The following is a 230,686-nucleotide window of genomic DNA, read 5'->3' as shown; positions in this document are numbered from 1 at the left end:
CGATCCCATACATTGATGAAACGATCTATAAACTGGACGATCTGGAAAGCACCAAAATTCCGAATGACAAAGATGTTTGGCCAATGATCGAGGCAGATTTTAAAGCTGCTTCCGAAGGCTTGCCTGAAACACAGTCGCAAGTAGGACGTCCGACGAAGTGGGCTGCGCTCGCATTTCTAGGAAAAGCCTACATGTATCAGGGCTGGAATGTGACAACCGGCGCTCCAAACACAGCTGCTCTGACGAAGGCGAAACCAATTTTTGAGCAAATTATCGCATCAGGCAAGTTTTCGCTGGCACCAAAGTTTGAAGACAATTTCCTGATTGCGACCCGTAATAATAAAGAGTCGATTTTTGAAATACAATATTCAGTATCAAGCGCTTCCGGTGACGCGGCGGATGCGGGCGTAGGGCTGGCGCATCCATACATTGATCCCTGGGGCTGTTGCGGATTTTACCAGCCATCCCAAAACCTTGTGAATGCATTTAAAACAACGGCGACTGGGCTTCCATTGCTGGACACATTCAATGATAGTGACGTGAAAAATGACCAGGGGCTGAAATACACAGATCCATTTGAGCCCTACACCGGTCCGCTTGATCCGCGGCTCGATCAGACGGTTGGCCGTAGGGGGATTTTGTTTAAAGATTTCAAAATCCATGGCAGCGACTTCATCCGTGATCCAACTTATGCCGGCCCGTATTCTCCTAAAAAGCATATCTCCGAAAAGGCCGGGTTTGGGGTTAATGGTTGGGGTAATTTGTCCAGCAATAATTACCGAATTATGCGTTACGGGATGATATTGCTTTGGCTTGCAGAAGTGGAAGTGGAACTGGGTAACCTCGAAAATGCCAGGAAACTGGTGAATCAAATACGCACGCGGGCAGCAAATCCTGCGGGATTTGTGAAAAAGGCCGTTCAGGGAAGTAAATCACGGGACGACTACACCGTTCTGAACGAGCCCGCTGCCAATTATGTGATCAAAACTTACGACCAGCCCTGGGCGGATGCGGCCACAGCGCGTAAAGCTGTTCGTTTTGAATCGCGTCTTGAATTTGCCATGGAGGGTCACCGGTTTTTCGACCTGCAAAGGTGGGGCATAGCGGCGGAAACATTGAATAAATATGTGACCGTGGAGTCAACGAAGCGAGTTTATAAGAAAGGGGCCGTTTTTACAAAAGGCAAAAACGAATATTTCCCGATTCCGCAGGAAGCGATCGACCGTTCATACAAGGAAGGAACTGCAACACTGGTTCAAGACCCGGCCTATAAATAGACTTTTGGTTAGTGTAACCAATATTTGTTAAGCGTTGGTAATCAGAAAAGCCTCTGCATGCACATGCGGAGGCTTTCTTCGTTTAATCACTACTCCAATTTCAGATGATCCTGATTTCCTGAGCAGGTTTGTCAGAGCCAGGAATGACCGGCAGGTTCAGATGAAGGATTCCATTGTAATACTCTGCCACAATGTTGTCCGAATCCACCGTCTCATCGATCACAAACGACCGCTCGAACGAAGCCTTACTGAATTCATGCCCGGATCCAGTTCCTGTTGTCTTCCTTTTCGCTATTGGATACATAAGAAATGGTCAGTTCATGACCCTTAATGCTAATCTTGAAATCCTCCTTCGCCCGGTCAGGCGCGAAGACCATTAGTTCATAATTGGTGTCATTCTTCACAATGTTGACCGGAACGCGATAATTGTGGCTCCCGCCAAATTGTTTCCCTGAATATTCATGGCGCATGGCATAACCACGCTGTCCAAATCTATTATTGCACATTTTGTTTTTGATTTGAGTTTGAAAATTAGAAATGTTTTGGGTGCTTGTGCCCCTAAATCCCCTGAAGGGGACTTGCTTTTTTGCTGGTTTTGCCCCTAAATCCCCTGAAGGGGACTTTTGTCATACCGCAGGGAAAGTCCCCTTTAGGGGATTTAGGGGCTCTCTGCGCCCGTCGGCTCCCGGGATGCATTTGTCTTCGAAGCGATCTTTGTCGCCCCACCGCGAATGGCTCCCGCAGTCGCTATGTCCGTAATGTCCCCATTGGCGGTGATGGAAGCGGTGTCCTACTGTAAAATGTAAACTGGCTGCGGTAATGAGCGCTACGCTGATGCCCAGCAGCATTCTTGTTCTTCTTTTCATGGCTTATATATTTTTTGGATTTTGATAAAATGGGTCCCTTAACCCTTCTTTTCCTTCATAAAAACGCCGATCATCGAACCTGTGGAAATACGGATCATAATGTCTCCATCTGTGGTAACCGTAGCGTCTTCCTGCAAAAAGCCGGAAGATGAGGCCGATAAAGAGGAAAAAGAAAAGTGCTTTGAAAAGCAGGAACGGGATCAGGAAAAGAACGACGCCACCGAGGATACCGCCGGCGATTGTTTTCAGAATTTGCGTGAACATGGCTTTTGAATTTATGTTAATGAAATGCACACAAATGGTGTACATTATCGCAGACGGCTGATTGAGAAAATTACTTTAAAGATTTTTGGGAAAATGAAAAACCCAGCTTTATGGGCTGGGTTCGAAGTATTTATTCACTTTCAGGTCGCTTTCCGCAGCGATTTCGCATCTCCTGCTTAAATTTTTTCCGGTCTTCATCCGTCATGTCCATCCACTTATTTCTCCACGATGCGCCAAAGCCGGGCCCGCCTTCGCCGGGAAAATTTCCACCGAAACCAGGTTTGCGCCAGCGGCCAGGTCCGCCTCCAAAATTGCCAAACAAGATCCTGCATAAAACGATCAATCCGACCGCCTGCCAGTAAGATATGGGATTGGTATTCAAGAGTTCCGGCAAAATGGCATTCCATAACCAACGCACAATCGCGCCCAGGAGGAGCGCAGCAGCAAAACCGAAAATCGGAAACATCCAAAAACGCTTCCTGTATGTATGTCGCTGATTCATGATAGACAAATTTAATAATTTACAAATTCCTGATACAATGTTTCCAGCCTCTGCCTCAAATGCTGCACCGCATAGCGTTTTCTGGAAATGAGGGTTTTGATATTTTCTCCGGTCCGGTCCGCAATCTCCTGGAAAGTCTGGTCTTCGAGCTCATTCCAGATAAAAACCTGCCGCTGGTTTTCCGGAAGTTCCTGCAATGCAATGGTCAGTTCCTCCCAGAATACTTCTTTCATATACACCGTCTCCGGCGTGTTGCCATCTGCTAGCAGGATGTCTTTGAAATAGAACTCGCCTTCTTCGTCTTCATACCCGTAATCTTCCAGCGAATCCGGTTTTTGTTTCCGGTATTTATCAATGATGCGGTTACGCGCTACGCGATATAACCAGCTGCCGATCTGTTCAATAGCCTCAATTTCCGGCACGCTGCTCAGCTGGAACCATACATCCTGCAAAATATCCTCAGCATCCTCGTCCGAATTTACCCGTTGCCGGATAAAGCCCATGAGCTGCTTGCTGTAAGATGAGACAGTCTGAATGATATTTGGTCTCTTTTGCGACAAAGTGAAGGTTGAAAATTGGTATTAAAAGGGTAGACGGACATCAAACGAAAATACTTTAAATCGGTCAGTATATTATGCGTGTGTTAATGGCAATCCTTTATGAATGGTTATTATTAAAATAGTGCAAATTTGTGGTTAGGACAGAGTGTTTTTATCCGTGTCAAATTTTAAACTACTTGTTGCACTTTTGCTATAAACGTATGATTATTCTAATAAGATTAGATAACAACAAAAAGAACTTTAACAAACTGAATATTTGCTTGTTGCATTCTATTCAATATGTTAGGTACATTTACATCATCAAACAGCACAGAATATGAGTGCAGAAGAAGTTTGAGAATGAATTGAAATATAGATTTAGTTAAATATCTGAAAAGTACAAAAAGTAAACTCAAACAATACATTAACACTAGAGAAATGAAAAAGACTATTTTGACAATCGCAGTTTTGGTGGGAGTATCAGCTGCTAATCTTACAATCGCCGCAGACAAAAACAAAGAAAATAACGCTTCTATTGAACTGGTTTCAAACAGCGAATTGAAGTTCAAACTTACGCTTGACAACGTAAAAGAAAGATCTTCATTGGTTATCAAAGATTTCAACGGAGACATCGTTTACAGCACAGCGCTTCCAAAATCGGAGAATTACGCTAAGATTTTTGACTTGTCAAATCTTGCTGACGGAAATTACAGCTTCATCGTGAACAACGGTGGCGAGACTTCTGCAAAACCATTTGTGATCGCAACTGAAACAAAACGTTTGGTTACAGCAGTTGTTAAATAATATCAACGGACCTTCCTGCAGAAAAGGCTGTCACAATTGTGACAGCCTTTCGTTTTTTAGCTGAAATCAGCTTTTAATAAGTCATCACCTGCCTTTCGCGGCTGCTTTGGAAAGCCAGATCGATCACGCGCGTTGTGCGCAGAATTTCTTCCGGCTTCACAGCCAGCTCGGCTCCATCCACGATCGCGTCGTAAACATTCTGGTAAAATGGCGCATAATCACCAGCCTCACTTTCAATAACGCCTGTAAAATCTTCGCTAAATAATTTACCCCAGCGATTTTCCGGCTCGACGCCCCAGGGTTTTTGGGTTGGTAAAACATTCTTTCGCAATGTTTCCTCTTGCGGATCCAGGCCACCTTTGATGAATGATCCTTTGGTTCCGTGCAGGTTATAGCGCAGGAAATTCTCATAAACCATCAGGCTCGACTTCACAATCACAAGCTTATCTGCATAGCCCAGGCGAACGTCAAAATAATCATCAATCTCGCTATTTGGCCTCACCGAACGAATTTCTGCAGTGACCGTCAGCGGCTCTCCGAAAAGGACCAAGGCCTGGTCGATCAGATGTGGCCCCAGATTGTAAAGGTTACCGCCCACCGGAACGCTTTTCTCTTTCCAGGATTCGGTTGGCACCACGGGACGGAAACGGTCGTAACGGCATTCATACTCAACAATGTCTCCTAATCTATCTTCGGCAATGAGTTTTTTAATAGTCAAAAAGTCGGAATCCCAGCGGCGATTTTGGTAAGCCGTCAGGATCAGTCCTTTCTCCTTGGCCACTGCAACGAGCTGGCGCGCTTCTTCTTCCGTTGCGGCAAATGGCTTTTCGATCACCACATGTTTGCCATTTTCCAGAGCGTCCATCGCGTATGGGAAATGCGTGTCGTTGGGCGTGCATATGAAAACGAGATCAATGGATTCGTCGCTCAGAAGCTCCTCAACGGAACGCGCATTGCCAATGTTCGGATCAAATTCCTGCGCTTCGTTTTTACTTCTTTCAACAACCGTCTTGATCTTGAAACCCGGATTGGTGCTAAGAAAAGGGGAATGAAAGTAGCGCCCGGACAACCCAAAGCCAATCAACCCAACATTAAGAATTCGTGAAGCCATAATTTTATTTTTAGACAATAATAACAAAGGTAACTTTTGAGGGGAAACGGGCAAAAATCCGCCGCGCCGAACACTTTCCGGGATATTTGAATTTAGGAATTAATGACATTATATTTGACTACGACTAAATAAAGCTGCCATGACAACGGAAGAAAAGAAAATGGATATTATCGGAAAAATCATCAGCACCGAAGATGAAACGTTAATAGATATGGTCAATAATCTCCTTAATGCAAGCGATCAGGATTCCAATTTAAGGAAACCAGGTTGGGGCAAAGGTATGGTCGGTCGCATTTCAGACGATTTTAATGACTTTATTCCACCCGGATTCCCACAATAGCAATGAATTACTTAATAGACACACACATTTTACTTTGGCATTCAGACGACAATCAAAAGCTTTCCCATCAAGTAACTCTCGAATTAAACTCCTCTTCTGCAAGCTTATATGTGAGCCACGCAACCTATTGGGAAATGGCTATCAAAAAAGGTTTGGGCAAATTGGATTTGAATGTGCCTATATCAGAGTTTCGCAAGATGGCGATGAGAAATTCCTTTCATTCCCTGTCATTTGATAATGAACATTACGATGTGCTGGAACAGCTTCCCTTGCTACATGCTGATCCATTTGACAGAATGATCATTGCGCAGGCTATTGCCGAACGGCTTACCATTATTACACAAGACAAAAAATTCGCATTGTATCAAAATCTTGTCCCCATTCTCTGGAATTAAGATGTGGTGCTAAGGCAAAGCAAACGCCACATATTTATCCCCGGACTTCGTATTCAGCTTCCCGCCTCCGCAGGCTATGACGATGAATTGTTTCCCGTTCACTGAATAAGTGCTGGCTGAGGCGTAGCCGGCGGCTGGTAGAGTTGCGGTCCAAAGAATTTTTCCTGTGTTTTTATCGAATGCCCGGATCTTTTCGTCGCGGCTGGCTGCGATGAAGATTAAACCGCTTGACGTGACGACCGGACCGCCGTAATTATCGGTTCCGGTGGGAGGGATTCCTTTGTCTGTCAATGCTTTGTATTCGCCTAGTGGGACTTGCCAACGGCGTTGGCCTGTACTCAAATCCACGGCGGTAAGCGTTCCCCAAGGCGGCTGACTCACGGGATAGCCATTTTTATCATACCAACGATTGTAACCGGTGTTGTGGTAAGGAACTTGTCCGTTGTTGGTGCTGACAATCTTTTGATCTGCGTTTTTATTAAGCAAAAAATCAATGATCAGATTTTTCTCGGCATCCGTAATGTGCGAAAACGAAGGCATCATTCCTTTTCCCTTTTGCAGGATGCCCGTGATCTGTTCTTTCGTCAACCGTTTTTCAACATTCACAAGCGAAGGGTAGGAGCCGTCGTGGTTTCCGGTTTTGTCCGTTCCGTGACAAGCCGAGCAGTTCAGTTGATAGAGTTTGCTGCCATTAACCGCCTGGTCGCTGAGCACTTCCTTTTTTCTTAATGTCGTGTAAACCGGGATTTCTTTCGCGGGAATGTACATCACGCCATTTGGATCCGTCGCAGCGCCGCCCCATTGTGCGCCGCCGTCCGTGCCAGGATAAAAAATGGTCATATCGCCTGTAATCGGAATATAAGCCGTTCCAAATCGTGCTTTTTTTAGCAATCCTTCGAGCGAATCCCGGTCAGCGACGAATGTGTTAAAGTCTTTTGCGCCGAAAGTCTGGCGGGTGAATGGGAGTGGCAATGTTGGAATGGGTTGCGTTTTGCTGGGTTTCTCACCTTGCATGGCATCCATTCGAAAGGCGGTTTCTTTAATAGGAAACAGTGGTTTGCCCGTAACCCGGTCGAAAACGAAGATGTAACCTTGTTTCGTGATTTGAACAACAGCATCCAATTGCTTTCCACCTATATTAAGCATTACCAGATTAGGCGGGCATGGCGGATCGCGGTCCCAGATGTCGTGGTGGACGAGCTGGTAATGCCAAAGTCGTTTGCCCGTTGCAGCGTCCAGCGCAATGAGGCAGTTTGCGAAAAGATTGTCTCCGGGCCTGTTGCCACCCCAAAAATCGAAAGCCGCAGATCCGGTTGGAATGTAAACAATGCCGCGTTTCCGGTCAATGGCCATGCCGGCCCAGGCATTTGCGCCACCGAATTTCTTTCTTGCCGGTTGCGTTAACCACGTGTTATAGCCAAATTCCCCTTTGTCAGGAATGGTATGAAATGTCCAGACAAGCTTTCCCGTAACGGTGTCATAAGCCCGTACATCGCCCAACAGCGCAGTTTCATTTTCGGCAACCCTTCCGCCGACAATGATCAGGTTTTTGTAAATCGTGTTGGGTGTGTTGGAAGAGATAAAATCATCTGATCCAGGTCTTTCAATGCCGGTTTTAAGATTTATTTTTCCATTTATACCAAATGAATCGACTAGCCTACCATTGGCTGCATCCAAAGCATATAACCAGTTCGCGGCACCAAAAAAGATTCGTTTGTTTTGGTTGTCAGACCAGTAAGTAACGCCCCGGCTCAATGTTCCGGCCACATCGGGCAAATCGCTTTTCCATATTTCCTTACCCGTCGCCGCATCAACAGCGAACGCCTGAATGGATGCGGAAACGCCGTAAAGGATTCCGTTGATAATGATCGGGTTACATTGCATCTGGCTGCGGTTACGGGCCGTATCCGCTCCGCCGGAAGCATACGTCCACGCAACTTTCAGCTGAGCCACATTGTCTTTACGGATCTGATTAAGGACCGAAAAATGGCTTCTTTCGCCGTTTCCGTTGTATTCCGGCCAGTCCGTATCGTTCAATAACGGCGCGAGCACAAAGCCGGTAACGGCCAGGAAAATCAGCAACAGCAGGATCAGAGGTTTCATAGTGACAGGGTGCATTTCATGTTCACGCTTCCTGCCATAATTCTTTTGCTCTTTTCAAATCGCGTCGCATCGCATCAAAAACCACTTTTTTGTCCACTGTAATCTTGTCAGCTCCCTGATCCGCACCGCCCAGCGGGTATTCCAGATGCAGGCAAATCGGAACGTCTACTTTATTGTCTTTCAGTAACTTGAAATAAGTTTTGAAATCCACCATGCCTTCCCCGAGCGGGACGCTTTTTGGTGCCCATTTACCATTCATTTTCTCCCACACAAAATCTTTCAGCACAATGGTCTTAATGCTCGGTCTGATCAGGTTGAAGCCCGTTTGCCATGAAAGTCCGCCTTCCAATGTGGCATGCCGGATATCATATTGTGCGCCCATGCTTTTAGGATCGGCTTTTTGCAAAATTTGCCAGATCTCAAACATGCTCGCGCCCACGAGCCGTCCAGCGTGATTCTGGTAACAACCGGTTAAACCCAATTGGTTGTTAAGCTGTCCCAAACCAGCCATTTTGTCCTTGTATTGATCTAAAAGTTGCGGAATGGTCTGTTGCTCATTGTATTTATACCAATTCATGCGATAATACTTGAAACCGAGCCTGGAAGCCGTTTCCAGGAGTTTTTTATCGACCGGGTTGGCTGCATCTTCCACCGCCGTGCAGAACATTAATGGCGTGAAACCAGCTTTTTTCATCGCTTCCGCAGCCTTCGGCAAATCAGTTTCAACATTTTCAGGCAGCACGTGGCCTTTCGGACGTACTGTCAGGTCAATGCCATCGAAACCGAGCTCTTTGGCTGCGTCTGCCATATCGGTGTAATTCAGGAAATGCAGGTGTTTGGAAAAAATATTAATCTTGGGAACGTCTGCTACCGAATTAGCACCAGCTGCAAAAGCATTTTCAGCAATTACCGGGGCAATTGCACCAGCCAATGTGCTATTGATGAGAAAAGCGCGTCTGGATATGTTTTGGGACATGGGGTTAGGATTTAATTTCAAATGAAAACTTAATGATCATAAGTTTTAGGAAGTGGTTTTTTACTAGATAACAAGCAAGTTTCTGTGTTGAGTATTTTCCGTCGATTGAAATCGATGGGAATTGAAATACAGTCGTTGATTTCGATCAACGGAATTAATAGTCGATCATTTAATGTCATGAGTTTTTCCAAAATGTGTATTTTTGTAACATGTTTGGAGAGTCTGCTGTCATGCGTTTTAATGAGTTAGAGGAACTGGAAACAGTCTCTGCGGATCTGCTGCATATGGGCAAAGACATTCCAGTATGGCTATTTGAAGGCCATATGGGTGCCGGCAAAACAACTCTCATCAAAGCGCTCTGCAAGCAGCTGGGCGTTCGCTCACACGTTCAAAGCCCCACATTTTCACTGGTCAATGAGTATGATGCCGGTGATAAATTGGTCTATCATTTTGATTTTTACAGGATCAAAGACGAAACCGAAGCACTCGATATGGGCGTGGAGGAATATTTTGATTCCGGGCATTTTTGCTTTGTCGAGTGGCCGGGGAAAATTGAATTCTTGTGGCCATTGAACTATCTGCTGATCCATTTGGAAGCGGATGAAAATGGCATGAGAATGTTGGCAGTAAAGAGGGTATAGAGGTCATAATCAATTTGTTCACTTTCATTTTTTGCTATTAATGGCACAACCTCAGATTACCGGTTTCGAAGAGCTAGCCAAGCAGTCGGCGTTGTATCCGCAGGAATCCCTGATGGCAGTCCGGAAGGATCATAATTCGTTGCATATTGGCCTGCCCCGTGAGGTTTCGTTACAGGAAAACCGGATCGCGCTCACGCCCGACGCAGTCAAAATCCTCGTTCGGAACGGACATGAAGTTTGGGTTGAAAAAGATGCAGGGAAGGGCGGGAACCTCTCAGACCATGAGTATAGCGAGGCCGGTGCGGTGATTGTGCAAAGCGCAAAAGAAGTGTATCAGGCCAATGTGATCCTGAAAGTAGAGCCTTTGGTAGAGGAAGAATTCCGCTATATCAAGGCCGGGACGACGTTGATCTCTGCCATGAATTTGCCAACACTTGAGAAGAAATATTTTGAAAGATTGAATGAGCTGAAAATCACCGGCATAGGATATGAGCTCATTGAGGATAAAGTGGGAGGAAAACCCATTATTCGCGCAATGGGCGAAATTGCGGGAAGCACGGTGTTGCTGATCGCTGCGGAATATTTGTCAACGCCCAATGGTGGGAGAGGCATCATTCTGGGCGGCATAACAGGCGTTCCGCCAACCAAAATTGTAATTTTGGGAGCCGGGACAGTTGCAGAATACGCCACGCGTGCAGCCATCAGCGTTGGGGCGGACATTAAGGTTTTTGACAAGCATATATACAGGTTGCAACGATTAAAATACGCGATAGGCCAGAATCTTTACACTTCCATCATTGATTCGGACACATTGGCGGAGGCGATTGCCAGGGCCGACGTCGTCATAGGCACCATGCGTGCCGAAAACGGCATCAGTCCGCTGGTCGTAACCAAAGAAATGGTTTCCCAAATGAAGCCCGGCTCCGTCATTATCGACGTCAGCATTGACCAGGGCGGTTCGTTCGAAACTTCCCGCATGACCACGCATAAGCATCCAACATTCAAGTATAATGATGTCATCCATTATTGCGTGCCCAACATTCCCTCGCGCGTGGCGCATACGGCCAGCACAGCGCTTAGCAATGTATTTTTACCGTTTTTATTGCAAACAGGCACAATTGGCGGCATCGAAGAAATGATTTATGCCAATCGTTGGTTTATGAAAGGAGTGTATTGTCATAAAGGAACATTGACGAACTCGCATATCGCACGTAGTTTTAACATGCGGTACAAGGATTTGACATTGTTGCTGGCTGCGAGGATGTAAAGGTGCTGTCGGCTTTCGGCATTCAGCTGTCGGCTTTGGTTTTACTTAAATATTTTTAATCACATCCGCCCTTTATGGGCATAATTAACGCTGAACGCAGACGGCCGATCGCCGAATGCCGACAGCCTAAATATCATGATCAATAATAGTAACGAAAATACCCTGATGGATGACGCCAACTCGCCCGAGTTGAACCAGAAACTGATGGGTTATATATCTCAAGATTTTATCAAAGTGGCAGATCAGCTTAAAGAAGCGTCTTACCAGATCCGCAAACGTGGTTTTTCCGACAATCCGATTTTTATAGTAACCAATAGCGAGCTGGAATTAGGCGCATTACTGATCGATAGAACAGAGCTGACAAACAACTATGCATATCGCGCGAGTTTTATGCAGGAGTTTGTGGACAGGAAACTGATTGGTGAGGAGTCCGTTTTAATGTTTACCGAGAACTATAAAAATGCCGATGAATTTTGCTGTCTTTTTGCGCTGATCGGTGATTTTTCCGGCTTCGTTTTTGTACCATATCCGGAAGACTAACATGCCACCAAAATGCCAGGAACCGATTAATAAACTGTCGAAACGGTTGCGAAATAGGTTAGAAGGTTTGTAAAGTTTTCTTTCTAGTTTTAGTGATTAATTAATTGATATTCAGCTAAACGTCCCTCATTATGCAAGCAAACTTACCTTTGGAAAAGGAATTAGAACCCATTTTTTTACAAAAATTTCCACCGTTTTCAGAATCAGTTAAAGAATTTTTGGTTCAATACGGGCCTTATTTTATGCTTGTGTTGTCCATTATCGGGATCTTAGGTCTGCTTACAGCATTGGGAATTGGTGGTGCAGCATTGGGGTTAGGCGCAGTTTCCGTTGGGATTGGGTTTAACTTTTATCTGGGCGTTGCCCTTACCGTGATCACCCTTATTATGTATGTGCTCGCATTCTCACCATTGCGCGCGCGCAAACGCCAGGGCTGGAACCTGCTTTACTACGCACTGCTAGTCGGTTTGGTTACTAATCTGATCCAGCTTAGCATTCTGGGTGCGCTGATTAGCGGTGTGATCGGGTTTTGGGTTTTATTTCAGATCCGGGAAAAATATATCTGACTATCCTTCCAAAAACAGTAACAATTGAAGCGAGCGGTGATCCGCCCGCTTTTTTTATTTTACCACTAATCAGGCGATTTTAGTCGCTCATACCGTAACTTTAATCCGGTCGCCATTTACTTTGCATTTTTGGCTGAGAAGCATGCCGCTTTTGTCACAGACGATTCTATCAATCAATATGAATATCATAGAAGTAAGGAATGTTACCAAGGAGTATTCCAATCATGTTGCGTTAGACGATGTCAGTATCGACATTCCAAAAGGCTGCATTTTCGGCTTGCTAGGGCCAAATGGTGCCGGGAAAACGTCATTGATCCGTATCATTAATCAGATCACCGGGCCGGACAAGGGTGAGATTCTGTTTGACGGACAGCATTTGAATCAAAGTCACATTTCACGCATCGGGTATTTACCGGAAGAGCGCGGGCTTTACAAAAAGATGAAAGTAGGCGAGCAGTTGCTTTATCTGGCTCAGCTGAAAGGCTTATCGCAAAAACAAGCGATGGACAAGCTGAAAACATGGTTTATCAAATTTGACATTAAAACGTGGTGGGATAAAAGTGTTTCCGACCTGTCCAAAGGAATGCAGCAAAAAGTGCAGTTCGTTTCCACGGTGCTTCACGAACCCGATCTGATCATTCTCGACGAGCCGTTTTCCGGTTTTGACCCGATTAATGCAAACCTGATCCGGGACGAAATTTTGGAATTAAAACAAAAAGGAAGCACGATCATTTTTTCGACCCACAGAATGGAAACGGTGGAAGAACTTTGCGACAACATTGCGTTGATCCATAAGGCCAAAAAAGTGCTCGACGGCCCTAAAAATCTTATCAAAGAGCAGTTCAAAACGCACACTTATTTCGTTGAATATAAAGGGGATCTGAGCGGACTCGAACATTCCTATACACTAACCCCCGAAAAAGAGCTAGAGAATGGTTACAAGCGCGCCAATATTCATTTGGGAGAGTTTGCCAGTCCAAATGATTTGCTCAGGGACTTACTTCCAAAAGTAGAGATACGGTCGTTTGGAGAAAACATTCCGAGCATGAGCGACATTTTCATGCGCTCCGTCAACGAGGTTCCAGAAGCATAATTTTAGCCATCCCACATCTAAATCTTTCCACAATGCGCAATATATTTTTGGTAATCAGAAGAGAATATCTGGTAAGGGTCAAAAAGAAGTCTTTTCTGATCATGACCCTGCTCGGACCATTGCTATTCGTTGCTTTTTACGCGGTAGTGATTTGGGTTGCGATCGGATCAGTTGACACCAAAACGGTTCAGGTGCTCGATGAAAGCGGTTTGTTCAAAAATGAATTTAAGGATAGTGAAACAATAAAGTTTGATTACCTGACTTCCTCGCTGGATTCGGCCAAAGCTAATTTTAAAGGCAGTGACGCAAACGCATTGGTATACATTCCAGAAAACGTCATTAAGGAGCCGAAAAGCGTCCGCATTTACGCAGCTAAGAATGTAAGTATGGACCTGAAATCGGAAATTGAAAAGGTTATTGAAAAAGAAATTGAGGACATTAAGCTTGGACAAGCCGGCATAACCCACAAAATCCTGGAAGATTCGAGGGTGAACGTAAGCTCTAAAACGATCAGTCTGAGCGAAGAAGGCGAAAAAACCAGTAGTTCCGGGGCGGCAACCGTGATCGGAGGCATTTGCGCTTTTCTGATTTATATGTCGGTTTTCATTTATGGCACACAAGTGATGCGCGGCATAACCGAGGAAAAAACGAGTCGGATCGTTGAAGTGATCATTTCTTCTGTGAAACCATTTCAATTAATGTTAGGCAAAATTATTGGCGTAGCATTGGTTGGGCTGACACAATTTGTACTCTGGATTTTGCTGACCACTGCATTAACAAGCGCAGCCTCGGCTATTTTAAGCGATAAAATGTCCCAGCAGTCTCCTGAGGTTGCGCAGGAAATGCAAAAAATGCAGAACGGAATGCCGTCTTCGGGGATGCCGGGGGGAAATGTTGAAAACCCTGTCGCCGAGGTTTTGGGTGCCGTCAGCAGTCTTAATCTCCCGCTGATCCTGGGCTGTTTTTTATTCTATTATTTAGGAGGTTACCTCCTTTACAGCGCTCTTTTCGGAGCGGTTGGCGCGGCGGTAGACAATGATGCCGACACCCAGCAATTTATGCTGCCCATCACATTACCAATCATTTTCTCTTTTGTTTTTGCCCAGTTCGTCCTCCGCGACCCCGACGGAACACTGGCCTTCTGGACTTCCATTATTCCTTTCACATCCCCGATCATTATGATGGTGCGGATTCCGTTTGGTGTGCCGGCGTGGGAGATAGCACTTTCCATGGTGCTGCTCGTGCTCGGCTTTATGGGCACAACATGGCTTGCTGCCAGGATTTACCGCGTTGGGATTCTGATGTACGGCAAAAAAGTAAGTTACAAAGAGCTGGCTAAATGGATCTTTTACAAGTGAAAGTGTTTTCGGGTCTTTAACACTTTTTAAGAGACGGAAAATCTTGCTGTTGAGGTAATTTTGCTAATTTTGGCCGATCGTTGATAAAACTGCTCATAGCGGGTCACCGTCTCTGCGCATTTTGCCTATAACATTTTTAAATTTACCGTCTGTCAAATGACCCGTTTCAACCGTTCCAACAACCTTACGGGTTGGATTGTTTTCGCAATTGCATTAATCACATATACGCTCACAGTTGAACGAACTGCCAGTTTTTGGGATTGCGGAGAATTCATTGCTTGTGCTTTCAAATTACAGGTGCCACACCCTCCGGGAGCACCTTTTTTCCTGTTAATAGGCCGCATTTTTTCCCTTCTTGCATTCGGTGACCTCAGCAATGTTGCTTATTGGATCAACATGGTTTCTGTGCTGAGCAGTGCTTTCACAATCCTTTTTCTGTTCTGGACCATTACATTGCTTGCGCGTAAACTGATCGCTAAATCCGACGCAGATCTTACTTCAGGCGACATCATTTTGTTAATGGGCGCTGGGATCGTGGGCTCGCTTGCTTATACCTGGTCCGATTCATTCTGGTTTTCAGCCGTTGAAGCAGAGGTTTACGGGATGTCGTCATTCTTCACAGCGATTGTAATCTGGGCGGTTTTCAAGTGGGAACGCGTCGACGATCCGGCTGCTGAGAACCGTTGGCTGATCTTTATCGCTTACCTGGTTGGACTTTCAATTGGTGTCCATTTGCTGAATTTGGTAACTATTCCGGCGCTGGCCCTTGTTTATTATTTCAAAAAATTTCCAAAGGTTAGCGTTTTCGGAGGCATCCTTGCGTTCGCAGGCGGGCTTGTGGTCCTTGCCATTATCAACTCAGGAATCATTCCAGGCTTGCCGAGCGTGGCCGGAAAATTCGAGATATTCTTCGTTAACTCACTCGGGCTTCCTTACAAATCGGGTGTTATATTCTTCATTATTATTTTCATTGGTGCCATCATCTGGGGGATTCGTTACTCTCACAAAAAAGGCAATGTCCTGCTTAACACAAGTCTTCTTTCGCTGGCTTTTGTTTTAATAGGTTATGCAAGTTATCTGATGGTGCTTGTACGCGCTGAATACAATCCGCCGATCAATGAGAACAACCCTAATGACGTTCTGAGCTTCGTTTCTTATCTGAAAAGAGAGCAATATGGCAGCCGTCCATTGCTATACGGCCCTTCATTTGTTTCGCGTCCGGTTAGCCAGAAACGCGGTGCGCCCATGTATCGCAAGCAGGATGGGAAATACGCGATTTACGACTATCGTCCTGAGTATGAGTACGAGCCCGGAAGCAGTATGCTGTTGCCCCGTATGTATAGCACGCAGTCGGGTCACCCGCAATTGTACCAGCAAATGACCGGCCTTGCAGAAGGCCAGAAACCGACGATGGGTGCTAACCTTTCTTTTATGTTCTCTTACCAGATCGGGCACATGTACTGGCGTTATTTCCTCTGGAACTTTGTAGGGCGTGAAAGCGACGAAGAAGGGGCCGGAAACATGCTTCCGTGGGATGCAGGTAAGACATACCCTGCACCAATAGCCAATAACAAAGCGCACGACAACTATTTCATGCTGCCATTTATTCTTGGGTTACTTGGCGTTGTGATCGTTTATTTCAGACAAAAACGGGATCTGCTTGTCTTGGGATTATTGTTTGTCTTAACAGGCGTAGCACTCGTTGTCTACCTGAACTCGCCCCCGACAGAGCCCCGTGAGCGTGATTACATTTACGTGGGGTCTTTTTACATTTTCTGTATCTGGATTGGTTTTGGTGTGATTTCCGTAGCTGATGCACTAGGGAAATTTGTGAAGAGCGCCACCACAAGGGCAGGAGCAGCCACGGCAGTTTGCCTGGTGGTGCCATTGATAATGGGAGTAAAAGGCTGGGATAATCACAACCGTGACAACAGGTTTCACTCCGTTGATTTTGCCAAAAATCTTCTGAATTCTTGTGCGCCCAATGCAATCCTGTTTACAGGCGGGGATAACGATACATTCCCCTTATGGTATGTCCAGGAAGTGGAGGGTTTCCGTACGGACGTTCGCGTGTGTAACCTCAGTTTGCTGGGAACCGACTGGTATATCGATCAGATGAAGCGCAAGACTTACTTATCAGAAGCGCTTCCGATATCTTTGGATAAAAATAATTATGCTTTCGGTAAAAATGATATTGTGCCTTTTTACGAAATTCCTAGTGTAAAAGGCGGTATCAATTTGAAAGAATATCTGGGATTGGTAAAACAAGAAAACAAAGCCATTCAAGTGCCGCTGACCAGTGGTGATATGACTTCAATTTTGCCGTCTTCCGTTCTTTTCCTTCCTGTTAATGCGGAAGCGATTAAGAAAATGAACATTATCAAAAGCGATCTGGTCCCGTTTGTAAGTGATTCGATCAGCTGGACGATCGGCAAAGGCGATTTGTACAAATCCGACCTGATCATGCTCGATATCATTGCCACAAATGACTGGGTCAGACCGATTTACTTCTCTTCAACATTGGGTGGATCCAGTTATCTGAACTTGAAAGAGTACATGCAGCTGGAAGGATATGCCTACCGCCTGCTTCCTGTGAAAGTGCCGGGTGCGAGCGACGGTTATGTAAATACAGATGTAATGTATAATAACCTGATGAACAAGATGTTCTGGCGCGAGCTTGATAATCCGAAGACTTACTACGATAACACTTATTTGGGCTCACCGGTTGCCACGGCACGGATCGCATTCCTTCGTCTTACAGGCCAGCTGATTGCAGACGGCAGAAAAGATGAAGCCAAGAAAGCAATTGAAAGATCATTGGCTACGATGCCGGACAAGAGCATCCCATACGACCAGTTCTCGGCAAACTTCATCGGACCATTGTTCGACTTAGGAGAAACTAAGAAGGCGTTGGAAATAGCAGAAACAATGGCAACCCGTGCCGACGAGGTGTTAACGTGGGCCAAAGACAACGGCACCACCAAACGTCGCGACACCAACGTTTATCTCTATATTATGCAGATCATCGTCCAGGAATGCCGTGAAGCCAAACAAGAAGCCATAGCCAAAAAGTACGAAGCCATCTTCCAGAAGCACTTGGCGGCGTTCAATATGTATGGCGGGCAGTAGAAGTAAGTATTTAAAATAGAAATCCAATATCATCATTACAGGCATTTGCTGAGAATGTTGATATTGGATTTTTTATTATCTTTATATGCTGAATCCTTAGGAATATAAGTTTAGACTGGTATATACACACGCTACCAGAGACCGATTTGAAAACTCTGAATATGAAATCTTCACTAAAAAAAATGCCCTTACCCAAGGGTGATCGCCGCAACTGGCAGTCCTTATCCACTGCTACCCCAGTCACAAGTGACATGCTTGCTGGGAGGCAACTGTCCGAATCTGATTTAAAAAGGAATGCTAATTTTAGCACCAATTACAAGATTCCTTGACATTCGACTTCCCGGGCTATAAGTTGAATTTTATTCAGAAGGATGTTTGCAAAGATGCTAGTAGGCACCTGTTCACACTTATATACAAGTTCTTTTCGCCTGTTACCAAATATCATTATGTCTTGCACGCTGAATCGCATGAGGGCAATGTCTTTGCTATAAAGTTTTATTGCAAAAAGGACAAACGAAGCGATTTCAAATACTCTAAAATAACGGGTCGAGGTGATTTAGGGAATATTATGATAACATGTTTGTCAGCTATACCAGTTATTTTGAGTTCGTGCCCCGATGCTTCTTTTGCATTTGCAGGAGCAGCGTCTGTTGATTTAAAGTCAAAAAAGCAAGAAAGAGGAGTGCGCACACAACGATACATCATCTATAAATACATTGCTTCCACTGTGATAGGGATGGAAACTTTTGAACATTTTGCTTACGACGGCGTCAGTTCATATATGCTTATTAATAGGAAAAACAAAAACTGTGTAGTGACAGCCGAAAAGTTTATGACTATGTTCAGCGAAACTTACTTAACTCTCAATGAAATTCGGTAACGCCTGGCGGACGAAGAGCAAGCAGGTAGGGTAACTTACCTTTGTCACCCCTGACCGGGCGGCCGCACTGCTACTCCAACCTCACCTTCACCCAAACCAACCGGTGGTCCGAGCTGGACTCTCGTTTCTCAACTAGTTCAGCGAGCCGCTCACCTTTGGCTGGCCAGAAGACCCCGCTATCCACAACCTTCAATCCGGATCTTGATGGCAGCACGTAGTCCGCGCGCATACGCCATACAGCTGTGTGGTTTTTAGCGAAGGGGTTGCTGCTGGAATGTTCCGGGCCTCCTTTGCTGGCTGGTGCTGCCTCGTTATTTATTTTTGCGTGCGCTAGCAATGATTTTATTCCTTCACCAATGGCGTTTCCTTCGTCCGGCGATGCGTTTTGATCCCCTAAGATCACGAAACTTGCGTCCGACGACAATGCACCCCTGTTTCCTTTGTCATCATATATATAGGCGCCTTGTTCGCTGCTGATGTAATCTTTCCAGAAACGGATTTCGTCATGGTTACGCTTGCCATTCCGGTCCTCAGCACCGTCGAAGCTAGGCGGAGTGGGATGGCTTGCCAGAAAGTGGATTGTTTTAGCACCAAATTTGATGGGAATGTCCCAGTGCGATTTGGATGAAAGTGGGAATTGCTGCCAGGCTTCGGGCGTATACCAGTCGGTGTTATCAGGCTTTTTCGTTTGTAAAGCTTCCGGCATGTCCTTCCATTTGAAATGCTGGAATGTGCGCACCTGATCGCTTTCAATCGGATATTTTGACAAAAGTGCCATTCCATATTGACCGGGATAAAGACCAAATCCCCACGCATCAGCACCGAAGCGCTCAGCTTTGCCATTATTGTCAAGATCATAAGGGCTCGGCTGACCCGTATTTACCGTAGAATAATAGTAATAGGGATAATCAATGGCCTTTTGGCCGTCCGAATCAACATTTAAATAGGCTTTGACAAATTGCAAAATCCCTTGCTCCGGATCGGCTATATAGTCAAATTCATTGAGCAAAATCACATCCGGGCGAACTGTTTTTATGATCCTTGCAATGTTGTGGATCTGTGCATTTTTTCCGGTAGCCAACTCATTGATCAGCACTTGTTCGGAAATGCCTTTGGTGCCTTTCGGAACATAATTTTCGGCTTCCATACTTACATTATAGGTCGCGAAAGTTAGTTCAGATGGGTTGGTATTTTGAGCAAAAAGCATTCCGGGAAGTAATAGGGCAATTGAAATTACTAATTCTTTCATATTTGATTTAAATAAATGGCGAAGCGGATCGGGCCTTGTCATCTTCCCAGCGCCTGTTCAGACTAAGTACAATGTTTACCCGATTCCCGTTCAAAGTAAACAAGCCGCTTCATTGCTGAAACGGCTTGCCTTATATTTAATGATTTGTTAAAGGTTTTCAGTGAAAGAAATCCTTCATCTTGTCAAAGAAACCTTTTTCATTCTTACCCGGCTTCGGCTGGAAGTTGGGCGAATGGCGAAGCGATTCCAGTGTTTCGCGCTCATCCGAGGATAGCTGCTGCGGCGTCCAGACATTGATATGAACCAATTGATCGCCTTTTCCATATCCGTTGAGATCCTTGATCCCTTTACCTTTCAAGCGCAGGATTTTTCCTGCCTGGGTTCCCGATTCAATGTTGATCCGGGCTTTGCCGTCAATGGTTGGGATTTCAACAGATGTTCCTAATGTCGCGTCGATAAAGCTCAAATGCATGTCGAAAACGATGTTATTACCGTCTCTTTTCAGATTCGCATCTTCCTCTTCTTCGATTACTATTAAAAGATCGCCGGCAACGCCGCCGCGCGTGGGCACATTGCCTTTTCCAGACATGGAAAGCTGCATTCCCTCTGCCACGCCGCCCGGAATGTTCAATGTGATCAGGTCGTCCTGTAACAAACGTCCCTCTCCGGCGCAGGAATCGCAACGTTCGCTGATGATCTTGCCGTCACCATTACAAGTCGGGCAAGTGCTCGTTGAAACCATCTGGCCAAGCATTGTGCTCACCACTTTCCTAACCTGACCTGTTCCGTTACAAGAATTGCAGTTGGTAAGCGAAGTTCCGTTTTTCGCTCCGTTGCCGCCGCAAGTATTGCAAGTAACGTGCCTTTTTACTTTTATTTTTTTCTCAACACCATTCGCAACTTCTTCGAGGTTCAGTTTAAGCTTGATCCTTAAATCCGAACCTTTACGAACCCGGCGACCGCCTCCGCCGCCACTGCGCCCGAAAATGTCACCAAAAGGGCTGCTATCGCCAAAAATATCGCCGAATTGAGAGAAAATATCGTCCATTGAAAATCCTCCGCCGCTGAAACCGCCCGCACCTGCACCCGCGCCGCCTACACCTGCGTGGCCAAACTGGTCATAACGCGCACGTTTGTTTTCATCGCTGAGAACGCTGTATGCTTCCGCCGCTTCCTTGAACTTGTCTTCCGCAGTAGGGTCGTCTGGGTTTTTATCCGGGTGGAACTTAATTGCCAGCTTGCGATAAGCCTTCTTAATGTCATCTGCGGCAGCACCGCGGTCTACGCCAAGGACTTCGTAGTAATCTCTTTTCTTTGCCATTTTAGTTTGCTGAAATTAAGCTCCTACGATCACTTTCGCGTAACGTATCACTTTGTCGTTAAGAAAATACCCTTTTTCGATCTCATCGATCACTTTTCCTTTAAGATCTTCCGAGGGAGCAGGGAACTGCGCAATGGATTCGTGAAGCTCTGCATCAAATGTTTCGCCTTTTGAGACCATTGGTTTTAATCCTTTGGTTTCAAGCGTTTTAAATAGTTTTGTATATATCAAATCCACGCCCTCTTTTAAAGCGTCGATTTCGGTTGTTGATTCAAATGAAACTTTTGCGCGCTCGAAATCATCCACGATTGGCAAGATTACTTTTACCATGTCTGCGCTGGCCCCGGAAATCATTTCCAGTTTTTCCTTGGCAGTCCGTCTCCTGAAATTCTCGAAATCAGCGTAAAGGCGAATGTATTTGTCCTTCATTTCCGCAAGTTCTATTCTGGCTTCCTCGATCGGATCTTTTTCAGCAGGCGCTTCATTATGGATTTCTTGTCCTGCATTGTCCAAAGGCACTGTATTTGTTCCGACCGATTCGTCGTTGTCTAACTTGTCAGCTTCCACTGGCGCTTGTTCCTCATTCATTTCGTAATTTTTGTCTTGATCTATGTTGGTTTCGTTGTTTTCAGGCATAACTCTTGGTGATATTGTGACGTTTTGATCGACCTTAACTTGACTAAATTATTTTGCCACGCCTAAAATACTGACAAGATGGCATTTTACAATCAATTCGTAACTTTGCATTATGACGGCAGAAGATCTTGTAAGGCAGCAGAGAAGTCAGTTCATCAAAGCCAAGGCATCGGAAAATGGCTTTGACTTCTGCGGCATTTCCAAAGCAGATTTTCTGGAAGCAGAAGCGCCGCGCCTCGAAAACTGGTTAAATAAGAACCATCACGGCGCAATGGGCTATATGGCCAATCATTTTGATAAAAGGCTCGATCCCCGAAAACTTGTGGACGGGGCGAAAAGTGTCATTTCTGTTCTCCTTAATTATTACCCTGAGAACAAGCTCCCAGAAGGTCCCGAAGATCTCAAATTATCAAAATATGCTTATGGAACTGATTATCATTATGTTCTGAAAGAAAAGCTGGGTGCGCTTTTGCAAGCCATTCAGGAGGAGATCGGGGAGGTGAGTGGCCGGATATTTGTGGATTCTGCACCGGTTATGGATAAAGCCTGGGCTGCAAAAAGTGGGTTAGGCTGGGTAGGAAAGCATTCTAACCTGCTCAACCGCGATATGGGCAGTTTTTTCTTTATTGGAGAAATCATTTGCGACCTGGACCTCGCTTATGACGGTGCCGTACAGGATTATTGCGGGACCTGCACAAGATGTCTTGATGCTTGTCCGACGGATGCGATTACAGAGCCATTCGTCGTCGACGGCAGCAAATGCATTAGTTATTACACCATCGAATTAAAGGAAGCTATTCCGCAAGAAGCTCAGGGTAAGTTTAATAACTGGATTTTCGGCTGCGATATCTGCCAGGATGTGTGTCCCTGGAACCGTTTTTCTAAGCCGCATACTACTAAGGAGTTCATCCTGCCCGAAAGCCTGGCAGGATTCACGAATAATGAATGGCAGGAAATCACAGAGGAAGTTTTTCGCGAACTTTTCCGCCGGTCACCTATCAAAAGGGCTAAATTTGACGGTTTGAAGCGCAATATCGAATTTGTTCGATCCTCCAAATAAAAAAAACACAACTAATTCCGAAACATCCTATATTTGAAATCAGGGGCTCCGCCTCAGGGGGCCCGCCTCGGGAGTTCCTGCCGATGACTGAATAAAACACTCAAAAAATGAGAAAACAATCTGTCAATCTTTGGGCCGTGCTTGTATGTGTGGTGTTAGGTCAAATCATACCAGCCTTGTGGTATACCGCTTTTTCGGAACGCTGGATGGCTTTGAACGGCTTTACAATGGAACAAATCAAAAGCGCGACGAGCCCGGTTCCGTATCTTGCCAGCATTGTTTCTTCTTCTCTTATGGCATATACGCTGGCGTGGGTCTTCACCAAGATTCCTGTTAGATCGTTACTATCAGGTTTGCTTACCGGCTTGCTTTTCGGAGTGGTTTTTGTCCTTTTTGAAACCATTGTAAAGGATATGTTTTCCATGCGTCCGTTGCTGCTTTCGTTCATTGACGGCGGTGTGAGTGTGCTCGTGTACGCAATAACAGGCGCTATTCTGGGTGCGTGGCGGAAGTATCAATAGCAGCCTCATGCTAAATACATAATCATCTTGCAATAGTACTAGTTCTGTGTGGATTGTTACGACCGGTGATCCTCGCACCGACTTCCTGCTCTCTTCGTTTTACTGCATTTTCGAACGATCCATTTCTAAGTTTGATAAATTTTCAGAAACCGCCTTTGTGACGCTGTGTTTCGAGCACGCATAAAATGCGTGATGATTTTATTAAATGTATCTTCGACAAATAATATTTCTTCCTTCACTGATATCGTCACTTTTACGACTTGATATATACAAATTGACGGAATATTAGTTTAGTACAATTAAATTTTGCCAAATAAATTGCTTGTGTTCTTTATTAATCATAAATTTCATGAAAATTCAATAAACCCAAGCTCAACCTATGTAAAGAGGTCTACAATGCCTGCTGCTCACGCTACTGGTGACGGCATTTTTTAATTCCGTATCGATGGCCCAGGACCGGCAGCTTACCGGTAAGGTCAACGATGAGAACGGAACAGGAATACCCGGCGCAAACATCCTCATTAAGGGCTCGACCCGGGGAACCAACACAGATGCCGAGGGGAGTTTCACCATTACAATGGGCTCAACAGGTACGCTCATCATTTCCTCTGTGGGATATACATCTAAAGAAGTGGATGTTACCGCTTCAACTTCCAACGTAAGCGTGGCTTTGGAGCCGGACGTGCGGAACCTGGGTGAAGTGGTTGTAACGGCCCTGGGGATCTCGAAAGAGCAAAAAACGCTGAGCTATGCCACTCAGATGATCAATACGGACAATTTTTCCAAAGCACGAGAACTGAACGTCGCCAACTCGCTTTCGGGGCGTGTTGCGGGTTTGGACATTGTGCGTTCATCTTCCGGGGTGGGCGGTTCCAGCCGTGTGGTTTTGCGCGGTGACCGTTCGATCACAGGGAATAACCAGGCTTTGATCGTTGTAGATGGTGTGCCTATTGACAACTCCAATTTCAGTCCCGCCAATGCAAACGGTGGTCGTGATGCCAGCGATGGTCTTTCCAGCATTAACCCTGACGACATTGAATCGATTAACGTATTGAGAGGAGCGTCTGCAACGGCATTGTACGGAAGCCGTGCTGCGAATGGCGCCCTTTTGATCACTACTAAAAAAGGTGCGGTTAGAAAGGGGGTTGGTGTGAATATCAGCAGCACATTCCAAATGGAGCAGGCGATGGAATTGCAGAAATTCCAGAATGTCTATGGCCAGGGCGTCGAAGGTAAATTTCAGCCCAACAGCGAATTTAGCTGGGGGCCAAAGATGGATGGACAGCAAGTAGCTGCATGGGGGCCGGATCCGGACAATAAGGGCAAAACCTACGCTTATTCGCCACAGCCCGATTCATACAAGGATTTTTACTCAACCGGAACATCCCTTGCGAACTCAGTGTCGCTGACTGCGGGCAATGAAAAAGTGCAGACGTACTTTTCATACACCAATACGTCAGCCAAAGGAGTTGTTTCCAATAACAAACTGAGCAGAAATAACTTTAATTTACGCTTGTCCAGCCAGATCACAAGCAAGCTGAGCTTCGATGGTAAAGTGACTTATCTGAGCGAGAAAATTGAAAACAGGCAGCAGACGGGAGAAGCGTTCGCCAACTTGCAACGCCACATTCTGCGTCTTCCGAGAAGTATTGCCTTAGATCAGGCAAAGGATTTCGAATATGTAGATCCGGCGACAGGAAAAACGCTGCAGAATTATTGGAACCCGGGTTCTAATGGTGGTCAAAACCCTTACTGGATCAAAAATCGCGTTTTGGCACTGGATAACCGCGACCGCATTTACGGATTCACATCTCTTAACTACAAAGCTACGCCCTGGTTAACTGTAATGGGACGTGCCGGTTATGACAAGTATATTGATAAGTTTGAAGGAAAATGGTATACCAACACATATACAATCGCAGATTTCGGGGATTACCAGACCAACTGGAGAGACAATTCAGAACTAAACCTTGATTTGTTTGCCCTGGTAAGCAAGCAGTTTGGCGAAAACTTCAAGCTGGACGCAACAGTTGGTGGTAACATTTTGCAACGCGACTATGTCAATCACCAAACCCTGAACAACGGTTTGAACCGTGATAATTTGTTTGTAACAACCAATGCAAGAAACTCGGTGACCAACAGGACGGTTACACAAACCCGCAAGCAAGGCGTATTTGCATCCGCGGATTTGATCTGGAGAGATGCATTGACCGTTTCTGCATCAGCCAGAAACGACTGGTCGTCTACATTGCCAACAGCAAACCAATCTTACTTTTTCCCCTCTGTCGGAGCCGCCGCAGTATTATCTAGCTTGTTCCAGCTGCCTCAGGCGATTTCTTTTGCCAAAATAAGAGGAAGCTACGCATTGACTGGTAATGATGCAAGCCCATATCTTTTGGCGCAAACCTATTCCTATGTAGCGGGTGGAAACACTGGTTTTATTGTTCGTGATAACATTAAGCCTTTCCCTGACTTGAAACCGGAGCTAACCACTGCACGTGAGATTGGTCTGGAAGCAAAATTCCTGCAAAACAGAATCGGGTTTGACCTTACATTATACAGCAGTAATTCCAAAAATCAATTATTCCAGGTTCCCCTTTCACGGGCCTCGGGATGGAGCTTTGAATATATCAATGCAGGTAATGTAAAAAACAGCGGTATCGAATTAACATTCAACATAGCGCCGGTCAAAACGGAGAATTTCTCTTGGAACCTTGACCTGAACTACGCAAGGAATGTGAATAAAGTGGTGAAATTATCAGACAGGGTTGCTACGTTGCCGCTCGCTTCAGACTTTATGAACTTCGTGCGTGCTGAGGAAGGGAAAGCATTGGGCCAGATTTATAGCCGGGGCTATCAGAGAGATGACCAAGGACGTATTAAGGTGGGTAAGAACGGTATTCCGCTCGTAACCGCGAGTACGACGGTTCCGTTAGGCACCTCGCGCCCAAGCTGGACAGGTGGTGTAACAAACCGTTTTAGCTACAAAGGCTTTAACCTGAGCTTCCTGATCAGCGGAAGAATCGGAGGAGTTGTAACCTCTTTCACCAATGCAGTAATCTATGCGGACGGTGTGACAGAAGAAACACTTGCCGGACGTGACGGAATGGTTGTGGAAGGCGTTCAGACCGACGGAAGCGCCAGCACGGTGTCAACAACCGCGGAAGCTTACTGGAAATTTGTTGGCGGACGTAACACACCAATTGGAGAAGCCTTCACATACAGTGCTTCCAACATCAGGCTTAGAGAAGCCACCCTTGGTTATAGCATTCCTGCGGGCGTTCTGGCAAAATCGCCGTTCCAGGGCGCTTCACTTTCTCTTGTGGGTCGTAACCTGTTCTTCCTGATGAATAAAGCAAAAGGCTTTGATCCTGAGTTGGTTGCTGGCTCGGCCAATACAACGGTTGGTTTGGAGTCGTTCTCGATGCCGTCCACGCGCTCATTGGGTGTAAGTCTTAATTTGACATTCTAATTGTAAATCTGAAAAATGAAAAGGAGCTATAAAATATTATCGTTCGCTCTCCTTACAACTGTTGCAGCGGCAACTTACTCCTGCACGGGAAATTTTGAGGAGATCAATACAAATCCGACCAAGCTGACTGAACTGGATGAGTCCGGAACAGAAAACGCTTATGCAGCAGCGCAATACCGGTCTATTTTTGCAGCCTGGCAAACTTACCAAAGCCTTTTTGCGGATTTGCAGGGCCAGTACTTTGCCAATGTGGCGCAGGGTTTTTCTTCAGACCGCAATGTAATGGTTGGTAACTGGCTCAATGGAGCCTGGAATGACTTCTACGGCACAGCAATTCCTGCATTATTAGGTGTTTTGGAAAATACAGGCCCTGGCGGGAAATATGAAAATCCAGGCAAGTTTGCAATGGCGAACATCTGGAAAGTGTATATGTATTTGCCAAGAACCGACTATTGGGGCCCTATTCCCTATTCCAAAGTAGGCAGTGGTGAGGCGTCTGTTCCTTATGACAGCCAGGAATTTATTTACAAAGATTTCATTGCCACATTGAAGGCTTCTACTGCAACGCTGGAAACGCTGAAAGGCACGAAAGTTTTTAGCTCGGTAGACCAGATTTACGCAGGAGATGTGAATAAATGGATCCTGTTTGCCAACACGCTGAGATTGCGGATCGCGATGCGGATGTCCGAGGCAGAGCCCGCATTGGCTAAAACCGAAGCCGAATCGGCCGCTGCCGCCGGAACATTGGCAACCAATGCAGACGATGCGTTCCTGAAAGTAACCCCCAACTCGTTCAATCCGATGAACCAGGCCACTGCATGGAACGAGTTCCGTATGAGCGCGGCGATGGAAAGCGTTTTGAAAGGTTATGCGGATCCCCGCATCAGCAAATATTATGCACCTGTGCCAGGAACAACCAATACATTCAAAGGGTTGCGTAACGGTTACACGCAGGGCGAGTTAGGTCAGCCTGTTAATGCTGCCAGCGCCACTTCCAATGTAGCCGATGCGTTTTTGCCGGCAGTTCAAGGATCCAATCCGTTTGCGATTATGTACGCATCTGAGGCCTATTTCCTCAAAGCAGAAGGTGCATTGAAAGGATGGAAAATGGGGACAGGCACTGCAAAAGAATTTTATGAAAAAGGAATTGAAACTGCCATGAAGCAATGGGGTATTTCGGATGCTGCGGCCATTACGGCTTATATCAACGGCACAACGCCTCCGGTTGCCCTGGCAGACTTTGTTAAATCGCCTGCTTTGACAGATGTTCCAGTCAAATTCTCAACAGTTCCCGCAAAACAACTTGAACAAATTATTACACAGAAATGGCTGGCAAACTATCCAAACGGGCATGAAGCCTGGGCAGAATATCGTAGAACAGGTTATCCGAAACTGTATGCAAGGATCAACTCCGATAATCCGGATTCACCCAAAGACGCGGTGGTGAGACGGACACCGTATGTCGACAGTGAGAAGCAGACGAACCAAGCCGCTGTGACGGAGGCCGTTAAGCTGCTGGGCGGCCCTGATAATTCCGCAACCAGACTTTGGTGGGACAAACCATAATGTCATATGGAAATCTGCATGTAACAAAAAGGCGGGCGCATTGCCTGCCTTTTTGCTATCCATTATTTTTATACAAACATTCGATGCTGGTTACGATGAACATTGGCCGTATACTCCTTCCCATTTGCCTGTTTTTCACGTCTTGCCAAAACAAAGACACGCTTTTTACGCTGCTCAAATCCGGCGAAACAGGCATTGATTTCAATAATTACATCAAGGAAGAGGCTGAAAATAATGTGCTCGCTTACGGCTACTTTTACAATGGAGGAGGCGTGGCAGCGGCAGATTTCAACAACGACGGCCTGGTAGATCTTTACTTCACCGGTAACATGGTGGCTAATAAACTGTATCTCAATAAAGGCGGTTTTGAATTTGAAGATGTTTCCGAAAAATCAGGGACAGGCTTAAATGAGGGCTGGAAAACGGGCGTTTCGCTCGTGGACATTAATGACGATGGCTGGATCGATATTTACGTTTGCCGTGCCGGTGCGCAAAATCCGCGCCTGCGAAGCAAATTGCTTTATGTGAACAATGGCAAAACGGCAGACGGCATTCCCACATTTACCGAAAAAGCTGCGCAGTACGGCCTTGACGACCTATCCTACACCACACAAGCCGTTTTCTTCGACTATGACCGGGACGGCGATACCGATTGTTTCTTACTCAACCATTCCGTTCAGAAATACGCTGGTTTTAGTAACCTGATAGGCAGTTACCGCGAGCCGCGCAATGACGCTTATGGCAATAAGCTGCTCAGGAATGAGGGTGGCAGTTTCACGAATGTGACAGATTCCTCCGGCATCATTTCCAATGTGCTGAGCTTTGGTTTGGGGGTCAATGTCAATGATTTCAACAATGATGGCTGGCAGGACATTTATATTGCCAATGATTACAATGAGAATGATTATCTGTATCTCAATCAGAAGGACGGCAAATTTAAAGAAGTGATCCGCGAGGCCACCGGCCACGTTTCGCTCTACTCCATGGGAACAGATGCGGCGGACATTAATAATGATGGCTTGATGGACATTATGACGCTGGACATGCTTCCTGCATCCAATGAGCGCATTAAATTAACTTCGGGAGACGATAATTACGATAAGTATCAGCAGCTCATCCGCGCCGGTTTTCATGACCAATCTTCGCGGAATATGCTGCAATTGAATAACGGAGTGAATGCCAATGGCGTGCCGGTTTTTAGCGAGATCGGTCAATTGGCAGGGGTTTCTAACACCGATTGGAGCTGGGCTGCGCTGATGGGCGATTTTGATAATGATGGCTGGAAGGACATTTTCGTTTCCAATGGTTACGCCAGGGATTATACCAATATGGAGTTTCTGAAATATTCAACGGATATGCAGGTGAAGGCCGGGCAGAGTGGAAAGATGCCCACGCAAATGGAGATCATCGCGCAAATGCCGCCCATTGATGAGCCGGATTATATTTTCCAAAATCAAAAGGGGCTGACATTCGCAAGGAAAATGGAGGAATGGGGATTTGAAAAAACAAATCAATCCAACGGAGCTGTTTACGCCGATCTCGATAATGATGGTGACCTGGACATTGTGACGAACAATGTGAACCAGAAGGCTTTTGTTTATAAAAACAATGCAGAGACAAAAATCAGAAGTAACTACCTGAAAGTGAAGCTGGAATCTCCCAAATATGCATTCCTGGCGGGCACGAAACTCACGCTTTACGCTGATTCCCTCACGCAAACCCAGCATTTTATGCCGGTGCGCGGGTTTCAGTCTGCGCAATGGGGCCCGGTGCATTTTGGGTTGGGTAGTGATAGTCAGATAGATTCACTCGTTGTAACGTGGGCCGACGGAAGCCGACAGGTTTTAAAAAATCCGGTGGCTAATAAACCCTTAACCGTAAAATATGCGGACGCTGAAAAGCAGTCCGACAAGCCTTACAGCAAGCCCGTCACTTATTGGGAGCCTGAGATTGCCTTTGATTTCAAACATTTGGAAGATCCGCGAAATGATTTCAGGGTACAAACATTGCTGCCCAATATGCTCAGTTACCAGGGCCCCAAAATGGCGCAAAAGGATATGAACGGCGACGGGACAGATGACTTTTACATCGGTGGTGCGCGAGGGCAGGCGGGCAGTTTGTTTGTTAGCCAAAAAGGGAAATGGATTAAATCCAGCCAACCGGAATTCGAGGGAGATGCCGCATATGAAGATGCGGAGGCCGCATTTCTGGATGCAGACGGTGATGGAGATCAGGACTTGTTGATCGTTAGTGCCGGTTATGAGCTTAATCCGGAAGATCCGCTGCTGATTCCACGATTGTATATCAATGCGAACGGTCAGTACAGGAGAACATCTTTCCCAAAACTTGCTGGTAATGCCGGTACGATAGCCGTTTCCGATTTCGATCGGGATGGTGACCTGGACGTTTTCCTCGGCGTCCGCGTTACGCCTGGGCGATTTCCTGAAAGCGCGGGAGGCTTTTTGTATACCAATGACGGCAAAGGAAATTTCACGGATCAGACCCAGCGCCTGGCGCCCCAGCTTGCAAAAGCCGGCATGATTACAGACGCTGTTTTCCAGGACCTGAACAAAGACGGCTACCCGGAGCTGATCCTGACCGCCGACTGGGAGCCTATTCAGGTTTTCAGCAATAAGGCTGGCAAGTTATCCCATGCAAGTGCAGCCTACGGAACCGCGGGGCTGAACGGATGTTGGAACACCATTAAGTCGGCCGACCTGGACAATGATGGCGATATGGATTTTGTAATTGGAAATATGGGGACAAACTGGCAATGGAACCTCACATCCCCCGACAGCCTGGCCCTGTATGCAGGCGATTTCGACAATTTGCAGCGGATTGTCCCCGTGATAGGCGTAACCGAAAATGGCGTAGAAATGCCATACGCAAGTCGGGATGAGTTATTGGATCAGATTCCTTCACTCAAAAAGAAATACACGGATTACATTTCCTACTCCAAAGCAAAACTATCGGAAATTCTGCCCGGAGATAAATTAAAGAATGCCCGGAAACTGAGCGCTAAAATCTATAAAAGCGGCATTTTAGAAAACCGGTACGGGAAGCTCATCTTTCATGCCTTGCCTGTGGAAGCACAGTTCGCTCCGGTTTATGCAATCTCTATTTTTGATGTAAATGCCGATGGTAAATCGGACATTATTCTCGGTGGTAACCTCAAACAGACGCGCGTCCGCATGGGCAAAAACGATGCGAGCCTTGTCCAGCTTTTCCTCAACAAAGGCAGCCTCAAATTTGAATACATTCCTCAGGCCAAAAGCGGTTTTTTTACAACCGGTGAGGTTCGTGACTTGGCCATGCTAGCCTCCGGCCAGGGAACGCAATTATTTTGCGCGATGAATAATGCACCACTGGTTACATATCTGCTTCGTCAGCGCTAGTTTCCCCTTTCAGGTTCGGTCCGTTTCAATGCAACAATTTTCGGGTACCTGCACTATAACTTAACAGTTATTAAAATGTAGTATTCCTGTATTAGAAAATGGTTAAAAAAATAAATATGTGTTAATACATTCTTAAAATTATTTAATTAGCACAGAACTTAGGATATTTGTTGACCAAATTATGCACCCGTGTAATCTTTGGCAGATACCAGTTTTAACATAATTTTTTAGTACTAATTTATCCTAACTATGAAAGAAAAGCTATTAAAAAGCTGCTCCAGGGGATTCGTCTCGCTTGCAGTCTTTCTGCTACTTACTTCATTATCGGCTTTTGCGCAAGACAGGACGATAACAGGTAAAGTGTCAGATGAGAAAGACCAGGGACTTCCTGGTGTGGCGGTGACCGTGAAAGGTTCTACGAGAGGAACCAATGCAGATGCCGAAGGAAACTACTCTGTTTCAGGTGTTAAGGACAGCGATGTGCTTGTTTTTAGCTCTATCGGTTTCTTGAAACAAGAATTGAGCGTAGGAAACCGCACGACATTAGATGTAAAAATGGCTCCTGACGTTGCAAATCTTGAAGAAGTTGTTGTTACCGCATTGGGTATCTCCAAAGAATCCAGAAAGCTGGGTTACTCAGTGACAACGATCGGTGGCGAAGTGATGACAAGAGCACGCGAAACCAACGTAGCGAACTCATTGGCAGGACGTGTGGCCGGTTTGAATGTAAAAGGAACCAGCGGCGGTCCTGGTGGAACAGCCAAAATCCTGATGCGGGGTATGCCAAGTATGAATTCGGGAGGCTCACCATTGATCGTGATCAACGGCGTTCCGATGGATAACACACAGCGCGGAAGTGCAGGAGAATGGGGTGGAGCTGACGGTGGAGACGGAATTGGTAACCTTAACCCGGACGATATCGAGTCAATGACTGTTTTGAAAGGTCAGGCTGCCTCTGCCTTGTTTGGTGCACGTGCATCCAATGGTGTTATTTTGGTTAAAACAAAAGCTGGTAAAAAAGGTGACTTTTCCGTGGATTACAATATGAACTACTCCATGGACGAGCCCCGCAATATGACCGATTTTCAGTATGAATTTGGTCAGGGAGATGGTGGCTTGAAACCAACAACTGCTGTGGCTGCACAACAAACTGCCCGCCAGGCGTGGGGTGCAAGACTGGACGGTTCACAAGTGATCCAGTTTGACGGCAAAAACTATGCTTACTCTGCTCAGAAAGACAATATCAAGAATTTCTATCGCATGGGCTCCAACTTCACAAACAGTGTTGCTGTGACCAAAGGTGGCGATAACGGATCGTTCAGGTTATCCGTTGCTAATCTTGATACAAAATCAATCATCGAAAACAGTGGATTGGGCAGAAAAACCATCAACCTTACAGCGGATCAGAACATTACCAAAAAGTTGAGCATTAATGTAATGGCGAATTACATCGATGAGAAAATCAAGGGCAAGCCTATTTTGAGCGATGGCCCTATGAATGCCAACAACGGTATTTTCCTGGCTCCGAACATCGATCAGCGTATTCTTGCGCCGGGTTTCAATCCTGAAACCGGCAAGGAGATCGTTTTCAGCGACGATGAATATGTTACAAATCCATATTTTGTTGTTAATCAATTTGTTAACGACGTAAAAAGGAAACGTTTGATCTCTGCTGTTGCAGTGAAATACCAGTTTGCAGACTGGATCTACGCACAGGGAAGGGTTGGTTATGACAATGCAAATGACCGTATTTTCAAGGTAACCCCTTGGGGAACAGGCTTTTCTCAGAACGGCAAAGGCGCGCTGGATGAACTTTCCAATGCGCAGCGTACAGAAATCAATGTGGATGGTTTGTTGGGTGTTACCAAAAGCTTCGGCGACGATTTCACTTTGGACGCGATCCTTGGTGCAAACCTTCGTAAAAACCAATATGAGAAAGTGCAGATCGGCGGTGGTCCTTTTGTGCTTCCTTATTTGTACAGCTGGAACAACGTCGTGAATTTCAACAGGAACTATGAAGTTCAGAACAGTGAAGTTCAGTCAGCCTATTACAGTGTTGATCTGGGATACAAAGGCATCCTGAATTTGAGCACAACCGGCCGTTATGACTCATACTCCACGCTGCCAAGCAGTGCAAGAAGCATTTTTACACCTTCTGTAACAGGTTCTTTCATCTTCACAGATCTTTTGAACTCATCAACGCTTAGCTTTGGTAAAGTGCGTGCTTCTTACGCCCGTACGAGTGGAGAGCCTTCAACGCCTTACGGAACAGCGATTTATTATGGTGTAGGAAACTCCTTCAATGGCGTTCCGACAGGTAATTTCAGCGACGAGCTTCCAAACTTGTTCCTGAAACCATTTACAAAAAGCGAAGTTGAAGTTGGTTTTGAGTTGAAATTCTTCGGAAGCCGTCTTGGATTAGATGTTTCTTACTACGATCAGAAAACCAAAAACGAAATCATGCCCGCAACATATAGTAGTGCAACGGGTTACGTAAGAGGTGTGGTAGGAACAGGTTCAGTTCAAAACAGAGGTCTGGAAGTAATGCTTACAGGCTCACCGGTGAGAACTTCGAAATTCGACTGGAATGTGTCTTTCAACCTGACATCGGTTAAAAACAAGATCCTGAGCACAGATCAGGACAACCTGGACATTAACCTTGGTTCCAACCGTGCAACATTGGGTAATGCAGTAACAGCGTTCGTGGTAGGAGAGGCCGGTCCTCAGATCCGTGCATATGATTACAAATATCACGCAAACGGACAGATCATTGTAGATGCATCAGGTTTGCCTGTACGTGCCGACAAGATGACCAGCTACGGATCGGTGTTGCCAACATTATATGGTGGGCTTAACAACGACATCAGATTGGGCGATTTCAATTTTGGTGTTTTGGTTGATTACAACTACGGCAACAAAATCCTTTCTGCAACGGAAAACTACACTTACAGAAACGGTCTGAACAAAGCGACATTGGTAGGCCGCGATGGTGGTGTAATAACAGGCGTAACCGAATCAGGCGCTCCTAACACCGTGAGTGCATCTGCAAAAGCGTATTACACGGCTCTGGCGAACAATGTTACGGGCATTAGTGTGGTGGACGGTGATTTTATCAAACTTCGTCAGCTTACATTAGGTTACAACTTGCCATCGAAAATGGTAGAAAAATGGCCTTTGATCCGTGCTGTGAACATTTCTCTGGTTGGACGTAATTTGTTGTACTTCGCAAGAGAAACCAAAAACATCGATCCGGAAGCTACGTTCGGCGCGAACCTGAGATACGCGGGTATTGAAGGAACCAGTTTACCTGCAACGCGCAATTATGGTGTGAATGTAAACTTCAAGTTTAAATGAAAAACAACATGAAAAAGAGTCTTATAAATATGATCATTCTGGCAGGGCTGCTTCCTTTGTCCTGTACAGATAGCTTTGATGAACTGAACACCGACCCGACAAAAGCAACAGACGAAACTTTTGATGCCAACTTGCTGCTGCCATCGGTTCAGTACAATTATGTAGATGCAACGGCAGGTTACAATGGTGGGATCCTGTTCCAGAGCATGTGGGTGCAGGTTCTGGCATCCACTACTTCCGGCGCAGCCAACTATTATTCCAATGGTGACAAATACGGAATTTCGAGCAACACGAATTCGTACCTGGCGAGCACCTGGAACAAAGGTTTCCGCGCAGCCAGCCTTGCTTACGAGATGGAGCAGCTTTCGAAAGACAAGCCAGCACTTGTGAACCTGATGAACATTGCCATCATTATGCAGGTGCAGAGCATTGCAACAATCTCGGATACTTACGGAGATGTGCCTTATACAGAGGCGCTGCAAGCGAAAACCGGCATTACATTGCCAGCATATGATACGCAGGAAGCTGTTTACAAATCATTGCTGACAAGACTGGAAACGGCCATAGGCGCTTTAAATGCAGATGCTGTTATTCCAACCAATGATTCGTTTGAAGGTTATGACGGAAGCATCGTGAAATGGAAGAAATATGGTTATTCACTGATGTTGAAACTAGCAATGCGCTTGACAAAAGCGGATCCTGCGACTGCCAAAACTTATGCAGAAAAAGCAGCAGCGGGCGGCACGTTCGCAAGCGTTGCTGATGATGCATACATCATCATGGACGAAGCAAATGCTTACAACAATGGCAACGGAGCAGCCTTGTCTACACCAGCTGATATTTATCAGGTAAGATGGAGCAAGACAATGATCGATTATCTGAAAGCAACAAATGATCCGCGTTTAGGTAGAATCGCAGAGGTTCCTGCGGCTGGGCTAACGGCTAATCAGTCACTTACTTCTGCTGGTAACAGCGCACCGGAAGTTCAGTTAGGCCTTCCAAACGGTTACGACCTGAACGGCGGCGCAACGGACATTTCCAGGAGTGCAGGTTATCCGGGCGGCACAGGAACAGGTGCGAATGTGACACCTATCGGCCGTTATTCACGCCCGACCGCAATTTATCGGTCAAGAAGCGCACCGCTTTTCGTGCTTACTTATGCTGAAACAGAATTGCTGCTTGCGGAAGCGGTAACAAGAGGTTATGCAGTAGGCGGAACGGCAGCGGCGCATTATAAAAATGGCGTTTCTGCTGGTATTCAGTCACTGGGCAAGTATGGCGCAGCTGCTGCGATCACGCCTGCGGTGGCGGACGCTTACGCAACGGCACACCCGCTCGTTGCTGCTAATGCTTTGAAGCAGATCAATGAACAAATCTGGGCTACAACAGGGATATTGTTCAACTTTACAGAATCCTGGAACAACTGGAAACGTTCTGGTTTCCCTGAGTTGAAAGCTGTAAACTACGTAGGTAACTTCTCGGGAGGGGCAATTCCAAGAAGACAGCCTTACCCAACAACCGAAGCTGCTCAGAACGGAGCCAATTATGGCGAAGCGGTAGGCCGACTTTCCGGCGGAGACAACTGGGTTTCGCGCATATGGTGGGATAAATAAATAAAATTAAAGCGGTAAGAAATGTAAATTTTCTTACCGCTTTAAAACAAATTGAATGCACTAAGTTTTAACTTCAACCTTTCGTTGAAGTTTTTTATTTTACAAGAAATCTTCCTCTTTATCAGGCACAACAGCTTAATGCTCACAAAAAAGCGCCATCGTTACCTTGTTTTTGTATTGCTCCTGACGCTGCATCTGGCCGCAGTCAGGGCACAGCAGCCATTGTTCCAACTTCTTCCAGCAAAGCAAACGGGCATCGCTTTTTCCAACATAATCATCGAGGATGAAAAGCAGAATGTGATGTCGTACGAATACTTTTACAATGGCGGCGGCGTGGCGGTGGGCGACATTAACAATGATGGTTTCGAAGATCTTTTCTTCACTTCCAACATGGGCTCTAACAAGCTCTATCTCAATCTGGGAGCCACAAAAGGGCAGGCTTTAAAATTCAAAGACATTACCAATGCAGCCGGAAAAGGCCTGGAAGGGCGCAAGGGCGGCTGGAAAACGGGCGTGACCATGGCCGATGTGAACGGCGACGGCCTGCTGGACATTTACATTTGCTACTCAGGTAAAGTAGCCGATGAAATGCGTAAAAACCAGCTTTTTATCAATCAGGGAAACCTCAAATTTGTAGAACAGGCAGCTCAATATGGCCTAGATAATGTCAGTTACAGCACACAAGCAGCATTTTTTGACTACGACAACGACGGCGACCTGGATATGATGCTTTTGAACCATAGCGTCAAGAAAATTGACAATATGGAGCTCGCGAAGTTCAAGCAGGAAACGGATATGCTCGCAGGCAATAAATTATTTGAAAACAAAAAGAATCATTTCGAAGAAGTAACCCAAAAAGCGGGCATTCACCAGTATCCGCTCACATTCGGATTGGGCATGGCCATTGCGGACGTGAACCAGGACGGCTGGCAGGACATTTACGTGACCAACGATTATAACGAGTCGGATTATTTATATATCAATAATAAAAATGGAACATTTACGGATGTTACCCAGCAGTATTTCAGGCATTTAGCCCAGTTTTCGATGGGCGTTGACATTGCGGATTTCAATAATGACGGCCTGCCGGACGTCATGTCGCTGGATATGCTTCCCGAAGATAACCAGCGTCAGAAATTATTGCAGTTACAGGAAAATTATGAAGCATTTGAGCTCATGATGAACCAGAAACTGCACAAGCAATACATGCGTAACATGTTGCAGCTCAACAACGGCGACGGCACATTCAGCGAAATTGCCCAGTTTTCCGGCGTCTCCAACACGGACTGGAGCTGGACCCCGCTGCTCGCTGATTTCGACAATGATGGTTTTAAAGATCTTTTCGTTTCCAATGGTTATTTAAGGGATTATACCAATAAGGATTTCCTCAAATATTGGGGCGATTACAAGATCAGAAGGGCCGTGGATAAAGAGCCTTTTCAGCTGATGGACCTCATTAAGGCGATGCCTTCCACCAAGCTGGCCAGCTACATTTTCCGAAATAACAAAGATCTTACATTTACCAAAATGCAGGAACCGTGGGGAATGGCGCACCCTGCTGTTTCTAGCGGAGCCATTTACGCCGATCTGGACAATGACGGCGACCTGGACCTGGTGGTAAACAACATTAATGATCCCGCTTTCGTGTATCAGAACATGAGCAAGGAACAGGCCGGGAATGCGTGGTTTCAGATGAAGCTCAAAGATAATGCGGCTAATAAAAATGCAGTCGGGGCGAAGGTTTATGTTTTTGCAAAAGGCACGCAACAATATCAGGAAGTAAATCCCAACCGCGGTTACTTGTCGTGCACACCTACGCGGCTGCATTTCGGATTGGAAAAAGCGATTTCCATTGATTCCGTAAAAGTGATTTGGCCGGATGGCGCCATCGAGGTTTTGGAAAATGTTAAGGCCAATCAATTATTGGTGCTGGAAAAATCAGGAAAAGCGAGTGCTAAGCCGCTAATGACAAAACACGCCGCGCCTATTTTTCAGAAACAGAACAGCAGCATTGCCTACCAGCACGAAGGTTTTAATGAAAATGATTTCAAACGTCAGCCCTTAATGTTGTCCATGTATTCACAAACCGGCCCGATCGTGGCGAAAGGTGATGTGAATAAGGATGGTTTGGAAGATGTTTTTGTAAGCGGCGACCAGAATAAGCAGGCAAAAATCTGGTTACAGCAAAAGGATGGAACATTCAAGGAAATGCCCGATTTCGCAGTGGGTGACGAGAATATTTCCGCAGCCACTTCTGCCATCTTTTTCGATGCCAATGGCGATGGTTTTGATGATCTGTATGTGGCCAAGGGCGGTTATTCCATGTTTGAGCCAAATACAATTTCACTGCAAGATGAAATGTATCTCAATGACGGAAAAGGGAAGCTTAACCTTTCTGTTTTGTCTCTCCCCAACCTGAAATCCAGCAGCAAATCCTGTGTTCGCGCATTTGATTTTGATAAAGATGGCGATCAGGACTTGTTCGTCGGTGGCCGCATAATCCCCGGCCGTTATCCCGAAACGCCCGTTTCCTATTTATTGATCAATGATGGAAAAGGAAATTATAAGGTGAAAGACTCGCCATTCTTCAAAATTGGCATGGTAACCGACGCACAATGGGCGGATCTGGACGCGGACGGCAATGTTGAGCTGATCATGTGCGGTGAAATGATGCCCGTGAAAGTGTTTTCCTTTAGTAACAATGATTTCACAGACAACACATTAAAGTTTTTCAAAAAAGAAGAATCTGGTTTCTGGTCATCTTTACACATCAGCGATCTGGATCAGGATGGCAAGCTGGACATCGTGGCGGGGAATATAGGCCTGAACACGCAGATTAAAGCATCCGAGAAAGAGCCAGCAGAACTATATTATGCAGATTTCGACAAAAACGGCTCCATTGATCCGTTTTTCAGCTTTTACGTGCAGGGGAAATCCTACCCATTTGTAAGCCGCGACGAGCTGAATGATCAGATCTATCCCATGCGCAAGAAATTCCCGTACTATAAGGATTACGCAAATGCGTCGATCACTAACATGTTTTCACCGGAAGACCTGACCAATGCGACAAAGCTGGAAGTGACTGAAATGCGCTCCGTATGCTTTTTAAATAAAAACGGAACATTTGAAAAACAGCCCTTGCCTGTACAGGCACAGTTTGCACCCGTAACCATGATTGCATCCGGCGACTATAATAAGGATGGGAAAGCAGATTTGCTTTTATTGGGAAACAAAACAGATAACAGGCTGAAAATCGGCAGTATGGACGCCAATTACGGCTGTGTGCTGGCAGGTGACGGCAAAGGTGGTTTTACTTACATTAGCCAGCCGCTTTCGGGATTATCGGTCGTTGGCGACGTAAAATCCTGCATTCAGATTGACATTCACAATGAACCTTGTCTGGTTATAGGCGCATTTAACCAGTCATTACAATTTTATAAAAGAACAAAGTGATCCGTATATTTTTAATTCTGATGTTGCTGGTGAGCGAGGTCGCGGTGGGACAAAAAACGAAGACAGAGCTGCGGACCCATTTGCAGCCAGCCGTTTTCTCAATCACCATGGTCATGATCCACGACGTGGTGAACCCGCCGGCGGCAAGCCGTTTTTACACACATTGCCTCATGGGCGCCTACGAAATCGTGGCACAGCATAACAAGCAAATCGTTTCTCCAACCAAGTTCATACCAAGCATTCCGCCCCTTGCGATTACCGGCGCGCCGGGCTATAATTACCAAATTGCGGCGCTGTATTGCATTTTGGAAACGGGGCGCCTCATCCTTCCATCGGGTTATATGCTGGAAGAGGACCAGAAAAAGCTGATCATTGCATTGTTACGGGAAGGGCATTCGCAAAAAAGCATTGACGACGCAATGGCTGTCGCCCAGGAAGTTGCGAAGAAAATTGTGACCAATGCCAACACCGATGGTTACCTGAAATTGAGCACCAGACTGCGTTACCGCCCCAAAAAAGGCGACGGTTACTGGTATCCGACGCCCCCCGGGTATATGGAGGGCATCGAGCCGCACTGGAAAACGATCCGGCCGATTATGATCGATTCCTGCAATCAGTTTTTGCCCAAACCACCAGTGGAATTCAGCAAAGACAGCACCAGCGAATTTTATAGGCTTTCAAAAGAAGTCTACCATGTTGGCAGGAATTTGACAGAAAAAGAGCGGTTTATCGCTTCTTACTGGGATTGTAACCCGTTCGCAATCAATACATCCGGGCATATGTCCATCGGCTTTAAAAAAATAAGTCCGGGTGGACATTGGATGAACATTACGAGCATTGCCACCACAAAAGCAGGGCTGGACTTGGATAAGGGCATTATGATACACGCCCTGGCCGCCGCAACGCTGATGGACTCTTTCATCAGTTGCTGGGACGAAAAATACCGCAGCAGCCGCGTCAGGCCCGAGACAGTCATCACGCGTTACATCGATCAAAAATGGCAACCGCTGTTGCAAACACCACCTTTTCCCGAATACACCAGCGGACATAGCGTCATTTCCACAGCGGTTTCCGAAACATTAACCTATCTTTTGGGTGATAATTTTGCTTTCCGCGATGATACGGAAGTGATTTTTGATTTGCCGACGCGCGATTTCAAATCGTTCAGGCAGGCGGCGGAGGAAGCTGCGATTTCCAGGTTGTACGGCGGCATACATTATCGAGATGCTATCGAAAACGGCCAGAGTCAGGGAAAGGCGATCGGTAATTTTATTGTTGAGAAATTGAAAACAAACGGCATAAAACCAGCCATTTAACAAATACGGAAGCATTGACCGCCAATTTTTGCTGCTAAATCAGTAGTTTTGGGGAACCCGGCACTCAGGTTTACTCGCGTAATGAAGAACATAACGATCATTTTGCTGCTGCTCACTTGCCTCACAAGCATGCGCTTGCACGCACAGGAAACCGCTAAAACGGAGTTGTCTGCCGCCGATTCCAGGTGGAAGTTTGGCGTCAATGGAGGTTATGGAAAGCGGGTTTTCAGGTCGGGGCGAAAAATCAGCGCGGAGAGGGATCGTTATATTAAAGATCTCAAATCGGGCATTTCCTATGGAGGCGATGTCGCTTACTTTCCCTGGAAAAAGGTTGGTTTTGGGATGAAGTATGATCGCTATCAGAGCAAAGCCAGTCAGGGAAATGAGCTGACGGAAGATGTCACAATTCAGTTTTTGGGAGGACAAATCATTCACAGGGCGATCTCAAAAAATCCCAGGAACGCCATTTTAACTTCACTTTTACTGGGATATCAGCCTTACCGCAACCATACGCGGGCAGACGATAATCAATTCACATTCAATGGCAAAACAATGGGCTGGGGCGTCAGCGTGGGTTTTGAACATCGTTTTAGCCAGAAATTCGCGCTTAACCTCACCGGTGCCGCCATGATGGGCGCCGTTTACCGCATGCAACGGAAAACGGAATTCAACACCGAAACGCTTCATCTATCCAAGGACGACAGCGTGGACCTCTCGCGATTCTCCTTTTCTGTTGGGTTTAGCTTTATTAAATAGCCCTTTTTGAGCGTATGCTCTACTTTTTACTGCCCATGTTGCAAAGTTCTATAAAAAAGTAAGGGAAAAATGGGACGAAACAGTCTTCAATAGGAAGGCAGTAGTTTCCCGGAATATTTGCGTTATATTACTACAGTCCAGATTCAGTCCTAAATCTCTTCACCATGCATGTAAGTAAGCGTTGTTTTTCCATCGCATTGTTATTTGGCGTTTTCCTGCTTGTGAACGCAAGTTTTGCCCAATCCAGTAAAAAAGACAAGAAACCGCTCGTCGTGTTTGTAACGGGTGACCACGAGTATAGCGGAGAGGAAACACTGCCGCTCATCGCCGCCGAGCTGGAAAAAAATTATGGCATGAGAACCATTGTCCTGAAAGCCTATCCCGGCCCTAACAGCGAAAACGACATTCCCGGTCTCGAAGCGTTGAAGGACGCGGACCTTGCCGTTTTCTATCTTCGCTGGCGACAACTTCCTAAGGAACAGCTCGCGCATATTGATGCTTATCTCAAAACCAAAAAGCCGTTAATGGGCTTCCGCACAACCACTCACGCATTCAATTATCCCAAAGGAAGTGAAAATGAAAAATGGAATGCATTCGGTGAATTTGCGCTGAATTCGCCTCCGGGCTGGGGCGGCGCAGCGAAGCATACGCATTACGGGCATACAAGCAGCACAGACGTTACTGCGATTCCGAACCAAGCCAAAAACCCGATCCTGACAGGTGTTACCACGCCATTTCATGCCAGATCGTGGCTTTACAGAGTCCTTCCGGATTATCCAACCAAAGGTTCTACATTATTATTAATGGGCAAAGCGGTCGATCCGGAGCATGAAGCGATCGAAAATCCGGTTGCCTGGACAGGGACGAATTCGTTTGGTGCTAAAATCTTCATGACCACTTTAGGCCATCCGGACGATTTTAAAATCGAATCATTTCAGAGGTTGGTTGTCAACGCTATACATTGGGAGTTGGGTTTAAAAATCCCAAAATGGAAGGGCAAAATGGACATTAATGTTCAGTATCGAGAAGCGAAATAATTGAAAAAATATATCCTGAATCCCCACTTAAAGTTTAACAACCGAAATGTCTAAACCCAGAAAAACCAGTATACACATATCGCTTGTAGTATTCGGACTGATCATTATCGCCTTCAGTGCTTTTAAATTCAATCAATCTGCATCCATCCCCATCAAGAAAGGCTCCCGCATTGTTTTGCTGGGAAACAATCTGGGTTCCAGAATGATGAACTACGACAATTTTGAGACGGAATTGCAGGTTCGCTATCCCGAGGACATGCTCTATATCCGTAATATGTGCGACGGGGGCGACACGCCGGGTTTCCGGCCGCACGCAAGCCGCAATTCACCCTGGGCGTTTCCGGGAGCAGAAAAATTCCAGACTGAGCTGGCCAACCCATCGCAAAGTGAAGGGCATTTCGACACGCCGGACCAGTGGCTAACGCGTTTGAAAACAGACGTTATCATTGCTTTTTTTGGTTACAATGAGTCATTTCAAGGAAAAGAGGGTCTTGAAAACTACAAAGCGGAACTCGATGCATTTATCAAACATACATTGAGCCAGAAATATAATGGTGCCACTGCGCCGCAACTGGCCATTGTTTCGCCGATTGCGTTCGAGGACCTTTCGGCCAAATTCGACCTTCCTAATGGCAAAAAGGAAAACGAAAACCTTGCGCTTTACACAAAGGGAATGAGAGAGATTGCGGAGAAAAACAATGTGCTTTTTGTTGACGCATTCACGCCTTCAAAACAATGGTATGCCGAAAGCAAAGACGATCTGACCATTGATGGGTCACAGTTCAATGAGGCTGGCTACAAAAAACTGGGTTTGTTGCTTGCTGATCAGGTTTTTGGCAAAGCATCGCCAAAAGCGGAAGCGAACCGGAAGTTGGTTAAGGATGCGGTGGATGAGAAAAACTGGATGTGGCACAACGATTATAAAATTCCAAACGGTGTGCACGTTTATGGCCGTCGTTATAATCCTTTCGGACCGGATAATTATCCTGCCGAGATCGAAAAAATCAGGGAGATGACCGACATTCGGGACAAGGCGATCTGGCTGGCTGCATCGAAAGGCCAGAAAACGGACCTTGCCGCTGCCGACAAAAACACCAAACCACTGCCTCCCGTTAAAACCAACTTCAATCCTGAAAAGAACGGAAGTCTCGAATATTTGTATGGGAAAGACGCGCTAGCCAAGCTGAAAGTGCCGGAAGGCTATAAAATTGAGCTTTTTGCATCCGAAGAGGAATTTCTTGATCTGGCAAAACCAATGCAAATGTCCTTCGACAACAAAGGCCGCCTTTGGATCGCGACGATGCCAAGTTATCCGCACTACAAGCCCGGGGACAGCAAGCCAAATGATAAGATTATTATCCTGGAAGATACCAATGGTGACGGAAAAGCAGATAAGCAAACTGTTTTTGCAGACGGACTGCATTTGCCGCTTGGCTTTGAAATTGCCCCAGAAGGCGTTTATGTTTCGCAAGGAACAAACCTGAAATTTTTCGCAGACACCAACGGCGATGATAAAGCAGATAAAAGTGAGATCCTGCTGAGCGGTTTCGACGATCATGACACGCACCACAACAGCCACGCATTTACGGTGGACCCATCGGGTGCGATTTATTCGGGTGAAGGGGTGTTTTTGCATACCAATGTGGAGACTTCTTATGGCCCGGTTCGCGCTACGAATGGTGGTTTTTACAGATACGCACCGCAACTTAAAAAGTTGGAGCGCACTGCACAGCTTTCTATCCCTAATCCTTGGGGAATTGCATTTGACGACTGGGGACAGCCATTTTTTGCCGAAACTTCCAGTCCCGATGTGCGCTGGATGATGCCGGGCTCCATCTTGCCACGCTATGGAGAAGCCAGCCATAAATCGGTCCAGCTCATCGAAGAAAAGCATCGGGTAAGGCCGACTTCGGGACTCGAATTCGTTTCGAGCCGCCATTTTCCGGATGAATTGCAGGGTGATTTTTTAATCAATAATACCATTGGTTTCCTCGGAACCAAGGAACACACATTGAAAGATGACGGCACCGGCTACAAAAGCACGCACCGTACGGACCTCATCGTGAGCGAAGACCGTAACTTCCGTCCGGTAGACATGGAGTTTGCGCCGGATGGCTCGCTTTACCTGATCGACTGGCATAACATCCTTATCGGGCACATGCAGCACAACGCCCGTGATCCCTTGCGAGATCATTCGCACGGCCGCGTTTACCGCGTAACATATCCTTCGAGACCCTTGGTTAAACCGGCCAAGGTTGCGGATGCCAGCATTGATGAACTGCTTGAAAACCTGAAATTACCGGAATATCGCACGCGTTATCGTACGAGGCGTGAATTACGCGGACGTGATGCATCACAGGTTTTGCCTAAAATAACTGCTTGGACTGCTGCATTGGATAAGAAAGATCCGCGGTACGAACATCATTTGCTGGAAGCTTTGTGGGTGAGCTGGGGGCTGGATAAGGTAGATCAAAAGCTGTTGAAGCAGGTTTTGAAAGCAAAAGATTATCATGCACGCGCCGCAGCGGTACAAGTCGTGCGTTATACAGGCCACCAGGTGCCGGACCAGGCTGAGTTGCTGATGCAGGCTGCGCGCGATGAAAATAGCCGTGTAAGGCTTGTTGCTATCGTCGCAGCTTCGTGGATTGAAAAGGAAAAAGGCCTTGCGGTACTCGCCGAGGCGAAAAAATTGCCTTTGGACGATTGGACGATTCACGCTTACGAAGGAGCCCTGGCGCATCTTAACGGGCAAAATATGAAGAAGGAAAAGCAGGAAGTGACGCAATCGGAGCTGAAAGGTAAAGCACTTGAACTTTATACTTTGGGGAAAACCATTTATGCCAAAGAAGGTTATTGTGCAACGTGCCATCAGCCCGATGGAAAGGGACTTACAGCCTCCGGCTTTCCTCCGCTTACCGGCACAAAATGGGTGCTGGGCAATGATGAAAGGCTAATTAAGCTGGCTTTGAAAGGTTTATTAGGGCCCATCGAGGTTAATGGCCAGAAATATCCGGGGCAAGTGCCGATGACGCCGTTTGCCGGATTGCTTAACGATGAGGAAATGGCGGCAGTTTTAACGTATGTCCGTAATTCGTTTGGGAATAAGGGTGCGGCGATTATGCCGGACAAAGTCAAACAGGTCCGGGCGGCTACTGAGAGCAAGAAGGACTTCTATTCGCCGGAACAATTGCTGAAAGAACACCCGCTGGAAAAGATGTAAAACCAGTCTGGATACAATGCCAAAAGGATATTTTCTGACCCAGAAAATATCCTTTTTTTTATGTCCGAATCCTTAGCCGGACCCGCTGCGTAAAAAAATACATTATTGCGCTCACAGTCTTTTATTCGCCGATTAGTCAATCAAACCGCCCTATTATTCATTTAAATGTTGATATAGTATTATTTTTTCCGAAAAATGCGAAAAAATAAAAAAGATATAGCCGTATAGTAGAATTATTTATATTTACGGATCGAATAATTTGTAACTGGTAGGTGATTGTAAAATATGAAAAAACGTATATTCGTAAATTGGCAGATTAGCTCACTATTCTTTTCTTTTTCCCTATTCCTTATCCCACTCGTTTCGTCGGCACAGCAACCTCGCTATTTCGCAGTTTCCTTGGTTAATGAAAACGACAGCCCATCCTTGACAACAATACAGGCAGCCAAGGACGTTGGCTGCAATGCGGTGGCCCTTACGATACAATGGGGAACCATTGAAGGCAAGATTTCCCGGATCCTGAAATCGGAGAACGGACAAAACTATAACGTCTGGAAACAGTATGATGACCAGATCAACCTGGCGACCTCGCTTGGGGATGAAAGTCGCAATCAATATTGCTGTCAGCACAGGGGATGACGTCACCAACGGGATTTCTGACCGTTACGGGGTTGACACCGGTGATGGCTGGAAAAAGGAAGACCGCGTAATGGTGGCCAACTACGATGGTCAGGAAGCTGTTTTTCAAAAACAAGGCGGCCCTATCCGGCCCAACATCAACCTCCAGTTTGTAATGACCTCGCTGGCTGCGCAATCTACGCGTGACCGGATCACGGCATTTACACAAAAGGTGATTCAGCGCTATAAGTATGTGCAGGATCAAAATAACCTGCTGTACGTGAGCTTGATATATTCTCGCCAGGGCGAGGGTGAATTCGAAATGGGCTCTACAAAATACCATTATGAGCAGCCGTTGGACATGGGCGCCGCATTAACTGACTACTCGCAGCCCATGACCAATGCTTACAGAAACTGGCTCAAAGGCAAGTATGGACATATTGAATATCTGAACTCAGCATGGGGCACCAATCACGCATCGTTTAACAGTGTAGGCCCTAAAAGACCTTCAAACACTACATTTACCGGCCCGGACGGAACGGATTGGTTTGCATTCCGGACGCTGGTCTTGAAGGAAGCCAATAACCTTTTCAAAAACACGGTTAAAGGCATTGATCCCAATATCAAAGTGCTGGCACACCACGGGTCCGTTTACGATAAGCTTTCCCGGTCACGCGGTACGCTCGCATTCAATGAAATCGGTGCGGACCTGGATGGGGTAAAAATCAATGATGACATATTTTATGATCACCGTTTTGCCATTGACCTGTTGCGGTCCAATCTGCCCGGCAAAATCTATGTAAATGAAGCTGCTTACGTTACAGGCACACAGTCGATCGTCAACCTGACAACAGAAAGCTATACGCACGGAGCCCAGATCGTGACCCTGTTTTATTTCGAAAATTTGCTGAAAAACCCGGAAGCGGTGAATACGCTGAAATCGCTGACCTCGCAGTGGGTGAAAGACAAAACCGTTACCACGCCGACCGCGACCAGTTCCGATAACTTTACACTTTCCAGCATGATCGATAACGACGGTTGCTACACCCAGCGCGACAGCTACGCGAACGACTGCGAAGCTTACAAGAAATGGAGAAGCACATTTGATAACGGAGGAGGCAAGCCTGTCAGCTTTGTAATGCAGAACAATGTGGTTCAGCCGGGCTGTTCGTACAAAGATTTGTCACTGGCTTCAAATGGCCAGCAATCAGCCTCCATCATTCCAGACGGTAAATACTTTCATTTAACCGGTTCCGGTTGTAAGCTGATCGGAACGGTGAAGGGTAATGGGTTAACCAATGGAAATGATAAATTTACGGCCACCGTGACCGTGGACCCGCAGGTGACCGTTCACGGCGACCAGCCGCTTGTACAGCGTCACTTCAAGCTGGTTCCGGGTGGTACGAATCCGGGCAACGCTAATGTTACCTTATATGTGAGCCAGGACGAGCTTAACGCATTCAATGCAGTAAGTTCGGAGTCATTGCCCAAAAACAGCTCAGATAATGCCAGCAAGGCTAATCTTCGCATTCTGCAGTGGCGCGGCGATATGACCGCCGGGAACCCGGACGTGACCATTGACCCGAACGACAATGACATTCAATGGGATGCAACCTTGAATTTATGGAGGATCCGGTTTGATGTGAATGGATTTTCAACATTCTATATTTCTGCGCACAATGCGGGGCAGCTGCCGGTAACATTGGTAAATTTCAGCGGCAAGAAACAGGAAAATGCGGTGTCGCTCGACTGGCAGACCTCCGAAGAAACGAACAGCGACCATTTTGAAATACAACATGGCGTTGACGGAAAACAGTGGACAAAAATAGGAGAGGTGGCCGCTTTCTCGGAAGGTAAGGTTTTAAAAACCTACAACTTTATCCACCCACATCCATTATCCGGTGAAAACCTCTACCGCCTGAAAATGGTGGATCAGGATAACACATTTGCTTATTCAAAAATCATTTCCGCCGGATTTGAAACATTGGATAGGGTTACATTGTATCCAAATCCGGTAACCGCAGGCATTATCTCATTGCAATACACCGGCACAGCACCAAAAATCACGCTTAACGACATTACAGGAAGGAATGTACCCGTAATGACTGAACAGGACGGGCCGGACAAGCTGACAGTAAGAGCAAAAGCAAAACTTACGCCCGGTTTATACGTTCTTAATGTCGGCTACGGCGCTACGCAGGTCAGGCACAAAGTTGTTGTGAATTAAAGAAAGAGACAGATTATTTATCAAAAGGAGCGGAGATCAACTTCGCTCCTTTTTTGTGTAGCAGCTTATAGCAAACCAGATTTGCCGATGCGTAAAAAAGCAGGCTAAATTTATAAATCCGGTTTTAAAGGTTTAGTTTTGAATCAGTAAATGCTGGGTTAAAGGATAAGCCCGGGCAATCAATTCAAACTACTTTTGCTTAATATGAAGTTACGATTTCTCTCGGGTATCGTTATATGCTTGGTCATTCTTGTATACTTATTTTACAACTACTATTACTCCGTCAATTTTCCGTATCAGGACGATTTTCTATTAATCCAGTTCATTGAGGTTGTTTCGCAGGGCGGGCTTGGGGTTTCCGGGCTCATTACCGAACTTTTCCGCACATTCAACGACCATAAAGCGGTTGTTCCCCGTCTGATTTCCCTGATTGAGTACACCTTGACCGGTCATCTCAATTTCCGGTTTTATATCACGCTGGTTTCCATCAACATTACTTACATTTTCTATTTCATTTATCTTCAATACAAAAAGACCCGGCTGCCGCTCTATTATTTCATTCCTGCCGCATTTCTGTATTTTCAGCCGCTTTACTACGACGTCTCGGGCTGGGCATTGAACGGGATGCAGCATTCGTTTCTGACGGCGTTTACCGTAACCGCTATCATTCTGGCTTCGCGACGGACCAATCTGGCGCTTTATGGAGCTATGCTTTGCTGTTTTCTGGCCACTTTCACGCATGGTAACGGTATTTTGTCCTTCCCGGCGATCATATTTTACTTTCTCTGTTTCAGGGACTTTAAAAGGGCTATTATTTCCGGGGTATTCATGATCCTGTGTCTGGTCATTTATCTGGCCGGTTACGAGTCGGGTCAGGCTGTTAACTTGCCGAAGGACCTGGTTGTGTTTTTCTCTTCCCTTTTCGGCTTTATTGGTTCGGCAATGTCACTCTGGGCTTTTCCGGTGTTTTTCTCGGCGGTTTGGGGAGCGATAATCATTGCATTTATGGTTTACATCGTCTGGCGTGTGGCGGCGATATATTTCAACAAACCGGTAAACATTAAGCCCGGAACGGTCGAGTTGCTTACCTTGTTCGCATTCATCTTTATAACGAGCACGGTGATCGCACTTTTCCGCTCCTGGGCGGGCAGCACAATTGCAAGCCGGTTTCAGATATATGCGTCGCTGTCCACTGTTATCTTCTACATTCTGCTGCTGGACTATACTTCCATTTTTCGCAGAAAAGCCGTTTTTTACAGCATTACCGCACTAAGCATTTTCTACTGCGTTTATTCTTACTACAAATTTACCGGAACCGTCGCGATCAAAAGAACGACCTATCTGGCCGATGTTTACAATTGGAAAACGAACCGCAATATGTTTTCGGTTGAAAAGACAATCATCAGAAACGGAAGCTTTTACCTGATCCCAGGCTATGAAAAAGGATTTTTTCATTTACCAAAACCCATTGTAGAGCGGAACCAGCTGGATTCGATGTTAAATGCGAACGGCAAAGCAGCCAGGGATTACCAGCTTTATGTGGAAGACTGGAAGCTGGAACGGATGATCCGGGACGGCGTTGAGCATCTTACCTATTACTTTGTCGCCAGCAATGCGCTCCCCGAAAGAAAGGGACTGGCAGGCGACCGGTTTATGGTTTTGAGGGATCAGAAAACAGGCGTTATCCATCTCATGAATGCCAATCCGAAGGTAGATGCGCGCAAGGAAATTCTCACAAAAGGACATTATTACAAAACCGGCTTCAATACACTTTTCAGGCAGGATGACCTCGTTCCGGGAACCTATGACATGGGTATTTTGGACGTAAGTAACCGCGGGGAAAAGGTGTTTTACAAATTAGATAAATCCCTTTTTGTATCTGGCTCCCAATATAGCCTGAAATAGTCTTTCTGATGTTATCCCAATGTTTTTTCCGCTAGGTTAGACGGTAAAAAAATCGTATCTTTACGGGCTTAAAAGGCCTTGAAATGGTTCTTTTTATCCAAGTGTAAAACAAACTATATGTCAAACGAAGCAGTGATTGAAGTAAATAGTTATTCAGCCGAAAACATCCAGGTTCTTGAGGGTTTAGAGGCCGTTCGTAAGCGTCCGGCCATGTATATTGGTGACACTGGTTTTAAGGGGGTTCACCATTTGATTTGGGAGGTTGTCGACAACTCCATTGACGAAGCGATGGCTGGCTATTGCGACACCATCAATGTTACAATTGAGAAAAATAACTCCATTACTGTTCAGGATAATGGTCGTGGTATTCCCACAGGAATGCATACAAAAGAAGGCAGGTCTGCATTAGAGGTCGTTTTGACCGTTCTGCATGCCGGTGGTAAGTTTGATAAAGATACATACAAGGTTTCCGGTGGTTTGCACGGTGTAGGGGTTTCCTGCGTAAATGCACTTTCAATTCATTTGAGAGCGGAGATCCACCGCGAAGGAAAAATATTCGAGCAAGAGTACAGCGAAGGCAAGCCGCTTTATCCTGTAAGGACGATCGGGGAGTCAGAAAAAACAGGGACGTTTATTCACTTCCTGCCCGACGCAACCATCTTCACGGTTACCGAGTTCAAATACGAGACCGTAGCAACCCGTCTCCGGGAATTATCCTATTTGAACAAAAGAATCAGGATCACCCTTGAAGACAAGCGCGAGGAAGACGAAGACGGCAAATTCAGAGGCGAAGAATTCTATTCCGAAATCGGTTTGAACGAGTTCGTAACCTATCTTGATGCGACGCGCCAGCCATTGATCCCTGAGCCTATCCACATGGAAACATTGAAAGGATCTGTTCCGGTGGAAGTAGCGATGATGTACAACACTTCTTACAGCGAGAATGTATTTTCTTATGTGAACAACATTAACACCGTCGAAGGCGGAACGCACGTTTCCGGTTTCCGGGCGGCGTTGACAAGAACATTGAAAAACTACGCTGAGAAATCAGGGGTTCTTGCCAAAGAAAAAATCGAAATCAGTGGTGACGACTTCCGGGAAGGCTTAACAGCCGTTATCTCTATCAAAGTGCAGGAGCCGCAGTTCGAAGGACAGACTAAAACCAAACTTGGAAACTCGGAAGTGACCGGTGTTGTGAGTCAGGTTGTATCTGAAATGCTTGATAATTACCTGAACGAGCATCCAAAAGAAGCCCGCGTCATTATTGATAAGGTAATCCTGGCTGCCAAGGCACGTATCGCTGCCAAAAAAGCACGCGAAATGGTGCAGCGGAAAAATATCCTTACTGGAACAGGTTTGCCAGGTAAACTGTCCGACTGCTCCGAAACAGACCCGAATGTTTGCGAACTGTATCTGGTCGAAGGGGACTCTGCGGGTGGAACGGCGAAACAAGGCCGTAACCGTGCATATCAGGCGATTTTGCCGCTTCGTGGTAAGATCCTGAATGTGGAAAAAGCGCAGGAGTATCGCATTTACGAAAACGAAGAGATCAAGAATATGTTCACCGCGATGGGTGTACAGATCGGAAAGGACGGCGACGAAAGGGCTTTGAACATTGACAAGCTTCGTTACCACAAGATCGTGATCATGACGGATGCCGATATTGACGGTAGTCACATTCGTACATTGATCCTGACGTTCTTCTTCCGTTATATGAAGATACTGATCGACCACGGCTACATTTACATTGCACAGCCACCGCTTTACCTTGTAAAAAAAGGTCGTGAAGAAAGATACTGCTGGACTGAGGCACAAAGAGAAGCTGCTATCCGTGAAATTGGTGCGGGACGTGAAGAATCTGTTAATGTGCAGCGTTACAAAGGTTTGGGAGAAATGAATGCGGAACAATTGTGGGAAACGACCATGAATCCTGACAAGAGAAGCCTTAAACGGGTTTCGATTGAATCCGCGGCAGAAGCAGACCATTTGTTTTCAATGCTGATGGGCGACGAAGTGGCCCCGAGGCGCGATTTTATTGAGAAAAATGCCAAGTACGCGCGTGTAGACGTATAACACTTGACTCCCGATAAGTTTTGGAAACGGATGGCTGTCAACTGCAGTCATCCGTTTTTGTTTTTTTGACTGAAATTTAACAGAAAGTTCATGTTGGCAGAAACATTAGATACTTAGATTCGTTAAATTTTTATTGCTATTCGCAAACACAACCCTTAAAGAATAAAATATGTCCGGCTCCACCGATCCCATATATAGCAACGGCAAAAAAGGCAGATTGAATAACCTGTTTGCTTTTTTTAAAAGTACCAAAGGCCACGTCTCTCCAGAAGACAATAAAGTTATTGGCCCGACGAGTGAGAAGGCCAACACACTTGTGCAGCAGAGCGATCTGATCAGCCGGGATCTTAGTTGGCTGAAATTCAATGACCGCGTGCTGGACCAGGCAACCAATGAAGAGCGAAATCTGTTCGACCGCCTGAAATTTCTAGCCATTACTTCATCCAACCTGGACGAATTTTTTACAATTCGTGTGGGCAGCCTCTATAATTATCTGGATTTCGGAAAAGAGCGGCTTGATTACTCAGGTCTGAGGGAAATTCCTTTCAGAAAAGTGCTTATGCGTGAATTGCACGAGTTTGTAAGGAAGCAGAATGACTGCTATAAAAATCAGCTTTTGCCTCTGTTTGAACAGCACGGTTTTAAGATCATTAAGCTGGACGATGTCCATGACGACGAAAAGGCGGCCGTTGAAGAATACTTTGAGCGGACGGTTTATCCGATGCTGACGCCCATGCTGTTTGACTACACCCACGCATTTCCGGTCTTGCTGGCCAAAGTGTTGATCCTGGGTGTGATCACACAAGTGAAAGGGACGACTGCAGAAGAAGATCGAAAGCTGTCATTTGTGCAGCTGCCTTTAAACCTGCCTCGTTTTTATGTGATAGATCGGGAAGAGGAATTGTTGTTTTTACCCATTGAGGACATTGTGAGGGCTTACATTCACAAGCTTTACCGAAATGTAGACATTGTTTCCACAAATCTTTTCAGGATCATCAGGAATGGCGATTTCTCTCTGGAAGAAAGCGACGATGTGGAGGCGGATTTCATTGATGAGATTAAGCAAAAGATAAAAAGCAGGCGTTTGGGACGCGTTGTGCAGGTTTCCATCGAGCATGACACCAATCCTGACTTGCTGAGCCTGATAAAAAAACGTTGGGAAATTGACGATTATAATGTCTTTCCGATTGATGGTTTTATTGATTACACGTCATTCTGGGGCATTATCAAGCATCCTGAATTCAAGGATCAGATTCCCGCAATCCATCCGCCTGTGCCCCCGCTGGGACTCGACAGGGAGCGGATTCCCGACATTTTTGAAGTGATGCGCGAGCGAGATATCCTCCTGCACCATCCTTACAACAATTTCGAGCCTGTATTGCAGTTGCTGGAACAAGCTGCCGAAGATCCAAAGGTTTTGTCTATCAAACTGACGATTTACAGGCTGGCGAAAAATTCAAGGGTAACCGAAGCGCTTTTGCATGCTGCTGAAAATGGCAAGCACGTCGCGGTTTTATTCGAGGTGAAAGCTAGGTTTGACGAGGAAAATAACATCCGCGAAGCACAACGACTGCAAAAAGCAGGCTGCTTTGTGATATATGGAATTGGCTTGCTAAAAACGCATACGAAGTTGCTGCTAATTGTTCGTAATGAGGGAAATCGGGTGTTGCGTTACGCCCATTTGTCAAGCGGGAATTATAATGAGGAGACTTCGAGGCTTTACACAGACACAGGTTTGCTGACTTCCAACGAAGAATACACGCACGACATTTCGGAGTTTTTTAATGTTATCACCGGACATTCAATTCCATCTGAATACCAAAACCTGATCACTGCGCCGCGTTATATGCGCGATAAGTTGGTTGAGTTAATTCAGCAGGAAGCGGAAAATGCCCGTGCAGGATTGAAGAGCGGGATTTGTATCAAAATCAACTCCCTGGAAGACAGAACGACCATTCTCGAACTTTATAAAGCCTCTCAGGCAGGCGTTCCGATCAAATTAATCGTGCGCGGCATGTGCTGTCTCCGGCCCCAGCGTGCTGGGTTAAGTGAGAATATCACTGTCAGATCGCTTGTAGGCGACTTTTTGGAACATTCAAGAATATTTTATTTCCATCAGAATGGCAATCCGCTTGTTTATGGCGGAAGTGCTGATGCAATGGTGCGGAGTTTCGACAAACGCATCGAATCACTCTTCAAACTCGTGGACCCGCGTGTGCGCCAGGAGGCCATTCACATTTTATATTACAGCCTGCAAGACAATGTAAATGCTTACGAAATGCAGGAGGACGGTAATTACATCAAATGCGAGATCGTAGAAGGAACCGAGCCGCTGAATGTGCACGAAGCATTTTACTATGTAACACTCGACCAGGTGATGGCTACGTCCCTTTTCGAAGACGAACCGATTCGTGGCGCCACGTCAGAAATCGCTGAGGTCATTGAATCAGAAGAACTTACCGAAACCCGCGACGAGACGCAAGTTTAGTTATTCTTTGTAGAAGACCCGTTTAACACGGTCCCCGATGCCAGTCAGGATTTCATAGGGGATCGTGTTAATTTGTTTTGAAAGTTCAATAATCGACATTTCCTTCCCGAAAATAATCACCTCGTCACCTTCTTCCACATTGGCCCCTGTTACATCGATCATGGTCATATCCATGCAAATGTTGCCGATTGTCGGGCATAGCATGCCATTTACCCACACTTTACCAATGCCGTTGCCCAGCCCGCGATCATAACCATCCGCATACCCGATGGCGAGCGTCGCGATTGCAGCATCATGATCCAGATGGCCCCGTCGGCTGTAACCGACCGTTTCACCTGCGGAAAGATATTTGATCTGTGATACAACAGTCTTCAATGTTCCTACCGATTGCAATGCTTGCTGCTCCTGCCCGGTTGCCTCCACGCCGTAAAGCCCGATTCCCAGACGCACCATATCCAGCTTATAATCAGGGAACCGAACAATGCCAGCCGAATTCAGTATATGTTTAATGGTAGCATAGCCTAATGCTTTTTCAATTCTTGTGGCACCTTCCAGAAAAAGATCAAACTGCTGTTTTGAAAAAGCGTTATGAACACCCTCGTCAGCGCCAACGAGATGTGAGAAGATCGACGCGACCTTTATGTGTGGATTTGCTGTAAGTGTTTCAATGAGCCAGTCCAGATCATCTTTCACAAATCCCAGACGATGCATGCCCGTGTCAAGCTTCAAATGAACGGCCGGGATTGCTGCGGTGACTTTGTTTTTATTTACGAATGTGATCCATTCGGTGAAAATCCGGTGACTGTAAATTTCAGGTTCTAATTTGTATTGCAAAAGCAGGTCAAATGCTTGCGAAGTAGCATTCATGACCATAATCGGCAGCGTAATGCCGCTTTGCCTCAAAACGACACCCTCATCGGCATAGGCAACGCCCAGATAATCCACGCGATGAAATTGCAGCAAAGAAGCAACTTCCGAACTTCCGGTCCCATAAGCGAAGGCCTTAACCATCGCCATAATCTTGGTTTGGGCACCTACCTTTGACCGGTAAAAATTCAAATTATGTGATAATGCGTCCAGGTTAATTTCAAACACAGTTCCATGCGCTTTTTGCTGCAACCGCTGGACGATCTTTTCAAATGAGAACGGCCTGGCACCTTTGATGAGTACAAGGCTATCGTACAGTGAGTTGAATGGAAATTCTTGCAGGAACGTTTCAGTATCGCCGAAAAAATGCGTCCGGGTAATGTCGAACGCTGCCGCCTGGCCGCGCATTTCTGGTCCTATGCCGATCAATTGATCGATAGCCTTCTCTTTTAGGAGCTTGGCAACAGTTCTGTACAATTCTGCCGGCGTTTGCCCAGTTTGCAAAACATCCGAAAGGATTACGGTTCTTTTCTGGCGCTGTTCTTGTTGCGAAAGAAAGTTAAGCGCCATGGAAAGTCCCTGTAAATCATTGTTATAAGCATCATCGATGATGTAATTGTGATTAATGCCTTCTTTGAGTTCCAGACGCATGGAAACCGGTTTCAGCAACCCGATGCCTTCCTGAATAACGGCACTTGGAAAACCAAAGTCCAGCAGGAAAACGATGCAATGTGTCAGGTTTTCGAGGGAAGCTTCGTCTGTGAAGTTGGTCTCGAATTTTTCATTACCAAACTTTCCTTTTAGTGAAATGGTGGTTTTAGACTTCTCTTTTTGATAAGACGCAACGATATCAGCGCCAGATGCCGGTTTGCCCCAGCTAATGGTTTTCAAAAATGTATTTACGGGCTTTAATATCAGATTGATCTCTTCGTCGAGCTCTGCGTAATCTTTGCGGTAAATGAGTTTTTTAACCTTCGTAAATAAGCGAAGTTTCTCAGTGATCTTCTGCTTTCGGCTTTTAAAACCATCGTCATGGGCAGGGCCAATATTGGTAAATATGCCAATCGTTGGCTGCATAATGGGTTGCAAGTATTCCATTTCGTGCGCACGCGAAATGCCCGCTTCGAAAATCCCCAGCGTGTGCTGCTTTCCAATATTCCAAACCGATAACGGGACGCCGATTTGTGAGTTATAACTTTTCGGGCTTGCCACAATGGTCTCCCGGGGGGATGCCAGCTGGACGAGCCATTCTTTAACAATAGTCTTGCCGTTACTGCCTGCTATGCCCACAACCGGGAGGTTGAATTGTCGCCGTTTCTCAGCAACCAATGCCTGTAAAGCGCGGATACTGGATGGCACAACCCAAATCCTGGCATCATTCCAAACCGCCGTTTCCCAACGTAGCATTTCCGTATAAGCAGCATCTTCCACCACAAATTCCCTCACGCCGCTTGCATACAAAGCCGGCAAAAACTGATGTCCGTCGTGGCGGTCGCCTTTAATTGCAAAAAATATGCTTTGACCAGGAAAGGAGATCTGGCGGCTGTCTGTGAGCAGGTAAGCGGCGTCAGTGGTGATTGTTTGAAAGCTGTTTACAGTAAGGTTCATTCCAATGCGATTTTCAGGCCACAAAGGTATCAAACCTTACATCCATTTCTTGGATTTGAAGTAAAATATCAGCCCGATCGTCACCGCGATCATTAATCCCCAGACATAATAATATCCGTAATGCATTCTCAATTCGGGCATATTATCGAAATTCATGCCATAAACACCCACGATAAAAGTGAGCGGCATAAAAACTGCCGAAAAAATCGTCAACGTTTTCATGACCGAATTCATGCGGTTACTGATCGTGGACAAGTGCACGTCCGCAAGGCTTGCTACGAGTTCGCGATACGAGTCAATGGTGTCCAAAACTTGCATCGCATGATCGTAGAGATCGCGCAGATAGGGGATTGTATCCTTATTTATCAATGGATTATCCTCACGGATCAACTGGTTGATCATATCACGCAGCGGCCATATAACCCTTCTGGCCATGGTCAACTCGCGTTTGAGCGAGTAAAGTTCTTTCAGCGATAGTTCTTCAGTACCCCGGATCACCTGGTCTTCCACCGTATCCAGGCTGTCTCCCAGTTTTTCCAGCACGATGAAATAATTGTCAATCACGATGTCCATTAATGCAAAAAGCAAATAATCAGCCCCATTCCTGCGTGTTTTACCCACAGAAGCCTGCAACCTTTCCAGTACTGGCGTGAAAATATCATTGCTAAGCTCTTCCTGAAATGACAGTAAGTAATCTGTTCCCAATACAAAACTGACGTGTTCCGCAGAAATACAAATCGGCGATTCCGAATCGACATGCAGCATTTTCAGAGTCAGGAACAAATGTCCGCTGTCGTATATTTCCAGTTTCGGCTTGTGCTCCGTGTTCACCACATCTTCCAGCAAAAGCGGGTGCAGCTGATACAGCTTCCCAATTTTCGCTATTAATGTGGTTTCATGGATCCCATCCACATCAAGCCAGGTAACCGCTTTTTTACCGGAAGTTTCAGGGCTGCAATCCAGCAGCGATTTCACCGGCTGGTCCCGGAAGATCTGATCATTGTAAACGATTTTCCGGATTTTGGTCTTTAACTCAACATCCGGACCAATATAAGTTAGTGTCCCGGGAGAGGTCAGCAGATTTTTCTTATATTTTTTCGGCTTGCGGTTCCCCGGAATCAGATCTTCCGGCTGAAAAGTCCGTTTGTTCACTGCATTATTCAAGGCGTTTTACTTTAAGTGAAAAACCAGCAACGGCACGTGTGTGTCAATAATCAGTTTCCGTGTAATGCTTGGATTGATCAGGAATTCTTCAATAAATGAGCGCTCGCGCGACGACATGATCAGCAAATCAGCTCCTACTTCGTCACAATATTCCTCTATGCCATCCAGCACATGCCGTGCTTTGCGAAACACAATGTTATCGTCCGCGATAGAGAAATTGGATTTGATTTCACTAATATATTGATGATCCGCCTGAATGTCCGGCTGTGAATCCGATTGTATTTTCAGCAGCGTCAGATTAGCCCCAAGGTGATTCATAAGCACGTAAACTTCCCGCAAAATGTCTGTTTCGTCGTATTCAAACTGAGAGGCATATACGACCTTCTGAAATTTCTTTGGGGTGCTTTGCGGTGGAATTACCAACACAGGACAAGTCGAATGGAGCGCAATGCCCGTAGCAGAACTGCCAACCAGTTTATCCAGAAAACCACCTGTTCCGGTTCTGCCGATGACGATTAAGCCAGGATTATGGGCTTCGATGGCTTCCTCAACAGCAGATTGCACGCTGCCAATGCCCCAAATTGCCTCTGCCTGATAACCTTCCGCCTCAATTTCTTCTATATAACGTTCCAGTCTTTTCTGGAATTCTTCTTCCAGTTCTCCGGTCATGGAGAGGAAATCGCTGCCGTCAATCCCGGGCAGCACATTGCCGGGCGTAAGGTTAACGTCCGCTATATAAGGCTGATAAGCATGCAATATCAGAAGCTGGGTAGTCTCTTTTTCAGCGATAATCTTTGCCGCAGCCAATGCACGCTCCGCGTTTTCGGAAAAGTCAATAGGGATAAGGATCTTGTTCATTGTCAGGGCCTGTTTTTGTAATTCGAATGATGTATTTCCGAACATATCAAATTTACAGACTCAAACCAAAGAATCGTGCCCCTTTTAAAACAAAGATAATTTATAGGTTGTGGACCGTTGACGATTCGCAGGCAAACCCAATCTTTTCAAATTTCTAAGACGCACTTTAAAATTGAGTCAAACCAATATTTATTTTTCAGAACGTGTATAGTTTAATACAATCATTAAATAATATTGTCCAAAACATATGATAAATTTTGTGTTTCGCCTTAAATGCGTCTTTGTTGATAGTTGGGCTTAAATTGATTTTTTATAAGTTTACTGTTGAAACCGATTCTCCATTCCAATATCCTGTATGAAGAGCAAGATTACCATCATCAACATTGTCCTAGTTACCATTGCTGCAATAGCCACTGTGCTCAATGCCTACGATATCATCTCTTTATCCGACACGGTCTTACTTAGTCTTCGCTGGGCTGCACTAGCCGGATTGATCATATTTGCCATCCTTAAAAGGAATTTAACCACTTCCATCCTGATTTCCATGCTCGTTGGAACGGAGATTGGTTATGATTTTCCAAAGATGGGCACGGAGCTGCATTTTCTGCGGCAGATCTTTTTGCAGATGATCAAAACCGTGATTGCCCCATTGCTTTTCGCAACGCTTGTAACGGGGATCGCCGGACATTCGGATTTGAAACAAGTGGGTAGAATGGGCTGGAAATCATTGCTTTATTTTGAAGTCGTGACCACATTTGCCCTGCTGATCGGCTTGTTTTTTGCTAACTGGTTCAAACCGGGCGTAGGCATCATTCCTCCCGAATCATTGAATGCCACTTTGCCGAAAGTGGCGGAGCAAACCTGGCAGGACATTGTGCTGCATTCATTCCCTGAAAATATTGCCAAGTCAATTTACCATGGAGAAGTGCTTCAAATCGTTGTATTCAGCGTTTTGTTTGGCATAAGCCTTGCATTGCTGCCAGCTGCGAAGAAAGAGAAATTTGTTCACGGGGTGGAATTACTAGCGGAGGTGATGTTTAAATTCACAAAAATCATCATGCTTTTTGCACCGATTGGTGTAGGCGCTGCCATTGCCGAAACGGTAGGTCACATGGGAATTGACGTGCTGAGAAATCTTGCGCTTTTACTGGCAACATTGTACTGCGCATTGATCGTCTTTATCCTCATTGTTTTTGTTCCCATTGCGTTGATCGCAAGAATTCCGGTGATCAAATTTGCTAAGGCCATTTTCGAGCCGGTTTCCATAGCATTCGCAACAACAAGCTCTGAATCTGCGCTGCCAAAGGCGATGGAGAAAATGGAGAAATTCGGGGTTCCCCGCCAGATCGTTTCATTCGTTATGCCGACCGGTTATAGCTTCAATCTGGATGGTTCTACATTGTATTTAGCCTTGGCAACCGTATTTGTGGCCCAGGCCACTGGCACAGAAATGTCCATAGGACAGCAACTAACAATGGTTTTGCTACTGATGCTGACCAGTAAAGGTGTTGCAGGAATTCCAAGGGCAACATTGGTGATCCTGCTCGGTGCCATTGCCAATTTTGGAATGCCAGAGTGGCCTGTGTTGCTGATTATGGGCATCGACGAGCTGATGGATATGGCGCGGACTTCTGTAAATGTAACAGGAAACTGCCTGGCAACGGCGGTCATAGCACGCTGGGAGGGTGAATTGGACGATCAGAAAATGCATAATTCAGACCTGGTTCAGGAAGAGCCAGTTATTAGAGAAGTTTAGTTTTTATTGAATAAATTATTTTTATGTTGACGGTTTACGGAATACCTAATTGTGATACAGTTAAGAAAACACGCACGTGGCTTGAAAAAAATAACATTGAATATGCATTTCACAATTACAAAACGGAAGGCATCAGCAAGGACAGGATCAAAGTATGGTTCGAGAGTTTGCCCTGGGACAAGGTTGTAAACAAGGCCAGCACAACATGGAAAGGCCTTTCCGACGAAGAAAAGGCCTTAATAACGGACGAAAAATCGGCGGCGAAACTCATGATGGCACATACGTCGGTCATCAAGCGCCCGCTCGTTGAAGACGAATCCGGGAAAGCTGTGGCAATCGGGTTTTCCGAAAAGGAATATGCAGAGAAATTCCTTTAACGCGACGGTTTCACTGTAACGATCATTACTCTAGCACTATGAGGAAGCGAGGTGGCAAAGAGATAAAATTTGCCGCCATCTTTTAGCTTTAATTTTTTTCTCAGATCCTCAACACTGGCAGGGAAGTTACGGACGGTCAAGTTCGCCTTATCGCCTTCAATAACCTTCTTAACCTCACGCATGGCCGGTTTGCAAACTGCAACCACTTCAAAAACACGTCCGGGAAACTCATTGATCAAGTCGTCCGACGTATATAACTGAGTGTTAATGGCGAGTTTGGAAAGTGAGTAAGTGCTGCAAATGGTCCTGAATGCACCCGCCTTCAGAACAGCGGCGTGCGGTTCGTATAGATATTTCAATGGCTTTGTATACTGAACCTGGGCCAGTTGCTCCGTTTCACGGGTTAAATCCAGCTTATTCAGAACTTCGCCTGCGCTATTGATAATCCGCACCTTAATGTCAAATATATCCGCAATCCAGTCTTTTTTCAATACAAACAGCAACTCCTTACATTCACCTTCATAGCCGATCACATGCACTTCTTTGAGATTTCTGAGCGATTTAGCAGCCAGATCAATGTCAAGCAGCGGAGAGGTTTTGAGCAGCACATTGGGCGCGCGCTCGAATAATATGGGCAAATGCTCGACTATATCTGGCGTGCAATCGCCTAGCAGCACCACTTTTTCATGATTTGCATTACGCCTTGCAGGATCAGCATAAATCCAGTCAGCGCTGAATGACTCAGCTTTCAAAGTTTCGATCGAATCGACAGCATGCACCGTAATATTATTGACGCCTAATTGTGCAAAATTGTATTTCGCTGCTTCTGCAACCGCAGGCTGTTGTTCAAAATAATGTACATCCTGAAAATTCTCCTGCATATAATAGCAGTCAACGCCCATGCCGCCAGTGATATCAATGAGTTGATCGCCAGAGAGTAATGTGGCCTTATAACGTGCTGTAGCTTCCGATGAACTTTGTTCAACCGAAAGTGCGGCAGGGAAGACGAGCTTATGATTTGCGGACCATTCCGGCAGCTTCTTAAGCGCTTTTTGCCTGGACTGGATTTGTTCGGCCAGTTTCTTGATATCAAGACCCTTCGTTGGCTTGCCGCGCAACATAAGGTCGCTTACATTCTCTCGCAAATGTGCCTGAATGAACTCAATTTCTGGTAAGGAAAAGCCGGGTTCGGTTTCCATGCTGTGGGGAGTGTGCTCGTTCATGAGATTTGGTGTGTTTAGTTACTGGTGCCGAAAATACGTCATTTTACATGTCTGTCACAGTTTTGCGCTCTATAAGCGCGCACATTACAGAATATTAAAAATCCTCCGGCTAAATGACGTCCGGCTTGCCATTGATTATCAACGTAATGCAGTTTTTGTACTGTATTTTCTGTTTTGCATTAAGTAGGACTAACCAAATGAAAATTATAAATTGTCGCCTCATATCCCTTAATCCCTAAGTCTAACCTTTATTTATCATGAAAATTAAGACCTTTGAAGCGTATCAGGCTGCCTACAAACAAAGTGTAGAAGATCCCGAAGGTTTCTGGGCAGAAGTTGCCCAACAATTTCAGTGGCGCAAACCATGGAAAAAAGTCCTGAGCTGGGACTTCAGTGAAGCAAATGTGAAGTGGTTTGAAGGCGGAGAGCTCAACATTACCGAGAATGCACTGGACAGGCATCTTGCAGAAAGAGGCGATCAGCCTGCCATTATCTGGGAATCAAACGATCCTGAAGACAAATCGGTAACTATTACATATCGCGTTTTATACGACCGGGTTTGCCGTTTTGCCAATGTCCTGAAAAAACATGGCGTAAAAAAGGGGGACCGCGTCTGCATATATCTGCCCATGGTGCCCGAGCTCACAGTAGCAGTGCTTGCTTGTGCACGCATTGGCGCGATCCATTCTGTTGTTTTCGGTGGTTTTTCTGCCAAATCCATTGCCGACCGCATTAATGATGCCGAGTGTAATATGGTGATTACTTCCGACGGTGCTTTCCGCGGATCCAAAGTGATCCCGATGAAAGAAACCGTTGATGCGGCTCTGGATCAATGTCACAGCGTAAAACATGTGATCGTGATGACGCGCACGCGGACGCCGGTTTCCATGCTGAAAGGTCGCGATCTTTGGTGGGAAGAGGAAGTGAAACACGTGGATTCCGTATGTCCGGCCGAGCCCATGGATGCGGAGGATACATTATTTATTCTTTATACGTCGGGTTCAACGGGTAAGCCTAAAGGAGTTGTGCATACATGCGGCGGTTACATGGTTTATGCGACCTACACGTTTGCGAATGTCTTTCAGTATGAACCTGGTGAAATTCATTTCTGCACGGCCGACATTGGCTGGATCACGGGTCACAGCTACATCGTTTACGGACCGCTTTGCTATGGGGCTACTTCGGTGATTTTTGAAGGCGTTCCTACTTATCCGGATGCGGGTCGTTTCTGGGAAATTATTGCCAAACATAAGGTTAATATTCTTTATACAGCCCCGACAGCCATTCGTTCGCTGATGAGTTTTGGTTTGGATTTTGTCAAAAAACATGACCTTTCGTCGCTTACAAAACTGGGTTCAGTAGGGGAGCCGATCAACGAAGAAGCCTGGCATTGGTTCAAAACCAACATTGGCCATGACCATTGTCCGCTTGTCGATACGTGGTGGCAGACGGAAACAGGCGGCATCATGATCTCGCCGCTGGCTGGGATTACGCCTGAGAAGCCGACATTCGCGACATTGCCGCTGCCGGGCATTCAGCCGGTTTTGGTGGATGAAAACGGAAAAGAAATTGAAGGGAACGGGGTTAGCGGCAACCTTTGTGTGAAATTCCCGTGGCCAGGCATTATCCGCACCACATACGGCGACCATGAGCGTGCGAAACAAACCTATTTTTCGGCCTATCCGGGCATGTATTTTACAGGAGACGGATGTTTGCGCGATGAAGACGGTTATTACCGCATTACGGGACGCGTCGATGATGTTTTAAATGTTTCGGGACACCGAATTGGCACAGCGGAAGTTGAGAATGCCATTAATATGCACTTGGGTGTGGTTGAATCTGCTGTCGTTGGTTACGCGCACGACATCAAAGGACAAGGAATTTACGCCTATGTCATCGCCGAACACGAACCGGATGATCCTGAAATGTTCAGAAAAGACATTGCCGCCACAGTTTCGCGCATTATCGGACCGATCGCTAAACCGGATAAAGTTCAGTTTGTAACAGGCTTACCAAAAACGCGTTCAGGCAAAATCATGCGTCGGATTTTAAGAAAGATTTCGGAAGGTGATATGAACAATCTGGGTGACACATCCACATTGTTGGATCCAGCGGTTGTGGAGGATATCAAGAAGGGAGCGTTCTAAACAGGGAGCTCCTCCGGAGCTTTGGAATCGGGAATAATACGTTTTCTAGAAACAGGGAATGCCCCTGGCATGGCGTTAGCCGATGTCAGGGGCATTCCCTGTTTCCGAAACGCCAAAAAAGCCGCAGAGCGGCTACCTGTTTCTAGCAAATTATTTTGTTATTTAAGGTGCGGCTCCGGAGGAGCCTCCTGGAATGTGTTACGAATGCTTCGCAGTCATCGCTTTATCCGCCGCACACCCGCATCCCTTCGCGCATCCGCCGCCATTTCGCTTGTCGAATGCTTTCCAGACACGCCAGCCCATGAAACCGACTGCTGTAAGGAAAAGGACTAATATGATGATCTGCTGTACCATGCTTTACTAACAGCCTGTTTTTACCAATTGTTCCTGGCCGCGAGCTGAAATGCATGCTGATAATGATGTTCGCTGTGCCATGCGTAATTGGCAATCACTTCGTCGAGGCGGATAACGCGGCCGGTTACAGGATGCGTGTAGGTTCTTGCCAAGTCATTTTCATCCATCGAATTGAGCAACAAAACCCACCTCAAATGAATGTAACGCAACAGCTGGATTGAAAGCTCTACCTGTGCCATTTTTGCATCCGGAAGCTCCGCCCACAATTGTTCTTCATACGGCTTGACCACAGGGTTATCCTCGGTCATCGCCAATCTACAACGCACGTAAGCATTCATGTGGCTGTCCGCAACGTGGTGCACCAGCTGCCTTATTGTCCAGCCATCCGGGCGGTAAGGTGTGTTATATCTATCGTCGTCCCAACCTCCTAAAAGATTGATAAATTTAGATGGTAATGCACTGATGATCTGAATGTTTGACTTGACTTCTGCTGGTGTGTACAGCTCCTGGCGCTGGAAGTTGCCTATTGGGTATTTGAGTTGTTCGATGTCCATGGGGGGTAATTTTGAATGAGTGAATGAGTGGTCGCCGCTGCGATGAATGAGCGGTTGCTGCTGCGATGAATGAGCGGTCGCCGCTGCGATGAATGAGCGTGTGTCGGACGTTTTCCATTTAAAAATTTTCCCGGATTACTTCGACCAGCTCTTTGTGGCCTCCTGCGGCGGCTATAATGTCGCCTCCGAAGAGGTAATTGTCGCCTCCGTTGAAGTCGGTTACGGTTCCGCCGCCTTCTTTGATCATTAGTACACCTGCCGCCATGTCCCAGGAATTGAGGTTGTATTCATAAAAACCGTCAAAACGGCCGGCGGCAACGTAGGCAAGATCCACTGCTGCTGCTCCCATTCTCCGGATCCCGTGCGTTTTTTGCATCAGCAATTCCAGAATGTACATATAGCGCTTCTGCTTTTCGAATTTATAGTAGGGGAAACCTGTGGCGATCAGACTGTCGGCCAGCGATTCTACATTGGAAACCTTCATGGGCTTGCCATTACACCACGCGCCGCCGCCTTGCCATGCATAGAACATTTCGTTCAGGCTGGGTTCGTGGATTACGCCTACGAGCAATTCCTTTCCTCGCGCCAATCCTACGCTGACGCAATAGACAGGAATGCCGTGAATAAAATTGGTTGTTCCATCCAGCGGATCAATGATCCAGTTTAATGCGGTCGGGTCGGGTTCCTGGCCGGTGGTGCCTTCTTCGGTAATGAAACTTGCTTCGGGAAGCAATGCATTCAAGCCTGCCACAAGCAATTTTTCCGCTTCCTTATCGACGTAGGAAACCAGGTTGTTCAGGTCTTTGTATTCGATTTTATCCCGCGAAAACAAGGCTGCTTCCTGCTGGATAAAGGAAGACGCTTGTCTTACGATTTCTATGGTTTGTTGTGTAAGCTGTTCGAGATTCATTACTATACTATCCTTTCTGGGGAATTTTAGAGAGTGAATTATTCATGTAGTAAACCCGGATGACCAGTATTAATATAATCGGAATTACGACATAATTATGTTTTAACAAATTACCTGTTGCGCAAAGTAAGAGAAATCCGTAAAATATCAACAAGAACGAGAACCAGGATGGTTTCTTCTTTCTCGAAATCTGGAAAATCAGCGGCATCCACAGCGGAAACGCCCACAAAATATCATAATTCCATTTGGTATCATGATGCTCGGTGGCAAACCATAGTAAGGTTAGCAACCAGCCAGCAAGACCTACAATTGAGAAAAGTATTTTGTCTAAAAGAAAATTCAACTTCTCCTTTTTGATCTGCCAGTAAGTGATGCCTAATGTTAACACCGCAAGTGCCCAGAAGACATTCATTGGCGCAAAAATACCGCTGTAATTTCGGGGCTCGGCTTTGAAATATTCATTTGTAGACTTCACCAGCGGCGTCAGGCCCGAAGCAGTCTTCATTCTTGCGTCGGTGAATGCAATGGCCAGGTTATCAGGCAAAAAAGTGGCTTGTTCGGGCGTGGCAATCTCGTCTGCGGGCGTTCCTAGGGCAAGGTCCATGCCAAAGTCCGCCCAAGGATTTTGCTTGAATGCATAACGATCGATCCATTGTCTGAAACTCAGCTTTTCGTGCGTATAACCTTTGTAAATTAAACTGTCGCCGCAGGCTTCTTTTAATGCAACGGCCAGTCTGCTCGCACAGTTATCGTAGAAAAATTTGTAGGAATAAACCCTGTTTTGAGGCAGGTAATTGGTTTCCAGATAATTGAAGAGCTTTTGTTTTTGCGGAATGCTGAGGTTAAGCACTTGCTCAGAAATAGATCGGTTTTCGGCGCGGTAATAGTCCAGCTGGGGTCCGAGCGGATGAACCGAAATGCTGTATGGCAAGTAACCGCGCATGAAATTGATATAAAAATTGCCCTGGTCAAAACTGAATGTTCCGTAACTGTAAGCATTATCAATGCGGAGCACCGGGTCGTAAATCCAAAGCACGCTATGTCCAAAACCTGAGTATAATTCATCGCCCGGCCCGAATGTAACCAGACTAACCTTTGCTTCGGGGCTTAATGTGGCAAACTGGGCATTTGCGAATGTTTTGGTCAATAAAAAAACGGCAACAAACGCAATCAATCTAAAAATGCTAATCCTCATATTTATCTGATTTCTTTTTTTCTTCAACTTTCCCGGCCAGAACAATCACGATTTCGCCCTTAATGGTTTTTTCTGAAAAGTAAGCAATGACCTCTTCCAGCGTTCCACGGGCATTTTCTTCATAAATTTTGGTCAATTCCCTCGCGACTGAAACCTGCCGGTCCGCTCCGAAAAACTCAGCGAATTGCTGTAATGCTTTTACCAAACGATGCGGGGATTCGTAGAATATCATTGTCCGTTCTTCTGACGTCAGGTTTTGCAAGCGCGTCTGGCGCCCTTTCTTGTGGGGTAAAAAACCTTCGAATGTAAACCGGTCGCTCGGCAAACCTGAGTTAACCAAAGCAGGCACAAAAGCAGTCGGGCCTGGCAGACATTCTACCTGAATGCCCTGTTTGATACATTCCCTGACGAGCAAAAATCCGGGATCAGACACTGCAGGCGTTCCTGCGTCCGAAACCAGCGCCATACTTTCACCTTTCAGGATCCTTTCCACCACCCGCGTAACCGTTTGGTGCTCATTATGAACGTGGTAACTATGCATAGGCTTGGAAATGCCCAGGTGTTTCAGCAGATTACCCGAAGTCCGGGTGTCTTCTGCCAGAACTACGTCCACACTTTTTAGAACATTGATGGCGCGAAGTGTAATATCTTCCAGGTTGCCGATGGGCGTGGGGACTATGTAAAGTTTCATTGAATGCAATGGGCAGGCCAGGCAGCTATTTTTTAGTTTTTTCAAAAATTGTATCAATCGCGGCGGCGAGTTTTTGGTCTTTTTCAGTAACAATGTCGCCAGCGTCGTGCGTATTCAATTCAAATGTCACTTTATTATATGTGTTGGTCCAAAACGGATGGTGGTCCATTTCGTCAACCGTTTCCGCGACCTCGGTCATAAAGGCAAACGCTTCCTTGAAATCCTTGAAAGTGAAGCTCTTCGTCAATTTGTTATCGTCCTCTTTCCACATGTCATTTCGCGCTTATTTTATCAAAATCCTTTAAAACGGCATAATAAAACGAATATACGAGGTTTATGTATCTTTTTAAATTATTAGGTTAAATAGCCGAATCGCGTTTGATGAAGTATATTTGAACTTTGATCCGGTTGTAATCCTTATTAAAATATAATAACCATTTGAACCGTCTTGCCAAACGCGAGGACGTTATTTCAAATGGCTTTTGAAACATTTTATCATTAAAAATGCCCCGCTGAAACAATGGGGTAACTATTATGAAAGTAGAACTCGTTCGTGTTGATGACGCCTTTCATTTTGAAGGCAGTGGTTCCTCAGAAGTAAAAGTCCATACCGACGGCTCGCCCGAAATCGGCGGAAGTAACCTGGGCGTGCGGCCTATGGAATTGTTGTTAATGGGTTTGGCAAGCTGCAGCGCCATTGACGTAGTACTCATCCTCAAAAAGCAACGCCAGGATATCACCGATTTCCGCGTTAGTGTGGAGGGCGATCGCACGCAAGAAGCGGATACGCAGCGTAAGCCATTCACTAAAATCCACCTGACATTCAAATTCGCAGGTAATAATCTGGATGAGAGTAAGATACAGCGTGCGATCGGCTTGTCTATGGAAAAATATTGCTCGGCAACTGCCCAGCTGGAAGCGCTGGCAACGATCACTTATGACGTTGAAATTGCAACCGTTTAAATAACATTATCTTCTTTTTAATAGCATTAATTATATCGCAATGCAGCAATATCAGGATTTGTTACGCCATGTACTCAAACACGGAGTTCGCAAAACCGACCGCACCGGCACTGGCACGGTCAGTGTTTTTGGTTATCAGATGCGCTTCAACCTGAAAGACGGCTTCCCGTTGGTTACCACTAAAAAAGTGCATACGAAATCGATTATTCACGAGCTTTTATGGTTTTTGAAAGGCGATACCAATACGAAATATCTGAAAGACAACGGGGTCTCCATCTGGGACGAGTGGGCGGATGAAAATGGTGACCTCGGGCCGGTTTATGGAAAACAGTGGAGGAGCTGGGAAGGGCCTGATGGTAAGACTGTGGATCAGTTGCAGGAAGTTTTGAAGCAATTGAAAAATGCGCCGGACTCGCGCCGGATCATTGTTTCAGCGTGGAACCCGTCGCAGTTGTCAGAAATGAAATTGCAGCCTTGTCACGCTTTGTTCCAGTTTTACGTGGCTCCGCCGGATGAAGACGCTGGTGAAACGAAGGGCAAATTGTCTTGCCAGCTTTACCAGCGCAGTGCGGATGTTTTTCTGGGGGTTCCGTTCAACATTGCCAGCTATGCGCTTCTTACCATGATGATTGCACAAGAATGCGACCTGGATCTGGGTGATTTTATCTGGACTGGCGGCGACACGCATATTTATCTCAACCATCTGGAGCAAGTGGGCGTGCAACTGAGCCGTGAACCGCGTGCGCTTCCCAAAATGATTATTAATCCGGATGTTAAAAGTGTTTTTGATTTCAAATTCGAAGACTTTGAATTGCAAGATTATAATCCCTGGCCGGGCATCAAAGCGCCGGTGGCAGTTTAGCCATTTCGCGGGATGAGTATTCAATACATTTTAGAGATCATTGGCACATTTGCTTTTGCTATTTCCGGCGCGCTGGCTGTGAAGGATCAGAAGCATCAGGACTGGTTCGGGGCAAGTTTCACGGCATTCATTTCGTCTATCGGAGGCGGAACATTGCGCGATATTTTGCTGGATAGCTATCCGCTTGTCTGGATCAGCGATATTACCATCATTTATGCCATTATGGCGGGGATTCTGGTCACTTTTATTTTTTATAGATTCCTTTTAAAACTTCGCAAGACGCTTTTTCTGTTTGATACGTTTGGGATTGCATTATTTACCATTGTAGGGACGGAGAAAGCATTGCATTTAGGCGTCCGGCCTGAAATAGCCGTCATTATGGGCGTCTTCACAGCCACTATGGGCGGCGTAATCCGCGATATGATGACCAACGAAATCCCCATCATCTACCGGAAGGAAGTATATGCAACGGCTTGCCTGGCAGGCGCTTGCTGTTATTTGTTATTGGACGGCGTCGGAGCAGGGCGTAATGTGGCGTTTATTACCGCATCGCTGGTTATCATAGCCATTCGCATTTTAGCCGTTAAATACGGTTGGAGCGTCCCGCGTTTTTTTCGGTGATGCCGACTCGGGCGCGTCGTTAGGGATGTTGTTACATGCCTCCGGCATTTACATTTGAAATTCAATCCCCGTTTTTGCTACCAATATTACGTCGCTCTGCGACTTGCTTTGATACGGCTTTGACTTGCTACCATTAGTACGCCGCTCTGCGACTTTGCTTTTGAGATAAGTCATTTCCGCATTGCCAACACATATTGTTACTCCGCGACTTTGCGATACTGCTTGTAAATGCCGGAGGCATGCAATATCGGTAGCAACAAATATGCATGCGTAATCGTAAATCCCGGAGGGATGTAACAACCTCCACTATGCAAAAAAAAGGATGCGACGAAATCCGCCGCATCCAAATCATTTGAAATATTCTTGGTTAACTCTTCTTTTTCTTGCCTTTCACAGAAGAAGCAGCCTGCTTGGGAGCAGCGGAAACTTTCGCCTCGATTTGCTTGATTCCGTTTTCGATTTGTCCTTTAAAGAAACTCACGAACGCGGCGTCATTCGATGCGCCTCCTAATGTCAATGCTTTTTGCGCAACCGGCAATGCTTCTGCGTTCTTGCCTAGCTTGCTCAAAATCTGTGCTTTCAGCCACAAATTAGAATAAGATTCTTTCAAGCCAATTGCTTTGTCTGCCAGCGAAAGCGCTACTTGCAGGTCTTTGCCTTTGGATAATAGATAGGCAGCGGTGCTCTGCAATGCGGCAACGTCTTCTGGTTTTTCTGCAACAGCTTTGTTCAGTCCGGCCATTGTCAGTGACTCAGTGCTAACAGCAAGCGGCACAGGGACATTAACGGACGACCAAGCAATGTTCAGGTAACCCGTGCTGTCCGAAGCAGGCTCAATGCTGATCTTGAAGCTTTCGGTGAATTCAGCTGAGGTTGGAACGACCATTACTCTCGCAATATCTTCCGATTCCTTATAATCCTGCGTGCCGCCTTGGTTGAAATTTTTATTCAAAATTATCGTCCAGGCTGCGCCAGATGGGATAGAGAATAAAGCATATCTGCCGGCAGGCACTTTTTTCCCTCCAAATGAAAAGTCTGTTCCGGCTTCCAATGTGGTCGCCATGTTTGCGCCTGTTCGCCAGATTTGGTTGTATGGCGCCAGTTCGGAGCTGTCGGCAAATACTTTTCTTCCTTTGAGGGCTGGTCGCGAATATTTTACAGTGAAATCAGTAACGCCAATGCTTTGCATTACCGTGGCGGCAGGACTGGCTTGTGGCGTGCGCTGTCCGATGGCTGTGGTGGCCAATAATGCGGCAAGGGAAACCGATAATAAATACTTTTTCATTTCTTAATAAGGTGGTTTATTTCTTGAAGTATTAAACTTGTGGTGAAATTAGAATGAAAAAATCAGATAGCCTACATGAAGCGGAATAGTTTGCTTGCCCTCCTGAATGCCTATACGCCGGAAGATGGAATTGAAAAAGAGATGTATCAGGACACGATTGCATTTATAAAAGCGCATCCCGATTGCTTCGAACGTTCGCTGGAAATCGGGCACGTAACGGCTTCCGGGCTTGTGCTTTCTCCGGACGAGCAATCGGTGTTGCTCATGCATCATCAGAAACTGGGACGATGGTTGCAGCCGGGTGGACATTGCGATGGCGATCCTGATACAGAACAGGTTGCGCGCAAAGAAATTTGGGAAGAAACCGGGATTAAACATTTGGAATTACATAAGCCGGGCATCTTTGACGTTGACATTCACCTTATCCCGGAAAGAAAAGGGCTTCCCGCCCATAACCACTATGACATTCGGTATGCTTTTAAAGCCGCTCCCGGCCAGGAGATCGTTGTGAATGACGAATCGCTGGATGTGCAATGGAGTTCTTTAAATAATGTAGGGCAATTAAATGATTCAGAGTCGGTTGTCCGGATGATCCGGAAGGTTACTGCTTGATGAATTTCAAGGCTTTTTCATGGTTATCCACGCGGATTTTAACCAGGTAAAGTCCGGCTGAAAGCTGCGTCGCAGCAATCGGTTGCACATGGACTAATCTTGTTTCAAAAACGCTTAATCTTACTCCACTTAACCCGTAAACACTAAGCGTCGCTCTTTTACCGATCAGATGCGGAGGAACTGTAAGGCTTGCATTGTCCGGAACGGGATTAGGCGACAACACGATTTCTTTAAGCAAATCGCTTTCCGTTCCCAGCGGCGTGTATTGAGCCTGAATGATCTGCTCCGCTTTTGCAGCGCTTGGAACGCCATATCCTAGCAAATTGTCCGGCGCACTCGCCTGATGCCCCGATTTCTTGATGACATCAATCAGTTGCTGAGCCGAAAGATTAGGATAAGCCTGCCATAGAATTGTTGCAAAACCTGCTATTAATGGCGACGAAAACGACGTTCCGTTGCTGCTGGCAACATTGCCTGAGGTGTTGCCAATGATTGTTCCTAAACCTACGGCAGCAACGTCCGGCTTTTGCTGGCCCGCAGCATTTGGCCCCACAGAACTTAATGCGGTGTAGGTGCGCTCATAATTCGTCGCTCCGACTGTTAAGACAGAATCCACATCTGCGGGTGCGGTTACATAACGCCACACCTTATTTCCCTCATTGCCAGCCGAACAGACCACCAGTATGCCGGTACGCGTTGCATAACGTGCTGCGCGACTCACAATGGTGGTTTTTCCATCCATATCCTGATATGTGTAGTTGTATTCCGGCTTATCAAATTCCGCATCGAATTCGCTATAACCCAATGAGGAATTGATTACGTCCGCACCTACACTATCCGCGCGTTCGGCGGCCATAAGCCACGTGATTTCTTCATAAGGCGATTCAAGAAAGTCATTTTCTGTGCGGTAAAGCGCATAATTTGCCTCAAATGCTGCACCGATCATAGATCCCGGTTGATTGGCTGCCATAGTGGACATGACGTGCAAACCATGCGATCCATCGTTGAAAACATTGGTTTTCTCTGCCCATGAAATCATAAGTATCAACAATCTTTTTTGCATCACGAAGTGGCTTTAAAAACCCGACCTGATCTGCATTCAAAAAACCGTTATCCAGGATGGCGATCAGCATATTTTCTCCGTGAAAACCTTTGGTATGCAGTTGCGGAACGTCCATTAATGCGAGTTGCGCATTCATATTTCCGTAATTCAGGTCTTCCTCAGCTTCTAGTTTGGCTGCTAGGCGCTCAACGCCAGGAGATTTTCCATTAATGTTGGCAACAGGCAGATCGAATTCGATGCTTTTGTAAAATGGCAATTTTTTAATGTCGGCCAGTTGCGCAGCAGTGGCCTCCACCACAGCGCCATTGAACCAGCGGGATGTGAAAATGACGGAAGCACCAAGTTGCTTGATCGCGAAAACATAACCAGGATTGACAGGGAAATCGCGGGTTGTTATGGAAATGTTCTGCCGGGTTCTTCTTGCAATGGCGCGTGCAGAAAGGAATTCAGCGGGCTTATCCACTGAAAATGTTGAGTTGTTTTTGTCTTTGAACAGAACAAAATAACGTGGGTTACTTTGCGCAAAACAAAGGTTTAGACAAAAAAATGTGGCTGTGAGTGTGCTTAGTATAGTTCGGATCATGGTTGTCAAATTTAGACTGTCTTTTCACCAGGAATCTTTCTGCCCCCCAAATGCGGGCAGTCGAGCAGCGCACGAATGCCGGAGTAGGGAACAATGGTTTTTAAATAACCGTAATTGTCTGCCAATGTAATTGTTTTATTATGATCTCCCATGGAAATATCAATGTCATTCATTCCAAACTGACACGGATGTTCGTACCCGGTTGCGTGTGTAATTTCAATTATTTCCTTGGCTAGCGTGCTCATGTAACTGTTGAAGCGCTCGCTCTTTAATGTTGGATCAATGCCCGCTTCGAGCCATTTATTGTTGGTAGCGATGCCGGTAGGGCAGCGGTTGGTGTGACAAGTTTGCGCCTGAATGCAGCCAATCGACATCATGGCTTCGCGGGCAACATTAATGATGTCTGCGCCCATAGAGAAAGCCATCACGGCTTGCGCAGGAAGCCCCAGCTTGCCAGAAGCGATGAAAGTGATTTTATCCGTAAGATTTCTTTTTTGGAAAATTTTATAAACTGTGCTGAAAGCGAAAACCAAAGGTAACGAAACGTGATCCGCAAAAGAAGGCGGCGCTGCGCCTGTTCCTCCCTCACCGCCGTCGATGGTGATAAAATCGGGGCCTTTGCCCGTTTCAGCCATCAAATCAGCAAGTTCTTCCCACATATCTGTTTTGCCCACGGCAGACTTTATTCCAACGGGCAGGCCGGTTGCGGCAGCCATCGCTTCAATAAAATCGATCATTTCCTTCACATTGGAAAATGCGCTGTGATAGGGAGGGGATACCACATCTTTGCCTATCGGCACACCACGGATCTCTGCAATTTCCGCCGAGATCTTGCTGGCAGGCAATACGCCGCCTTTGCCCGGTTTTGCGCCTTGTGAAAGTTTGAGCTCGATCAATCGCACGAATGGATTAAGCTGTGTCATTTTCACAAGCTTCTCCATGACAAAATTGCCGTCATGATCACGGACACCAAAATAGGAAGTCCCCATATTGAAAACCACATCCGCTCCAAACTTGTGGTATGGTGATAATCCTCCTTCGCCGGTGTTGTGGTAATTACCAAATTGAAACGAACCTTTATTCAACGATTCAATGGCACGCGAAGACAGCGAACCAAAGCTCATTGCGCTCACATTCACGATGGAACGCGGACGATAAGGACGTTTCCGGTTATGAAACTCGCCGATTACCTTGGCAGATGGAATGGTATAATGATGCGGATCATTGCCATTTTTTACGTGATGGCTGTGCGTGGAATCCAGCTTAAAAGGTAGCATGGCCGGTTTTATGAGCACATATCCGGCTTCCTGCATGTTTTGGTCCGTGCCAAAACCCTGGTAATTGTTTTCCTTTTTAGAAGAGGCGTAAATCCATGACCGCTGCCGACGGTTAAATGGCAGTTCTTCGCGGTTGTTGGCAACGATATACTGGCGCAATTCAGGCCCGATCGTTTCCAGCATGTAACGGAAATGCCCTACTAGTGGAAAATTATGCTGGATCGTGTGTTTGCGCTGCAGAACGTCCCTGATCGCAATGATTACCGGAATCAGAATCAGGTAAACCCAGAAAGGGATAGCAGCAAATAACGACACAACATTTTCCATGAAAACAGGAATTAAATGATCGGAAAGGTCAGACCTCCTCCCAGGTTGTAACCACAGAAAGGTCTTTCCAATAACCAGGATAGGATTTTACAACAACACCGGGCTCTTCAATAATGATAGGAGCCACCATTCCCGCTGGCGCAAATGCCATAGCCATGCGGTGGTCATCATACGTGTGGATGGAAGGCGTTTCTTTTCGCTCAAAACCTGGAATCTGAGAAACTTCATAGAGATGGTCTTTTTCCACTTCTGTCAATTTTGCACCCAACTTTTGCAATTCCTGCTGCAAAGCAAAAACGCGGTCGGTTTCCTTTATTTTTAAGCTTTCAATGCCGGTTAGTGACAAACTGATGCCTTTTACTGCACAGCAAACGGCAACGGTTTGTGCAAGATCGGGGCAATCGGTGAAATCCCATCCTATGGATGCTGCCGGAGCAATTTTGGTCAAGAGAACGCCTCTGTCAGTAAAAACACTTTCCACGCCCAGATGACGCATAATGTCGACAATGGCGCTATCACCTTGTAATGAGTCTTTTTTCAATCCCAGCAATTCCACTTCCGCATCGTCCGCCAGTGCCACAATGCTATACCAGTAACTCGCGCCTGACCAATCTGACTCGATGGCATAAGGGTGCGGCTGATATTTGAAAGGAGGGATTATAATGGTGTTTGTATGCCAATCCGCCTTGTATTCGATACCAAAATGAGCCATTTGATTCAGTGTCATTTCGATATAAGGCTTGGAACCGACTTCACCTTCCAGGTTAATTTTCAGGCCGCTGGGCAAACTGGGTGCAATCAGCAGCAAAGCTGAAATATACTGGCTGCTTACATCACCGCGCATAACGATCTCGTTTTGGCCGGAATAGGCAAAACCATTCAGTTTCAATGGTGGGTAACCTGTTTCTTTTTCATATTCAATGTCTGCACCCAAAACCCTTAATGCGTCCACCAGAATTCCAATCGGCCTTTCACACATGCGTGGCGTGCCCGTCATAATTTTGGTTTGATCAGTCACCGCGAAATAGGCTGTCAGAAAACGCATGGTTGTTCCCGCATCAATCACATCAGCGACCGTTTCGTTGGAATTGAGCAGCCTGAGCATGGTTTGTGAATCGCGGGCTTCGGAGATATTGGAAAGCTCACATTCAAAACCGGTCAGGGCGTTGATGATCAAAGCACGGTTGCATTCACTTTTGGATGCCGCAAGTCGTATTTCTGCGCGTATGGATTTTTGGGGTGGGTGGACTAGAATGGATTTCACTGTAAAGAATCAGATTAGGGACAAATCAAAGGCGCTGCCTTCGAGGAATTCGGTATGTATTAATAGGTTTCCAGGACTTTCAGTTTATTCCTGCTGTTTATTTTTAGCGAAGAGAAGGTTAGTTTGTAACAAACAAAACCTGCTGCAATGAATGCGCCGCCTACGACAAGCGAAGAAGCGTCGGTTGTGAATCTCTTGTCATCAACTCCTTTGTTAAAAAAATCGGCACCCACATAAATCAGGCCGGCGAGCGGCAGTAACGGTGCTAATTGCGAAATGAAAGGAATTCGACGGGACACTTTCATCAGGCGGATATCTTTCAAAAGAATTTCCTGATAATCCATTCTCCCAACTGCTTCATTGATAATAGCAATGCTGAAAGATGAATCGCTGACGCTGGCAATGGTTTCGTTGAAACGGATGGTTTCGTTATGCATCCGGAATTTAATGTTGTCGCCGGGAAAAAAGCGGTATCTGTGAAAGCCGCCGATCATGGGAGAAGCGTCCAGCACCAGGTATTTCTGTCCCGGCGTCGCAATTATCCGGCTTGTATTGCCTTGTTTGAGAAAAAGTTCTTCGCTCGAAAGTGCCTTTTTGGCATCATAATGGTCCTGCGACCACGCCTGAAGACTCCCTGTAACTAGCAAAATGACGATAACGAAAAGCTGTCTCATAGCAATAAAAGAATGTTTCAAATATAGGGAATCATTCTTTTAAACGGGCAAAAGTGTTGCATTGTTGCTCATATTTTAAGTGTAAATTAATCTTCCTCAGCGGTTTCTTCCCGCGGAACTTTGACAGAAACACCGCCCGAAACAAGCATTTTCATCACGTCCGTTGAACTCGCATTCAGCACCACGACATGCTCGGATGGAACAATGAACAACTCTCCTGATAATGAGTAGGACAGGGGCATGTAAACGGCGACATGATCGGCAATGTTGAGGTGGCTGAGATCAGTTTGCGTAATAAAGCCAATCTTTTTGATCTGTGTTTCCTTGTACATCGTCACGAGCACGGGCTGATTGAATTTCTTTTTATCCCCTACAAAAGCCAGAATCAAGTCTTTAATGGAATAATAAATGAGGCTCACCAGCGGGATGCGCCGCATTATGCTTTCTGCGAATTTGACGAATGACTGCGGAACAATGGTCGAAAAGAAAAAGCCCAGCAAAATGATGAACAGAATGATCAGCACAATGCCCAGGCCGGGCAGATATACATATTGATTGTTGGAAATGGGAATGTCAATCGAAATAATGTTATCCAGATATTGTACGCCCGTCCAGATAATCAGCCCCGTCGCATACAAAGGCGCCACAAGGACAAGTCCGCGGATAAAATAGCGGATAATGCGTTTTAAAACAGAATTCTTACTTTCCATTGGGATTGTTTCCGTTAGTTGGCGGACGGAGCGGTCGAGGTGAACAGATTTCCATGAAATATTGGACGATGCGAATTGAATTAGGATATTTGCAGCGCCCTGCGTGCAAATCGGGGAATGCAGGTAAAATTAAAAAGAAGTTCACTCATTTGACGTATATGTATCAGGCCAGTTATTTAAAACATTTCACGGAGGAGGTTTTTCTTGCCATCGGATGCTCGCCGGAAGAGGCTAAACTCGCTTCAACGGTCCTGGTAAGTGCCGATCTGCGTGGTGTGGATTCTCATGGCATTGCCCGTTTGGCCGGTTATGTGCGTCTGTATGATCACGGAAGGCTGAACCCGAAACCGGAAGTGAAAGTGGTTTATGAAACACCAAGTACTGCCGTTGTGGATGGCGATAGGGGCTTGGGCCTCGTGGTAGCGCCGAAAGCGATGGAAATTGCGATGGAAAAGGCCGAAAAGGTTGGTTCCGGCTGGGTTTCTGTTCGTAATTCAAACCATTTTGGCATTGCCGGATATCATGCCATGCTGGCTTTGGAGAAGGATATGATTGGCTGGACTATGACCAATGCTGCACCATTGGTAACGCCTACATTTTCATTGGATAAATTATTGGGAACGAATCCGATAGCCGTTGCTGTGCCCGCGTTGACGGAACCTGCATTTGTAGCAGATTTTGCTTCAACCGCTGTTGCTTATGGTAAATTTGAAATATTGCAGCGCAAAGGTTTGCCTGCTCCGCTCGGTTGGGCGCAGGATGCTGAGGGAAATGCTACAACAGATTCCAACGCTGTAAAAAGTGGGGGAGGTTTGCTTCCGCTGGGCTCTGACCGGGAGCATGGAAGCCACAAAGGTTATGGGTTAGGGGCCATTGTAGACATATTTTCGGGTGTGCTTTCGGGCGCTAATTTTGGCCCGTGGGTTCCACCGTTCGCAACTGCCGGATTTATGACGGCGCAGCAAGGCGTAGGATTGGGAACCGGACATTTCCTGGGTGCCATGCGTGTGGACGGCTTCCGGCCAGCCGATGATTTTAAACAGGACATGGACAAATGGATCAAGGCCTTCCGCGGCGCGCGGGCTGTGGATGGTCAAAAAGTGCTTATTCCCGGTGATCCTGAACGCGAGAGTGAAGCAGATCGTAGCGTGAATGGCATTCATTTGCTCGAACCCGTCGTTTTGTCATTGGACGAGCTTGCAAAGCGATTTGGCATACCGTTTGAAATTAATTTATAAAACAAAAATCAAAAGCCGAAGGCCACCTGCCGAAAGCTGATAGCCGTATAACTTATGTCGCGTAATTTCAAAGTAGGGTTGTTTGTAACAATAGCAATTCTTACCACCACATTTACATTTTATTTTTGGCAGATATTCAAAACGCCGAATTTGCAAGTAGACAAGCAGTCGAGCTTTGCATTGCTGATTCCCGAAAAGGCTACATATAAGACTGTTTTGGACTCATTGAATAAGCATGATGTGATCAATGACCATATTTCGTTTCAGTTTTTGGCCAAACTTTTAAATTATCCGGACAAGGTTAAGCCGGGAAGATATGTGATCAAGCCTGGTTCCAATAACTACGAGGTTGTTAAGAAGCTTGCCGCCGGAAATCAGGACGCGGTGAAGCTGACATTCAACAACATCAGGCTGAAAGAAGACCTGATTACCAGGATTGGTAGTCGTTTTGAGTTTGGGGAAGAGAATTTTAGAAAGGCTCTGAATGATCCGGCGGTTTGTAATAAATACGGACTGGATACGCTGACAATCGTTTCCATGTTTTTGCCAAACACTTACGAAGTTTACTGGACAACCGGCACGGAAAAATTCCTCGACCGGATGCACAGCGAGTATAAGAAATACTGGACAGACGAGAGGGTCGCAAAAGCAAAAGCGATTGGCTTGACACCCGTGCAAGTTTCTATTCTGGCATCCATTGTGGAAGAGGAGCAGGCGCGCAAAGTGGATGAAAGAGCCAAAGTGGCAGGACTTTACATCAACCGCCTGAACGCGCAGATGCCCTTGCAAGCCGACCCGACTATTAAATTCGCTTTGCAGGATTTTGCTATCAAGCGCATTTTGAACGGTCAGCTTTTGATAAAATCCCCTTATAATACATATGCAAACGTAGGTTTACCTCCCGGCCCGATCCGCGTTGCAGACCTCAATTCACTGAATGCTGTGCTTAATTATGACAAGCACGATTACGTATATATGTGCGCCAAGGCGGACCTCTCGGGTTACCATGCATTTGCGACCAATTATGCGGATCACCTGAACAATGCGCGCATGTATCAGGCCGAATTGAACCGACTCAAAATCATGAAATAATGTTTGTTCACGAAGTTAAGGGCGTACGGGTCCGTTATGCGGACACGGATCAGATGGGATATGTGTATTATGGAAATTATGCGCGTTATTACGAGATTGGGAGGGTTGAGGCGCTGAGAAGCCTGGATTTTCATTACAAAGTGATGGAAGACGAGGGCGTAATGATGCCTGTTTATGAAAACCGCTCACGTTACATTAAGCCAGCCCGATATGATGATGAACTGAGCATCAGGGTGACTTTACAGGAAATGCCTGGCATAAGAGTTGTTTTTCACTATGAGATCCGTAATCAACTCGATGTGCTGCTTAATACAGGCGAAACGACTTTGGTTTTTCAGCGGCGTGACAATGGAAAGCTGTGCATGGCTCCCGAAAAGCTGTTGAACAAGCTGAAACCTTATTTTGAAGTTTAATCGTTGCCTATGCTTGAGAAACTGTTAAAAAACCGGCATGTCAAGCGGCTTATTGTCTGGTTGCAGGACACCGTATTTCTGGGCGGGACAGTTTCTTTGTATGACATTCTTGTAAATCTGGTCAGGAGCAACCGCAAGTATGACATTGACCAGCGTGCTTCTGCCGTTGCTTACAGTCTTACCCTTGCATCTTTCCCGGCGGTAATCTTCCTTTTTACATTAATTCCCTACATTCCGATTGAGCATCTGGACCAGCAGATTATGGAGTTGCTGCGGGAAAATGTTCCCAGTGGCATTTATGAGGATGCGGATCAGACTATTATGGACATTATCAGCAGGCCAAGAAAAGGTGTGCTTTCATTCGGTTTTATCTTTGCCATGATCGCGTCAACGAATGGAATGATGTCCTTAATGCGCTCTTTTGACATGGTTTATGATGACAATGATACACGCGGCTTCTTAAAATTAAGAGCTATTGCCACATTGTTGACATTGCTGCTGATCGTAGTGCTGTTCCTTTCAGTGATTCTTTTGATCGTCGGTGACGCGGTTATGAATATTTTTAGCGACTGGAATATTTTGCAGGATGACTGGATGATTGTCATGCTGAATGTCACGCGTTATATGATCAGTTTCGGCTCCCTGATGTTTACAATTTCGATGATTTACCGGTTTGCCCCTTCGCATGGCAGGCAATTTAGTTTTATAAACGCAGGGGCGGTCATTGCTTCTGTGCTCATCCTTTTCGCGACTTACGGATTTTCGTTTTATCTGTCGCGTTTCAGCTCTTATAACAAGCTTTACGGCTCCATTGGAACCATGATCGCCCTCATGATCTGGCTTTATCTGCTGGCATTTGTGATCATCCTGGGGTTCGAAATCAATGCCAGCATCAACACCGCGGCCAGGGCCAAAGCCATCGCTAAACATTGACCTACCGCAAACTAACTACTTTTCTGACATCGCCCTAATGTTGCTAATTTTGTTGCTTATAGCTTCATTAAGAACTAAAAATACGGCTGTGGAGCCGGAATTGCGATACTGCGCGTTGAAATGAAAGAAAAGGAAAAACCATTGGTGACTGTTATCCTGACAGCTTATAATCAGGAAAAATATGTTGGCGAAACACTTGAATCGGTATTTGACCAAACTTACAAAAACCTCGAACTGATTGTCATTGACAATGCCAGCCAAGACGATACATTACTGGTCATAGAGGCCTCCAAAAGTGCATCCCGGAATTTTTTATTTATCAAAAACAGAAGAAATTTCGGCTTATGCGCGGCCTTTAATCATGGCCTATCGAGGGCGAAAGGGAAATATGTGATTGATCTTGCCGGGGATGATCTGCTAATGCCCGACCGCATAGAAAAGCAGGTTGAAGCATTTGAAATGCTCGCGGATGATTTTGCAGTTGTTTTTTCCAATGCCAGATACATTGATCCGGCAGGAAAAGAGCTTGAAAATCATTACGCAGTGAATGCGAATGGCAGCGCGATCAGGCAAGTCCCATCGGGTGATGTTTACAAAAATGTGCTTGAAAGATACTTCATATGCACGCCTACCATGATGATGCGTACCAGTACGATGCTCGAACTGGGAGGCTATGACGAAACGCTCACCTTCGAGGATTTCGACTTCTGGGTTCGTTCCGCGGCACAGTACAAATATTTTTATCTGGACGAAATCCTTACCAAAAAGCGCATTGTTCCTTCGTCGCTTTCATCCATGGTTTACAAAAAAGGGAGCGGCATGCTGGCATCCTATTACGCAGTTTGCAACAAAGCATACGACCTGAACCGGGACCAGCAAGAATTTGATCTTTTGGCTGCACGAATCCGTACATTTATCAGAAAATGCTGGTATGCGCAAGAATTTGAGCTGGCAGTTCGTTTTCGGGTTTTACTGAACTACATTGAAAATCCGGGATGGCAAACCGAGCTCATTGTTTTCATGTGCAGACTTCATCTTCCTGTCAATTTTGCCTATCGTTTTTATATCAAAAACTTAAAAAAAGCGCTTAGTCAGGAAGGTTTTAGCTTTTAGGATTGTTATTTCAAAAAGTTGCTATTACCTATGCCTGCTGAATTTATTAAAATTTATCCCCAAAATCCTGACGAAAGAAGAATCCGTCAGGTCGTTGATGTGCTTCGGAATGGCGGTCTGGTTATTTATCCTACCGACACCGTTTATGGACTCGGATGCGACATTTACAATTCCAGAGCAGTTGAAAAAATCGCCCGCATTAAAGGGATTAAGCCTCAGAAAAATGACTTTTCCTTCATTTGTTACGATCTGAGTCACATAGCAGATTTCGCCCGGGTTGATAATTCCGCTTTTAAGATCATGAAAAGGGTTTTGCCCGGACCTTACACCTTTATCCTGGAAGCCACAACAGCGGTTCCCAAACTTTTGAATACCAACAAGAAAACCGTAGGAATCCGCGTCCCTGATAATAACATTGCCCGACTGATCGTAAAAGAGCTTGGAAATCCGATCGTAACAACTTCTATCAAAGACGATGACGAGATCATCGAGTATTCCACTGATCCTGAGCTGATTTACGAAAAATTCCAGCATCAGGTGGACATCGTAATTGACGGCGGTTATGGCGGGAACATTGCTTCGACGATCGTGAAAGCTGACAGCGATGGATTCGAAATAATCCGGGAAGGACTCGGCGATATTAGTGTCTTTTCATAAGGCGAAATTGTAATGTTTTAAGTTCGTTTGGTACAATGCTGCCTGTGTAAAATATTTATTATAAATTTTTTGATAATATCATAAGGCTTTACCATATTTGATAGTGTCAGAAATTTTGAGTAACCGTAACGAGATTACGGGAATACGGATCGAATTACAGTATTTGCCTTGTTTAGCGTATTTTACCTGTTTATTAAAGTACGATCGTATTTATATCGACATTGAGGAACGGTATGTGAAGCAGACTCATCGAAACAGATGCAGTGTGCTAACTGCGAATAAAATAGATCAGCTTACAGTTCCGGTTCAGAAGTACGAGATAGCCACCCCCACAAAAGATATTAAGATTGATTACGGCCAGGATTGGATCCGTCGTCATTTAGGCTGTTTGCAATCAGCTTACGGAAAATCCCCGTTTTATGAGTTTTATGCCCCGGAGCTTTTGCAGATATACGATAAAAAATTAGCATATCTCGTTGATTTGAATTATGAATTATTGACAATTTGTCTTAGATTGGTAGGAGTTAAAAAGGATGTTCAGTACAATTTGTCAGGTGCGGATATTGAGAAAAGTGAGGCATTTAATGCTATTTCCCTCATTAACAACAAGAAAAGCACATTTACACCCCAATGTTACAAGCCGGAGCCTTACTACCAGACATTTGGGAATGATTTTGTAAGCAACTTAAGTATTATTGATTTACTATTTAATATGGGGCCCGAAGCAAGGAGTGTTTTGTTAAGATCCTGTAAGTTCCAGTAAAGCTATTTTGAACAAACGAGGATCAAGTAGCGTTTAGAATATTAAACACTTTTTATTGCTGCATAATGGAAGCAAAATTTTCGAATAGAGTGAAAGAGGTAATCACGATGAGCCGGGAAGAAGCGCTTCGCCTCGGTCATGATTACATTGGAGCAGAGCATTTGTTGCTGGGAATGATTCGTGAAGGAGACGGAGTGGCGATTGGCTTGTTAAAGAAGCTTGGCGTTTCTCTGGATGATGTCCGACAGACCATTGAGCAGGCAACAAAGGGCGCAGCGACCAATAACGTTAAGAATTTACAAAATATACCCCTGACAAGACAGTCGGAGAAAGTTTTAAAAATTACTTATCTGGAAGCCAAAATTTTTAAGAGTAATTTGATCGGAACGGAACATTTGCTGCTTTCGATCTTGCGTGATGAGGACAATGTGGGCACCCAGATTCTTCATAAATTTAATGTTAACTACGAAGTCATCAAAGAAATGTTAGAATATCAATCATCAGGATCCAAGCCGCACATGGGGCCGGAGACCGAAGACGGAGATGATGAGGCAAGAGGTGGTATGTTTGGGGGAGGAAGCGGCTCCGCATCTGGTAAAGAATCAAAAGGAGCTGAAAAATCACGGACTCCGGTTTTGGATAACTTTGGACGCGACCTGACCAAAATGGCCGAGGTTGGAAAATTGGATCCGATCGTTGGACGTGAAAAAGAGATCGAACGTGTTGCCCAGATCCTTAGCCGTCGTAAAAAGAATAACCCAATCCTGATTGGTGAGCCCGGTGTAGGTAAAACTGCGATCGCGGAAGGTCTTGCGCTGAGAATTGTTCAGAAAAAAGTTTCTCGTGTGCTTTTTGGCAAACGCGTTGTAACACTTGATCTTGCTTCTCTTGTTGCCGGAACGAAATACCGTGGGCAGTTTGAAGAAAGAATGAAAGCAGTTATGAATGAATTGGAAAAATCCCCGGATGTGATCCTGTTCATTGATGAGCTTCATACGATCGTAGGCGCAGGCGGCGCTTCCGGTTCACTGGATGCTTCAAACATGTTCAAACCAGCACTGTCGCGCGGAGAAATTCAATGTATCGGTGCGACGACACTAGATGAATATCGCCAGTATATTGAAAAAGATGGAGCATTAGCACGTCGTTTCCAAATGGTGATGGTGGATGCAACTTCAATTGAAGAAACCATTCAGATCCTTGAAAACATTAAGGATAAATATGAAGATCACCACCATGTGAATTACACGCCTGAGTCTATCAGCACAGCTGTTAAGCTTTCTGAAAGATACATTACAGACCGTTTCTTGCCAGATAAGGCGATTGACGTCTTGGATGAAGTGGGAGCGAGAGTTCACATAAGCAATATTACCGTTCCCGAAGACATTCTCGTTCTTGAAGAGCAGATTGAAAATATCAAGCAGGAAAAGAACAGGGTTGTTAAGAGCCAGAAATACGAAGAAGCTGCGCAATTGAGAGATCGTGAGAAGAAATTGATCGATCAGTTGGAGCGTGCCAAAGTGGCTTGGGAAGAAGAAACCAAACAAAAACGTTACACTGTAACCGAACATAATGTAGCCGAGGTGGTTGCAATGATGACAGGTATCCCTGTAACGAATGTTTCCATGGACGAAGGCAAGAAATTGCTGAACATGGCTGACGAATTGAAAGCGAAAGTAATTGGTCAGAACCCGCCGATTGAAAAGCTTGTGAAAGCGATTCAGCGCACCAGGGTAGGTTTGAAAGATCCTAAGAAACCAATTGGATCATTCATTTTCCTGGGACCAACCGGTGTAGGTAAAACCGAGCTCGCGAAAGTGCTTTCAACATATCTGTTTGACAAAGATGATTCTTTGGTGCGAATCGATATGAGCGAATACATGGAGAAATTCAGCGTATCGCGTTTGGTAGGAGCGCCTCCGGGATATGTGGGTTATGAAGAAGGGGGACAGTTGACCGAAAAAATCAGACGTAAGCCTTACAGTGTGGTCCTTTTGGATGAAATCGAAAAAGCGCATCCGGATGTTTTCAACATTCTTTTGCAAGTGCTTGACGACGGAATCCTGACAGACGGTCTGGGACGCAGAGTGGATTTCAGAAATACGATCATTATCATGACTTCGAACATTGGAGCGCGTGATTTGAAGGATTTCGGATCTGGAATCGGCTTCTCTACCAAAGCGAAAACGGAAAACCAGGATGACATTATGAAGGGCACCATTCAAAGTGCACTTCGGAAAGCATTCTCTCCGGAATTCCTGAACCGTTTGGATGATGTGATCGTGTTCAACTCACTGCAACGTGAAGATTTGCACAGAATTATCGACATTTCACTGGGTAAATTGTTCAACCGTGTGAAAGGTTTAGGTTACGAAATAGAATTGACAATTCCTGCGAAGGACTTCTTATCCGAAAAAGGTTACGATCCGCAATACGGAGCCCGTCCTTTAAACCGTGCGATCCAGAAATATCTTGAAGATCCCGTAGCAGAGGAAATATTGAAAGGCGATTTGCGCGAAGGAGATGTGCTTGTGGCCAATCACGAAGAGAACAGTGAACAACTTGTTATCAGTGTTCGTAAAAAAGAAGAAGAGCTGGCCAATTAATCGGCAGATCTTATAGTAACAATGCTTGAAGAGGCGGGTCATTTGATCCGCCTCTTTTTTTGTTAACATATATTGGCAAGAATGAAATGCACATTTTAGTAAATAGTCGTTATGATTTAGTTTATATTTAGCCCAAGAAAATTATCATATGAAATGGGAATGAAATTCTGGAATACAAAGGTTTTGATAGTTCTGATCTTGGTGCTCAGCTTTACTAATTTGTCAGCCCAGAAGCTCTCACCCGGCCCGCAAGTCCTCACATTTCATTCCGATGCTGACGACACCGAGCAGCCTTACGGACTATATCTTCCCAAGAATTTTGACGAGAATAAGAAATATCCGCTGGTGATCATGCTGCACGGCGCCGGCTCGAACCATCGGCTCGCATTGAAACGTGTTTTTGGTAAAACGAATGCCGAAGGTGAAACGGACGTGGAAGCAAGCAGATATTTTCAGCCGTGGGAAGATGTTGATTTTATTGTCGCTTCGCCTTATGCAAGAGGGACAGCAGGTTACCAAGGCATTCCCGAAGAAGACGTTTATGATGTCCTCGATGACGTGAAAAAGCGCTTTAAAATTGATGAAAATAGAACTTACCTCACCGGCCTGTCCATGGGTGGGGGAGGGACACTTTGGATCGGACTTACAAGGCCTGACATTTGGGCAGCGATTGCGCCGGTTTGCCCCGCACCGCCGGAAGGAACATTCGATCTTGCTTCTAACGCATTAAATTTCCCCATTCACTTTTTTCATGGCGATGCTGATCCGGTCGTTCCCGTTGCGGGCACGCGCAAATGGGTGCAGCATTTGCAGGATATTGGTGTTGAAGTGAGTTATAAAGAGTTTGTGGATGTGAAACACGACAGTTGGGTAAGCGCCTATGACAATGAATTTATCTTCGAATGGTTTGGGCACGCCGAACGCAATCCCTTTCCTAATCGCGTCAAATTTGTCAGCAAGCAATACAAATACAATAAGGCTTTCTGGGTTCAGTTTGATAAAATGAATCTGGGAACTTTGGCAGAGATTGACGCCAATCTGAACAAGCCGAATGCGGCGACGATCACTACGAAGAACCTTTCTGCGTTCACTGTTAACCTGAAAGGTCATCCTAAATTCAATGCTGCAACGAATGTAAGTTTTACTATTGATGGAAAAGCGCTTACAGCAAAATTGGACAGCTCGATTTCTTTTGTGAAAAATAACAATGTATGGGCAGTGGCAACGAGCCCCATTGCAATAGGCATAGTGAAGAAGAAAGGAGCCGAAGGGCCAATTTATGAGGCATTTTCAAGCCGTCACATCTATGTCTACGGCACTGCTGACAATCCTTCTCCCGAAGAGTTGAAGAAAAGGACCGATTTGGCCACTCAGGCTGCCGACTGGTCGCATTACAGAGGAGAATTCTTGGGCCGGATTATGTTTTTTCCAAGGGTTTTATCAGATAAGGAAGTGCGGGAGAGTGATATTGAGAGTAGCAACCTTATTCTGTTTGGAACAAAGGAAACGAATGCAATGATTGCAAAATATGCAGACAAGCTTCCCGTGCATTTGAGTCCTGCTGATAAAGCGCACGGGTTATTGTATGTATTTCCGATGGACAAACATTACGTGGCGGTAAGCTCTGGTCTGCCTTGGTGGAGTGGAGCGGAGGATAAGGGCTTCCCTTTTGTTTCCGTCATGCATCGCCGACTTCCGGAATTCAAGGATCTGTTTTTCTTTAAGGATTCGTCTACAAATTTGATTGTTAACGGCAATTTTTCGGATGATTGGCAAGTGACGGAAGATATGAAGGCGAAGCTTTCCGGCTCAGGAGCAATTACGATTACCAAATAAATATAACCAACCCCAATTTTTCTACATAAGACAGATGAATTACAACGAAAAGATTTCACGGAAATCATTCATGAAAGCGAGTGCTTTTATGCTGGCGGCTCCTATGCTTTCAAAATTCGATTTGACGGCTAAGGTATCCTCAAACATTGGTTTGCAGCTTTACACATTACGCACGGATCTAGCTAAGGATCTGGAAGGAACATTGAAAAAAGTAGCAGCAATTGGTTACAAGGAGGTTGAGCTTTTTGGATATAATGACGGCAAATTCTTTGGCAAAACGCCTAAGGAATTCAAGGCTATATTAGATGGCTTAGGTCTTAATCCGGTGAGCGGACATTATGGCGCCGGCGTTCAAATGAAAGATCAGAAAGGCACACTTTCAAACGACTGGCAGCGTGCAGTAGACGACGCAGCGGCAATTGGACAGAAATATGTGAACTGTGCCTATTTGACAGATGGAGAAAGAAAGTCGATTGAAGATTACAAGAAATATGTTGATCTGTTCAATAAGTCAGGGGAAGTGGCAAAGAAGGCAGGTTTGCAATTTGGTTATCACAACCATGATTTTGAGTTCAAGAAAATGGACGGACAGCTTCCTTATGATATCATCGCAAGTACGGATCCAAACCTTGTGAAGTTGGAGCTGGATTTGTATTGGATTGTAAAAGCTGGTCTGGATCCTGTTGATTTGTTCAAGAAATATCCGGGCCGTTTCCCGTTATGGCATGTGAAGGATATGGATAAGGGTGATCAGTCATTTGCCGAAGTTGGGACGGGTTCGATTGACTTCAAGAAGATCTTTGATGCGCGTAAAATTGCAGGTCTGGAACATTTTTTCGTAGAGCAGGATGTTGCAAAACGCCCGGCTTTGGAAGCGATTGACATTAGCTTTAAGAATGTTTCAAAAATGAATGTTTAGCATTACTTGGACATAAAAAAAGACCTGGCCGCATAGCAGCCGGGTCTTCCAAATTATGCAGATAAAAATATCAGTTTACAAACTGTAATTTCAGCTCGTTAAGACGGCTTCTCAATGATGCGTCAATCTGACGGTCATCAATTGTCAGCACGTAGCCACCTATAAGATTCGGGTCGATTTTTTCCGCCAATTGCACTGTACGGCCTGTTGAGGCAGTAACAATATCTGTAAACTGCTTGCGAAGTTCGTCAGTCAATGGTGTTGTAGTCGCCACCGTTGCTCTTTGTATGCCTTGGAATAAATTATAGGCTTTTACAAATTCATTTGCTATTTCATCGAGAATTGCTTCTCTGTTTTTCTTCGTAATAATGGTAAAGATAGCGTACGAAACCGCATTGACACGCGTTTCAAAAAGCGCTTTCAAAATGTTCAATTTCTTTTCGTGACGCACTACAGGGCTTTTCAATGCAAGCATTAAGCCCCTGTTTTTATCAGCCGTATCCTTAAATAAAAGCATGTCCTGATAAACCGCTTCCAGAACGTTCTGTTCTTTGGCTAGCTCGATCAGCGATTTTGCGTATCTGGAAGCAACTATACTTACTGACATCGTAAATTAATTTTGTATACTTTTTAGTTAAGGCGTGCAGACGAAGCAAGTTCTGCAATCAGTTGTTCCTGCGCTTCTTTATCTTTCAATTCGCGGTGCAAAACTTTCTCAGCGATTTCCAGTGAAAGTACAGCAACCTCTTTTCTGATCTTGGTAACAGCAACTTGTTGCTCGTTACGAATCGCTTCACGTGCGCTTTCGATCATTTTTTGAGCTTCAACAGCTGCCTTGTCTTTTGATTCAAGGATGGTGCGGTCAGCTGCGTCTTTGGCATCGCGAAGGATTTGATCACGCACTGCATTTGCTTCTGCGATCAGCTTTTCGTTGTCCGATTTCAATTGAATCATTTCAGCTCTTGTTCTTTCAGCAAGATCAAGTGCGCCCTGGATTTCGTTTTCACGGTCTTTAAGTCCTTTAATGATTGGTTTCCAGGCAAATTTGGCAAGGATGAAAACAACCAGTAAGAATACCACCAGCATCCAGAAAATTAGGCCTGGGTTTGGAGTAAGCAATGACATAGTATAATGAGTTTTGAGTGTAAGAACCGCTCTCTTTTATTTCTTAAAAATCGTGGAAGCCTAATGCTTCCACGAAAGTTTCATTTTTACTTCTGACGCCTAATGCAAAAGAAGTAAGGACCGGGGTCCAATGTTTTTACTAAAGCTTGAACGAAATCAGCAGACAGATAACCGCTGCGAAAAGCGCAACCGCCTCGATAAGAGCCGCGATGATAAGCATGGCAGTCTGGATAGCACCAGCAGCTTCTGGCTGACGAGCGATACCTTCAACAGCGCTTCCACCGATTTTACCGATACCAAGACCAGCACCGATAGCAGCAAGACCAGCACCAATAGCAGCACCGAAAACAGCAAGACCAGCACCACTTTGTTCCGTAGCTTGAAGCAAGATTTGAAGCAACATAATTGTGTTTGTTAAAATATATAATTAATAAAAAAGAGATTCAATCAATGTCCGTGATCTGCGTGGCTGTGCTCTTCAATCGCACTTCCAATGTACATGGACGACAAAAGTGTAAAGATAAATGCCTGGATAAACGCCACCATGATCTCAATAAAGTTCAGGAACAAGGCGAAAAGCGAGATAACCGGAGCGATTACAATGCTTTGGAAAATGAATATCAAACCAAAAAGACTTAGCAAGATGATGTGACCTGCTGTCATGTTAGCGAACAACCGGACCATCAGAGAGAAAGGCTTCATAAATACACCGACAATCTCAACCGGAATCATAATCAGCAACAATGGAACCGGAACGCCGTCTGGTTTTACAAGATGTTTGTAGTAATTACCATTTGCATTCAGGTGAACTACGATGAATGTCAGAACAGCAAGCGTCATCGTCACTGCAATGTTACCCGTTACGTTAGCCGATCCCGGAAGCAGCCCAAGAATATTGTTAACCAGGATAAAGAAGAACAATGTAAGCAGGTAAGGAAGGTATTTTTCGTATTTGGGGCCGACATTTGGCTTCACAACGTCATCGCGGATGAAAAGGATAATAACCTCCATGGCCGAATGGAAACCTTTCGGTGCCTTGCCCTTACTGTTTTTATAATAACCTGCAATGCTGGTAAAGATCAGGATCAGGATAACCGCGCTTAGAAGCATTGACGCCACGTTTTTGGTTATTGAGAAATCATAAACAACGCGAGATTCGTCAACCGGAACGATTGTCTCGGCATCACCGTGAACCAAATGATAACCGTTGTATTCGTGGTGCTCGTTGTGAAAGTTCGAAGATGAGAAAACTTCAATTCCGCGGTCAGCTGAATAAAGGATTACAGGGAGCGGAAGAACCATACCATGCGTAATTTCCCACTCATGCGAGTCGGCAATGTGGTGCATGATCATCTGGCCTATATTGAACTTCTCTTCCGACTCTTCAAGATTATGTTCAATTTTATGCTCGGCCTGATTAATGCCTTCAACCACCTTTTCAGCTTCATGCTGGGTAGGTTCGTCCGCCATCACAGGAACATTCAAAAGGCAGGTTGCCGCAACCAGGGCAGTAGTAAAAAACAGTCTCAAATGGGTGTACATAAAGGCTTGAAATGCTATGCTTTGTCAATTGCGGCGCAAGTTACGATACAAACCATATATTTCAAAGCATGTATAAAATAAATAGAGTGCAAAAAAGTTGGTAATAAATAAGAATGAATCACTTAACCCTTTGAACAAAAACAGCGCAATGAAAATCAGACTGAGAATGATCCTTCCGACGATGACTGCAATGTAAAAAGTGACAAATTTTTCACGATTGTTTCGAAACCCGATCTCCATAAGCCGATGTGCAAAAACTGACAGCCCAAAAAAGAAGATCAGAATGTACCATATATAAGGATGCAGAAAGCGGTCGAAGTGAAAATGCTGAGCAAGGAAAAATGCAATTCCGATGATGATAGTGGCAGCAACTGTCCGTAACATTAGAGGTGCGTTAAGTGCGATCTATTTTTTTGTGAAACCTTTGATCAACATATACAATGAACCCGCAATGGAAAGCAGCGAGAGCACTAATGTCCAGACCGGCACCTTATTTTGCTGCCATTCGTCCAGCTTGTAGCCGCCGTAAGTGAAGATCAAAATGGTCCCCAGCATTTGGGTTGCCATGCCGGAATATTTCAGGAAACCGGACGATTCTTTTTGCAATGCCCTTTTTCGCTCTTCCTTAGCCGCGTCATCATTGTTTGGTTCCATGTAATCGCCGGATAATATTGAGGCAAAATTGCTTCAAATTTTACAATTGCGCTTATCTTCGATACGTAATTATTTAAATTACCGTTTTAGTTTTGCTCATAAGAAGACAAAAAGACATCCCTAACTTCATATTTGTGACCAACCGTTTTGCCCTCTTTTTCTGCCGGACAGCACTCACATTAACCTTAGTTGGTTTTTTGGTGGCCTGTTCACAGTTCAGCACAAAACCTGCCGCCATCGGTTTTCACAACCTCTCTGCGCATTATAATGCTTATTTCATGGCAGAGCAAAGTCTTGCCGAGGCGGAGTTTCAGATGGGAAGGGCTTATAAAGAGAATTATAATGAATTGCTGCCCATCCTGCTTCCCATGGATTCCGTGCTTTCGCTGCCCGTGAAGCCGCAATTGCAGGACGCCATCAAAAAGGCGTCTATTGTTGCCGAAAAGCACCAAAACAGCAAGTGGGTGGACAATAGTTACATTGCGCTCGGAAAGTCAAGATTATATCTGGGCGAGTGGGCCGACGGCCTGGAGGCGTTGCGCTATGTGTATGCAAACGGACGGGACGAAAATGATAAGAACAATGCGCTAATCCTGCTCATGCGTGCCTATACTATAAGAAAGGACTATTCAAATGCGCTGGGCATTGCGGAATATTTGAGCCAGCAGCCGCTTAGTAAGGGCTTAACCCGCGATTTTTATCTTACCAAAGCTTACTTGCACCAGCAAAATGGTGAATTTCTGACATCGGTCGCAATCCTGGAAGAGACATTTCCGCTGCTTAAAAAATCAACTGGAACGGCCCGCATTCATTTTGCAGCAGCGCAGATGTACGATCGGCTAGGCCAGTATGCATTAGCAAACAAACATTATAAAAGTGTAAGCAAAAATCGCCCTGGCTATGATCTGGGGTTTTATTCGTCCATGAATTCGCTTCAGAATGAAGTCGTGCTTGATCCCAAAAAAGATCTGGATGACGTAGGTTTCGACAGAATGCTTCGCGACCGAAAGAATGAGGATCTGAACGATAAAATCTATTTTACAATGGGCTTGCTGGCTGAACACCGGAAGCAAATTCCAGAAGCCATAAGCTATTTGCAAAAGGCTGTTGCTGCTTCCAAAGGCACTAACATGGAGCAGAAGGCATACAGTTACCTGCAACTGGCCCGGATCAACTACGAATCCCTGGAGAAATTTGAATTATCAAAAGCATACTACGACAGCGCCCTGGCCATCCTGCCGCAGCAAGCACCGGAATACAAGTTGGTCTCAGAACGAAAAAAGGCGCTCGATGAGTTTGTCAACCATTATAGCATCGTAAATACGGAGGACAGTCTGCAAAAGCTTGCTCAAATGAACCCTGCGGCGCTGGACAATAAGATTGACGCGATTATTGAAGCACAGGAAACCGCTCGTAAAGAAGCAGAGGCCAAAGAAAGAAAAGCAATGCTTACGGCACAGAATACGAATGTTCAGAGTGTGCAAAATCCTTTGATCAATGGGGGAGAGCGCCGTTGGGAGCTTTATGATCCGGCTTTAATCAACCAGGGACGAACGGAATTTAAGCGCGCCTGGGGAAACAGACCGCTGGAAGATGACTGGCGCCGGAGCAGTCGGCAGACGCAGTCATTGGCGGGTAATGAACGCACTACACCTGATTCGCTCGCATCACAGGCAGCCGTTACAGCCGATAATAGTTTGAAAAAAGGAACACCCGAATGGGATGCATTGCATACTTCCCTGAAACAAAATATTCCGTTGACAGAGGGGCAAATGGCGGATTCACAAAAACGAAAAGAAGACGCCCTTTATAATTTGGGCAAAATTTACCGGTTCGATCTGCAAGAGTCACAACGGTCAATCAGCACATTTGAACGCGTTTTGGCAGAATACCCTAAAACTCAGTATAGAGAAGAGATATACTATCTGCTTTATCTCACATATGAAGCTGAGAACGAGAAGAATACCTGGAAAAACAAATTGTACACTGAATATCCAACTTCGACATACGCACGGCTTGTCGGTAAATCGTCCGACAGCAATGTGGCTGGTTCCGGGAATCCGGTAAAAGAATATGAGGCTGCCTATGCACTTTATTCAAAAGGTGATTATGCCAAAGCCCTCGAAGACATTGAACAAAACCTTCCCGCATATAAAGGCCACGCTATGGAAGATAAGTTTGCACTTTTGCGCGTGTTTTTAATCGGTAAAGTGCGTGGTAAAGATGCTTATACACAAGCCATTGCCGAGTTTATGAGATTATATCCTTCCAGCATTTACCTTCCCAGACTTAAAGAGATGCAGGAGCTGAATTCCCTTTCCATGGGAAAGAGATAATTGGCCGAAATTGTATATTTGTCTGTTTACAATTAATTAACTACGTTTTTCTATGATTGAATTCCAACCCGGAAAGTATCGCCGCACCATAATCCGTCTCTGGCGGTTTATTGGAATCGGACTGGGTCTTTTTATACTTTACATTGTTGCCGTAAGCTTCAATTTCTTCTGGCTTTTCGGTGGAATGCCCGATTTAAAAACACTTGAAAATCCGAAAAGCGAACTCGCATCCGAGCTGATCAGTGAAGACGGTAAATCCTTGGGTAAATATTTCTTCGAAAACAGAACACAAATAGACATTTCGCAGATTTCACCCAACCTGATCGATGCTTTGGTTGCCACGGAAGATGCGCGTTTTGTGAACCATTCCGGAATTGATCCGAGAAGCTTGCTTCGCGTTTTTAAAGGCGTTGTTTCCGGCAATTCAAGCTCTGGCGGAGGAAGTACGCTGACGCAGCAAGTTGCCAAAAACCTTTTTAATACGCGTTCGGAAGAATTTGAAGGCTTATTAGGGAAAATTCCCCTGGTAAGAATCGTGATCGCTAAAACCAAAGAATGGGTGTTGGCCGTGATTTTGGAAAGGAAGTATACCAAACAGGAGATCATGCAAATGTATCTCAACACGGTTTCTTTTGGAAATAACACCTACGGGATCAAGGTTGCCGCTAAGACCTATTTTGACAAAGAAGCGTGGGATTTAAATGTTACCGAGGCCGCATTACTGGTTGGGATGCTTCAAAACCCGACGCTTTTCAACCCGCTGCGCTTTCCAACCAATGCGCTGAATCGTAGAAATACGGTTTTGGCACAAATGAACAAATACGATTACATCCCAAGGGAAGATTTTGAACGTTATAGGGAAAAACCGCTTGGCATTGATTTCACGGTTGAAGGGCATAATACAGGATTAGCCCCCTATTTCAGAGAATCCATGCGCGGCTATCTTAAAAGCTGGGTGAAGATGTACAATGAGGAGCATGACATGAATTATGATCTGTATACCAGCGGATTGCGCATTTATACAACCATTGATTCAAGAATGCAGCGTTACCAGGAAGAAGCACTTACGGAACACATGAAAGAGCAGCAGAGACTCTTTGACGAACACTGGAAAGGCCGTAACCCTTGGACGTTTGATAATGGAAAGGAAATTCCCGGTTTCCTGACAACCGCCGCAAAAAGATCGCCCCACTTTATCTCCTTGAAACGTGATCTGGGAGAGGCAGAGGCATGGAAAGTGATGCGTAAACCTTATAAAATGAAGGTTTTTACATGGAATGGCGAGAAGGAAGTGATGATGAGCCCGCTGGATTCTATTGCTTACTATAAGCGGTTTCTGAGAGCTGGAATGATGTCCATGGACCCCCGGAACGGCCATGTCAAGGCTTGGGTTGGCGGAATTAATTTCAAATATTTTAAATATGATCACGTGAAGCAGGGATCGCGTCAACCCGGTTCAACATTCAAGCCATTTGTTTATGTGTCGGCGCTGGATAAGAACTTTTTGACTCCCTGCGACCATGTTACCGATGCTCCCATTTACTTTGGTCCTTCGGACGGTGTGCCTGGCGGTTGGTCTCCTAAAAACTCTAATAACAAATATTCCTACCAGTCATTGTCATTGCGTCAGGCATTGGGTAAGTCGGTGAACACGGTGAGTGCCTATTTGATCAAAATGGTGAAGGCGAAAACTGTTGCCGAATACGCCCACAAACTGGGTATTACCAGCAAGTTGCAGGAGGTTCCTTCCCTTTGTCTCGGAATCAGTGATGTTTCTGTGTTCGAAATGGTGGGAGCTTACAGCGCATTCGCCAATGGCGGCCATCGCACTGAGCCAATGACAATCTTGCGTATTGAAGATCGGTACGGCAATGTTTTGCAGGAATTTTTCCAGCAGCAAAACCAGGAAATCAGTGAAAATATGGCTTATAACATGCTGTATCTGATGCGCGGAGCGGTGGAAGACCCGGGTGGAACAGCAGGCAGATTGAGGCAATATGGGGTGACCGAGGGCAATGAAATCGCTGCAAAGACTGGAACAACCTCTAATTATTCAGATGGTTGGTTTATGGGTATGACTCAACATCTGGTTTCCGGCATCTGGGTAGGAGGAGAGGATCGGAGTATCCACTTCCGGACTATTGCCCTGGGACAGGGTGGCCGCATTGCCATGCCAGCCTGGGGAATGTTCATGCAGAAAGTTTACAAAGATCCAACGCTGGTTCAATACAGGAAAGAGCCTTTCAAAAAGCCTGAAAATTACGTGCGGGAATGCGGTGGCGTATCCTCCGACAGCACCGACACATACGTCCCACCTTCTCGCTCGGACGACGAAGGCGTGTTGTTTTAATAGGTTAATGCGCTGATTGTGAACATTCTTGTTGCACCTGACAAATTTCGTGGCTCTCTTGAAGCAATTGACGTTTGCCAGGCGGTCAAAGAAGGCATTTTGCTGGCCTATCCGAATGCGAATGTTACAACTATCCCGCTAGCAGATGGCGGTGAAGGAACTGCCCAAATCCTGACGCAGCAAGCGCAGGGAGAGACCATTAAAGTTGCGGCAAGTGATCCGTTGGGTCGCCCTATTACATCTTCTTATGGCTTGTCGGGTGACTGGCAAACGGCTTTTATTGAAATGGCAGCTGCATCCGGATTAGCATTGCTGTCCAAAGAAGAACGTAATCCGTTACTAACCAGCACATATGGAACCGGTCAGCTCATCAAAGACGCCTTAGATAGAGGAGTTACACAAATCATACTGGGCATAGGCGGAAGTGCCACAACCGACGGCGGCATAGGCATGGCAGAGGCATTAGGCTTTCGTTTTTATGATAAAAATGATGTGCTGTTGTCTCCGAAAGGCGAATCAATGCATGACATAACACGCATTGATAGCAGTGAAAAAGACAGCCGTTTAAATGCTGTTTCCATCACGGTTGCCTGCGATGTTACCAACCCACTTTATGGGCCAAATGGTGCCTCCCACATTTACGGACCGCAAAAAGGAGCTGATCCGGAAATGGTAGAAATACTGGACAACGGTTTGAAAAATCTCAGTAAAATTGCTTCCAAAACCTTTGAAAAAGATATCAGCGAAAATCCCGGAGCAGGCGCGGCAGGCGGATTAGGCGCAGGTTGTTTATGGTTCTTAAATGCAGTTTTGAAAGATGGCGTCAGCATTGTCATCGAGCAAACACACATTGCAGAGCGCATTCAAAAAGCGGATCTGGTGATTACGGGTGAGGGGAAAGTGGATGAGCAAACATTATCCGGCAAAGTCGTAAAAGGCCTGGCCGATTTTTGCAACATGAATAAGGTCCCGCTGGCAGTGGTATGCGGCACATTGCAGATCACCCCTGAACAAGTTCGTAATGCCGGCATAACTTACGCCGTTTCCGTTTTGAACCGTCCTATGGACTTGAACCAAGCCGAGGCAGAGGCTTTTGGATTGGTTAGGGACGCAACTTTTCATCTTGTGCGGTTGTTTTTTTCAAATAGATAATGGCACAGCCTGTCAAGAAATTATTCAATGTCTGAATTCAATTATAAAGAAGAACTTACTAAAATTCCGCTTGACCCTGGTGTATATCGCTATTTTGACGAAACCGGGGAAGTAATATATGTGGGTAAGGCCAAAAGCCTTCGAAGCAGGGTTTCCAGTTATTTTCTAAAATCCAATCAGCACGACCGTAAAACCAGGCGGCTTGTAAGCCAGATCCGGCGCATTGAATACACCATTGTGCATAGCGAATGGGATGCCTTATTGCTTGAAAATCAGCTTATAAAGCAATTGCAGCCGAAGTTCAACATTCTCCTTAAAGATGACAAAACCTATCCTTTCATATGTGTGACGCAGGAGCGCTTCCCGCGGGTGTACGTGACACGCAACCTGGACAGGTCCAAAGGAACTTTTTACGGGCCGTTTGCGAGCCTGAGGACTATGCACACGTTGCTGGATATGTTCAAATCGCTTTATACAATCCGCTCGTGCCAGTTGCCGCTGTCGAAATCCAACATTGAGGCGGGGAAGTTTAAAGTTTGTCTTGAATATCACATAGGAAATTGCAAAGGACCTTGCGAAGGATTACAGGACGAGGCTGAATACAACGCGGAAATCGAGCAGATTCACAATATTCTGAAAGGCAATCTTTCACTCCCACAGCAGTATTTTAAGGAGAAAATGCTCCAAGCTGCGGAACAAATGGAATTCGAAAAAGCGCATTCATGGAAAACCAAAATCGAGCATCTTTCCAATTTCCAAAGTAAAGCCACGGTTATCAACCCTAAGATCGGGAATATCGACGTGCTGACCATTGTATCCGACGAGGAAGCCGCTTATCTCAATTTTATGAAAATAAAACAGGGATATATGGTTGCTACACAGACCGTTGAAGTGAAGAAAAAGCTCGACGAAAGTGATGCCGAAATCCTTGCATTGATGATTGTCGAAATGCGTTCTAAGTTTGGGGCAGAGGCAAGAGAGCTGATATCCAACATTAAGCCGGATCTTGAAATGCGTCTTGAACTGACCGTTCCGCAAATCGGTGATAAGAAAAAGCTGCTCGATATGTCCATGAAAAATGTGATGTATTTCCGCCGCGACAAAGCCGAACGTCGCGAAGTGGAAGCATCGGCAACTTCGTCCAAAAAAGACAGGATTTTGATCCGGTTAAAAAGCGATTTGCAATTAAAAACGCTTCCGCGCCACATTGAATGTTTCGATAACTCCAACATTCAGGGCACGAATCCGGTCGCAGCGATGGTGTGTTTCAAGGATGGGAAGCCTTCTAAAAAAGATTACAGGCATTTTAATATCAAGACGGTTATAGGCCCCAATGACTTTGCGTCCATGAATGAGGTGGTCGGGAGGCGTTACCTGCGTTTGATTGCAGAGGAACAGCCTCTGCCAGACTTGATCGTGGTGGATGGTGGAAAAGGACAGCTCGGCGCGGCTTGTGATGCGTTAAAAAGTCTGGGGATTTACGGCCAGGTGCCCATTATCGGCATTGCCAAAAGACTGGAAGAAATCTATTTTCCGGAGGATTCCCTGCCCCTTTACATCGACAAAAAATCCGAATCCTTGAAGCTTATTCAGCAGATTCGTGATGAGGCACACCGGTTTGGGATCACATTTCACAGGGATAAAAGAAGTAAAGCCAGCCTGATTAGTGAGTTGGACGGTGTGGATGGCGTAGGCAAGGTCACAGCGGCGAAACTGTTGAAATTCTTTGGCTCCGTTCGTAATATTCGCGATAGTTCGTTGGAACAACTCGCTGGACTTGTGGGCCTGGACCGTGCAAAAAAAGTAAGGGCTTATTTCGATGCAATGGCGGATAATGCCGGGTAACCAGCCATATTTTTTCCGGCAATATAACCGGTTGTCCAGGCATTTTGAAAGTTGAATCCGCCTGTAATTCCATCAACGTCAAGCACTTCTCCGGAAAAGTAAAGGCCGGGAACAGAGTTGCTTTCTAATGTTTCGTGATCAATGTCGTTCAGCGAAATGCCGCCGCATGTTACAAATTCTTCCTTAAAAGTAGTCTTGCCTTTCACTTCAAACTGACTGTTTGTCAGTAATTCGGTCAGCCGGTTTAATGCTTTGTTGGTCGCATCTGACCAGCGCAACTCGTCCGGGATTTCTGACTTTGAAACAAAAGCTTTCCATAGCCGAGCAGGAATGCCCAGGCGGGCGTGTGAGGAGATTTGCTGTTTCGGTGTTTTTGTTTTTTCGCCCAATAAAAACTCCCTAACCTGCTGCTCATTCATTTGCGGGAGCCAATTGATCTTGCAAATAAAATGATATTCCTTTTCAGCCAGATCCCGCGCTCCCCAGGCTGAGAGTTTCAAAACAGCGGGCCCGCTAAAACCCCAATGCGTTATCAATAGCGGCCCCTGCCATTCATGTTTTGTTCCCGAAATCTTTACCAGCGCATCCTGGACAGAAACCCCGGCCAACGGCAACAGGTAATTTTCAGGCGTGTTGAATGTAAAAAGTGAAGGAAGAGGATTAATGATCGAATGATTGTGCATTTGCAGCCAGTCAAATCCGCTGGCTTTTGGATATCCGCCCGAAGCAATCAGTAATTTGTCAGCATAAATTCTATCGTCATCATCCAGTAAGATGGAGAAGCCTTCCTGGGTATCATCAGAAATTTTGGTAAATGACCTGACGGATGTGCTGGTCCTCATCTCAATGCCCAGATTGCGCGCCGTTCTGACCATGCATTCAATGATTGTTTGGGAAGAGTCCGTGACCGGAAACATCCGGCCATCTGCCTCGGTCTTCAATTTAACCCCTCTTTCCTCAAACCACCTGACCGTCGCTTTGGCATCAAAATGGTGCAGCAATTTGCGCAGCAGCTTTTCACCTCTTGGATAATTTTTGATAAAAAAACGGAGATCCGACGGATTATGCGTCACATTGCACCGGCCTCCGCCGGAAACCCTGACTTTGTTCAAAACCGTTTTATTCTTCTCCAAAATCACGATTTTCGCCTCCGGATTCTGCTCTGCCGCCGTGATCGCAGCCATAAATCCCGAGGCGCCGCCGCCCACAATCGCAATCCGCATGTTACTTCTATCCATCATACAAAAATGACATGTAAGTTTTAAAAACTGCAATTTCTTTTCATATCTTTCTCGACAGCTAAAATATTTACAACCTAAATGTTTGCTAATACATGCAGAAAATCCTCGTTATCGGTCTTGGAAAAGTGGGGTCGCTGGTTGGAACCCTTTTGAGTAAAAAATTCAATGTTACCGGGGTTGATAAGACTCAACCGGCAGTTGCGCTGCCCTTTCCGGTGCTCGCGGGCGACATCACCAATCCTGATTTCCTGGATCAAATGCTTTCCGGATTTGACGCTGTCGTGTCCTGCATGCCTTATAACCTGAATCTGCCCATTGCACGGAAAGCCTGCCAGAATGGGATACATTATTTTGATCTCACCGAAGACGTTGCTACCACAGCAGCAATTCGGGAAATGGCGAAAGAAAGCAGAAGTGTGCTTGCGCCGCAATGTGGCCTGGCGCCAGGTTTTATTGGCATTGTAGGAATGGATCTTGCCAAACGGTTTACCAAATTACGTGACATTGAACTGCGGGTAGGTGCTTTGCCGCGCTATCCGAATGGCCTGATGGGCTATTCTTTTACGTGGTCACCAGCGGGAGTTGTGAATGAATATATCAATGATGCGGAGGTGATCCATAATGGCGTCCGGAAAATGGTGCCGTCCTTGGAGGGCGTAGAAATGATCAACATTGAAGGGCAGGAATTCGAGGCTTTTATCACTTCCGGTGGCTTGGGAACAATGTGTGAAACGCTCGAAGGAAAGCTGGATACGTTGAATTACAAGACGATCCGTTATCCGGGACATTGCAGCCTGATGCGTTTTATGCTCTATGAACTTTGCTTAAAGGACAAACGTGAGCTGATCGAGCAGATTTTGACAGAGGCAAAGCCACCCGTGCAACAGGATGTGGTGTATGTGTATGCTGTGGTGGAAGGCTGGAAGGAAAACCGATTGGAAAGAGAAGAATTCTATAAAGCATATCACCCTATTGACATTGACGGACAGCATTGGCGCGCCATTTCCTGGACAACAGCCGCTTCAATTGCGTCGGTTGTAGAAATGGTTGCGGATGGTGTTCTGCCTGATAAAGGATTTATTCGGCAGGAGGACATTTTGCTGGCGGATTTTTTAAAAACTCAGAATGGCGCGTTTTTTAATTAAAAAGGAAGCATTACACACAAAGGATTCGATAATGGAAAATATACAAACTGTTTTGGGTGCACTTGGTATTCAGCAGCTTAATAATGGTGTCAGCACAGGCAAGGTTCATCAGGCTGGAAATGGAGGGATTTTAGAATCTTTTTCTCCCGTAGATGGCAAAAGAATAGCACAGGCAAACCGAGCCGATCGCTCGGATTATGACTTTGTAATTCAGAAGGCCATGGAAGCTTACCAGATTTGGAAACAAATCCCGGCGCCGAAACGCGGCGAAATTGTGCGGCAAATGGGCGATCAGCTTCGGAAATTTAAGACCGAGCTGGGCACATTGGTAAGCTATGAAATGGGCAAAAGCTTGCAGGAAGGTCTCGGAGAAGTACAGGAGATGATCGATATCTGCGATTTCGCCGTCGGGCTTTCGCGGCAACTGTACGGATTGAGCATGCATAGCGAGCGTTCGCACCATCGCATGTATGAGCAATGGCATCCGATCGGCGTAGTTGGCATTATTTCTGCATTTAATTTTCCAGTGGCAGTCTGGTCCTGGAATGCGATGCTGGCTTGGGTTTGCGGGGATGTTTGTATCTGGAAACCGTCTGAAAAAACACCATTAACAGCATTGGCATCACAAAACATTATAAAAACAGTGCTCGAAGAAAATGATGTGCCGGAAGGCGTCTCGTGTATTTTGACCGGTGGCCGGGAAGTAGGAGAGTGGCTCGCCAATGATCCACGGATCGCACTGGTTTCGGCAACAGGCAGCACGCGAATGGGAAAATCTGTGGGCGAAGCGGTTGCCAGACGGCTGGGTAAGAGTTTGCTGGAACTGGGAGGTAACAATGCTATCATTATTACACCGTCAGCAGATCTTAATGTTGCCATTCCCGGCATTGTTTTTGGTGCGGTAGGGACGGCAGGGCAGCGATGCACTTCTACCAGAAGAATCATTGTCCAAGCTGAAATTTACGAAGAGGTGAAGCAGCGGCTGGTGAAGGCATATACGCAACTGCAAATCGGAAATCCACTTGATGCTAACATTCATGTTGGCCCATTGATCGATAAGGAAGCCGTTTCGCAATATCAGCTTACCGTAGAAAAAGTCAAAGAAGCCGGTGGCAGTTTTATCGTCGAGCCGAAGGTGTTGAATGGTGATGCTTTTGCGTCAGAATGCTATGTTGCGCCTTGTATTGCTGAAGTGTCGAACAAATATCCGATCGTGCAGCATGAAACATTTGCGCCGATTCTTTATTTGATCAAATACGATGATCTGGAAGAGGCCATAGCCATCCAGAATGATGTTCCGCAAGGGTTGTCATCGGCGATTTTTACGCTAAATATCAGAGAATCAGAATTGTTTCTTTCACACGCCGGATCAGATTGTGGTATTGCAAATGTGAATATCGGCACTTCAGGTGCGGAGATCGGCGGGGCTTTTGGGGGAGAAAAGGAAACAGGCGGCGGTCGCGAGTCTGGTTCGGACGCCTGGAAAGCTTACATGCGCCGGCAAACGAACACAATCAATTACGGAACAGCCCTTCCTTTAGCGCAGGGAATAAAGTTTGAGATTGAGTAATTAAAATTTTTAACTTTGTACAAATCAAAACACATTATATAACATTAAGAATGACCCCTCTCATGGCAAAATACCAACTCACATCAGACCAGATTTCTTCCAAAGTTGCGGGCGAAACAGTGATTCTCAATCACAATAAAGGAGCCTATTATGGACTGGACGAAGTCGGTGCTGTGGTTTGGGATAATTTGGAAAGAGGCCCGCAAACCCTTGATTCACTTTGCAATGCCGTGATCAGCGAATATGAAGTGGATCCTGAAACATGCAAAAGCGACATTGATCTGCTGCTTAAAGATCTTATTTTTGAGAAACTGGTTGAGGAAATTAAATAGCACAATTGGCAACATTCAAGCACCATATAACCAAATGGAATAGTTTATCCCGTGAAGGAAAGGCCATCTTTCTGAAAGCGGCAGTAAGTCTGGTGTTTATTAAAACTGCATTGGTGATTTTGCCTTTCGGGACATTTCGAAAACTGTTTCACTGGCTTTGTGAGACAAGATCTACGCGTGAAATTGCTCAGAAAAGGATCGATTTGACGGTTTGGGCGGTGGATACTGCAGCTAACTTGTTGCCACTGGAACTGCTTTGTCTGCCACGCGCACTCGCTACTAAATATCTTTTGCGGAAAGTCCCTGCGTTGACGCTGGAAATCGGCATTGAAGTGAACCCGGCCAAGCAGTTTGAGGCGCATGCCTGGGTGGAGAAAAATGGCGCGGTTATCATGGGTAACTGGCCGGAATCGGTTCTTTATCAGCGGATTTGGGTCTGGAAATGATTTTACTATAACACACATGCACCATTATAAAGCCTTCGGGCTCAATATTCTTTCCGAAATCAAACTTCCAGAATTTAGCGACGGAGATGTGGATACAAAGCATGATTTGTATATCCAATCCGCATCATTTGATCTTCCCACGCTGGAAAAAACACAATTATATAGAAGAGGGGTGCGGGCGGGTTTCGCTAAAGATGCGGATGAAAACCTTTATCTGCACTGGAACAATGTTGGTTCTTTCAAAGCAATGAATGGAAATCACCTCATTGTGAATGCTTTGGTTGAAGATGCTAATCTGATAAGTCTTTTCACGGTTAGCGAGGCTCTGGGCTTAATCTTGTTTCAAAGAGGGCTTTTTCTCCTGCACGCGAGCTCGGTGCAGGTGGGAAATGAAGGCTGGTGTTTCATGGGAACGCCCGGAGCTGGAAAGTCAACCACAGCTGCTGCATTTATTAAAGCAGGTTGCAAGTTGCTCAGTGATGACTTAACGGCAATCGGGTTCGGCAATGATGGATCAGCGTACATTGTCCCAGCCTATCCGCAACTTAAAATCTGGGATAAGACGGCTGATGGCCTGCATTACGAGAAGTCAGAGTTGCAACCGGTCAGCGAAGGTGTTAATAAATTTTCGTATCAGCCTAAGTCTGATTTCCTACATGAACCGGTTCCATTGAAAGAAGTGTTTTTCCTGCACAAGGCCCGGAACAGGAAACCATTGGTGCCATTATCTGCTGCCGAAATCCCCACTGAAATGCTTAAAAATTTCCCGTTGCCCAGTCAGTTACTTACGGATGTGGCTTTGAAAAGGCATTTTTCCCAAAGCTTTCAATGCACCAGATCTGCCAGGTTATGGAAGAAAAAACGTCCGGATGGATTTGAAAACCTGGGTAAGTGGGTCAACGAGTGCATTCCGGAACAACTAATAGCCGGATAATATGCCAGACCTGAAAATCTCCCCGGAGTTGGCATTGTTAATGGAGGCTGCACTTGAAGGGAAATCAAAACCTCCATTCGATTCATATCAAAGAGAAATTAACTGGGCAAAATTGTCAAGACTGGCCAACTGGCATCAGGTGAGGCCATTGTTGCTGGATCATCTGCAAAATCGCGGGGAGAAGCTTGAAGTTCCAGCCAAACATTTGGCTGGTTTGAAGGAGTTTGCGATGGGACAGGCGGTGACGAATATGGCCTTTTTAGGAATCTCCGTCAGGTTATACGAGCAACTTGACGCCGTTCGTGTCAAAGCCTTTCTAATGAAGGGCGCTTTGTGGGCTTGGCTGTTATATGAAAAGCCCAATCAACGCGAATTCGGCGATATTGATTTTTTCATTGAAGAGGGCGATATTAACAAAAGCCTTTCTACATTAAAGGTAAATGGCTTTGAACCAGACCCTTACCGTAAATATTTAATGGGACAGGATGCGCTGAGATCTGCTTATCTTGAAACGGATTACCAACTTCCCCTGCAACCGATTGAGAGCCATGCATTGCAGTCCCTCGAAATTCAATGGAAGCCCAGTTACCCCCGTTATTGCTACGACTTAAACTGGAAGGAGCTTTCCTTGAATATGATTTCCGTTAATATGGCTGGCTCGCTTATCCAAATCCCGAATATGGAAAACCAGCTCCTTATGATGGTCATTCACCATGGAGGTGTGGAGCAATGGGATAAACTGAAATACATGGCCGACTTCGTCCGAATTCTACGGAAACATTCGGATAAGCTGGATTGGAGTTATATTCAGGACATTTCCGGAAAACAAGGCTTCAAACGTTTGTTGAGCGAATCCGTGGGAATGGTTCGTTTGCTGACAGGTGAGGCATTTGGAGGAGAAGCGTTTGAAAGCGCTATGGCATCTCCTTCCGACAAGTTCCGTAGTGCTATTCTGAAACATTGGGAAAACGAGCGTCCGGTATTGAAATCCAAGTCGTGGCGCATATTCCTATACAACATGCGCCACAGGGATAATTTAGGTGTGAAATTTTCGATTATTCTAGCGCACCTAAGTTACCTGACCAACCTGCGATTACTCTGGCACAAGGCGCTTTGGTATAAAAAGCACCAGTCCTAAACTAAACTCAATGTGATCGCACCATGAATGCTCTTGCCCTGGGCCAGAACGTTAAGTCCTTCGCCAGAGTTAAATGCATTCACATTGGCTGTTAATGGTTCTATTGCAACGCAATCGCGTGCGGGTGGCGTGTACACAACCAGGTAATTGAATTTTCCTTCACCTGTTTCTTGCTTAATCCGCAATGTAATGTCTTGATTTTCAGAAATCAGCTCCGTAACCACATTTGTGGTTGCTGAATCTACGATAAAGCAGTTATCAAAAGCCTTCTGATAGAGCTTTGTGGGTCTTTCTACCAAAAAAGGCTTTTTACCAACCGGGATCTGATTATTATCGAAGTCGACAATTTCGCCGGAAGGAATGTTGATTTTCCACGCATCTACTTCTTCATTGCCCAGCACGAAGTAAGGATGCCAGCCGAACATAGCCGGAGCCGGTTCGGCGCCATTGTTTACGGCCTCATAGCTTAAAACAAATCGCCCGTCTGCATGCAGTGTATAAAGTACTGAGAACTTCACGGAAAATGGATAGCCTTCCAGACTATTAAGGTCATAAGAAAGCTTTATAGATGCATGGTCCGCCTCAATAATTTGGTCTTCCAAATTGAACTGCTGCTTTCGTACCAGGCCATGAATGGCATTCAGACCGCCGGTTTCGTTCTTTGCCAATTGATATTCCTTTCCAAGAAATTTGTATCTGCCATTAGGGATTCGACTTGCAAATGGAAACAGCAACTCACTTGCGCTTTTCATGTCTGCTACAAGGCTGTCTGGCGTGGGAGGAGTTTTTAATAACGAAAAAAGTGTAATCCCTTTGCGGAGCGACAGTTGACGCACTATTCCACCCAGTTGGGGGATGATCACGCAACGGTTTCCAGTGAATGCTTCCTGAATGACGTATTCGGTAAGGTCGCCAAACTGCTGTTTAAATATTTCAAAAGACATTTTGTGGGTGTTGGAATGTGGATGTAAGGTTTGTTACAAAAATAATAGCCGGACAACATCATTGCCCGGCTATCGCATATTTATTATGGAATCGACTATTTGTTAGAATCGTCTTTCTCGGCTTCTGCCATCTCTTCTTCTTTGTTATTGCCTTTTTCCAAAGTATGTTTTACAACTTCCTCATGGATGGCAGCTTCCTCATTAGAACGACGGTTAATGTAAGCCTGATAGCTCGTTTCCTTTTCATAAGGACGTTTTCCGATCAGTTTTTCGAGATCACTTTGGAATAAAATTTCTTTTTCCAAAAGCTCTTTTGCCAAAACTTCCAATTTATCGCGTTTCTCGCTCAACAGGTTTTTGACAAATTGGTAAGCCTGATCGATCAGCTTTCTTACTTCTTCATCAATCGCTTGCGACGTTGATTCAGAATAAGGTTTTGTGAATGCATAATCGCTCTGTTTCGAGTCATAGTAAGAAATATTACCGATACGCTCGTTCATACCGTACATCGTTACCATGCTGTAAGCCACTTTCGTACGCGTTCCAGGTCACTTAATGCACCGGTTGAGATCTTACCGAAAACCACATCTTCCGCCGCACGTCCGCCTAATGTCATGCACATTTCGTCAAATAGCTGCTCTGTGCGATACAAATACTGTTCTCTCGGCAGATATTGGGCATAACCTAATGCAGCAACACCACGGGGAACAATTGAAACCTTAACCAACGGATCAGCATGTTCCAGGAACCAGCCTGCTACTGCGTGGCCAGCTTCATGGTAAGCAACAATTTCTTTTTCCTCAGGAGAAATCAATTTATTTTTCTTTTCCAAACCACCAATTACACGGTCCATTGCGTCCTGAAAGTCCTGCATGGTAACCTCGTCGCGGTTACGACGCGCTGCGATCAAATGCAGCCTCATTACAAACGTTCGCAATTTCAGCTCCTGCAAAACCAGGAGTCTGAGAAGAAAGCTTTTGAATGTTAACGTCAGTCGACAATTTAAGAGGTTTCAAATGCACTTTGAAGATCGCTTCACGGCCAATAACATCTGGCTTATCCACTGAGATCTGACGGTCAAAACGGCCCGGACGAAGCAAAGCAGGGTCTAAAACGTCAGGACGGTTGGTTGCTGCTACGATAATGATACCTGAATCAGTTGCGAAACCGTCCATTTCTACCAAAAGCGAGTTCAATGTGTTCTCGCGTTCGTCGTTTGAGCCGGGCATTGCGCCACGCCCACGTGAACGACCCACTGCGTCAATCTCATCGATAAAAATGATACAAGGCGCTTTTTCTTTTGCTTGCTTAAAAAGGTCACGAACCCTTGCAGCTCCTACACCTACGAACATTTCCACAAAGTCAGAACCTGACAATGAGAAGAAAGGAACCCCAGCTTCACCTGCAACGGCCTTCGCCAACAATGTTTTACCTGTTCCCGGAGGTCCTACAAGCAATGCACCTTTTGGAATTTTTGCACCCAGCTTTTTGAATTTATCCGGGCTTTGCAAATATTCTACAATTTCTTTAATCTCTTCCTTCGCTTCATCCAATCCCGCTACGTCATTGAAAGTGATCTTAACCTTGTTTTCAGCGTCAAATAATGTGGCACGTGAGCGGCCGATATTAAAGATCTGACCACCAGGACCAACGCCACCGGACATTCTGCCGAGGATAAAATACATTACGAGGATCATGACAATGAAAAAGCCCCAGGTTCCAAGGAAGCTGGTCCAGTCGTTACGGGTATCCACTACAAAAGGCACTTTGTCATCATCAGGAATACTTTCCTGCATCTTGTCAAAATCCTTTTTGAAAGTTTCAGCAGACGTTACCTGGAATTGATAATGCGATGCAGTCTCACCTCCGAAATAGTTATTTTCTTTCGCAACAACCTTATATTTATCTTGTTTTAATGCCTCTGGTTTCAGCGTAACCTCAACCGACTTGTCATTAACAATGGTTACCCTTTCCACTTCTTTGTCAGCCATCATCTTTTCGAAACGCTTTTGCGTGGTTTCGCGAATGGTTGAAGTCCGGTTCAGGTATGTTATTCCAAGTATAGTGGCAATCAGAGCGGCGATAATCCAGCCCTGATATCCTTTCTGAGGACTTTTAGGACTGAGAGGCCCTCTTTTGTTATCGTTTTCAGACATTCTGTGTTTTTAATTAAGAGGAAATATACTAAACAACATTCCGGTTCAGGTGAATGTTCACCTGCCGGTCACTTATACCATGGAATCTTCCAGGTATGTTACCTCTGCATCTCCCCAAAGTTCTTCCAGATCATAATGCTTGCGGCGATCTTTATTGAATATGTGTGCTACAACATCTACATAGTCAATCAAAATCCATTCCCCATTCGCCTTTCCTTCCTTCTGCCAGGGTTCTGTTTTGGACATTTTGTAAACTTCGTCTTCAACCGAATTGGCCAAAGCATCTATCTGCGTGTCGGAATTACCCGAACAAATTACAAAAAAATCAGTTATTGAATTTTTTAATTTTCTGAGGTCAAGTATTGCGATGTCCAAGCCTTTCTTCTCTATCATTCCTTTTGCTACCAGCTCAGAGAGATCTTTTGAGGATAGTTCTTTATTTTTGCGTTCTTTCATGCGTAGTTAATTCCTTTTCTAAACCCTAAAGTAAAGCAAAAAAATTGTACAACTCTATACAGGATACCTTAATAATTGGTAAAAAAGTTATATATCTGCCAACTTGTCACTCTACAAACGACATAGCGGCTGAAATAGTGCACGCAGGGTTGTTTGACGAAGGGACCATTGTCATAACCGACAATCAGGTAAAGGGCAGGGGGCAACGAGGGACAGAATGGGTCGCAAATCCTGGGCAGAATCTTACTTTTTCAGTCATTTTAACACCCGTTTTTTTGCCGGTGGCAGACCAGTTTTTGCTTAGCCAAATCGTTGCCCTCGCAATCCGCGCTTATGTAAACAAATATGTACCGGATGTGAAAGTTAAGTGGCCAAATGACATTCATGCAAACGGCAAAAAGGTGTGCGGTGTTCTGATCGAGAATGCAATTCAAGGGAGCAAAATTTCGACTTCGATCATCGGCATCGGTATAAATGTAAATCAGCAGAGTTTTACCAATGCACAGGCAACTTCAATTGGTAAGGAAACGGGGGAGCAATACACTCTAGGTGAAGAGTTTCATAAAGTGCTTCGCTGCCTGGATATGTTTTATGCCGATTTGAAATTGAAAATCTCACATGATCGCATCCGCACGGATTATCTGAGTAATCTTTACGGATACAATCAATCAATAACTTTCAGGCACCAAAATCGCATTTTAACAGGCACTGTAGACAAAGTGACGCAGCAGGGAAAGCTTATCATGCAATTGCTGTCAGAAACAGGAACAATCGAAGTTGGACTCAAGGAAATTGAGTGGCTCAATTGAGTGGCTCAAAGATTAGCTCATCCCCACTTGCCAATCACGATCATCACGATTGTACAAATTCCAAGACCCAGCGATTCTCGCGCCAGCTCAATATTAAGGCTCCGCATAGCCGTTTCTCCAAAGAATATTCCTTCAAATTCCGGTGGCCACTGCAATATGGCGGCAACCAGATACCCAGCGCCAAGCGCATAAAACACCCAACTCGGCCAAAGTTCGCGGATGCTCATAAAGCAAGCCAGCGCCGCAAAACTGTATATGGCGATCCATAAGCCTGAATCGGGGTCATTCAATTGCAAATAGGCAAAAATGACAAAAATGATTCCGAATCCTATTTTGAAAAGTCTCATTATGAAGTGGGTTAAGCTAATTTCCGATCCTGGTTAAAATTATAAGCAACGGGCTTAGGATTATTAACTATCGGAAATGCGGTTTTTTTGAAAAATCACTGACAAAATTGAGCCAGCGCATTTGCAGCATCCGAATAACCAAGATTTGAAGCTTGTTTTAAATTGGTGCAGCCCAGATCCTTCTCGCCATCATTCCATTGCGCCAGGCCGAGACCATAAAAAGCCTTGCCATAAGCCGCATCCAGACGCACGGTCTGGCGAAATGCCAATGTCGCCTTCTTATAGTCTTTATTGCGATAATAAGTGTTGCCAAGGTTATACCAGGCTTGTTTGTTGTTATCGTCCAGTTTGGTCGCCTTTTCAAAATCGGCGATCGCTTCGGTCGGTTTTTCCATCAAAACCAGTAATTGGCCACGGTTGAGGAATACATCTGCCGTATCAGGAGCAAGTTCGGCCGACTTGTTGTAATCGGCAAATGCCGAATCAAGGCGGTTTTCATCCGTATAAAGCAATGCCCGGTTGAAATAGGGACGATATGATTGCGGTTGCAATTTGATGGCCTGCCCGAAATCCAGCAAGGCACTCGGATATTCTTTCAGTTCATAATAAGCAACTCCCCTGAGGTTGAAGGCATCCGCATTAGCGTCGTCTTTTTCGATGGCCTTGTTAATGAATTCGATGGCTTCCCGGGTTTTGCCTTCCTGCATTAATTCTTTCCCTTTTTTTAAAAAAGCATCAGAAGATTGGGCACATGACAGACATAAATAGAGGAAAAATAAAAAAAAATAACGCGGCATAACTGTTCATTTCTAATTGATTCGTACAAAAGTAACCCCAAACGTTAAATGAATGTTTTCTTTTTGTCAATAAAATGTCTTTATCTTTGCACCTGGCAAATCGGAACTACCAGCTCCTTCCGAATCCCCCAGGTCCTGACGGAAGCAAGGGTAGGTGGTCGATGCGGTGAGATTCTCGGTTTGCCTTTTTTTATGTCCTTTCGGTTCTATTCTCCTCTTTCGTTTTGCTTTTGACCAGGGTTTCCTACTTTTGTGGAATATTCTAACCAATAAATTCCCGTTATGAAATTTTTTATTGATACTGCTAATCTGGCAGAAATTCAGGAAGCTCAGGCTTTCGGTGTTTTAGATGGCGTTACTACCAACCCATCGTTAATGGCTAAGGAAGGAATTACGGGCAAGGATAATATCATGCGTCATTACAAGGCGATTTGTGACATTGTAGACGGCGATGTGAGCGCGGAAGTTGTTTCCATCGATTTGGCTGGAATGATTCGCGAAGGTGAGGAATTGATCGAGATCGATGATAAAATTGTAGTGAAGATCCCGATGATCAAGGAAGGCGTGAAAGCCTTGAAATATTTTTCGAGCAAAGGTGTTCGCACGAACTGTACATTGATTTTCTCGGCAGGTCAAGCACTTTTGGCTGCAAAAGCTGGCGCAACTTACGTTTCTCCATTCATCGGTCGTCTGGATGACATTTCAACAGACGGTATCGCTTTGATCGAGCAGATTCTTTTGATTTACAGAAACTACGGTTTTGATACACAGGTTTTAGCAGCATCTGTTCGTCACCCAATGCACATTATCCAGTGCGCAGAAGTTGGTGCAGATGTAATGACAGGTCCGTTGAGCGCGATGGAAGCATTGCTGAAACACCCGCTTACGGACATTGGTCTTGAGAAATTCCTTGCCGATTACAAAAAGGGAAATCCAAATACCTAATTTTTTATGACGGAGTCAACAGAGCCAATTATCATACTGGATAGGGCAGATATTTATCAGGGTGAGCGGCCTGTTTTAAACGATGTACATTTTGAAATAAAAAACGGTGAGTTCGTGTACATGATTGGACGGACCGGAAGCGGGAAAAGTTCTCTTTTGAAGACTTTATATGCAGATCTGTGGCTGCACACAGGTTCTGCAAAGGTTGCCGGTTATGAGTTGCATAACATTAAAAGATCGGACATTCCTTTCCTCCGCCGCAAAATAGGCATTGTTTTTCAGGACTTTCAGTTACTGTCTGACCGTTCTGTTGAGGATAACCTTTCATTTGTATTAAAAGCAACCGGCTGGGATAACCAGGGAAAGATTTCTAAACGCATTGCAGAGGTTTTAATGCAGGTGGGACTGGGGACTGCCCAGAAAAGAATGCCGCACCAACTTTCAGGCGGTGAGCAGCAACGGGTCGTAATCGCCCGGGCTATGCTGAACGAACCGCGGATTTTGATCGCTGACGAGCCGACAGGTAACCTTGATCCGGAAGTTGCGGAGCAGATTATGCAGGTCTTCAGGACGATTAACAACGCCGGCGTTGCAATCTTAATGGCCACGCACAACCACGAGTTCCTGAGAAAATTCCCCGCACGCGTTCTGAAATGTGAAAATGGAAATGTTATAGAAGGCTGATTCGTTACAGCATTAAAAGTAAAAGCATCCGGTCAAGTGATCGGATGCTTTTACTTTTCAATATGACCCAAAATTTTACTTTGCAGTTAAATCAATGATCGGGATGATCATTTCTTCGAGTGAGACTCCGCCGTGCTGGAATGTGTCCCTGTACAAATTCACATATTGATTGTAATTATTCGGGTAGGCAAAGAAATAATCCTCTTTCGTAAACACATATGATGTCGATACATGCGGTTTTGGAAGGAAAATCCTTTCTGGTTTGCGACAAACCATTAAGTTTTTGTCATCAAATCCCAGATTCTTTCCGTGTTTGTAACGCAGGTTCGTATTTGTCTCGCGATAGCCAATGATTTTCACCGGTTTCTGCACCCGGATCATACCGTGGTCAGTGGTTAATATCAGCCTGCATTTCTTCTCAGCCACTTTTTTGATAAAATCCAAAAGCGGTGAATGCTGGAACCAGGATTTTGTGATAGACCTGTATGCTGCTTCATCAGGAGCCAGCTCTTTGATCATCTGCACATCCGTGCGTGCGTGCGAAAGCATGTCCACGAAGTTATAAACGACCACATTCAGCTGATTATTCAGCATGTTATTGAAGTTGTCGATCAACGCTTTTCCCTGATTTGCATTCAGGATTTTGTGATAAGAGCTTTTAACATTGTTAAGGTGATTCATTTCCAGTTGTTTCTGGAGGAAATCATGCTCATGGTTGTTAAGTCCTTCTTCACCTTCCGGCGTGTTTTCATCACTTACCCACCACTGCGGATGCTTACGCTCCATTTCACTTGGCATAAGGCCGGAGAATATAGCATTACGCGCATATCCGGTTGTTGTGGGAAGGATTGAATAGTAAGACGACTCTTCTTCGATATTGAAATATTCCTGCAAAATCGGCTGGATCATTTTCCATTGATCATAACGGAAATTGTCGATTAACAAGAAAAAGAGCGGCTCGTCCGATCCTTTAAGATGCGGGAAAACCTTTTGCTTCATCAATTGATGCGATAATATCGGCTTGTCTGATCGCGGATCGTTCAGCCATTCTTCGTATTCATCTTCGATAAATTTGCAGAAGTTAGCGTTCGCCTCACTTTTTTGCATGCTGAAAACCTCTGCCATGCCCTGATCTTCTGAGTTTTCTAATTCCAACTCCCAGTAAATCAATTTTTTATAAATATCAGCCCATTCTTCGTGACCGATCCTGTCCTGATATTGCATGGCCAGGTTTCTGAATTCCTGCTGGTAACTCAATGTCGTTTTTTCAGTAACCAGCCTTTTATTATCCAGGATTTTCTTAACCGACAGTAATATTTGATTGGGATTCAGTGGTTTAATAAGATAATCATCTATTTTGGAGCCGATGGCATCTTCCATAATATGCTCTTCCTCACTCTTTGTAATCATCACAACAGGCAAATTAGGCTGTTGCTGTTTTATTTGTGCCAATGTTTCCAGGCCCGTCATACCCGGCATCATTTCGTCCAGAAAAACAATGTCAAACCGGTCATTTTCAATTCGGTCCAATGCATCTGCGCCGCTGTTAACGGGCGTTACGCTGTAACCTTTATTGGTCAGGAACATGATATGTGGTTTGAGAAGATCTATTTCATCATCGGCCCAAAGAATGTTATATTGCATAGGTATGGTTTTTCAAATTATGTTTAATAAAATCACTATAAGGGTAACGCCCCAGTTCAAAGAGGTCGTATAAAAATATCCAATTTAACGTTTTTTAAGAGAATCGAATCTGAAAGCGCGTTGCTGTGAAAATTTACAAATAGCGTTCCAGGCAGACTTTTCTATAACAAAAACTTCCTGCTTACGCGCACCAGATCCTCGGGCGTATCCACGCCGTGAGAGTCGTCTGAGGTGATCACTGCTTTGATGGTATAACCATTTTCCAGCCAGCGAAGTTGCTCGAGTGCCTCTGCTTTTTCCAGCGATGAAACCGGAAGCCTGGTAATCTCTGCAAGGACGGCCGCACGATATGCGTAGATGCCTATATGTTTGTAAAAAGTGTGAGCACCAAGCCATTGGCCCGATTCAGGATTACGCAGATAAGGGATCGTCTGTCGGCTGAAATACAACACTTCATTGCGCTTGTTCAGAACGGCCTTGGGCACATTATGGTTGAACAGGATTTCATCGCTGTCGATCACCTTGACGAGCGTTGCCAGCTCAACTTTCCCATCCAATGCTTCTGCCAGATTATCAATGGGTTCCGGACTGATAAACGGCTCATCACCCTGAATGTTGATCACATACTCGTATACGCCTTCCGTTTTGGTAAACGCTTCGAAACAACGGTCTGTTCCACTTTGGTGCGTATTTGCAGTCATGATGGCCTTCCCACCAAAATCGGTTACGTGATTAAAAATTCTTTCATCGTCCGTTGCAACAATTACCTGATCGAGTTGTTTAGCTTTGGATGATTGTTCATAAACGCGCCGGATCATGCTTTTACCGCCGATATCAACCAATGCTTTGGCTGGAAAACGGGTAGAAGCATAGCGGGCAGGGATAATTCCTAATATTCGCACGAGGTCAGTTGGTCTGTATTTTGTTGAATTTTGTTTCAAAATAAAGCTAAAAAATTGCAAAAAGTCTTTTCTCAGCGGTTTTCACAAAATATCTGGCGGATTTTGCCCAACCCGGATCCGCAAAGTAATCTGTGGATTATCGAATTGCGGGAAAGTGAATTGAAGCTTGTCTCATTTGCAATGGTCGATACGGGGCAAATGAAGCAGTTGTGGCACTATTCCCCGCCAGAAGCCGATTGGTGGAGTTCGCTGACCGCATTTTCCCACGACAACATTTTCCTACACAATTACCGTTATCCGGAAGTCCCCGAACCCACAGATCTGCTTGCGTTTTCTGGTCTTGATGGTCAGTTTTTGTGGGCTTTGCCGAATCATTTGATGGTTAAGCCACTGGATGCAAATTGTATAGAAGTTGCGAGCAAGTCAGGCGAGCAATTTATATATAAGGAGTGCGATGCTAAAACCGGTGCGCTCTTGCCATTGAAAGAAAGTTATAAGGAGGAATTTGAAAAAGTAATTTTACGGGAACCGGTTCGTTACAGGAAAGACAGCGTTTACTTTGAAAAACTGGCCACATTTATTCAAAATATAACGAATGGACATATTGCTGTGACCATTGATTATCTGGAGAAAAGACCCTATATAATGTTTTCTTATTATATTTACGAGCAAGATAAATCAGTTCAATATCTCCTCATTGTTACAGATCAGAAGCAGTTGGTTTTACACGAACAATTGTCCGAAGAACGCGAAGGAATGGGCCGCTCAACGATGATGCTAAAAGCGTCTACATTGGTTTATCTAAAAAATAATAACGAGTTTTCGAGTTTAACACTTTCATAATAAATGAAATACGTTTTTTGCCTGACCATTTTGGCAGGTTTGTTGACAGGTTTGATTGAGGCCCGGGCAAACGGGAATTATGAGGTTGACTCCGTTGGGTCCGAAAGAGTGGGAGGGAAGATATTCGTTCTGCACAGGGTAAACCAGGGGCAGACCATGTTTGCGGTGGTTCGTCAGTATGGAACTTCCATTCAGGCACTTCGGGATGCCAATCCGGGCATGAACGATCAGATCCAATCCGGGCAGACGATCCGCGTTCCGTACACGCCGAAAACCAGCAGGAAAGATTCAAAAAAGGAAGATAAAAAAGAGGCGGCCAAAGTTGAGGAAAAGGAAGTGAAGCCAGCTGCAACAACGCCGGCTGTGACAGTTCCTGCTCCTACTGCACCGGCTGCGACAACGCCAGCTGCTACCACGACGCCCGCTACCACGTCAACAGCTCCAGCACCTGTAACGACTTCGGCGCCCACTGCCAGTGCAACAACACCTACACCGGCCAATGGCCTTCATAAGGTCGAACCCGGCGAAACGCTTTACCGCGTTGCGGTGAAATATGGCGTGCTGATGGCTGACCTTAGGAAATGGAACAATTTAACGGACGACAACCTGAAAGATGGTCTGGAACTGATCGTCAGTGAAAAAGGAATAGAAAAGCCTGCACCAGCCGTAACCGCACCCGCGCCAAAAGTGACTACAACAACAACAGTCGTGAAGGATTCGGTGAAGGCTAAGGCCATCGTTCCGGAAAAAGTAGTGAAACCAGTGGAGGAAGTTGCGCCGCCCAAAGTTGTCAAGGGTAAAAAGAAATCGGAATCTGGTTTAGCGGAAGTGATCGAAACAGATGAAAGCACCAGCAAATTCCTGGGGCTACACCGCACAGCGCCTGTAGGGGCTTTGGTTGAGGTTTTGAATGAATATAATCAGGAGAAAATCATTGTGCGTATTATTGGAAGAATCCCCGATACAAGCATTAATGACGATATTGTAATTAAGTTATCTTCAAGGGCTTTTGAAAAAGTTTCGCCCAATAGCAAACGATTCAGGGCGGTTGTCAGTTACTTGGAGTAAGCACTTACATCAACATTATGAAGCATTCACCAGAATTTCGTTCCAAAAGAGAAGAGGAGCGGGCAGCACTTAAAAATACAGCTGGATATAAACTTTGGAGCGTCATGTTTACGCTGCTCTATCCTTTCATTGCCATTTTTACCTTCTTGTTTTCGGGCGTAATCATGTTTTTTTCAGGTATATCAAAAGTTTTGGCTTACCTGTTCGGAGGAAGCCATGCCAGGCGCTGAGACAATCATTCCCACATTTTCATCATTTGTTACGGATTTATTGGAAGAGAAGGCAGAGCAATACAATCAGCCTGCGTTCATTCCTTTCGATCCGATCAGCATTCCGCATTCTTTTTCTGTTAAACAGGACATCGAAATCATGGGTTTCTGGGCGGCAGTGCTAGCCTGGGGACAGCGCAAAACGATCATTAATAAATGTCACGAGCTGACAACATTGATGGACGGCGCTCCGTACGACTTCATTCTGAATCACACCGACAGCGACTTAAAGCCATTCCTGCATTTCAAGCACCGCACATTCAACGCCACGGATACGCTTTATTTCCTGCACTTCTTCAAACAATATTATAAGCAGCACGAGTCATTGGAATTCGCATTCAGCAGTCATATGCAAGAAGGTGAAGAAACTATCGAAAGTGCTTTAATTGGCTTCCACAACCTCTTCCGCGACTCTGAGGATTTCCCTGCCAGAACCGCCAAACACATTGCCACACCATTGCGAAAATCGTCCTGCAAGCGCCTGAATATGTTTCTGCGCTGGATGGTCAGAAAAGATGATAAAGGAGTTGACTTCGGCATTTGGAACACTATTAAGCCGTCACAGCTCGTCTGCCCCTGCGACGTCCACGTGGACCGCGTCGCTAGATTGCTCGGCCTCATCAAACGCCCCATCACCGACTGGCAAACCGCCAAAGAACTCACCGCTTCATTAAAACAACTGAGTCCCGAAGACCCTGTGAAGTATGACTTTGCGTTGTTTGGATTGGGGATTGAGGGGTTTGCGAAATAGTATTCGCTAAACGCTCGCAACTATTTAGATTTTCATAAACCCTTTTTCCGATCATTAAACGCAGGTTACCGTTTATTCATTGGTTTTGTTTAGAACATAGGATAAGTCACAAATTTGGACTTATTACTAACCGAGGCAAGCGCCTCTCAAACGAAACGGTTTAAATGAAACAAATTTACAGAATTGCAGCTCTGTTTTTTCTAGGCACATTATCCATTCAAAGTGTTATTGCCCAAACACATTATGGTGTAGGAGCGGGGACGCAAGGAGGCTCACATGCATTTTTTGGCACAAATGCAGGAAAAGTTAATGCTGGAAATAATAATACATTTATTGGTCATGAGGCGGGAAAAGAAAATACCACAGGTGGGGAGAATACCTTCATCGGATTCAACGCAGGTTTGCACAATATTAAATCAGGTGGAAATACCTTTGTAGGAAAGTCAGCGGGAGAAAACACCAAGAGTGGCTCGGCAAATACATTTATAGGAGAATTTGCCGGTGGGGGCAACGGATCAGGCGATTGGAATACATATATTGGTAGATATGCTGGATTGGCGAATAGTGCGGGTAGCCACAATGTTGCAGTTGGTAATGAGGCAGGTGAAGGAGCTCATGGGCACAAGAATATCATGATAGGGAATTTAGCTGGTGAGTATGTCGATGGGAATGAAAATATTATGATTGGGTCTAGAACCGGTCGAATGACTAAGACTTCCTATAACACATTCATTGGCTTCAACGCTGGTTTCACAAACACCGCCGGCGCAGCCAATGCACTTTATGGCACCGAGGCTGGATATTCAAACACAATAGGGAGCAATAATGCTTTTTTTGGATACGGCTCGGGCTATTCAAATACCAAGGGAGAGAAAAACACTTACCTCGGTTACGCTGCTGGAGGAAATCCTGAGTTGATCAATGCCACCGCAATCGGTGCACTTTCAAAAGTTACAGCAAGCAACAGCCTGGTGCTTGGTAACAATGCAAAAGTTGGAATTGGAATGTCGGCGCCAGCTTATCAACTTCATCTGAGCACGGACGAGGCGGCTAAGTTAGGCACACCTGTTTGGACGGTTGCATCGGACAAGAGATTGAAAAAAGACATTTCTGATTACACCGATGGCCTGGAAATGTTGAAGAAAATCCATCCGGTTTGGTTTAGATATAATGGCGAGGCGGGCACGAAGACTGATAAGAAATTCGTAGGCGTCATTGCACAAGAGATGAAGGAAGTTGCGCCTTACACGGTTGGGAGCTTCACTTACCAAGACACATTAGGCAACAAAACCGAATATTTGGATTACGACGCCGGTGCGGTGACTTATATGCTGGTCAATGCGGTGAAGGAGCAACAGGAAATTATTGATCAGAAGGAAGCTAAAATTCAAGACCTGGCTAAGCGTTTGGAAATATTGGAAAGAATCGTGGCGTCAGGCACGATCAAGCCGTTAACTGGTAATAGTGCAGCACGCCAGGAACCGAGCTCAGACGGTGTTACGCTGGAACAAAACGCACCGAACGGATTTTCTCAAGGCACTGTCATTCGTTTCTTCATTCCGCAATCCGTGAAAGAAGCGGTTATCAATATCTATACGGTGGCAGGCGTAAAGGTTGGTTCTTATCCCGTTGCAGAACGTGGCGATAGCTCATTGACATTATCAGCGGAAGAATTTGAAAACGGCGTTTTTGTTTATGATCTGGTTACGGATGGCAAAAGCAATGGTGCCAGGAAAATGATGGTTGCGAAGTAAAATAACTTGCAGCAAACACAAAAAATGCTGGCTCTTTTCCAAGGCCAGCATTTTTTATTCAATAACATTCAAATGCGTTACATTACCGAACTATCAAATCTTATCCATTCAATTCCGAAAAGTGGTTTGGGGCCAGCTGATGTGTTTTTGAATACAAAGAATAGTTTGTGCAGCTTGTTGTCTGCTGGTGCTTTGATAGCAATGTTGATTGTTTCTGCTTTGTCCACTTTTCCTTCACCAACTTTCGGGCCGGAAACGCCGTCGAGGTGAATTTCTAGAATTCCGCCGGCTGTTCTTTCTGCGACTGATGTTACTGCCACTGAAAGGTTGGAGATTCCGCTAAGGTCAATGTCGTCGAATGATATGAAACTGCCGTTTTTCGTTCCTATGACCATTTCGCCGCCTTTTTCATTCTTGAATTTGAAAATGCTGCTTGTGCTGTCAGCTGCATTGGCAAGGATTGTAGCAGGACGTAATGCGATGGTTTTTGAACCTGTTAATGGTCCCATAGCCACACCGCCTTTATCCGTGTAACTGGCTGTAAAAATATAAGAACCTTCTTTTTTCTTGGCCTCCGTTACGTAGGTGCTTTTCAGCGGTTTTTTGTCAACCACTTTTTCCTTAGCAAGTGAAAGAATGTATTTTACCATTTCCTCCGCTTCTTCCGGCTTATGCTGTGGGTGAGCCGCCATCGCCTGTTCGCCCCAAACACCACCACCACCATTAATTACTTTCTGAGCCAATGTTTTAACAGCATTGCGCTCTTTTTCGTAACGTTTTGCAACTTCCATGTAAGCTGGTCCTATCGATTTTTTGCTGATCGAATGGCAAGCCTTGCAATCGCTCAGTTCAATGAGACGCTTACCAGTTTCGAATCCGGTGTTCGCCACATGTCCCTGCGCCAGTTGTGTTTTATCAAAACCTTCTAAATAGTTGATTGTCAATGTTACTTCGTCTTCCGGGATTTTTTTGTCGGCCAATGTTCCGTCTTCCTTATCGGCCACGGAAACTTCATAGTTAACCGGTTTATCATTCCAATAGAATGTCTTATTCCCTTTGATCGCAACATCGACTTTTGGAACTGCATTACCCGCTCTGATCGTCACTTCGGAAGTGTTGGAATTGCCGGAAGCGTCCGTTACTTTCAAAACAGCAACGTATTCGCCAGGCTTGGTATAAGTAAAACTTGGGTTAGCAACTGTGCTTTTCGGCAAGCCTTTCCCGAAATTCCATTCATATTTTACCGCGTCTCCGTCATGATCGATGGAGCCCTTGGAGGAGAAATTAACCTTCAAAGGAACAGCGCCGACTGTGTTCGCAGCAGCTGCCATGGCAACCGGCGCGCGGTTTCCTGCATTGTAAGTAATGTGCGACAAGCTGGCTTCGTCATTTTGTGCAAACCAGTTTGGACCGTATTCCAATGTATAAAGCGAGCCGTCATTCGCAAATTGCATATCAATCGGATGGCTGAATTTTGCATTCGGCATAAAGCGCTCCATGTTTATCAAATCACCTTGCTCGTTCATGGTTACAATGTAATGTAATCGCGGATCCAGTCGTAAGCGAAGAATTTGCCATTGTAATAACTTGGGAATTTGCTTTTGCTATCCTGAAAATCAGCTGCATAATAAACCGGTCCCGCCATGGCATTACGGCCGCCTTTGCCCACGATCGCCCCGAATTCAGGCGAATCGGCATAAGGATAATAAATGAATGCAGGCTGTGCTGGCGGAAGCTCTTGCAAGCCCGTGTTATGCGGTGAATTGTTGATCGGCTTGGCAGGATCGAATGGTTTTCCAGAGGTGCTGTCCGCGAAATTGAATTCAATGTAAGGCTTGTTGTCAGCAATAAAGAGGGGATAACCGAAGTAACCCGCCTTTCTGGCTTGGTTCACCTCGTCATAACCGCGTGGGCCTCGTTTTGGATCATCATTCGAAGCATCCGGGCCTACGTCACCCCAGTACAAATAACCGGTATGCTGATCCACCGAAATACGATACGGGTTTCTGGTTCCCATCACGTAAATCTCTGGTCTTGCCTTAGGATTACCGGCAGGGAACAAGTTTCCCTCGGGAATGTCATACAAATTGGTTCCACCCGGCATATTCGCCCGGCGATCACCATATCTTGGCTTGATTCTCAACACTTTTCCGCGTAAAGAATTGGTGTTGGAAGAAGAATGGCGACCATCCCAGCCTTCACGTCCCGGACGGCCATCGATAGGTCCGTAACCATTTGATTGGAAAGGATTTACATCATCACCCGTTGACAAATACAAGTTGCCTTTTGCATCCCACGCAATCGAACCGCCCGTGTGGCAGCAATCTGTTCTTTTGACCGGAACAGTAAGCAAAACTTCCTCGGTTGAAAGCAGCAATGTGTCTTTTACATCGTCATATTTAAAACGAGACAAATGTTGCGCAGTGTCTTTTTCGGTTGAAGGCGGTGAGTAATATAGATAAACGAGCTTATTCGTTTTGAAATTAGGGTCAATGTTCAATCCCATTAAACCATATTCTTGTTTGATGTAAACTGGAACATCAGCTACGACCTTGATTTTTCCAGTTTTAGGATTGTAAAGCTTCAATTTCCCTTTGCGTTCAGATAATAGAACGCGCTGATCATCCAGCACAACAAGTTCAGTCGGCTCATCCAGTTTTGTCGCCAGCACTTTTTTCGTGAAGCGGTTTTCTTCCGGACGGGATTTTGAATAATCCAGCTTGGAAGCCATCACATAATTGAGGCCGCCTGTTAAATGTTTTACAAAAACCGGGTTAACAAATGTTGCGTCTTCGTGTCCGAAGTTGGTATAAAACGCCTTTCCTCCATCATATTCGTGATACCAGGACATGGGATGGTCATCGCCCATTTTGCCGTCCTTGTAAGATTTCTCATCAATCTTAACCAGCACATTCACCTTCGGATTGAAGTTTTTGAAATCATAAAACTCGTCCTTAATCTTCCATTTCTTAGGAAAATCTGTCATGGATTCGTGCTTGTCATTCATGACGTAAGCTTCGCCTTCCTGCACATTCGGATTTCCCGGATGGCTCATGAACTGCGCACCAGCCAGCTTGTTATACCACGGCCATTCATATTCAGTGTCCGTAGAAGCGTGAATGCCCAAATAACCACCGCCAGCCTGAATGTAACGCTCAAATGCGTCCTGTTGCTTGTCATTCAGTACATCTCCCGTCGTATTCAGGAACACAACTGCGCTGTATTTTCTTAAATTCTTTTCATTGAAAACGGATGAGTTTTCGGTTGTGTCCACCGCAAAGCCTTTTTCCTGGCCCAGTTTAATAAGAGCAGTTCTTCCCGCAGGAATAGACGAATGGCGAAAGCCTGCGGTTTTAGAAAAAACGAGCACCCGTTTTTCAGGGGTCACGGTTTGCGCAATTGCATTTACACAAAAACAGGCCATTGCCACAATGCCAAGCCTCCGCAGCTGTTTTGGTAAAACTTGATTTAAAAAATTACTCATTCTTAGAGTCATAAATAGGTTAACAGATATAGCAAAAAAGCCTATCTTCCATAAGGAAAATAGGCTTTCAATATACTTGTGAAGTCGACAATTAAAGTCCTAACACCTTGCGGTTGAATGCTTCATCAGCGCCCGTTCCCGCAAAATCATCAAATGCTTTTGTAGTTACTTCGATGATGTGGCTTTCTATGAACGGTGCACCTTCCGCAGCTCCCTGAACAGGCGATTTGATGCAGCATTCCCACTCCAAAACGGCCCAGCTGTCATAATCATACTGAGATAATTTTGAGAAAATGCTGTTAAAATCAACCTGACCGTCGCCTAATGAACGGAAACGTCCAGCTCGATCTGCCCAGCCTGCGAAACCGCTGTAAACGCCTTGCTTACCCGTTGGATTGAATTCAGCATCTTTTACGTGGAACGCTTTGATGCGGTCGTGGTAAAGATCGATGAATTGTAAATAATCCAACTGCTGCAAAACAAAATGGCTTGGGTCGTAATTAATGTTCGCACGCGTGTGGCCGTCCAGATAGTCAACAAACATTTCAAATGTTGAGCCATCGAACAAGTCCTCGCCTGGGTGCAGCTCATAGCACACGTCCACGCCGTTTTCGTCATACACATCCAGAATAGGTTTCCAGCGCGCAGCGAGTTCTTTAAAAGCAGTTTCAACCAAACCAGCAGGGCGTTGCGGCCATGGGTAAAGGAATGGCCACGCCAATGCGCCGGAGAATGTTGCGCTCGCTTTCAGTCCAAGATTTGCGCTGGCTTTGGCAACGTATTTCAAATGTTGCGTAGCCCATTCAGCTCTTGCTTTCGGGTTATTTCTAACTTCCGGAACCGCAAAGCCGTCATACATTTCATCATAAACCGGATGCGAAGCAACCAACTGTCCGATAATGTGAGAAGCCAACTCAGTAATTTCCAAACCTTTATCTGCCAGCTTCCCTTTCAGCTCATCCGCATAAGTCTGCGATTCAGCTGCCTGCTTCACATCAATCACACGCGGATCCCAGGTAGGAAGCTGCAAGCCTTTATAGCCCAACCCCGCCATGTAATCAGCGATAGAATCCAATGAATTAAACGGAGCCTCATCGCCCAGAAATTGGGCAAGAAAGATTCCAGGTCCTTTTATTGTTTTCATAATGTTATTGATTCAAAATTAAATAGTTACCCATGCCTGTGCTTTGTTGCTTTCCAGGATTTTTTCGCAGATCAGCAGTTCGCGGTAGCCGTCTGCGAAGGTTGGGAATGTTGGTTTTTCTGGTTGTTTGCCTTCTGCGATGGCGGCGTACACTTCTTTGAACATTTGTTTTGAAGTGTCCGGGAAGCCTTCGTTGTGTCCGCCCGGGAATGTGATGGTGGAGCGAACGTCTTCATTCACCAGAGACGGGTCGCGCATCAGGATTTCATTGGCTTTGTCACGGTTACCGATCCACATTTCGTTTGGCGACTCTGAGCACCAGCTGAAAGTTTTCTTGGAACCTGAGATTTCCAGGCTCATGCGGTTTTTGCGACCAGCAGAAACTTGCGAAACGGTGATAACACCTTTGTTTCCATTGTCAAAACGAAGCAAAACGTTCGCATGATCTTCCGTGGTAATGGGGGACGTCTGCGTAATCCTCCGGCTGCAACATTTTGCCCGAATACGTTTCAACGGCTTTAAGCGGCTTTTTACGTGTTTTATGAACGGTGTTGAAATCGGCCATAACGGCAACGGTTTTCAGTCCGGTGATGTATTCCAAAATATCCATCAAGTGTGAGCCAATGTCGGCAATAGCGCGGGAATCGCCTGATTTGTCCGGTTCAAGGCGCCAGTTATAATCGGTTTGGTAAAACAGCCAGTCTTGCAGATAAGAACCGATAAACGAATAAATTTCGCCTAGTTCCCCTTTTTCACGCATGGACTTCATTTGGCGGGCCAAAGGATAATAACGTAGATTGAAATGCACTGCATTTACAAGGCCGGTTTCCGCAGCCAGTTTTACCAGCTCTTCCGCTTCGTGCAGATCTTTGGCAAGTGGTTTTTCACAGATAACATGTTTCCCGGCCAGTAATGCAGCTTTTGACTGGGAATAATGAAGAAAGTTTGGTGTACAAATGTGAATAGCCTGAATGTCATCTTGTTTCAGTAATTCATCAAATGTGTAGGAACGGTCGATTCCAAGTCCATCTGCTTTTTCTTTGGCAAGCTCGGCGGTTACTTCGCAAAGTGCAGCAACTTCTACATTGGGAAGACGTCTCAAAGCTTCAATGTGTGCGGGCCCAATGAAGCCGGTTCCGACAACGCCAACTTTAATTTTGTTCATAAAACGGGTATTGAATGAAAAGGTGAAAAAAGATAAGATCAGAAATTAGTCCATTTGGTATCCGAAGCATTTGACGCAATGACGGCATCAATGAACTTCATCCCCCTGAGGCCATCCTGTGCCGACGGGAAATCATAAACGGGATCAGCATTACGGCCTTCCCAATATGCTCTCAGGTGGATAGCGAAGTTGCGGTAAAGGTTCGCAAAAGCTTCAAAATAACCTTCCGGGTGGCCTGCGGGAATGCGGGTATGCACTTGCGCGGCTTTGGACAAATTACCCACCCCAGTGCGGATGATTCTTGCACCCTGGTTGGTTTTATGAATTAATGTATTGGGATCGAGCTGCTTCCATTGCAGGCCGCCAGTTTCACCATATACACGAATGTTCAGGTCGTTTTCCTCGCCGTTGGCTATCTGGCTGTTTTGCAGGATTCCTTTTGCACCATTATTGAAGCGCAGGAGCACGTGGGCGTCATCATCCAGCAAGCGGCCTTCCACGAAAATCGTCAGATCAGCGCAAACCTGCGTGATTTTCAGTCCTGTTATGTATTCGGCCAGATTTTCAGCATGGGTTCCAATGTCGCCTAAGCCGCCTGCAGCGCCTGAGCGTTTGGGATCGGTTCTCCATGCAGCCTGCTTGTTACCGGTCACTTCCACCAATGTTGCCAGCCAGCCCTGCGGATATTCCACGATCACTTTCCTGATCTTGCCAATAGCACCCGAGGCGATCATATGCTTCGCTTCCTTAACCATCGGATAGCCTGTATAATTGTGGGTAAGGCAGAAAATCAGGCCTGTTTTCTCAACCAGGGCTGTAATTTCCTCTGCCTCCTCCGTATTTAATGTAATAGGCTTATCGCAAACCACATGAAATCCGTTCTCAAGGGCCAGCTTGGTAGGAGCTTTATGCATGTGATTTGGCGTCACGATCGCTACGAAATCCATGCGTTCTCCTTCGGGAAGTTGTTTTTCTTTGAGGATCATCTCCTCGAAATCGTTATAAAGTCTGTCCTCCGGCAAGTAAAGAGCTCTGCCGGTTTCTTTTGATTTGAAAGGATCTGAACTAAAAACACCACAAACCAGCTCAATTTCTCCATCCATAATAGCAGCACGGCGATGGACCCCGCCTATAAAGGCGTCAAGCGATCCGCCCACCATACCCATCCTAATCTTTCTTGACATTACAGTTGGTTTAAAGTTTTGAAAAGATTTTTACCTTATTAAAGAGTAGTATAGATGACTCTTACTTCTTACAAATATAATTTTAACACATAAAAAACACTGCCCAGGCCTTATTAAAACCAGTAGAAAAGCCGTTAATTTGTTTTTTCTGTGAAATTCTTACATAAAAACCTCAGTCGTCAGGCTCGTAATTATCTTATTTTAAATAACAAACCCTTTTAGTCTCATGACTCAAACAATCAACAGTGGCAGGCTTTTTAATGCAAGTTGTTTTGCCCTCATTACTACCGCTTTTTCTTTCAGTATCCGGGCTGGGATACTTCCGCAGCTGGGGGATGAGTTTGGCCTGACCGCGGAACAGCTTGGTTTTATCAACCTCATGTTTTTCCTTGGGTTTCCGTTGTCCATGATCATTGGCGGACTTGTTTACCACACCGTGGGCCCCAAAATCATCATGCAAATTGCATTTGTTTGTCATGTTATCGGTATTCTTCTCACCATATATGCAGGCGGTTATACCGGCCTTTTGATCTCGACATTTTTTATTGGAATTGGAAATGGTTGTACCGAGGCGGCTTGTAACCCCATGATAGCGGACACCTACGAAGGTTTGAAAATGAATAAAATGCTCAACCGCTTTCACATGTGGTTTCCGGGTGGAATTGTTGTCGGAAGCTTGATATCCAAGTTCATGACCGATGCTAACCTGGGATGGCAGGCGCAAATCTGGGTAATTATGATTCCAGCGGTAATTTATGCATTCCTATTCTGGGGACAGGCGTTTCCTAGGCCTCATGTTGCAGGCGTAACTTCTATCGGCGAGAATGTGAAAGCGATGGCTTCGCCTTTGTTTATATTTATTTTCCTTTGCATGGCCCTTACAGCGATTTCCGAGTTTGGACCACAGCAATGGACGGGTCTGATCATGAGCAAAAGCGGTGCAAGTCCTATGCTTATCCTTGCACTTGTAACAGGCTTAATGGCACTGATCCGTTTCTTTGCTTCTCCAATCGTAAAAGTCCTTGGTGCAACCGGAATTCTTTGGGGCTCGTCCGTATTGGCTGCAATCGGGATCTATTTATTCAGCACTGTAACAGGGCCGGCGGCGTATGCGGCAGCGGTTATTTTCGCTATGGGTGTTGGGCTTTTCTGGCCAACTATGATTGGATTTATCGCGCAGAATGTGCCGCTTAGCGGCGCTTTGGGAATGTCTCTCGTTGGAGGTGTCGGTATGTTTTCAACGGCGATCTGGCAGCCAGTGATTGGCAGATGGCTGGATGATGCCAAAGCCGAAAAGATCGCAGCAGGATTAACTGGCGATGAAATGGAGTTGGCTGCCGGCCAGGCAACGCTCAGCACCATGATCATTTTCCCTGCCATTCTGATCGTAGCATTTGGAATCTTGTTCTTCTGGATGAAAGGCCGCCCGGCTACGACTACCAGACCAGCTGGCGCACATTAATTTGCTAATGGCATAAAATGCAAGAGGGTGCAATTTGCACCCTCTTTTTTGTTGTTATGCTTTGCCTGACTCCTATTTCAGCTTAACTATGGTCACACCAGCACCGCCGCGGTCCGGATGCTCGTCTTGCATGCCGGAAACTTGCGAGTAACCCCTTAAATGGTTCCTGACCAATGTTCTGAGGATCCCATCGCCCTTTCCGTGCACAATGCGCAGCTCGTCATAACCGAGCATAATGGCATTATCCATAAACTGGTCCACGAGTGTAAGCGCTTCTTCGCCGCGTTTGCCGCGCATATCCAGGTTGAAACTGAAATTGAGCATCCGCTCGTTCAGGTCCACACCCTTGGCGCTGGTTTTTACCTTTTTTTCTCCTGTTGCAGCTTTATATGTTTTGTTAGAAACCTTTTCCAGCCGGTTCAGTTTAATGGTGGACTTTAAATCGCCGATCCGCACTTCGGCGTCTTTTCCCCTGAGCCCAATTACCTCACCTATGGCAGTTTGCCCGATAATCCGGACGTAGCTTCCAGGAATAATGTCGCCGCTTTCCGGTTCGAAAATGTCTTCGGCTGGTGCAGGTTCGGTAACTTGTTCCAGTTCCAGGTTTTTCTTGCCGAATTTTTCGAGCTCAACGCGGACAGTCCTTGTTTTTTCTTTCTCCGCCTTGTTTTCTTTAATTTCCCGGATCGTATTTTCGATCAGCTGATTCGCGTCTGAAATGAGTGTCTTGGCTTTCTGTTTCGCCTCATTAACGATTTTTTTCTCATTGTTTTCCAGGTTTTCTTTCAGCGAAGTGTAATCGGCGAGTTGTTTGGCGAGCTTTCGTTCTTTGATGCCGACTTCAATGTTTTTTTCCGCAAAAACCCTTCGTTCAATGTCCAGTTCTTTCAGCAGTTTTTCAAAATTCACCTGCTGCGTTCCCAACTTTTCTTTCGCCCGGTCAACCACAGCATTGGGCAGGCCGATTTTTGAAGCAATTTCAAATGCAAAAGAGCTTCCGGGGCGACCGATTTCAAGCTGATAAAGCGGTTCCAAATGTTCCCCGTCGAAACGCATGGCGCCATTCACAAGCCCTTCCGTTTTGTCAGCAAGCACCTTTAAATTGGTATAATGTGTATTAATGACTCCATAAGCACCTGATTTGGTGAGGTTTTCCAGAATGGCCTCGGCAATGGCACCGCCCAAGCCCGGCTCTGTTCCCGTTCCGAATTCATCAATGAGGAATAACGTGCGACGGTTAGCCATTGCCAGAAAATGGCGCATGTTGGTCAAATGCGAACTGTATGTACTCAGGTCATTTTCAAGGGATTGTTCATCGCCGATATCAATGAAAATGTTCTGGAAAAAGCCCATTGTCGAACCTTCTGCAACGGGAACCAGCAAGCCGCACTGGAACATATACTGAATCAGTCCAACGGTTTTAAGCGAAACCGACTTTCCTCCCGCATTAGGTCCTGAAACGATGAGTATGCGCTGTTTTTCCTGCAATTCGATGTTCAGGGGAACCACTTTCTTTCCTTGTTTCTGGAAAGGAAGATGTAATAGCGGATGGCGCGCATCGCGCCAGTCGATGAATTGTTTATTGAAAAATGGCGGGTTAATCGCACCCATTTCAGCGGCAAGCTTTGCTTTCGCTCTCAGGAAGTCCATCAATCCCAGGAAGCCATATGCTTTTTGCAGATCCGGCACAAACGGTCGAAGCTGAGCCGTTAGATCGAGCAGGATGCGGTTAATCTCGCGGCGTTCCTCATATTCAAGCTCGCGGATCTCGTTGTTGGACTCAAAAACATCCGTAGGTTCAATAAAAACGGTCTGACCCGTGGCCGATTCGTCATGAATAAAGCCCCGCAGTTTGCGCTTATGCTCGGCGGCAACGGGAATCACCATGCGACCATTCCGCACGGTTAGCGAAACATCGTCAGCGATCCAGCCGTTGCTTCGGGCGGATTTCAAGATTGTATCCATCTTTTTACGAATGCCTGCCTGCTCGGATATGAGCCGCTTTCTTATGCGCGATAATTCGGACGAAGCTGAATCCCTGATCTGTCCTCGGTCATCTATAATGCGATCAATGGCATCCGTAATGGCCTTATCGACCCGAATTGTTTTGGCGTACTCACCCAAAATGGGATACGCTTCCGGCTCTTCGTTCTCGAAAAAACGGAGACAAAGCCGAATGGTTAGTAACGAAGCTTTGATGTCCGAAAACTCAGCTTGTGTCAGCAGCATTCCTTCAATCGCCGCGCGTTTCAGGTACAAAGTGGCGTCAATGTAGTTTTGTGAAGGAAAATTTTCACCGATCTGCAGGATTTTCTGCATTTCAGCGGTCTGGCTTACCAGTTTTTCTACAAGCCCGAAATTTTCTGAAAACTTTATTTTTTCAACATAACTCTGACCCAGCGGACTAATGCAAGCGTCTTTAAGTCGCTCACGCAGTTTGTCAAAGCCTAATTTTTGTTCTAATGTATTGGGATAAAGCATTTTTATGGCTGTCGGCCTTCGGCAATCAGCTGTCGGCCCTTTTTAGATTTTACATTTACAAGAACATCTGACAGCCGATAGCCGACTGCCGAAAGCCCCTAAAATAATGTCCTGATTTCTTCTTTTAACACTTTCAAGGCATGCGAAGCAGGCTGAACTTCCTTTTCAATCACATGTGAGAATATTTTCTTGGCGAGATCTGCGGGAGGCGCCTCTGCGGGAATTTCCGTGGCAGCCTGGTTAATGACCGCGACGGTTTCGTTCATCGCATTGGTTACCTGCTCCCAGGCATTGGCACTGATATACAATTGCTGCGCAACATTATGGTTGTACTCTTCGCGAATTTCATGCAATAATATTTGTTGCAGCTCCAATGCGCTCATGGCAGAGGGCACCAATCTTAATAACAGACTATTGGGCGTGATCCGCTCGAGAAAGAGACACATGCGCTCGTAAGCTTGTAACCGCAAAGGAAGTGTAATGTCTGTATGCTTACCGCGGATCTCCCACCTTTGCTTATCGGATAATTTGGCTGCTACGGCCGTGATAGTTGCGTAAACTCCATAGATAATGGCTATTCCAAGAACAAGAATGACAAGCAGTGAATAATATTCCATCGTTTTTAGCATGCTGATTTATAACAATAAACCCCAAAAATAAAGGAATAAGTGCATTAAGCAGAGAATTATTTAAAATTGCGAATGCATTCCCGACGATTCTTGTTCATGGTTATACTTCATAAATCATTGCGCCAAATTACACATGGAAAGTCCCGTTCAGCTCACGGAAAAAGCCAAATCGGAAATAAAGACAACATTAGCCGCCAATAAAATACCAGATACTTACGGGTTAAGGGTGGGACTCAAAGGCGGGGCATGCAGTGGATCATTCATGCTGGGTTTCGACACCGCAACAGAGCATGACCAGACTTATATGGTGGACGATATCAAGATTTTTGTCGACAGGCGACACCTCATGTACGTAATCGGTTTATCAGTCGATTACGAGGAAGGCGCGAACGGCGCAGGCTATACGGTTTCCGGAGGAAAAAAGTAATTAAGTAGTTTCTTTAATCTTCAATGGTTACATGTTTCCAGTTTTCCCCTGAACGTATCCGGTTAAGTTGCGTATGTGTGATTCCAAATTGCTTCGCGATCATTTTTAGGCGGTTATTGTCGTTCTTCAACAGCTTTTTAATGATCCTCACTTTACTTTCCGTCAACTTGTAATTCTTCGTTCTTCTCGGGATAACGCGGTTAATGAAAGCCGGGTTTTCACGGTTGTGATCGATCATTTCAGCCTTCGTAACCCACTTCAGATTTTCATAATAGTTATTCTGTTTTTCAAAATCCGAATGGATCACAAATATGTGGTCGTCACTGGGTTTGTCAACAAAATGCTCCGCTACGAGCTTGTGCACGTATCTGTTGATGGTTTTTCCGCCTGAAACGCGAATATTTAAAGACCTGTAACCTTGTATTACGGAACCTTTAATCACTGCACCTTCCTTAGGATTATTTTGGAAGCTCTTTAACCGGCCATAGTTAGATACTTCATAATGAGGAGCATTCTCGATTTCGTCGAATATAATTTTAGCCCACTTTTCGTTCCAGAAACTCCGACTTACATTTGACTCATTCATTTTGATACAAGATATAGAATTTGTTTTAAAGCTGTTTTATGTACTTATCGAGACCGGTTTTTTGGAAAGGGAAACGATTTTATATTCTTTCAATGTTATTCATAGTGTTTAAGGGACTTTATCCCTTTTTGCTTCACTAAATCCGTCAGTATGAAACGCACGCTCATCTTAGGGGCAACTTCCAATCCTTCCAGATACGCTTATCTGGCTGCACAAAAACTCAGAACCTACGGACATCCGATATTGCTCATCGGCCGGAGAAAGGGAACCGCATTAGGAGAAGAAATTCATTTGGACAAACCGGACTGGAAGGATGTTGATACGGTAACGTTATACATTAATCCAAGCCATCAGCCCGAGTACTATGATTATATAATTTCTTTAAATCCTAAACGCGTTATCTTTAACCCTGGTACAGAAAATTCTGAATTTAAAAGCATGTTGGCGTTTAAAAATATCATACCAATAGAGGGGTGTACGCTCGTGATGCTTTCAATAGGACAGTATTAGTTTATTTACCAGCGTATCAGTGCGGAAGCCCATGTAAACCCGCTTCCAAATGCCGCCAGACAAATCAGGTTGCCTTTCTGCAATCTCCCCTGCTCCCAGGCTTCGGCCATAGCAATAGGAATGGAAGCCGCGGTGGTATTTCCGAAACGTTGAATGTTGTTAACGACTTGTGCCTCATTGAGTCCCAATTGCTGGCGCACGTAGTCGCTAATGCGGATATTAGCCTGATGCGGTATCAGTAAATCCAGATCACTTTGCTGGTATCCATTGGCTTCCAGTGCTTCCTGAATAACTTCTCCGAAACGGACGATGGCGTGTTTGAAAACCGCATTTCCATTCATATGAACATTGAAGCCGCCTTCATCCAGCATTTCTTTTGTTGCTGCGCGCCCGGGCCTGCTGCTGCCTGGTTCCTTCACAAAAAGGTCCTCTGCAAAGCGCCCATCTGCGTGAAGGTGTGTAGATAATATACAATGTTGTGGATCTTCTGTGGCGGTAAGAACCGCTGCTCCTGCGCCGTCCCCGAAGATTACAGCCGTGTTTCTGCCTGCCGTGGTCTTGTCGATCCAGGACGACTGGATCTCGCTGCCAACAACCAGTGCAGACTTGTACATGCCGGATTTAATGAACTGGTCAGCAATGGAAAGGGCATATACAAATCCTGAACATTGCTCCCGGATGTCGATTACGGGCTTGCCGTCCATGCCGAGCTCCCGCTGCATTAAGAAGGCAGATCCCGGAAAGAAGTAATCGGGTGTAATAGTGGCGTATACAATGACGTCGATGTCATTGGGTGCCAAACCTGCGCGTTCGAGGGCTTGCCGCGAGGCTGCGGCGGCCATACTGTAATTGGTGTCTTTTCCGTGCTCAAAGTAACGGCGCTCCCGGATGCCGGTCCTTTCCTGTATCCATTCGTCAGAAGTCTCCATCCATTTGGTCAGGTCATTATTGGTGACAATGTTATCAGGCACATAATAGCCAAGACCAGTGATTTTAGAGAAAGCCATACTTTTTTGTTACAGAGAATTTACGTGAAATACAGGGGACAAAGTTGCAACAAAAACTAAATGTTACCAATCGGCCGATCCTTTTTCCTGACGTTATCTACAACTGAAAGCAGGATATACAGCATGATGATTGCAGGAACGGCAAGGATTTTCAGTGTTAACACTAAAACGACGGTAAGCCCGATCAGCAAAAAGCGGAATTCGTTTCCCTTCCATCCGAAGTGCTTGAATTTCAACGCAATTAATGGCATTTCCATCACAAGCAAAAAAGACATCACCACCGAAAGTATCAGCAGATGGCCGGTGTCCACTATAAGGTCTTTCCAAAAAGGATCTTCAGTCAGAATGATAATGGGCAGGGACGCGATAAGCATGGCATTGGCCGGAGTCGGCAACCCGATGAACGAATCGGTTTGCCTGGGATCATTATTGAACTTTGCGAGCCGGATTGCGGAGAAAACAGCGATAATAAATGCGGGATAGGCTTTCCAAATGCCAAACAGATCCGGAATGCTCTGCATTAAGAGCTGGTAAACGATGATAGCAGGCAGCAAGCCGAATGTGACCATATCGGCCAGCGAATCGAGGTCTTTGCCAATGGCTGAACTTACTTTCAGCATCCTGGCCAAAAATCCGTCCAGGAAGTCAAAAACAAGTGCAACGCCAATCAGAATGCAGGAAATGACCAGATTGTTGTGAAACGCTTCTACTACTCCGATGCATCCGCAAAGAAGGTTTCCACAAGTCAGGGCGTTCGGGATGTTGCGGCGGATCATAGTTTATCTGAAAAAAGGATTGTTTTTCTTTTCAAAACCAATCGTAGTCGCCTGCATATGGCCTGCGTAGACTTTGTAATCGTCGGGCAGTGTAAACATTTTGGTACGAATGCTTTTCAATAATATTTCATGATTTCCCCCCGGCAGATCGGAGCGTCCTATGCTCATATAAAACAGCACGTCGCCTCCAATGACGAAATGATCGGCGCGGCTCACAAATGCAACATGGCCGGGCGCATGACCGGGGACAAAGATGACCTCCAGTTCCGATTTTCCAAACTTCACAATTTCTCCTTCTGTCAGGTACCGATCAATTTCAGGCTCGTCGAACTGATAAAAACCGTAGTTAGACGAATAAGTTTTAACTGCTCTCAAATAAGGCTCGTCGATCTGGTGCAGCGCGAATGGAATGTTGTATTTCCTTTTTATGGCTGCAACTCCTAAAACGTGGTCAATGTGTGCATGCGTGTTGATGATTTCGATCGGTTTGAGGCCATTTTTTTCAATGAAATCATACAATTCCTGGTATTCATCTTTTTCCACACATCCCGGATCAACGATGACCGCTTCGCCCGTTTCGTCGTAAAGCACGTAAGTATTTTCCTGAAACGGGTTGAAAGTAAATGTCTGAACTGATGTCATTATAAAGTTCGAAAAAGCGGTTAAGATGCGGCGAAGTTACAAAACCATCGTGAAAGAAGCCCTTATGGAGCCAAAAACAAAAGCGCCACCGCATTTGAAATGCGATGGCGCCCATGACTGCGTTATGTTCAAAAGCAAAAAGCCTTACTGAGCTGTAAGAAACACCCTGATGCGGTCGTAATACAATACTGTAAGTCCTTCATACCCGGAATCGGTGCCTACAAAAAGCCATATTTCGCCTGCTTCGTTCGGTTTCACAGCAATCGTTTTACTGCCAGAATTCTTTTGAACCATCTTGTAAACGGCCTTGTCTTCCCCGTTGGAAACGTTTCCTAAGATAATCGCATCTGCGCCCTCCTCAGATTGTGCACCTTTGTCCAGGTTAAACTCATACATTTTGTCTTTAAGCTGCCGGTTCGGCTGCACATTGGATGCGCCGGCTTTGAGATATACAGAGCCTCCCGGTGAGCCACCGATCCCCAAACTGTTTTCAGGATAATTCGTTCCCAAACTCACCTCGAATGTTACGTTATAAATCTTGTTAGGATCAAAGCCCGTCACCTTCTTTTTGAGATACATAAACATATCATCGGCGCGGTTATGGCTTTGCAGTCTGTATGCATACTTGCTCGTATCCAGTCCGAATGGCAAACGTGTCCGTGACGAACTCATTTCAAATGTAGTGGAATCGGTTTCGGTCGAGTATTCCGAAAATTGTGCGACCCAGCCATCCGCTGCAGTTTCAAAAGCCGAATCTGAAATAAATACCGGATTGAGTGAATCATCATCATTACAGGACGACATCAGGCCAGCCATTGACAACGCTGTGCATAAAACCCAATTTTTCATGGCGAAGTAAAGTTTTTAGTTGAGTTATTGTTCTAAATTATCCATAAGAGCAGTTCAACTATTGGATGGTTGGAAAGATTGTACAACTTTTTAATTATTACCCGATCAGAAATATCGTCGGTTTCTTGTGCAGGTCGGGTTTGTTAGCCTTCCAGTTTTTGACAGACATTGTTTTAATGAACTCATCCTCAGCCGTCACATTCGCAGCAATGCAGAGCATTGTATCCGTTGCACAGCTTTCGAGAATAGCATCAAAAAAGGCATTATTGCGAAAAGGTGTTTCCATGAAAATCTGCGTTTGACCGCTCTGCCGCGCGTCGCGCTCCAGTTGCTGCAAAGCTTTTTTTCGTTCCGCCTTGTCAATAGGCAAGTAACCGTGAAAAGCAAAAGACTGCCCGCTCAGCCCGGACGACATCAACGCCAGCAAAATGGACGAGGGCCCTACCAATGGCACAACCCGAATGCCCAGCCTGTGCGCAATGCCAACCGCTACGGCACCAGGGTCCGCGACGCCGGGACAGCCTGCTTCCGAAAGTACGCCTGCATCCTCGGTAAGCTTTCGCAAATGCTCCATTGTCATATGCTCCGGCGTATCCTTGTGTAGCTCAATGAAGGTAATTTCATCAATGACTTTCCCGAGTTTGAGGCTGCTGATGAAGCGCCTAGCAGTCCGGATATTTTCTACAAAAAATACATTCAGTTTTTGGATCGTGCTAAGGATCTGAGGGCTTAGCACTTGTTGCTGAGTATCATCTGCAAGAACCGTAGGAATAAGGTAAAGCTTCGTATGGGACTGATTCATAATGTAATGTGAAATTTAAATTTTCTTCCAACCTTCTTCCCACCATTTGTATCATATAGGTAAGAACAAAGTTAAAAACAATGAAACGGTTACTATACATACCCTTCTGTATCGTCCTGATGCTGTCATGCAAAAAAGACACGATGGATGCTTTAAACACCGCCAGTTTTGTAACCATTCAGGGCAAATGGTATTTGGCGGCAATTGAAAAAAATGCAATCGACGGCAAGAAAAGCGTTTGGGAACCCATCGACCCCACCAAAGCAGATACACTGATCTTCCGGTCCGACGGCGTGATCCTGGAAACGGACGGCAAGCCTGCCTGCTGTGCACCCGGAACACTTATTATCAATGGAACGGTCACGGCTGTGAAACCGGAGATAGCGCTTCCTGCAAACCCTTTATGCGCACTTGTTAATTGCGGGAACTGCCCGAGCTGGGAAATTCAGATGTCCGATAGGGAATTGATTATAATGCCCTGTAACAATCCCAGGCTTAAATATGTCAGATAGTTTCGTCCAGGAACTTTAAAAGCGCTGCAACGAAAGCTTTCGGCTGTTCGGCCTGCACCCAGTGTCCTGCATCCGAAATGGTTTCAAGCCGTGCATTTGGAAAAATTTGCAGTATTCCTTCCCAGTCTTCGTCAACAATGTATTTGGAGTTCTCGCCCTTGATAAATAGGGTGGGGGCTTCAATTTTTTGTTTAGCTACAATTTCCGATCCCACTTTGCTCATATCCGATGTCAGAACGGGCAGATTGAACCGCCAGCCAAAGCCGCCTTCGTCTTTTCTATACAGGTTTTTCAATAAGAACTGGCGCACGGCTAATAAGGGTTCATATTCGCTGAGGACTTCGTCTGCCTGGTGTCTGGTTTCAATCTCATCAATGGGAATGGCATTCAGCCCTTCCAGTATTTTTTTATGATGAATAGGGTACGCTTTTGGGCCGATATCCACAATGACGAGCTCTTTAATGCTTTCAGGATAGGTCACTGCATATTGCATCACCGTTTTTCCGCCCATAGAATGTCCGATAAGGATAGGATCGGTAATCTTATGTTCGTCTAAAAATTCTTTCAAATCCGCGGCTAATGTTGGGAAATCCAGCGATCCTTTCTGTGGGGAACGTCCGTGGTGACGCTGGTCTACCAGAAAAACTTTAAAGCCATGCTCGGAAATGGTCTTGCCGATGGTGAGCCAGTTGTCGAGGAAACCAAACACGCCGTGAAGGATGATCAGAGGTCTTCCGCTGTCACCGATTTGTTTATAATTGAGTTGCATGAGAACGCTTGTTAAATGTTTCTTTTCTTAGTAGAAATAATACTATATATGTGATTTCATATGCTGAAATCACGAATTGCAAAAGTCGTTAAAAAAACTTGTCAAGACATCAGAAATCGGTTTAAAAGCACTGAGACGCATCCGGCCCTTTCTTAACAATTTGTTAATGTCAAAAATATTGAAGTATTGTTACAGAATTCTGCATTATTCCAACAAATCAGGCAGTTACGCTTATTAGTATTGTATTTTAGTAGGATTTGCAATTTTGTTATTGATATAAAAAAGAATTTATTTTACGGTAAATATTACTCATCAGCCTTGATGAAGCTACTAATATTACAAACCAAATCAACCAAATTTATGAACAGGAAAAGTTTACTTTTCAGGGCAGCGAGCTTAGCGCTGGTTGTCTTCTTATTATCCCTGTTTAGTCCCGAAGTCCGGGCGCAGGTCACTTCATCAGCAATCACGGGTCGTGTGGCGGACAGCAAAGGAGAGGTGCTGCCGGGAGCAACTGTTGTAGCCATTCACGTTCCATCCGGAAGTAAATACGGTTCCGTAACCAATGATCAGGGACTTTACACTATCCCTGCTGTGCGTGTTGGCGGGCCATACACGGTGACAGTTTCTTTCGTTGGTTTCAGCGATAAATCACAGGAAAATATCTTTGCAAACCTGGGAACAGCCGCGAACGTAAATTTTGATTTACAAGACGGTTCTACCGAACTAAGCGAAGTGATTGTAACCGGCGCCGGAAGCGACATTTTCAGTTCCGATCGTACGGGAGCTGCTACAACATTCAATAAAGGCCTGCTAACCAGCCTGCCAACATTGGGAAGAACGCTGAACGACATTACTAAATATAATGCATACGGTAATGGCCGGTCATTCGGAGGCCAGGACAGCCGTTATAACAACTTTACCATTGACGGTTCGGTTTTTAACAACGGTTTTGGATTGGGTAACGAAGCAGCAGCCGGTGGCCGGACAGGTTCTTCGGCGATCTCGCTGGACGCGATTGAAGAGGTGCAGATCAACATTGCGCCTTATGACATTCGTCAATCCGGCTTTGCTGGTGCTGGCATTAACGCGGTAACGCGCTCAGGAACAAACGAATTCTCGGGTTCGGTTTTCCATTTTTTCAAAAACAAAAACCTTGCGGGTGACAAAGCTGATGGTAACACCATTAGAATCAATGAATTTAATGAGAAGACCACTGGGTTCCGTTTGGGCGGCCCGATCGTTAAGAACAAGCTTTTCTTCTTTGTCAACGGTGAATTCGTAAAACGTTCGAGCCCTGCACTGGATTTCGTTTTGAACCGTGGTCAGACAGGAAGCAACGTTTCCCGCACAACAGCGGCGGACCTGGAAGATCTTGGAGCTTTCATGAAAGAAAAATTCAAATATGATATCGGTGCCATCGATAATTTCAATAACGAAAACACGAGTAAAAAATTCCTTGCGCGCATTGACTACAACATCAGCGACGCACATAAACTGACATTGCGCTACTCACACCACGATTCTGATTCAGACGTGCTGATCAGCCAGAGCAATAGCAGTAACACAGCCGGTTTTGGTAACCGTACCAACTCATTATCGGCAATTTCTCCTCAAAATACAGGCTACATTATCCAGGATAACACGCGCTCTTTCGTAGCAGAACTCAACTCTAACTTTGGAGGCAAATTCGCTAACAACCTGATCGGTACATTCAACAAGCAGATCGAGGACAGAAAGTACAAAGCGCCGCTTTTCCCAACCGTGGAAATCCAGAAAGACGGATCGACTTACACGACCATTGGTTCCGATCCTTTCACACCTAATAACCGTTTGGATTACTCCACATTCAACATCACGGATAACCTGACGTATTTTGCCGGAAAACATACATTCACTTTGGGCGCTTCTTACGAGCACTTTAAGTCGAACAACTTGTTCTTCCCGACTTCCAATGGTGTTTATGTGTACAAATCAATCCAGGATTTCAAGAATGCAGCGAATGCATATCTGGCAAACCCTAATCTGACGGTTGCGCCTGATACATTGGTTCGTTTCAATTATCGTTATTCGTTGCTTCCAGGCGGAGCGGCACCTTGGCAGGTTTTCAAAACACAAACGGCCAGTCTTTACATTCAGGACGAAATCCAGGTTGCGCCGAACTTCAAGGTTACAGCCGGTCTTCGCGGAGATTATATCACCATCCCGAACACTTCGAAGCAATACTATAATGCTGATGTGGCTGCACTGACATTTAAGGATGATAAAGGTGAAAATTATAAGGTGAACACGGGTAATGTTCCGAAATCGCGTATTTACTTCTCGCCACGTATCGGTTTCAACTGGGATGTGAAAGGAAACAGGATGACGCAGGTGCGCGGAGGAACGGGTTTATTCTTGTCAAGAATTCCTTATGTGTTGATTTCCAATCAGTTGGGTAACAATGGTGTGAACTCGGCGACGATCGGAGTGAACAATACGGTGAATTATCCGTTTACTCTGGATCCATCGAGATATAACCCGACAAATTCAGCAAAATTGACAGGATATCAGGTGAATGCTTCTGACGAAGATTTGAAATTTCCACAAGTTTGGAAAAGTAACATTGGTATCGATCAGCAACTGGGTTGGGGTGTAATTGCAACTGTTGAAGGTATTTTTAACAAAAACTACAATGCATTGCGCTACATTGACGTGAACCTTCGCTCTGCAAACGCAGACTTCGCTGGCCCTGACAATCGTGACCGTTTCCCTGCATCGGGACTTTCGGGAGGCGCTGCAACAGAAGCACGTCTGATTAATGGAAAGGACGTTTCTAATGTTTATGTTTTGACAAACACGAACAAAGGATACTCTTACTCCATCACGGGTAAACTGGAAAAAGCGGCAACACGCGGCTTTGGCGGAATGGTAGGTTACACTTACGGACAGGCCAAAGATGTGGCTTCTGTATCGAGTACAGTTGAAGGTAATGTGCCGGGTATCAATGGTTTAAATAATCTGGACCTTGCATGGTCAGGTAACGACTTGCGTCACCGTTTTGTAGGCTATGTTTCCTATCGCAAAGAATACGGCGGTAAAATAGGTGGAGCAACGATGATCACATTGGGTGGTGTTTCTAACAGCGGCACAAAGATCTCTTACATCAGCTCAACGGATATGAATGGTGACGGACAGAACAACGACTTGCTTTATGTTCCCCGCAATGCTTCCGAAGTCACGTTCGCGCCCTTGACAACTACGGTGAACGGCAAAACTTTCACTTTCTCGCCAGAGCAGCAAACAGAAGCGTTCCAGAGATATATTGATAATCATCCTTATTTGTCAGAGAAAAAAGGACAGTATACAGAGCGCAATGGCGGTGCCTATCCCTGGTTGACGCGTTTCGATCTTACACTTGAACAGGATTTTTATGTAAAAGTGGGAGCAAAAGACAAGAAGAACATTATCCGTTTGCGTGCTGACGTTTTCAATATCGGAAACATGATCAACAACAAATGGGGCGTAGGAAACCAGGTAACTGTATCTTCCAACTCAACACAGTCCAACCCGCTTAACTTCGCAAGCGTTTCGGCGGACGGCGTTCCTTCATTCAGAATGGGAACGCAGGTTGTGAATGGTGAGCCTGTTTTGGTTCGTGATGCATTTGTGAAATCACAAACAATTAATGATGTTTGGCAGGCACAAATTGGTATCCGCTACATCTTTAACTAATGGTGGGTTAAGCTCATTATTAATATAGCAAAAAAGTCTGTTCCGGTCCGGGACAGACTTTTTTTTTATAAAACACTATTTTTATTTCTGCACTTTTTCTGCCATTGCCATAATCGACTGCATTCCCGCGCGGTAACCTTCTATAATAAGCCGGGAAATGTCTTCGGAGTTGAAATGTTGCAGATCCAGAAAAAGAGGTGCTGCAGGGCGGATAACCGTAAGCTTCATGGGCTTACCACGCAAATTGGAGCGGTCTACAAAAGACTCCGCCCAGGCAATGTTGCTGTTAACAATCTGATTCACAGTGATATCTCTTACGCGCTCAATCAGGGTAATCAGGTTTCGGGAATTCATGTCTTCGGGTTGGTATAAAAGCGGAGAGTGGCAGGCGATGAGCACAATTTCGGTTGCGCCGTCTTCAATGGCTTGCCGGATCGGTGCCACTTCACGTAAACCTCCATCGAGGTAAAGCTGCTGCTCGATCTCTACTGCGGGCATGAGCATGGGAATGGATGAGCTAGCATATACATAACTTAAAAAATGCTTGCTATCCGGTGAAGCATATTTGATTTCTCCGCTGCCAATGTTCACTGCGCCTACTTTGAGCTTAACCGGATTATCGCGGATGTAGGCATCATTCACATGCTTGCGTATGAGCGAATGCAGGGGCAAAGGGTCTACAATCCCGTCGAAACGGCTCATTAATGTGTTCATTCCCAGCATTACCCGGGATCGGAGCATGGAGATGTCCTGCGGCTGCGTGATGTTTTTGATCCAGAATTCCAGCAATTTCCTGCCTGCAACGGGCCATTGGATTTGCTTTTTTTCGTGAAGCTGCTTGCCTGCTTCGTTGACCAGAAACGTAGCGTTTAATGCGCCAACAGAAATGCCATAGATCATTTCGGGTTCAAATCCATTTTCCAGCACGGCTTGTATGACGCCGACCTGAAATGCCCCTTTCATTGATCCTCCTCCCAGCACGAGTGCTTTCATGTGATTATCCTTATTTTTTCAATTCTAAACATTTTCAAAATAAAATTGATATAAACAGAAGATTTTATTCCAAATTTGAAGATTAGAGTTCAGAAGCGGAAAAACCAGTAAAATATAATTTTGCTTCTATCCAGCGCCTTTTATATCAGGAGGGATTGTTGAGCCCTCGTCCATTAATATGACCCTTTCAATAAAGGAAATTCAGGTCCCGATTGCAGATGAAATGAAAGCTTTTGAGCAGAAGTTTCGTCAGTTTATGAAAAGTGATGTAATGCTGCTGGACCAGATCATGAATTACATCGTTCGCCGCAAAGGCAAGCAGCTCCGGCCCATGTTTGTGTTTCTCTCTGCCGGTGTGTGCGGCCAAATCTCCGAATCGACTCACCGGGGCGGCGCGCTCATCGAACTGCTTCATACGGCTACGCTCGTGCATGACGATGTAGTAGACGATTCTAATTACCGCCGCGGCTTTTTCTCTGTCAATGCATTGTGGAAGAACAAAATAGCCGTGCTTGTGGGTGATTATTTGCTTTCAAGAGGGCTTCTTCTTTCGGTGGATCACGGTGAGTTTGATATATTAAAAATCGTCTCAACTGCGGTTAGAGAGCTAAGTGAAGGGGAGTTACTGCAAATAGAAAAAGCGCGCAGGCTGGACATTAACGAGGAGGTTTATTATCAGATCATTAAACAGAAAACAGCCTCGCTCATTGCATCCTGCTGTGCTGTCGGCGCCAGCTCTGTGGGTGCAACCGCAGACATTGTGAAGCGTATGCACGCTTTTGGCGAAAAGGTAGGCATGGCGTTCCAGATCAAAGACGACCTTTTCGACTACGGCGAAGACGAGATCGGTAAGCCGCTTGGCATCGACATCAAGGAAAAGAAAATGACGCTCCCGCTCATTTACGCACTGAATAAGGCGAGCTGGCTGGAAAAGAGAAAGATCATCAACATTATCCGCAACGAAAGCCACAAACCCAAGAAGGTTAGCGAAGTGATTGCGTTCGTTAAGGATTCAGGCGGCCTCGGTTATGCGCAGCAAGTTATGCAGCGTTATGTGGAAGAAGCCCGCGCGCTATTGTATGAATTTGCCGAATCACCGTACAGGCATTCCCTCGAACAGCTTGTTCAATATACGATTGAAAGAAGTAAGTAGCTTGATTAGGGACTTTTAATGAGTTGAATGAGTGAATGAGTGAATGAGTGAATTTTGAATGAGTGAATGATTGAATGACTGAATACCTTCTTTTTGGTTTTAAGTATTAGTTTTAACTGGACAATCCAGAATTTTACTCACTCATTCACTCATTCGCTCATTCATTCAGTCATTCAATCATTCATTCATTCATTCCCTCACTCCTCCCCATGACAAATATGTAAGTAACTATAATAATATGACTAAACTTTTAGTTATGTTAGTACTTCCATAAAAACCTTTTCGTCATGAAAGCTATTTTATCTGCATTGATCTGCATGTGCGTACAAACCGCGTATGCACAAACCAAGGTTTTATCCTCCAAAAATGTTGAGAAAGAAGGCATTGACAATATCAAGCTAGCCAACGAATACGCGAACGCCGAGCCGTCCATGTTGACAGAGGTCATGAAAAAGGCCAGCCTGATCATTGCTTCGGCATTTCCTGAAAATCCCAACCCCGGGATCTCCGTATTTACCCAAATATATGTCAATGAGTCCGGAAGCCTGGATTATCTCATTTTCGACTTGCGTACGGGGGAAGGATACAACAAGGATTCACTTGATGAGCACGCGAGATATGCGTTTCTGACCGGATTCGACGGTTGGAAGGTTTCCAAACCAGGTAAGAAATTTTCGGTTGTAGCCATGAGAACCATTGGCAAACAACCCGTTGTGCGTGATGTCCGTCGAGGAGACAGCGTTGTGATTGATCTCAAAACGGCGCTTGTTTTTCAGGATACGTTGAAAATCAAGCGACTGCATTTAAACCAGTTGGAGTTAAAAACATTGCCGGATGTCATTTACCGGTTTCCAAATTTAACTGAACTTTATCTGGGTGATAATGAGTTAAAAGCCGTTAGCATTGATATGAAACGTCTGCCGAGACTGGCACAACTGCATTTGCAGAAAAACCAGCTTACGGAAAACGGATTGAAGCTGACTGCGAACAAGACATTAACATTGCTGAACCTGAAAGAAAACAAATGCAAAGACATTCCGAATGCCGTCCGGAAGTCTAAAAAGCTCGCAACGCTTTGGCTCGGTGGTAATGAATTGTCCGGGCTATCCAATCGCAGTTTCCGCAAATTAAAGCAGGTTCGCGACCTTAATTTTTATAAATCCGACATTGCGCTTCTGCCAAAAGGCATCAAAAAAATGAAGAACCTGGAAGTGCTGGACCTTTATTATAACAAACTGGAAACGTTGCCGGGCAGCATTACCAACCTGAAAAAACTGACGCACATGGCCATTTCCTACAACCAGATCAAAGCACTGCCTGAACGCATTGACAAGTTAAACAAGATTCACACGCTATATGCCCATCACAATCGGCTAAGCAAGCTTCCTTCTGGTATAACCAGGATGCAAAACCTCAAAATCCTGGATCTGGGTTTTAACTGGTTTACAGATTTCCCGCAAGAACTGACTGCATTTGTAAAATTGCAGGAACTGGACCTTTCTTCAAACAATTTCCCCGATTTTCCCGAGCAGCTTTTGGAGATAAAGCAATTGGAAAAGCTCTATCTCCGGGGTAACCCGTTTGTTAAAGACGATGCCGAGAAAAAATACAGCAGACAGCTCGGGCAGCTGAAAAGCAAGAATATTGAGGTCTTTTATTGACTTACAAATTCCACCAGTAAGTAAATTTCAACACAACGGCGCGGTTCTTGACCCGGAAATTTTCCGGGAGATAATTATCAGTATAAACGATAAAAAGGTCGGAAGCCGGCTTGTAACGCCATTGCAGGCGGGCATTCAGGTTGATGTTATCTGCCTGATTGTTATACTGCATGAACGTCGTAAAAAAGAGGTTGTTTGTGAATGTGAAGTCCAAACGCGGGCCTACAAGCCAGAGTTGGGTTCTCTTCCACGGCTCAGGGAGTCGTATGTCGTTGTAGTTCCCGGCCATTGTGATGGCAACGTAAGGCTGAACGCGGTAGCCAAGTTCGGCGCGCAGGTTATTGCGGTTTCCGTTTTGATAATACCCACCAAAAATACCCGATGCGGCGTAAGTAAGTCGATTCTGCGGACCGGAGACAATGTCGAAACCCGCGGCCTTCCAGTTATGCTCACTGCCCGTTGGCAATGTGCCCACGCCCAGGTTCGTAGGGTCAAAGGGCCTCAATAAGCGCACATAATTGCTTGAACCCCAAACTGCCACTGTTGCACGGTTAATAAAGTTCAGGTTATAGGAAAGGATAAATTCACGATCACTGAGATCGAATTTTTTATCCCAGAAAACATTGCTGATCAGTTTTGGGCCGTGGCTGATAATCCTGGGATCTTTCACGAAAAAAAGATAACCCACGTTCGGGCTGATTTTATAATAACCCATCCTGACCGCATTGGGCACGTAGCCCACCTCGGCGTTGTAATTTTTGCCCACATATTCATGCTGCCATTGCCAGAAGAAATTGGCTTTATTGAATTTCAAATCCGCCGCGTGTGTGAAATCATCCGTTGACTTTCCAGGCGTGAATGATTTGAGGACCATTACTTTTCCTGTCCACAGATTTTTGGCACTGGCTAGGTTAAATTCAGCTCCGATGTTACGGTTATAGCGGTTTGTGGCGCTATGCCGCTCTAAATTATAGTTTGTCGCGTCTTTGTTTACGAAAATAAAACGGACATTGGAACGCGCCAGCAACTGCCGTTGCAGTGCGAAAACAGCATAGTTATTCCTGGGGGTAAGGCTGTCGGAGGAACCCGTTTGCACATCAAGCATTCCGATTCGCCAGTTTTTATTAATCTTTCCGCTCATGCGGGCACCAAACTGGATCGGGACTCCCAATCCGATGCGCCGGGAGAAAAAAGGCCGAATGGTAGCGTACCCGAAATTAGCAAAAAGGTCAGCGTTTTCGAGAAAGAACTGACGCCGTTCGGGGAAGAACAATTCAAAACGGTCCAGGTTGGTCTGCTGGACATCCACATCTACCTGGGAAAAGTCGGGATTAACCGTCAAATCAAGATTAAGGGAAGGCGTGAGTCCAATCTTCACGTCACCACCGACGGCAGGCTTGTATTTGTTGGGTGTGTCTTTTTGAAAATCCTTTGTCAAGCGATTTGCAAAATAGGGAATAACGGAAATGTTGGGGCCTGGGTTGGGCGGCGGCACATCCCACGCGAGCACGCCCGTATACGCAAGTGAAGCGGAAGGAAACTGGCGGGGAACAGGTGCCCATGCCGATTTTTCAGAAATGGTCAGGTCCTGACGGCTGAAATTGATACCCCATTTTGTGATCCCGGGTTTGTAGCGAATGCTTTTGAATGGGATAGCGGGCTTCCCAAACCCATTTATCATCATCATTTTTAACAGCACTCACCCATTTATTATCCCAGCTCAAATCGACCGTTCCGCCGTCTCCCTGCTGGCCATCCCATGGGGCGCCTGCTGCATTGGCACCGAATGAAAAACCGTTGGTTTTGTCATCAAATGTGTCCATGAAAAGAAGGAAATTGTCATTTTTTCCGAAAGAAAAGTCCCTTTTCAGCGATTCGACAATGATTGAGCCTTTAACTGGTTTATAATTAACAACCAGAATGTAGAGGTTTTCCTTGTCATAACACATCTTTACATCCGTAAGCGCCCGGGAAAAACTGGTGTCCATGGGCGTGATCATAAAAAAGTTGTTCGCAATCTCGGGCGACTCCCAGGCGAGGTCGTCGGCAACGCCGTCAATATTTACGGATGACGTCGCGGAATGAATATTGTACTGATATTTTTCATTGGGTTTCTGAGCAATGCTTTTGGAAATGATTAAACAGAAAAAAATAAAGTTTAGGATAGAAATTTTTCGCACTTGATCGGGGTGTAGGAATGTATAAAAATGTAGGTTTAGAAGGTTTTTTACTCTCGGAACCACTTTGCATCCGCATAAAATGTACCAAACGGCACAAGGGACGAAATGAATGACAGTAATGATTTTTTGAAAGACCAACTTCTTTCCGTGGCAACCTGGATCAATAAAATGACAAAAAGGACGAAAAGAACACCATGGACCATGCCTACGACACGGACGGCTTGCGGAAGTCCTGCGATATATTTCAATGGCATCGCAATCCCAAGCAATACGAGGTAAGAAATCCCTTCAAGAAATGCAACAATGCGAAGGCGGCCAAGGGCAGATTTTATCAGCGTGGAAATCATAATTAACAGATGGTAAGCGTCAGAATTTAATTGTAAATATACGCTTCAAAAAATTCGGAAAGGCAGAACAAACTAAAAATCAAACACCAACATTTATGACAAAATCAATTTTTACGTGTCTGCTCCTGCTGGCGGGTTTTTGCTCGATAGCGCAGGGCTTTAAGATTTCCGGGAGGGTTCTTGATGCGCAGGGAGAGCCGCTGATTGGTGCTTCGGTTTTGGAAAAAGGAACGAACAACGGCACCATTACAAATGCGAGCGGAGCATACACGCTTTCCGTGAGCCGCTCCAATGCAGTTATTGTTGTGACCTTTGTGGGATATAGCATTGTCGAGCGAGAAGCTAAGGCGAACGCCACGCTGGATTTCACATTAGCGGAAGCATCCATTCTGAACCAGGTGACCGTTGTTGGTTCGCGCAACGGTAACCGGTCATCCACGGACACGCCGTCGCCGGTGGATGTGATCGATATTCGTGAAATTACGACGAAACAAGGCCAATTGGATGTGAATCAGCTGCTGCAATTTGCGGCTCCTTCTTTTAATTCAAACAGGCAAACCGGTTCCGATGGTGCAGATCACGTAGATCCTGCCTCACTTCGCGGCCTCGGCCCTGATCAGACATTGGTTTTGATCAATGGAAAAAGGCGCCATCAATCTGCATTAGTTAACCTTTTCGGATCAAGAGGTCGTGGAAATACGGGCACAGATCTGAATGCTATTCCCGCCGCAGCCATTGAGCGCATCGAAATTTTAAGGGACGGGGCCGCGGCGCAATACGGTTCGGATGCAATTGCGGGCGTGATCAACATTGTTTTGAAAGAAACGGTTGACCAGCTTACAGCAAATGCAAATGCCGGAATTTATAAGGCCAAATATCGATTTGATAACAAGAATTTCGACGGCCTGAATTATAATGTTAATCTCAATTATGGCTTCAAAATCGCGGAAAAAGGTTTTGTCAATGTGACTGCCGACTATAATTTCCGCGATCACACCAACCGCGCCAACACCGTCTCCGACGAAGCCGACCTGGCCAGAAGGCAGTATGGCGACCCGAAGATCAATAACGCGGCATTGTATTATAATGCGAAAGTTCCCCTCGGTCAGAATTTTCAGGTTTATAGTTTCGGCGGCATTAACAAGCGCAAGGGCGACGCTTATGCCTGGACGCGATTTGCTGACGACGACCGCAATGTGCCGTCGGTTTATCCCAACGGCTTTGACCCGATTATCGCCAGCACAATTGATGACAGGGCTGTTACAGGTGGTGTACGCGGCATTTGGAAGTTATGGGACATTGATTTGAGCAACACTTACGGTTATAATAAATTCCAGTTTGATGTCCGTAATTCGATTAACACGTCCTTAGGCGAGGGGTCGCAGACGGAGTTTGATGCGGGTGGCTTTCAACTAGCGCAGAATGTGACTAACCTGAACATTTCGCGCTACTATAAGGGTATTTTGCAAGGTTTGAACATTGCTTTCGGCGGAGAATTCCGGACTGAGCGTTACAAGATCTTCGCGGGAGAGCGGCCATCATACTATAATTATGATCCGACATTAGCGGGCGGGTCACAAGGGTTTCCAGGTTACAGTCCTGCTGACGTGACGGACCAAAGTCGTTCCAATGCAGGTGCATATCTCGACATCGAAGCCGATTTGACTAAAAAGCTGCTGATTGATGCAGCCGTTCGGTTTGAAAGTTACAGCGACTTTGGTACGACATTGAATGGAAAAGTGGGTCTGCGTTACAAAATCACCAATTCAATTGCTCTGCGCGGATCGGTAAGCACCGGTTTCCGTGCGCCGTCACTTGCCCAGAAATATTTCAATTCCACATTTACCAATTTTGTCAACGGGGAGGCTGTGGATGTGCTGCTGGCTAACAACAATAGCGATGTTACCAGGTCGCTTGGTATTCCAAAGTTAAAGGAAGAAACTTCACAAAATGCCAGCATAGGACTTACGCTGAACCCTGCACCAGGACTTTCGGTTACGGTGGATGGTTATTATGTGAAAGTGAAAGATCGCGTTGTGCTCACCGGCCAGTTCAGTGACGAGGACGAGGATATTGGCAATTTGCTGAAAGCATTACGGGTAGGAAAAGCACAGTTTTTTACCAACGCATTGTCTTACACAACTACAAAAGGAATTGATCTGATCGTGGCACATTCTGCTGCATTGGGCGTTGGGCGATTAAGCACGACATTGGCAGCTAATTTCAATCAAATGGACCTTGGGCCGGTTAACACGGTTCCGAGATTGCGGGGAAAAGAGGACACGTATTTTGATGAAAGGGAGCGGCGCTTCGTGCTTGCTTCTGCGCCACCTTCAAAAATCAACCTGACATTCGATTACGCAATTGATAAGCTCAGTTTTATGCTGCGTTTTGTCCGTTTCGGAGAGGTGAAGCTGGCAAACTGGGATTATGAGCTTGATATTTATAATGCAAAAGTTCAAACTGATTTGACGGCAAATTATAAACTCAACAAGAACTTTTCCATTTCCATTGGCGGAAGCAACATTCTGGATGTTTATCCGGATATGTCACTGCCGGCGTTAACGGAATCGGGTGGCGGTTGGGATCCGGTTCAGATGGGCAGCAATGGCGCCTTTTTCTTTACACGGCTTGGTTTCAGGTTTTGATAAATCTATTAAATTGTAAAACTAGGAGGCCATCATTTCCATCGCGGCCGTTTCGCCGGAAACGATGGCCGTACTTTACCATCAAAGAACTTAGCAATTCAGCTTGTTCAGGAAGCTGTACATCTTTACAACAATTACAGGCCACACCTAGCATTGCAAATGGAGACACCTGAATACTTTTACCAACAAAAATCCCAGCTGCATATACAACTGGGAGTATCATAAAATCTGTCGACCTATTTTAGGACGACTCAGAATGTTAAACAGCCTGAGCCTTGATCTTCGGTTTTTTATCGGTCGACTGGTTTTCCCTGTCTCTAATTTTGATGAAGTCCTTAAACCGGCGGATAGTCGCCATCAAGAATCCGATCATTAATACAAATGTGCCCAGCCAAAGAACATTGATCAATGGTTTTTCAATGGCTTTCATCACGATAAAGTCGCGCTGGGTGGTGTTCACTGCGAACGAGAACTGTCCCGTCTGAGGATTGATCTCCTGAAACTGGATGCGCATGCCCAGGTCGTTGTTCACCTCAGGCTTACGTGCCACCATGCGGTCGCGGATCACGAACGATGGGGTTACCACATATTCTTTATCTTTATCCAGCACACGGATCACTGCCTTAACCGCGGCATCTCCCTCGCCCAGCTTCACGCCCTCAACCTGCTCCGTACGCACAACGTTATCCAGGATCGCGACGTAATCGTTCACAAAGAATGTGTCGCGCATGCTGATCGTGAAGTTCTCCGTCTGGCTCCAAACCGGCTCTGCAGTAGGATTGGTAACCATGTTTACGTGCGTATAAAGATCCTTGTCGAGCTTCCGCTGAATGTCCGGAGAGGAAACAATGCCACCCATTCTCGGATTAATCTGCACCCTTGGAAAAAGGCTGAAAATCCGTCCTGACGGCTCCCTGTATTCGATTTCGTAATAGAAGTTTTCCGGGAAAAGCTCAATAGTGTCCCCTTTAACATTATACTTTTTGCCGTCGACAACAATGTCTCTTAAAGCAACGGCGTGAAAGTCACCTTCAATGATATCTACCCAACTTTTTGGAATATAACCGGGGATTTTGCGCGGCTCTACGCGCACATCGCGCCAGGTAAGCATATAGTCGCCCATTTTCTCAGGCTTGTTGAGCCAGAGCGTAATGTTCTCTTTGTTTTCTTTATTGTCATTATTCGTAAATTCCTCGCTCCGTGAAATCATCAAACCCGAATTGTTGATCGAAACAACTTTGGTATAAGCAGAAGAGAACAAAATTCCAATCAGCATCAATGCAACGCCAATGTGCGTAATCGCGCCGCCCGACAGGTTGTAATTACCACGGATAATGTTCAAAAGAATGGTTCCGTTCGCTACAATTGCAAAAACAGCAGACGTCAGCAGAACGATATATTGAATTTCTTTGACACCCTGGACAGTAATGATTGCCGCACTAATAAGCAGGGAGATAAGCAAAGGGTTATAAAGGGCCTGCAATTTATTTTGACCAACCCTTTTCCACCAGAAAAACTGCCCTACACCGGTCAGAATGACGATCAGCGAGAAAAACCAAAGCTGGAATTTGTTGTAATGGCCGATCTGATCCGCAGGAAGCGCCATATTCAGGACGGTTCCGAACGCTTCGGCGATTTTGTTGTAAACCGGAATTGAAGTCGTTGCAAGAATCTGGAAACCCGACAAGCACAGCAATGTTGCGCCGATAAAAATCCAGAATTCCTGGGAATATGTGGAAACTTCCTCTTCGTCACTTGGCAGATCCTTCCAGCGATAAATTAGAAGACCAATTGCAACGAGCGTGAATGTTAAGAGATAAATCAGCAGCTGACCAGAAAGTCCCAAATCTGTAAATGAATGCACAGAAGCATTACCCAAAACGCCGCTGCGCGTCATGAATGTGGAATAAAGAATCAGGATAAATGTCGCTATCGTGAGGATAAACGAGGTTTTTAGCGCTGTGGCATTTTTACGTCCGATGATCATGGTATGCACTGCGGCAACCAAAATCAGCCAGGGCACAATAGAAGAGTTTTCAACGGGATCCCAGTTCCAGTAACCACCGAAATTCAGCGTTTCATAGGCCCAGTAAGCGCCCATTAAAATCCCAATGCAAAGAATCATGGCCGAAAACAGCGCCCAGGGCAATGCCGGGCGAATCCATTCCTGGATCTTTTTAGTCCATAACCCGGCGATCGCGAACGAGAATGGAATTAATGTTGTGGCAAAACCAAGGAACAGGGTAGGAGGGTGAATGACCATCCAGTAGTTCTGCAAAAGCGGGTTAAGTCCGTTCCCGTCCTTTGGGATAAAGTTGGGATCCATCTGATATACAGGTAGATCTGGCATTACTTCTTTAAGCAGCAAAAATGGTGTTGAACCAATTTTTAGATCCAGGCCCGGAATGACAATACCCAGGATCATGGAGGTCAAAAATGCCTGGACCAATGCGAAAACGGTCATGACCGGAGCTTCCCAGGAACGATTTGTGAAAATCAGTACACATCCCAAAACTACATTCCAGAAGATCCACAAGAGGAAACTTCCTTCCTGATCTTGCCAGAAACTGGAAATGGTATAGCCAGTTGGCAATGAAAGCGACGAGTTTTTCCAGGCGTAATGATATTCAAAATAATGGTTTCCAATAATCCAGTACAGGGAGAAAACCACGCCGATCACAGCTGCAACGTGGAAATAGAAGACGGCACGGCCGAATTTTTTCCAAACCTTGGCATCTTCGACATTAATGCCCGACATCCCCGCTTTGAAATAAGCGAATGTGGCGACGAGCGCAGTTACAAAAGCAATAATTACCAGCAGGTGACCTGCACTTCCGATTGTGCTGTGAATCATGATTGTTCTGCTGTATGTTCAGTAGTTTCCATTTTGCCGTTCTCGTATTTCGATGGGCATTTCATGAGGATTTTTTCGGCTGAAAATTGACCGTTGATCATTTTGCCTACCACAACAACCTGCTCTGATTTATCAAAATCCTGCGGTTTTGAGTTTTTATAAACGACTCTCTGCTCAACCTGGTTGTTGTCAATTAATGTAAATGCAAAATAATTAGGATCGACCTGCGGCTGATATTCCATGCCTATAATGTGCCCGGATGCATCTTTTTTAAGCTTGCCCACCACGTGAATGCTTTCCGCATCACCATCCTGCGCCATTTCCTTCGCTTTGGTAAAATCGACGTAAGTGCTCGCGTCGCCGGCTGTTGACACGATGATGCCAATAGCCACAGCAATGATGATCAAACCGAATATTTGTATCTTTTTCATGAAATTTTACTTGATATTTAATTCCTTTTCGATTTTGCTTACTTTGGAATCTATCCGAAGCATATTGATTGCAATTCCCGCAAAAATAACGGCAATGACAGCCACAACAACCCATATTTTGCCATCTTCACGAAGCTTGTCGGCCATAGCAACGCCATTGTCAACGGCTTGCGCAAACAAGTTTCCCGAAATCAAAAATAGGGTTAACAGCAAGAGGGAGACTTTTTTCATTGTATGGGTAACGGTCTAAAATCTTAACGAAAATTTGATTTAAAATGTTTGTATTGGATAAAATTAGTGCGTGTTTGAGGCAGTTTTATCGGAGGCGATCAATGCTTCGTCCCTTACCCGGTTGATCACTTTAATCCGGACCCGAAGCTCAGCCAGCCATAATCCCAGCAGAATGTAGCCGATAATGGCTGGGTAGAAAACCTTCCTGATATTATTATCGAAATCGTAGGAACCGAATGTGCTGTTCCCGCCGCTGCCAGGGTGCAAAGAATCGGTCAGCCGCGGCAGGATGTAAATGATTGGAATAAAAACGGCGAATGCAAAAATGTTATAAACCGAAGAAATCCGGGCTCTGCGTTGCTCGTCCTCGAAGGAGCTTCTCAGCAAAAGGTAAGCGAGATAAATCAGGATGCCGACTGCTGCACCATTCAGTTTAGGGTCGTTAGGCCATGGATCGCCCCAGGTATAGTTGGCCCAAACGGAGCCGGTAAGACAGCCTAAAATTCCAAAGAATATGGCAGATTTGGCCAGTTCGCTTGCAATGTCGTCGTCACCTATGCGTCCTTTATTCAAATAACGGATTGAAAAAATCATGGACGCAAAAAGCAGCGTAGTCATGGCCAGCCATAGCGCTACGTGAAAATAGGTGTTACGAATGCTTTCATTGATGATGGCAAGGCGCGGAACCGGGCCCATCAGACCCATAACAATGACATAGAATATGATTACTATGCAGAGGATTTTCCACCAGGTCTTTCTCATTTTACTCGTCTACTTTAATGCTTACTCGCCAGTCTAAATTAACTTCTCCACAGATAGGGAAAAAGCAGATAACTGAGCGTAATTACTATGAGATCAATTGATAACAGTGTGCTGATTTCGTCCGTGCTGACCGACCAATCCAAACCATCCATTGCGTTTTTGGCGAGCTTGATTGTCATGAGCAGCATCGGTAATATAATCGGGAAGCTCAAAACAGCCATTAATGTTGCGCTGTTGTCTGCTTTGGATGCAATGCCTGCCACAAGGGTAAGCACGGATGCGAAACCGATGGCGGCAAGGAACAGGCAAAGAATAAAAAGTCCCATATCACCGATCGCATTGCCCATTACAAACGAATAAAATACAAACCCCATTCCTGATAATAGTAACATTATCAATGAGTTGTAGATTATTTTTGAAATAATAATCGCCTGTGGACTGCAAAGGCTGTAATAATAAAGCAATCGGCCGTAGCGCTCCTGCGAGAAACTTTTAGCAATTGCATTCACCGCAGTGAACAGAATGATGATCCAGAATAGTGTGTTCCAGACAATAGGAGTGAGTTGGTTTCTTCTAAGATTAAAGCTCAGGTAGCAAACGAAAACGGTGCTGATAACGTAAAGTAACATGCCGCTCAGCGCATACTTTTGACGCCATTCGAGTGTAACTTCTTTCCAGATAAGGGTTTTAATCTCGTTCAAAATTCCGCTGCTCATTTACTCTTTGCGCTGCAAAAGTACTACATAAAGCCTGAGGGAAATAATAATTTGATCATGATTTTCCATGATTTATCCGGGTGTGGGCACAATTGCAAAAGTTATGTTTGAATTGCGGTGTGATAGTGCTTTATTTGCAGTTTAAATAAAATCAATCTAAATAAGGAGTGTATGTCAGCTCGTACGGTCAGTCATCTTCGAAAGGGCGAAAAGGGGGTCATAAAATCTTTTACGGATCGGGCAATGTCGTTGAAATTACTGGAAATGGGCTGTTTGCCCGGGTGCGAAGTGCGCCTGGATGCGGTTGCGCCATTTGGTGATCCGATCTGTATCAATGTTGGCGGCTCCTATTGTCTTTCGCTCAGGTTGAACGAGGCGGCTGTGATTGAGCTTGAATAAGCAATACGTTCCGATTATAAGCCTCTCCATTGAAACAAGGGAATATAAAAGTTGCGCTGGTTGGTAACCCGAATGCCGGCAAGTCTACATTATTTAATGCATTAACTGGTTTACGACAAAAAACCGGGAATTTTCCGGGTGTAACCGTTGAAAAAAAGTCAGGAACTTTCAAGCTTCCAAGCCAGTCCGGGCAACCCGACGCTGCTGCCATCGTTGTAGACCTTCCGGGAACATACAGTATTTATCCCAAATCCAGGGACGAGAGCGTTGTAATGGACATTCTCGCCAACCCTGCACACCCTGATTTTCCGCATGTCGTCGTCGTTGTCGTTGACGCATCCAACTTGCAAAGAAATCTGCTTCTTTTTACTGAAATCAGCGACCTTGGCCTGCCTTGTGTTATGGCACTCAACATGCTGGACGTTGCGTCGAGTATGAACCTGACTGTGAATGCTGTGCAGCTTGCCATGAAATTGAATGTGCCCGTTGTGCGGATCAATGCGCGGACGGGAGAAGGGTTGAAGGGGTTAAAAGAAGCGATCAGGCAAATGGCCGACCGCGTTGAAAAGCCGGAACTGGCTTATTTTTACGAACCCAAAGATAACGAGATCGATCTTATTGCAGATGTCAAGAGAATGTATGCGCTTGATAATGATTATGTTGCATTGCAATATGTTTGTCAGCATGATAACTTCTCCTTTTTGGAAACGCCTGCGAGGGTTGCGCTGGACGAGCTGATCGAAAAGCATAATTTCGATGAGAACAGCTTTCTGGCAGCTGAAACGATTGCGCGATATGAGAAGATAAAGCCAATTATCAGTAAATCTGTAAAATCTGCCGGGCAAACCGAACAACCTTACTGGACGCGTAAGCTGGACGGCATTTTGTTGCATCCGTTCTGGGGCTATGTCACATTCGCGGCAGTGCTGATCCTTGTTTTCCAGGCCATTTTTTCCTGGGCGACTTACCCAAGCGACTTGTTGGATGAAGGTATAGCAGCAACAATCGAGTGGACAAAGGGAATCTTACCAGAGGGATTTTTGAATGACCTGATCACTGATGGCATTATGGCAGGGCTTGGCGGCATTCTGGTGTTTATTCCACCGATTGCGATTCTGTTCGCGCTCGTCTCTATATTAGAAGAATCGGGTTATATGGCGCGTGTAATGGTGATTATGGATAAATTAATGCGGAAGTTCGGGCTCAATGGCCGAAGTGTTGTTCCACTTATTTCCGGCGTTGCCTGTGCAGTGCCAGCGATCATGACAACGAGAAGCATTAGCAGCCGTTACGAACGTTTACTGACCATTCTGGTGACTCCATTAATGAGTTGTTCAGCTCGTTTGCCGATTTATACAATCTTAATTGCATTGGTTGTGCCGCCTACAAAAGTGCTCGGTTTTCTGAATATTCAGGGCCTGGTTTTGTTTGGATTATATTTTCTGGGGTTAGCAGGCGCGCTGACGACTGCCTGGATTTTGTCATTGTTCGTGCCGAGAAAGGAACCCGGTTATTTCATGCTTGAAATGCCCTCTTACAAGCTGCCACGCTGGGGACATGTGGCATTTACCATGTATGACAGCGTAAAATCCTTTGTGCTGGAAGCAGGTAAGGTCATCATGGCCATTTCGATCATTCTCTGGGTTTTGTCAACCTACGGACCGGGTGACAAAATGGAGAGGGCTGAGGCAGAAGTTGTTTCCAGAATGGCGCAGGCTCCCGAGGAGCAGGTGAATGCAGCCATTTCTTCCGCTCGTCTTGAAAATTCCTACGCAGGTCATTTCGGACATTTCATCGAGCCGGTTATCAGGCCATTGGGTTATGATTGGAAAATCGGTATCGCATTACTGGCTTCATTTGCGGCCAGGGAGGTTTTTGTAGGAACAATGGCCACGATTTACAGCATCAGTGGTGATTTTGAGGATGTCCCAACCGTAAAAGAGAGGTTAATTAAAGAGAAGAATCCGGACACCGGCGGAGCTATGTTCACCCCGGCCGTTTGCTACTCTTTGCTTATATTCTACGTCTTTGCCATGATGTGCATGAGCACCATCGCCGTAGTCCAACGCGAAACCCACGGCTGGAAATGGCCTTTGATCCAGCTGGCCTATTTAATGGCGCTGGCATATGTGTCGGCGTTTGTGGTTTATCAGGTTTTGAGTTAGTTAATGCTTACAAAGTATAGACAACCGCAGAGCCGCCCAATTCAAGAAAGAATCCCTTTGTATCATTCAGCTTGGCAATAAGTGGAAGATTTCGCTCTAAGAGCTCAATGAGGCTTTGATTCGAGATGTTACCAAGCGTAATTCTTACAAGCTTTTTAGGGGTTTGGCGGAGCAAAAACGAATTTCTGAAATCTTCATCTTTTGTTATCACAATCAACTCCTGACGATCTGCATGCAGGCAAATTTCTGAATCTTTGGACGAAGATTTGGACGGCAAGGTGTTAACGTGCATTGCCGAATGTCCCAAACTGGCCAAGTATTTAACAACCTTCATGGAGATATGAACGTCACACAAAAAATTCATCAGGCAGCTTCATTAATCAAGCGCCCGGAAACCAAAAGTTTCGCATAATTAAGGCAAGCAAAAATATCTTCTCGTTCAAGTTCCGGATGATCTTCGAGGATCTCATTGATTAGCATGCCAGACCCTAACATGTCTATAACGACCTCAACGGGCCAGCGCATGCCTCTCACGCACGGTTTTCCATGACAGATGTCCGGATCAATGGTTATTCTTTCAATGTCCTGCATAGTGTTTCTATTATGATTTCAAATTTAGCACTTTTTGGTCAGAGTTTTAAAATGGTGCGCCGAACCGTTTACCATCCCAGATGCTCAACCAAATCCGAAGCAATCAATGCACTTTGACCCCGTTGCTCAGCGGCGCGATCGCCGGCGAGGCCGTGTTCATAAACCGCTAAGATTGCTGCTTGGACGGGTTCGTATTTTTGGGCCAGAAGGCTTGTTACAATGCCGGTAAGCACGTCGCCGGTGCCGCCCGTAGCCATGCCGGGGTTGCCTGTTGAGTTGAAATGGACTTCGCCGTTGGGGAGGATGACGGCTGTGTTGGCGCCTTTGAGGCAGATGATCACTTTATGCTTTTTGGCAAAGTCAATGCCGATTTGTAGTCGCTCGAATTCATCTTTGCTTTCGCCTGCTAATCGCTGAAATTCTTTTGGGTGTGGGGTTAAGACGGTGTTTTCAGGTATTTTATTTAAAAGATGCCTGTTTTCTGATAGGATATTCAATGCATCCGCGTCGATGACGAGCCTCGCTTTTACATTTTCCAAATTTACATTATCCAGCAGTTTTTCTACAGCATTTACCGTCGAAAGGGCTTTCCCAACTCCCGGGCCAATTCCGATGGCGGAGTAAGAATCCAGATCAGTGATTTCACTTAAATGTTTCGGATCCTGATCTGTGACGGCCATTGCTTCGGGCAGCGAAATCTGGATAATGTCGTATCCGCAGGCAGGAATGTGCATGGTAAGCAAGCCAACACCTGATCTCAGACAAGCTTTTCCGGATAAGACCGCCGCACCCATTTTGCCATAGCTGCCAGCCATGAGCAAGGCGTGTCCAAAAGTGCCTTTATGAGAGAATTTGTCCCTTGGCTTAATCAACTTTTCTGCTGCACGCTTGTCAGTATAGTGGTAGGGAGTTTCAATTTCGTTGATAAAATACTCACTTAAACCAATATCCACCAAATGCCAGGAACCCACAAACTTCGCATTTTGGGGCATCATAAACGCGAGTTTTGGAAGCTGGAATGAAACGGTAAAATTGGGTTCTATAATCTGATCACCTTCTTGATTGGCTTTGGCAGCATATAATCCGCTGGCAATGTCAACGGAAACGAGCTTGTTTGGAAGTGCATTTAAAGAATGAATAATGTTAGCCAAAAGTCCTTCCACTGGCCTGGATAGACCTGATCCCAGCAATGCATCTATGCAGATTACATTACGCGCCAATATTGGGAAATCGTCATTGTTCGCAATGCTAACGGGTTGTAAATGATCCATTAATCGCGTCAAGTTCCCTTCAAAATCTGTTGTAGCATTGCCTGTATATTCAATAACAAAAACCTGAACATCATAGCTTTGGGTGCTCAAAATGCGTGCAATAGCAAGTCCGTCACCGCCATTATTTCCTTTTCCGCAAAAAATGGCAACCGGACGGGTGTTTACAAACTGGTTACAGAACCACCTGACGAACGCATTAGCAGCTCTTTCCATTAAATTCAGGGAAGAAACAGGCTCATTTTCAATAGTGTATGCATCCAGTGCGCGAATCTGATCTACATTCAGGATTTTCATATAAAATGCTTTTACAAACAAATAAATAATCTTAGCTTTGCACTCGTTTTCGCAAGAGCTGTTTTGAATGAAGGGGCGTCACCTCATCCGCTGGAAGCAAGCTATCATTTTAAATCCAAAAAAGCATTCGTCATGAGCGAACTTATCAAACTCGTAGAAGCTACGATTGAAAATCGTAAATCCGAGTATCCTGAATTTACTTCAGGCGACACGATCAACGTACACGTGAAAATCCGTGAAGGTAACAAAGAGCGTGTGCAGCAATTCCAGGGCACTGTAATGCAACGTCGCAACCTAAGCGGAAGCGGTGAAACTTTCACAGTGCGTAAAATCTCGAACGGCATCGCCGTTGAACGCGTTTTCCCAATTCTTTCGCCAAGTATCGCTAAAATCGAATTGATTCGTCGCGGTAAGGTGCGTCGTTCACGTCTGTTCTTCCTTCGTGGCCGTCAGGGCAAAGCCGCTCGTATTAAAGAGCTTAAAGTATCGAAGTAGTATAAATTTCCTTCGTACAAATTTTAAACCCTGCAAGCGATTATTTCTTGCAGGGTTTTGTTGTTTTGTAATAAATGGCCCCTCGACGCCGAACATTTTATTGACATTTGACATGCAGATTCCATTTTATAAATATCAGGGAACAGGAAACGATTTTGTAATGATCGATAACCGCGATCTGTCATTTCCTGTTTCAAAAGAATTGATTGCTTCCATTTGCCACCGCCGGTTTGGGATTGGTTCTGACGGTTTGATTCTGTTACAAAATGAGCCAGGCTACGATTTCAGAATGGTGTATTTCAATGCGGATGGGGGCGAAGGCAGCATGTGCGGCAATGGCGGACGTTGTGTAGTGCGATTTGCGCACGATCTCGGACTTTTTACTGATTCAACGACATTTATAGCCGTAGATGGTTTGCATGAAGCAACTGTTATGGGCGATTTGATCAGCCTGAAAATGTCGCCGGTTAAGGATGTTGAGCGTTATGAAGAATTTGATTTCATGAACACCGGTTCACCGCATTACGTCACTTATGTGGATAATGTGTCGGAAACGGATGTGGTTAACATTGGAAGTGAGATCCGCTATGGTTCTGTTTACGGGCCGAAAGGCGGCACGAATGTAAATTTTATTGAAGTGATCGAAGACAATCATCTGAGCGTGAGGACCTACGAGCGCGGGGTTGAGGACGAAACTTACTCTTGCGGGACAGGCGTAACCGCATGTGCATTATCTGCGCATTTACGCAAAGGTTTTGACGGCCCGATAACCATTGAAACTATCGGCGGCACTTTGAAAGTAGATTTCGAAGAAACGCCTGCTGGATTTGACAACATTCATTTGATAGGCCCGGCTGTACGGGTTTTTGAAGGGAGTTTAGACTTGCTATTAGACTTGCTAAGTCTTTAAGACTTAGCAAGTCTAATAGCAAGTCTAAACTCATTCAGATTCAATAATCCCTCCATGAACGTGAAATATCCGCTTGTCGAGCCACTCCGGCACGCGACAGTAATCCACGGCTGCAACTTTGCTTCTCACGCCATTGGTGCAAATCACAATGATGCTTTTATATGGAACGAGATCCGCTCTTCTCTCGCGGATCTCGGCCAAAGGAATGTTAATTCCACCCTCATTAAATTCTTCAAATTCCCAAGTTTCCCTTACATCAACCAATACGGCATCGGGTTGCTCCAATAATTGCCTGGCCTCATTGAGGTTAATGTCCGTGTAAGTATTCCTTGTCATTTCACCTGCCCGTTGCGTAGGGATGGTCATTTACAACAGGGATATTTTTGGCAATCAGTTTGTGAATATCTTTCAAGTAAGCTTTTTCGTCCAGATCACAGAAAGAAAACGCTATTCCCTTTGCGCCCGCACGACCTGTCCGGCCGATTCTGTGCACGTAAGTTTCGGGAATGTTTGGAATTTCGTAATTGATAACGTGCGTTAAATCATCCACGTCGATGCCACGCGCAGCAATGTCGGTTGCCACCAGAACACGGGTTGTCTGGCTTTTGAAATTTTTCAGAGCATTTTGGCGAGCATTCTGAGATTTATTACCATGAATGGCTTCCGAACTCACGCCTGCTTTTCTCAACACTTTCACAACCTTGTCCGCACCATGTTTTGTTCTTGTGAAAACCAATGCAGTTGCAATTGATTCGTCTTTCAGAATATGCAACAGCAGCGAATTCTTATCTGACTTATCTACGAAAAATACAGACTGACGGATGGTGTCGGCCGTTGATGAAACCGGTGTGACTTCAACTTTTAAGGGGTTTCTGAGGATGGTATTAGCCAATGTAACAATGGCTGGCGGCATGGTTGCCGAAAAGAACAGCGATTGGCGCTTAGCAGGTAACAGCTTGATTACTTTTTTAACATCATGAACGAAACCCATGTCCAGCATTCTGTCCGCTTCATCCAAGACAAAGAATTCAAGCTGGTTCAACTTGATAAAGCCCTGATTAATAAGGTCCAGCATCCTGCCTGGTGTTGCTATCAACACGTCGACGCCACGGTTAAGCGCATCGGTCTGTGGTTTTTGCCCAACCCCGCCAAAGACCACTGTGTGTTTAACACCGGTATGCCGTCCGTAAGCAGCAAAACTTTCTCCAATCTGGATCGCCAGCTCCCTTGTAGGCGTAAGTATTAATGCGCGAATGTGGCTTCTTTCAAACTTTCCAACTGGATTATTATGAAGCAGTTGCAACATTGGAATAGCAAATGCTGCCGTTTTTCCAGTGCCCGTCTGCGCGCAACCTAATAAATCTTTTTGATCCAGAATGATGGGGATCGCTTTTGCCTGAATGGGTGTGGGGGTGGTGTATCCTTCTTCTTGCAGAGCCTTAGCAATAGGCTCAATGAGCTTTAAATCCTGAAATGTCATTTGATTTTTTTAAATGGCTGTCCTTTATATTGAAATAAAAACAGCCTGAATAATATAAAGGCCATTATAAGCCAAGTGTATAACAGCAGTATATTTTTAAACGTTCAGTCTATATACTCCGCAAAAGTATCCACGATTGTTTAAATTTGGTTCACATTCATCAACTCATTTGCATTATGATCAGATCCTTCACGCTAACTGTATTATTATCAGCAGTATTTTTTTCTGTAAACGGTCAGGACATTTTGGTTAAGAAAAACGGGGCGACCATTGAAGGCAAAGTGACCGAGGTGGGAATCGACCGCGTTTCCTACAAAATCAGCCAGGAAAAGGAAAGCGCTAGTTTTGTTATCCGGAAAAATGAGTTAAACCGCATTGAGTTTGCAAACGGGCAAACCGTTTTTATTGATGAGCGAAACCTTCCCGGCAAACGCCGCGTGAACCCGGCAAGCACTTCCAACCTTTTCGGAAGGCATATGGTCAATTTTTCACCATTCAAAGCATTGGATAGCGGGCCGGGGTTAGGATTGAGCTATGAAATCCTGGCAGATAAAAAAGGCTATTTTGGTATCATTTTGCCTGTATCCCTCATTTTTCCTGATCGATTTGATTTGTTTGATGGTTATGGCGACCAGCGGGAGGCCTTCTACTTTTCTCCTGGCTTGAAAATATATCCTTTCGGGCAAAAGAGGGTTACCTACGCCGTTGGACCCAGCATTTTCACAGGCTTTGGCAAGCAGGTCCGTAACGACGGCTATTATGATCCCAATACCGGAACGTATCCGAACACCCGATCGGAAAGCAAGATCTTCCGGTTTGGAATTATCGTCAACAACTACGTGAATTTTCAGATATCAGACCATTTTCAGATTGGCCTGAACGGAGGATTCGGATCAAGGTATATTGATCGGGAAACCTATAATGACACCAGATCAACTAACGGAGGCATAAACATTACCGGCGAATTCAATTTTAATCTGGGTCTGCGTTTCTAAAACCAATCACTTCATTAACCTAAACACAGGGTAGCGCATATATTCCTTTTCCCGATATGGTGAATTATCGTAAATGAAGTCCAGTTGTGCGCTGCTGCTTTTTGCAAATTCAGGATCGCTTTTACGCTTATCAGCCAGCTTGATTCTCAGGCTGACATCTTTGGCGAGCAATTCAGCGGCAAGATCTTCGAAAACATAAGCTGAATAATGTTCTTTGGACTGTAAAATCGTATCAAAAAAATTCCATTTAAAAAATGAATCAACGCCTTTCGGTTCCAGTGTTTCCACAATGTATCGGTTAGTCCATTGATTTACAGGAATATACCAGTCGCCCTTCTTGAATGTAACACGCTGATTAACCGTTTTTGTCTTTACACTCGTATGCCAGTAATGTCCTTCAAAAGGCAGTTTCGGCGTTTCCAGATCTTCAATGTAATACGTTTCAACCTCCATTTCGGTGTCTTTTTCCAATTGGGTCACTTCCACGCCATTGAGTTTCATCAAGTCGATCACATTATGCCAGCCTTGCGGGATAATATAGGCCACGGGCTTGGTAACCTCGTCTACCGACATGTAAGTGTCGTAAAAAGGAATCTTCTTCGTAAAAGGCTTTGAACGGTTATAAGAAAGCCTTTGCACGCCGCTCACTTTGCTGGTAATGTATTCAGATTCAAAGCCTTTGAATTCAATCTGTGTGTTTTTGACTTTGTTAACCTCCCATGTTACGGCAAATTTTTCTTGTTTTTTAACGGCCTCCTTTGTGTCTTTCCGAAGTTTGAGCAGCTCTTTCCGGTTTCTTGCTAAAAATTTAACGTTACCGAGCAGGTAAGCATAAGTGGACGCAACCCGCTTGTCGTAAGGTTTTAGCATATGTGTTTCCGTCATTACACCGATTGTGTGAAACAATGCTGCATAACCGGTTGAATAGCGCGGCCAGTCCGGAAATTGCACAAAACCTTTATCAGGAGTCTGGCCCCAGGAATTGACGTAAGGCGTTGCTTCAAATCCCGATTCTTTCAAATGCTTGTACATATAAGGCAAAAAAACCTTGTCATTGAAGAAGCCCAACTTTCCGCCCAGCTTGTCTTTTTGTGCGTAATCCAAAGTGATCACATATTGATAATCCGCTCCGTTGCTCACGTGTGTGTCTGCAAAAAGGTCCGGATCGAGCTCATGGAAAATGGCTGCAAAGCTGCGTGCATTCTTTGTATCGCTTTTAATGAAGTCTCTGTTAAGATCATAATTCCGGGCATTTCCACGGAAGCCGTATTCTTCCGGTCCTTCCTGATTTGTGCGTGTCGTACTATTTCTGTTTAATGTTCCGCCAATGTTATAGAAAGGAATTATAGCCAGGACCAGATTGTCGAGTTCCGGGAATTTTTCAGGATTTACAGCAATGTCACGCAGCAGCATCATGGATGCGTCAACACCGTCAGGCTCGCCGGGGTGAATGGCGTTATTGATTAGGAAAACAGCTTTCTGCTGTGATTTCAGTTTCTTAATGTCAAACGTTTTGTTTTTAGAATATAAGACTAGATGGAGCGGCTTGCCGCTGTCTGTAAGGCCTTTTTCGGTAATCTGGATCTGTGGGAAGTCTTTCGCCAGCAGTTTGTAAAATTCGATCCCTTCTTCGTAAGTTGGCGTTTGCTTGCCGCCGCTGGTTTCAAAACGGGTTTTGTATTGAGCGTTTGCTGATGATGTAAGGATGAAGAGAAATAAGAGGAAAAGTAATCGCATAAGCTGAGTAAATCGTTGACATTAATATTTGTATTTCTGAATTAAATACAAATATGGGTCGGGTAAATGGTGAATAAAAATTTGTTTTTCAGAGTCCGGGAAGCGTTTGTAATATTCTGCATTGGGAATTAATGCAATAGTAGGCCCAATCCTGACATAATTGTTGCTTTTGAAATACACAGGCGGTTGAAATTCAGGAAGCTGCTTTATGATGGTCTTTGAAGCGTAATTACCCAGGTACTTTTGATAATTCCGTTGCGCCTTTTCGCTTGGCTTCTTCATTTGCTTGTAAGCATGCTTCAACGCAACCCTGGTCAGGAGCTTTTGCTTTTTGATAACCGGCTCAATGTTTTTGAAAGGATTAGTCTCATTAAAGTCATCCAAAGTTTGAACCGAAAACGGCAATTCGGGCACCCAATCTGCCGCGTTGACGACATTATAACCCCAGCCGCCGTCAATCAGGCTTTCATATTCATACGCATAATACGTGTTGCCTGCCTTGGGACTTGCGCTTGCATATGTTTTGAAACGAATATCAGCAGGCAATTTCTTGTCCTTTTGTAGTTGATAGAAATGGGAAGTGAGCAGGAAAGTGATGGCACCACCCTGACTATGTCCCATGATCAAAAACTCTTTAATACCGGCTTTATAGCAAGAATCAATTTTTGGAATGATATCCCTGGCCAGAAATGCGGTCCCGATGAGCCAGCCAATGTGAACGGCCGCCTTTGGATTATCCGCCAGATGATATTGAAATGTGTAAGCATTGGTTAGCTTGACTTCGCCTTTGGCAGGAACCATTGCGGCATAAAAGTTTTCGAGCCAGCCCACTGGATTCAGCGTCGTGCCCCTTACATTGAGCACCGCGATAGGGTGCGTCTTGTTAATCCACAGTCCCCATTTATTATCAAGACCAACAACCGCTGAATTATACACATTCGTAAAATGCGTCGGCTTGGTAATGACCGATTTGGGTTTTGAAGTGTCGGCTTTGGTGGAGTCGTACAAGAGCACGTGCATGCGGAGGAGTTCCAGGTATTCTTCTTTGTCGAAACCTGGTTTCAACTTGCTATTCTGAGCTTTTGAGGAAAATGAGCAAATGAGCAGAAAAGCGAAAATCGTCACCCAGTTTGCTATTTTGGTCAGGTCCTGTATGCTGCGCACACGGTTATCTTTCATACAATGGAATATTAAACGCGAAAACCAGCGTTGCAAATCACTTAAAGCTAGGGAATCCCGGCCGATAAGCATGCAATGCAACTATATATTTTCCTGGCTAACGAAGCTGTTAATCAATGTATTGACCTTGTCCAGCCACACATTTTGCGCTTGACACGTCCAGTGCGAGTCTCCTTTTAAGTAAGAAGCTGCTCCCATTTTTCTGAAATCTGCCAGCACATCAATGTAAGGCATAGGAAGTTTTGGGTGTTGATAAACATGCTCAATCAATCGGTTGTAAGCACCGTATTCAGGGTGGATGACCGAAACTTTATTAGGAATAACAGACAAGGCGACAAAGTCGAAACCCATGGACAGGGCTGAATCCTTGGTCAGTTTCAGGTTTAAAACAAGCGAATCCAGCTCAGATTTGCCGATTTTCGAGAAGGAAGAGGTCACATGAGGGGTGTCCGTATCCATGTAGGAAACCAGGCTCCGGTCTTCATCCACAAGCGACACGCTCGTATTGACACGGTGAAAAAGGTGATAAGTAAAATCTGCTTTCCATTCTTTTAATTTCAAAAAAGCCTCATTTTGAAACAAAAGTGCTTCAAATCTGTCCTGAGCCTGTTTTCCGTTGAATGCATCATCCAGCTTATGCATGAATTTAGAAGAAACCACCCTTTGAACGAATGTAGCCGAGTCTGGTAATATCAGAGAAACAGGAGCTTCCAAATGCTGTCTGAAATGTCTTTCAACCGATTCCAGCAGCAGAATGTTTGTTTCGGAAGTGTCCAGTTTGACATGCAGCATTTCAGACCAATGAACCCTGGTGTATTGATCAACCGCAAAATCCTGTGGGCCGACACGCTCTTCCTCGGTAAAGCTGTCGCCTATAATGTATAAATGGACCTTTTTGGCAGATTGCTTTTTTGCAGGCGGATTGTATGCAGGGCAAGGTTGTCTGGGATCTTTAAACGCAGATAAATTGGCCATGCGGTAAAGATCGCCATACTGGTAACCATCCGTGATTAATTTGTATTTTCCAACCAACGCCAACAGGGTAGGATTGAGCCCGCAGGCCCAGATAATGCATCCAGAAACTAAAACTATGTATTTTAAAAACTTCATATTTTTAACGAAGCTTAACAGACCAAACCTGGATCTTCTTTTCGGAACGGCTGAATATAAGCAATTTATAATATCCTGGCTGATACGTGAGCTGAACTGGCATTTCCGACGGAATCGCCTTATCTCCCAATCGCTTGCCGGCCATATCAAAAACCGTCGTATAATTTCCCGACTTAATCGTGATAAACCGGTTGTCAACGCCGAAAAAGTGATATTGAATGACCGGGTTGGGTAAAATATCCTTTATCTCAAAAAGATCTTTCCCGTCCTTGGTAATAATGGCTGTTTTGGAATTAACTGACCTGATCAGAATCCAATCCAGAGAGTTCCGGTCAAATAATGTCTTGAATTTAGAACCGGGTTCAGGTCTCAGCAACTGCTTCCTGGAAGTGATTTGCCCATTCAGGCTAATCCTGATCAACTCTCCCGAAACGCTCACACCTACAAGTTCGGGCTGGCCGGTTGCAGGATCCTGTGTCCAGGTAAATGCACTTTCAGTCCGTGTCAGAATGTCGACCGGAAAGCCCTGGCGAACCGTTCCGTTTTCTTTTAAAAGGAAGATTTTGCCGTTTTTCTGCGTAACGATGAAACCGCGGTTCCCAATTTGGTTTAATGCAACAACCGGACTCTGAATGTTTTCAAACTGAACCGAATGGTTAAGCCGCCTGATTGGTTTGGTCACACTTTCCCACAGAAAGAGCTCTTCTGCGGTGTTTTTGATTATAAAACGATTACTGCCATCATCACCTCCATCGATTGCGTACAATGCTGCAATGTCCTGGCCTGACGGTAAGGACCCCGTGAATGTGGTTACGGTTGTTGAATCGTCTTCATCCAGCGCATAAACCATGCTTTTTGTTGCAAAGATGCGCTGCTGCCTGCCAATGTTCAAAAAATCGACCTTATAAGCAGCGGTAATAATCGGGCCATTGAGCTTCGCGATGGCCTGTGTTTTACCTTCCCGTAAATTGTTGGTTCTAAGTAGGTTATTTTGTTTGTCCGTCAGCAGGATCTCCGAACTTCCGTCAACAGGATTTTGCAAGGCGGCCAGTTCGGTGTCGAAAATGTCCGGCCACTCAATGTCAATGTTCAGGAATGTCCGGTTAAGCACTTTGCTGGCTGTCTGCCGCTTTTTAGGAATTAGGGTAATTTCCGGAAATGCATCGCCATCTTCATATTTACATTGAAATACAAGCGACTCCATTTTAGAAACCAGATCTGCATATTTCTTGATCCCGCCATTTCCTGCCCGCGTTTGCGCTTTCCGCAAATTCACAATGAGCGAAAGCTGGGCTTCTGATTTTGCGGAAGTCAAAATGCTGTCATATTCCGGTGATTGCTTCCAGGTGATCTGATTTTCGTAATCGACTATGTAGTTCTGCAAAACCTGCGAATTGTTGCTGATTACCAGATAAGGAGCAATATAGGTGATATAACTGCGCGGAAAACCCGAAAACATAGGACCGTAAAGTCCTGCCGGCAGTTCGGGAATGGGGACAGAATAAATGTCATATCCCTGATATTGGTCAATAGAAACATTGGTTTCTTCATTTGCCAACCGCGCCAGTTTTTGCAAAACAGGCCGCATTTTTTCATAATTGGAAAACTCAGCCAACAAAATTTTTCCGTCGCTGATGCTGTTGTTTTCTTCCAATTGACATAAGATCAGTTCAGCGCCCAGGTTATCGATCAGCAGATTGCTTTCTTTGCCGACATAGTAGTTAAGCTTGTTCCAGGCTTCTGATTTATACTTTTTATGCCATCGCTGAAACTCCTTTTGAAATGCAGCGCGATCAACGACCCCGGATCTGTAAAGAAAGGACGTTTGCTGGGAAATGTGCTTGTGGCCAGCAAACGGTGCACCCGGAATGTCCTTGACGATGTCTGTGAGATAATAATCCGGAGCATTTGTTCCGGTTGATTTCAAAGAAAGGCCGCCTTTTGCCTTCGCTTCTTCGATGTGAAAATCCTGAAAGTTCGGGAAGTTTTTACCAAACTCATAGAAATTTGAATTGACATTATCACCAGAAATAACCGATTTCCATGCGTCGTTTCTCAAATAAATGCTTGTTCCATAATCAGAATCATTGATTTGGGAGAAGTTTGATTTTAGCCGAAATGATGCGATGTTAAGAGATGAAGCACGGACTGCGTCCTCGATCAGATCGCCATAATAACTCACAATGAGGTAATGATCCTCAACGAGATAAGAAAAAAGCGGACGAGAGTTACTGTCGATAATGTCCGTAATGCGGTGGTCCTGAAAATTATGGTGCAGTGCGCGAATGTTCGGGTTTTGCGGTGTGCTCAGCCACTTCGCTTCTTCATCATTGGCAATGGGAATGTATATGATCACACCCCATTCTGTGCTGGTCCTTGGATGATAGGAATAGGATAATGCTTTGTTTTTGAGGAAGTTGTTTAACCTTTTCTGGTCTTTTGTGAAAAGGTTAAGAAGTGATAAATTGTCACTGGCAACGTCCAGTAACGGCAACCTTTTAACATCCAGATTGGCATCCGTAGCGACGTAGAGAGAATCCTGAAGATGTTCGCTGGTGATAACGACGAGCGCGCTGGACGGGATGAATTTCCATGCAGCAGCCGAACCTCGTGAATATTGAAACAGAAAATATCCTGCTGCTGCAATGACAGCAGCGAGCAGGATAGCAATAATGTATTTTTTCGACACAAGCCTAATGGTTAAGCACGGATCGCTTTCACTTTGTTATTGAGTTCAAGGCGAAAGCGCAACAGTTCTTTAAAGCTGCGTATACAAACCTTCCAGAGATTCCATTTTACGATCGAAACCGTTCCTGTCTCACGATCTTTATGTGTAATGGGAATGTCAAATAACTCCTGTCCCGATTTTTTTGCCATAACAGACAAGAAGATATTCGGCGCAAAAGGCTCAGGGTCAGGTAATTGATTCATTAATTTTTGCAGGAATGTTCCTTTTATCAAACGAAAAGGAATGTTGCTGTCCATAATGAATGTGCCGTAAACCGTCGAGATCGTTCCGCGAAGGAATTTGGTGATGAACAAACGCACGCCGGCGTCATGTCTCACCTCCCTGTAACCCAGTATAAATTGTGACTGGCTGCGCTTGTTCCAAAGTTTATCGAAATCATCGGAAACAAACTGGTCATCACTGTCGGTTTGGAAAACGTATTCGGAACGCAGCTCCAGTGCTTTGCGATAGCCATTTACGACCGCATTGCCGTGGCCGCCATTTTTTTGGTTAATGACGGTAAGATTGGTCACTTCTTGCTGTAATTTGTCCAAAAGCACTTTTGTGTTGTCTTTTGAGCCATCATTAATTACAATTAGTGTTGTATTGTCGTTGGGAAATTTATTTTTTAGAAAATTAGTCCAATTATATACTACCTTTTCGATACAATCCTGTTCATTGTATGCGGGCATTACTATACTAAGAAGGTACGACATGCAGAAACGTATTTGGTATGGTTGCGCAAAATTAATAAATAAAGCCTGTAACCGGGCTATGGTAATGATAAATTACTAAGCGTACTTGTCCTTCAAGGCGTTAATAGGCTTCTCGAAAAAATGCCAGGAAAAGGCCGCAACAGCAATTGTTAATGTAATCACAACCAGCGCTTCGAAGGCAACTGAACCTTTCAGATCAGGTGCATATTGATAGATTTTTCTGAAAATACGAACGGTTGGGTGCATAGGACCACTGTGAAAGTGGTTGTAAACAAAATTGTGATATAGATACAAGCCGTAACTGATTTTTCCTAAATAAATGCTCACTGGATTTTCCAGAAAAGCTGCCATAATTCCTGTATAGCCCATTACCGCCCGTCCGATCAAAAAGAATCCGAAAATGGAAGACACCGTTCTGTCCAGAACAACGAATGATACATTGAACCTGCTATCGAATGTTTTAGACCAGAATTGCAGCAAAACCCACACTGCGAATGCCAGCACGACAGGCCATGACTTACTAAACAATTTTTCAAAAAAATCATTCCTGTATACCTGCAACCAGGCAAGTAACCCGCCCAGCGCGAAAGAATCCAGGCACGCTGGCGTGCTCACATAGGTAACGATCCAGTCGTCAATCGCAAAGTCCGGATTAGCATAATAGTAGTAAAAACGGAATGCAAGGCTGAGCAAGCCCATAACGCCCAGAACGGGAACCAGCTTGCCTTTTGGGACAAAAAAGATCAGAAACGGGAAGAATAAATAAACCTGCTCTTCCACGGCCAGAGACCACAAATGGTCCATAGAACCCATCCAGGTCTTGTTCCAGGCCATGTAAATATTTGTCCCATACAATGCCAGCCAGCCCAGCTTTTCCCTCACCGGCGGCACATTGAAAATGTAAAGCAGGAGAATCGTAAGATAATAAACCGGGAAAATTCTGATCGTCCTTCGTATGAGGAACTTACTGAGATATTTTCTGAACCCGCCTTCCGTTCCGTAGTTCTTTTCTTTGCTTTTTAAAAGAATTCTGGAAATTAAAAAACCACTCAATACAAAGAAGATCGTCACTCCCGTCGCGCCGACGGGAACCGTATTTACTTCTACAAAAAGATGTTCAATCAGAACCAGCGCAATGGCAATAAAGCGGATTCCATCAAGTTGAATAATGTGTCCCTGTGATGTGGTGCGCATAATTACCAGTTTACCTTCACTTTGTTTTTCTTTGTTTCATTCACCTTAACCTTCTGGTTTTGAAAGAGGATGCCTGTTTGGTCGCCTTGCTGACGAATCAACGCAACATCATAAAGCCCTTTATCCATTTCTGAAAATGGAATGTCCGCCCTGAATCCGGGTGCAAAATAATATTGTTTCAAAAACAGCTCTTTCCGGCTTGTATTTCGCATTCTTTTTGCCGGAAACAGATAATATCGATCCTTGGAACTGAGCAAAATGTAAATGCCGCTATCCTGCAATCGCTGGCTGGTGAATGTGCTGTTTTCAATGATCAGGTTTTCTTTTCCCGGCGTAAATGTAGTCCGGTCATACAAATCTGTCAAACCGCGTGAATTTCCGGCATAAGTTTGTCGGTCAGCCAGGGAAATGAGCGGTAGCAGCTTATCGTAGAAAACAGGCGTTTTTTCAACAATGTTGGCAGCTAATGATGTGTCAGAAGGGTAGGTAAGTTTTTTATCTTTAAAAGTCCAGTTGAACTGATACGTCGTCAGGTCTTTGCGGAGGTTATATGCGTCTACCAGGTGATAATGATAACTGAAAATATTGAAAACGATGCCCATGAAAGCAATCGCTGTAACATATGGCGAGAGAAAACTTCCGCGGATCGGGATCACCACATACAAATACGCAACGATCAGCAGTAGCACCGAATAAATTTTATAGCGACTTGTTATCAATGTCTCCATCCCGAATCCTGCGCGGCCATAAACGACGATCAGTGCGGTGCCGAGAATAAAAAGTATGGTTCCAAGGCAGAAAAGGTCGGTAATGCGCTCAAACTTGTTCGCGTATCTATTTCTTATAATCCTGAAAAGCGTAGTCGAAATGATAGAAACGGCCACAAGAAACAGCACAATGCCCATCAGAAAACACACCCTGATATGATCTGCAACCGGAAATGACTCGGCAAATGACCCTAAAAAAGCCATATAGCCTTTAATCAGCTGAAAAATAGAGGCTTTTGACTCCGGATTGGACTCTGGTTTGGTATACCAATTGAAATAACAAAAAATCTCTACTGCGCTGAGGATCAGCCACAATGCAAAGCGTTTCCTATTTCCGGTCAGGAACAGTAAAAGTGCTCCCAGTGGAAGAACAAGCAGCCCATTTCCGCTGGTAAGGACCGTAACAGCAGCCAGAAACAGCGAAATGATGTAGGGAAGTGTTTTGAAATTGATACATAAATACAATGTCCAGACGGTCAATGTGACGACGCCGAAATTTTGGATCGCGGCCATTCCCCAATACATATTTTCCTCAAATGCTAGCGTGAGCCAGAGAAATGGGATGGGCAGAAGCGCAAAAAGCGGCTTTTTGTTCTTTTTCAGAAGTTCGTACCAAAGCGGGATAACACCGATCAGCAGCAGATTTCCAGCAGTCATCAAATGCCGGTAATTCAATGATCCAAACAAGGAATAGTCCCACCAGGCAATGAGGCGGGTTAGTGAAATCCGGTGTTCGTTATGCTGTTTAAAAAGCAGCCAGATTTTTTCTTTCCAGGTTGTCGCCTGCGAATAATAAAGGATAAACTCTTTTAAAGCGTGGTCGTCCCATTTCGGGATATTGATAGCATAATAATTCCAGACCGTAAAGTAAATCAGGACGGGTAGCAATAAAATCAGGCTCAAAATGATGGTTAAAGCCTTTTTCGTCATGCCGGAATCATTAATTGACCAATATGGGAAACGATAGAATCCGGATCGAGCCCTGAAAGTTTTTGGTGATAAGTCTGGCTTCCGTAGCGGCCGTTGGGATATCCTTCTGCTTTCAGGCTTTTGAAACTGCGCGGGAAAATGCCTTTTTCCAGTAATTGGACGGAAAGCTGCTGCGCGAGCCCGCCTGTGCTGATATGTTCTTCTGCAACGAGAATTGCCGGCGCTTTTTTGATCAATGTCTCCACTTCGTCAGTAATATTCAAAGGGAAATGCAATGCGGTCACAACATTTACTTTGGAAGCAAGATCTTCGGAAAGTGACAATGCGGTCATGACATTATTGGCAATGGGACCAAGTGCGAAAACAGTGATTTCAGCTGTTTCAGGTGCATGAATAATTTTGAATGATCCTGAAATGTAGCTATTGTCAGGAGTCGTTTTTCCGGCACCTAAGCGAAGGTAAGCTGGACGCGCATCTGCCACAATCTGACGAATAACTGGTTCTACTTCATCCGCAAATGCGGGCACCCAGACATTAGCATTTTGCTGACCGCTAAGGCATGCGAGATCTTCAATCGTATGATGGCTGCTTCCCATAATTCCGTAACCATAACCTCCGCCATTTCCAACCAGGAAGACAGGCAGGTTATTGAAACAGACATCATTGCGAAACTGTTCGAGGCATCGGTAAACGATGAAGGGCGCAATGCTGTAACAGAAAACTTTATAACCTTTATGTGCAAAACCTGCTGCAACGCCGACCATATTTTGCTCAGCGACACCAGCATTTATAAATCTTTTACCCATTTTGGCCTGCAAATTTTCTAATGCATTATAGCCGAGATCGCCGGTAATGAAAACAATGGAATCATCTTCCACTGCCAACTGCTCCATAGCGCTTGAAAATTCTTTTCTCATTCGGTTTGTATGATGATGCTTTTAAGCGCTTTTTATTCTCATAGCACTTGTTAGTTTTGGAAGCGGATACATTGTCTTTTCGTATTCCTGGATTGCCTTTGCAACCTCCAAAAACTCCTGCTGTTTGTTAATGTCTTCTTCAAAATTCTCAGCAATCAGGTTGTCAATGATCCTGAAAGCGTCATTGTATTCTTGTTCAGTCAAAAGTTTCATAGCAATGTCCTTTAAATCTTTGAAACATTGATCTTGTCATATTCGCTATGCGATCCGAACCAGCGGATATAAACCGTCCGAACGCTGAAAAATATCATGGCAACCATTCGATATTGATTTCCTTTAATATTAAAGACAAACCTGTTATCGCCAACGTAGTCGACACTATTAAAAATGGATTTGACATCCATGAAGTTTGTCCAGTCCGCCGACTCAGTCTTATCAGCCCACTCGGCAATCGCTATTTTGGCCTCCGGGTATTTATCGCAATACTTGTGTAACGTCTTTTGTTTGATAATAACCATTAAGCTTCAACCTTAATTTATCCATTTTATGATAGAGTTTAAAAATGTTGAGCTTGTGTTTATGTCTTCTACTTCCTCAATTGCTTCACTAATGTCCTGATTTCATCTGCGGTTTTGTATGATTTGGAGCCGCGGCGAATTCTGGTTCGGATATATTTGGGTCGCTTTTTGGTTTCTTCAAAGATCTTGGCAATGTATTCACCCAGGAACGAAATGCCCAAAATCGTTAACCCGCCGAAGAAAACGACCAGAACGATAACGGTGCTGATCCCTTGCGGCGTATCCCTGAAAAACACGAATTTCGCTAAGATTTGCCAGATAATCCCTAAGATTGACAATCCCGTTAATGCAAAACCTGCATAACTCATCAATTCCAACGGCGCAAAACTGAACGAGAATATCGCTTTCTTTGCCCACCAAATGTTTTTTGTCCAGTTATTGGTAGAAACGCCAAACATTCTTTCCGGCCTTACATATGGGACGCCTGTTTGCTTAAAACCAACCCAAGCGCGCAATCCACGCAAAAACTGCTCAGTTTCAGGCAAATCCACTAGTTCCTTCACAACCTTGCGATCGATCATAGAAAAGTCGCCGGCATCGCGGGGAATAGCAATGTAGCTAAGCCCCTGGAATACTTTATAAAACGATTTATAGAAAAAGTGAATGTGCGGCTTCATTTCCCGCTGAACCCGAACACCATAAACAACGTCGAATCCTTCCATCCATTTTTCGTAAAAAGCAGGAATAATTTCAGGCGGATCCTGTAAATCGCCATCCATTAAGACTACGCAATCACCCGTAGCAATCTCCATTCCACTCAAAAAGGCAGATTGCGAACCGAAATTCCGGGAGTGACTGATCCCCACAACATTTGGGTCCTTATCACATATTTTGCTAATCACTTCTTCCTGATTATCAGGCGAATTGTCATTCACAAAGATGATTTCATAACGCACTTTCAGATCATTACAAGTCTTCACAATGCGCTCATACATGAATGGAATCGCTTGTGCATCCTTATAACAGGCAATGATCGCTGTGATAACCGGGTTCAGTTTCGGGTTTTCAAAAGCAGGAATGACGCGGTCTTCATATTTGATCTGCGCCTGCCAGTCACTATATTTTGAAAGCCCGGTTTCCAGCGGCGTCCTGGCTTTCCAGCCAAAGTCAGTTTCAAATGCGCCCGGATCGCCAAACCATTCTGCAAGGTCCCATTTCCGGTTGGACATGCTGCCCCATTGCGGTTCCTGCGTAATGTTGAATGTTCTTCTTGAAGTATCAACGAGGTCGCCCATGGTGGTTTTGCGTCCTGTTGCAATGTTGTACGATTTACCGGAAGTTTCCTTGCTGATCTTTAATGCGGCATCCAGAAACGCTTCCACGCAATCTTCTATAAACACGAAATCCCGGCTTATATCAGGCGAAACCAGCGAAGGAAGCTGCTTTTTCCTTGCGTTTTCAATCAGTTTCGGGATTAATCTATCCGGCTCTTCCCAATATCCGTAAATGGAATAAAGTCTTAAATTAAGCGTTTTAAGATTAAAAACTTTGGCATAATATTCCAGCAAATATGCCGCTGAAACCTTAGAAACGGCATAATGACTGTTCGGTTCTACGCGATCGGTCTCTTTCGGTGAAGTGCAATTGAAACCATATTCAGAACTGCTTCCGGCATGGATATAAACCATTTCGGTCGTGCAATTTTGTAGAATGTTAACGGTCCCGATGACGTTGGTTTCGTACGTTAGGTTGACATTATTTTGCTTGCTGTAAGCGCCGTAAGCCGCCAGATTAAATATCGTTTGCGGCTTATATTTTTCAAAAACTTCCTGAACCGAGTTATTGGAAAGGATATCGCAATGGACAATGTTTTCGAAAGGAACGTTCAGCAATTTGAGCCTCCATGCCTTTGTTGCGTCGTGTGTGAGCGCGTAACAGTCCTTGCGGATTTTGAAAATTTCGTTGAAAAGATTGGCACCGATGAAGCCGCTTGCACCAAAAACAAAAACTGGCCCTTTTAAACTTTCTATTTTATCGCGGAAAACCGGCAATTGGTCAAGCATTCGTCAATTCATTAAAGTAGCGTTCCTTTACTTCCAGCGTGGCTTGCTCGTATTGGTCTTTGTTCATTGGTAAATAATGCCACTCTAATTTATTCTCCATATAGGACACTCCTTTGCCCTTTACAGTATTCGCTATAATCGCTTTTGGAAGCCCGTTTTTGTGTGTTTTAAGTTCGTCAATCGCCAAACTCACAGCACTAATGTCATGACCATCAACCTCAATTGTTTCAAAACCAATTGCATTCCATTTTTCAACGGACGCGGTTTCTCCTAAAACCTTATCAGTTGGGCCAAAACCCTGCAAACCGTTTTTGTCAATAATCATAAAAAGATTATCCAACTGATTCTGTATAGCGTAATGTGCTGCTTCCCAGGTTGTTCCTTCATTCGTTTCGCCGTCTGAAAGCAAAGCAAACGAGTAAGTTTCTTCACCGCTTACCTTCGCCGCATGTGCAATCCCCGTTGCGATGGGTAAGCCGTGGCCCAGTGAGCCTGTTGCGAAAGGTATGCCTTTGTATTGTCTTGGGGCAGGGTGCGCTGGAAGTGATGTGCCGTCGAGGTAAAAAGTGTCCAGTTCTTCGTCCGTAATCTCGCCAGTAACATTCAGGCATGCATATAATGCGGCTGCGGCGTGTCCTTTGGATAATATAAAGGTATCTTCTTCCGATTTTTGCAGAAAAAGGACGGCGATCATCAGATCAATGCAGCTTAGTGAGCAGCCAATGTGGCCGGCATTTGCTTTATGGTAGAGGCCCAGAATTTTAAGCCGAAGTTCTCCGCTTATCTGCCTTGGGTCGTTCAATATCTCTTCTGCGGTCATGCCTGTGTATATGTCGATATTAATAAAATCTCACAAAATAAAGGTCAAACCTTCTGTTTTAAGAGTGCAATATACAAAATCTTATTTGTCGGCTTTTGTAAATGGCGCACATTGCTTACTCCAATCCGTAACGCAGCCCTTTCAACTTCTTGATCACAACGGGCTCCTTATTTCCTGCTTTTTTGAGTAAAATATGCGTGGTCTGCGTCGTGTCCATAACCTGTACATATTGTGCGTCTTTGGGTAAATACAGATTGGTAACCTGCGCATCCTGAATCGAATAAGGAAGGAATGTTCTGTCCATTTCAGATAAGATCTCGTAACGCGAAGCAGGATATAGAATCGTATCGCCTTTTTGGTATAATTTCTTGATCTTCTGAGCTGCCTCGTAATATGGATTCGGGGCGCGCGGCGTTGAAAAATATCCGTATTTCGGCGATCGGTCTTCATAGAATTCCCCTAATCTCAAAGACACAAAATAGAGCTGACAAGCTAAACCAATAAATATCAACGTCCTGAATTCAACCTTAATAGAATTATAATATTGTAGCAAAAGGCTTAAAAGGATGATCATATAAGGGAATGCAAATCCAGAGTAACGCTGCATTAAACCATAAGTGTGCCCGTTTTTGAATGACATTATTATTAAAAAAGAAGTTGGAAACAGGGCCATGATGTAAATCATCCAAAGCCTCTTCTTTTGCACGCTGTCAGCCTGCCTATGTACATCCGGAATGAATGAAAGGGCAAAAACACTTACCGACAGGATTACAAATTGTACTTTATGATTGGAATAAAAAGCAGCTCCTGACAGTGCAAGAATAAAGGGAACTGCGGCTTTCAAGCCAACATTCAGCTTCATGCGATTGCTGAAACGATACCAAATGATCAGTAACACGCCAATAAAAAGAGAAACGAAGACGTTTTTCTTTCCCGCAAGGGCGTCTGTTAAGCCGTTTGTGAAAATCACAAGATCTGAGAAAAGCGGTAAAGCTTTTGTAAACACATTGCCGATTGTAGCAGGTAAAATAGTGCCGAACGGATTATCATAAGGCCTCGTTTCCGCCATTCTTTTGTAAAGGGCAGCCTGATAATTAAGCGTATATAAAGTATAGGTTCCGCCGCCGTAAATCATCCACCAGGCAACTCCCGAAAGTGCCAGAACAGCAGAAAAAGCCATTTTGACCCAACCCTTAATGGTTCGCAGGAACAAGAGTGCATACAAGGCGTGCCCCAGTAACACAGCAATGGAGAGGAAATGGGATAATATGCTTAATCCGGCGGTTACAATGTAGCCAATGTAGAGCCTGGTATTTTGCCGCTTGTTGGCCTCACTTTCAATGATTTGTAAAAAGAAATAGGTGGCTAGCAACGTCAAAAAGAACATCAGGGAATAACTGCGCGCCTGCTGACTGTAACCAATAAAAAAGGGTTCAATAGCCACAATCGCCGAGGCAATCAGACCCGTATTGACGCTAAAAAAACGCCTTCCGAAAAGGAATGTCAAACCAATGATGAGTACGCTGAAAAAGACGGAAAGGGATCGCGCAGAAAAGTCTGAAATCCCGAAAACCTCCATCCAGAAATGCAGTAGCAGATAGTAAAAAGGACTGTTTCCTATATCACTCCGGTTGTTAGCTTCGTAGTAATCGTCAATTGTTTTCGGTGCCCAAAACTCTGCGGGTGTGAAAGCACGGGGATAATAATTTTCATTATAAGTGAAGGAACGCAGCACCCGGGGCGGTCTGAGGCTAAATTGAGGCGTTTCCCAGAAATTAGAATTGGTTACTTTAAGCGTAGAGAAAACCTCTTTTTGATTAGCCCCTTCCAAAACAACACCCTGGCTGATCACCATTGTGCTTCTTTCATCAAAGAAAATACTGTAACGATCCAGATTATGAAGCCTTAAAGCAATTCCCGCGATTAAAATGACAGCGACAATAAGCCAGGTTTTCAGGGATTCGTTTGTACGGATTGAAGACATTTAAGAAAGTTGACGTGCGCTGATGTTGCAATTGACTTGCCGCGAAATTAAGCAAATTTCCCTTTATAGGATATTTTTTAGATTTTAAGAATTGTAAACTCTACTCTGCGGTTCTTCATGCGCGTCTGTTCAGTGAGGTTGCTGGCGATGGGTTTAGCTGGGCCCCAAGCCTTTGTCTGGATTCTTTTGCCCTCAATTCCCTTCGATAAAAGATATTTTTTCACCTGCTGAACACGGTCTTCCGCCAGCTTTATATTTTTCTGCACTTCTCCCTGATTGTCCGTGTGCCCTTCCAGCAGAATTTCCATAGCCGGATAGTTCGTCATAGCAGCTACAATCCTGTCCAGTTCGGGATAGGAAGAGCGAATCACTTCCGCGCTGCTTTGTGCGAACATTGTGCTGCTAAGCCTGATCTGCTGGCCTGCCTTAATGGGTTTCAGATACAGATCCCTTCGGATATTGCGGAGTGTGGTATCTTTTGATAAATCAATTTCCTCTGAGAAAGGAAAGTAACCTTTCTCAGCTGCTGTAATGCGATAAACCTCCTTCAAAGGTAGAATGAGCCGGTATTCACCTGTTTCAGGATCAAATGTGGCTTTGGTAAAAACTTCATTGTTCTTCTTGATCTCGGCAATGAGGTCAGAGCGCACAGGTTTGTCTGTTTCTGCTTCCAAAATTAAACCAGTAATAATTGCGACCGGGTCCGGGCGCGTTTCAGGTGTAAGCCTTACCCGGAAAATATCTTCCTGACCGGAAACCTTCTCACTAGCGCTGAAATAAGCATAATCGCCCGTCGCAGGAACATTAAAATAGGCATCCCAAAGGGGTGTATTAATCACGGGCCCCAGGTTTTCGGGCTGCGACCAATTTACCCAGGTGTCATCCAGCCGCCTGGTAAGGAACAGGTCGCCGGCTCCGTAACCGCTGTGGCCGTGTGAGGAAAAATATAATGTTTTATTGTCCAGAGCCAGAAACGGGGTGCCTTCATAATCTGCCGTGTTGATGACATTCCCTAAATGAAGCGGTTCGGACCAGCTATCGTCTGGTTGCAGAAAGGAGACGTAGAGGTCCTTTTTGCCTTCGGTGTCATTGCGTTCAACAGAGATGATCATCACATTGCCGTATGGCGAAACTGTGGTCTCCATACTTTCCACTTGCTTGCCTTTATTACTGGCAGTAACACTTTCCCGGAGGTTATTAATCTTATACTCCTTTGGAAAGGTCCAGCCTGATTTTGTCTGGAAGCACCGCGACAGCCCTAATGCCATAGAGCCATCCGGACTATATACATTGATGACGTAAATTGTTTTGCCATCGGCTGAAATACTGGTAACAGCATTGTCGGCGGCGTTATTAAGGGGCGGCCCCATATTTATTGCCGGTCCCCAGACATTCTTTTCATTTAGTTTTGAATACCAGATATCCTGCCTTTCAGGCGTGCCAACATTGCCCGAAAAGTTGCCTCTGGTGAAAAATAGCGTTTTGCCGTCCGGAGAAATGATGGGTGCAACTTCCTGTCCCTGACTGTTAATAGCCGGCCCCATATTTTCACGTTTGGTTTTCAAAAGCGGCCCCTTCGCAATGTTAATAACCGCTTCAATAGGCTTAACGTCATCCGAAATCCCTATGGCATCGATTTGATTAGCCCCGGAAACTTTCGAAGGTTGCAGTACGATTTTTACCGCATTAGCCAGGATATTTTGTTGTTTTGGAAAGATCCGGAGCATTCTTCCTCTCGCCGTGAGCTGACCAGCCGGGGCGTCCGAAATCAAATATTCTTTCCCCGACTCATCATATGCGTACACGCGCGCAATGGCGCCCGGATTAAAATTTTCTGCAATCGCGACCTGTTTGAGCGCGACCGTTTTGTCGAAACCCACTTTAATCCACTCCTCATTCCGGCCATCAGGGTCAGCAGGCATCCATGCGCAGGGGCTGTTACCGAAATCGGGAAGTTTATTGGGGATGCCAAGGATTTGTTTTGCGCGAAATGCGTGCCCGAATTGGACGGGCCTGTTCTCTGATGAATAACCCAGCACCTTATTGGCCCACAAAATTTGCTGACAGTATCCTCTATTTATGAAAACTGCCGAAAGCAGAAAAAAAACGTTGACGAGTATTCTTTTATTCATTTTGAGCGCGGTCCGGGCAGCATCATTATAGTAATATTATTAAGAAAATGGATGAAAATCAAGCGTAGCAATCCGTCTGCAAAAGGACTATCGAACCTGAAATCTCCCTTAATAACCTCATTTTTTTGCACCAATCAGCAATATCCAGTCCCAGCCGGGCTGCGAATCAGGAGGTTGAACGACGGCTTGCGATGCTTCTTTGAACTCACCGCCAGACCATCTTTTACCCGTTCTCGGACTATACCAGACGGCTGCAAAATCTTTGCCGTTCAAATAGCTGAGGTTTAGTTTAATCGGTCTGGATTCGGGCAAATATAGCATAGACATTTTTTTGTTTGACAGCGAAACAATGCCGATTTCAGCCTTATCCGTGGAGTCGGGAAGCAACTCCGAGACATTTTCGGGTTGCATATATTCCCAGGGAATGCCTTTCAGGATTTTGACAAGTTCGTGAATGTATTCCGCGCCGTCTTTGTCAATGTTCACCTTCCAGGTTGGGTTAAAGTTCTTGATCGTGCTCATATGACAAAATCCCGCCGCCGCGCTCATAATAGACTGATATGCCTGGTTTCTGATTAAAACGGATTGGTCGGTAATCTCTTTCGGGAATTCTGAATTGGCAATCAAAAACGGTCTCAATGCTGCTTCTGCGGAATTTTTTTGCCAATTGGCCAACGAGGCGTATTCAGCCGGAGTAACGGTTGAATCAGGAATGATAAATTTGAGATCCGACCGGATTTTCGAGCTGTCATTCACGCTCGTAGGCGAGCAGGTGCTTAGCGAAGCAATGATCTGTCCTTCTGAAACGGAGCGGATTCCGTCGGCAATCGCCTCGTATTGAGCAGCGGTCTGATACTCTTCCTCACTGACGATCCAGATTACATTGCTGTATTTGGCAAAATGCTTACCTACATATGTTCCATAATTTTTCCAAACAGTGGGATTCTGTGCATCGAAAATGGCATTCCAGCTTTTACGGGAAACAACAATGCCTACGACCAGATCACGCTCCTTCGCTGCTGCAATGATCCTGTCGAAATAATCGAAGTAAAGTTTATTGGGTTTCGAAATGTCGTTGTCCTGAAACGGGAGTGTTTTATTAAAATTCCGCTGGTTAGGAAGCGCGGGTAGAAGCTGAACCAGAAATGTATTGAATGACTGCGACTTGCGCGTGTCCATGTAATGAACAGCATCATTATAACCCAGTTTTCTAAGCATTTGCCACGCAACATCCGCCACCATAAGAAACGGAACGCCATTGTTATCCGTAATGTGGCGACCGTTGGGACTAATCTTTAAAGGAAACCTGGGAATGGCCTGTTCAGATTTTTGAGAAGCATGAATGGCAGCAAAACAAGAAGCCGCCAAAATGCTGAATATGAAGTATCTGTGCCACTTCATGGTTTTGGTCTGAAATTATTTTCTAACATTATCGGGGTGTTTCGGAACCTTGAAATTCAGCTGTTTTTCAGGTCAGCGATGGTTTTCAGCGGATCATCCGAATTGAAAACAAAGCTTCCTGCAACCAAAATATTCACGCCTTCGCTAACCAGCTTTGGCGCATTGTCAAGATTAACGCCGCCATCCACCTCAATCTTGAATGTATAGCCAAATTTTTCTTTCAAAGCCTGCAACCGGGCTATTTTATGATAGGTGTTTTGAATGAACTTTTGGCCACCAAATCCTGGATTTACAGACATTATCAATACCAAAGAAACATCACCCAGAACCTCAGAAAGCACCTCTATGGGTGTATGCGGGTTCAATGCAACGCCTGGGAGCGCACCTAATTCTTTGATATGCTGGATGGTCCGGTGCAAATGTGGACAAGCCTCGTAATGCACGGTAAGGATAGAAGCGCCCGCTTTTTTGAAAGCCTCGAGATAGCGGTCTGGCTGCTCGATCATTAAATGTACATCCAGTGGCTTGGTAGCATGCTTGTAGACGGCCTTGCAAACCGGGATCCCGAATGAAATGTTGGGCACAAACATGCCGTCCATGATGTCAACATGTATATAATCCGCCTGACTCGCGTTCAGCATTTCTACATCGCGTTGAATATTGGCAAAGTCGGCAGCAAGTATGGAAGGGGCAATTTCGGCCATGAATTTTAAATATTAGTACAGGCCGAAATTAAGGAAGTTGTCTCCGAATTCAAATGTTGTGGACTTCCATAAGCATTCTCCACGAAATCACATGACGCATGGCACCAAGCAAAAGTTAGAATATGATGTTCAGCTTGAATGCCAGATCGTGAAATAATGGTGAGTTGACAACATCATTTTCGCCGAACAATGCATGGAGCTCGTATCGCCCATCGGTCAGGGAATAAATTTCCAAAACACGCTTTTCAGGTTTCAAAAGCCAATATTCCTGCACGCCATAGCGTTCATAGATTTCTTTCTTGATAACCGTGTCCATTTTAACAGTGCTTTTTGATACGATTTCAACTACCATATCAGGAACGCCCCTGATCCAATCCTGTACAATGCCTTCTTTCGCTTTTGAAATAAAAATAAGGTCAGGTTGCAAGCGGTTGTAATTTTCTTCAAAAATGACGTCCATCGGTGCATCCCAAACTTCACCCAGGTCATGGTCGTCAGCATGATCTTCCAGAATGCGTTGCAATTTACGAGACGATTTTTGGTGCGGCGTTTTGGGACTAGGAGACATAATTTCCTCTCCATTGATGATCTGTGAGAGATCCCAGTCTTGCCAGACGATTGTTTCGGTGCTTTTCATGTGCATAGTTAGTTTTTACGAAAATAATCAAATTTTTTAAGACATTCATTTAGTGTTGTTTTGGTAAAGTCAGACATTCAACTCAGTACTTTTCTTATTGATACGGGGATTTTAGAAAAAGTAACAGGAAGCCCGACTGCATTTGAAATCGGCGCGAACGCTTCTTAAATTTGGGCACTATCCTTTATAGCCGCCTTACCATGAACCCAGAACAACAGATCCAAGAGCTTGTAGAGAAACTGCAGCATTTGAATTATAGATATTACCAGGATAATGTTTCCGAAGTCTCGGATTTTGAATTTGATCAGCTGCTGAAGCAGTTAAAGGAGCTTGAAGATCAGTATCCTGAGTTGCGGCAGGAAGATTCTCCCACGCTCAGGGTAGGCGGCACGGTCACCAAGAATTTCAACACGGTTTATCATCGTTATCCAATGCTGTCGTTGGATAACACTTATAATGAGCAAGAGCTGCGGAATTTCGATGATCGGGTGCGTCGCGGATTGGACGGTGAACCTTACGAATACATTTGCGAGCTGAAATTTGACGGCATCTCACTCAGTTTTACTTATGAAAACGGCGTGCTCGTGCGGGGCGTGACACGTGGCGATGGCACGCGCGGGGATGAGATCACGAACAATGTCAAAACCATTCGTTCCCTGCCATTACGGGTTAAGGCTGAGAAGGTTCCGCCTGTTTTTGAAATTCGCGGCGAAGGTTTTATGCCCATTACTTCTTTCCAAAAACTGAATGAGGAGATGGACACTTTGGGTGAAAATCAATATGCTAACCCACGAAATGCGGCTTCGGGGTCATTCAAATTGCAGGATTCGGCGGAAACTGCGCGGCGCGGGTTGGATTGTTATCTCTATTCTTTTTTAACCGATACGGAATTTTTTAAAAGTCACGAAGAAAGCTTGCTAGGGCTTAAATCCTGGGGTTTCAATGTTTCACCGGGCTGGAAAAAAGTGCAGACCATTGATGAAGTTCTTGAATTTATCCATGAATGGGAAGAAAAGCGGCTGACGCTTCCACTGGCAACGGATGGGATTGTTGTTAAAATCAATTCTTTTGAACAGCAACGCGAACTTGGCTTCACGGCAAAAAGTCCCCGCTGGGCCATTTCATTTAAATATAAAGCGGAGAATAAACCGGCTGTCCTGCGCATGGTCACCTATCAGGTCGGGCGCACAGGAGCGGTAACGCCGGTTGCGAACCTTTGCGACATTAGTGAGCGCGCATTGCCTTATAATAAGGTCAAAGGGGTTCACCTTTCGGGCTCGCGCGTGAAGCGGGCGACCTTGCATAATGCGAATGAAGTGCTGAGGCTGGGACTGGAAATCGGGGACACGGTTTTTGTTGAAAAAAGCGGTGAGATCATTCCGAAAATCACCGGCGTCGACATTTCCCAGCGTGAAAAATACCCGACCGAGCCATTAATTTTCCCGACTCAATGCCCGGAATGCGGTTCCGCATTGCAGCGAAATGAAGGAGAAGTCGCGTTTTTCTGCCCTAACGACAGCCATTGCCCGCCGCAGCTGAAAGGCCGGATCGAGCATTTCATTCACCGGAAAGCGATGAACATTGAAAGTCTGGGAGAGGGGAAAATTGAGCTGCTCTTTGACTTAGGGCTTGTTCGGACGCCAGCTGACTTATATGATCTAACCCCGGAAACACTTCTTGGTCTGGAGAAAAACATTCTGAACGATGAGACCGGTAAGGTTAAGAAAATCAGTTTTCGCGAAAAAACGGTGGAGAACATTCTAAACGGCATTGCGCTTTCGAAAACAGTTCCTTTCAAGAATGTGCTTTTCGCACTTGGAATCAGGTTTGTGGGCGCGACGGTTGCTGAAAAGCTGGCTGCCTATTTCAAATCCATGAACGCATTGAGGCTGGCGACTTATGATCAATTGATTGCCGTTCCTGAGATCGGTGGCAGGATTGCGGAGAGCATTGCCTCCTATTTCAGTGTGCCCGAAAATCAACAATTGGTTGCGCGTTTGCAGGCTGCCGGCATTCAAATGGAAAGCGATGAAAAGCCTGTTGAACTGGAAAGCGATATGCTGGAAGGTAAAACTTTCGTGATTTCGGGTGTTTTTGAAAACTTTGAGAGGGATGATCTTAAATTGAAAATCGAGGTCAACGGCGGACGGGTGCTCAGCGGCGTTTCGGGCAAGCTGAATTACTTGCTGGCGGGCGCGAATATGGGGCCTGCCAAGCTGGAAAAAGCTCGGAAACTGGGCGTTACCATTCTCAGCGAGGAAGAATTTTTAGCGATGATCGAGAATTAGTAAAGAAAAACGGCTCAGAAAGCTAACTTTGTGTTTTAAAATCTAACAATTATATAAGTAAATAATGCCATTGGACCAACGTTTCAAAGGGGTAGGAGCGGCGCTGATTACACCTTTTGATGAGCAGAATGAAATTGATTATCCGGGTTTAAAAAGATTGATCGACCTGGTCACGGAAGGCGGATCGGATTACCTTGTGGTGCAGGGAACTACCGGTGAATCGCCTACGGTAACTTCCCGCGAAAAGCGTGAGATCCTGGCATTTACAATAAAGAATAACTCCAAATCGCTTCCTATTGTTTACGGACTGGGCGGCAATGACACACAATCCGTTCTAGATTGTATAAAAGAAACAGATTTTACAGGCGTGGATGCCATCCTTTCGGTTTGTCCTTACTATAACAAACCGACTCAGGAAGGCATAATCGCACATTTTACGACGATTGCGGACGCCTCTCCAATTCCGATGCTTCTATATAATGTTCCCGGTCGCACGGTGATTAATATGAAGCCGGACACGATCATTACGTTGGCTGCGCATCCCAATATTATTGGAATTAAAGATGCTGGCGGATCGATCGAGCAAAGTATGGAGCTTGCTTCCCGCGTTCCTGATGATTTCCTGTTGCTTTCCGGGTGATGATAACCTCGTAACGACGATGGTGAGCGTAGGTTGGCATGGTGTTATTTCGGTGATTGCCAATGCATTCCCAAAAGAATTTGGTGAATTAACCTGGCATGCTTTGGAAGGACGTTTTAAAGAAGCAGCTAAGTTGCAGCTGGCGTTTCTTGAATTTGACACCTTGCTTTACATTGAATCCAATCCGGTTGGCATCAAGAAATGTCTGGAAATCAAAGGAATATGCAGTTCCGCTGTGCGGTTGCCATTGTTGAAAGCTTCCCAGGAATTGGGTGAAAAGCTGGAAAAAGCAATGGTTCGCGAGGGATTTATTTGATTTTGAAATGATAACGTTTTATCCAGGCCCTTCAAAAGTTTACGACGAGGTTGGCCAATATTTGCAGGAAGCATTTGATAGCGGTGTCATCAGCGCCAATCATAGAAGCACGGCTTTCATGCAAATGCTGGAAGGCGCGATCGGTAACCTCAAAACCAAGCTGAATGTGCCTGATGACTACGAGGTTTACTTTGTTTCGTCAGCGACAGAATGCTGGGAGATCATTGCCGAAAGCCTTATTTCGGACGGCAGCTTGCACATTTATAATGGTGCGTTTGGTGAAAAATGGATGGAATATACCCAAAAGCTGACCGGTGCTGCCAGATCTTTCCCTTTTGAAACGAATGAAGATCCGAAACCGAATGCAGGAATTATGCCTTCCGCCAACGAAGTTATTTGCATTACGCATAACGAAACTTCTAACGGAACAGCGCTGACTTCCGAATTCCTAAACACATTACGCGCTCAATCTGACAACATTATCGCCGTTGATGCAACTTCTTCGATGGCTGGCGTTATCCTTCCGTGGGAAAGTGCGGATATTTGGTATGGCTCGGTTCAAAAGTGTTTTGGTTTGCCTGCCGGAATGGGTGTGATGATTGTTTCTCCAAAAGCCGTAGAACTCGCCATAGCAATCGGAAACCGGTCGCATTACAATAGTTTGCTGTTTATTCGTGACAATTTCCTGAAATTTCAGACGCCTTACACGCCTAATACATTGGGCATCTATCTGATGGGCAGGGTTATGCAGCAAGTTGCTCCGATTAAAACTGTTGCACGGCAAACGCTGGAACGAGCGCAGGATTGGTATTCTTTTTTGCCCGAAAACGGTTATCAGCTTTTGGTTGAATACGAAGCAGTTCGGTCGGAAACGGTGATGGCGGTAAAGGATACGAAAGAACGGATTGAGGCGATCAAAAAGGCGGGTTTGCAGGAAGGCATCGTGCTTGGAAATGGTTATGGAGAAGACAAAGAAACCAGTTTCCGCATCGCAAACTTCCCGGCCATCTCCGACATAGAGATCCAAACATTGAAGGATTTTCTGGTTTTCTTCTCTTCAAAATAGCGAATGAGTAGTAATAGGGGCGATTTGCTTTATTAACTAAATATTAACTTACTCACCCCCGCAGTATCAAGTTGTGCGATTAGATATATTAAAACAATATCAGGCCCAAACGAAATGTCTGGTCGCTCTGGACTCTATTATTTTCGGTTTTGACGGCGAAGAGTTAAAATTATTGCTGGTAAAAAGAGGCATTGAGGACGAGCATCACACGTGGTCCTTAATGGGCGGCTGGGTGCAGCCCGACGAGAGCCTTGAGGGTGCATCAACACGCATCCTTTTCGAGCTTACCAATCTCACCGACATATACTTAGAACAACTTCACACATTCGGAAGCCCGCAGCGCGACCCGGTCGAAAGGACCGTTTCTGTGGCTTATTTCGCACTGATTAACGTGGAAGATTACGATCACAAGCTTTCTAAAAACTTCGAAGCGCAATGGTTTCCGATCCAGGAACTGCCCAAATTGCTTTTTGACCACGGCGAAATGGTCGAAATGGCCATTCAGCATTTGCGCTATAAGGCTTCGCAGCATCCGATTGGTTTTGAGCTGCTTCCGGAGAAATTCACGATTCCGCAGTTGCAGAAACTGTATGAAGCCATTTTTGGGACGGAGCTGGATAAGCGGAATTTTTCACGTAAACTGTTATCTACGAACCTGTTAGTGAAGCTGGATGAAAAGCAGAAGGGTTTTTCAAAAAAAGGCGCTTTCTTCTATAAAATTGATGAGGAAAAGTATAAAAAGCAGTTCAATACGTTCCTTAATTTCTTACCCGGAAGCGCTTCCTAAGGCCTAAATTTCAGTATGAATAGCATTAAGGGTTGTGTAAGCAGTGGGTTTTAAGCAACTTTGCGGACAGATCACCAGGCACAGCCCCATGTTTAATTTCAAGGAAATTGTTTCCGTAACACTCATCCTTTTTTCGGTTATTGATATCCTGGGTTCGCTGCCTGTAATCGTAGATTTTCGCAGGAAGCTGGGCAAGATTGAATCTGAAAAAGCCACTTTGGCGGCCGGTTTTATCATGGTTCTTTTCCTGTTTTTGGGGGAAAGATTGCTGAGTTTGTTTGGCGTTGATGTGGCCTCATTTGCGATTGCGGGTGCCATTATCCTGTTTTTATTGGGTATGGAAATGATTTTAGGGCGAAACATTTTCAAGCACGACAATCTGGATGTAGGCGTCGCTTCCATTGTCCCCATTGCGTTTCCGCTTATTGCCGGAGCCGCCACCATGACCACATTGCTTTCGCTGCGTTCCGCTTATCAGATTGAGAATATTCTGGTCGGTATTCTGCTCAACCTGTTCTTTGTATATCTGGTTTTGAAATCATCAACCTGGCTGGAAAGGAAACTCGGACAGGGCGGAACAGATATTCTGCGGAAGGTTTTCGGAATAATTCTGTTGGCCATCGCAATCAAATTATTTAAGGCAAACCTTTCTATGTGAGGGTTTTATAAATGTAATTATTGACTTAATTTAACACAAAGAAAATGCAACAATTGGACAGCCTTAATCAGGTCGCTGAATTTCACAAGACATTTAAACACCCTATCCTGGAAACGCCGACGATTCCTTCCGAAGAACGCAGCAGGCTGCGCGTGGCTTTGCTGGCTGAGGAATTGAAGGAATTAGAGGTTGCGATTCTGGAAAAGGACATTGTGGAAATTGCAGATGCGCTTTGTGACTTGCAATATGTGTTGTCGGGAGCGGTGCTGGAATTTGGTTTAGGAGAAAAATTCAGGGCGTTGTTTGATGAAGTGCAGCGTTCGAATATGTCCAAAGCTTGCCTTACCGTAGAAGAAGCGGAAGCGACAGTGGCACATTATGAAGCCAAAGGGACGGATTGTTATTATAAAGAAGATAATGGTAAATATCTGGTTTACAGGAAAGCAGATGATAAAACATTAAAAAATATCAATTATTCACCTGCTGATCTGGCTTCCATCCTGAACTGATCACGCCGGAATACATTCAAATAAATGCTGCATTTATGACATCTGTTCTTGAACGTTTCCTTCGGTATGTAAAGATCGATACGCAGTCTGACCCAAATTCGGAGAGTTTTCCGAGCACGGCCAAACAGCGTGACCTGAGTAATCTGCTCGTCGTTGAATTACAGGAACTGGGCATTGAAGATGCGCATTTGGATGAGCATGGTTACGTTTACGCGACCATTCCTTCGAACTCAGATAAAAGCAACATTCCGGTCATTTGTTTTTGCTCGCACGTGGACACGTCCCCGGATGTTTCAGGCGCGCACGTCAAGCCGATTGTGCATGAAAACTGGGACGGGTCTGACATTGTTTTGCCCGATGACACAACACAAGTTTTGCGTATTGGAGAGCTGCACGATCTGGATCAACAGATTGGCAATGATATCGTTACAGCCAGCGGAGCTACGCTTTTAGGCGCTGATAACAAAGCAGGCGTTGCTGAAATTATGGCTGCGGCAGAATATCTGGTAACACATCCCGAAATTAAGCACGGAGCAATCCGGATTCTGTTTACGCAGGATGAAGAAGTAGGACGAGGAACTGAAAAGGTGGACATTGAAAAAATAGGCGCCGATTTTGGGTATACAGTTGATGGTGAGGCAGTAGGCACATTGGAAGACGAAACATTCTCAGCCGATGGTGTGAAAATCACGATCCACGGCGTAAGCACGCACCCGGGTTACGCATTAGGCAAGCTTGAAAACGCATTAAAAATAGCAGGAGAAATTCTAGCCGCATTGCCAAAAGATTCCTTGTCGCCCGAAACCACAGAAGGCAAGCAAGGTTTTATCCATCCAACCCAGATCGAAGGAATTCAGGAAAAAGTAACATTAGGTTTCATCATCCGGGACTTTACAGTTTCCGGTCTGCATGAGAAAGAAGCGATTTTGAAAGAAATAGCTGATAATGTGCTCACCAACTATCCGAATTCGAGCATTGAATTCAAAGTAGCAGAGCAATATCGCAACATGAAAGAAATCCTGGACGAGCATCCGCAAGTTATTGAAAATGCTCTGCTGGCAATGCAAAACGCGGGCTTAAACCCGATTCAGCGCAGTATAAGAGGCGGAACAGACGGTTCAAGACTGTCGTTCATGGGCTTACCATGCCCCAACATTTTCGCAGGCGAACACGCTTTCCACTCAAAACTGGAATGGGTCTCCGTCCAGGACATGGAAAAAGCAGTAGAAGTAATCGTAAACTTAGCCCAGATCTGGGAAGAAAAAGCATAATAACACTCATCGTGTCGGCGACCCGTTCATTTAGTCATTCACTCATTCAGTCATTCAAAATTAAACATCAACCTTGGCAAAAAAGACCAAATTCTACGTCGTCTGGCAGGGAAGGAAAACGGGCGTTTTTACGGATTGGAAAGAGTGTGAAGCGCAAATTAAAGGTTTTGAAGACGCGCGTTACAAGTCTTTTGAGTCCATACAAGAAGCAGAAGCTGCCATTCAACGTAATTACTGGGAATTTGTAGCCAAAAAGGAGAGCAAGCCCGCCATTGCAAAGGACATTCCTGTGAACATTGGTAAACCCATTAAAAATAGCATTGCCGTGGATGCGGCCTGGAATACGGCTTCCGGCGACATGGAATACCAGGGCATTTATTACCAAACCGGCGAAAGGATTTTCTTACAGGGACCATTCAAGGATGCGACCAATAACATAGGCGAATTTCTGGCCATCGTGCACGCACTGGCCTATTTACAAAAAAAAGAAAGCGATTTACCCATTTATAGCGATTCCAGAACGGCCATTGCGTGGATCAAGAAGAAACATGCGAATACAAAGCTGGCATTGACACCAAGGAACAAACCTGTTTTTGAAATGCTGCAACGCGCTGAACGCTGGCTTGCGGCAAACAAGTTTCCGAATAAAATCCTGAAATGGGAAACCGAATACTGGGGCGAAAACCCGGCTGACTTTGGCAGAAAATAGAACGGTTATGGCTAGAAATTCCTCTTTTCGCTTCAAGAATTTTACGGTGCAGCAAGATAAATGCGCCATGAAAGTGTGCACGGATGCCTGCGTGTTGGGCGCCTGGGCCGACATTACGGACGCCGATTACATTCTGGACATCGGAGCGGGAACGGGTTTGCTATCCTTAATGGTTGCCCAACGGAATTCCTACGGCATCATTGACGCCGTTGAAATTGATGCGGAGGCATTTTACCAGGCCGGGGAGAATGTGGAAAATAGCCCGTTTCATGATCGGATTAATCTTTTTCATTCTGCTGTTCAGGAATTTACATCCGAGCACAAATATGATGTGATCATTACCAATCCGCCTTTTTTTCAGTCCGACCTGCTTTCTCCACTCGACAAAAAGAACATTGCCCACCACGCCAAATCGCTGGATTTCGCAGAATTACTGACTGCTATTGACACACTTTTGTCGGACACCGGGAAGTTCAACATTCTTTTCCCCGTAGACGAAGGAAAGCAGTTTTTGACCAAAGCATTGGAATCCGGATGGATTTTGAGCCGCAATATGACATTGTTTCATCAGGAAGGCAAAAAGGCATTTCGCCAGCTTATGACGTTTCAACGCTCCGAACCCGTTCATAGTCTGGACATTACAGAAGAGCTTTACATTTACGAAACAGACGGGACAACCTATACCCAATCCTTCAAGGCATTACTGAAAGATTTTTATATGATATTTTGATCGGGAAAAACACGAACTTTGCCCGGTGATCCCGGTTTTGGGCTTTGCTTTTATACATTCATGACTAATTCAGCTATCCAGATTTCCGTTGTCGTTCCGCTTTACAATGAGGAAGAATCATTGCCAGAACTCAGTGAATGGATTGCGCGGGTAATGAATGAAAATGGCTTCTCTTATGAAGTGATTTTTGTCGACGATGGCAGCAAAGACAACTCCTGGGAGGTTATTTCAAACATTTCGCAGGAAAATCCGAACATTCGCGGGTTGCGGTTTGTGCGAAATTATGGCAAAACAGCTGCGTTACAAACGGCTTTTCAGGCGGCTCTGGGCGACGTGATCATTACCATGGACGCAGACTTGCAGGATAGCCCGGATGAAATTCCCGAACTTTATAAAATGATCAAAGAGGATCGTTATGATCTGGTGTCAGGCTGGAAAAAGAAGCGTTATGATCCGATTACCAAGACAGTTCCCACCAAAATATTCAATGCCGCCACGCGCAGCATTTCGGGCGTTATGCTGCATGACTTCAATTGTGGCCTGAAAGCTTACCGTAAGGAAGTTGTCAAAAACATCACGATTTACGGAGAAATGCACCGTTACATTCCGGTTATTGCCAAATGGAATGGTTTTGCCAAAATCGGCGAAAAGGTTGTGCAGCATCGGCCCAGGAAATACGGCACGACAAAATTTGGACTGGAACGTTTCATTTTTGGCTTTCTGGATTTGCTTTCGATTGCCTTTGTGAATAAGTTTGGGCGCAGGCCCATGCATTTGTTTGGCAGTCTGGGAACCCTTATGTTTTTTCTGGGAAGCATTATAGCTTTCTGGTTGCTAGGAAAGAAAATTTATAATATTTATAATTTGCAGCCCTATCGGAACGTGACGGAGAACCCGTTGTTCTTTCTTGCATTGGTTGCCATTATGGTTGGTTCTCAGCTGTTCCTCGCAGGCTTTCTTGGGGAATTATTTGTAAAACAATCGGTCTCCAAAACAGGGGATTATAACATTTCAGAAAAGATCGGTAACCCAACACAACGTTATTAAATATATCCATTTCAAGTTATTACTATTACACAAATAATGATCGCCAACGTACACAAAGCACATCCCTGGCACGGGATCCCGATGGGAGACAATGCACCTAATCTCGTAACCGCCTTTATTGAAATTGTTCCGACTGACACAGTAAAATACGAAATAGATAAAGCAACCGGCTATCTGATGATCGACCGGCCTCAGAAATATTCGAACATTGTTCCGGCACTTTACGGTTTTATCCCCAAAACTTATTGCTCAGAAAAGATCGCAGCCCTTGCACGCGAGCGTTCGGGAAGAGATGTAACCGAAGGCGACGGTGACCCGCTTGATATTTTGGTTCTTTGCGAAAAAATCATTTCCCACGGAGACATTCTTTGCACAGCCAAGCCAATCGGCGGAATTCGTTTGATCGATGGTGGTGAAGCAGATGATAAAATTATCGCTGTTTTGAAAGGCGATGAAGTTTACGGTGGTTTCTCAGATTTGAGCGAGCTTCCGGAAGGGATCGTGGAGCGTTTGAAGCATTATTTCTTGACTTACAAGAACTTGCCAGGTGAAAAAGCACACATTGAAATTACCAATGTGTATGGCAGAGAAGAAGCGCATGAAGTGATCATGACCTCTGTTGAAGATTACAAGCATTCTTTTTACTGAGATCCGGTTTCAGTATCAATCGTTTCTTTGCGAGATAATTTAGAGCCGTCCCGGTTAGGGGCGGCTTTTGTTTATTCTTATCTTTGTGCAAATTTTAGATATGAGTAATTTAGAAGAAATCAAGAAGCGGCGCACATTCGCAATTATCAGTCACCCAGATGCTGGTAAAACGACACTTACCGAAAAGCTGCTGCTTTTTGGAGGTGCGATCCAGACTGCGGGCGCGGTAAAATCCAATAAAATTAAAAAGACCGCTACTTCCGATTTCATGGAAATTGAGAAGCAGAGGGGAATTTCGGTCGCTACTTCGGTAATGACCTTCGAATATAAAGATCTGCTGATCAACATTCTCGATACGCCCGGTCACAAGGATTTTGCGGAGGATACTTATCGCACATTAACCGCCGTGGATAGCGTAATCCTGGTGATTGACTGCGTGAAAGGCGTTGAGGAACAGACAGAACGGTTGATGGAAGTGTGCCGGATGCGTAACACGCCCGTTATTGTTTTCATTAATAAGCTGGATAGGGAAGGGCAAAATCCGTTCGAACTTTTGGACGAGCTGGAAACGAAATTGAGCATCCGCGTTCGTCCGCTTACGTGGCCGATCAATATGGGTGTGAACTTTAAAGGCGTTTACAGCTTGTATGAGCAAATGCTCTATTTCTTCAAAATTAATAAAACGAAGATCGAAAGCGACGTTGCCAAGGTGAGTTTGGAAGACGATAACCTGGTTGATTTGCTTGGCGAAAGGGATGCGTCGCAACTTACTGAGGATGTGGAGCTCGTAGAAGGCGTTTATGACGTGTTTTCTGAGGAAGCTTATCAAAAAGGTCAATTAGCGCCCGTTTTCTTTGGCAGTGCCATTAATAACTTTGGTATCAAGGAGTTGCTGGATACTTTCTGCGAAATTTCACCTATTCCTCAGCCACGCCCGACGGATGTTCGCGAAGTGTCTCCAATGGAGCCAAAATTCACGGGTTTTGTATTCAAAATACACGCTAACCTGGACCCGCGCCACCGCGACCGCATTGCGTTTTTGAGGATCTGTTCAGGGAAATTTGAGCGTGGAAAATTCTATAAGCACGTTAGAATGGGCAAGGATGTCCGGTTTTCAAGTCCGTTTACATTCATGGCTTCGGCAAAAAGTGTGATGGATGAAGGCTTCCCGGGTGATGTAGTGGGACTTTATGACACAGGAAGTTTCAAGATCGGCGATACATTGACGGAAGGTGAAAATCTACAATTCTCAGGGATTCCGAGCTTTTCGCCCGAGATCTTTAAGGAATTGATTAATCTGGATCCCATGAAATCCAAGCAATTGGAAAAAGGCATTCAACAGCTTACAGACGAAGGCGTTGCGCAGCTTTTTACATTGGATTTAGGAAATCGTAAAATTGTAGGAACGGTTGGTGAACTTCAATTTGATGTAATCCAATATCGCTTAGAGCATGAATATGGCGCAAAATGCCGTTGGGTTCATATGAGTATTACACGCGCTTGCTGGCTTACGGCCGATGAAAAGGCCGCTATGGACCAGTTTATTCGTTTGAAAGGAAACCAAATTGCTTACGACAAGGACAGAAATCCGGTTTTCCTTGCAGAATCGGAATGGATGATCCGTATGAACCGGGAAAACAACCCGGCGATACATTTCCACTTCACATCGGAGTTTAAGACAGAGATGGCGATTTGAATGATTGAATGAGTGAATGAGTGAATTTTTTAAACATTCAGTCATTCAATCATTCAATCATTCAATCATTCAAAATTAATTCTCCCTCCGCGGGCCTCTGCTGCCTCCATTGCCACGGCGGTCTTCGAGCATGGTTTTATATTTTTCCTGTTGTTCAACAGTCAGTAATTTGGCGACCTCGTTGTTGAAAGTTTCCATTGATGCCCTCATTTGCTCGCGGTCGATGGTTTGCGCTTCTCTCAATTCCTTTACTTTCTGGGCTCTTGCCAGGCTTAGATTATAAATTTGTTTTTGTTGATCTTCCGAAAGGTTCAGCTTTTCAGTCATTTGTTTTGTCTGATTTTCTGCGCGTTTTTCTGGCGTCATATCAGAATCCTGGCGTTGGGCAAAAGCTGTTATACTAAAAAGAGCCATTAACATGGCCAGCATTGTTTTTTTCATGGTTATCAAGTTTAGATACTCACCTTAGAGCAATTTGTTACAGCAAGGTTTAATCACATGGAAATTTTAATACAATGTCTTCACAACCAATGCCACCGCGATCGCGCAGGTGTAGCTCATTAATGTGCCCACAAGCACGTATTCAGACTTTTTGCTGATATAAGCAGCTGAAATGTCGCCGCTGGCAGATTTGTCATTATAGCGCAAAAGTGATTTGGCAGCGATCAGGAAACCAATGGCCGAAAACTGGCTTACCAGCACAAAAACAAAGATCAGCAGCCTTTCCGACATCCCGATCCAGCGTCCGGCATTCGCCAGATTGTCGTCCGCATTGGGTGCGAGCTTGGCAAGTTCTTCGCGCCAGGGTTTGGTGAGGATGCCCACAAAAAAGGAAATAGGGGAAAGTGAAACCAATGCTCCCGTAAAAATGGCGAGCGTTTTCGTGGTAAACAGCCATGTTTTGAAAACTTCCAGACCAGCAGGTAATGCACTGGTAATGAGAAGCGCTGTAAGGGCAATGCTGATCACATGGGCTGCTTGATCGGCCACAAACCAGATAAGCGTTCCTTTTTTATCCAACGCAATTTTAAGAATGTCAATAACACCGTGCGCCGCGCCTAATGCGAGTGCAGGAACGGGGTTGGACCAATAACCCAGCAGAACATAGGAAACTACGATAACAAGCGCAATGTGGAGGTAAAAATATTTGGATCGGAAGGATTTCTCTCTTTTTTCGATGACCCATTTTGTGGGTTGCCAGTAGAAATCAACTAAAATGTGTGCGAGTAATAGTTGCAGAAACTCAATCATGATTTTGTTTTTGTGTATAGTGATAAATGTTTGGGAAAGGTAGCGAGAAAATTTTCAATTGCCCACCATTTTGCGGAGGCAACGCGCTGGCTGGCGGCAGGCTGGCTGATCCCGAGCTGCTCGGAAATCTGGTTAATGTTCTTTTTCAGTAGCAGGGCCATGATCACCTCGCTTTGGGAGGTGGTCCAGTTCTCAATAAGCGTCTCCAAAAGGTCTAATGTGGCATTTAACGGTTCGGAAGGAGTTGGTAATGCGATGCCGATGCGTGCTTTCTGCTTCCTGATGTTATCGGCCAGGTGCCCCGACAGGCGGAATGCTTCGCCATCCGAGGTTCCTGCCCGATCCGTAAGCTGTTCTGTTTTTCCAATGCCGATGGCGACACGCAAATCGGTGTTTTTGGCGTGCGTGCGCATGGAGGCACGTGCGAGAATGGCGGCGTGCATGGCTTCATTAGGGTTTTTTAATACGCCCTGAAAGCTGTCGCCCCGGTATATTTCGGGTTTGAGTGCCCAGTCGAATGCCGGATTTTTCCGGAGTAGATCGATCATTTCACTAAGCCATTCTGTGGTCTTTTCTCGTGTAAAAAACGTTGAATTGACCATATCAGCGGTGATTACAGCATGATATTTTTTCATTGATATAAGCTTTTAGCCTTATAATGAGTAAATATAAGGTAAAAACCTTATATCAGGCAAATATAAGTCAAAAACCTTATATTGATCGAATATAAGGTAAAAGCCTTATATTTTTTACAGCGAAGATTTGACTAATGCTTCCCATTCTTCTTGCAGTGATCCTTTAAAAACCGGTTTTCCAGCTCGTTTATACCAATATCCGGCATTCCAGGTGTCTCCTTCGACCCGATGCAGGTAAGCATGCAGATGATCATAAACAGGCGTTCCTTCTTTGCTTTGCGCGATGTCATGTGCTGCTTCCCAATCGTCTTTTGCAGCATACCAAAGGGCTTTCAATGGTTCTGAGGCGGTTTCTGGTGGGAGGCTTTGTGAAAGTGATTCTTTGAATTGACTATAATTCATTTTGTAAAAGGCTAGATTAAACATGAAGAAAAGTAATACCAAGATGCAAAAAATAGGCAACATAACAATTCTCCGCGGTAATTGTAACTTCCAGTGAAAATGCCCATTCCAAGCTGATTTTTCGTTTTTACTTGTATATTGTAATTCCGAACTGCAATCAGATAACAACATATGTTTAAACAATTATCAGCCCTGCTGACCTGTCTTACGATCAGCGTGATCACGCATGCGCAAGAAACTTTCCCCCAAAACGGAGCCTACGACGATCGACCCGGGCGCTACGCATTTACGAACGCAAACATTGTTGTCGATTCAAAAACCACGATCCTGAAAGGGACCATGTTCATTGAAAACGGGATCATCCGGGAAGTAGGCAAACAGGTAAAAATCCCGGCAGGCACAGTGGTGGTGGACCTCAAAGAAAAATACATTTATCCTTCCCTCATTGACCTGGATTCGGACTATGGCATGCCGGAAGTGAAAAGGGAACGCACCGCGGGCGGCAGGCAAACGCCGCAGCTGGAATCGAATAAAAAAGGAGCATTCGGCTGGAACCAGGCCATCCAACCTGAAAACGACGCCAGTTTGATGTTCACGCCTGATGCAAAAAAGGCGGAAGAGCTTCGTAAAATTGGTTTTGGAACTGTGCTGATTCACCCTCATGACGGCATCGTGCGCGGAAATGGCGCAGTAGTAACATTAACCGATGAAGCTGCCAACAAAGCATTATTGAAAAGAAAGGCTTCTGCTCATTTTTCGTTCAGTAAAGGCACTTCTTCCCAGACCTATCCATCGTCTACAATGGGTGTAGTAGCGTTGCTGAGGCAAAATTATTACGATGCCGATTGGTATGCCAAAAACGAAAAGGCCAAGGAAACCAACCTTTCGCTGGAAGCATTCAACCAGATCAAAACACTTCCCTCATTTTTTGAAACCAATGATAAATACAGCATTATGCGTGCTGACAAGGTTGGTGATGAATTTGGAATACAATACATTATCAAGGGCGGCGGCGATGAATATCAGCGTTTAAAAGAGATTAAGGCCACAAAAGCCACGTTAATATTGCCACTTCAATTTCCCGAAGCCTACGATGTTGCCGATCCCTGGGATGCGGACCTGGTGAGTGTTGCGCAGCTGAAACATTGGGAAATGGCCCCCAAGAACCCCTCAGAGGTTGCTAAGGCCGAAATCCCGTTTGCATTCACGGTTTCTGGTATGAAAAACAAGGCTGACTTTTGGAAAAATATAAAAACGGCCATTGAGTATGGCCTTCCAAAAGAAAAAGCGCTGGAAGCACTAACGACCATTCCCGCAAGCCTGATCAAAGCGGAAGGGCAGGTTGGAAGTCTCAAAAGCGGGCTGCTGGCCAACTTCATCATTACTTCCGGTGATCTGTTTGGAAAGGATAATGTGATTTATGAAAACTGGATTCAGGGAAAGCAATTTGTTTTGTCGGTCATGAATGCGTCGGATGTGCGTGGGACTTACGCGTTGTCCGTGAATAATCAACCAGCGGGCAAATTGCAGATTACGGGTGCATTGGATAAGCCGGAATACAAGATCACTGTGCAGGATTCAGTAAAAATAACGCCTAAGGTCGTTCTCTCGGATAAATTGCTTACGATGACTTATCAGTCTGATAAAACTACCGGAACGACGCGTCTGACAGGCTGGTTAACCGGAACAAGCTTGTCTGGTGAAGGCGTTTTGCCAAACGGGTCCGTTGTTCCCTGGTCGGCGACGCTTTCAGAAAAATATCAGCCTACGGTAACCAAAGATTCCACAACCGCAAAAGTGAAGGAAACCGGGCCGGTTTATTACCCATTTGTGGGCTTTGGAAATGAAACATTGCCTGTGGCCGAAACGGTGTTGATCAAAAACGCGACGATCTGGACAAATGAGAAAGAAGGCATTTTACAGAATGCAGACGTCCTGGTTCAGAACGGGAAAATATCGAAAGTAGGCAAAGCATTATCCGCGCCTTCGGGAGCTAAAACGATTGACGGAACCGGGAAACATCTGACCAGCGGCATTATCGACGAGCATTCGCACATTGCGCTGTTCACCATTAACGAAGGCGGACAAACCAGTTCTGCGGAAGTGCGGATGAATGATGTGATCAATCCGGATGACGTGAATATTTACCGGCAACTTGCTGGTGGTGTAACAACCTCTCATTTGCTGCACGGTTCGGCCAATTCGATAGGCGGGCAGAGTGCATTAATTAAGCTTAAATGGGGCGCCAGCCAATCGGAAATGCTGATCCCGGAGGTGAAAACGATCAAATTTGCATTGGGGGAAAATGTGAAGCAATCCAACTGGGGCGACATTGTCAGAACGCGTTTTCCGCAAACCAGAATGGGCGTAGAGCAGGTGTTTTTTGATCATTTCTTACGAGCAAAAGATTATGCTGCACAATGGAAATCCTATAATGCCAATTCCAAAAAACAAGCTGCAAACGCACCGCGACGCGACATTGAACTGGATGCACTGGCAGAAATCCTGGCGAGCGAGCGCTTCATTACTTGCCATTCCTATGTACAGTCGGAGATTAATATGCTGATGCACGTGGCTGATTCTCTGAATTTTAAGATTAATACATTTACCCACATCCTGGAAGGTTACAAGCTGGCCGACAAAATGGCGAAGCGCGGCATAGGCGGCTCAACATTTGGCGACTGGTGGGCTTACAAAATGGAGGTCAAAGAAGCCATTCCATATAATGCAGCACTAATGTATCACGAAGGCGTTACGGTTGCAATTAACTCAGACGACGCGGAAATGGCGCGAAGATTGAATCAGGAAGCTGCCAAAACGGTGGAGTATGGAGGTGTGCCGGAAGAGGAGGCATGGAAAATGGTGACGCTTAATCCTGCAAAGTTGCTGCACGTGGATAATCGCCTGGGCAGTGTAAAAGTGGGTAAAGACGCCGATCTGGTCCTCTGGAACGCACATCCGCTATCGATTTATGCGCGGCCGGAATTTACCATGATCGAAGGCGCTGTATATTTTGACAGAAAAAAGGATGAAGAAAAGCAAAAAACAATGGCTGTTGAGCGTGAGCGGCTGATCCAGAAAATGCTCGGTGATAAGGCAGAAGGAAAGCCGACGCAAAAACCGCAGGCTTCACAACCTAAAATGTGGCATTGCGAAGACATTGTTGGCGTTCACACGGAACACGAGACAGCACATTAATCATCCAGATTTCAATTTATTGTTATGATAAAATATAAACTCTTTATCCAGCTAAGCAGTCTGATGTTCAGCTGGTGTATGCTGATTCCTGCAAGCCAGGCACAAAATCCGGCGCCAGCCGTTGCGCAATCAAAGCTCGTTCTGGTAACCGGCGCGACCATTCACGTCGGTAACGGGCAAGTGATTGAAAATGGGGCTATTGCGTTTGATGAAGGCATTATAACGCAAGTGGGAGCCTCGGGATCGGTTACGGGTGCAAATGGTGCGGAACTGATTGACGCAAAGGGCAAGCATATTTATCCCGGGATCATTTCACTTAATACAACAGTTGGTTTGCAGGAAATCGCTTCAGTAAGGGCAACTCTGGATTATAATGAAGTGGGGGAGATCAATCCGCACGTAAGGGCGCTGGTTGCTTATAACACGGATTCGGAAGTAATCCCGACATTGCGCGGCAATGGGATCTTGTTGTCGCAGGCTGTGCCGCAGGGGGGCATTATTTCGGGCTCTTCTTCCGTTTTTTATTCAGATGGATGGAACTGGGAAGATGCCGTGTTAGCCAAAGATGACGGGATATGGCTGAGCTGGCCACCTTTTCTGGCGAGCACTTTCAACTATGATGACTTCACTGTTTCGGTGAAGAGAAACGAGAACCGTCAGCAAATTATTAATGTATTCCGCTCCACATTCTCGGATGCGAAGGCTTATGCAGAAACGAGCTCGCCAAACCCTGTTAACCTGCGTCTTGCTGCCATGAAGCCGCTTTTCGATGGTTCTGCTAACTTGTACATTCGGGCGGAGTATGGAAAGGACATTATCGAGGCAGTTAATTTTGCAAAGGAAAACGGAGTGAAGAAAGTGGTGATTGTGGGAGGAGACGAGTCATACAAAGTGGTTTCTTTCCTGAAAGAAAACCAGATTCCTGTGATCCTGAACCCCACGCACCGCTTGCCGGGCCGCGTGGATGAGAATGTTTATTTGCCTTACGAATTGCCTGGAATTTTGCATAAAGCGGGTGTTAAGGTGGCTATCACGTATGCCGACGAATGGTGGCGGACGCGTAACCTTGCATTTCTGGCGGGAACTTCGTCAGGATTTGGTGATGTGACGCCGGAAGAAGCTTTGCAGTTTGTTACCAAAAATGCCGCGGAAATTATCGGTGCCGACAAATTGGTAGGAACATTGGAAAAGGGAAAGCACGCATCGTTTTTGGTCACCGCCGGCGATATGCTTGATATGCGCGGCAATGTGATCCAGATGGCCTTTATCAAAGGCGGCAAAGTGAATCTGGACGATAAGCAAAAGCGCCTGTACGAAAAATATAAAGTGAAATACGGAAAGAAATAATGCTAACAAAAATGCCGGCTTTCGACCGGCATTTTTGTTTTAATCTTCACTTATCAAACTGATTCCATCATCCCCAATTTTGATCAGGCCTTGCTTATAAAGCCCGCCAATCGCCTTTTTAAAGACTTTCTTGCTGATTTGTAATTTCTTGTAAATGTCCTCCGGAGAGCTGCTATCGGACAAGTTCAGAAAACCGTTCGCTTTTTTTAATTCGTCCAAAATAAACTGTGCGGTTGGTTCAACCACTTCATAACCCGTTTTTTGCAGGCTTAAATCAAGCTTATTTTCTTCCCTGATTTTTTTGACATATCCTTTTAAAGAATCACCTACATTGATTTCACGAAAGACCTCATTCGCGTAAATCAAGCCCTTGTGATATTGGTTCACAATGGCATTGTAACCCAGATCGGTTTTTGAAAATATCAATAGATCCACCTCGTCGCCCTCGGCAACGGTAAGCCTCTCATTTTCAAGGAAGCGATCGATTTTGGTGGAAGCGATCAGGCGTGACGATTTTTGATCGAGATAAAGGAAAACCACATGCCGTTCTCCCTCTTGCATAGGTGTGCTCTGCTCTCTGAACGGCACGAAAAGGTCTTTAATCAATCCCCAGTCCATGAAAGCGCCATGCTCAGTAACATCCGTCACTTCCAGAAATGCGAATTCGTTGCGAACGATTTTTGGGGTCTCAGTCGTCGCCACCGGCCTATCTTCGGAATCCAGATAAACGAATACTTTAATGTTATCGCCGACCTGCATTTCATCGGTAAGATATTGATTTGGCAGCAGCACTTCCTCGCCTTCCACGTCGCTTAGAAACATGCCTACGCTCGTAAGGCGCTCGATGGTGAGGTAATTGTATTTTCCTATAAAAAGCATTCGATATCGTACAAAGTTTGCGCAAATGTAACGTTTTCAGCCGTAGAATCAGTCTTCCTCGTTGTCGCCGCCTTTGTTATCCATTCTTTCCTTTTCCTTTGAGCGGTTCAGGCGGTAGGCGAATGTGACCAGGAATTGTCTCGCCCGCCATTGGAATTCCGAGCGTGAATAGTAACCTGCATTTTCCACAATGCTGCGTCTTTTTTGAGAATTGAGCAAGTCACGCACACTGGCTGTGACGGTTGCCTTGCCTTTCAGGATGTCTTTTGAAAAACCCAGATCTATAAAATACATGGCCAGGTCCCGGCCCTGCGTCGTTTTTCTGGGCGCACGATAATTGAATGATGATTGGAAATCAACACTTTTGAACAACGTAACCCGCGAGGACAGGCGGCTTGTCCAGGAATAGGTGTCACTTTTCAAAACCTTGTCATTGTAAAAGCCCTCATTGATCGCGCGGAATATGTTGGCATTACCAGTCAGTTTCCACCACGGCGCTGGGTCGTAGGTAAGGTTAAATTCAAAACCATAAGAATCTCCGGTTGAAAGGTTAACGGGCGTGACTGTGGTAAAACCCGTGGAATCCACCGAAGTAATGTTCTCCACAACGCCGAGCCTGTGGCGATAATAAATGCTGGATAGCAATGATCCTTTGGGCATATTCAGCAAGTGACCGGTTTCAAAAGAATGTGTGAATTCGGGGTTAAGGAGCGGATTACCAGCCCTGAAAACCCTGGAATCGCTGAAATTTGAAAAGGGTAGAAGATCCCTGAAATCAGGGCGGCTGAGGCGGTAACTGTAACTCAGCTGCACTGTTTGCATGTCTTTAAGCTTGTAAGACATGTGCACGCTTGGGAATAAATTGAAATAACCCCGGTGATTGCGCTCATTTGTCTTTTTGAGCTCGGTCGTAATGTCCGAATATTCGCCCCTCAGCCCGGCCTGCACGAATACTTTTCCAAACTGGTTGCTGGCCATTACGTAACCTGCATGTATCTTTTCATCATAAGCAAACCGGTTATCGTATTGATTCAAAATAATCCAGTTCATCTGCTCATCCTGCTGATGCACCGAAAAATCGTTGTCCAGTAACCTGATTGAGGTTTTCAGTCCAGCTTCTATTTTTCCATCTTTTCCAATGGGCTGAATGTAATCGAGTTGCGCAAGAAAAGTTTTTTCGTCCTCCGTGTTAAATGCGCGTTGCATAATGCCAGCCGGATCCAGATTTGAAAACTCCCGATAGCGCGAAGATTCCGTTTCGTCGCTGATAATGTATTTGGAATTGAATGTCAGGCTCTGGCCTTTTTTGTCAAACTTCTTCTCGTAATTCAATGCCGCTTCAAGGTTGGTTCTTGGCTCGGTTTCTCTCTCCGTTCTTGTGACCGTTCGGGTTAGTACATTATTGAAGTCATAATCCATGTAATCCAACTGCGATTTGTTATTATTCTTCGACTTACGATAGGAGACCGTCGCCGTAACGGTGTTGAAATTATTCAGAAAATAGTCCAGCCCAACCATGAAGTTGTTAGATGTTCCCGAACGCGTTCGGGCCGATCTTTGCTCATATACAAAGCTCGTATCAACGCTGTTATATTCCTGGCGGGAATTACCTCTTCCCGGCCCTTCGCGATACATTAATCCGTAATTGGCGATCAGATTCACTTTTTTACGGCGGTAATTCAGATTAAATGAGCCGCCGAAATTGGCTGGATAACCGCCGGTTGCCGTGAACGAACCGTTGAGTCCGTAACGGATATTTTTCTTCATCACAATGTTCAGAATTCCCACTTCACCTTCGGCGTCATAACGAGACGAGGGATTTGTGATAATTTCAATGCTTTCGATCAGATCGCCGGGAATCTGCCGTAATGCTTCTGCCGGATTAAGGCCAATCATTCCCGATTGCTTCCCATCGATCAGGATTCGCACATTCTGGCTGCCTCTTAATGCAACATTTCCTTCCACATCCACGGTTACCGAAGGCATATTGTTCAAAATATCGGAAGCATTGCTGCCGATGTTACTCAGGTCTTTTCCGACATTAAAAACACGTTTATCGAGCTGCAACTCCATCTGGCTTTTTTCGCCACGGACAAGCACTTCTTCCAGGACTTTCGAATTAGATTTGAGTGAAATTATTCCGAGGTCCACATGCTGGCCTGCCACATTCACATTGGGGACAATCTTCTCATCCAAAGTGAGATACGTGATTTTGAGAAAATAATTTCCCGGTGCAGCAGGGAATTCAAAAATGCCTTTGTCATCAGATGCGATCCCGCCCGTTAAAGTAGAATCCTTGACGGAATAAAGGGCAACATTGGCAAACAAAACCGGATTCTTATCGCCATCCTCCAATTTCCCCTTGACCATAAATGTTTCCGCAGGCTCCTCCTGAGCATTACTCTGAAAATTGATCAAAAGCAGTAGCAGGAAGCACAGACGAAAATCTCTCATGATGTTAAGTTGAAGGAAGTAAGTTTGTTAGATGGGGAAGTGGGTGAAAGGTTTAATGTGTTTTTAATTTCAATGATCAAGATAACAAAAACCTATGCCAGCAACGAATCAAAAATAAAGGGCTGACTATTTGATAGCCAGCCCTTTACTCCAAATTGGAATGCTTTTTTATTGCAATGTATTGCTGAGTCTTTTAAGCTCAATTTCCGCCGCCTTCGCTGCATAATTCAGGTTGATCATGCGGTAACCGGCATCTTCAAAGCTGCGTTGCGCTTCCCGCACATCAATGATCGTGGCCTGGATGAGTTCAAAGCGCTGCAAAGTAAGATCCAATAATTGCTTGCTCAGGCTGTAGTTCAGTTTTTGCGTTTCGAGCTGTTGCAGCGAGCTCAAATAGGTTTGGAACATTTTTACGGCGCCCGCATTATAATCTCTCACAATCGAACTCCGCTGTAACTTAGCGCTTTCTGTGTTGATCTCTGCTACTTGGTGCTGCCTTTTGAATGCCGAACCATTGTAAATCGGGACCGCCAGCGAAATGCCTGCATTAGGGCCAACCGCCCGGTTGAGCAATGTAAAACCGGCTGCATTTTGGTTTCTTGAATAATTGAAAGCCGTATTAAATCGCACAGTAGGATATCTCAATGCCGCCGTTTCCCGAACAATCAGCTCGTTAATGCGGATTTGGTGATCTGCCGCCTTAACGTCTGCATTTACGGTAATGCGGTCCAGGATCGTTTCCAGTTTCACATTGTTGTCCACCATAATGGTGTCCTTAATGGTGACCGCAGCCTTGGGATCAAGGGTTAGGATACGTAAAAGCTCAGTTTTAGCGACCTGGGCAACCATTTGCTGGTCGAGGAAAGTCTGGTTTAATGTATTCAAATCAATTTGTGCCTGAAATAGATCCGCATTATTGGCCATACCGGCTTCTTTGCGCACTTTCAAGATTTCCAGCCGTTTTTCGGAAGCTTGTATCGAGGTCCTTACCGTATTTAAATAGCTTAATTGGCGAACCACATCATAATAGCTCGTCATAACCAGCGCAATGGTGTTCTGGATCTGGGAGTTGAGCAATTCGGCACTTTGATTTTGAAGTTCCGCTAATCGCTTTTTCGTAGAAACAACTCTTTTACCATTGTACAACAGAATCCCGACGTTCAAACTTGCCTGGGTGTTGTTACCCGCTGCCGCGTTCCGGCTGATTTCCGTTCCGTCGGTTAGTTTTTGATTGATCTGTGTAATCTGCTCCGTGTTTGTAGCGGCGGCTGTCACGAGTGGTAAACCGCCGGCAACGCCGTAATTGTTGAGCAGCGTATTGGCTTCAACATTATTTTTGGCTATTTCTATTTCGTAGTTGTTTTTCAAAGCCGTCGCTATTGCGTCCTCCAATGTGATCGTCAGGCTGTCCGCCTGCATGGAAAACGCGCTGCTACCGACCAGCAAAAGCATTAATAAAAGATTCGTTTTACATTTCAAAATCAGGAGCGGGTTCATGCAAAGACATTAGTTGATTTATAAATATTACAGAAAGAACGGCTATTGGTGTTGAGCAGTAAGTTCTTCTGCCATTTTCTGTTCCTCGGTCATTTTATGATTTTTTGGTGAAATGAATGTGTAGACTGCCGGGATCACGAACAATGTCAGGATTAGCGAGAACATCAATCCCCCTACAATAACAACACCTAATGGAACCCGGCTTGTAGCGGCTGCACCAAGGCTAAGCGCGATAGGCAATGCACCAAATGCAGTTGCAAGGCTGGTCATAAGAATGGGCCTTAACCGTTGCGTTGCAGATTCCACCGCGGCGGCTGTTCGTCCCATGCCCTGTTCCCGTTTCTGGTTTGCAAACTCCACGATCAAAATCCCGTTCTTGGTCACAAGCCCGATAAGCATAATCATACCGATCTGGGAGAAAATATTGATCGTCAATTCAAAAAGATAGAGGCTTAACAATGCACCAGCCAATGCAAGGGGCACGGTGATCATGATTATAAAAGGATCGGTAAAGCTTTCAAATTGTCCTGCAAGAACCAGATATACGAGGAGTAATGCCAATCCGAAGGCAAAGCTGGTGTTGGAAGAGCTTTCTTCGAAGTCACGCGACGAACCGGTCAGGGACGTCTGGAATGATTCGTCCAGCAACTTCGCCGCAATCCTTCGCATAGCAGCAACGCCATCCCCAATCGTTTTTCCCTCTACTAATGATGCAGATACGGTTGCACTCTTATAACGGTTGTAGTGATAAATCGTCGGCGGCCCGCTTTCTTCTTTCATCTGCACAACGGACGTCAATGGAATATTTTCTCCACGGTTGTTACGGACATACAATTTGGAAATATCCGCAGGCTTATTCCGTTCCGTGCGCTCCACTTGTCCGATCACCTGATACTGCTGACCGTTCATGATAAAATAGGCAAGCCGGCGTCCACTGAATGCGGATTGGATCGCGGCAGCCACATCAGTCGTTGATAAACCAAGATCTCTGGCCTTCAACCGGTCAATGGTGAGCCGGATTTCAGGTTTGTTGAATTTCAGGTTAACATCCACATTCTGGAATGTCGGGTCTTGGCGGGCTTCTTCGAGGAATTTTGGTAAAACTTCAAAAATCTTGTTAAAATCGAGGTTTTGAAGAACAAACTGAACTGGTAACCCGCCTCTTGAACCCTGGCCAACGGCGATGGTTTGTTCTTGTGTTGCGAAAATCCGGGCATCATTAAATCGAGACAATTTCTTATTGATCTCCTGGGCCAGGTCATTCTGGCTTTTTTTGCGCTCACCAGCGGGCACCAGACCAATGCGCGCCGTGCCGCTGTTTACACCGCCACCGCCAAAGCCGGGCGTAGCAGAAAATGTAAATGCTTTTTCCGGGATGGAGTCGTTTAGGAAATTGGAAAGCTGATCGGAAACCTGCTGCATCTGATCGAAACTTGTGCCCTCTGGTGCAGATAGGTTGAAACGAATGCTGTTCCTGTCCTCCATGGGTGCAAGCTCGCTTTGTAAATTGGTGTAAGTGAAATAAATAAGGACACCACAAGCTGCAACCAGCACCCAGGCAATCCAGCGTGCTTTCATAAAACCACGCAACGAGCGGTTATAACCGTCTTCCATGCCTGTAAAGAATGGCTCCGTTTTGTTATAAAACCATCCGTGGCCTGCTCCCTTACGATTCAAAAACACGTTTAGCACCGGTGTGATCGTAAGCGAAACAAATGCTGAAATCAAAACCGCCGAGGCAACAACGATACCAAATTCCCTGAATAGGCTTCCCACAAAGCCTTCGAGGAAAATGACCGGAAGGAACACGACCGCAAGGGTAAGTGAAGTAGAAATTACTGCAAAAAAGATCTCACGGCTTCCTTCCAATGCAGCCTGCCGTATCGGAAGACCACTTTCAAGCTTTCGGAATATGTTTTCCGTGACAACGATGCCATCGTCGACTACAAGTCCGGTTGCCAGCACAATGCCAAGAAGGGTTAAGATATTAATTGAAAACCCGAACAAATACATGATAAAGAATGTCGCCACGAGCGAAATCGGAATGTCGATCAGCGGCCGGATGGCAACGACGAAGCTCCTGAAAAAGAACAGGATCACGATCACAACCAGCGAAAACGCAATTAAAAGTGTTTCTTCAACTTCAAGGATAGATTGGCGAACCAATCGCGTGTTGTCCAGCAGTACATTGAATGTAATGTCCGATTTGTTTGATTTTTGGATCTCCGCGAGCCTTTTGTTAAACTCATCCGAAATCTCCACATAATTGGCGCCGGGTTGGGGAATTACCGCAAGTCCAACGGCATACATGCCATTGTATTTCCAGCTTTGCTCCTCATTTTCAGGACCTAGCTCAACTTTCGCAACATTGGCAAGGCGTACGATCCCCGCAGTGTCGTTCCTGATTACCAGATCACTGAATTCTTTCTCACTGGTAAGCCTGCCCATTGTCCTGATGGTGAGCTCCGTGTTATCGCCGTAGATTTTTCCGGCAGGCAATTCAACGTTTTCAGAACTTAATGTTGTTGAAATATCATTAAAAGAAATGCCATAAGCGCTCATTTTATCAGGATCGAGCCAAATGCGCATGGCGTAGCGCTTTTGCCCGAAAATATTAATGGCACTTACGCCATCAATGGTTTGGAGACTTTGCTGCAACACATTCTCTGCATATTCACTCAATTCCAGTAGACCTTTGGATGGGCTTTGAACGGCCAGGAGCAGGATAAAATCACTATTTGCATCGGCTTTGCTTACCACAGGCGGCGCATCCACATCCTGGGGAAGATTACGCTGTGCCTGGCTTACTTTATCACGAACATCGTTAGCCGCGCCTTCAAGATCCGCTTCCAGATTAAATTCGACGGTAATATTACTCGCACCGATCTGACTCGAAGAGCTGATACTTTTAATCCCCGGAATACCATTGATGCTTTTTTCAAGCGGTTCGGTAATCTGGCTTTCAATGATATCGGCATTTGCGCCGGTGTAGCTCGTGCGGACGTTGACAACCGGCGGGTCAATGGCGGGATAGTCACGGAGTGAGAGGAAATTATAACCCACCACACCAAACAGGATGATGAGCAGGTTCATGACTACGGCTAAAACGGGCCGTTTCAGGGATAATTCAGAAATGTTCATAGGTCAGGTTCAAAGGGAATAGTCGTTTTACGGCCGCAATTACTTCGCAACATTCAAGCTTTTTACGCTTCTCACTTTCACAGGAGCATCAGGACGAGCAAATAACACGCCCGAAACAACCACCGTATCCCCAATATTCAGGCCGCTCGTGACTTCGACTACATCTTCCCGTCTGTCGCCGGTTTGGATATCCACAAATACAGCCTTACCACCTTTGACAGTAACTGCCTTCTTGCCCATAGCTTCCGGAATAATGCAGTTGGTAGGGATCAGGATGCTATTTTTGTTTGTACTTGCATTCAAATATACCTTGGCAAAAGAACCCGGACTGGTTGACCCTGAATTCAGGACAGCTCTTACTGTGATGTTCCTTGTCGATTGGTTAACCTGAGGCTCCAGTGCAATAATACGGGCAGTTTCCCTTTTTCGGGAATTCTGGTCCAGAAGCACTTCAACATTCCGGCCTTTCTGCACATATTTCTGATATGTTTCAGGAATCGTGAAATCAATTCTCAGGTTAGACAGTTGCTGCATGGTAGCGATGATACTTGTTGGCGTAACAAATGAACCCTCACTTACTTTTCTCAAACCGATAACCCCTGAGAAAGGCGCACGAACGATGGTTTTATCAATTAAAGCTTGCGTGTAAGCCATATCCGCTTTCAATGTATTCACCTGATTTACAGCCAGATCGTAATCCGCCTGATTAATTCCGTTTACTGCTACAAGTTGTTTCAGCCGCTTTTCAGTCGTTTCGGCCAGTTCAAGCTGCACTTTTGTTCTGTTCAACTGGGCCTGTAAATCTGCATTGTTGATCTTTGCTATCACAGTTCCTTTTGAAACCGACTGTCCCTCAGGCACATTTAAATAAGTAAGCAGGCCGCTAACCTCCGGCCGGAGCTCGGCAAACTCGTTAGCAACAATCGTTCCGTTGACCTCGACTTTATCACTAACTTGTTCAGATTTAACAACGATGACGTCCACGATCGTAGGGCCACCACCGCCTTTTTGTTGAAAGGTGTCTTTTTTTTCTTTACAGGAAATGGATGAGAGGAGCGTACCCGAAATAATTACAAAGAAGAGGGTTTTATTCAGATTCGGTATGTTCGAAAATACAGACTTTGTGTTTGAATTCATAAAAATGATAATTCCGGGGCTTATGGTTTAGGGGTCGTTGTTAAGGTTAATATTGAATTCAGGGGTGTATCCAAAATTATATATTAATCTAAAACCTATTGGACTTTTTTCTACTATAAAAGTTTAAAAGCAGAAAATATATTTTTATAATTCTTGCGCAATCACCCTCAGTAATGTGTCACATTTCATCTCCGTTTCCTCCCATTCACGCTCTGGAATGGAATCTTCGGTGATTCCAGCACCTGCAAAAAATGTTGCTTTCCCTTCTTTGAACCGCACAGTCCGGAGGTTTACGAAGAGATTTGTGTCGCCACCAACCTGCGCAGGTCCTAAAAATCCGCTGTAAAAGGAGCGGTCATAACCTTCAATATCTGTTAAAAATTTTAAGCTCGGGAGTTTTGGTACGCCACAAACCGCAGATGTGGGGTGCAGTAATTTCAACATGACTGATGCCAGCTCAGGGAAGTTGAGCGCAGTGGTATCGACTTCAAAATCAGTCCTTAAATGATATAAATTACCGGCGAGAACTGTTTTTGGGCCGGTCTCGGTGTATTCCCGCAGACGGATCCTCTTGAAACATTCAACAATGTAACGACTTACCAATGCCTGCTCCTCAATTTCTTTTTCCCCCCAGCGGATGTCAAATTTTGGAATCAGCTCGCCCGCTTCACTACGCGCATTTTGCGTTCCTGCGAGCGACATGGTCCTGAACGTGCCGGCGGAATCCTGGCGAACCAATGCTTCCGGACTTGCACCAAGCCATAACTCGTTGCGATCGGGCAGGTTGACCAATGAGACAAAAGCATGCGGATACACTTTGGCAAGCTTGCAGAATGCTTTGGCAGGTTGGAACTTTTCGCAGTAGGATAAGTCCTTGGTTCTGGACAAAACCACTTTTTTGAACTGGTTCTGACGGATTGCCGAAACAGCAAGTTCAACGGTTCGCTGAAAACGGGCGCGAGCATCCAAATCCGGCAGTTCGGGGATCGCAATTGCTTCATCATCAGATTCTTGTTGATTGTCTTTTGAGATTTCGTTAGCCAGTGCAACAAGCTTTATGACCTCGGGGTGCTCTTCACCTGCATTGTTTTGAATGTCATTTAAAATACTCTCCCCGGAAAAGGTTAATATAATATCACCTTCCAGAAAAAGCACCTCTTCATCCTTCTCCCAGTGAAAGTTGCTCATTACAAATCCCGGAGATAGTTTTTCAAGCTCCGGCTGGCATTTTCGGATTCCTTCCTGAACGGATATCAGCAGTTGAATCTCATTTTTATTCGGCAACCTCCATAATGCAGACGGGAATCCCAGTTGTCGGGATGCCGTCCAGAGTTCGGCAACCTGTAATCCTTCAAATAGAGAAAGCCGGGTGTCGGTTTGTACTGAAAGCATTTATATAAAGTATGATAATTAGTCAGGTTATTTTCTTGCAAATTAAGGTCAGCGGTCTGCATTCACAATAGCAACCGTCAACCTGCTTATACACACCAGTTTGTTTTCTTCATTAGTAATTTTAATATCCCAGATATGCGTAGTCCTTCCCAGATGAATGGGCCTCACTGTCCCGTACACAAATCCCTGCTTTGCCGGGCGGATATGGTTCGCGTTGATTTCTAAACCTACAGCATGTTGCTTTTCCGGATCAGGCAGGCAAAGGAATGATGCAATGCTGCCTAACGTCTCCGCCAACACAACCGATGCGCCACCATGAAGGATGCCAAACGGTTGATGCGTCCGCTTGTCCACTGGCATTCTTGCAGTTATGTGGTCCGTCCCGATTTCGGTAAATTCTATTCCGAGGTGGTTCGAGATGGTATTCTCACTGAAAGAATGAAGGGCATCAAGCGTAATGGATCTGGTGAACATATCTAAAAAATGTATAAATTTGTAACGGCTGTAATGGTTAATAACAAGGTATTTGCAAAATTAATATTTAAATTATCCTATTATCTTGAAAAGAAAGTCTATCTACCTCATCCGCCACGGTGAAACAGATTTTAATCGCAGGGGAGTTGTTCAGGGAAGTGGTGTTGATTCCTTGCTGAATGAATGGGGCGAAGCCCAGGCTGCCGCTTTTTTTAATGCCTATCAACATGTCCCTTTTGATAAAGTTTACACCTCTGACTTAAAGCGAACACATCAAACAGTTCGCGGGTTCATCAAGCAAGGCGTGCCTCATGAAAGTTATGCGGGACTTAACGAGATCTCCTGGGGAAACCGGGAAGGCCGTGAGCCAAACACAGGCGATAACAACTATTACCGCGAGCTGGTAACTGCGTGGAAAAAGGGCCAGGTGGATCTTGCAGCCGAGGAAGGCGAAAGCCCGTTGCAGGTTCGTGAGCGCCAGATCCCGGTGATAGAAACCATTCTCTCCCGTCCCCACGAAAGAAATATCCTGATCGCCATGCATGGCCGGGCCATGCGGGTGCTGCTTACCACACTTTTTAATCAACCATTGGTTCACATGGATGATTACGAGCACAGTAACCTGTGTTTGTACAAAGTCAATTATTCTTACGATACGGGCATGTTCGAGCTGGAAGTTTCCAATGACATTACCCACTTGTTATCCCTGGAAATACCTCAAACTTTGTAAAAACCGCTTGTGTAGATTCGTTTCCTTTGGTGTATTAGTGAACTGAATTGCGGCTCACACGGATACATTTGCCAAAGTTCAAACAGCACAACAGATAAATGGTCATGTCCAAAAAACGTACTTATTGGACGTTACAAATCCTCGGCTGGACCTTGCTGATCATGTTCGAGTATGTGCCTTATGCGCTCGAATTTGGTTTTGAAGCCGGCGTCTTTTACACGGCATTAGCGAATATCCTTTTAGGCATTTGTCTTACGCATGTATACAGGCTTGTGATCCAAAAATGGAACTGGTCATCCTTGCCGCTTCCCAGGCTTGCATTGCGCGTGATAGGATCTGTTTTGTTATTAGGATTAATCATGACACTGGTCAATCAGCCGATGGACCGTAAGGTGCTGGAACAAAACCTGCTTAACCAGCCACTTGTCTTCTGGGGTTATTATGCCAATTGGTGCAAAAACCTGCTTGCCTGGATCTTATCCTACACGGTTTATCATTATATAGAACAAACAAGACTGGCAGGCTATGAGAAGATCATGCTTAAAATGTCCATGCGGGAAGCCGAGGCGAAGGTTCTGCGCTCGCAATTGAATCCGCATTTCACATTTAATGCATTGAACAGCATCCGGGCGCTTGTATATGAGGATCCTAAAAAAGCACAGCTAAGTATCACCCAGTTATCCAACATTTTAAGAAATTCATTACTTGCCGACAGGCGCAAAACAGTCGATCTGCAGGAAGAACTAAGAACGGTCGAGGATTATCTGGAACTTGAAAAAGTCCGCTATGAAGATCGTTTGCGCTATTCGATCTCCACAGATTCCCAGGCCATTTACTGGCAGGTTCCGCCGATGATGCTGCAAACTTTGGTGGAAAACGGCATTAAGCATGGCGTTTCGAAAGAAATGGGTGGTGGATTTATCAATGTAAAATCGGAAATTGCAAACGAACTGCTGATCATTACCATCCTGAATTCAGGGAATCTGGGAAACACGGATTCGGGTGGCGTCGGGTTGAAAAACACGGCCGAGCGGTTATCTATTTTATATGGTAAAGGAGCAACATTCCGCATTTTTCAGGAGAAACAAGATGTGGTTTGCTCCGAAGTAAAGATCCCCATGTTGTCGGAAGGTGTGATGATGGTAGGAGAGGAGACTGGAAAAGGCAACTGACCGCTTATCAATTTTAAACTTCATTTAATTTCCTAACTGACCTGTTATGAGGACTCTTATTGTCGACGACGAACGCCTTGCAAGAAACGAATTGAAAAGATTACTGGAACCTTATACCAGAATTGACATTGTAGGGGAAGCGGCCAATGCAGAGGAAGCGTTGGTTATGATCGAAGAATTGCAGCCTGAATTGTTGTTTCTGGACATTCAGATGCCGGGTAAAAATGGGTTCGAGCTGCTCTCTTCCATCGAAGGTAAAAGCCCGGAAGTGATTTTCACGACTGCCTATGACGAATATGCAATCAAAGCATTTGAATTTAATGCATTGGATTATCTTTTAAAACCTATTGATTCGGAGCGGTTAAAAGACACCATTCACCGCATTGAAGAAAACCAGGCCCAACCGGAAACGCCGACTCAGACACACGAACGTGCGGAAAAAGTACTGGGCGAGAACGATCAGGTTTTTGTAAAAGACGGTGAAAAATGCTGGTTTGTTAAACTGGGCAAAATTCGTCTTTTTGAGTCAATGGGCAATTACGTCCGTCTGCACTTTGATGATCAAAAGCCTTTGGTCCTGAAATCTTTAAACAATCTCGAAGAACGTCTTGAACCCAACACTTATTTCCGGGCCAACCGCAAACACATTATAAACCTGCATTGGATCGAAAAAATTGAACCTTGGTTTAGCGGCGGTTTGCTGGTAACGCTGCAAGGCGGTGACAAGATCGAAATCTCGCGTCGTCAGGCCATCCGGTTTAAAGAACTGATGAGTTTGTAAGTAAATTTCATTTCATTAACATGCATATGCGTTTAAATAAAATCTGTTTTTTCCTGTTTTCAATGGCCGTGGTTGTGGCTTGCAACCGGTCCGGGGAAAAAGGAAATGCAGAAAGTGATCAGGAAAAATTTGTTGGCAAGAAAACTAGTTCTCAGTTCGGAGGCTGCGACACGAGCGGAAACAAAGGCATTTCTATCAAACTCGATTTATGGGAGCCATCTGATTCCGGTAAGACCGCAAAAGCAATCCGGGCAATACTAACTAAGAAAGCGCTTCAAAGAATTAATTCCTACGGTGATTCTGCCAGCCTTGCCGCAAATCCGCAAGCGGGTAACAGCATCAAAAGCGCTTTCGAAGTTTTTGAGAAAAATTACAACGACTTCAAAAAAGACTTTCCCGAAGCTCCGGGCTGCTGGGAAGTTAAATTGAAAGGCGACACTGTTTTTTCAACACCCAAAGTCTTATTTTACCAACTCGATCACTACGCATTCACCGGCGGGGCGCATCCCAACACATTTCGTTCCTATCATGCATTTGATGCGAAAACAGGGGCGGAAATAGAAATGAAAGATTTCATTTCCGATTCCACCGCGCTGCTCAATCTGGTAAATAAAGCATTCAGAAAAACAGAGAAATTAAGTGCAGAGACCGATCTGGAAGATGCCGGATATTTTTTGGTTAATCATAAATTTGTACTGCCTGTTGCCTATGTTTTCACGCCAGAAGGCATTTTGTTTTACTATAATCCTTATGAAATCGCTGCGTATGCACGGGGCGCCATTCATTTTGCCATTCCTTATGCAGCGCTGGATCATGTGATCGACCGGAATAAAGTCTTCTGATCACATTTCGCCCTCATCTTTAAAACTATAATAGCCGTTATCGGTAAAGATCATATGATCCAGAACAGGCATGTCGAGCAATCGGCCTGCCTCTTTTATTTGTCGCGTAAGCGTGCAGTCAGCCGCACTTGGGCTAAGCTGACCTGACGGATGATTATGGACCAAAATCACAGAGCTCGCAAGATTGTCGACAGCTAGCTTGAATATCACCTTTATATCCACCGCTGTGCCCGAAACGCCTCCCACGCTGATCTGAACCGATCGCATGACCTGGTTAGCACGGTTCAAGAGGATTATCCAGAATTCTTCATGAGGTTTATCAAGCAGATAGGGCTTCATTTCTTCATAAACTGTCTTTGAATTGGTAATCTTACGTTTCTGCGTGCCGATGAGGTCGTTCCGGCGGCGGCCCAGTTCAAGTGCCGCCAATATGGTAACCGCTTTCGCTTCACCGATCCCCGGGTGTTTCTTCAGGTCGTTGACTGTGACTTTGGCTAGTTCGTTAATGTTGTCCTTGCAAGATTGCATAATGAGCTTTGCAAGGTCAACGGCCGACCTATTCGGCGTTCCCGAGCCGATCAGGATTGCAAGTAGCTCGGCGTCGGACAATGCTGTCCGGCCTTTGAACATAAATTTTTCACGTGGGCGGTCTTCTTCGGACCAGCTTAAAATTTTGAGAGGATTTTCGTAAGCGATTTTTGACATAAAGGAAAATAATGGCTTTTTCCTTTTAGACGCAGCGCTCAAAAATCGGTCACAAAAATTTATTGACCTAATGACGTGAGTGCGGCGCGTGCTTTGTTGTCAATGCTGTTTTTGTATTCGTGTTTTTTGAAGGACATTGCTCTCTCGAAATATGCAATAGCGCCGGGCCGGTCGTTCTTTTCCAGTGAAATATAGCCTAATTGCAACGCAGAGGCTGCCCCGAAGCCCGCTGCTTCCAGTTTGGCCAGCGTCAATGCACGATTATAGTAAGGGATCGAACGTGCGGGCTGACCGGATTTTTGAAGGATCCTTCCCTTCCTGTAATTAAACTCCGCTTTCTCTTCTGTTGAAGCGAATGATGTTTCTGTAACTGCATCCATGAGTGCCGAGGCGGCTTTCAGATATCCTCCATCCGTAGCATAGCGGGCTTTGTAAAGGATTTTTTGGGCGGGGCTTATTTTGCCGGAAAGGAATTCTGCGGCAATACGCTCCGCAAGCTGATCCGCTTCAATGATTGCACTGCCGGTTGTTTTTATTTTTTTTATGAAAACATTCGCTTGCTGATCCTCGTCATTAAGCCAATGGCACATAAAAAGTTTAAGATTACTGTCCTTGATATAATTGAAGCCATTATATTTCTTCAAAAACAATGCATAATGATCTGCAGCTTGCTCATAATTGCCTTTTTGCAGGTTGATTTCCCCTTTTAAATATTCCAAAAAAGGAAAAGAAATGTAGGATTCCCCGGAAGGCGCTTCGGCAAGGTAATGTGCTGCTTCGTCGCTTCGCCCTTCCTTCATCAAAACTGTTGTAGCAAAAAAGTGGATAAGCAAGTTGTCCGGCTGCTGTTTTGGCCATTGCCGCAGGCGGGACTGCTGGGTGGGGGAGAGTTGTAATGTATATGCGTGCAGTAATAAGTCAATCAATTCGGCTTCCTGTCTGAAAAAAGGGACCTCTTTTTCTACAATTCGCAATTCATCAATCCCATTTTGAATGTTACCTTTCAGGCCAAGTATTTTAGCAACCCACCCGTAATTATCAGGGATTGAACCGATTAGGACATGCAAAAGCCCTAAAGATTTTAATGTTGGTAAGAAGTCCGGGAACCGCTTTCTATTTTCTTCCAACAGCTTATAAGCCTTAATGATTTCCCACGACCCGCTGACTTCATTCCCAAATTTAAGTTTGGCAAAGGCCCAATGCATCCGGATCTCAGCTTGCAGGAATCGTTTGTAAGGAGAATTATCAGGTAAATTTCCTATGGCCTGGAGGCGCGGATTTTCCAGCTGCGATAATTCCTTGTACGCCTTCTTATCTTCGGAAATCAGTAAATAATGCAGATCAGCGTAATTGTCCAGATATGGGATAAACGCGTTGGTTTTCTCAGCGCTGCGTTCCGCATCAATCAATGTCCTGGCATACGGCAGACGTAGTTTTTGAATATCGAAATAAGCCTTTTGGAGCTTTGGCGTAAAGATGACATCATACTGGAGGTCATCGCCATGCACTGAGAAAGTAATCGCAAGCAGCAAAAACAGGATAACTCGTTTGAGAAATGCAGGTGCAGGAATATACCAGTTATTTTTCCAATTCATTTTTCAAGCACATAAAAAAAGGTTGTCCGGGTAAGACAACCTCTTAATCTTTTATATGTAATGTTATCTGCGCTGATGAACAGGCTCAACACTTTCAACATCTGCAAGGATACGACCGCAATGTTCACAAACGATCAGCTTCTTGCGCTCACGGATGTCAGCCTGGCGTTGTGGTGGAACAATGCTGAAACAGCCTCCGCAAGCTCCACGTGATACGTGAACAACCGCCAGACCATTCATTGAGTTGTCGCGGATCTTTTGGTAAGATTTTAGCAAACGGTCCTCAATTTTCTTGATATGTTTCTCTCTTTCCCCAATAAGGGCCTTTTCTTCGGCTTCGCTTTCGCTGGTAATTACATTCAGCTCGCCTTTTTTCGCTTTAAGATCTTCGTTTCTTTCATTCAAAACGGATTCGGCACGGTTGGCGTCGTCTTCGATCAGGCGGATACGTGCTTTGGCTTCGTTGATTTTCTTATCAGCCAATTGCATATCAAGCTCCTGCAATTCAATTTCTTTGGTGATAGCATCATATTCGCGGTTATTACGAACATTCATTTGCTGATCCTTGTATTTTTTGATCAGCTTCTCACCTTCTTTCTGAGCGTTTTTGAAGTTGTCAATCTCAGTGTTAAGATTGGCGATTTCACTTTTAAACTTGCCTAAACGTGTTTCAAAGCCAATAATTTCATCCTCCAAATCCCGGACTTCCTCAGGAAGATCACCACGCGTTTTCAGTATTTCGTCAAGGCTTGAATCAATTTCCTGCAATTTCAGGAGAGCGTCTAATTTTTGTGCGATTGTGTTTTCCATGTATGTCTTTTATGGACTTGTTTCAATGCGTAATAAGTGAAGGTAGTCAGTCGTATATTTTACAACAGGAAATCAGATATATAAGTTGATGAAATCACTTTCTTAAACAAAATATCGTACCGGATTGGTATTGACTTCTGACAAACAGAGTGCAAAATTAGGGAATTTTCCCGATAAATAGTTATGCAGTAAATTTTTCGTAAACACTTCGCTCTCGTAATGTCCGATATCGCATATCATAATGTTATTCTCAGCATCGAAAAATTCGTGATACTTGTAGTCTGCGGTTATGAAAACGTCCGCTCCGGCACTCACCGCATTAGGCAAAAGAAAGCTCCCGGCGCCACCGCAAACAGCGATCTGTTGAACCGATTCCTTGACGGGTTTTGTATGTTTAATGATTTGCAGCTGCATTTTGTCTTTTAGCAAGCGTAAAAATGCTTCCATTTCCAGCGGTTCTGGCAATTCTCCGCATGCACCGGCACCCACTTCCTGATTTTCATTTTCCAGCGATTGGAGATAATAGGCAACTTCTTCATAAGGATGCGCCTTGCGCAGCGCATTGAGGATTATAGATTCCAAATGCGAAGGGAAAATCAATTCTGCGCGGTGTTCTTTCACTTCTTCTTGTTGTCCGTGTTTACCAATTACCGGATTAGCGGCTTGATTGGGCAAGAATGTTCCGGTTCCTTCGGTCCGAAAGCTGCAATTGGAATAATTACCAATGTTCCCGGCACCTGCTTCATGAAGCGCGTTCAGGATGGATTGGGTGTTTTCGACGGGTGAGAAGAAAGTGAGTTTGGAAAGGATTTGCTTTTTTGGGGCCAAAACGCGGATGTTGTTCAGTCCGAGCAGGCTCGCAATTTGCCAGTTGACGCCATTGGTGACGTGATCCAGATTTGTATGCGTTGCATAAATCGCAATGTCGTTTTTAATGGCTTTGAGCACGGTGCGCTCCACGTAATTTTTGCCATTGAGTTTTTTCAAGCCTTTAAAAACGATTGGATGATGCGCTACAATTAGGTTGCAATTTCGATCAATAGCTTCTTGCACCACGTCTTCTGTGACGTCCAATGTTAAAAGCACACCCGCGATTTCCTCTCGGCCGCTGCCCACAATCAGTCCGGCATTATCATAGCTTTCTTGATACGACGGAGGAGCAAGTTGTTCCAACGCGTTGATAACTTCTTTTATTAATGTCATTTTTATGATTGGTACAACTGTTTCACTTTCAGATTCTTCATTATTTTGGCGCTATTATTTTGCAAATAAAATAACTAAATTGGTGTCTGAAGTATTGCAATGGAAAATAATAGTACTAGTTTTGCACCACGTTTTACAGAAAAGTGCTGTGAAATTAATCTGGTTTGGTAGTTCAGTTGGTTAGAATACATGCCTGTCACGCATGGGGTCGCGGGTTCGAGTCCCGTCCAGACCGCCAGAAAAATTTAAGTTTTTGTAAGTATTGGTTTGGTAGTTCAGTTGGTTAGAATACATGCCTGTCACGCATGGGGTCGCGGGTTCGAGTCCCGTCCAGACCGCAAGAAGCTCAGAGAAATCTGGGCTTTTTTCGTTTTCAGGGTAGTTCAGTTGGTTAGAATCCATGCCGTGCCACGGTGGCCCGGGCCGCGCAGGCTGTCACGCATGGGGTCGCGGGTTCGAGTCCCGCTGGAAGGCCGGCCCCGCAGACCGCAAGAAGGTCAGAGAAATCTGGGCTTTTTTCGTTTTCATGGTAGTTCAGTTGGTTTGAATACGGATCAAGTTATAAACTTGTGGAGTGTGTTGTAGTTTTCTAGGTTTGTGTTTTTAATCAAACCAGGTTGTTTTGGAGAGTTTCTTGCCGCTTATTGAGTTAATCTTGCCGGAGTTTATAATTGACAATTACTTACTGACGAATGTAGAGAAGTCAGAAGAACGTTATCATGTCTATTTGGAAGAGAAGAATTATCCGGAAGATGATCCAAGAAAGGCAGACTTACTCTCGAAGGGTTATTCGCTTTGGCGATCCGATTCCGACCATTACATTGCAGGATTTTCGCATACGCGGTCACAAAGTTTTTCTCCATATCAAACGTCGTAAATGGCTCAATATTAAGACGCGGAAAGTTGTTCATAGAGACTGGAATCAGGTAGCTGAAGGAACGCGGATGACGAGTGAGTTTTCCGCTTTTTTAAAAGCGGTTGGTGGATACGAGGGCTAATGATGTCTGAAGTATTGGCCGTTTTTATGGGGTCAATGGCAGGTGTACGTTTCCCGAAACGACAGACAGTTTGAAATTAGAGAATATCAGGCCTTTCTTTTATAATGAGAATCTATTTGTTCAGATTTGTAGTTATGCAATTCTGACATGAAGGATTCACAGCATACCCCCGGTTGCCGGGTAGCTATGTGCTCTCATTCTTTCTCACTTTTTTAAATCCAATCTAATAGAACTCAACTTGATCACACTAGTTTCATATGGCTGCAAACATAGGAGTAGCTAGGCGCGGGCTTCATGTAGCTAACGCTCAAAGTGCTGATTCCATTCGGAAAACAAGGTGCTGCCCTCGCAAAGTAAAATGCTTAAATCGCTAGCTTTCAGTTATTGTTATATTTGGAATTATAGCAATAAAGTTTTATAATATTCTACAAATATGCGCTTTTAGCCAAATAATGTAAGGTGTTAAGCGAGGGAAAGGAATGAAAAACTTGTCTGGTTGTTAAGAAGGCAAGCAAACAATTCCGAGTATGACGACACCATTACCAGGAAATTCAGAAGATCAGGCTTCACGCGGAAACCGGTCCCCTTTTTCCTTCGCCAATAAAACCCCCATTCACGCCGACGACGAACGTTTGCTGCGCGAGGCCTTCGCAGTCAGTCCGAAAGATGGGTGTTCCCTTCTTTTTCGCCGATACTATGTGACACTCTGCAACCATGCTGTCCGATTTGTACATTCCCGGGAAATTGCGGAAGATATTGTTTCAGAACTGTTCGAAACATTCTGGCAAAACCGGATTTTTGAGCAGGTAGAAAGCTCTTACCGGGCGTATCTCTACAAAGCCGTGCGGCACCGGACGTATAACTATATCAGGTGGCAGCTCGATCCCACCGACCCGCTCGAATCCATGGATTTTTCGCCGGTCGCCCAAACCGTGAGTCCGGACGAAGCAATGCAGTACACCGAGCTATACCTTAAAGTGGAAAGTATAATCCAGGACCTGCCGCCCCAATGCCGCCGCGCTTACATCATGAAAAGGGTTGAGGGAAAAAAGTACGACGAGATCGCAAAGGAACTGCAGATCAGCCCGAAAGCCGTGGAAGGCCTCGTAAGCCGCGCATTGCTAAAACTCCGTACCGGGCTGAAAGAGAGTTGGTTCCTGACCCTTTTGCTCCCGATACTATTCTAAATAGCCATTTGTAATTACCACATACTGATATCAAGGTCAATATTAGCTTCAATGAACGAATTGATAACCAAACAACTCCTGTTCAATTTCTTCGAAGGCCAAACTACGTTCATGCAGCGAAAGCTGATCGAACAATGGCTTGAAGACAGCGCAAATGAGGAGACTTATTACCGCTGCCTCGACGAATGGGAACGTGGTCGTCCGCAGGTGCTGGTCGATCCTGAAAAAGCACAGCAGGAATACGACCGTTTCCTCGCAGGGGGCGCGCTTCCTGAAAAACGCTCGGAGGAGATGTTTTTGGGAAATAAAAGATTGCCCGTGTTCCATAGATCGTGGATTGCGCTGCTTACCGCTGCTTCGCTGATATTTGGACTCGCCAGCTTGTTTCGGGACGATCTGATGTACAAAACCTTCGAGTCGCCAACAGGGCATTTTACCAGCTTCTTTCTTTGCGACAGCACCGAGGTAACCCTCAATTCCAACTCCGTACTGAAGGTTCCGCGTTTTGGATTTGGAAAAGAAGTTCGGCAGGTATGGCTGGAAGGAGAAGCCGAGTTTAAAGTCACCCATCAGAAAGATAACCTGCGTTTCCAGGTGCTGATGGGCTACG

At 45.2% G+C, this 230,686-nt stretch carries 197 protein-coding genes, 2 tRNA genes and 4 pseudogenes (2 of these 203 cut by a window edge); 101 read left to right on the top strand and 102 right to left on the bottom strand.

What is annotated here, in order from left to right:
* Positions 1–1,277: the 3' portion of a RagB/SusD family nutrient uptake outer membrane protein gene (locus MUK70_RS17020; RefSeq protein ID WP_234608036.1), read on the top strand. The gene continues 502 nt to the left of window position 1, outside the view; only the last 1,277 of its 1,779 coding nucleotides appear in the window; the start codon falls outside the window, past its left edge; its stop codon occupies positions 1,275–1,277.
* A 100-nt stretch (positions 1,278–1,377) separates the two neighbouring features.
* On the opposite strand, the gene MUK70_RS17015 is transcribed toward MUK70_RS17020, so the two are convergent.
* The 6 genes from MUK70_RS17015 to MUK70_RS16990 form a co-directional block, all read right to left on the bottom strand.
* Positions 1,378–1,581 carry an Hsp20 family protein gene (locus MUK70_RS17015; protein ID WP_244784432.1) on the bottom strand — a complete coding sequence of 68 codons (204 nt, stop codon included), beginning with the start codon at positions 1,579–1,581 and terminating at the stop codon, positions 1,378–1,380.
* Complete coding sequence (locus tag MUK70_RS17010) at positions 1,532–1,783, bottom strand: Hsp20/alpha crystallin family protein (RefSeq protein ID WP_244784429.1); 252 nt, start codon at positions 1,781–1,783, stop codon at positions 1,532–1,534. Before MUK70_RS17010 ends, MUK70_RS17015 begins: the two co-directional genes overlap by 50 nt.
* A 120-nt stretch (positions 1,784–1,903) precedes the next feature.
* Complete coding sequence (locus MUK70_RS17005) at positions 1,904–2,143, bottom strand: hypothetical protein (RefSeq protein WP_244784427.1); 240 nt, start codon at positions 2,141–2,143, stop codon at positions 1,904–1,906.
* 3 nt (positions 2,144–2,146) lie between these two features.
* Positions 2,147–2,407, bottom strand: a complete 261-nt coding sequence (locus tag MUK70_RS17000; protein ID WP_234653959.1) for a hypothetical protein — start codon at positions 2,405–2,407, stop codon at positions 2,147–2,149.
* Between the two features lie 130 nt (positions 2,408–2,537).
* Positions 2,538–2,909, bottom strand: coding sequence for a poly-gamma-glutamate biosynthesis protein PgsC/CapC (locus tag MUK70_RS16995; protein ID WP_234653957.1), 372 nt, complete (start codon positions 2,907–2,909; stop codon positions 2,538–2,540).
* An 11-nt stretch (positions 2,910–2,920) separates the two neighbouring features.
* Positions 2,921–3,469: an RNA polymerase sigma factor gene (locus MUK70_RS16990; RefSeq protein WP_234653955.1), complete on the bottom strand. Its 549-nt coding sequence runs from the start codon at positions 3,467–3,469 to the stop codon at positions 2,921–2,923.
* A gap of 417 nt (positions 3,470–3,886) precedes the next feature.
* On the opposite strand from MUK70_RS16990, the gene MUK70_RS16985 reads away from it, so the two are divergent.
* A complete protein-coding gene (locus MUK70_RS16985) occupies positions 3,887–4,252 on the top strand; it encodes a T9SS type A sorting domain-containing protein (protein ID WP_234608042.1) in 366 nt (121 codons plus the stop codon).
* A gap of 73 nt (positions 4,253–4,325) precedes the next feature.
* Here the strand turns inward: MUK70_RS16985 and MUK70_RS16980 are convergent, their stop codons facing one another.
* Positions 4,326–5,363, bottom strand: coding sequence for a Gfo/Idh/MocA family oxidoreductase (locus tag MUK70_RS16980; RefSeq protein WP_234653953.1), 1,038 nt, complete (start codon positions 5,361–5,363; stop codon positions 4,326–4,328).
* Positions 5,364–5,502: 139 nt separating this feature from the next.
* Between MUK70_RS16980 and MUK70_RS16975 the strand changes: the two genes are divergently transcribed.
* Entirely contained in the window at positions 5,503–5,703 is a 201-nt protein-coding gene (locus MUK70_RS16975; RefSeq protein ID WP_234608044.1) for a hypothetical protein, read from the top strand.
* Between the two features lie 2 nt (positions 5,704–5,705).
* On the top strand, positions 5,706–6,098 hold the full coding sequence (locus MUK70_RS16970) for a type II toxin-antitoxin system VapC family toxin (RefSeq protein WP_234653951.1): 393 nt from the start codon (positions 5,706–5,708) through the stop codon (positions 6,096–6,098).
* 9 nt (positions 6,099–6,107) lie between these two features.
* On the opposite strand, the gene MUK70_RS16965 is transcribed toward MUK70_RS16970, so the two are convergent.
* Both MUK70_RS16965 and MUK70_RS16960 read right to left on the bottom strand, forming a co-directional pair.
* The gene (locus MUK70_RS16965) at positions 6,108–8,201 is read right to left on the bottom strand and encodes a pyrroloquinoline quinone-dependent dehydrogenase (RefSeq protein WP_234653949.1); all 2,094 of its coding nucleotides are present in this window, start codon (positions 8,199–8,201) and stop codon (positions 6,108–6,110) included.
* A gap of 22 nt (positions 8,202–8,223) precedes the next feature.
* Positions 8,224–9,177 carry a sugar phosphate isomerase/epimerase family protein gene (locus tag MUK70_RS16960; RefSeq protein WP_234608046.1) on the bottom strand — a complete coding sequence of 318 codons (954 nt, stop codon included), beginning with the start codon at positions 9,175–9,177 and terminating at the stop codon, positions 8,224–8,226.
* 209 nt (positions 9,178–9,386) lie between these two features.
* Between MUK70_RS16960 and tsaE the strand changes: the two genes are divergently transcribed.
* The 8 genes from tsaE (at position 9,387) to MUK70_RS16920 (ending at position 18,651) form a co-directional block, all read left to right on the top strand.
* Positions 9,387–9,818, top strand: coding sequence for a tRNA (adenosine(37)-N6)-threonylcarbamoyltransferase complex ATPase subunit type 1 TsaE (gene tsaE, locus MUK70_RS16955; protein ID WP_234653947.1), 432 nt, complete (start codon positions 9,387–9,389; stop codon positions 9,816–9,818).
* A gap of 40 nt (positions 9,819–9,858) precedes the next feature.
* A complete protein-coding gene (locus MUK70_RS16950; protein WP_234608048.1) occupies positions 9,859–11,085 on the top strand; it encodes an alanine dehydrogenase in 1,227 nt (408 codons plus the stop codon).
* Between the two features lie 135 nt (positions 11,086–11,220).
* A complete protein-coding gene (locus MUK70_RS16945; protein WP_234608049.1) occupies positions 11,221–11,625 on the top strand; it encodes a hypothetical protein in 405 nt (134 codons plus the stop codon).
* A 131-nt stretch (positions 11,626–11,756) separates the two neighbouring features.
* Positions 11,757–12,191, top strand: coding sequence for a hypothetical protein (locus tag MUK70_RS16940; protein ID WP_234653945.1), 435 nt, complete (start codon positions 11,757–11,759; stop codon positions 12,189–12,191).
* 178 nt (positions 12,192–12,369) lie between these two features.
* The gene (locus tag MUK70_RS16935) at positions 12,370–13,284 is read left to right on the top strand and encodes an ABC transporter ATP-binding protein (RefSeq protein WP_234653943.1); all 915 of its coding nucleotides are present in this window, start codon (positions 12,370–12,372) and stop codon (positions 13,282–13,284) included.
* Between the two features lie 32 nt (positions 13,285–13,316).
* Positions 13,317–14,642, top strand: a complete 1,326-nt coding sequence (locus tag MUK70_RS16930; RefSeq protein WP_234653941.1) for an ABC transporter permease — start codon at positions 13,317–13,319, stop codon at positions 14,640–14,642.
* A gap of 156 nt (positions 14,643–14,798) precedes the next feature.
* Entirely contained in the window at positions 14,799–17,771 is a 2,973-nt protein-coding gene (locus MUK70_RS16925; RefSeq protein ID WP_234653939.1) for a glycosyltransferase family 117 protein, read from the top strand.
* A 451-nt stretch (positions 17,772–18,222) separates the two neighbouring features.
* Positions 18,223–18,651, top strand: a complete 429-nt coding sequence (locus tag MUK70_RS16920) for a hypothetical protein (RefSeq protein WP_244784425.1) — start codon at positions 18,223–18,225, stop codon at positions 18,649–18,651.
* A gap of 70 nt (positions 18,652–18,721) precedes the next feature.
* On the opposite strand, the gene MUK70_RS16915 is transcribed toward MUK70_RS16920, so the two are convergent.
* The 3 genes from MUK70_RS16915 to MUK70_RS16905 all read right to left on the bottom strand — a co-directional run bounded on the left by MUK70_RS16915 (position 18,722) and on the right by MUK70_RS16905 (position 21,857).
* The gene (locus MUK70_RS16915; RefSeq protein ID WP_234653937.1) at positions 18,722–19,900 is read right to left on the bottom strand and encodes an endonuclease/exonuclease/phosphatase family protein; all 1,179 of its coding nucleotides are present in this window, start codon (positions 19,898–19,900) and stop codon (positions 18,722–18,724) included.
* Positions 19,901–20,057: 157 nt separating this feature from the next.
* Positions 20,058–21,221: a molecular chaperone DnaJ gene (gene dnaJ, locus MUK70_RS16910; protein WP_234653935.1), complete on the bottom strand. Its 1,164-nt coding sequence runs from the start codon at positions 21,219–21,221 to the stop codon at positions 20,058–20,060.
* Positions 21,222–21,236: 15 nt separating this feature from the next.
* Positions 21,237–21,857, bottom strand: a complete 621-nt coding sequence (locus tag MUK70_RS16905) for a nucleotide exchange factor GrpE (RefSeq protein WP_234653933.1) — start codon at positions 21,855–21,857, stop codon at positions 21,237–21,239.
* 112 nt (positions 21,858–21,969) lie between these two features.
* On the opposite strand from MUK70_RS16905, the gene queG reads away from it, so the two are divergent.
* The 17 genes from queG to ppk1 all read left to right on the top strand — a co-directional run bounded on the left by queG (position 21,970) and on the right by ppk1 (position 55,931).
* On the top strand, positions 21,970–22,917 hold the full coding sequence (gene queG / locus MUK70_RS16900; RefSeq protein WP_234653931.1) for a tRNA epoxyqueuosine(34) reductase QueG: 948 nt from the start codon (positions 21,970–21,972) through the stop codon (positions 22,915–22,917).
* A gap of 107 nt (positions 22,918–23,024) precedes the next feature.
* On the top strand, positions 23,025–23,438 hold the full coding sequence (locus tag MUK70_RS16895; protein WP_234608058.1) for a DUF1761 domain-containing protein: 414 nt from the start codon (positions 23,025–23,027) through the stop codon (positions 23,436–23,438).
* A gap of 445 nt (positions 23,439–23,883) precedes the next feature.
* A complete protein-coding gene (locus MUK70_RS16890) occupies positions 23,884–26,910 on the top strand; it encodes a SusC/RagA family TonB-linked outer membrane protein (RefSeq protein ID WP_234653929.1) in 3,027 nt (1,008 codons plus the stop codon).
* A gap of 15 nt (positions 26,911–26,925) precedes the next feature.
* Positions 26,926–28,476 carry a SusD/RagB family nutrient-binding outer membrane lipoprotein gene (locus MUK70_RS16885; RefSeq protein ID WP_234653927.1) on the top strand — a complete coding sequence of 517 codons (1,551 nt, stop codon included), beginning with the start codon at positions 26,926–26,928 and terminating at the stop codon, positions 28,474–28,476.
* Positions 28,476–31,871, top strand: coding sequence for a VCBS repeat-containing protein (locus MUK70_RS16880; protein ID WP_244784423.1), 3,396 nt, complete (start codon positions 28,476–28,478; stop codon positions 31,869–31,871). The genes MUK70_RS16885 and MUK70_RS16880 overlap by 1 nt, the downstream gene beginning before the upstream one ends.
* 249 nt (positions 31,872–32,120) lie before the next feature.
* Complete coding sequence (locus MUK70_RS16875) at positions 32,121–35,225, top strand: SusC/RagA family TonB-linked outer membrane protein (protein WP_234653924.1); 3,105 nt, start codon at positions 32,121–32,123, stop codon at positions 35,223–35,225.
* An 8-nt stretch (positions 35,226–35,233) separates the two neighbouring features.
* Positions 35,234–36,838 carry a SusD/RagB family nutrient-binding outer membrane lipoprotein gene (locus MUK70_RS16870; protein ID WP_234653922.1) on the top strand — a complete coding sequence of 535 codons (1,605 nt, stop codon included), beginning with the start codon at positions 35,234–35,236 and terminating at the stop codon, positions 36,836–36,838.
* A 138-nt stretch (positions 36,839–36,976) separates the two neighbouring features.
* Positions 36,977–40,291 carry a VCBS repeat-containing protein gene (locus MUK70_RS16865; protein WP_234653920.1) on the top strand — a complete coding sequence of 1,105 codons (3,315 nt, stop codon included), beginning with the start codon at positions 36,977–36,979 and terminating at the stop codon, positions 40,289–40,291.
* The gene (locus MUK70_RS16860; protein WP_310590004.1) at positions 40,288–41,607 is read left to right on the top strand and encodes a vanadium-dependent haloperoxidase; all 1,320 of its coding nucleotides are present in this window, start codon (positions 40,288–40,290) and stop codon (positions 41,605–41,607) included. The genes MUK70_RS16865 and MUK70_RS16860 overlap by 4 nt, the downstream gene beginning before the upstream one ends.
* Before the next feature lie 81 nt (positions 41,608–41,688).
* A complete protein-coding gene (locus MUK70_RS16855; RefSeq protein ID WP_234653918.1) occupies positions 41,689–42,363 on the top strand; it encodes an outer membrane beta-barrel protein in 675 nt (224 codons plus the stop codon).
* 164 nt (positions 42,364–42,527) lie between these two features.
* Entirely contained in the window at positions 42,528–43,400 is an 873-nt protein-coding gene (locus MUK70_RS16850) for a ThuA domain-containing protein (protein WP_234653916.1), read from the top strand.
* 46 nt (positions 43,401–43,446) lie between these two features.
* On the top strand, positions 43,447–46,620 hold the full coding sequence (locus MUK70_RS16845; RefSeq protein ID WP_234653914.1) for a PVC-type heme-binding CxxCH protein: 3,174 nt from the start codon (positions 43,447–43,449) through the stop codon (positions 46,618–46,620).
* 285 nt (positions 46,621–46,905) lie between these two features.
* A complete protein-coding gene (locus tag MUK70_RS16840; protein ID WP_244784421.1) occupies positions 46,906–47,259 on the top strand; it encodes a hypothetical protein in 354 nt (117 codons plus the stop codon).
* The gene (locus tag MUK70_RS16835; protein ID WP_244784419.1) at positions 47,219–49,465 is read left to right on the top strand and encodes a beta-galactosidase; all 2,247 of its coding nucleotides are present in this window, start codon (positions 47,219–47,221) and stop codon (positions 49,463–49,465) included. The genes MUK70_RS16840 and MUK70_RS16835 overlap by 41 nt, the downstream gene beginning before the upstream one ends.
* Before the next feature lie 204 nt (positions 49,466–49,669).
* Positions 49,670–51,370, top strand: coding sequence for a hypothetical protein (locus tag MUK70_RS16830; protein ID WP_234653910.1), 1,701 nt, complete (start codon positions 49,670–49,672; stop codon positions 51,368–51,370).
* Between the two features lie 117 nt (positions 51,371–51,487).
* Positions 51,488–53,443, top strand: coding sequence for a DNA topoisomerase (ATP-hydrolyzing) subunit B (gene gyrB, locus MUK70_RS16825; protein WP_234608070.1), 1,956 nt, complete (start codon positions 51,488–51,490; stop codon positions 53,441–53,443).
* 169 nt (positions 53,444–53,612) lie between these two features.
* Entirely contained in the window at positions 53,613–55,931 is a 2,319-nt protein-coding gene (gene ppk1, locus MUK70_RS16820; protein ID WP_234653908.1) for a polyphosphate kinase 1, read from the top strand.
* On the opposite strand, the gene MUK70_RS16815 is transcribed toward ppk1, so the two are convergent.
* From MUK70_RS16815 to MUK70_RS16805, 3 genes are read right to left on the bottom strand one after another with little or no spacing between them, the layout of a single operon-like run.
* Positions 55,932–58,406 (bottom strand): bifunctional UDP-N-acetylmuramoyl-tripeptide:D-alanyl-D-alanine ligase/alanine racemase, encoded by a 2,475-nt coding sequence (locus tag MUK70_RS16815; protein ID WP_234653906.1) that lies wholly within the window; start codon positions 58,404–58,406, stop codon positions 55,932–55,934.
* 36 nt (positions 58,407–58,442) lie between these two features.
* Positions 58,443–59,570 carry a magnesium/cobalt transporter CorA gene (gene corA, locus MUK70_RS16810; protein ID WP_234653904.1) on the bottom strand — a complete coding sequence of 376 codons (1,128 nt, stop codon included), beginning with the start codon at positions 59,568–59,570 and terminating at the stop codon, positions 58,443–58,445.
* A 6-nt stretch (positions 59,571–59,576) separates the two neighbouring features.
* Positions 59,577–60,428 (bottom strand): universal stress protein, encoded by an 852-nt coding sequence (locus tag MUK70_RS16805; RefSeq protein WP_234653903.1) that lies wholly within the window; start codon positions 60,426–60,428, stop codon positions 59,577–59,579.
* 355 nt (positions 60,429–60,783) lie between these two features.
* Between MUK70_RS16805 and MUK70_RS16800 the strand changes: the two genes are divergently transcribed.
* Both MUK70_RS16800 and MUK70_RS16795 read left to right on the top strand, forming a co-directional pair.
* Positions 60,784–62,184 carry a dicarboxylate/amino acid:cation symporter gene (locus tag MUK70_RS16800; protein ID WP_234608075.1) on the top strand — a complete coding sequence of 467 codons (1,401 nt, stop codon included), beginning with the start codon at positions 60,784–60,786 and terminating at the stop codon, positions 62,182–62,184.
* 23 nt (positions 62,185–62,207) lie between these two features.
* Positions 62,208–62,561 carry an ArsC family reductase gene (locus tag MUK70_RS16795; protein ID WP_234653901.1) on the top strand — a complete coding sequence of 118 codons (354 nt, stop codon included), beginning with the start codon at positions 62,208–62,210 and terminating at the stop codon, positions 62,559–62,561.
* On the opposite strand, the gene MUK70_RS16790 is transcribed toward MUK70_RS16795, so the two are convergent.
* Entirely contained in the window at positions 62,558–63,784 is a 1,227-nt protein-coding gene (locus tag MUK70_RS16790; protein ID WP_234653898.1) for a THUMP-like domain-containing protein, read from the bottom strand. The genes MUK70_RS16795 and MUK70_RS16790 overlap by 4 nt on opposite strands.
* Before the next feature lie 257 nt (positions 63,785–64,041).
* Between MUK70_RS16790 and acs the strand changes: the two genes are divergently transcribed.
* Positions 64,042–65,931 (top strand): acetate--CoA ligase, encoded by a 1,890-nt coding sequence (gene acs, locus MUK70_RS16785; RefSeq protein ID WP_234608078.1) that lies wholly within the window; start codon positions 64,042–64,044, stop codon positions 65,929–65,931.
* A 198-nt stretch (positions 65,932–66,129) separates the two neighbouring features.
* Here the strand turns inward: acs and MUK70_RS16780 are convergent, their stop codons facing one another.
* The 6 genes from MUK70_RS16780 to MUK70_RS16755 all read right to left on the bottom strand — a co-directional run bounded on the left by MUK70_RS16780 (position 66,130) and on the right by MUK70_RS16755 (position 69,906).
* Positions 66,130–66,285 (bottom strand): FeoB-associated Cys-rich membrane protein, encoded by a 156-nt coding sequence (locus tag MUK70_RS16780; RefSeq protein WP_234653896.1) that lies wholly within the window; start codon positions 66,283–66,285, stop codon positions 66,130–66,132.
* Positions 66,286–66,305: 20 nt separating this feature from the next.
* Positions 66,306–66,839, bottom strand: a complete 534-nt coding sequence (locus tag MUK70_RS16775; RefSeq protein WP_234653894.1) for a YfiT family bacillithiol transferase — start codon at positions 66,837–66,839, stop codon at positions 66,306–66,308.
* Positions 66,840–66,957: 118 nt separating this feature from the next.
* Complete coding sequence (locus tag MUK70_RS16770) at positions 66,958–67,749, bottom strand: inositol monophosphatase family protein (RefSeq protein ID WP_234608081.1); 792 nt, start codon at positions 67,747–67,749, stop codon at positions 66,958–66,960.
* 7 nt (positions 67,750–67,756) lie between these two features.
* On the bottom strand, positions 67,757–68,944 hold the full coding sequence (locus MUK70_RS16765; protein ID WP_234653892.1) for a lipoprotein N-acyltransferase Lnb domain-containing protein: 1,188 nt from the start codon (positions 68,942–68,944) through the stop codon (positions 67,757–67,759).
* Complete coding sequence (gene rsmI, locus MUK70_RS16760) at positions 68,934–69,635, bottom strand: 16S rRNA (cytidine(1402)-2'-O)-methyltransferase (protein ID WP_234653890.1); 702 nt, start codon at positions 69,633–69,635, stop codon at positions 68,934–68,936. The genes MUK70_RS16765 and rsmI overlap by 11 nt, the downstream gene beginning before the upstream one ends.
* A gap of 25 nt (positions 69,636–69,660) precedes the next feature.
* A complete protein-coding gene (locus MUK70_RS16755) occupies positions 69,661–69,906 on the bottom strand; it encodes a 4a-hydroxytetrahydrobiopterin dehydratase (RefSeq protein ID WP_234653888.1) in 246 nt (81 codons plus the stop codon).
* A gap of 263 nt (positions 69,907–70,169) precedes the next feature.
* Here MUK70_RS16755 and MUK70_RS16750 point away from each other — a divergent pair, with 263 nt between their 5' ends.
* From MUK70_RS16750 to MUK70_RS16740, 3 genes are read left to right on the top strand one after another with little or no spacing between them, the layout of a single operon-like run.
* Positions 70,170–70,598: an OsmC family protein gene (locus MUK70_RS16750; RefSeq protein WP_234653886.1), complete on the top strand. Its 429-nt coding sequence runs from the start codon at positions 70,170–70,172 to the stop codon at positions 70,596–70,598.
* A gap of 40 nt (positions 70,599–70,638) precedes the next feature.
* Positions 70,639–71,460, top strand: a complete 822-nt coding sequence (locus MUK70_RS16745) for a thymidylate synthase (RefSeq protein WP_234653884.1) — start codon at positions 70,639–70,641, stop codon at positions 71,458–71,460.
* Between the two features lie 12 nt (positions 71,461–71,472).
* Positions 71,473–72,081: a trimeric intracellular cation channel family protein gene (locus tag MUK70_RS16740; RefSeq protein ID WP_234608087.1), complete on the top strand. Its 609-nt coding sequence runs from the start codon at positions 71,473–71,475 to the stop codon at positions 72,079–72,081.
* A gap of 367 nt (positions 72,082–72,448) precedes the next feature.
* On the opposite strand, the gene MUK70_RS16735 is transcribed toward MUK70_RS16740, so the two are convergent.
* Positions 72,449–73,366 carry a DUF2911 domain-containing protein gene (locus MUK70_RS16735; RefSeq protein WP_234653882.1) on the bottom strand — a complete coding sequence of 306 codons (918 nt, stop codon included), beginning with the start codon at positions 73,364–73,366 and terminating at the stop codon, positions 72,449–72,451.
* Between the two features lie 75 nt (positions 73,367–73,441).
* Here MUK70_RS16735 and MUK70_RS16730 point away from each other — a divergent pair, with 75 nt between their 5' ends.
* Entirely contained in the window at positions 73,442–73,978 is a 537-nt protein-coding gene (locus MUK70_RS16730; RefSeq protein WP_234653880.1) for an NUDIX hydrolase, read from the top strand.
* Here MUK70_RS16730 and MUK70_RS16725 read toward each other — a convergent pair.
* The 6 genes from MUK70_RS16725 to MUK70_RS16700 all read right to left on the bottom strand — a co-directional run bounded on the left by MUK70_RS16725 (position 73,968) and on the right by MUK70_RS16700 (position 79,876).
* Positions 73,968–74,948, bottom strand: a complete 981-nt coding sequence (locus MUK70_RS16725; protein ID WP_244784417.1) for a S8 family peptidase — start codon at positions 74,946–74,948, stop codon at positions 73,968–73,970. The two genes, MUK70_RS16730 and MUK70_RS16725, sit on opposite strands and share 11 nt — an antisense overlap.
* Positions 74,905–75,624, bottom strand: coding sequence for a hypothetical protein (locus MUK70_RS16720; protein ID WP_244784415.1), 720 nt, complete (start codon positions 75,622–75,624; stop codon positions 74,905–74,907). The genes MUK70_RS16725 and MUK70_RS16720 overlap by 44 nt, the downstream gene beginning before the upstream one ends.
* Positions 75,625–75,635: 11 nt before the next feature.
* Entirely contained in the window at positions 75,636–77,228 is a 1,593-nt protein-coding gene (locus MUK70_RS16715) for an FMN-binding glutamate synthase family protein (RefSeq protein ID WP_234653877.1), read from the bottom strand.
* A 28-nt stretch (positions 77,229–77,256) separates the two neighbouring features.
* On the bottom strand, positions 77,257–78,492 hold the full coding sequence (locus MUK70_RS16710; RefSeq protein ID WP_234653875.1) for a 3-phosphoshikimate 1-carboxyvinyltransferase: 1,236 nt from the start codon (positions 78,490–78,492) through the stop codon (positions 77,257–77,259).
* Between the two features lie 59 nt (positions 78,493–78,551).
* Positions 78,552–79,166, bottom strand: a complete 615-nt coding sequence (locus MUK70_RS16705) for a hypothetical protein (protein ID WP_234653873.1) — start codon at positions 79,164–79,166, stop codon at positions 78,552–78,554.
* Positions 79,167–79,252: 86 nt separating this feature from the next.
* Complete coding sequence (locus tag MUK70_RS16700; protein WP_234653872.1) at positions 79,253–79,876, bottom strand: DUF502 domain-containing protein; 624 nt, start codon at positions 79,874–79,876, stop codon at positions 79,253–79,255.
* A gap of 158 nt (positions 79,877–80,034) precedes the next feature.
* On the opposite strand from MUK70_RS16700, the gene MUK70_RS16695 reads away from it, so the two are divergent.
* From MUK70_RS16695 to MUK70_RS16650, 10 genes are all read left to right on the top strand, one after another.
* Positions 80,035–81,114, top strand: a complete 1,080-nt coding sequence (locus MUK70_RS16695; RefSeq protein ID WP_234655377.1) for an Ldh family oxidoreductase — start codon at positions 80,035–80,037, stop codon at positions 81,112–81,114.
* 54 nt (positions 81,115–81,168) lie between these two features.
* Positions 81,169–82,206 (top strand): endolytic transglycosylase MltG, encoded by a 1,038-nt coding sequence (mltG, locus tag MUK70_RS16690; protein ID WP_234608095.1) that lies wholly within the window; start codon positions 81,169–81,171, stop codon positions 82,204–82,206.
* Positions 82,206–82,619: an acyl-CoA thioesterase gene (locus MUK70_RS16685; RefSeq protein WP_234608096.1), complete on the top strand. Its 414-nt coding sequence runs from the start codon at positions 82,206–82,208 to the stop codon at positions 82,617–82,619. Before mltG ends, MUK70_RS16685 begins: the two co-directional genes overlap by 1 nt.
* Before the next feature lie 9 nt (positions 82,620–82,628).
* Entirely contained in the window at positions 82,629–83,552 is a 924-nt protein-coding gene (locus MUK70_RS16680; RefSeq protein WP_234608097.1) for a YihY/virulence factor BrkB family protein, read from the top strand.
* A 120-nt stretch (positions 83,553–83,672) separates the two neighbouring features.
* Positions 83,673–84,665 carry a glycosyltransferase gene (locus MUK70_RS16675; RefSeq protein WP_234653869.1) on the top strand — a complete coding sequence of 331 codons (993 nt, stop codon included), beginning with the start codon at positions 83,673–83,675 and terminating at the stop codon, positions 84,663–84,665.
* A 30-nt stretch (positions 84,666–84,695) separates the two neighbouring features.
* A complete protein-coding gene (locus tag MUK70_RS16670) occupies positions 84,696–85,322 on the top strand; it encodes an L-threonylcarbamoyladenylate synthase (protein ID WP_234608099.1) in 627 nt (208 codons plus the stop codon).
* Positions 85,323–85,425: 103 nt separating this feature from the next.
* On the top strand, positions 85,426–86,085 hold the full coding sequence (locus MUK70_RS16665; protein ID WP_234653867.1) for a WbqC family protein: 660 nt from the start codon (positions 85,426–85,428) through the stop codon (positions 86,083–86,085).
* 65 nt (positions 86,086–86,150) lie between these two features.
* Positions 86,151–88,691: an ATP-dependent Clp protease ATP-binding subunit gene (locus MUK70_RS16660; protein WP_234608101.1), complete on the top strand. Its 2,541-nt coding sequence runs from the start codon at positions 86,151–86,153 to the stop codon at positions 88,689–88,691.
* Between the two features lie 159 nt (positions 88,692–88,850).
* Positions 88,851–90,527, top strand: a complete 1,677-nt coding sequence (locus tag MUK70_RS16655; RefSeq protein WP_234653865.1) for a carboxylesterase family protein — start codon at positions 88,851–88,853, stop codon at positions 90,525–90,527.
* A 34-nt stretch (positions 90,528–90,561) separates the two neighbouring features.
* A complete protein-coding gene (locus MUK70_RS16650; RefSeq protein WP_234653863.1) occupies positions 90,562–91,446 on the top strand; it encodes a sugar phosphate isomerase/epimerase family protein in 885 nt (294 codons plus the stop codon).
* 70 nt (positions 91,447–91,516) lie between these two features.
* Here the strand turns inward: MUK70_RS16650 and atpH are convergent, their stop codons facing one another.
* The 6 genes from atpH to MUK70_RS16620 form a co-directional block, all read right to left on the bottom strand.
* Positions 91,517–92,053 (bottom strand): ATP synthase F1 subunit delta, encoded by a 537-nt coding sequence (gene atpH, locus MUK70_RS16645; RefSeq protein ID WP_234653861.1) that lies wholly within the window; start codon positions 92,051–92,053, stop codon positions 91,517–91,519.
* 23 nt (positions 92,054–92,076) lie between these two features.
* On the bottom strand, positions 92,077–92,571 hold the full coding sequence (gene atpF / locus MUK70_RS16640; protein ID WP_234608105.1) for a F0F1 ATP synthase subunit B: 495 nt from the start codon (positions 92,569–92,571) through the stop codon (positions 92,077–92,079).
* Positions 92,572–92,710: 139 nt separating this feature from the next.
* Complete coding sequence (atpE, locus tag MUK70_RS16635; RefSeq protein ID WP_131957818.1) at positions 92,711–92,974, bottom strand: ATP synthase F0 subunit C; 264 nt, start codon at positions 92,972–92,974, stop codon at positions 92,711–92,713.
* Between the two features lie 44 nt (positions 92,975–93,018).
* Positions 93,019–94,113, bottom strand: coding sequence for a F0F1 ATP synthase subunit A (gene atpB / locus MUK70_RS16630; RefSeq protein ID WP_234653859.1), 1,095 nt, complete (start codon positions 94,111–94,113; stop codon positions 93,019–93,021).
* A gap of 24 nt (positions 94,114–94,137) precedes the next feature.
* Entirely contained in the window at positions 94,138–94,497 is a 360-nt protein-coding gene (locus MUK70_RS16625) for a hypothetical protein (protein WP_234653857.1), read from the bottom strand.
* Between the two features lie 21 nt (positions 94,498–94,518).
* The gene (locus MUK70_RS16620) at positions 94,519–94,767 is read right to left on the bottom strand and encodes an AtpZ/AtpI family protein (protein WP_234608108.1); all 249 of its coding nucleotides are present in this window, start codon (positions 94,765–94,767) and stop codon (positions 94,519–94,521) included.
* Between the two features lie 92 nt (positions 94,768–94,859).
* Here MUK70_RS16620 and porW point away from each other — a divergent pair, with 92 nt between their 5' ends.
* From porW to uvrC, 4 genes are read left to right on the top strand one after another with little or no spacing between them, the layout of a single operon-like run.
* Positions 94,860–97,103: a type IX secretion system periplasmic lipoprotein PorW/SprE gene (gene porW, locus MUK70_RS16615; RefSeq protein ID WP_234653855.1), complete on the top strand. Its 2,244-nt coding sequence runs from the start codon at positions 94,860–94,862 to the stop codon at positions 97,101–97,103.
* Positions 97,104–97,155: 52 nt separating this feature from the next.
* Entirely contained in the window at positions 97,156–99,453 is a 2,298-nt protein-coding gene (locus MUK70_RS16610) for a transglycosylase domain-containing protein (protein ID WP_234653853.1), read from the top strand.
* 18 nt (positions 99,454–99,471) lie between these two features.
* Positions 99,472–100,605 (top strand): glycerate kinase, encoded by a 1,134-nt coding sequence (locus tag MUK70_RS16605; RefSeq protein ID WP_234653851.1) that lies wholly within the window; start codon positions 99,472–99,474, stop codon positions 100,603–100,605.
* Positions 100,606–100,632: 27 nt separating this feature from the next.
* Complete coding sequence (gene uvrC, locus MUK70_RS16600) at positions 100,633–102,450, top strand: excinuclease ABC subunit UvrC (protein WP_234608112.1); 1,818 nt, start codon at positions 100,633–100,635, stop codon at positions 102,448–102,450.
* Here uvrC and MUK70_RS16595 read toward each other — a convergent pair.
* Positions 102,417–103,691 carry a BaiN/RdsA family NAD(P)/FAD-dependent oxidoreductase gene (locus MUK70_RS16595; RefSeq protein WP_234653849.1) on the bottom strand — a complete coding sequence of 425 codons (1,275 nt, stop codon included), beginning with the start codon at positions 103,689–103,691 and terminating at the stop codon, positions 102,417–102,419. The genes uvrC and MUK70_RS16595 overlap by 34 nt on opposite strands.
* 92 nt (positions 103,692–103,783) lie before the next feature.
* On the opposite strand from MUK70_RS16595, the gene MUK70_RS16590 reads away from it, so the two are divergent.
* From MUK70_RS16590 to MUK70_RS16565, 6 genes are all read left to right on the top strand, one after another.
* Positions 103,784–104,836, top strand: a complete 1,053-nt coding sequence (locus MUK70_RS16590; protein ID WP_234608114.1) for a saccharopine dehydrogenase family protein — start codon at positions 103,784–103,786, stop codon at positions 104,834–104,836.
* A 40-nt stretch (positions 104,837–104,876) separates the two neighbouring features.
* The gene (gene amaB / locus MUK70_RS16585; protein WP_374759716.1) at positions 104,877–106,406 is read left to right on the top strand and encodes an L-piperidine-6-carboxylate dehydrogenase; all 1,530 of its coding nucleotides are present in this window, start codon (positions 104,877–104,879) and stop codon (positions 106,404–106,406) included.
* A 62-nt stretch (positions 106,407–106,468) separates the two neighbouring features.
* A complete protein-coding gene (locus tag MUK70_RS16580; protein WP_234653845.1) occupies positions 106,469–106,738 on the top strand; it encodes a PqqD family protein in 270 nt (89 codons plus the stop codon).
* Positions 106,739–106,743: 5 nt separating this feature from the next.
* Positions 106,744–107,184 carry a lasso peptide biosynthesis B2 protein gene (locus tag MUK70_RS16575; RefSeq protein ID WP_234653844.1) on the top strand — a complete coding sequence of 147 codons (441 nt, stop codon included), beginning with the start codon at positions 106,744–106,746 and terminating at the stop codon, positions 107,182–107,184.
* Positions 107,185–107,200: 16 nt separating this feature from the next.
* Entirely contained in the window at positions 107,201–108,118 is a 918-nt protein-coding gene (locus tag MUK70_RS16570; protein ID WP_234653842.1) for a phosphoenolpyruvate carboxykinase (ATP), read from the top strand.
* A 1-nt stretch (position 108,119) separates the two neighbouring features.
* On the top strand, positions 108,120–109,256 hold the full coding sequence (locus tag MUK70_RS16565) for a nucleotidyltransferase family protein (RefSeq protein ID WP_234653840.1): 1,137 nt from the start codon (positions 108,120–108,122) through the stop codon (positions 109,254–109,256).
* On the opposite strand, the gene MUK70_RS16560 is transcribed toward MUK70_RS16565, so the two are convergent.
* The 3 genes and pseudogenes from MUK70_RS16560 to rsfS all read right to left on the bottom strand — a co-directional run bounded on the left by MUK70_RS16560 (position 109,253) and on the right by rsfS (position 112,812).
* Complete coding sequence (locus MUK70_RS16560) at positions 109,253–110,200, bottom strand: aldose 1-epimerase (RefSeq protein ID WP_234653838.1); 948 nt, start codon at positions 110,198–110,200, stop codon at positions 109,253–109,255. The genes MUK70_RS16565 and MUK70_RS16560 overlap by 4 nt on opposite strands.
* Positions 110,201–110,295: 95 nt before the next feature.
* Positions 110,296–112,356, bottom strand: a pseudogene (gene ftsH / locus MUK70_RS16555) (ATP-dependent zinc metalloprotease FtsH).
* Positions 112,357–112,428: 72 nt separating this feature from the next.
* On the bottom strand, positions 112,429–112,812 hold the full coding sequence (gene rsfS, locus MUK70_RS16550; protein ID WP_244784413.1) for a ribosome silencing factor: 384 nt from the start codon (positions 112,810–112,812) through the stop codon (positions 112,429–112,431).
* Positions 112,813–112,856: 44 nt separating this feature from the next.
* Between rsfS and MUK70_RS16545 the strand changes: the two genes are divergently transcribed.
* Positions 112,857–113,621 (top strand): biotin--[acetyl-CoA-carboxylase] ligase, encoded by a 765-nt coding sequence (locus MUK70_RS16545; RefSeq protein WP_234653836.1) that lies wholly within the window; start codon positions 112,857–112,859, stop codon positions 113,619–113,621.
* A 17-nt stretch (positions 113,622–113,638) separates the two neighbouring features.
* On the opposite strand, the gene MUK70_RS16540 is transcribed toward MUK70_RS16545, so the two are convergent.
* The gene (locus MUK70_RS16540) at positions 113,639–113,968 is read right to left on the bottom strand and encodes a transmembrane 220 family protein (protein ID WP_234653834.1); all 330 of its coding nucleotides are present in this window, start codon (positions 113,966–113,968) and stop codon (positions 113,639–113,641) included.
* Between the two features lie 95 nt (positions 113,969–114,063).
* The gene (locus MUK70_RS16535) at positions 114,064–114,765 is read right to left on the bottom strand and encodes a tetratricopeptide repeat protein (RefSeq protein ID WP_255713593.1); all 702 of its coding nucleotides are present in this window, start codon (positions 114,763–114,765) and stop codon (positions 114,064–114,066) included.
* 282 nt (positions 114,766–115,047) lie between these two features.
* Between MUK70_RS16535 and fsa the strand changes: the two genes are divergently transcribed.
* Entirely contained in the window at positions 115,048–115,710 is a 663-nt protein-coding gene (gene fsa, locus MUK70_RS16530; protein ID WP_234608125.1) for a fructose-6-phosphate aldolase, read from the top strand.
* A 6-nt stretch (positions 115,711–115,716) separates the two neighbouring features.
* On the top strand, positions 115,717–116,394 hold the full coding sequence (locus MUK70_RS16525) for a cell division ATP-binding protein FtsE (RefSeq protein WP_234608126.1): 678 nt from the start codon (positions 115,717–115,719) through the stop codon (positions 116,392–116,394).
* Between the two features lie 75 nt (positions 116,395–116,469).
* Here the strand turns inward: MUK70_RS16525 and porX are convergent, their stop codons facing one another.
* Both porX and kdsB read right to left on the bottom strand, forming a co-directional pair.
* Positions 116,470–118,038 carry a T9SS response regulator signal transducer PorX gene (porX, locus tag MUK70_RS16520; protein ID WP_234608127.1) on the bottom strand — a complete coding sequence of 523 codons (1,569 nt, stop codon included), beginning with the start codon at positions 118,036–118,038 and terminating at the stop codon, positions 116,470–116,472.
* Between the two features lie 161 nt (positions 118,039–118,199).
* Entirely contained in the window at positions 118,200–118,940 is a 741-nt protein-coding gene (gene kdsB / locus MUK70_RS16515) for a 3-deoxy-manno-octulosonate cytidylyltransferase (RefSeq protein ID WP_234653832.1), read from the bottom strand.
* A 54-nt stretch (positions 118,941–118,994) separates the two neighbouring features.
* Between kdsB and MUK70_RS16510 the strand changes: the two genes are divergently transcribed.
* From MUK70_RS16510 to MUK70_RS16490, 5 genes are all read left to right on the top strand, one after another.
* The gene (locus tag MUK70_RS16510) at positions 118,995–119,783 is read left to right on the top strand and encodes a DUF4905 domain-containing protein (RefSeq protein ID WP_234653830.1); all 789 of its coding nucleotides are present in this window, start codon (positions 118,995–118,997) and stop codon (positions 119,781–119,783) included.
* Between the two features lie 3 nt (positions 119,784–119,786).
* Entirely contained in the window at positions 119,787–120,851 is a 1,065-nt protein-coding gene (locus MUK70_RS16505; RefSeq protein ID WP_234608130.1) for a LysM peptidoglycan-binding domain-containing protein, read from the top strand.
* A gap of 17 nt (positions 120,852–120,868) precedes the next feature.
* On the top strand, positions 120,869–121,081 hold the full coding sequence (locus MUK70_RS16500) for a hypothetical protein (RefSeq protein WP_234608131.1): 213 nt from the start codon (positions 120,869–120,871) through the stop codon (positions 121,079–121,081).
* Positions 121,068–121,871 carry a TIGR02757 family protein gene (locus MUK70_RS16495; protein WP_234653828.1) on the top strand — a complete coding sequence of 268 codons (804 nt, stop codon included), beginning with the start codon at positions 121,068–121,070 and terminating at the stop codon, positions 121,869–121,871. Before MUK70_RS16500 ends, MUK70_RS16495 begins: the two co-directional genes overlap by 14 nt.
* A gap of 164 nt (positions 121,872–122,035) precedes the next feature.
* Positions 122,036–123,625 (top strand): tail fiber domain-containing protein, encoded by a 1,590-nt coding sequence (locus tag MUK70_RS16490; protein ID WP_234653826.1) that lies wholly within the window; start codon positions 122,036–122,038, stop codon positions 123,623–123,625.
* A gap of 77 nt (positions 123,626–123,702) precedes the next feature.
* Here MUK70_RS16490 and MUK70_RS16485 read toward each other — a convergent pair.
* From MUK70_RS16485 to MUK70_RS16470, 4 genes and pseudogenes are all read right to left on the bottom strand, one after another.
* A pseudogene (locus tag MUK70_RS16485) lies at positions 123,703–127,109 on the bottom strand (ThuA domain-containing protein).
* Positions 127,110–127,200: 91 nt separating this feature from the next.
* Positions 127,201–128,253, bottom strand: coding sequence for a sugar phosphate isomerase/epimerase family protein (locus MUK70_RS16480; protein ID WP_026630903.1), 1,053 nt, complete (start codon positions 128,251–128,253; stop codon positions 127,201–127,203).
* Between the two features lie 18 nt (positions 128,254–128,271).
* Positions 128,272–129,418: pseudogene (locus MUK70_RS16475) on the bottom strand (Gfo/Idh/MocA family protein).
* Between the two features lie 38 nt (positions 129,419–129,456).
* Positions 129,457–130,584, bottom strand: a complete 1,128-nt coding sequence (locus MUK70_RS16470) for a Gfo/Idh/MocA family protein (protein ID WP_234655376.1) — start codon at positions 130,582–130,584, stop codon at positions 129,457–129,459.
* 244 nt (positions 130,585–130,828) lie between these two features.
* Here MUK70_RS16470 and MUK70_RS16465 point away from each other — a divergent pair, with 244 nt between their 5' ends.
* Positions 130,829–132,064 carry an MFS transporter gene (locus MUK70_RS16465; protein WP_234608136.1) on the top strand — a complete coding sequence of 412 codons (1,236 nt, stop codon included), beginning with the start codon at positions 130,829–130,831 and terminating at the stop codon, positions 132,062–132,064.
* A gap of 72 nt (positions 132,065–132,136) precedes the next feature.
* Here the strand turns inward: MUK70_RS16465 and MUK70_RS16460 are convergent, their stop codons facing one another.
* Positions 132,137–134,545, bottom strand: coding sequence for an endonuclease MutS2 (locus tag MUK70_RS16460; RefSeq protein WP_234653822.1), 2,409 nt, complete (start codon positions 134,543–134,545; stop codon positions 132,137–132,139).
* Positions 134,546–134,643: 98 nt separating this feature from the next.
* A complete protein-coding gene (locus MUK70_RS16455) occupies positions 134,644–135,162 on the bottom strand; it encodes a DUF7935 family protein (RefSeq protein WP_234653821.1) in 519 nt (172 codons plus the stop codon).
* Between the two features lie 145 nt (positions 135,163–135,307).
* Here MUK70_RS16455 and MUK70_RS16450 point away from each other — a divergent pair, with 145 nt between their 5' ends.
* The gene (locus MUK70_RS16450) at positions 135,308–135,601 is read left to right on the top strand and encodes a HesB/IscA family protein (protein ID WP_234653819.1); all 294 of its coding nucleotides are present in this window, start codon (positions 135,308–135,310) and stop codon (positions 135,599–135,601) included.
* A gap of 13 nt (positions 135,602–135,614) precedes the next feature.
* Here MUK70_RS16450 and MUK70_RS16445 read toward each other — a convergent pair whose 3' ends face one another.
* Positions 135,615–136,187: an NUMOD4 domain-containing protein gene (locus tag MUK70_RS16445; protein WP_234606091.1), complete on the bottom strand. Its 573-nt coding sequence runs from the start codon at positions 136,185–136,187 to the stop codon at positions 135,615–135,617.
* 150 nt (positions 136,188–136,337) lie between these two features.
* Between MUK70_RS16445 and MUK70_RS16440 the strand changes: the two genes are divergently transcribed.
* Positions 136,338–136,697: a CoA-binding protein gene (locus tag MUK70_RS16440; RefSeq protein WP_234653817.1), complete on the top strand. Its 360-nt coding sequence runs from the start codon at positions 136,338–136,340 to the stop codon at positions 136,695–136,697.
* 5 nt (positions 136,698–136,702) lie between these two features.
* Here the strand turns inward: MUK70_RS16440 and MUK70_RS16435 are convergent, their stop codons facing one another.
* The 5 genes from MUK70_RS16435 to MUK70_RS16415 all read right to left on the bottom strand — a co-directional run bounded on the left by MUK70_RS16435 (position 136,703) and on the right by MUK70_RS16415 (position 140,773).
* Positions 136,703–137,704: a 3-oxoacyl-ACP synthase III family protein gene (locus MUK70_RS16435; RefSeq protein WP_234653815.1), complete on the bottom strand. Its 1,002-nt coding sequence runs from the start codon at positions 137,702–137,704 to the stop codon at positions 136,703–136,705.
* Between the two features lie 56 nt (positions 137,705–137,760).
* Positions 137,761–138,480: a CDP-diacylglycerol--serine O-phosphatidyltransferase gene (gene pssA / locus MUK70_RS16430; protein ID WP_234653814.1), complete on the bottom strand. Its 720-nt coding sequence runs from the start codon at positions 138,478–138,480 to the stop codon at positions 137,761–137,763.
* A 3-nt stretch (positions 138,481–138,483) separates the two neighbouring features.
* Positions 138,484–139,122, bottom strand: a complete 639-nt coding sequence (locus MUK70_RS16425; RefSeq protein ID WP_234653812.1) for an MBL fold metallo-hydrolase — start codon at positions 139,120–139,122, stop codon at positions 138,484–138,486.
* Between the two features lie 144 nt (positions 139,123–139,266).
* On the bottom strand, positions 139,267–139,971 hold the full coding sequence (locus MUK70_RS16420) for a hypothetical protein (protein ID WP_234653810.1): 705 nt from the start codon (positions 139,969–139,971) through the stop codon (positions 139,267–139,269).
* Positions 139,972–140,068: 97 nt separating this feature from the next.
* Positions 140,069–140,773 carry an SAM-dependent methyltransferase gene (locus MUK70_RS16415; RefSeq protein ID WP_234653808.1) on the bottom strand — a complete coding sequence of 235 codons (705 nt, stop codon included), beginning with the start codon at positions 140,771–140,773 and terminating at the stop codon, positions 140,069–140,071.
* 80 nt (positions 140,774–140,853) lie between these two features.
* Between MUK70_RS16415 and MUK70_RS16410 the strand changes: the two genes are divergently transcribed.
* Positions 140,854–141,285, top strand: coding sequence for a hypothetical protein (locus MUK70_RS16410; RefSeq protein WP_234606100.1), 432 nt, complete (start codon positions 140,854–140,856; stop codon positions 141,283–141,285).
* Here the strand turns inward: MUK70_RS16410 and MUK70_RS16405 are convergent.
* Positions 141,278–142,054 (bottom strand): alpha/beta fold hydrolase, encoded by a 777-nt coding sequence (locus MUK70_RS16405; RefSeq protein ID WP_234653806.1) that lies wholly within the window; start codon positions 142,052–142,054, stop codon positions 141,278–141,280. The genes MUK70_RS16410 and MUK70_RS16405 overlap by 8 nt on opposite strands.
* Before the next feature lie 360 nt (positions 142,055–142,414).
* Between MUK70_RS16405 and MUK70_RS16400 the strand changes: the two genes are divergently transcribed.
* Positions 142,415–145,768: a TonB-dependent receptor gene (locus tag MUK70_RS16400; protein ID WP_234653804.1), complete on the top strand. Its 3,354-nt coding sequence runs from the start codon at positions 142,415–142,417 to the stop codon at positions 145,766–145,768.
* 81 nt (positions 145,769–145,849) lie between these two features.
* On the opposite strand, the gene MUK70_RS16395 is transcribed toward MUK70_RS16400, so the two are convergent.
* Complete coding sequence (locus MUK70_RS16395) at positions 145,850–146,761, bottom strand: patatin-like phospholipase family protein (RefSeq protein ID WP_234653803.1); 912 nt, start codon at positions 146,759–146,761, stop codon at positions 145,850–145,852.
* Positions 146,762–146,939: 178 nt separating this feature from the next.
* On the opposite strand from MUK70_RS16395, the gene MUK70_RS16390 reads away from it, so the two are divergent.
* Together MUK70_RS16390 and MUK70_RS16385 are read left to right on the top strand one after the other, a co-directional pair.
* Complete coding sequence (locus tag MUK70_RS16390; RefSeq protein WP_234653801.1) at positions 146,940–147,914, top strand: polyprenyl synthetase family protein; 975 nt, start codon at positions 146,940–146,942, stop codon at positions 147,912–147,914.
* A gap of 287 nt (positions 147,915–148,201) precedes the next feature.
* Positions 148,202–149,575 (top strand): leucine-rich repeat domain-containing protein, encoded by a 1,374-nt coding sequence (locus MUK70_RS16385; protein WP_234653799.1) that lies wholly within the window; start codon positions 148,202–148,204, stop codon positions 149,573–149,575.
* A 1-nt stretch (position 149,576) separates the two neighbouring features.
* Here the strand turns inward: MUK70_RS16385 and MUK70_RS16380 are convergent, their stop codons facing one another.
* From MUK70_RS16380 to MUK70_RS16370, 3 genes are read right to left on the bottom strand one after another with little or no spacing between them, the layout of a single operon-like run.
* On the bottom strand, positions 149,577–151,262 hold the full coding sequence (locus MUK70_RS16380; protein WP_244784411.1) for a DUF5916 domain-containing protein: 1,686 nt from the start codon (positions 151,260–151,262) through the stop codon (positions 149,577–149,579).
* Entirely contained in the window at positions 151,147–151,755 is a 609-nt protein-coding gene (locus MUK70_RS16375; RefSeq protein WP_244784409.1) for a carbohydrate binding family 9 domain-containing protein, read from the bottom strand. The genes MUK70_RS16380 and MUK70_RS16375 overlap by 116 nt, the downstream gene beginning before the upstream one ends.
* A gap of 47 nt (positions 151,756–151,802) precedes the next feature.
* Positions 151,803–152,102 (bottom strand): DUF3817 domain-containing protein, encoded by a 300-nt coding sequence (locus tag MUK70_RS16370; RefSeq protein ID WP_234606108.1) that lies wholly within the window; start codon positions 152,100–152,102, stop codon positions 151,803–151,805.
* A 95-nt stretch (positions 152,103–152,197) separates the two neighbouring features.
* On the opposite strand from MUK70_RS16370, the gene MUK70_RS16365 reads away from it, so the two are divergent.
* Positions 152,198–154,750, top strand: coding sequence for a TonB-dependent receptor (locus MUK70_RS16365; RefSeq protein WP_234653795.1), 2,553 nt, complete (start codon positions 152,198–152,200; stop codon positions 154,748–154,750).
* A 259-nt stretch (positions 154,751–155,009) separates the two neighbouring features.
* On the opposite strand, the gene ccsA (MUK70_RS16360) is transcribed toward MUK70_RS16365, so the two are convergent.
* From ccsA (MUK70_RS16360) to MUK70_RS16340, 5 genes are all read right to left on the bottom strand, one after another.
* Positions 155,010–157,604 (bottom strand): cytochrome c biogenesis protein CcsA, encoded by a 2,595-nt coding sequence (ccsA, locus tag MUK70_RS16360; protein WP_234653793.1) that lies wholly within the window; start codon positions 157,602–157,604, stop codon positions 155,010–155,012.
* A complete protein-coding gene (locus tag MUK70_RS16355) occupies positions 157,601–158,035 on the bottom strand; it encodes a cytochrome c maturation protein CcmE domain-containing protein (RefSeq protein ID WP_234606114.1) in 435 nt (144 codons plus the stop codon). The genes ccsA (MUK70_RS16360) and MUK70_RS16355 overlap by 4 nt, the downstream gene beginning before the upstream one ends.
* Positions 158,036–158,041: 6 nt before the next feature.
* Positions 158,042–158,266: a CcmD family protein gene (locus tag MUK70_RS16350; protein WP_234606115.1), complete on the bottom strand. Its 225-nt coding sequence runs from the start codon at positions 158,264–158,266 to the stop codon at positions 158,042–158,044.
* Between the two features lie 63 nt (positions 158,267–158,329).
* Entirely contained in the window at positions 158,330–159,028 is a 699-nt protein-coding gene (gene ccsA, locus MUK70_RS16345; RefSeq protein ID WP_234606116.1) for a cytochrome c biogenesis protein CcsA, read from the bottom strand.
* 38 nt (positions 159,029–159,066) lie between these two features.
* Positions 159,067–159,744: a heme exporter protein CcmB gene (locus tag MUK70_RS16340; protein WP_233795774.1), complete on the bottom strand. Its 678-nt coding sequence runs from the start codon at positions 159,742–159,744 to the stop codon at positions 159,067–159,069.
* A 171-nt stretch (positions 159,745–159,915) separates the two neighbouring features.
* Between MUK70_RS16340 and MUK70_RS16335 the strand changes: the two genes are divergently transcribed.
* Both MUK70_RS16335 and feoB read left to right on the top strand, forming a co-directional pair.
* The gene (locus tag MUK70_RS16335; protein ID WP_234606117.1) at positions 159,916–160,143 is read left to right on the top strand and encodes a FeoA family protein; all 228 of its coding nucleotides are present in this window, start codon (positions 159,916–159,918) and stop codon (positions 160,141–160,143) included.
* Between the two features lie 29 nt (positions 160,144–160,172).
* Complete coding sequence (feoB, locus tag MUK70_RS16330; RefSeq protein ID WP_234653791.1) at positions 160,173–162,308, top strand: ferrous iron transport protein B; 2,136 nt, start codon at positions 160,173–160,175, stop codon at positions 162,306–162,308.
* A 7-nt stretch (positions 162,309–162,315) separates the two neighbouring features.
* On the opposite strand, the gene MUK70_RS16325 is transcribed toward feoB, so the two are convergent.
* The 3 genes from MUK70_RS16325 to MUK70_RS16315 form a co-directional block, all read right to left on the bottom strand.
* On the bottom strand, positions 162,316–162,672 hold the full coding sequence (locus MUK70_RS16325; RefSeq protein ID WP_234606119.1) for a DUF5615 family PIN-like protein: 357 nt from the start codon (positions 162,670–162,672) through the stop codon (positions 162,316–162,318).
* Positions 162,672–162,899 (bottom strand): DUF433 domain-containing protein, encoded by a 228-nt coding sequence (locus tag MUK70_RS16320; RefSeq protein WP_234606120.1) that lies wholly within the window; start codon positions 162,897–162,899, stop codon positions 162,672–162,674. Before MUK70_RS16320 ends, MUK70_RS16325 begins: the two co-directional genes overlap by 1 nt.
* Positions 162,900–162,967: 68 nt before the next feature.
* Positions 162,968–164,464, bottom strand: coding sequence for an NAD(P)H-hydrate dehydratase (locus tag MUK70_RS16315; protein ID WP_234653787.1), 1,497 nt, complete (start codon positions 164,462–164,464; stop codon positions 162,968–162,970).
* A gap of 132 nt (positions 164,465–164,596) precedes the next feature.
* Between MUK70_RS16315 and rplS the strand changes: the two genes are divergently transcribed.
* Together rplS and dapF are read left to right on the top strand one after the other, a co-directional pair.
* A complete protein-coding gene (gene rplS, locus MUK70_RS16310; RefSeq protein WP_234606122.1) occupies positions 164,597–164,959 on the top strand; it encodes a 50S ribosomal protein L19 in 363 nt (120 codons plus the stop codon).
* A 112-nt stretch (positions 164,960–165,071) separates the two neighbouring features.
* Positions 165,072–165,869, top strand: a complete 798-nt coding sequence (dapF, locus tag MUK70_RS16305) for a diaminopimelate epimerase (RefSeq protein WP_234653785.1) — start codon at positions 165,072–165,074, stop codon at positions 165,867–165,869.
* A gap of 30 nt (positions 165,870–165,899) precedes the next feature.
* On the opposite strand, the gene MUK70_RS16300 is transcribed toward dapF, so the two are convergent.
* Complete coding sequence (locus MUK70_RS16300; RefSeq protein WP_234655375.1) at positions 165,900–166,205, bottom strand: rhodanese-like domain-containing protein; 306 nt, start codon at positions 166,203–166,205, stop codon at positions 165,900–165,902.
* A gap of 1 nt (position 166,206) precedes the next feature.
* Positions 166,207–167,349 carry a DEAD/DEAH box helicase gene (locus MUK70_RS16295; RefSeq protein ID WP_234653783.1) on the bottom strand — a complete coding sequence of 381 codons (1,143 nt, stop codon included), beginning with the start codon at positions 167,347–167,349 and terminating at the stop codon, positions 166,207–166,209.
* A 176-nt stretch (positions 167,350–167,525) separates the two neighbouring features.
* Here MUK70_RS16295 and MUK70_RS16290 point away from each other — a divergent pair, with 176 nt between their 5' ends.
* Entirely contained in the window at positions 167,526–168,344 is an 819-nt protein-coding gene (locus MUK70_RS16290) for a hypothetical protein (RefSeq protein WP_234653781.1), read from the top strand.
* Positions 168,345–168,350: 6 nt separating this feature from the next.
* Here the strand turns inward: MUK70_RS16290 and MUK70_RS16285 are convergent, their stop codons facing one another.
* From MUK70_RS16285 to MUK70_RS16205, 17 genes are all read right to left on the bottom strand, one after another.
* Positions 168,351–170,081 carry a M14 family metallopeptidase gene (locus MUK70_RS16285; RefSeq protein ID WP_234653780.1) on the bottom strand — a complete coding sequence of 577 codons (1,731 nt, stop codon included), beginning with the start codon at positions 170,079–170,081 and terminating at the stop codon, positions 168,351–168,353.
* Between the two features lie 21 nt (positions 170,082–170,102).
* A complete protein-coding gene (locus tag MUK70_RS16280; protein ID WP_234653778.1) occupies positions 170,103–171,260 on the bottom strand; it encodes a lipase family protein in 1,158 nt (385 codons plus the stop codon).
* 81 nt (positions 171,261–171,341) lie between these two features.
* Positions 171,342–172,370 carry a hypothetical protein gene (locus MUK70_RS16275; protein ID WP_234653774.1) on the bottom strand — a complete coding sequence of 343 codons (1,029 nt, stop codon included), beginning with the start codon at positions 172,368–172,370 and terminating at the stop codon, positions 171,342–171,344.
* Positions 172,371–172,374: 4 nt separating this feature from the next.
* The gene (locus tag MUK70_RS16270; RefSeq protein ID WP_234653772.1) at positions 172,375–175,059 is read right to left on the bottom strand and encodes a DUF3352 domain-containing protein; all 2,685 of its coding nucleotides are present in this window, start codon (positions 175,057–175,059) and stop codon (positions 172,375–172,377) included.
* Positions 175,060–175,070: 11 nt separating this feature from the next.
* The gene (locus tag MUK70_RS16265; protein WP_234606140.1) at positions 175,071–175,814 is read right to left on the bottom strand and encodes a glycosyltransferase family 2 protein; all 744 of its coding nucleotides are present in this window, start codon (positions 175,812–175,814) and stop codon (positions 175,071–175,073) included.
* A gap of 75 nt (positions 175,815–175,889) precedes the next feature.
* A complete protein-coding gene (locus tag MUK70_RS16260) occupies positions 175,890–177,008 on the bottom strand; it encodes an acyltransferase family protein (RefSeq protein WP_234606143.1) in 1,119 nt (372 codons plus the stop codon).
* A gap of 2 nt (positions 177,009–177,010) precedes the next feature.
* Positions 177,011–178,705 carry a hypothetical protein gene (locus tag MUK70_RS16255; protein ID WP_234653770.1) on the bottom strand — a complete coding sequence of 565 codons (1,695 nt, stop codon included), beginning with the start codon at positions 178,703–178,705 and terminating at the stop codon, positions 177,011–177,013.
* Entirely contained in the window at positions 178,702–179,622 is a 921-nt protein-coding gene (locus MUK70_RS16250) for a transketolase family protein (protein ID WP_234653768.1), read from the bottom strand. The genes MUK70_RS16255 and MUK70_RS16250 overlap by 4 nt, the downstream gene beginning before the upstream one ends.
* Before the next feature lie 21 nt (positions 179,623–179,643).
* Entirely contained in the window at positions 179,644–179,835 is a 192-nt protein-coding gene (locus tag MUK70_RS16245) for a hypothetical protein (protein WP_234653766.1), read from the bottom strand.
* An 11-nt stretch (positions 179,836–179,846) separates the two neighbouring features.
* Positions 179,847–180,140, bottom strand: a complete 294-nt coding sequence (locus MUK70_RS16240) for a type II toxin-antitoxin system HigB family toxin (protein ID WP_234653764.1) — start codon at positions 180,138–180,140, stop codon at positions 179,847–179,849.
* A 68-nt stretch (positions 180,141–180,208) separates the two neighbouring features.
* On the bottom strand, positions 180,209–182,203 hold the full coding sequence (locus tag MUK70_RS16235; protein WP_234653763.1) for an NAD-dependent epimerase/dehydratase family protein: 1,995 nt from the start codon (positions 182,201–182,203) through the stop codon (positions 180,209–180,211).
* Positions 182,196–183,023, bottom strand: coding sequence for a transketolase (locus tag MUK70_RS16230; RefSeq protein WP_234606155.1), 828 nt, complete (start codon positions 183,021–183,023; stop codon positions 182,196–182,198). The genes MUK70_RS16235 and MUK70_RS16230 overlap by 8 nt, the downstream gene beginning before the upstream one ends.
* Before the next feature lie 115 nt (positions 183,024–183,138).
* A complete protein-coding gene (locus MUK70_RS16225) occupies positions 183,139–185,007 on the bottom strand; it encodes a glycosyltransferase family 39 protein (protein WP_234653761.1) in 1,869 nt (622 codons plus the stop codon).
* A 77-nt stretch (positions 185,008–185,084) separates the two neighbouring features.
* Positions 185,085–187,139 (bottom strand): OmpA family protein, encoded by a 2,055-nt coding sequence (locus MUK70_RS16220; protein WP_234653758.1) that lies wholly within the window; start codon positions 187,137–187,139, stop codon positions 185,085–185,087.
* 117 nt (positions 187,140–187,256) lie between these two features.
* The gene (locus MUK70_RS16215; RefSeq protein ID WP_234653756.1) at positions 187,257–188,540 is read right to left on the bottom strand and encodes an apiosidase-like domain-containing protein; all 1,284 of its coding nucleotides are present in this window, start codon (positions 188,538–188,540) and stop codon (positions 187,257–187,259) included.
* 56 nt (positions 188,541–188,596) lie between these two features.
* The gene (rpe, locus tag MUK70_RS16210) at positions 188,597–189,244 is read right to left on the bottom strand and encodes a ribulose-phosphate 3-epimerase (RefSeq protein ID WP_234653754.1); all 648 of its coding nucleotides are present in this window, start codon (positions 189,242–189,244) and stop codon (positions 188,597–188,599) included.
* 115 nt (positions 189,245–189,359) lie between these two features.
* Positions 189,360–189,881, bottom strand: a complete 522-nt coding sequence (locus MUK70_RS16205) for a Uma2 family endonuclease (protein WP_234653751.1) — start codon at positions 189,879–189,881, stop codon at positions 189,360–189,362.
* 200 nt (positions 189,882–190,081) lie between these two features.
* Here MUK70_RS16205 and ligA point away from each other — a divergent pair, with 200 nt between their 5' ends.
* From ligA to MUK70_RS16145, 12 genes and pseudogenes are all read left to right on the top strand, one after another.
* Positions 190,082–192,169 carry an NAD-dependent DNA ligase LigA gene (gene ligA / locus MUK70_RS16200; protein WP_234653749.1) on the top strand — a complete coding sequence of 696 codons (2,088 nt, stop codon included), beginning with the start codon at positions 190,082–190,084 and terminating at the stop codon, positions 192,167–192,169.
* Positions 192,170–192,233: 64 nt separating this feature from the next.
* Positions 192,234–193,125: pseudogene (dapA, locus tag MUK70_RS16195) on the top strand (4-hydroxy-tetrahydrodipicolinate synthase).
* Between the two features lie 7 nt (positions 193,126–193,132).
* Positions 193,133–194,191, top strand: a complete 1,059-nt coding sequence (locus tag MUK70_RS16190) for an aminotransferase class V-fold PLP-dependent enzyme (RefSeq protein WP_234653745.1) — start codon at positions 193,133–193,135, stop codon at positions 194,189–194,191.
* 73 nt (positions 194,192–194,264) lie between these two features.
* The gene (locus MUK70_RS16185) at positions 194,265–194,978 is read left to right on the top strand and encodes an NUDIX hydrolase (protein WP_234606164.1); all 714 of its coding nucleotides are present in this window, start codon (positions 194,265–194,267) and stop codon (positions 194,976–194,978) included.
* An 88-nt stretch (positions 194,979–195,066) separates the two neighbouring features.
* Positions 195,067–195,636, top strand: a complete 570-nt coding sequence (locus MUK70_RS16180; protein ID WP_234606165.1) for a MarC family protein — start codon at positions 195,067–195,069, stop codon at positions 195,634–195,636.
* Positions 195,637–195,680: 44 nt separating this feature from the next.
* Positions 195,681–196,145: a pyrophosphohydrolase domain-containing protein gene (locus MUK70_RS16175; RefSeq protein ID WP_082213348.1), complete on the top strand. Its 465-nt coding sequence runs from the start codon at positions 195,681–195,683 to the stop codon at positions 196,143–196,145.
* 35 nt (positions 196,146–196,180) lie between these two features.
* Positions 196,181–197,416 (top strand): peptidase T, encoded by a 1,236-nt coding sequence (gene pepT, locus MUK70_RS16170; protein WP_234653743.1) that lies wholly within the window; start codon positions 196,181–196,183, stop codon positions 197,414–197,416.
* Between the two features lie 73 nt (positions 197,417–197,489).
* Positions 197,490–198,125 carry a ribonuclease H1 domain-containing protein gene (locus MUK70_RS16165; protein WP_234606169.1) on the top strand — a complete coding sequence of 212 codons (636 nt, stop codon included), beginning with the start codon at positions 197,490–197,492 and terminating at the stop codon, positions 198,123–198,125.
* Positions 198,126–198,132: 7 nt separating this feature from the next.
* Positions 198,133–198,855: a tRNA1(Val) (adenine(37)-N6)-methyltransferase gene (locus tag MUK70_RS16160; protein ID WP_234653741.1), complete on the top strand. Its 723-nt coding sequence runs from the start codon at positions 198,133–198,135 to the stop codon at positions 198,853–198,855.
* A gap of 60 nt (positions 198,856–198,915) precedes the next feature.
* Positions 198,916–199,902: a glycosyltransferase family 2 protein gene (locus MUK70_RS16155; protein ID WP_234653739.1), complete on the top strand. Its 987-nt coding sequence runs from the start codon at positions 198,916–198,918 to the stop codon at positions 199,900–199,902.
* Between the two features lie 36 nt (positions 199,903–199,938).
* A complete protein-coding gene (locus MUK70_RS16150; protein WP_170916577.1) occupies positions 199,939–200,550 on the top strand; it encodes an inorganic pyrophosphatase in 612 nt (203 codons plus the stop codon).
* Positions 200,551–200,650: 100 nt separating this feature from the next.
* Positions 200,651–202,246 (top strand): peptide chain release factor 3, encoded by a 1,596-nt coding sequence (locus tag MUK70_RS16145; protein WP_244784407.1) that lies wholly within the window; start codon positions 200,651–200,653, stop codon positions 202,244–202,246.
* A gap of 75 nt (positions 202,247–202,321) precedes the next feature.
* Here MUK70_RS16145 and MUK70_RS16140 read toward each other — a convergent pair whose 3' ends face one another.
* The 4 genes from MUK70_RS16140 to MUK70_RS16125 all read right to left on the bottom strand — a co-directional run bounded on the left by MUK70_RS16140 (position 202,322) and on the right by MUK70_RS16125 (position 204,534).
* A complete protein-coding gene (locus MUK70_RS16140) occupies positions 202,322–202,687 on the bottom strand; it encodes a DUF4890 domain-containing protein (RefSeq protein WP_234653735.1) in 366 nt (121 codons plus the stop codon).
* A 66-nt stretch (positions 202,688–202,753) separates the two neighbouring features.
* A complete protein-coding gene (locus MUK70_RS16135) occupies positions 202,754–203,497 on the bottom strand; it encodes a DUF3307 domain-containing protein (RefSeq protein WP_234653733.1) in 744 nt (247 codons plus the stop codon).
* Entirely contained in the window at positions 203,494–204,132 is a 639-nt protein-coding gene (locus MUK70_RS16130; protein ID WP_234653732.1) for a SatD family protein, read from the bottom strand. Before MUK70_RS16130 ends, MUK70_RS16135 begins: the two co-directional genes overlap by 4 nt.
* Before the next feature lie 114 nt (positions 204,133–204,246).
* Positions 204,247–204,534: a hypothetical protein gene (locus MUK70_RS16125; protein WP_234653730.1), complete on the bottom strand. Its 288-nt coding sequence runs from the start codon at positions 204,532–204,534 to the stop codon at positions 204,247–204,249.
* Positions 204,535–204,705: 171 nt separating this feature from the next.
* Here MUK70_RS16125 and MUK70_RS16120 point away from each other — a divergent pair, with 171 nt between their 5' ends.
* Together MUK70_RS16120 and MUK70_RS16115 are read left to right on the top strand one after the other, a co-directional pair.
* Positions 204,706–207,732 (top strand): amidohydrolase family protein, encoded by a 3,027-nt coding sequence (locus tag MUK70_RS16120; protein WP_234653728.1) that lies wholly within the window; start codon positions 204,706–204,708, stop codon positions 207,730–207,732.
* 24 nt (positions 207,733–207,756) lie between these two features.
* A complete protein-coding gene (locus tag MUK70_RS16115; protein ID WP_234653726.1) occupies positions 207,757–209,079 on the top strand; it encodes an amidohydrolase family protein in 1,323 nt (440 codons plus the stop codon).
* Between the two features lie 39 nt (positions 209,080–209,118).
* On the opposite strand, the gene MUK70_RS16110 is transcribed toward MUK70_RS16115, so the two are convergent.
* The 7 genes from MUK70_RS16110 to MUK70_RS16080 form a co-directional block, all read right to left on the bottom strand.
* Positions 209,119–209,958, bottom strand: a complete 840-nt coding sequence (locus MUK70_RS16110; protein ID WP_234653724.1) for a CvfB family protein — start codon at positions 209,956–209,958, stop codon at positions 209,119–209,121.
* A gap of 48 nt (positions 209,959–210,006) precedes the next feature.
* The gene (locus tag MUK70_RS16105; RefSeq protein WP_234653722.1) at positions 210,007–212,412 is read right to left on the bottom strand and encodes a TonB-dependent receptor; all 2,406 of its coding nucleotides are present in this window, start codon (positions 212,410–212,412) and stop codon (positions 210,007–210,009) included.
* Positions 212,413–212,580: 168 nt separating this feature from the next.
* Positions 212,581–213,909, bottom strand: coding sequence for a TolC family protein (locus MUK70_RS16100; RefSeq protein WP_234606192.1), 1,329 nt, complete (start codon positions 213,907–213,909; stop codon positions 212,581–212,583).
* A gap of 42 nt (positions 213,910–213,951) precedes the next feature.
* Entirely contained in the window at positions 213,952–217,050 is a 3,099-nt protein-coding gene (locus MUK70_RS16095) for an efflux RND transporter permease subunit (protein ID WP_234653720.1), read from the bottom strand.
* 39 nt (positions 217,051–217,089) lie between these two features.
* Positions 217,090–218,187, bottom strand: coding sequence for an efflux RND transporter periplasmic adaptor subunit (locus tag MUK70_RS16090; RefSeq protein ID WP_234653718.1), 1,098 nt, complete (start codon positions 218,185–218,187; stop codon positions 217,090–217,092).
* 144 nt (positions 218,188–218,331) lie between these two features.
* Positions 218,332–219,579, bottom strand: a complete 1,248-nt coding sequence (locus MUK70_RS16085; RefSeq protein WP_234653716.1) for a chorismate-binding protein — start codon at positions 219,577–219,579, stop codon at positions 218,332–218,334.
* Positions 219,580–219,627: 48 nt separating this feature from the next.
* The gene (locus MUK70_RS16080) at positions 219,628–220,053 is read right to left on the bottom strand and encodes a hotdog fold thioesterase (protein ID WP_234606200.1); all 426 of its coding nucleotides are present in this window, start codon (positions 220,051–220,053) and stop codon (positions 219,628–219,630) included.
* A gap of 85 nt (positions 220,054–220,138) precedes the next feature.
* Between MUK70_RS16080 and MUK70_RS16075 the strand changes: the two genes are divergently transcribed.
* The 4 genes from MUK70_RS16075 to MUK70_RS16060 all read left to right on the top strand — a co-directional run bounded on the left by MUK70_RS16075 (position 220,139) and on the right by MUK70_RS16060 (position 223,578).
* On the top strand, positions 220,139–220,783 hold the full coding sequence (locus MUK70_RS16075) for a histidine phosphatase family protein (RefSeq protein ID WP_234653713.1): 645 nt from the start codon (positions 220,139–220,141) through the stop codon (positions 220,781–220,783).
* A gap of 104 nt (positions 220,784–220,887) precedes the next feature.
* A complete protein-coding gene (locus MUK70_RS16070; protein WP_234606205.1) occupies positions 220,888–221,955 on the top strand; it encodes a sensor histidine kinase in 1,068 nt (355 codons plus the stop codon).
* Between the two features lie 46 nt (positions 221,956–222,001).
* Entirely contained in the window at positions 222,002–222,736 is a 735-nt protein-coding gene (locus MUK70_RS16065; protein ID WP_234606207.1) for a LytR/AlgR family response regulator transcription factor, read from the top strand.
* A 26-nt stretch (positions 222,737–222,762) separates the two neighbouring features.
* Positions 222,763–223,578 (top strand): PdaC/RsiV family protein, encoded by an 816-nt coding sequence (locus MUK70_RS16060; protein ID WP_234653712.1) that lies wholly within the window; start codon positions 222,763–222,765, stop codon positions 223,576–223,578.
* On the opposite strand, the gene radC is transcribed toward MUK70_RS16060, so the two are convergent.
* The 4 genes from radC to MUK70_RS16040 form a co-directional block, all read right to left on the bottom strand.
* Positions 223,579–224,283, bottom strand: a complete 705-nt coding sequence (gene radC / locus MUK70_RS16055; protein ID WP_234653710.1) for a RadC family protein — start codon at positions 224,281–224,283, stop codon at positions 223,579–223,581.
* 59 nt (positions 224,284–224,342) lie between these two features.
* A complete protein-coding gene (locus tag MUK70_RS16050) occupies positions 224,343–225,878 on the bottom strand; it encodes a tetratricopeptide repeat protein (RefSeq protein ID WP_234653708.1) in 1,536 nt (511 codons plus the stop codon).
* 63 nt (positions 225,879–225,941) lie between these two features.
* Positions 225,942–226,688: a zinc ribbon domain-containing protein gene (locus MUK70_RS16045; RefSeq protein ID WP_234606214.1), complete on the bottom strand. Its 747-nt coding sequence runs from the start codon at positions 226,686–226,688 to the stop codon at positions 225,942–225,944.
* 102 nt (positions 226,689–226,790) lie between these two features.
* A complete protein-coding gene (locus MUK70_RS16040) occupies positions 226,791–227,891 on the bottom strand; it encodes a Nif3-like dinuclear metal center hexameric protein (protein ID WP_234653707.1) in 1,101 nt (366 codons plus the stop codon).
* 161 nt (positions 227,892–228,052) lie between these two features.
* Between MUK70_RS16040 and MUK70_RS16035 the strand changes: the two genes are divergently transcribed.
* The 6 genes from MUK70_RS16035 to MUK70_RS16015 form a co-directional block, all read left to right on the top strand.
* A tRNA-Asp gene (locus MUK70_RS16035) sits at positions 228,053–228,129 on the top strand.
* A gap of 26 nt (positions 228,130–228,155) precedes the next feature.
* Positions 228,156–228,229 (top strand) — tRNA-Asp (locus MUK70_RS16030).
* A gap of 284 nt (positions 228,230–228,513) precedes the next feature.
* Entirely contained in the window at positions 228,514–228,768 is a 255-nt protein-coding gene (locus tag MUK70_RS16025; protein ID WP_234653705.1) for a hypothetical protein, read from the top strand.
* Entirely contained in the window at positions 228,713–228,889 is a 177-nt protein-coding gene (locus MUK70_RS31290; RefSeq protein ID WP_445438802.1) for an ISAon1 family transposase N-terminal region protein, read from the top strand. Before MUK70_RS16025 ends, MUK70_RS31290 begins: the two co-directional genes overlap by 56 nt.
* 527 nt (positions 228,890–229,416) lie before the next feature.
* Positions 229,417–230,076 (top strand): RNA polymerase sigma-70 factor, encoded by a 660-nt coding sequence (locus MUK70_RS16020; protein WP_234653703.1) that lies wholly within the window; start codon positions 229,417–229,419, stop codon positions 230,074–230,076.
* Between the two features lie 51 nt (positions 230,077–230,127).
* Positions 230,128–230,686: the 5' portion of a FecR family protein gene (locus tag MUK70_RS16015; protein WP_234653701.1), read on the top strand. It continues 449 nt past the right edge of the window; 559 of the gene's 1,008 nt are visible here — the first part of the coding sequence; it begins with the start codon at positions 230,128–230,130; its stop codon lies off the right edge, out of view.

The organism is Dyadobacter chenwenxiniae (assembly GCF_022869785.1).
Classification (GTDB): Bacteria; Bacteroidota; Bacteroidia; order Cytophagales; family Spirosomataceae; genus Dyadobacter; species Dyadobacter chenwenxiniae.
This window is presented reverse-complemented; position numbering and strand designations above follow the sequence as displayed.

What these genes read in the sequence shown, in the direction of transcription:
- MUK70_RS17015 (WP_244784432.1), bottom strand. Translation starts at nt 1,581, where the DNA reads ATGTATCCAATAGCGAAAAGGAAGACAACAGGAACTGGATCCGGGCAT.
- MUK70_RS17010 (WP_244784429.1), bottom strand. Translation starts at nt 1,783, where the DNA reads ATGTGCAATAATAGATTTGGACAGCGTGGTTATGCCATGCGCCATGAA.
- MUK70_RS17005 (WP_244784427.1), bottom strand. Translation starts at nt 2,143, where the DNA reads ATGAAAAGAAGAACAAGAATGCTGCTGGGCATCAGCGTAGCGCTCATT.
- MUK70_RS17000 (WP_234653959.1), bottom strand. Translation starts at nt 2,407, where the DNA reads ATGTTCACGCAAATTCTGAAAACAATCGCCGGCGGTATCCTCGGTGGC.
- MUK70_RS16995 (WP_234653957.1), bottom strand. Translation starts at nt 2,909, where the DNA reads ATGAATCAGCGACATACATACAGGAAGCGTTTTTGGATGTTTCCGATT.
- MUK70_RS16985 (WP_234608042.1), top strand. Translation starts at nt 3,887, where the DNA reads ATGAAAAAGACTATTTTGACAATCGCAGTTTTGGTGGGAGTATCAGCT.
- MUK70_RS16980 (WP_234653953.1), bottom strand. Translation starts at nt 5,363, where the DNA reads ATGGCTTCACGAATTCTTAATGTTGGGTTGATTGGCTTTGGGTTGTCC.
- MUK70_RS16975 (WP_234608044.1), top strand. Translation starts at nt 5,503, where the DNA reads ATGACAACGGAAGAAAAGAAAATGGATATTATCGGAAAAATCATCAGC.
- MUK70_RS16970 (WP_234653951.1), top strand. Translation starts at nt 5,706, where the DNA reads ATGAATTACTTAATAGACACACACATTTTACTTTGGCATTCAGACGAC.
- MUK70_RS16965 (WP_234653949.1), bottom strand. Translation starts at nt 8,201, where the DNA reads ATGAAACCTCTGATCCTGCTGTTGCTGATTTTCCTGGCCGTTACCGGC.
- MUK70_RS16960 (WP_234608046.1), bottom strand. Translation starts at nt 9,177, where the DNA reads ATGTCCCAAAACATATCCAGACGCGCTTTTCTCATCAATAGCACATTG.
- tsaE (WP_234653947.1), top strand. Translation starts at nt 9,387, where the DNA reads ATGTTTGGAGAGTCTGCTGTCATGCGTTTTAATGAGTTAGAGGAACTG.
- MUK70_RS16950 (WP_234608048.1), top strand. Translation starts at nt 9,859, where the DNA reads ATGGCACAACCTCAGATTACCGGTTTCGAAGAGCTAGCCAAGCAGTCG.
- MUK70_RS16945 (WP_234608049.1), top strand. Translation starts at nt 11,221, where the DNA reads ATGATCAATAATAGTAACGAAAATACCCTGATGGATGACGCCAACTCG.
- MUK70_RS16940 (WP_234653945.1), top strand. Translation starts at nt 11,757, where the DNA reads ATGCAAGCAAACTTACCTTTGGAAAAGGAATTAGAACCCATTTTTTTA.
- MUK70_RS16935 (WP_234653943.1), top strand. Translation starts at nt 12,370, where the DNA reads ATGAATATCATAGAAGTAAGGAATGTTACCAAGGAGTATTCCAATCAT.
- MUK70_RS16930 (WP_234653941.1), top strand. Translation starts at nt 13,317, where the DNA reads ATGCGCAATATATTTTTGGTAATCAGAAGAGAATATCTGGTAAGGGTC.
- MUK70_RS16925 (WP_234653939.1), top strand. Translation starts at nt 14,799, where the DNA reads ATGACCCGTTTCAACCGTTCCAACAACCTTACGGGTTGGATTGTTTTC.
- MUK70_RS16915 (WP_234653937.1), bottom strand. Translation starts at nt 19,900, where the DNA reads ATGAAAGAATTAGTAATTTCAATTGCCCTATTACTTCCCGGAATGCTT.
- dnaJ (WP_234653935.1), bottom strand. Translation starts at nt 21,221, where the DNA reads ATGGCAAAGAAAAGAGATTACTACGAAGTCCTTGGCGTAGACCGCGGT.
- MUK70_RS16905 (WP_234653933.1), bottom strand. Translation starts at nt 21,857, where the DNA reads ATGCCTGAAAACAACGAAACCAACATAGATCAAGACAAAAATTACGAA.
- queG (WP_234653931.1), top strand. Translation starts at nt 21,970, where the DNA reads ATGACGGCAGAAGATCTTGTAAGGCAGCAGAGAAGTCAGTTCATCAAA.
- MUK70_RS16895 (WP_234608058.1), top strand. Translation starts at nt 23,025, where the DNA reads ATGAGAAAACAATCTGTCAATCTTTGGGCCGTGCTTGTATGTGTGGTG.
- MUK70_RS16890 (WP_234653929.1), top strand. Translation starts at nt 23,884, where the DNA reads ATGGCCCAGGACCGGCAGCTTACCGGTAAGGTCAACGATGAGAACGGA.
- MUK70_RS16885 (WP_234653927.1), top strand. Translation starts at nt 26,926, where the DNA reads ATGAAAAGGAGCTATAAAATATTATCGTTCGCTCTCCTTACAACTGTT.
- MUK70_RS16880 (WP_244784423.1), top strand. Translation starts at nt 28,476, where the DNA reads ATGTCATATGGAAATCTGCATGTAACAAAAAGGCGGGCGCATTGCCTG.
- MUK70_RS16875 (WP_234653924.1), top strand. Translation starts at nt 32,121, where the DNA reads ATGAAAGAAAAGCTATTAAAAAGCTGCTCCAGGGGATTCGTCTCGCTT.
- MUK70_RS16870 (WP_234653922.1), top strand. Translation starts at nt 35,234, where the DNA reads ATGAAAAAGAGTCTTATAAATATGATCATTCTGGCAGGGCTGCTTCCT.
- MUK70_RS16865 (WP_234653920.1), top strand. Translation starts at nt 36,977, where the DNA reads ATGCTCACAAAAAAGCGCCATCGTTACCTTGTTTTTGTATTGCTCCTG.
- MUK70_RS16855 (WP_234653918.1), top strand. Translation starts at nt 41,689, where the DNA reads ATGAAGAACATAACGATCATTTTGCTGCTGCTCACTTGCCTCACAAGC.
- MUK70_RS16850 (WP_234653916.1), top strand. Translation starts at nt 42,528, where the DNA reads ATGCATGTAAGTAAGCGTTGTTTTTCCATCGCATTGTTATTTGGCGTT.
- MUK70_RS16845 (WP_234653914.1), top strand. Translation starts at nt 43,447, where the DNA reads ATGTCTAAACCCAGAAAAACCAGTATACACATATCGCTTGTAGTATTC.
- MUK70_RS16840 (WP_244784421.1), top strand. Translation starts at nt 46,906, where the DNA reads ATGAAAAAACGTATATTCGTAAATTGGCAGATTAGCTCACTATTCTTT.
- MUK70_RS16835 (WP_244784419.1), top strand. Translation starts at nt 47,219, where the DNA reads ATGAAAGTCGCAATCAATATTGCTGTCAGCACAGGGGATGACGTCACC.
- MUK70_RS16830 (WP_234653910.1), top strand. Translation starts at nt 49,670, where the DNA reads ATGAAGTTACGATTTCTCTCGGGTATCGTTATATGCTTGGTCATTCTT.
- gyrB (WP_234608070.1), top strand. Translation starts at nt 51,488, where the DNA reads ATGTCAAACGAAGCAGTGATTGAAGTAAATAGTTATTCAGCCGAAAAC.
- ppk1 (WP_234653908.1), top strand. Translation starts at nt 53,613, where the DNA reads ATGTCCGGCTCCACCGATCCCATATATAGCAACGGCAAAAAAGGCAGA.
- MUK70_RS16815 (WP_234653906.1), bottom strand. Translation starts at nt 58,406, where the DNA reads ATGAACCTTACTGTAAACAGCTTTCAAACAATCACCACTGACGCCGCT.
- MUK70_RS16805 (WP_234653903.1), bottom strand. Translation starts at nt 60,428, where the DNA reads ATGAACAAGATCCTTATCCCTATTGACTTTTCCGAAAACGCGGAGCGT.
- MUK70_RS16800 (WP_234608075.1), top strand. Translation starts at nt 60,784, where the DNA reads ATGAAGAGCAAGATTACCATCATCAACATTGTCCTAGTTACCATTGCT.
- MUK70_RS16795 (WP_234653901.1), top strand. Translation starts at nt 62,208, where the DNA reads ATGTTGACGGTTTACGGAATACCTAATTGTGATACAGTTAAGAAAACA.
- MUK70_RS16790 (WP_234653898.1), bottom strand. Translation starts at nt 63,784, where the DNA reads ATGAACGAGCACACTCCCCACAGCATGGAAACCGAACCCGGCTTTTCC.
- acs (WP_234608078.1), top strand. Translation starts at nt 64,042, where the DNA reads ATGAAAATTAAGACCTTTGAAGCGTATCAGGCTGCCTACAAACAAAGT.
- MUK70_RS16780 (WP_234653896.1), bottom strand. Translation starts at nt 66,285, where the DNA reads ATGGTACAGCAGATCATCATATTAGTCCTTTTCCTTACAGCAGTCGGT.
- MUK70_RS16775 (WP_234653894.1), bottom strand. Translation starts at nt 66,839, where the DNA reads ATGGACATCGAACAACTCAAATACCCAATAGGCAACTTCCAGCGCCAG.
- MUK70_RS16770 (WP_234608081.1), bottom strand. Translation starts at nt 67,749, where the DNA reads ATGAATCTCGAACAGCTTACACAACAAACCATAGAAATCGTAAGACAA.
- MUK70_RS16765 (WP_234653892.1), bottom strand. Translation starts at nt 68,944, where the DNA reads ATGAGGATTAGCATTTTTAGATTGATTGCGTTTGTTGCCGTTTTTTTA.
- rsmI (WP_234653890.1), bottom strand. Translation starts at nt 69,635, where the DNA reads ATGAAACTTTACATAGTCCCCACGCCCATCGGCAACCTGGAAGATATT.
- MUK70_RS16755 (WP_234653888.1), bottom strand. Translation starts at nt 69,906, where the DNA reads ATGTGGAAAGAGGACGATAACAAATTGACGAAGAGCTTCACTTTCAAG.
- MUK70_RS16750 (WP_234653886.1), top strand. Translation starts at nt 70,170, where the DNA reads ATGAAAGTAGAACTCGTTCGTGTTGATGACGCCTTTCATTTTGAAGGC.
- MUK70_RS16745 (WP_234653884.1), top strand. Translation starts at nt 70,639, where the DNA reads ATGCAGCAATATCAGGATTTGTTACGCCATGTACTCAAACACGGAGTT.
- MUK70_RS16740 (WP_234608087.1), top strand. Translation starts at nt 71,473, where the DNA reads ATGAGTATTCAATACATTTTAGAGATCATTGGCACATTTGCTTTTGCT.
- MUK70_RS16735 (WP_234653882.1), bottom strand. Translation starts at nt 73,366, where the DNA reads ATGAAAAAGTATTTATTATCGGTTTCCCTTGCCGCATTATTGGCCACC.
- MUK70_RS16730 (WP_234653880.1), top strand. Translation starts at nt 73,442, where the DNA reads ATGAAGCGGAATAGTTTGCTTGCCCTCCTGAATGCCTATACGCCGGAA.
- MUK70_RS16725 (WP_244784417.1), bottom strand. Translation starts at nt 74,948, where the DNA reads ATGGCAGCCAATCAACCGGGATCTATGATCGGTGCAGCATTTGAGGCA.
- MUK70_RS16720 (WP_244784415.1), bottom strand. Translation starts at nt 75,624, where the DNA reads ATGATCCGAACTATACTAAGCACACTCACAGCCACATTTTTTTGTCTA.
- MUK70_RS16715 (WP_234653877.1), bottom strand. Translation starts at nt 77,228, where the DNA reads ATGGAAAATGTTGTGTCGTTATTTGCTGCTATCCCTTTCTGGGTTTAC.
- MUK70_RS16705 (WP_234653873.1), bottom strand. Translation starts at nt 79,166, where the DNA reads ATGAGACAGCTTTTCGTTATCGTCATTTTGCTAGTTACAGGGAGTCTT.
- MUK70_RS16700 (WP_234653872.1), bottom strand. Translation starts at nt 79,876, where the DNA reads ATGGAAAGTAAGAATTCTGTTTTAAAACGCATTATCCGCTATTTTATC.
- MUK70_RS16695 (WP_234655377.1), top strand. Translation starts at nt 80,035, where the DNA reads ATGTATCAGGCCAGTTATTTAAAACATTTCACGGAGGAGGTTTTTCTT.
- mltG (WP_234608095.1), top strand. Translation starts at nt 81,169, where the DNA reads ATGTCGCGTAATTTCAAAGTAGGGTTGTTTGTAACAATAGCAATTCTT.
- MUK70_RS16685 (WP_234608096.1), top strand. Translation starts at nt 82,206, where the DNA reads ATGTTTGTTCACGAAGTTAAGGGCGTACGGGTCCGTTATGCGGACACG.
- MUK70_RS16680 (WP_234608097.1), top strand. Translation starts at nt 82,629, where the DNA reads ATGCTTGAGAAACTGTTAAAAAACCGGCATGTCAAGCGGCTTATTGTC.
- MUK70_RS16675 (WP_234653869.1), top strand. Translation starts at nt 83,673, where the DNA reads ATGAAAGAAAAGGAAAAACCATTGGTGACTGTTATCCTGACAGCTTAT.
- MUK70_RS16670 (WP_234608099.1), top strand. Translation starts at nt 84,696, where the DNA reads ATGCCTGCTGAATTTATTAAAATTTATCCCCAAAATCCTGACGAAAGA.
- MUK70_RS16660 (WP_234608101.1), top strand. Translation starts at nt 86,151, where the DNA reads ATGGAAGCAAAATTTTCGAATAGAGTGAAAGAGGTAATCACGATGAGC.
- MUK70_RS16655 (WP_234653865.1), top strand. Translation starts at nt 88,851, where the DNA reads ATGAAATTCTGGAATACAAAGGTTTTGATAGTTCTGATCTTGGTGCTC.
- MUK70_RS16650 (WP_234653863.1), top strand. Translation starts at nt 90,562, where the DNA reads ATGAATTACAACGAAAAGATTTCACGGAAATCATTCATGAAAGCGAGT.
- atpH (WP_234653861.1), bottom strand. Translation starts at nt 92,053, where the DNA reads ATGTCAGTAAGTATAGTTGCTTCCAGATACGCAAAATCGCTGATCGAG.
- atpF (WP_234608105.1), bottom strand. Translation starts at nt 92,571, where the DNA reads ATGTCATTGCTTACTCCAAACCCAGGCCTAATTTTCTGGATGCTGGTG.
- atpE (WP_131957818.1), bottom strand. Translation starts at nt 92,974, where the DNA reads ATGTTGCTTCAAATCTTGCTTCAAGCTACGGAACAAAGTGGTGCTGGT.
- atpB (WP_234653859.1), bottom strand. Translation starts at nt 94,113, where the DNA reads ATGTACACCCATTTGAGACTGTTTTTTACTACTGCCCTGGTTGCGGCA.
- MUK70_RS16625 (WP_234653857.1), bottom strand. Translation starts at nt 94,497, where the DNA reads ATGTTACGGACAGTTGCTGCCACTATCATCATCGGAATTGCATTTTTC.
- MUK70_RS16620 (WP_234608108.1), bottom strand. Translation starts at nt 94,767, where the DNA reads ATGGAACCAAACAATGATGACGCGGCTAAGGAAGAGCGAAAAAGGGCA.
- MUK70_RS16610 (WP_234653853.1), top strand. Translation starts at nt 97,156, where the DNA reads ATGATTGAATTCCAACCCGGAAAGTATCGCCGCACCATAATCCGTCTC.
- uvrC (WP_234608112.1), top strand. Translation starts at nt 100,633, where the DNA reads ATGTCTGAATTCAATTATAAAGAAGAACTTACTAAAATTCCGCTTGAC.
- MUK70_RS16595 (WP_234653849.1), bottom strand. Translation starts at nt 103,691, where the DNA reads ATGATGGATAGAAGTAACATGCGGATTGCGATTGTGGGCGGCGGCGCC.
- MUK70_RS16590 (WP_234608114.1), top strand. Translation starts at nt 103,784, where the DNA reads ATGCAGAAAATCCTCGTTATCGGTCTTGGAAAAGTGGGGTCGCTGGTT.
- MUK70_RS16580 (WP_234653845.1), top strand. Translation starts at nt 106,469, where the DNA reads ATGGCAAAATACCAACTCACATCAGACCAGATTTCTTCCAAAGTTGCG.
- MUK70_RS16570 (WP_234653842.1), top strand. Translation starts at nt 107,201, where the DNA reads ATGCACCATTATAAAGCCTTCGGGCTCAATATTCTTTCCGAAATCAAA.
- MUK70_RS16565 (WP_234653840.1), top strand. Translation starts at nt 108,120, where the DNA reads ATGCCAGACCTGAAAATCTCCCCGGAGTTGGCATTGTTAATGGAGGCT.
- MUK70_RS16560 (WP_234653838.1), bottom strand. Translation starts at nt 110,200, where the DNA reads ATGTCTTTTGAAATATTTAAACAGCAGTTTGGCGACCTTACCGAATAC.
- rsfS (WP_244784413.1), bottom strand. Translation starts at nt 112,812, where the DNA reads ATGAAAGAACGCAAAAATAAAGAACTATCCTCAAAAGATCTCTCTGAG.
- MUK70_RS16540 (WP_234653834.1), bottom strand. Translation starts at nt 113,968, where the DNA reads ATGAGACTTTTCAAAATAGGATTCGGAATCATTTTTGTCATTTTTGCC.
- MUK70_RS16535 (WP_255713593.1), bottom strand. Translation starts at nt 114,765, where the DNA reads ATGCCGCGTTATTTTTTTTTATTTTTCCTCTATTTATGTCTGTCATGT.
- fsa (WP_234608125.1), top strand. Translation starts at nt 115,048, where the DNA reads ATGAAATTTTTTATTGATACTGCTAATCTGGCAGAAATTCAGGAAGCT.
- MUK70_RS16525 (WP_234608126.1), top strand. Translation starts at nt 115,717, where the DNA reads ATGACGGAGTCAACAGAGCCAATTATCATACTGGATAGGGCAGATATT.
- porX (WP_234608127.1), bottom strand. Translation starts at nt 118,038, where the DNA reads ATGCAATATAACATTCTTTGGGCCGATGATGAAATAGATCTTCTCAAA.
- MUK70_RS16505 (WP_234608130.1), top strand. Translation starts at nt 119,787, where the DNA reads ATGAAATACGTTTTTTGCCTGACCATTTTGGCAGGTTTGTTGACAGGT.
- MUK70_RS16500 (WP_234608131.1), top strand. Translation starts at nt 120,869, where the DNA reads ATGAAGCATTCACCAGAATTTCGTTCCAAAAGAGAAGAGGAGCGGGCA.
- MUK70_RS16495 (WP_234653828.1), top strand. Translation starts at nt 121,068, where the DNA reads ATGCCAGGCGCTGAGACAATCATTCCCACATTTTCATCATTTGTTACG.
- MUK70_RS16490 (WP_234653826.1), top strand. Translation starts at nt 122,036, where the DNA reads ATGAAACAAATTTACAGAATTGCAGCTCTGTTTTTTCTAGGCACATTA.
- MUK70_RS16480 (WP_026630903.1), bottom strand. Translation starts at nt 128,253, where the DNA reads ATGAAAACAATAAAAGGACCTGGAATCTTTCTTGCCCAATTTCTGGGC.
- MUK70_RS16470 (WP_234655376.1), bottom strand. Translation starts at nt 130,584, where the DNA reads ATGGGTATGGTGGGCGGATCGCTTGACGCCTTTATAGGCGGGGTCCAT.
- MUK70_RS16465 (WP_234608136.1), top strand. Translation starts at nt 130,829, where the DNA reads ATGACTCAAACAATCAACAGTGGCAGGCTTTTTAATGCAAGTTGTTTT.
- MUK70_RS16460 (WP_234653822.1), bottom strand. Translation starts at nt 134,545, where the DNA reads ATGCTTTATCCCAATACATTAGAACAAAAATTAGGCTTTGACAAACTG.
- MUK70_RS16455 (WP_234653821.1), bottom strand. Translation starts at nt 135,162, where the DNA reads ATGGAATATTATTCACTGCTTGTCATTCTTGTTCTTGGAATAGCCATT.
- MUK70_RS16450 (WP_234653819.1), top strand. Translation starts at nt 135,308, where the DNA reads ATGGAAAGTCCCGTTCAGCTCACGGAAAAAGCCAAATCGGAAATAAAG.
- MUK70_RS16445 (WP_234606091.1), bottom strand. Translation starts at nt 136,187, where the DNA reads ATGAATGAGTCAAATGTAAGTCGGAGTTTCTGGAACGAAAAGTGGGCT.
- MUK70_RS16440 (WP_234653817.1), top strand. Translation starts at nt 136,338, where the DNA reads ATGAAACGCACGCTCATCTTAGGGGCAACTTCCAATCCTTCCAGATAC.
- MUK70_RS16435 (WP_234653815.1), bottom strand. Translation starts at nt 137,704, where the DNA reads ATGGCTTTCTCTAAAATCACTGGTCTTGGCTATTATGTGCCTGATAAC.
- pssA (WP_234653814.1), bottom strand. Translation starts at nt 138,480, where the DNA reads ATGATCCGCCGCAACATCCCGAACGCCCTGACTTGTGGAAACCTTCTT.
- MUK70_RS16425 (WP_234653812.1), bottom strand. Translation starts at nt 139,122, where the DNA reads ATGACATCAGTTCAGACATTTACTTTCAACCCGTTTCAGGAAAATACT.
- MUK70_RS16420 (WP_234653810.1), bottom strand. Translation starts at nt 139,971, where the DNA reads ATGAAAAATTGGGTTTTATGCACAGCGTTGTCAATGGCTGGCCTGATG.
- MUK70_RS16415 (WP_234653808.1), bottom strand. Translation starts at nt 140,773, where the DNA reads ATGAATCAGTCCCATACGAAGCTTTACCTTATTCCTACGGTTCTTGCA.
- MUK70_RS16410 (WP_234606100.1), top strand. Translation starts at nt 140,854, where the DNA reads ATGAAACGGTTACTATACATACCCTTCTGTATCGTCCTGATGCTGTCA.
- MUK70_RS16405 (WP_234653806.1), bottom strand. Translation starts at nt 142,054, where the DNA reads ATGCAACTCAATTATAAACAAATCGGTGACAGCGGAAGACCTCTGATC.
- MUK70_RS16400 (WP_234653804.1), top strand. Translation starts at nt 142,415, where the DNA reads ATGAACAGGAAAAGTTTACTTTTCAGGGCAGCGAGCTTAGCGCTGGTT.
- MUK70_RS16395 (WP_234653803.1), bottom strand. Translation starts at nt 146,761, where the DNA reads ATGAAAGCACTCGTGCTGGGAGGAGGATCAATGAAAGGGGCATTTCAG.
- MUK70_RS16390 (WP_234653801.1), top strand. Translation starts at nt 146,940, where the DNA reads ATGACCCTTTCAATAAAGGAAATTCAGGTCCCGATTGCAGATGAAATG.
- MUK70_RS16385 (WP_234653799.1), top strand. Translation starts at nt 148,202, where the DNA reads ATGAAAGCTATTTTATCTGCATTGATCTGCATGTGCGTACAAACCGCG.
- MUK70_RS16380 (WP_244784411.1), bottom strand. Translation starts at nt 151,262, where the DNA reads ATGATGATGATAAATGGGTTTGGGAAGCCCGCTATCCCATTCAAAAGC.
- MUK70_RS16370 (WP_234606108.1), bottom strand. Translation starts at nt 152,102, where the DNA reads ATGATTTCCACGCTGATAAAATCTGCCCTTGGCCGCCTTCGCATTGTT.
- MUK70_RS16365 (WP_234653795.1), top strand. Translation starts at nt 152,198, where the DNA reads ATGACAAAATCAATTTTTACGTGTCTGCTCCTGCTGGCGGGTTTTTGC.
- ccsA (WP_234653793.1), bottom strand. Translation starts at nt 157,604, where the DNA reads ATGATTCACAGCACAATCGGAAGTGCAGGTCACCTGCTGGTAATTATT.
- MUK70_RS16355 (WP_234606114.1), bottom strand. Translation starts at nt 158,035, where the DNA reads ATGAAAAAGATACAAATATTCGGTTTGATCATCATTGCTGTGGCTATT.
- MUK70_RS16350 (WP_234606115.1), bottom strand. Translation starts at nt 158,266, where the DNA reads ATGAAAAAAGTCTCCCTCTTGCTGTTAACCCTATTTTTGATTTCGGGA.
- ccsA (WP_234606116.1), bottom strand. Translation starts at nt 159,028, where the DNA reads ATGAGAAAGACCTGGTGGAAAATCCTCTGCATAGTAATCATATTCTAT.
- MUK70_RS16340 (WP_233795774.1), bottom strand. Translation starts at nt 159,744, where the DNA reads ATGAGCAGCGGAATTTTGAACGAGATTAAAACCCTTATCTGGAAAGAA.
- MUK70_RS16335 (WP_234606117.1), top strand. Translation starts at nt 159,916, where the DNA reads ATGTCAGCTCGTACGGTCAGTCATCTTCGAAAGGGCGAAAAGGGGGTC.
- MUK70_RS16325 (WP_234606119.1), bottom strand. Translation starts at nt 162,672, where the DNA reads ATGAATTTTTTGTGTGACGTTCATATCTCCATGAAGGTTGTTAAATAC.
- MUK70_RS16320 (WP_234606120.1), bottom strand. Translation starts at nt 162,899, where the DNA reads ATGCAGGACATTGAAAGAATAACCATTGATCCGGACATCTGTCATGGA.
- MUK70_RS16315 (WP_234653787.1), bottom strand. Translation starts at nt 164,464, where the DNA reads ATGAAAATCCTGAATGTAGATCAGATTCGCGCACTGGATGCATACACT.
- rplS (WP_234606122.1), top strand. Translation starts at nt 164,597, where the DNA reads ATGAGCGAACTTATCAAACTCGTAGAAGCTACGATTGAAAATCGTAAA.
- dapF (WP_234653785.1), top strand. Translation starts at nt 165,072, where the DNA reads ATGCAGATTCCATTTTATAAATATCAGGGAACAGGAAACGATTTTGTA.
- MUK70_RS16300 (WP_234655375.1), bottom strand. Translation starts at nt 166,205, where the DNA reads ATGACAAGGAATACTTACACGGACATTAACCTCAATGAGGCCAGGCAA.
- MUK70_RS16295 (WP_234653783.1), bottom strand. Translation starts at nt 167,349, where the DNA reads ATGACATTTCAGGATTTAAAGCTCATTGAGCCTATTGCTAAGGCTCTG.
- MUK70_RS16290 (WP_234653781.1), top strand. Translation starts at nt 167,526, where the DNA reads ATGATCAGATCCTTCACGCTAACTGTATTATTATCAGCAGTATTTTTT.
- MUK70_RS16285 (WP_234653780.1), bottom strand. Translation starts at nt 170,081, where the DNA reads ATGCGATTACTTTTCCTCTTATTTCTCTTCATCCTTACATCATCAGCA.
- MUK70_RS16280 (WP_234653778.1), bottom strand. Translation starts at nt 171,260, where the DNA reads ATGAAAGATAACCGTGTGCGCAGCATACAGGACCTGACCAAAATAGCA.
- MUK70_RS16275 (WP_234653774.1), bottom strand. Translation starts at nt 172,370, where the DNA reads ATGAAGTTTTTAAAATACATAGTTTTAGTTTCTGGATGCATTATCTGG.
- MUK70_RS16265 (WP_234606140.1), bottom strand. Translation starts at nt 175,814, where the DNA reads ATGTCGTACCTTCTTAGTATAGTAATGCCCGCATACAATGAACAGGAT.
- MUK70_RS16260 (WP_234606143.1), bottom strand. Translation starts at nt 177,008, where the DNA reads ATGCGCACCACATCACAGGGACACATTATTCAACTTGATGGAATCCGC.
- MUK70_RS16255 (WP_234653770.1), bottom strand. Translation starts at nt 178,705, where the DNA reads ATGACGAAAAAGGCTTTAACCATCATTTTGAGCCTGATTTTATTGCTA.
- MUK70_RS16250 (WP_234653768.1), bottom strand. Translation starts at nt 179,622, where the DNA reads ATGAGAAAAGAATTTTCAAGCGCTATGGAGCAGTTGGCAGTGGAAGAT.
- MUK70_RS16245 (WP_234653766.1), bottom strand. Translation starts at nt 179,835, where the DNA reads ATGAAACTTTTGACTGAACAAGAATACAATGACGCTTTCAGGATCATT.
- MUK70_RS16240 (WP_234653764.1), bottom strand. Translation starts at nt 180,140, where the DNA reads ATGGTTATTATCAAACAAAAGACGTTACACAAGTATTGCGATAAATAC.
- MUK70_RS16235 (WP_234653763.1), bottom strand. Translation starts at nt 182,203, where the DNA reads ATGCTTGACCAATTGCCGGTTTTCCGCGATAAAATAGAAAGTTTAAAA.
- MUK70_RS16230 (WP_234606155.1), bottom strand. Translation starts at nt 183,023, where the DNA reads ATGACCGCAGAAGAGATATTGAACGACCCAAGGCAGATAAGCGGAGAA.
- MUK70_RS16225 (WP_234653761.1), bottom strand. Translation starts at nt 185,007, where the DNA reads ATGTCTTCAATCCGTACAAACGAATCCCTGAAAACCTGGCTTATTGTC.
- MUK70_RS16220 (WP_234653758.1), bottom strand. Translation starts at nt 187,139, where the DNA reads ATGAATAAAAGAATACTCGTCAACGTTTTTTTTCTGCTTTCGGCAGTT.
- MUK70_RS16215 (WP_234653756.1), bottom strand. Translation starts at nt 188,540, where the DNA reads ATGAAGTGGCACAGATACTTCATATTCAGCATTTTGGCGGCTTCTTGT.
- rpe (WP_234653754.1), bottom strand. Translation starts at nt 189,244, where the DNA reads ATGGCCGAAATTGCCCCTTCCATACTTGCTGCCGACTTTGCCAATATT.
- MUK70_RS16205 (WP_234653751.1), bottom strand. Translation starts at nt 189,881, where the DNA reads ATGAAAAGCACCGAAACAATCGTCTGGCAAGACTGGGATCTCTCACAG.
- ligA (WP_234653749.1), top strand. Translation starts at nt 190,082, where the DNA reads ATGAACCCAGAACAACAGATCCAAGAGCTTGTAGAGAAACTGCAGCAT.
- MUK70_RS16190 (WP_234653745.1), top strand. Translation starts at nt 193,133, where the DNA reads ATGATAACGTTTTATCCAGGCCCTTCAAAAGTTTACGACGAGGTTGGC.
- MUK70_RS16180 (WP_234606165.1), top strand. Translation starts at nt 195,067, where the DNA reads ATGTTTAATTTCAAGGAAATTGTTTCCGTAACACTCATCCTTTTTTCG.
- MUK70_RS16175 (WP_082213348.1), top strand. Translation starts at nt 195,681, where the DNA reads ATGCAACAATTGGACAGCCTTAATCAGGTCGCTGAATTTCACAAGACA.
- pepT (WP_234653743.1), top strand. Translation starts at nt 196,181, where the DNA reads ATGACATCTGTTCTTGAACGTTTCCTTCGGTATGTAAAGATCGATACG.
- MUK70_RS16160 (WP_234653741.1), top strand. Translation starts at nt 198,133, where the DNA reads ATGGCTAGAAATTCCTCTTTTCGCTTCAAGAATTTTACGGTGCAGCAA.
- MUK70_RS16155 (WP_234653739.1), top strand. Translation starts at nt 198,916, where the DNA reads ATGACTAATTCAGCTATCCAGATTTCCGTTGTCGTTCCGCTTTACAAT.
- MUK70_RS16150 (WP_170916577.1), top strand. Translation starts at nt 199,939, where the DNA reads ATGATCGCCAACGTACACAAAGCACATCCCTGGCACGGGATCCCGATG.
- MUK70_RS16145 (WP_244784407.1), top strand. Translation starts at nt 200,651, where the DNA reads ATGAGTAATTTAGAAGAAATCAAGAAGCGGCGCACATTCGCAATTATC.
- MUK70_RS16140 (WP_234653735.1), bottom strand. Translation starts at nt 202,687, where the DNA reads ATGAAAAAAACAATGCTGGCCATGTTAATGGCTCTTTTTAGTATAACA.
- MUK70_RS16135 (WP_234653733.1), bottom strand. Translation starts at nt 203,497, where the DNA reads ATGATTGAGTTTCTGCAACTATTACTCGCACACATTTTAGTTGATTTC.
- MUK70_RS16130 (WP_234653732.1), bottom strand. Translation starts at nt 204,132, where the DNA reads ATGAAAAAATATCATGCTGTAATCACCGCTGATATGGTCAATTCAACG.
- MUK70_RS16125 (WP_234653730.1), bottom strand. Translation starts at nt 204,534, where the DNA reads ATGAATTATAGTCAATTCAAAGAATCACTTTCACAAAGCCTCCCACCA.
- MUK70_RS16120 (WP_234653728.1), top strand. Translation starts at nt 204,706, where the DNA reads ATGTTTAAACAATTATCAGCCCTGCTGACCTGTCTTACGATCAGCGTG.
- MUK70_RS16115 (WP_234653726.1), top strand. Translation starts at nt 207,757, where the DNA reads ATGATAAAATATAAACTCTTTATCCAGCTAAGCAGTCTGATGTTCAGC.
- MUK70_RS16110 (WP_234653724.1), bottom strand. Translation starts at nt 209,958, where the DNA reads ATGCTTTTTATAGGAAAATACAATTACCTCACCATCGAGCGCCTTACG.
- MUK70_RS16105 (WP_234653722.1), bottom strand. Translation starts at nt 212,412, where the DNA reads ATGAGAGATTTTCGTCTGTGCTTCCTGCTACTGCTTTTGATCAATTTT.
- MUK70_RS16100 (WP_234606192.1), bottom strand. Translation starts at nt 213,909, where the DNA reads ATGAACCCGCTCCTGATTTTGAAATGTAAAACGAATCTTTTATTAATG.
- MUK70_RS16095 (WP_234653720.1), bottom strand. Translation starts at nt 217,050, where the DNA reads ATGAACATTTCTGAATTATCCCTGAAACGGCCCGTTTTAGCCGTAGTC.
- MUK70_RS16090 (WP_234653718.1), bottom strand. Translation starts at nt 218,187, where the DNA reads ATGAATTCAAACACAAAGTCTGTATTTTCGAACATACCGAATCTGAAT.
- MUK70_RS16085 (WP_234653716.1), bottom strand. Translation starts at nt 219,579, where the DNA reads ATGCTTTCAGTACAAACCGACACCCGGCTTTCTCTATTTGAAGGATTA.
- MUK70_RS16080 (WP_234606200.1), bottom strand. Translation starts at nt 220,053, where the DNA reads ATGTTCACCAGATCCATTACGCTTGATGCCCTTCATTCTTTCAGTGAG.
- MUK70_RS16070 (WP_234606205.1), top strand. Translation starts at nt 220,888, where the DNA reads ATGTCCAAAAAACGTACTTATTGGACGTTACAAATCCTCGGCTGGACC.
- MUK70_RS16065 (WP_234606207.1), top strand. Translation starts at nt 222,002, where the DNA reads ATGAGGACTCTTATTGTCGACGACGAACGCCTTGCAAGAAACGAATTG.
- MUK70_RS16060 (WP_234653712.1), top strand. Translation starts at nt 222,763, where the DNA reads ATGCGTTTAAATAAAATCTGTTTTTTCCTGTTTTCAATGGCCGTGGTT.
- radC (WP_234653710.1), bottom strand. Translation starts at nt 224,283, where the DNA reads ATGTCAAAAATCGCTTACGAAAATCCTCTCAAAATTTTAAGCTGGTCC.
- MUK70_RS16050 (WP_234653708.1), bottom strand. Translation starts at nt 225,878, where the DNA reads ATGAATTGGAAAAATAACTGGTATATTCCTGCACCTGCATTTCTCAAA.
- MUK70_RS16045 (WP_234606214.1), bottom strand. Translation starts at nt 226,688, where the DNA reads ATGGAAAACACAATCGCACAAAAATTAGACGCTCTCCTGAAATTGCAG.
- MUK70_RS16040 (WP_234653707.1), bottom strand. Translation starts at nt 227,891, where the DNA reads ATGACATTAATAAAAGAAGTTATCAACGCGTTGGAACAACTTGCTCCT.
- MUK70_RS16020 (WP_234653703.1), top strand. Translation starts at nt 229,417, where the DNA reads ATGACGACACCATTACCAGGAAATTCAGAAGATCAGGCTTCACGCGGA.